Below are 225218 nucleotides of genomic sequence, written 5' to 3' on the forward strand. Positions count from 1 at the left end.
GCTGCCGCCGCCCGCGACGCCGCGATCCCCCGCTCTCGCCTCCTCCTCCCGATCTTCGCGATGCTCGTCGGGTTCGGCCCCCTGACCATCGACCTCGTCCTTCCCTTCCTGCCGTCGCTGCAGAGCGACCTCGACGTCTCGGTCGCGACGGCGCAGCTCGTCGTGACAGGAGCGACCTTCGGCTTCGCCGCCGGCCAGCTCGTGTCGGGGCCCCTCAGCGACGCGGTCGGGCGCAAGTGGCCGCTCGGAGTCTCGGCCGCGCTGCACATCGCGGCGAGCCTGGTGGCGGCCACGACCAGCGAGACGGCCGTGCTGCTCTCGGCGCGCTTCGTCCAGGGCGCGGCCTGCACCGCGGCCGGAGTCGTCGTCACCGCGATCGTCCGCGACCTCTACAGCGGCAAGCGGCTGGTGACGATGCTCGCCAACCTCGCGGTGATCGTGTCGGTCTTCCCGATCCTCGTCCCCTCGGTCGGCGCGCAGCTCACCAAGATCATCGACTGGCGCGGCTCCTTCCTCGCCGTCGCGGTGTGGGGAGCGGTGGCGACGGCCGTCGCGCTCGTGGTGCTGCCCGAGACGCTGCCTCCCGAGCGTCGTCACCAGGGCGGGCTCGGCCCGTCCCTGCGCAACTCCTTCGGGATGCTGCGGCGGCCGCGCGTGATCGCGCTCGCCGCGGCGTCGGCCGCTGGCTGGTCGGTCGGGTTCGCCTACCTCGCCACCGCGCCGTTCCTCTACACGAACGTGTACGAGGTCGGGCCCGATCTCTACGGGCTCCTGTTCCTCGCCACCTCGCTCGTGACGATCGCCGTGGGGCAGACGACCGGGCGGGTGATCGTGCCGCGGTTCGGCCCGCGGTTCGCGATGATCGCCTCCGCGGTCGTCACGGCCCTCGGAGCCGTCGCGGTCGCGGCCCTCGCCTTCGCCGGAACGCCGCCGCTGCTCGTCGTCGTCGGCGGGCTCACCTTCGCCCTCGCCGGTCGCTCCCTCGGCTACGCCCCCGTGCAGTACCTCTCGCTGCAGGGCCCCTCGAGCGAGGCGGGCAGCGTCACGGCGATCCTCGGCACGGTCAGCTTCACGGCGGCCGGGCTCGTGATGCCGGTGATGGGCGTCTACGCGGAGGTGTCGCTCCTCCCGTTCGCCATCCTCCTGCTCGTCGCGGCCCTCGTGGAGGGCGTGGTGGCGCTGCTGTTCCGGCCGGGGTCGCGGCACTTCGACTCCGGTGCGACCCGACTCGACGACGAGAGATGAGATGACGATGGACGACTCCGTGCAGATCGCGAACGACGGCTGCGCCCTGCTGGTGCGCGGCGGCGGCATCGAGGTCAGGAGGGAGGGGCGCCTGCTCTACGCGAACCCGCGGCCGCTGTTCGTGACGGTGAAGACCGTCGCCGCGGTGAGCGAGTTCTGGGACGCCGCCTACGACGACGTCGTCGCCTCCGACGGCGAGGTCGAGGCGAGGGGGACTCTGACGGTGCCGTCGGGCTCCGTCTTCGCCTTCACCGACGTCTTCGCGCCGGCGGGCACGGGCTTCCGCGTGAGCCGCACGGTCACGGTGCTCGCGGAGGGGGACGACCTCGGCTTCTCGACGAAGATCTCCCTTCGGATGGTCGAGTCGGACGACGTCCGCGCCTACGACTGCTTCGCGCCGGGGGTCCGCTACCGGCAGAACGAGTTCGCGCCCGGCGACGACCTCGACGACGAGTACTTCTGGCGGATGGAGACGCGGTACGCGCTCCCGGTGTTCGCGATGCAGCACCGGGAGTCGGGCGAGACCGTCGCGCTCTCGCGCTGGGCGGCCGACGTGACCCTGCCGACCGACGGCGTCGTCCGCTCCGAGAACTTCACCGACGCGGCCTGCACGGTCGGCTCGATCGGCATGAGCCGGCCCGAGAGCCGGACGCTGAACTACCTCTACTACGGGTTCGGCGTGCGCAAGGACCTCCCGATCGAACCGGCCGGGCTGTCGATCGACTACGTCTACCCGGGCGCCGACGGGCAGCTGCCGCTCGACAACCCCTACTCGGGGCTGGACTACGACGAGGAGCCGATGCGGTTCCAGCGGATGAACCATCCCGTCTCGGTCGGGTTCGAGCAGCGCTACACCGTCGCCCTCACGGTCGGCCGCTACGACGGCTTCGCGGCGATGATGCGCGAGGTCTGGCGCGACGTCTACTCGCGCCTGCGCGACACCCTGTTCGAGGTCGACAACGAGCGCCACTACCGCAACGGGATGGAGATCCTGAACCGGTGCACGCGGCCGTACGGCGACTCCTTCGGGCTGCCCTTCGCGTGCCAGCTGCCCGACATGGACGTCTCGAGCGTGTCGTTCCAGTTCGGGTTCGTCGGGCAGCAGCCGGGCATCGGCTACCAGCTGCTGCGCTACGGCGACCTCGAGGGTGTTCCCGAGGCGTTCGAGAAGGGCGTCGGCGTGGTCGACTTCTGGGTGCGGACGGCGCAGACCCCGTCGGGTCTGCCGCGGATGTGCTGGAACCCGACCCTGCAGGACTTCGAGCCGTACCCGCACTACCTCCGGATGCTCGCGGACGGGGTCGAGGCGATCCTCGACGCCTACCTCCACCTGCGCGCGAAGGGGGACGAGCGGCCGGAGTGGCTGGAGTTCTGCACGCGCGCGGCCGACTGGCTCGTGCGGGTGCAGAACGACGACGGCAGCTTCCACCGGGCCTACCACGCCGACGGCTCGGTGCGGATGGACTCCCGGTCGAACACGCCCAGCGTGATCCGCTTCCTGGTGCAGCTGCACCTCGTGACCGGCGATGCCCGCTACCGCGACGCTGCCGTCCGCGCCGGGGCCTGGACCTTCGAGAACAGCCACCGCACGCTCGAGTACCGCGGCGGCACCTGCGACAACGCCGACATCCAGGACAAGGAGGCGGGCATCTACGCCCTCTTCGGATTCCTCGCCCTCTCCGACCTGACCGGCGAGGACCGCTGGCTCGAGGGGGCGGTCCGCGCCGCCGACTACACCGAGACGTGGACCTACGCCTGGTCGTTCCCGGTGCGCACGATCCAGCCGAAGCACCCCTTCAACCAGTACTCGATCAGCGGTCAGAGCATCATCACCATCGGCGGCGGCGCGGACGTGTACATGGCGGCCTGCTCGTACACCTACTACCGGCTGCACCTGATCACCGGCGACGACCACTACCTCGACTTCGCGGAGTTCATCCACGCGAACACCCGGCAGTCGACCGACGTCGACGGCAGCACCGGCTACGCGATGCCCGGCCTCGGGCACGAGAGCGGCGACTTCACGAGCCAGACGCTGCAGAGCCACTACCACTGGCTGCCGTGGTGCACGTTCGTCGAGGTCGACCCGGCGTCGCGGCTGTTCGACACGTTCGGCGTCTACGAGATCGCCCAGGCGCAGCGCCTGCCGCCGGAGGACCGCGCGGCCCGGAACCGCATCTACGACACCTACGGCCGAGCGTCGCTGTGACTGCGGGGGTGCGGGCCGGGCTCGCGGCGGTGGCGCCGGCGGGCGGTCGGTGGGGCGCTCACCCTCCGGGGTTCGAGCTCGAGTCGGTGCTGCTGAGGTGCGCCATGGCGTCGTAGAGCTGCTGATCGGTCATGGGCGGCTCCGGGATCGGGTGTGCGCGCTCGGCTCGGTAGGCGTCGAGCATCAGGTGCAGCTGCCGTCGCCAGGCGTCCGGCGCCGAGGTGCTCGTCGCGTCGATCATCCGGCCGTTCGACCAGATCAGGTTGATGATGTCCGCGAGGACGATGTCGGGGCGCACGCGGCCCTCGTCCTGGGCGCGACCGAGGACATCGGCGATCTGGAGGCACAGCCTGTCGTGGATCCGCTCGATCTCGGCATTGCCGGGGAACCGCCGAGACAGGAAGTCGTTGAAGCCGCGATCGCCCGCCTGCAGGCGGAACAGGTCCTCCAGGTAGGCGACGAAGCCCTCCCACGGGTCCTCGGCGTGCAGCCGCGCCTCGGCCCGGTCGAGGAACTCGCGCAGCCGCGGCTCGAAGGCCGCCGCCAGCAGATCGAGCCTGGTCGGGAAGTGGCGGTACAGGGTGCCGATGGCGACGCCGGCGTCGCGCGCGATCTGCTCGAGCGATGCGTCCACGCCCCGCGAGGCGAACTCCTTCTGCGCCGAGTCGAGGAGCCGAGCGCGACGCTCCTGCGCATCTCGACGCAGGCGTCGTGTCGTCGGGACCTCGCGCATGCTCACCGGCCGAATCTATCGCGCGCCTCCGGGAATAACCTGAGGTACCCCTCCGGTTACAGCTCGTGAACCGGAGGGGTGCCTCACCTTGAGAGTCCCGCCGGTGCCAGTGCCGCTGCCCGGCACTGATCGACAGCGAACAAGGGACATCACCATGAGCACCATCAGCATCATCGGCTCCGGCGCCATGGCCGAGGCCATCGGGACCCGGGCCGCCGAGCACGGCCACGCCGTCGAGATCCTGAGCCGCAGCGCCGACAAGGCGCGGGCGGCCGCCGCACGCATCGGTCGCGGAGCCACGGTCGGCACCTACGGGGCGGCGCCCACGGGCGATATCGTCGTCGTGGCGATCCTGCACGCCGACGCCGTCGACGTCGTCGCGCACTTCGGCGGGGCACTGGCGGGCAAGATCCTCGTCGACATCACCAACCCGTTCAACGGCGACGCCAGCGGAGTCGTGACCACCCTCGGCCACTCGGTGGCCGAGCAGATCGCCGCCGTCGCTCCCCACGACGCGCACGTGGTGAAGGCGTTCAACACGATCTTCGGAGGCGTCATCGCCGCGGACGCGCCCGTGGACGCGTTCTTCGCGGGCGACAGTGCCGAGGCGAAGGCGCGAGTCGCGGAGTTCCTCAGCAGCATCGGCATGCAGCCGCGCGACGCGGGCGGGCTCCGCATGGCGCACGCGCTCGAGTGGGCCGGGATCCTGCTGGTCGGGGTGGCGGGCAACGGTGCCGGGTTCGATGTCGCGCTGAAGGCCGAGGTCCGCTGACGAGGGCATCCGATCCCGGCACGGCCGGCCGAACGGGGTGCAGGGAGTTGAGGTAATTTCCTCTGTTCCGAGGTCCGAGCAGGGGGGTTTCGGGCCACAATGGGGTTCGCGAGTCCCACCCGAGGCACACGTAGGGGTACGTCGTGTCGGGACGCGCAGCTGCAGGTCGACTCGCTCGTCGCCTCCGGGGTGACGAAGCGCGACGTGGTCGCGGACGTGCTGTCCGGAGCCGCTTCGGCTCAGGCTTCTCAGTCCCCGCGAAAGGTCCCCGCCCGATGCCCTCCACCCGCGCCCGCCGCCTGCGCGCCACCCTCCTGGCGGTGACCGCCGCCGTCGTGCTCGCCGTCGTCGGCACCGTCGTCCCCACGGCGAACGCCGAGACCCCGTGCGCGACCGGGCAGAACGCCATCGTCTGCGAGAACGCGCGACCGGGCGCCGATCCCTCGGAGTGGGACGTCTCCGGCGCCGGCGACCCCTCGATCCAGGGCTACGCCACCGACATCAGCGTGAACGTCGGCCGGCGCGTCGACTTCAAGATCGACACCGACGCCGCGGACTACTCCGTCGACATCTACCGCACCGGCTGGTACGGCGGGAAGGGCGCCCGGCTCATCGCCTCCGTCGAGCCGAGCGCCGCCCTCCCGCAGAACCAGCCGCAGTGCCTCTCGGACGTCACCACCGAGCTCTACGACTGCGGCACCTGGGCCGTCTCGGCGGGCTGGGACGTGCCGAGCACCGCCGTGTCCGGCGTCTACGTCGCCCTGCTCACCCGCGCCGACACGGGAGGCCGGAGCCAGATCACCTTCGTCGTGCGCGACACCGCCAGCACCTCGGCCGTGCTCTTCCAGACCTCCGACACGTCGTGGCAGGCCTACAACACCTACGGAGGCTCCAACTTCTACTCCGGCGGGGCGAACGGCCGCGCCTACAAGCTCAGCTACAACCGCCCGGTCACCACCCGCGGCGACAACGCGGGCCGCGACTTCTACTTCGCCAACGAGTACCCGCTCGTGCGCTTCCTCGAGCGCAACGGCTACGACGTCAGCTACTTCAGCGGCATCGACACCGACCGCTTCGGCTCGTCGCTGAAGCAGCACCGCACCTTCCTCTCGGTGGGCCACGACGAGTACTGGTCCGGCGCCCAGCGCGCGAACGTCACGGCCGCGCGCGACGCCGGCGTCCACCTCCAGTTCCTCTCGGGCAACGAGAACTACTGGCGCACCCGCTACGAAGCCTCGCCGACCGCGGGCGGTGCCGCGTACCGCACCGTCGTCACCTACAAGGAGACCTGGGCGAACGCCAAGACCGACCCCGCTGCCGAGTCCACCGGCACCTGGCGCGACCCGCGCTTCGCCTCGGTGGTGAACGGAGGCGGCCTGCCCGAGAACGGCCTGGCGGGCACGCTCTACATGTCCAACTACTCCGACCTGCCCGTGACGGTCAGCGCCGCCGAGGGCAAGCTGCGGCTCTGGCGCAACACCTCCCTCACGGGGCTCGCCGCGGGCACGAGCGCCGCGCTCGCCCCGCACACGATCGGCTACGAGTCGAACGAGGATCTCGACAACGGCGCGCGCCCGCCGGGTCTGATCCGGCTCTCGACGACGACCGGCGCGGTCCCGGAGTACCTGCAGGACTTCGGCAACACCGTCGCGCCCGGCACCACCCGGCACAACCTCACGCTCTACAGGGCGGCGAGTGGCGCGCTCGTCTTCTCGGCCGGCTCCGTGCAGTGGACCTGGGGCCTCGACCAGGAGCACGACGGCGACGGCGCACCGGCCGACGTGAGGATGCAGCAGGCGCAGGTGAACCTCTTCGCCGACATGGGCGTGCAGCCCACCACGCTGATGACCGGTCTGGTCGCTGCGACGAAGAGCACCGACACCACCCGCCCCACCGTCTCGATCACGACGCCCTCCGGCACCACCAGCAAGGCCAACGGGAGCATCGTGACGGTCTCGGGGACCGCGGCCGACGCCTCCGGGGGGCGGGTCGCGGGCGTGGAGGTCTCGACCGACGGAGCCACCTGGCACCCGGCGTCGGGCACCACGTCGTGGACCTACAGCTACGTGCTGCACGGGACGGGCACCGGCACCATCCGGGTGCGCGCGGTCGACGACAGCGCGAACATCGGCACCGCGACGAGCCGGAGCGTCACCATCACCGGCACGGCCAGCGTCTTCGGCGCCGAGGTGCCGAAGACGATCGACTCCGGAGACAGCTCAGCGGTCACCCTCGGGCTGCGCTTCACGCCCACCGCCGACGGGTTCATCCAGGGCGTGCGCTTCTACAAGAGCTCCGCCAACACCGGCACGCACACCGGTGCGCTCTGGAACCTCGACCGCCAGCAGCTGGGCAGCCTCACCTTCGCGAACGAGACGGCGAGCGGATGGCAGACCGGCACGTTCGCCTCGCCCGTCGCCGTCACTGCCGGGACCCCGTACGTCGTCTCGTACACGACCGCGACCGGCCGCTACTCGGCGGCGGAGTGGTTCTGGGCGAGCGCCGGCTACGACGCCGCACCGCTGCGGGTCGCCGGCGGCTTCGGCGCGGAGCCGGCGGGGCTCTACAGCACCGACGGCGGTTTCCCCGCCGACAGCTACCGGGCGGGCAACTACTACGTCGACGCCGTCTACAGCACCGTCGACAGCACTCCGCTGAGCGTCGCGTCGCAGAAGCCGATCGCGGGCTCGTCGAGCGTCGCGCCCTCGACGAGCGTGTCGGGCGTGTTCTCGAAGGCCGTGACGTCGACCTCGGTGAAGATGACGCTGAAGACGGCCTCCGGCGCGATCGTGGCGGGCAGCACGGCCTATGCGACCGGCACCCGAACCGCCACCTTCACGCCCAGCGCCCCGCTCGCGGCGTCGACCACCTACACCGCGACCCTCGCGGGAACCGCGACCGGAGGGGGGACCGTCACGGCCGGCGGCAGCTGGACGTTCACGACCCAGGCTCCCGACTCCGCCGTGGGGGTCTGCCCCTGCCGCCTCTTCGACGACTCCACGGCCCCCGGGATCGCGCAGGTCTCGGAGGGCACCCCGATCACCCTCGGAGTGCGCTTCGCGCCGACCGTCGACGGCACCGTCACGAGCGTGCGCTTCTACAAGGGCCCCGGGAACACCGGGACCCACGTGGGGACGCTGTCGAACGCCGACACCGGAGCCGAGATCGGCCGGGCGACGTTCGTGGGCGAGAGCACGGGCGGCTGGCAGGAGGTCGTGTTCGCCACTCCGGTCGCCGTGACGGCCGGGACCGACTACGTGGCCGCCTACACGACGACCACGGGGAACTACTCGGCCACGGTCAACGGCTTCGGATCCGGGGGCACGCGCGGCCCGCTCGTCACGGCCGGCGACTCCGGCGCGTACTCGTACAGCGGTGGCTTCGCCTCGTCGCGCTCCACCACGAACTACCTCGTCGACGTCACGTTCTCGCCGGCGGCGGTGAGCACCCCGACGCCGGCGCCGGCGCCCGCGGGTGCTCGCCTCTTCGACGGCGCGACGCCCGCGACCGCCTCCGTCGACGACTCGTCCTCGGTCGAGGTGGGGATGAGCTTCACCGTCTCCGCGGCGGGCAGCGCGACCGGCATCGCCTTCTACAGGGGCTCCCGCAACACCGGAACGCACGTCGGGTCGCTGTGGGACGCCTCCGGCACGCGGGTCGCTCAGGTGACCTTCAGGGGCGAGTCCGCGAGCGGATGGCAGAGCGCGGCGTTCGCGTCGCCGGTCTCGCTGACTCCGGGGGCGCGGTACACGGTGTCGTATCTCGCTCCGGCGGGGTACTACGCGGCGACCCCGTCCGGGCTCGCGTCGCCGGTCACCGCGGGTGCGCTGACCACGGCGTCCGCGCCCAACGGCGTGTACCGCTACGGGTCGGGCGGAGTGATGCCGACGTCGGCGTACAACAGCACGAACTACTTCGTCGACGTGTACTTCCAGGCGCAGGGGTAGCGGACGCGGCGACCGCGGAGATCGTGAGAGGCGCTGTCAGTGGCACGTGGCAGGCTCCTGTCCATGACGATCAGGAGTCGATTCGTGCAGGCAGCCCTGAACGGCGATCGGGTGCACCCGGCGGTACCGCACACGCCGGATGAGATCGCGGCCGACACGGTCGCGGCGGTCGCGGCCGGGGCCCACTCGGTCCACATCCACGTCTTCGATGACGACGGCCGGCAGACGCTGGCCTCCGAGCACGTCGCGCGGGTGCTGCGAGCCGTCCGGGCGGAATCGCAGGTCCCGATCTCGTTGACGACGTCCGCCGACGTGGAGGCGGACCCGGGGAGCCGCTTCCGGGCGATCGAGGCGTGGACCGAGCTCCCGGACCTCGTGACCGCCAACCAGGGTGAGGCCGGTATCGCCGATCTGTGCGAGCTGCTGGCGAACCGCGGCGTCGGCATCGAGGCAGGTCTGCTGTCCCTCGACGACGCGCACGCCTTCGTGGCCTCGGGCGCGGCTCGCCGGTGCGTGCGGGTCATGGTCGAACCGCTCGACGCCGACCCGGATGCAGCGATCGCCCACGCCCGGGCGATCGAGAAGGTGGTCGCCGAAGCCGGCATCGCCCTCGAGCAGGTTCACCACGGCGACGGCATCGCCTCCTGGTCCGTCAACCAGCGCGCGATACCGCTCGGGCACGGGATCCGCACCGGCCTCGAAGACACGCCGGTCCTTCCGGACGGTCGGCTCGCCCGCGACAACGCCGAATGCGTGGCGACCGCCGTCGCGATGCTCGCCCGCTGACCGCGCCGGTGATACTCGCCCTCTGACGAAGTCGATGGGCGAGGTCGGTCGACTCGCTAGGCTCGGCAGATGAGCGACGCCCGCCCTCGTCTGCTGCGTCGTCGTCTGCCGGTCCTGATCGCCGTTCTCGCGGCGGTGCTCCTCTATGCGACGGTCGTCCTGATGTACGCAGGCGGCATCCGGGAGTCGAGCGAGGGCTGCGAGACGGTCATCGCGGGCGAGGACCCCGTCACGGTGAACCTGCAGCCGGCGGAGGTGAACGCAGCCCGCCAGAGGCTGGAGTTCCAGATGACGCTGCAGCCGTCCGAGAGCCTGATGTCCTCCGATGGATTCACCTCCGACGAGACGATCAGCCTGGTCACCTTCCCGGTCGACGGGGCCAGTGTCCTGACGTTCCCCGCGGGCGAGGTGCTCGACAGCTCGGTGCAGTCGGACTACGCCGAGGGGATCGTGGAGGAATGGCCCTTCGACAGCTATCGGGCCGACCTGACGACCTTCGCCTTCACCGGCGAAGATCAGGACGACCACGAGCACACCGCTCTCCCCACCCGGGTGTGCCTCGACGATTCCGTGCCGGGGTGGCAGCTGCACACCGTGACCGAGAACCATCCCGGCAACACCGTGACCACGGCCCGGGGCGACGAACCGCTGCCCTCCGTGGTGATCACCGCGACCCGGTCTGCGAGCACGGTCGCCTTCGGAATCGTGCTGCTCGGTCTGATGGCGGTCACGCCGATGCTGGTCCTGTTCGTGGCCATCAGCGCCTACACCGGTCGCCGGAAGGTGGAAGCCACCCTCACGAGCTGGATCGGTGCGATGCTCTTCGCCGTCATCCCCCTGCGGAACTTCCTCCCCGGTGCGCCACCGGTCGGTTCGTGGATCGACTACCTCGTCGTGCTGTGGGTGATCGCGGGCCTCGTCACCGGGCTGGCGATCTACATCCTGGCGTGGAACCGCTGGGGTCACGGCGCGACCGCCAGACAGCCGATCGTCTCCGGGCCGGAGGACTTGGACACGCGATCCCCGTGAGGAGAAGCGGGGTCGCCGTGCGGGAGCAGCAGCAGTGGGGGTGGGAGGGGCTCGCTTCCCGAGAATGCGCCCCACCATCGACAACGCTCGCGCTGACGAGCATCCGTTCGCGGCCGACGCTGCAGAAGCCGACAGCGCGGTGCGTTCTTGCTCAGGCAGCGATGCGTCGGATGCGGGCGAGGGTTCGGTCGATCTCGTCCTCGGTGGTGAAGTAGTGCGGCGAGAAGCGGAGGAGCGGATGGACGCCGCGCAGGACAGTGTCGAACTGGTTGTGCTCGGGGACGGTCGTGCTCACCGCGATCCGATCCTCGGCCAGGCGGTCCTTCGCCTCCTGCGCAGAGACTCCGGCGATGGATGCGGTGACGATGGCGCAGCGCTCCGCGCCGAGGTCGTGCGTCGTGACGCCCGGGAGAGCGTCGAGTCCGTCGCGAAGCAGCGATCCGAGGCCTCTCGCTCGTTCGGCTACCGCTTCGAGACCGAGCTCGAGAGCTTGATCGACGGCTGATCCGAGGCCGACGACGTTGACGTAGCTCTTCTCCCAGGTCTCGAAACGGCCCGCACCCGGCCGCCAGCGGAAGTCCGTCCCGCCGTCCCAGGTGGCGGAGCCGATCTCGACCACGTTCGGATCCAGCCGCTCCACGGCCCGAGGACCAGCCCACAGGAACCCGGTCCCTCGGGGTCCGCGGAGGAACTTGCGGCCGGTCCCGGTGAGCAGGTCGCAACCCAGTGCCGCGACATCGATGGGGAGCTGGCCGACGGCCTGCGTGGCGTCGAGGAGGAAGAGGACGTCGTGCGCGCGGGCGATCGCGCCGACCGCGGCCGCCGGGTTGACGAGGCCGCCGCTGGTCGGGATCCAGGTCAGGCCGATGATCTTCGTCCGCTCATCGATCAGGTCGGCGAGAGCATCGAGGTCGACCTGGCCGTTCTCATCGTTCGGCACGACGACCAGCTCCGCTCCGGTGCGCTGCGCAACCTGCCAGTAGGCCAGGACGGCGCTGCCGTACTCGTCGGCGGCCGTCAGGATCCGGTCGCCGGGACCGAGCGGTACCGAGTAGAAGGCGGCGTTCCAGGCGTGAGTGGAGTTGTCGAACAGGGCGATCTCCTCGGCCGTTCCGCCCACGAGGCGCGCCAGGCTGTCGTAGGTGCCTGCGATCGCCTGGCGGGCCGCGTCCTCCGCCTCGTAGCCGCCCAGCTCGGCCTCCAGCCGGAGCATGCCCTGCATGGCCTCCAGCGTCGTCTCGGACAGCAGTGCGGCGCCGGCGTTGTTCAGGTGCGTTCGATTCGCGCATCCCGGCGTCCGTCTCCGGAGCGATTCCACATCCATGCGCCCATCGTCACAGCCAGCACCACGGGATGCCACCGCTTCCGTGACGCGAAGGACGTTCGTCACGACCGTGGCCGGCGCCGCGCAGATCCGAATCGGCTGGAACCCGAGGGCCGGCCGGTTGACGGATCGCCGGCGAGGGAGTCGTCTGGAGAGACGATTCCGAGGACGAGCGGGGAGCCTGATGCACATCGTGATGAGCGGGAACGGACATGTCGGATCGGCCACGGCGGCTGCGCTGCTCGATCGCGGCGAGGCGGTGACGGTCCTCGTCCGCGACACCGTCGCCGCGGAACGTCTGCGCGCTCGAGGCGCTGTCGTCGTGACCGCCGACGCGAGCGATGAGGAATCCCTCCGCAGGGCCTTCCGGTCGGGACGGCGGGCACTGCTGGTGAATCCTCCGGCGGATCCCTCAGGTGACACCGACCAGGCGGAGCACCGGACCGTCGACACGATCCTCCGCGCGCTGGAGGGGTCCGGGCTCGAGAAGGTCGTCGCCGTCTCCACCTACGGCGCGCAGGCCGGCGACGGTATCGGCGATCTGGGGACGCTCTGGAGGCTCGAGCAGGGACTGGTCCGGCAGAGCATCCCCGCCGCGATCAACCGCCACGCCTACTCGATGACCAATTGGAACGCCTACCTGCCCCTGGTGCTCGACCAGGGGGTCCTCCCGTCCGCCCTTCCAGGGGATCTGCGACTCCCGATGGTCGCACCGGCCGACCTCGGTGCCGCCGCTGCTGATCGACTGCGATCGAGCGTCGAGGACGCGAGAGTGCTGCATGTCGAAGGCCCTGACCGGTACACGCCCGCGGACGTCGCCTCCGCGTTCGCGACCGCTCTCGACAGGCCTGTCGCTCTGCACGTGACCCCCCTGGATCAGCTCGAGCAGATGTTCACCGGCATCGGCTTCTCCGAGACCGCCGCCTCGTCGTACGCGGAGTTGACGCGCCGCACCGTCCACGGGCTGCACCTCCCCGACGACCCCCGTCGAGGCGCGACGAGTCTGCACGACCACGTCGCCGCACGAGCGGACGAGCACCGCGCCTCATCGCGGCGGTCGCGTCCCGTTGACGAGCAGTGACTGCTCGCGACCCGGGGCGCAGCAGCGTCCGCCGGGACGGCGTGGAGCTGTCCTACCTCGACACGCAGCGGACTCCTCCCGGTGACGGCGACGAGGCTCCGGTCCTGCTCGCCCTGCACGGGCACCTCAACGAGGCGCGCTTCATCCAGCAGGGAGCGGTCCCCGACGGGCTCCCCCATCGCGTCGTCGCCCTCGTTCTCGCCGGCCTCGGTGAGCACCCCGACGCCGGCGCCGGCGCCCGCGGGTGCTCGCCTCTTCGACGGCGCGACGCCCGCGACCGCCTCCGTCGACGACTCGTCCTCGGTCGAGGTGGGGATGAGCTTCACCGTCTCCGCGGCGGGCAGCGCGACCGGCATCGCCTTCTACAGGGGCTCCCGCAACACCGGAACGCACGTCGGGTCGCTGTGGGACGCCTCCGGCACGCGGGTCGCTCAGGTGACCTTCACGGGCGAGTCCGCGAGCGGATGGCAGAGCGCGGCGTTCGCGTCGCCGGTCTCGCTGACTCCGGGGGCGCGGTACACGGTGTCGTATCTCGCTCCGGCGGGGTACTACGCGGCGACCCCGTCCGGGCTCGCGTCGCCGGTCACCGCGGGTGCGCTGACCACGGCGTCCGCGCCCAACGGCGTGTACCGCTACGGGTCGGGCGGAGTGATGCCGACAGCCGCGTACAACAGCACGAACTACTTCGTCGACGTGTACTTCCAGGCGCAGGGGTAGGAGCACCTGGTCGCCGGCGCCGTCCCTCAGTGGCCGGAGACGACGGAGGAGAGGCGGGGGGTGGCGGGCTTCACTCGTTCGGGGGGTGCTGCCGGGTCGAGACGGTGCGTGTGACCCGTTGTGGGGCTCCGGGCCGGGTGCCAGGGTCGGCACAGGGCGAGATGTGCAGGCGCCCGGCTTCGCTCGGAGAGGAACCCGCTGATGCGTTCCACCATCACCCGCAGTCTCACGGTCGCCGTTCTCGCCGCCGCGCTCGTCGTCGCCGGCGCTCCCGCTCACGCGGCGCCTGCTCCGACAGCAGCGGCAGCGGCAACCCCTACCGGCGCCCCTCTCATCGGAGTCGCGTCGAAGCGGTGCCTCGACGTCCCGAATGCGACGACCGTGAACCGCACAGTGGTGGTCCTCTACGACTGCAACAAGGGCGCCAACCAGAACTGGACGATCACGGCGAGCGGTGAGATCACCGTGTACGGCGGCGCGAAGTGCCTGGAGGTGCGCGGCCGCGCGACGACGGCCGGCACCCCGGTGCAGATCAACGACTGCGTCGGCGGGACCTGGCAGAAGTGGCGGTTCGAGAGCGACGGCACCGTTCGCGGTGTCGGGTCGGGCCTCTGCCTGAGCGTCAAGGATCAGAAGACGGCGAACCGCTCGTCCGTGCAGATCGCGACCTGCGTCGGCGGGGACTGGCAGAAGTGGAGGACCTCCGCGCTCTCAGCGGATACGACCGCCCCGTCTGCGCCGACGAACCCGCGGGTCGCGGATCTCGGCTGCCGAACGGCGACGTTCTCGTGGAACGCGTCGACGGACGCTGTCGGAGTGACCGGGTACGACGTGTACCACGACGGTCAGTTCATGAAGGCTGTCGCGGGGAACGTCACCTCGACCAGCATCGACGTGACGCCGGGTGCGCAGTGGGGGCTGTACGTGAACGCCCGCGACGCCGCCGGCAACATCTCCCAGGCCAGCGCCACCGTCGCGGTGACGGTGCCGCAGTGCACGGTCGACACCCAGGCGCCCACCCGCCCGACCGGCCTCACCGCGAGAGCGGCCGGCACCGCCGTCACCCTCACCTGGAGCGCGAGCACCGACAACGTCGGCGTGCGCAGTTACACGATCTTCCGCGGCTCCACCCAGGTCGGGACCGTCACCGGCACCGGCACGGCAGCACCGCCCCTGACCTTCACCGAGAGCGGCCTGACCGCGAACACCGGCTACTCCTATACCGTCGCGGCCGTCGACGCCCAGGGCAACGCCTCCGCCCGCAGCGCTGCGGCCGCCGTGACCACCGGCGCGGCCTGCAGCACCGAGTTCTGCACCGTCACCCAGACCACCACCGACACCGACATCCCCTGGGGGCTGACCACTCTCTCCGACGGGACCGTCCTGTACTCGCGCCGCGACGCGCAGGACCTCATCCGGTTGAATCCCGCGACGGGCGTCAAGACCACCCTGGGGACGGTGCCCAACGTCCAGAGCACGGACGGAGAGGGCGGCCTCCTGGGCATCGCGGTGTCGCCCACCTTCGCGACGGATCAGTGGCTGTACGTCATGCACACCTCTCCCACCGACAACCGGGTCATCCGCCTCAAGCTCATCGGCGACCGCCTCGACACGAGCACCACGCAGGTCCTCGCCTCCGGGATCCTGCGGAACAAGTACCACAACGGCGGTCGACTGCGCTTCGGCCCCGACGGGAAGCTGTACATCAGCACCGGCGACGGCCAGAACACCGCCACCGCCCAGAACCTCGCCTCCCTCAGTGGCAAGATCCTGCGTATCAACCCCGACGGCACCATCCCCGCCGACAACCCCTTCGGGAACGCCGTCTGGAGCTACGGGCACCGCAATCCCCAGGGACTCGCCTTCGACTCGCAAGGACGGCTCTGGGAGCAGGAGTTCGGCAACAGCGTCATGGACGAGACGAACCTCATCGTCCGCGGCGGCAACTACGGCTGGCCCGCCTGCGAGGGAACCGCCGGCACCTGCTCCACCCCCGGCTTCATCGCCCCGAAGCAGACGTACCCGACCAGCGCGGGCTCCTGCTCGGGCCTCGCCATCGTCCGCGACGTCGTCTACATCGCCTGCCTCCGCGGGACCCGCCTCTACCGCGCGCCCATCACCGGCGACACCCTCGCCACCCCGACCGCATCCTTCATCGGCACCTACGGTCGTCTGCGCACGGTCGAACCCGACGGACGAGGCGGCCTCTGGCTCACGACCTCGAACAGCGGGGACAAGGACAGCATCCCGAACAACAGCAACGAGAAGATCCTCCGCGTCACCCTCGGCGGATGACGTGCAGCGACCACAGGGGCGGCGACGAGCTCGCCGTCCACGTCGCCCGAGGAGTCGACCGTGAGCCCGCCACGCCGAGCGGGTCGCCGTCAGCGCTGGTCCGGCGTCACCCGGTGGGGCCGATCACCTTCAGGAGAAGACGGTTCAGCTCTTCGCTCTCGATCGGCGTGAGGCCGACGTCGGTCAGGTCGTTCGTCTCCTCCGCGATCGTCCAGACGTCCTCGAGGGCAGCGCGTCCGCGAGCGGTGATCTGGACGGGGTTGCGACGGCCTCTCTCCCTGCCGCCGGTACGCCGGGTGAGGCCGCGCGCCTCGAGCTGGTCGAGGAGCGGCACCACGCTCTGCGGACGCAGCAGCACCGCCCGAGCGATCTCGGCTGTCGTGAGCTCCTCGTCCCGGGCGAGAAAGGCGAGCACGCCGAACTGGATGGGGTTCATCCCGTGGACGTCGAGCCGGTCCGCCAGGCGATTGCCGATCAGGCGCGCGGCGCGCGTGAAGTTCCACGCCAGAACTCCATCGAGCCGAGACGCGGCGCCACTCTCCGCTTCCCTCACGTCCCCATCCTTCCATCAGGTTGCCTCCGTACCCTCTCACTAACAGCTTTCTGTTACTAGCGGAGGAGTGCCATGACGGACACCGGAAACGACGAGTCCGATGGATCGAGACGGCATTCCCGCGTCCTGATCCTCGGAGCGAACGGACCCACCGGTCGGGAGACGACGCAGCAGGCGCTCGCCCGCGGCTACGAGGTGCACGCGCTGACCCGCCACCCCGAGACGTTCCCCCTCGAGCACGAGAGGTTGCGGATCATCGCCGGCGATGCGACCGATCCGACCGTGATCGACGCGGCGGTCGCGGCCACCGACGCCGTCATCTGCACCATCGGAGCGTCCTTCACCCGCCACCCGGTGAACGTCTACTCCGTGAGCTCCCAGCTCCTCGTCGCGGCCCTGCTCCGACACGGACGCCGACGGCTGATGGTGGTGACGTCCTCAGGAGTGCAGCCGTCTCACCTGCAGCACGGCGCACTGCAGAGACTGTCGTACACGGTCATGCGGCGCTTCTTCGGCCGAACGGTCTACGACGACATGACCGCGATGGAGGCGTTCGTCTCGGCGAGCGATCTCGACTGGACCATCGTGCGCCCGCCGGGACTGAGCAACGACCCCGGCCGGGGCTATGCCGTGGCCGAGAACGAGATCGAGGGCGGCTTCTGCTCCCGCGCCGACCTCGCCCGACTGCTCCTCGACCAGCTCGACGACGACCGCTTCCTCCGCAAGATCGCCGCGGTCTCGACCCCGGGGCTCCGGGTGAGCGCCGTGCAGATGATCAAAGTCGAGGTCCTCAAACGGTGAGCACCCGCTTCCCCGGCCGACCAGCGGCCCCCCACGAGAACGGACGACGCGCAGGGCATGACGTCTCTCCGAGACGGCGAGCACCGAGAGACGACCTGCGTCAGCGGGCCTCCGTGCGCGTATCCCGACGGGACGGCACGTCGGCTGAGAGAGGGCGGCCCGCCCGCTCCTCGAGCAGTGCAGCAGCGAGGAGCTCGCCGTCCACGTCGCCGAAGGAGGCGAGGGCCTCCCGGTGCAGGCGCGTGACGAGCTCGATCGTCTCGTGCGGCGTCCCGGCTTCCTCCGCGAGTCGGAGGACCGTCTCGAGCTCCTCGACCACGCGGCCGAGAGAGAAGTCGGGCAGGGGGTCGCCGGCCAGGATCGACGGCGCGTGCCGTTCGAGGAACGCACTCGCGCCGGGACTCTCGAGCAGCGCGGCGTGCAGCGCGGACGGGTCCCAGCCCAGCGCCCGGCCGAGGAGGAGGACCTCGGTGACCGCGATCACCTGCCCGAACCAGAGGGTGTTCGCGATCAGTTTCGCGACGTGCCCGAGCGCAGGATCCGTCTGCACGACGGTGGCCGAGCCATCGTGCCCCAGCGCGGTGAGGATGCCCGACACCTCCCGCACCTCCGCGGGCTCCCCCGCGAGGTAGAAGCCGAGCGTGCCCGCGGCGGCGTCCGCCGGCCCGCCCCGCATCGGAGCCGCGACCGAGCCGACACCGCGACCCGCCGCCTCCACCACCAGGGCCGACACGCTCCGCGGATCGTTGCTCGTGAAGTCGAGCCAGACACCGCCCGGAGCCAGCGCTCCGAGCGCACCGTCCGCTCCGGTCAGGGCGTCCCGGCATTCGATCGGCCCCGGCAGCACGGTGATCAGCGTGTCCGAGCGAGCGGCCAGCGCACCACCGTCCGGCGCCGTCGGCAGACCCTCGGCACGCGCGCGCTCCAGCGCCCCCTCGTCGATGTCCGACACCGTCACGTCGAACCCGTGCCGGTGGAGGCGCCGCGCGACGGGCGCTCCCATGCGGCCGTACCCGAGGATGCCGATGCGTCTGCTCACGGCCCCAGCATGCCTCGCTCCGCACGGCGGACACGAGGAGGATGAGCCCATGTCGACGACGGACGGACCCGCCTCCCGCACGGACACGGACCCCGGCGGCGGGACGGAGGAGACCAGGCCCCCGCTCGATGACCGGCTGACCGAGGCCGAGTTCCGCCGCTGGTACTGGCTCCGCGACGAGCTCGCCGCGTTCGCGCGCGCCCGCGGCGTGAGCGCATCGGGAGCCAAGACCGCGCTGACCGAGCGTCTCGCCGACTCCCTCGCGGGCCGGACGACGACCGCTCCTCCTCGGCAGGCCGCCACGCCGCAGCTCGCCGGCCCGCTGACCTCGGACACCGTCGTCCCGGCGGGTCAACGGGCGAGCCAGCTTCTCCGCGCCTGGTTCCTCGATCAGGTCGGGCCGTCGTTCCGCTTCGACGCCGCGATGCGCCAGCATCTCGCGTCGGGTGGGGGGACGCTCGGCGATGCGGTGGCCTTCTGGCACGCCTCGCGATCGAACGAGCCGCGGCCGATCGAGCCGCAGTTCGAGCTCAACCGCTTCACCCGCGCCTGGCACGCCGAGCACCCGAACGGCGACCGCGCCGAGCTCCTCGCCGCCTGGCGCGAGTACCGGGCGCTGCCCGCCGACGCCCGCAGCCGGGCCTGAATCAGTCGAGCGTTCTGCCCGTGCTGTGACGCGCGGGCAGGATCAGCGCGTTCCGCCGTATGCCGCGGGAACGAGGTCCTTCCTGGGCTCGCCGCTCTCGACGAGTTCGAGGATCGCGTCAGCGACGTGCTCGGGTGCGTCGAAAGTCGCTCCGGCCGTCATCGCTTCCGCGGCGGCGCGACCCGCTCGGATCGAGGTGAGGAACTCGGTGTCGGTGGCGAAGGGGATCATCGTCGATACAAGGACTCCCGTCCCCTCCAGTTCGTTCCGGGCGATTGCGGACAGACGCTCGAGGGCGATCTTGGATGCGACGTAGCCGCCCGTTCCCGGGACATCGGCGAAGGTCGTCCCGGAGCTGACGTTCACGATGCTGCCCGCACCCTGACGGCGCATGGCCGGCAGAACGGCCTGCATCATGGCCAACGGCGCCACGAGGTTCAGTTCGAGGACGCCGCGGAAGTCATCGAGCGAGATCTGCTCCGTCTCGGCCTGGAGGCCCTGACCGGCGTTGTTGACGAGCACGTCGATGCGTCCGAAAGCATCGAGCGCCGCCTGCGCCAGCGCCGTCACCTGCGCCTGGTCGGTGACGTCGCAGCGCACCGCGATCGCTCCGTCGAGCTCCGCCGCGAGGTCTCGCACGCGGTCCTCCCGCCGGGCGGCCAGGACGACCCGCGCCCCGGCGGCCGACGCGGCTCGAGCGGTCGCAGCCCCGATACCGGACGACGCGCCTGTGATCACGAACACCGAATCCTTGATCTTCATGGTCTTCTCCTTCGCCCGGCCACCGATCGGCGGCTCTCGACACGAATTACGCTACTGCCAAGTAGCGTAATTCGATGAGCGGCCGTAGTCTTCGGTGGATGGACACCCCTGCCCGGCAGCCCGGCGGCCCGCGATCGAGCGAACCGCAGCCCGGCCGCCCGTACGACCGCTCGAGCGACGCGCTGATCCTGGCGACGACTCTCGATCTGCTCGCCGAACGCGCCTACGAGCGCGTCACCCTCGACGACGTCGCCACCCGCACCGGCAAGGCCAAGACGACCCTCTACCGCCGTTGGCCCACGAAGGACGCCCTCGTCCTGGCCGCGATCCGCTCGATCGGACGACCCCCGGAGATCGATCTCCTCCCCGACCGGGGGTCTCTGCGGTCTGATCTGCTCGCCGTGATCGACTCCCCCTGGCTCGGCGGGGCCGACCGGCGGTCGTCGATCTTCGCCGGTCTCATGGTCGCCGCTCGAAGCTCTGGGAGCCTGGCCGACGTGATCAGGGCCGAGGTCACCGAACCGTACGTCGAGATCTATCGTCGCCTCCTCGAGAGGGCGATCGACCAGGGCCGGGTGCCTCGGGAGACGACGGAACGCGTGGCCGTCCTGGCAGAGGTGATCCCCGCGATGAGTACCCACCGCCTCGGTGCCGGCAGCGAACCCCTCCGACGCGATTTCTTCGTCTCCGTGCTCGACGACGTCGTACTCGCAGCACTCCGAGGATCGGGCGGCAGTCTGTAACGCTCCAGCACAGATGACTCAGAGCGGAACGCTCACCCGGTGCAGGTCATCGCCCGGATCCGAGACGCGCATCACCCGCGTCTCGACCAGGTGCTGCAGTGGATCGTCCCGAGAGGGGCAGCCGGAGTCGTCAGGGCTTGCCTGGGCGGAGTCGATCCACCATCAGGTCGATGCGGTCCAGATGCTGATCCGGCCGGAGACGCCCGCCCTGGCCGAGCAGGACGAGCCCGTGCAACGCAGCCCAGAACACCTCCGTGAGGACCTCGGCGTCGTCGTCGTCGACTCGCGGCCCGATCGCCGCCCGCATCTCGTCACCGGACGCCGTCGATGGCGTCGGCCGCGAACCACTTCCTCGTCGCGGAGAGCGCGCCTCCTCTCGACCTCTCCGTGCTGCGCGGGGTGCCGACGCTGGTCGTCCACGGCTCGTCCGATCCCCTCTTCCCGCCGGCGCACGGTGAGGCGCTCGCGGAGGCGCTCGGAGCGAGCCTGATGGTGCTCGACGGCGTCGGCCACCAGGCACCGCCGCCCGCGACGTGGGTCGAGCTCGTGCCGGCGATCGCCGGCCATGTGCGGAAGCACGGCTCCCGAGCCTGACGTCGTCGTCCGCTCGGGTCACGCGGTGCTAGCGTGCGCCAGTCACATGATCGGACGCGGGCCGTCCTCTTCGGAGTCGCCGTGCATCTGGCGCGGTTCGGCGTCATCACGGGCGCCCTCGCCGCGGCGGCCGCGATCGGGATTCCAGGCTGGTACCTCGGCCTGACCGCGAACGTCGCGTGCGTCGTCTTCGCGTCAGCGCTCGTGACCTGGCGGCGGCTGTGGCGCACGAGCGGGATCCTCGCCGCCGGTCGCGGCCGGACCGCGCTGCTGCTCGTGTTCTTCGCGGCTGCGACTGCTCGGCTGAGTGACCGGTGCCCGCACTGACGCCGCGGTGACAGACGGCGCGCGGAACGAGCGGTGGGTCGGCTCCCGCTGAGTGCGTCACCTCTCACGCGGATCCGGGCGGCCCATTGTCAGCAGCGCCTCTCAGAGGTGGACGACCTCCGGGCCGGCCGCATGCGAGTACTCGAAGAACAGGTGGGACACCAGGGCGGCCCGGGACGACACGCCGGTTTTCATGAGCACGGCTTTGACGTGATCCCGCACGGTGTGCTCGGAGAGGAACAGGGAGTCCGCGATCGCGGTCGTCGACTCTCCTCGTGCCAATCTCAGCGTGACCTCGAGCTCGCGACGCGACAACCCGTAGGCCTCTGCGAGCATCGGTGCGAGGTCTCGGCGGGTCGTCGGATCGATGGTCACCGCGAAGGCCCGTGGTTCACCTGTCGATCCGCGCAGCGCTGATGCCCGGATCCGCAACCACTGCCCTGAGCGCGATGGCAGCAGCATCTCGCCGGTTCCGTGTGCGCGACCGTGCTCGACGGCCCTGGCGTGCGCGAGCGCGGTGGTCAGCGCGGTCGGCATCTCGTCGGTGATCACGCTGTTCGGCAGTTGATCCAGCCAGTGCAGTGCGTCGTCGTTCGCGGCGAGGAGAACGCCGTCGAGATCGAAGGTCAGGATGCCCGGGCCGGTATCGGGGCGCTGCCCTGCGCCGTCGACCAGGAGCTTCTGGCGCATGACCTCGGCCAGCGGCTGCGAGAGGGTCTCGAAGAAGTGCACTTCTGCCGGTGAGAACGCGGGCAGGTCGTCGCGGCGCAAGAGGACGACCACTCCCCACGTCGAGTCGCCAGTGCGGAAGGCGGAGCGCAGCTCGTCGTGGAAGCCGTTGGGCTCCAGGTACTCCCGGTACCGGGCGCTGCGGGCCATGAGCCCGCCGAGTTCGGCCTGCATGGCCCCGGTGGAGCGCGGCCCGACCGCGAGGTCCTTGACCAGGAGGGTGTCGTCCTCGAGGAACTCGCGCCTCCAGTACGTCTCGCACTGCCCGGCCTCGACGTTCTCGATGCGGGCGGGCCAGGAAGGAAGCAACGTGGTCGGGTCCACCCCGAACCAGCCGGAGGCGTCCGCCGGCACGAACTCGGCAAGGCCTGCGGACACCGAGCTGAACAATGCCTGGGCCGTCGGTGCCGCCTCAGCGGCTGCGATGATCCGGCTCCTGGCTCGGCCGAGCTCATCAGAGGACAGGAGCTCGGGGATGGGCATGCCACAGAGTCGCACGCGCCTGCCCCGTACACCATCCCCGAGATGAGGGATCTGCCGACAGGCATCCACTCGTGCGCGGGGATGGTCGCGATGTGCGCCTCGCCGTCATCGTTGCCTCGGTCGCGGATACCGCTGCGATCCCCCCTTCTCAGGAGCACTCATGACCGTCGCCGGCCCCCACCGTCTTCCCCAGCACAACCCCCGCACTCCCCTCGAGGATCTCGAGTTCACTCTTCTCGGTTCCGTGGTCGGACCCGCCGACCCCCACTGGGACAAGGCCCGGGCGGCGTGGAACCTCACCGCCGATCAGCAGCCCGCCGCTGTGGTCTTCACTGTGGACGCGGCCGACGTCAGCGCGACCGTCCGGTACGCGACAGCTCTCGGCCTCAACGTCCTTGCGCAGTCGACCGGGCACCTCGCCACGGCCGTCGGCGACCTCGCCGGGACCGTGCTCATCCGGACGGCGCGCATGCGCTCGGTCCGAGTCGATGCGGAGAAGCAGACGATGCGCGTGGAAGCGGGAGCGACGTGGGGCGTCGCCACCGCCGCGCTGGAGGGCACTGGCCTCGCCGCACTCGCCGGATCCTCCGGCGAGGTCGGCATCGTGGGCTACACGCTGGGCGGCGGCTACAGCTGGCTGTCCCGATCGCGCGGCCTCGCCGCGTCCTCCGTGACCGCCATCGAGCTGGTGCTCGCCGATGGAAACCTCCTCCGAGCGACCGCGGAAGAGCACGCCGAGCTCTTCTGGGCTGTTCGAGGAGGCGGAGGCAACTTCGGCATCGTCACCGCGCTCGAGTTCCGGGTGTATCCCGTCTCCGAGGTCTCCGCAGGCATGCTCCTCTTCCCCCTCGAACAGACACGATCCGTCCTCGAGGAGTACGCCCGCTGGACGGAGGACCTCGATGAGCGCGCGACGACCTGCTTCCGCATTCTTCACTTCCCTCGGCTGCCCGACCTTCCCGACTTCCTGCGCGGACAGTCCTTCGTCGGCGTCGACGGTGCGATCGATGCTCCGGAGGACGTCGCCCAGCGGCTGCTGGCCCCCCTTCGAGCTCTGGAGCCCAGCATCGACACGTTCACGCGGATCCCCGCCACCGCCCTCGCCGGACTCCACCTCGACCCCTCGGACCCTGTCCCCGTGATCGGCGACGGGATGATCCTGGACTCGCTCACGCCCGAGGTCGTCGACGCGCTGCTCGGCTCGGCCGCGGGGATGGATCCGAGCGCCCTGCTCATCGTCGACCTCCGTCACCTGGGTGGCGCCCTCGGGCGACCAGCGGGCGGCGGCGCCGTCGACCACCTCCCGGGTCGATTCCTCCTGTACGCGGCCGGTATCGCGCCGTCTCCGCAGGCGGCCGCTGCCGTGATCACCGCGATCACCTCCGTCCGCCTGGCTCTCGCACCGTGGGCTTCCTCGATCGACTACAGCAACTTCCGCGAGGTCCGCGAGGCACCGGAGCGCTTCTGGGCGCCCGACGTGCTCGAGCGGCTCCGGGCCGTCAAGAAGTCCGTGGATCCCCGCGGCATCATCCGGAGCGCGCACACCCTCGAACCGCGAACCTCCACGAGCAGCCGCGCGCTCTCGGCCGACGCCGCGCCGGACGACCTCGCGCACCGGATCCCGGCCGAACGATGAGCGCCGTCGACCTGCTCGCGACCCCGTCGGCGTCCCTTCCGCTCAGCGCACACCGCGATCGAGCACCGGATCACAGTCCTCTGTCGATCCGCACCCCCGATCAGCTTCTCCGGGTGTTCGTGAGCTCCACGCTCCGCGAACTCGCGGAGGAGCGCCGGGCCGTGCGCGCGGCAGTCGAGCGGATGCGACTCGCGCCGGTGATGTTCGAGCTCGGCGCTCGCCCGCACCCCCCACGGGACCTGTACCGCGCATACCTGCAGCGCAGCGAGATCTTCCTCGGCGTGTACGGGCACCGATACGGCTGGGTCGCCCCTGACGAGACCGTGTCCGGCCTCGAGGACGAGTACAACCTCGCGCCGGCGACCATGCCCCGCCTCATCTACATCAAGGAGACCGGCGAGCCGCCCGAAGCCCGCCTGGTCGCGCTCCTCCAGCGCATCCGCAACGACGACCGCGCCTCCTACAAGTCCTTCGAGACGGTGGACGAGCTGCGCGAGCTCGTCGAGGCGGATCTCGCCACGCTCCTCGCCGACCGCTTCGACGCTGCCCGAGCACACCTCGACGCCGGCGATGACCGAGCATCGGACGACGACCGCTCGATCGTGATCCGCCCGGGTGAGGGCCGTCGAGCACCTCAAGCACTCCCGACGGCGCTGACGGCGTTCGTCGGGCGAGAAGAGGAACTCACTGCGATCGACACTCTTCTCGTACACGACCGCGCGCGCCTGGTGACCCTCACCGGACCCGGCGGCATCGGCAAGAGCCGCCTCGCCATCGAGGCGGGCCGGTCATCGCGCAGCGCCTTCCCCGATGGAGTGGTCTTCGTGCCGCTCGCGTCCGTGACGGATGCAGCCCTCGTCCCCGCAGCGATGGCAGAGGCACTCGGCGTGCGCGATACGGGCTCCGAACGCTTGATCGACACCCTCGAGAGGGCTCTCCGCGAGCGCACGATGCTGATCATCGCGGACAACCTCGAGCAGGTCCTCGGTGCGACGGACACGATCACCGCTCTCCTCGCCGCTGTACCCGGGCTCTCCTTCCTCGTCACCAGCAGGACGCTGCTGCGGATCGTCGGCGAGCACATGGTCCCGATCAGACCTCTTGCGCTTCCCACCGGGTCGCATCCTGATCCCGATCAGGCACTGGAGTCTCCCGCGGTGCAACTGTTCGTGCAGCGCGCGAGGTCCCTGAGACCCGACTTCGAGGTGACCGACGAGAACGTCGAAGCGATCGTCGGCGTGTGCAAGCACCTGGACGGCGTGCCTCTCGCTCTGGAGCTGGCCGCCGCCAGCATCCGACTTCTCCCCCCCTCTGCGCTACTGCTCAGGCTCCGCCAGCATCGTCCTCTTCCCGGAGCCGCCCGCGACCTCCCCACCCGCCAGCACACCATCGAGGAGACGATCGCGTGGAGCGTGCAGCTGCTCACCGATCACGAGAGGACGCTGATGCACCGCCTCGGCGTGTTCGCCGGAGGATTCTCCCTCGAGGCGGCGGAACATCTCGCCGACGACAGCGCCGACGTGCTGAGCGACCTCGGCGCCCTCGTGGACGCGAGCCTGATCCAGCAGCAGGACAGGGGAGACCGCGCACTCTTCACGATGCTCCGCTCCGTGCAGGACTTCGCGCGTCGCGTCCTCCAGGACACCGGCTCGCTCGAGTCGGCGCGCCTGTCCCACGCTCACTACTACACCGCCCGAGCCCTCTCGCTTGCGCCACAGCTCAAGGGCCGACACCAAGCCGAGACCGTCATCGCGCTGGCAGACGAGCGAGACGATCTGCGTGCAGTGGTCCGATACCTCATCGAGCGGCGTCAGTGGGACCACCTCTCGAATTTCGCCTGGAACCTCTACGTCTACTGGTGGGTCGGCGGGCTTCTCGGCGAGGTCCACGGATGGATGCACGAGATGCTGAACTCCGAGGATGACCTCCCCGAGCTCAGCCGTGCCACCAGTCTCTACTTCACCCGCGCGATCACGTTCTGGCAGGACCCGGATCGAGGGGTCCTCCCCGGACTCACCGAGAGCGCCCAGCTCTTCCGCTCCACCGGTGCGTCGGCCCACGAGGCTCTCGCGCGGACGTCCATGGCGCTCGCGCTCCTCGCCGGCACGCCATCGGACCCGGATCGCGCAGACGAGGAACTCGAGACCGCGCTGACCCTCTTCCGCACCGCCGACGATGCCTGGGGACAAGCGCTCGCCCTGGTGACCCTCGGCCGCTCGGCGATGCTCGCAGGCAAGATCCAGCGCGCACTCAACAGGTTCGACGAGAGCATGTCCCTGTCCCACCAGCAGGAGGACACCCTGAGCGAGGCGATCGCCGTTCACCACCTCGGCTGGGCGCAGCTCTTGCTCGGCGACACCGACAGTGCCTGCTCCCGATTCGAGCAGAGTCTTGCCGCGTCCTCCCGCTCCGGGCACGCCGAAGGCATGGCCTACGGTCTCGAGGGACTCGTCGCCATCGCCGCGACTCGCGGCGAGATCGATCGGGCGGGGCGACTGCTCGGGGCTGCAGAGGTGCTGCGAGAACGGACCGGCCTCTACAACGCCCCCTCGTTCTCCTTCCACCAGCAGGTGATCGCCCCGATCCTCGCCGGTGACGACCGGACGGAGTTCGAGAGCGCACGAGCCGAAGGACGCCGACTCGAGACATCGGACGCGGTCCAGTTCGCACTGCATCCGAGCCCGCCGACTCGGGCGCCGGTGACCCTCGAGGTCACGGCGCCGTCCGCGGACCGGTCGGAAGGCTCTTCGCTGTGAGAGGGCAGACCCGCCTGGCCGGAGCACGGGCCGTACGCCGAGCAAGCGCCGTCGCTGTCTACCACCGATCGCTCGCTCTGGTCCTCCTTCCGTTCCTCGTCGTCGCGAGCTTCCTGCTCTACGTGCTGCCGGGCGAGACCGACACGCTCTTCGCCTGGACCATCGAGCCGCCCCTCACCGCGATGCTCCTGGGGAGCGCCTACCTCGGTGGCATCTGGTTCTTCGGTGCGAGCACTCGAGTCGGAAGCTGGCGAGCCGTACGACGAGGAATGCCCGCGGTGCTCGTCTTCGCCTCCCTCCTCCTCGCCGCGACGCTCCAGCACCTCGACCGCTTCCACGCCGGGCATCCCTCCTTCATCGCCTGGATCGCCCTGTACCTCGTCGCCCCGGTATTCGTCCTGATCGAGATCCGGCTCCATCGACGCGTCGACGACGGCTCGGACGCGCCCCGGGAGTACAGGATCCCGCTGCCCCTCCGAGTGATGCTCGCCACGCTCGGTCTGATCGTCACGGCCGCGGGACTCGCCTTGTTCCTCGCGCCCGCACTCGTGCTCGACGCCTGGCCCTGGGCACTCACCCCTCTCACAGCTCAGGTGATCGGAGCCGTGCTCACTCTGCCCGGTGTCGTGAACGCGCACCTGCTGATCGACGCCCGATGGAGCGCCTTCCGCACCGTCTTCCAAGCCCAGCTCTTCAGCCTCGTGTTCATCATCGGCGCCCTTCTCGTGACCGGGAAGGAACTCGGCGAGACACCCGGCGCCGTGGCTCTCCCCACCTTCATCGGGATCGCCGCGCTCGCCTACGCGTCGTTCTACATCCACTGCGAGACGCGCATCGCAACGCCCGGCGCGTCACCCGATCGAGACGGCCGGCGTTCTACGACCCGACAGCGTGTCACCCCACCGGGAGGAGCGGTGCGGCGCGCGCGGGCGGCCGCGGGGCACCGGGCCGCCCGCTGAGCTCCTCGTGTCGGCAGGGATGGAGGCGGAGCGCTCCCGTTGAGGGGCAGTACATCGCCCGCTGCGCCTGACGTCGCGTCATTCGAGGAGCGGTCGCAGGCGTCACGTCGGCGACCGCTCCTGCCTGATCGCCGCAGATCTTCGAGCGGTCGGTCGCGGGCGATCTCCGGGTCTCCGAAGGTGCCGGCGGGACGGACGCCCCGACCTCCTCCGCACGCTGCCGGGACGCGGAGCCGAGTCAGGAGGGCGGTCTGCGATCCGGGATCGCGACACGGAGCATCAGTGCTCCGGCGATGGCGAGGAAGGCGGCGCCGATCAGCCCGAAACCCGGCGGGTCGTCCGCCGAGGAGTAGCCCCCGTTGACCACCGGAGTGAGGACGTAGTCGATCAGGAGGTTCGACGCCAGCACGGCGACGAGGGCGAGGCCGGCGGACCGGAGGCGTCTGCCCGCTGCGACGGAGGCGCCGATCGCGACGAGGGCGAGCAGCACCTCCACGAACCACATCCAGAACGGCAGGAGCGACACCGGCGACGGCGTTTCGTACTGCAGGGAGGAGCACTCTGCGCTCTCGTATCCTTCGGACCAGCAGGGTCTCCAGAACATCACCGCGCCGACCCCCTGCAGCGCGGCATGCCCCAGCAGGAGGACCCCGACCACCACCGAGAGCACTGTCAGCAGGATCGACGCCCGGCTCCGGTGGGTCCGGGCAGACGCGGTTCTGGTCATCGCCACAGCGGTGAGGCTAGGGGTGTCCAGTGAACAGCGGGAGATCGCCGGAGCACCGTTCCGGCGAGCAGCCGCCGACCGGTCGACGCCTCTCACGGCAACCGACCGGCAGGTACCGCCGCAGCCTCCGGAGTAGGACCCGCCGACCATCCGTCGTCCGCTTCCGGACATGGCCGCTAGAGGGCATTGCCCCCGCGATCCGACACCTGTCACGGTCGCAGAGCGACCGCCGACGGTCCACCGACTCGAAGGACCGAAGTTCACTGATGAATGATTCCTCGTCGACCGACCAGAGCACGAGCGAGATGACGCCCGAAGTGCTGGCGGCGTTCAGTGACGCCTGGACCCGCCACGACCTCGAGGCGCTGATGAGTCACGTCACCGACGACTGCGTCTACAGCGCGTCCGTCGGCCCCGAGCCCGGCCGGACCTGGTCCGGGAAGGAGCAGGTCCGCGAGGGCTTCGCGCTCATGCTCGCCTTCGACACCGGACAGGAGCGGCACGAGGAGGAGCGGCCCATCATCGCCGGGTCCCGCGGTGCGGCCACCTGGTCCTTCACCGGACCCGGCCCCGACGGAGAACCCCAGGTCACGCGAGGCTGCGACATCTACGAGTTCCGCGGCGGGAAGATCGCTCGCAAGGACGCGTTCCGGAAGGTCTACCAGCCCGACGTGGATGAGTAGTTCCCCCCTCCGCGGCACAGCCGGCGAAGCGGACCCCGTCATCGATGTCCCGCGCACCCGGTCCTGGCTCCTCGTCGCCCCCGCGCTCATCGTCCTCGGCTGGGGTGGCAACCACTTCCTGCCGCTGATGCAGTACTACCGGCAGGTGGAGGGCTTCTCGCAAGTGCAGGTCGACATCCTGCTCGGAACCTACGTCCTCGGGATCGTTCCCGGGTTCGCGCTCTCGGGAGCGTGGTCGGACCGCTACGGACGGCGACCGGTGCTGATCGTGGGTCTCGTCCTCGGAATCCTCGGAAGCGTCGTGCTCGCGGGTTCGAGCTCGAGCTTCGTCGGGCTCTGCGTCGGACGCTTCATCTGCGGCCTCAGTGTCGCGGCCGGGATGGTGGTCGGCACCTCCTGGATCAAGGAGCTCTCGATCGCGGAGGGATGGTCGACGGCGGGTGCCCGGCGCGCCGCCGGCATGCTCACCATCGGCTTCGGGGGCGGCGCCGGCATCGGCGGGGCCCTGGCCCAGTGGGGTCCGTGGCCTGCGGTGCTGCCGTACCTCGTGCAGATCGCCGCGTGCGCGGTCGCCGTGATCGTCCTGCTGTGGGCGTCCGAGACCCGACGGTTCGACCCCGGCGCGAAGAGGCTGCTCGGGAATCTGCGCGTCCCGCGAACGGCCCGGTCGACGTTCCTCCGGGTCGTCCTCCCTCTCGCCCCCTGGGTGTTCGCGGCACCGGCTCTGTCGTTCGCCGTCGGTCCGAGCCTGGTGAGTGATCGCATCCCCGGTTTCACCGTCGGCTTCGCCACCCTCGTGACGGTCATCACTCTCGGTGTCGGCTGGGTGACGCAGTTCTTCTCGGGCCACCTCGCCAAGTACCTCCGCGGGGGCATGGGGTTGGTGGGGGGATCCCTCATCGCCGCGGGCGCACTCCTGCTGATTCCCGCCGCCTCCTCGCACCAGGTGTGGATCGTGCTCGTCGCCGCGCCCGTCTTCGGAGCCGGCTACGGGCTCGCGATGGTCTCGGGACTCGCCAGAGCCCAGGCCCTGGCGTCCCCCCAGGATCTCGCGGGCATCACGGCGGCGTACTACTCGCTGACGTACGTGGGATTCCTTCTGCCGGCGGCTCTCGCGGCTCTGACCTCGTTCGCGCCGATGTGGATCCTCCTCGGGGCGACTGCGGCCGCGTGCGCTCTGTGCACGGCAGTCGCGGCCCGCGGCATGCGGCGCGACATCGCCCTCGTCTCCGCCTCCTGAGCCCGTCGCCGGCACCCCGGAACCGGTGTGCCGCTCGGGTCGGTGCGGGCGTCCCTCACGGCCGCACGACCGACGGCGACCAGGCGTGCTCGAGGTACAGCTCGGGTGCGGCCCCGCCGTCGACGGGGATCGACCACACGTCGGTGTCGCCGGCGGCGTCCTCGCGCGGGAGCCCGTAGAGGAGGGTGCCGTCGTCGAGCCAGACCACCTGGTCGTCGACGCTGCGCTCCTCGGGGAGGATCGTCTCGGTCCCCGAGGCGAGATCGAGCACGGCGATCCGCCAGTCGGGGACCGCTCCGCCGGCGTCCTTCTTGTAGGCGATCCGGGTGCCGTCCGGCGAGAGGGACGGGCACTCCGCGGTGTCCTGAATCGCGGTCAGCGTCCGCGCCGCGATGCTCCCGCGCACCAGCCAGGTGCGCGAGCCCGAGGCGGCGGTCGCGTAGAAGGTGTCGCCGTCGTCGGCGAAGGTGACCCCCCAGAGGTTGCGGTCGACGGCGGTCAGCGGCTCGCCGGCGACGCTCAGCGCGAAGGACTCCAGATCGCCCGGGTCCGGGACCGCCGGGTCCATCGACCGGATCACGGTCTGGGTCGAGAAGGTGGTCGGCGCGTAGGAGTGGCCGGTGACGAACGCGGTCGTGCTCAGCATCCCGTCGCCGATCCGGGCCCGGCTGGGGATGCCCGGCAGCGGCCACTGGAGCAGCGTCGCCCCCTCGGCATCGGTCAGCACAGCCTCGAAGGTCGTCAGCACGCCGCGGTCGGTCCGGAGGCACAGCTCCCTCTCCGCGGTCGCCGCCACCCGGTCGCAGGCCCGGTCGCTGACCGTGCGCGCCGCGCCCGGATCCGACAGCGGCACGGAGGCGACCATCCCGTAGCCCTCCCCGCTCGCGGTGTTGCGGAACACGACCCGGTCGCCGTCCGCCGGCGCGCCGGTGTCGACCGCGACCGCGGAGTCGGCCGAGGAGCGCGCCTCGAAGCGCTGCCACGCACCCACGCCGTAGGCGGCCGCGCCCCCGAGCAGCGCGACGGCGGACACGACAGCGATGATCCAGCGCGCGCGGTCCGAGAGGCGGGAGGTCGGCGCGGTCGGCGGTCCCTCCGTCATCGCGCCCCCTCCGCGAACCGCTCGCGCAGCAGCAGCGCGGCCACAGGGAGCGCCGCAGTGAGCGCCACGGCGACCGCGATCATCGCGCCCTCCCGCCCGAGCCACAGCCACAACGCCCCGAAGCCCACCGAGGCGATCAGACGGGCGACCGCGACGACCGTCTGCGCCGCCGCGATCCCACTCGCCCGGATCTCGGCGGGCACGCTCGCCCCGGCGACGGCCGCCAGCACTCCGTCGGTCGCCGCGTAGAAGGCGCCGAGCAGCAGCAGGCAGGCGAGGGTCGCGGGCAGCCCGGAGGCGGGCGAGGCGGCCAGCACGTAGACGGCGAGCAGCAGCACATGGCCGGCCGCGAACATCCGCGCCCGACCCCAGCGGTCGGCGAGGCGCCCGAACGGGATCGCGAGGGCGAGGTAGGCCGCGTTGGTCCCCACGTACAGCAGCGGGAACCACTGCGCCGCGAAGCCGCTCCGGCTCTGCAGGACGAGGTAGACGAAGCCGTCGCCGACCGTGAGCACGCCGAGGAGCCCTGCGGCCAGCAGGAGGCGGCGCGGGCGCCGATCCCACAGCCGGCGCCACGGCAGCCGCACCCGGGCCGGGACGCCGGCCGGGCGCGTCCGCAGATCCGGCACGAACAGCAGCAGGACGACCACCCCGAGGGTCGCGAACGCGGCCGACACCACGAAGACCGTCGCGTAGCCGTCGGGCACGAGCAGGAGCACGACGAAGGCCAGGAGCGGCCCGATCGTCGCGCCGACGGTGTCGAGCATCCGGTGCACGCCGAACGAGCGCGCGAGCGACGCGGAGTCGGAGGAGGCCGAGATCATCGCGTCCCGCGGCGCGGTGCGGATCCCCTTCCCGACGCGGTCGACGGCGACCACGGCGGTGAGGGCGGCCGGCCCGCTGCCGGCCAGGAGGCCCAGCCGCGCCAGCATCGACAGCCCGTAGCCGGCGAGCGCGACGGCCTTGGGCCGGTCGGTGCGGTCCGCCGTCCAGCCGGCGCCGATCCTGACGAACGCGCTGACGCCCTGGTACAGGCCGTCGAGGAAGCCGTAGGCGAGGGTCGACATCCCGAGCGCCGCCGTGATGTAAAACGGCAGGATCGCCGCGGTCGACTCCGACGAGACGTCGGTGAACAGGCTCACGATGCCCAGGGCGATCACGGCCGGGGTGACCCGCGCCGGTCCCGAGGTGCGCTCGGGCTTCTCCGCCGGGCCGTCCGGCCGATCGGACAGCGAGATGTACATGCCTAGCCGCCGCTCGGAGCGTGCAGGACGGAGAGCAGCGAGTAGCTCATCCGCGGCGTGCCGGTCGGCGCCACCGCGAGGCTCACCGTGTCCTGGCCCGCAGTGAAGAGCATCGCGGAGCCGCCCTCGGGCGCCTCGACGGCCGCCGAGGTGAAGCCCCGCTCGGCCAGCGAGCTCCGGTACTGCTCGGTGATCTGCTCCGCGGTGAGGGCGACCGTCGCCGTGAGGCCCGAGCGCAGCACCTCGCCCGCGGGCTCGACCGAGCTCGAGGCCACGATCGAGCCGGGAAGCGGAGCGACGACGTCCGACGGGTAGCCCGCCACCACCGCGCGGTCGGCGCTCGCCGCGGCCGGCAGCGGCAGCGCGATCAGCGCCGCGCGCGGGGCCGAGCTCGGCAGCCCGGTCTCGACGGGCGCCGGCCCCGAGACCTCGAGCGGAGCCGAGGGGTCGGCCGCCGCGACCGGGGCCGCCGGCGTCGGCGGGCTCACGGAGGCGGGGACGCCGGGGGAGGCGGCGCCGGTCGCCTGCGCAGTCGCTGCGGCGCCGGGTGCGGGCGTCTCGCTCGCGCCGATCGGGCGGCTCGAGGAGGCGTCGCCGCCCGCGGGGCTCCCCGCGGACACGTCGAGCACGACCGCGCCCGCCACGAGCACCGCCGCGACGGCACCGGCTGCGACCAGCAGTCGTCGTCGAGCATCCATGGGGCCACCACGTTCCGGCGCGCCGACGATCGTGGCCGGCCGGGTTCCGTCCATCCGCGTCGGGTCGCGTCCCGCGAATCCTAGCCCGCGACCGGCCTCGACGGCTCGGCGATGTCCGGAGTGCGCGGCAAGTCTCCCGTTCGCCCCCTGTGACCGAGCGGCACCCCGCCCATCCCGTGTGGGACGGTGACGTCGACGTCGGTCACGACGCGCGACGGCCCGGCGTCACTCCTCCGGGTCAACCACGAGCGCGACGCCGCCGCCGCGCCGCTCGGGTTCGGCGACCGCGGTCATGAGCCCCGAGGCGTCGACCTCGATCGCGGCGACCGCGCCGATCTCGGCGGCCGACGTGAAGGTATCGCCCGAGGGGGTCAGCTGCTGCCCGAAGGGGGCGAGGTCGTCGGCGTACGCCTCGATGAACCCGGGCTCGGCCGAGGTCGACTCGGTGTTGCGCTGGGACGCCCGGGGCGCCGCGACCGCCTCCGGCAGCGTCATCCCGAGGTCGATGCGGTTGACCAGCGTCTGGAGCACCGTCGTGATGATCGTCGCCCCTCCCGGTGAGCCGATGACCAACTTCACCGCGCCGTCGTCGAGCACGATCGTCGGCGACATCGACGACCGCGGCCGCTTGCCCGGCTCGATCCGGTTCGGGTCCGCCTCGTCGTACACCGGGGAGAAGTCGGTGAGCTCGTTGTTGAGGAGGAATCCGCGCCCGGGGACCGTCATCGCCGAGCCGCCGGTCTGCTCGATCGTCAGCGTGTAGGAGGCGGCGTTGCCCCACTTGTCGACGACGGAGAGGTGGGTGGTCGAGACGTTCTCGGTGTCCGGCTGCTCCGCTGTGAGTGCGGTCGAGCATCCGGATCCGTCGATCGCGCCCGAGGCGACCGGCCGCACGGACGCCGTCGTCGGGTCGATCGTGCAGTCCCGCGAGTCCGCGAACTCCTGGCTGAGCAGCGTCTCGGTCGGCACCTCGGTGAAGGCCGGGTCGCCGACGTAGGCGCCCCGGTCGGCGAAGGCGCGGGCGGACGACTCCAGGTAGAGGTGCAGGGCGCTGCCGGTCTCCTCCGCCCCGAGGTCGTGGTTCTCGAGGATGTTCAGCGCCTCGCCGACCGCGATCCCGCCCGAGGAGGAGGGGGCCATGCCGTAGACGTCGAGTCCGCGGTAGGAGACGTGGGTGGGGGCCTGCTCGAGCACCGAGTAGGCGGCGAGGTCGGCCTCGGTGAGCGAGCCGGCCGGCGCGGGCAGGGCCGAGTCGGAGGCGACCCGCGGGTTCTGGACCGTGTCGGCGATCTCGGCGGCCAGCGGGCCGCCGTAGAACGCGCTCGGTCCGCGGAGCGCGATGCCGGTCAGCGTCTTCGCGAGATCGGGATTGCGGAAGGTGCTGCCCACCTCCGGTGCATCGCCGCCGGGGAGGAACAGCTCGGCGGTGTCGGGGAACGCCTGGAAGCGCTCGAGGTTGTCGAGCGTCTGACTGCGGAAGGTCTCGTCGACCGGGAAGCCCGCCGCGGCGAGCGCGATGGACGGCGCCAGCACGACCCCGAGCGGGAGGGTGCCGAAGCGGTCTGCAGCGGCGTCCCAGGTGGCGACCGTGCCGGGGACCCCGACCGCCACACCGGAGGACACGAGGTCGGGGGTGAAGGGGTACGGCTCACCCGTCGCCGGGTCGATGAACGCGTCGGAGGTGATGCCGGCCGGCGCGGTCTCGCGCCCGTCGATGGTGCTCACCGAGCCCGTCGCCGCATCGAAGTAGACGAAGTACCCGCCGCCGCCGATGCCGGCACTGTAGGGCTCGGTCACGCCGAGAGCGGAGGCCGTCGCGACCGCGGCGTCGGCGGCGTTGCCTCCGCGCTTCAGTACCTCGAGGCCCACCCGGCTCGCGATCGCGTCGACCGACGAGACCGCGCCGCCGTACCCGACCGAGGTCGACGGCGAGACGAGCGGACCCCCGAGGAGGTCGCGGATGTCCGCGGGCGAGAGCCTCGAGAAGCCGGGTATCGGCCCGTCGAGAGCGGCGGCCGGCGCGGCACCCGCCACCCCGAGAGAGACGACCGCGACCAGCGCGAGCGCGGTCCGTCGGAGCCGGGATGTCGTGACCATGGCGTTCCTCCGTTGGAACTCGGTGGCGTGCGGGGCGGGTTCCCCCAACCTAGGGGGTGCCGGGCCCGCGGGCTACCGTGGGGCCAGCGGCACAGCCGGGGTCGAGACGCCGTCGAACTCGAGACGGTCGCCTCCTGCAGACGGCGGTCGCTACGGTGAGGGGATGCCAGAGATCGTCTTCTCCTTCGGGACTCTCCAGCTCCCCGAGGTGCAGCGAGCGCTGTTCGGCCGGGCCGTGGAGACCACTCCCGACGCCCTCGCCGGCTATGTCGTCGGCGAGCTGCGCATCACCGATCCCGAGGTGATCGCGATGAGCGGAGCCGACGTGCATCCGGCGCTTAGGGCCGGAGGCGAACGGGACGTCGTGACCGGCGTCGCGCTCGAGATCACCTCTGAGGAGCTCGCGGCCGCCGACCGGTACGAACGGGTGTCGTACCGGCGCGCCTCCGTGACGCTGCTGTCCGGCAGAGCGGCCTGGGTCTACCTCCCGAAGGTGTGAGCGCGCAGAGGTGATCACTTCGCGGCGGACGTGATCAGGGAGACGACCTTCTGCGGCTGGCTGAGCATCGGGACGTGCGAGCTGTTCACCTCGACGACCGTGGAGCCGGCGCGCTCGGCCATGGCCCGCTCCGCCTCCGGCGGGATGATGCGGTCGTTCTTCGCGACCATGTACCAGCTGGGGATGGTCTCCCAGGCGGGGATGCCGGACGGGGTGACGAGGGAGGAGAGAGCGCCGGGCCGCTGGCTGGTCGCGAGGACCTTCGTGACGGCCCTGGGGAGGTCCTGCGCGAACAGCTCGGGGAAGAAGGCGGGGTCGATGGAGGCGTCGGCGTCTCCCTCGGCGGCGCCGGGGAAGGGCCGGATGACGAGGTGATCGGTGAGGTCGCTGTGGCCGCCGCCGAGCGCGTTCGCGGCCTGCACGGACTCGCCGTCGGCGAGGGCGTACGCGGCGACGTACACGAGCGACGTCACGTTCGGGTTGCCGGTGGCGGCATTGGTGATCAGGGCGCCTCCGTAGGAGTGGCCGACGAGGACGACCGGGCCCTGGATCGTGCTGAGGAAGTCCCGGAGGTACTGGCTGTCGTAGTCGAGGCCTCGGAGGGGGTTCGAGAACGCGATCACCGGGTAGCCCTGCGCCTGGAGCGCGGGCGCGACGATGCTCCACCCGCTCGAGTCGGCGAAGGCGCCGTGCACGAGGACGACGGTGGGCTTGGCGGCGCGGGAAGCGAGGACACCGCCGGAGGAGGCGGGGTCCGCCGAGGCGGGCAGCGCCGCCGTTCCGAAGAGGGCCAGGGAGGCAGCGAGTGCTGCGGCGGTGAGGCCGAGCAGTCCTCGGCGTCGATGAGCGGTCACGGTCGTGTCCTTTCGGAGGGGGGAGAGCTGTGCGGAGGGGTCGAGAGATCGACGGAGCGTCCGTCGGGGAGCCACCGGAACCGTTCGCGGACGTCGGCCGGCGCGCGTCGGATCGCGGCGCGCATGCCTCCCTCGCCGTCGCGGAAGTGGGACCAGCCGTCGTAGTGGGCGGGGATCGCCACCCGGGGTCGAAGGGCGGTGACGAGGCCGACTGCGTCCGCGCCGGTCATCGAGTACCGGATCGGTCCCGTGAGGCCGAAGCGGACGCCTCCGGCGTTCACGATCGCGACGTCCACGTCGAGCCGGCGGGCGGTCTGCAGGAGGTTGCGGTGGAGCACCGTGTCACCGGTGACCCACAGGTCGTGGTGCCCTCTGCCCTGGAGGCGGAGGGCGAAGCCGATGACGTCCCCGACCAGGGGACCGCTCAGCGGAGGACCGTGTCGACAGGGAGTGGCGGTGATCCGGAGAGCACCCTTGCCGGGGGACTCGATCGACGTCGTCTCTCCGGCGGCGAGCCCGCGCGCGTGCGCGAGGTCCAGCCGTCGCGCTCCACTCGTCGTGGTGATGACGTGGGTCGCTCGGGGGAGGGCTGCGCGGCCCGCGGTGTCGAGGTTGTCGGCGTGATGGTCGTGGCTGACGAGGACCACGTCGAGCGGTCCGAGCGCCTCGAGCGGGAGCGCCGGCCCGAGCGTCTTCACGCTGGACGTGCCGAGGCCGAAGTCGTAGCGCTGTCCGGGTGGGTCGAAGGTGGGATCGATGAGGATGCGCCACCCGTCGAGCTCGACGAGGAGGGTCGGGCCCCCGATCCGCGTGATCTGCACGGTGCTCCTTCACGTGAACCGGAGGCTCGAGCCCGAGCGGCTAGGCGTTCGCGCTCGTCGAGACGGGCTGCGCGTGGGCGAGGGCCCAGGCGAGGGCGTAGTCGGCGACCTCTTCCCAGCCGGGTTCACCGCAGGTCCAGTGGCCGCGCCCCTCGAACTCGTGGTACTCGGTGAGTGCGGGCGACTTCGCCCAGTGCTTCGCGTTCGACTTGTTCACCGCGGGCGGCATGATGTGGTCCTCGCCGCCGCCGATGAAGAGCAGGGGCGCGCGATCGACCGAGTAGTCCACCCAGGTCGCCTGGCGGCCGGGTTGGAAGTTCGCCAGCAGCCCGTAGGCCCAGACCCAGTTGCCGGGTGCCGGGATCGCGTAGCGCTCGTACGCGGCGTCGGACTCTTCACGGCTGAGCGTGTTCGTGAACGCGTAGTGCCACTCATCGGGGGTGAAGCCCACCGCCCGGTGGAAGTTCGCCGGGTTCTTCAGCGCCGGGAAGAGCGATCGGGCCTGCGACAGCGGAGTCACGCGAACGCCCTCGGTCGGGGCGGAGTCGATCACAGCGCCGGCGGCGCCGAGCCCGCGGGCCAGGAGCATCTGCGTGAGCAGACCCCCGAAGGAGTGGCCCATGATGATCGGAGGCTTCGGAAGGGCCTCGACGACGCCGGCGAGGTGGTCCAGCGTCTCGGGAACCGTGAGGTTCGCGATGACGTCGGGGTTCTCGCGGAGTGCCTCGACCTCGATGTCGAACCCGGGGTAGGCGGGGGTGAGGACGGTGAAGCCCTCGGCCTCGTAGTGCGCTCTCCACTCCTCCCAGCTGCGCGGGGTGACCCAGAGGCCGTGGACGAGGACGATCGTGTCGGGTGCTTCTCGGGTGCTCATGGCGGGTTGCCCTTCGGTGTCGGTGGGTGGTCAGGACTCGAGGAAGGAGAGGATGTCGGCGTGCAGGCGGTCGCGGTCCGTGTCCGGCAGGCCGTGCGCTCCGCCCTCGTAGACGACGAGGCGCGCGCCGGGGACGAGCTGCGCGGAGAGCTTGCCGCTGATCTCGAACGGCACGATCTGGTCGTCGTCGCCGTGGATGACGAGGGTGGGCACGTCGATCTGCGCGAGGTCGCCGCGGAAGTCGGTCGCCGAGAACGCGGCGATGCACTCGTAGGCGTTGCGGGTGCCGGAGGCGAGGCCCTGCAGCCAGAACGCGTCCCGGGTGCCCTGCGGGACGTCGCCGGTGCGGTTGTTGCCGAAGAACGGCCCGTCGGCGAGGTCGCGGTACAGCTGCGACCGATCGGCCGCCTCCCCGGCGCGGATGCCGTCGAAGACCTCGATCGGGAGACCGGCCGGGTTGCTGTCGGTGCGGAGCATGAGCGGCGGGACCGCCGAGACCAGAACGACCTTCGCCACGCGGTCGCTGCCGTGGCGTCCGACGTAGTGGGTGATCTCGCCGCCACCGGTCGAGTGCCCGATCAGGGTCACTCCGCTCACATCGAGAGTGGTGATGAGGCAGGCGAGATCGTCGGCGTACGAGTCCATCTCGTTGCCGTTCCAGGTCTGGGTGGACTTGCCGTGCCCGCGTCGATCGTGCGCGATCGCGCGGTAGCCGCGGGTGGCGAGGAAGAGGGCCGTCGCCTCCCATGCGTCGCTGTTCAGCGGCCAGCCGTGGCTGAGGAGGACGACGGGACCGTCGGCGGGTCCCCAGTCCTTGTAGAAGATCTCTGCACCGTCATCGGTTCGCACGAACGGCATCTGCTTCTCCTTCATCGAGTGTCGCCTGGTGTGATCACCCTGGCGCGACGCCCGACGGGGCGGACCACGTGCCGTGCGTAGTCGGGAGAGCGCTAGTCGTGGTGCCTCTCGAGGAGCTGGCGCCGCGAGGCGATGCCGAGCTTCCGGAACACCTTCCGGAGGTGGTAGTCCACCGTGTTGGGAGAGATGAACAGCGCCGCCGCGATCTCCTGGTTGCTCCGTCCCTCTCCAGCCAGATCCGCGACGAGGGTCTCCTGCGGCGTCAGCTCCGCGACAGACGCCGGGGGAGGCATCGCCTCGCCCGTCGCCGCGAACTCCCGTCGAGCGCGGGAGGCGAACGGGACCACTCCGAGCGCGTCGAACTCGCGAACCGCGATCGCCAGATGCTCGCGGGCCTCCCGGCGTCGACGTCGGCGCCGCAGCCACTCGCCGAAGAGGAGGTGCGCCCTGGCGAGGTCTCCGCGGACAGCGGCGAGTGTCGAGGACTCGATCGCGGCGAGGTACTCGTCCTCCGCTGACGCGCTCGCGTCGAGGAGAGCGCGGGAGCGTCTCGCGAGGCCGACGATCCAGGGAGTCGAGGCGACGGACGCGAGGGCGTCGAGTGCGTCGACGGCAGCCGACGCCTCCTCCCTGCGCCCGCTCCGAGCGGCGGCCTCGGCGAGATCAGCGAGTGCCAGGCGGGAGATGTGGGGGAATCCTCCGTCCGTCACCGATCTCAGGCGTCCGTAGGCGGCGTCGTACTCCCCGTCCGCGAGGAGGCGGACACCGGCGCCCATCTGCACGATCGTCCACGCCCCTCCGAAGCCGGTGCTGAGGATGGTGGAGGCGACCGAGTCGACGGTCTCCACCGGCACGCCCGTCAGTGCGAGGTAGGCGGCATTGACGACGTGCTCGGCGGGGTACCCGATCGCTCGTCTCAGTTCGCGGACGTTCTCGAGCGAACGGCCGGCGGCGGCGACGTCCAGGAGCTGGAGGTGCGTCGTGGACTGCGTCCAGTAGATGGTGTCGAGGGACTGGAGGGCACCGCGGCTCGTCGCGTGCTCGATCATGCGTCGAGTGAGCTGCAGGGCCGCGCTCGGGTCCCACACGGCGAGAGCGAGCGGGATCGGGCACATGCCCAGCTGCATCAGCGTCTCGTCGTCGGCGGCGCGAGCGGCCGACACGGCCTGACGGAGGAGGGGAGCCGCCTCCTGGTAGGGAAGGAGGAGATGGGCGTGGATCCCCCGGAGGACGTCGGAGACGACCCCGTCCGTCGAGGACGCGCCGGCGAGTGCCCGCTGTCCGAGTTCGCGGGCCGTGACGCCCTCGGTCGACCTCTCGGTGGCGAGCGCGTAGGCGAACGCCGTGAGGAGGCTCCGCTGCTCGAGCTCGGCTGAGCCCGACGAGAACGCGTCGGCGGCGCGGGTCAGGGTCTGGGGTGCGAACGGGATCCTCGCCGGGTCGCCCACGAACATCGCCAGAGCGGCCTGGGCCGAGAGGAGTCGTCCGCGACTCATCGGTGCGAGGCCGCTCTCCTCCACGTCACCGAGCAGGTCGCCGGCGAGGACGGCGGCACCGGCACCGAGAGCGGCCTCCGCGGCAGCGAGGCGGCGCTCGTCCCTGAGCGCGCCGCTCCGGGTCAGCTCGCTGGAGCGTGCGAGGAGGCCGGCTCGTGAGAGCAGGGCGCCGCGGGCGCCGGATTCGTCGGCCAGACTCGCGAGTCGGCCCGCGACCTCCTCATCCGGGGTCACCGCCACGACGGAGGCGTGCATGGTGGCCGCGACCGAGAAGCCGTGGTCCGCCGACGCTGCCTCGAGCGCCAGATGCGCCCGTCGCCGGTCGACCGAGGAGGCGGTGGCGTACACGGCCGGGCGCACCAGCTGGTGGCGGAACCGCACGCGCTCCGCGAACTCGACCAGGCCGGTGTCCTCGAAAGGGCCGGTCGCCTCGTCGGGAACGCCGAGGAGGCGTGCGGCGCTGCGCACGACCTGGATGTCACCGGTCGTGTCGGTGACCGCGAGGAGCGCGACGAGCCGGGAGTCCTCGGGGAGGGCATCGATCTTCTGCCGGTAGAAGCCCTGGACGAGCGCTCCCGGCGGGAGCGGTTCGACCGAGAGCGCGCGCAGCGCCAGTCGACCGGCGTCGGCGTGCCGGGCGAGATCCGTGATGGCGAGCGGATGGCCGCCCAGCTGCTCGACGACCTTGACGGCGAGGTGCGGGTCGACACCGGGTGCCCTGCGGGAGTTCAGCAGCACGACCGCCGACGCGTCGTCGAGTCCAGCGAGGTGCAGGACCTCGATCCCGGCGAGCGTCTCGAGCACGGCGGGCTCGGGGCGAGTGGCGAAGACCAGCAGGACCGGTTCGGCCTTCACCCGCCGCGCCACGAAAGCCAGGATGGCGAGCGACGCGTCGTCCAGGAGGTGTGCGTCGTCGATCACGCACGCGAGTGGACCCTCGGCGGAGCCGAGGAGCGAGAGCAGCGCCGCCCCGATCTGGAACCGGTCGGGCGGGTCGCCCGCCGCTCGCCCCGTGGCGACCGTCAACGCGTGTCGAAGCGGCTCCGACAGGGCGAGCAGTTCGTCGTGCATCTCCACCAGGAGCCGATCGACACCGGCGTAGGGAAGGTCGGCCTCGGAGGAGTAGCCGACGAGCCGGACGATCCGGCACTGCGCCGGCCAGTCCCGGTCGAGGAAGGCGCGCACGAGAGCGGTCTTGCCGATGCCCGGTTCGCCCTCCACGACGAGCGCCGTCGCCCGGTGATTCCGGGCAGCACTCGAGGCCGCGCTGAGTCGGTCCAGCTCCTCAGAGCGGCCGACGAAGAGGGCCGCGAGTGCATCGATGACGGCAGAGTACCGAATGACGGCAGAGTACCGAAGGGCCCGCTCCGGAGGGAACGGTCCTCTTCGAGTCGACGGCACACCTCGCCGGCGTCGCGCGAGCCGACGGCCGTGGTGCCTGAGGGCGACGATCCCTCGGGTGCGCAAGGGATCCCGAGGAGGGCGCCGGCGCGTTCGAGTGAGCCCGGTGCGGTTCGACCGCTTCTCCGAGCGTCTGTCAAGTGCGTAGTGGACCGTGCGGTTCGGAGCCTATGGTCGACTCATCGTGTCCCTGTCCCCGATGCGCTGAATCCAGCTCGCTCCACCGACAGAGGACGTCCACTCATGAAGACCCTGTTCCATACCGGCGGTTTCGTCGACCTCGAGGACGAGACTGCTGCGGCGGTCCTCCGCTACTCCCTCACCCTCGCCCGGCATCGAGAGATGGGCACCGTCACGCTCGACGATGCCAGCCGGCCGGAGACGCGCTCGCAGGTGCTGATCGTCGTCGGTCTCGGCGTGCCTCTGTCGGTCCACGGGATCCGCAGTCCCGACGAGACGCTGCAGGACGGCGACACGGTCGCCGATATCGACACTCGCACCGAGCGACTCGACGCCCCTCGGTTCGTCGCCTTCGAGACCGATCCCGGCGGAAGCCCGTACGAGATGGATCTCGATTTCGGGATGCTCTGAGAGGACCTCTCCCTGCCTGCGCGACCCCGCTTCCGGCGAGCACCCACGGCTCGCCCGCGGACTTCTTCGGAGGAGTGCGAGAAGGCCGACGCTAGGACAGCGTCGTCCACCAGGCGTGGACCTCGCGGGCGAAGGCGATCTCGGCGGAGTCGTCCGGGACGCTGAGTCCGTACCACTGCCGGAGGACGCCGACCAGGCCGGTGCTGAGCTCCTCCGGCGAGGCGCCCGCCTCGAGCCAGGCACGGAGCGGGGCGACCAGATCGTCGTACTCCTCGTCGTCGGAGGGGCGGATCTCGTCCGCGTAGACGCCGAGCACGTCCCACTGGCGGAGGCGATCCGCTAGCGCGCGCGATCGCTCGTCGAACCCTTCTCGCCGCGATGCGCGGCCGCCGAGGCTGATCATGGAGTCACCGACTCGACGTGTCCCGACCGGTCAGAAGGGGTCGGATCCGCCCTCATCGTTCCACCGGTCGATGTCCCTCTCGGCCCGCGCAGCCGCGGCAGGGCTCCGCCAGGCGGTCGTGGTCGCGTCGGCCCAGGCGGTCGCCGAGGTGGGGGCGGAGTCGTAGGACGCCCAGAACCGGGCCTCGCGAGCGGTCTCCTCCCCGAGGAGCCTGAGCCGGCCGGTGTGCGCGGACCGTGCGGTGATCGAGAGCGGCGTCGTGGCGCCGCTGCGGGCTTTCTGCTCGGCCGGAGCCGGGGTCGTGCTGATCAGTGCAGCCATGCTCGGACTGTACGCCTCAGCACGCTCTCGATACCGGATCCATCGACTCCGGGTGCTCGTCCTTCGACGTCCTGCTCGACGAACGCGACCGTGACGCCGTCTGCGCGGAGGCTGACGCCGCCGAGAGCGGTCAGGACTCGTGCTCGGCCGTGCCACCGTCGACCGGAGGCGTAGTGTGGGCAGCACTCGACCACGGCACTCATGGCCCGGAAGCGGCTCTCTCCCGCTTCCCGCCCCGCGGAGTCTCCCCCCGCAGCAGACGATGACCTACTGGCACAGCCGACAGCATCGAGGCCCCTCCATGGGACAGCTCATCTACGGCGCCTGGCGATGGCGCATCGATTTCGACGACCGGACCCTCCATCACCTCCGGATCGCTCTCGAGCGTCGAGTGAGGATCGGAGCGTCGTTCCGACTGACCTGGGCGCATCGCGGGCCGGCTGAGCACCACCCGAACGCGATCACCATCCATCCGGGCACCCCGCTCGAGTACCACTTCGACGAACGCGAGACGAGCGGGAGCAACCCGCTCTGGCTGCGCGCCCTCCTCCGCCCGATCGCGAACCAGGACATGGTCGTCACTCGCGAGCCCGCAGCGGTCGCACCGTGATCACCTCCGCGCCGGAGCACGATGCGACCCGCGTCGGCTCCGAGCCCTGCCCGCGAGCCCGGCCCGATGCCGGAGCCGCGACGGCCGTAACGAGGACACCGTGAAGACCATGACCTGCCGCGACCTCGGTGGCCCCTGCTCTCTCGAGCTGCAGGGCGCGACCGCCGACGACGTCATCAAGGCCCAGGACCGGCATCTGAAAGACGCGGTCGAGGCCGGTGATCGAGCGCACGTCCCCGCACGCGAGGAGATGAAGGGCCGCTGGAGGCACCCGAGGACGTCCCTCGACTGGTACACCGGCGTCAAGCGCGCCTTCGCCGCACGTCCGGCGACCTGACCGGTCGCGCGGTCGCACTCGCCGCACGCAGCGCGCCGGTCACCGTGTCAGTGCGGCTCGAGCGTGGTCATCGAGCGGACGGGGGAGAGGGCGACGGGCAGGGTGGCTGCGGCCATGAGTGCTGCGCCGATCAGGGCCGCCTGCCACGGTCCGAGGAGGGTGGCGAGGGCGCCTCCGGCGATCGCGCCCCACGAGATGAACCGGTAGGCGGCGTTCACCCTTCCGCGCAGGTCCGGGGCGGTGGCGAGTTGGCGCAGGCTGACAGCCTGGCTGTTCGCGACGAGGAACGCGGTCGCGAGGCCGGCTTCCCGAGCGCCGACCGGCGCACGAAGAGAATGCCGCTCCGGTGTCGCGTCGAGCGGCACGCCGCGTTCTTCCCGCCGGTGCCCCGCTCCGGATCGGGATGGTCAGCCGGTCGGGGAGGAGCGCCGCCGCTTCTCCCTCCACTCCTCGGCGAGGATCGCGTAGACCGCGCAGTCGATCCAGGCCTCTCCGCGTCGCTCGCTCTGGAGGAACAGGGCCTCCCGCCGGAGGCCCATCCGTTCCATCGCGTGCACGGAGCCGCGGTTCTGCGCTGCAGCCCGACCGATGACGCGGTGGAGGTCGAGCGGCCCGAACGCGAGGTCGAGGAGGGCGGAGCCCGCCTCGAGCGAGTAGCCGAGCCCCGCGGTGTCGGGGTGGAGGAACATGCCGATCTCGCCCTGGTGTCCGTCCGCGGATCGGAGGAGGACGGCGTCACCGACCAGCGCCCGCGATGCTCGGACTTCGATCCCGTAGAAGCGGCGGTGGCCCGGTTCGCGCAGCTCCCATTCGGCTGCTCGCTCTTCGAGCCACGGCACGTACTGTCCCTCCGCCAGCGGCGGATGCGCGAGGTGGCGGGAGGCGTGCGCGTCCCCTCGATAGGCCATGACCGCCTGCTCGTCTTCTCTTCGGAGGGGGCGCAGTCGGAGACGCCTCGTGAGGAGATCGACCTCGGCTTCCATCTTCCCAGGCTAGGGGTGGCGACCGGCCGACTGGAGTGTCGTCCCCTCCGGGATCACCTCGCGAGACGGCTCGCGCGGCCGGACTCCCGAGCTCCATCGTGGACAGCACTCAGCCTCGCTCGTCGAGCCGCGTTGTGTTGTCGGCCAGTGCGAGAGCGTCTTCGCATCGGTGTCAGGCTGAGTCGGGGGTCGGAGGGGGATCAGTGGTCACCAGCGGGGAGCTCCGTCGGGTCCTCGACCCTGTCTTCGAGGCGATGCTGGACGAGCGCGAGCTCGCATCGCTGCGGCTGCACGTCACTCGACTCTTCCTCGACGGCACGGAACGTCCCCTCCGTCCCGACGAGCAGCTGGAGGACGGCGACGTCCGCGTCCACTGGGAGGTCCTCAGCGAGAAGGGCGCGTCTCGCGCGCTGCAGAGCGGCGCCGATCTCTCCGACTTCGCGCTCGCCGCGCAGAGCGACCTGCAGGACTTCATCGCGGAGAGCTCGTTCGGCTGGGGTCAGCTCCGCGGACCTCGATCATCCGGATGATGCGCGACCACCGTGCGGCCGCACCCGCCTCCCGTGACGGTTGGCCTGGCGTTTGCCGACCCGCTACGGTGCCTGCGTGTCCGATGTTCCCGCTCTTGATCGCGTGGTCGACGCGATCGTCGCTGCCGAGACCGGCGGGGCCCGCAAGATGGTCGCTGTCGACGGGATCGGCGCCAGCGGGAAGACCACTCTCGCCCGATTGCTCCAGGACGAGCTCGGGATCCGGCAGCCCGTCGTCGTCGTTCATGCCGACGACTTCTTCAACCCTGTCGCGGTGCGTCGAGCACGGGGCCGGTACTCCCCGGAGGGCTTCTGGCTCGACACCTACGACCTGGTCGAGTTCGAGCGGTCGGCGCTCGCCCCACTCCGGTCAGGAGAGGACATGTTCCGGCCTGCGTCCTTCGATCGTGAGGCAGGGGTCGCGAGGCTCGCTCGACCCGTGCACGCGGAATCGAGCGCCGTCGTCATCGTCGAAGGCACGTTCCTGCACCGCGACGAGCTCGCAGAGTACTGGGACTACTCGATCTTCCTCGACGTCCCGTTCGACGTCGCGGCCCAGCGGATGCAGGCCCGGGCCGGCGCCGCTGACGCGCTGGAGGAGCGTCTGCTCGGCCGCTACTTCGGCGCTCAACGGCTGTACTTCGAGGCCGCACACCCGTGGGTGCGCGCGTCGATCATCCTCGACAACAGCTCCGCAGGTGACCCGCGCGTCATCACCGCCGAAGAGAGCGTCGCCCGGCGGGACACTCCGCGAGCGTGAGCCCACGGGAGGGGCTGGTCAGAGCCTCGGACGTCGGTAGCGTGTCGCTCATGACGCTCGCTCTGATGTGCGGTCTCTCCTTCGCAGGCAAGAGCACGTTCGCCGGCGCGCTCGCAGGCGAGCTCGACGCCGTGCTGATCAGCCTCGATCTCATCAACGCCGAGCGAGGTCTTCACGGCGGCCAGGGCATCCCCCTGGAGGAATGGGCGACGACGAATCGACTCGCCCACGAGCGCGCACGCGATCGCCTAGCCGAGGGCAGGCACGTCGTCGTGGACGACACCGGGTCGCCCCGGTTCATCCGCGACGGCTGGCGTGAAGTCGCGGACGCGGCGGGCGCTGTGTTCGTGATCGTCTGGGTCCGCATCGATCCTGCCCTGCAACGCGAACGAGTGCTCGCGAACCGCGCACAGAAGGAACGCCCCGACGTCATCGACGCCGTCCTGACCGGGCATGCCGAGAGCTTCGAGCCGCCCCTCGATGAGGAGCCCATCGCTGTCGACGCGGAGGCCACGCGCGACCCCGTGCGAGCCGCGGCCGTCGCCGACGAGATCCGCGCGATGAGCGCGCACCCCTCCGACGATGAGATCGGCACTGACGTGCTGTTCCTCGGCGGACGATCCGGCGTGGGGAAGTCGTCCGTCGCCGCCGAGGTGTCTCGTCTGCTGGCGATGGACGACGTGAGCCACGCGGTGATCGAGGGGGACAACCTCGATCAGGCGCATCCGGAGCCCTGGCGGAGAGGGCTCGGTCTCGCCGAGCGCAATCTCGCGTCGATGTGGCAGAACTACCGCGCCGCCGGCTACCACCGGCTCATCTACACGAACACCGTCAGCGTCATCGAGATGGAGCCTCTCGCCGCAGTCCTCGGACCTGCTGTCTCGACTACCGGCGTGCTCCTCACCGCGGAGGACGCGACCGCCGAGCAACGCCTCGCCGGACGAGAACTCGGGACGGGGTTGGGGGACGCGATCCTGCGCAGCCGTGCCGCGGCGGCGATGCTCGACTCCGATGCGCCTCCGACCGTCCACCGGCTGCGGACCGACGGCCGAGCAGTCCACGACATCGCTCTCGACGTTCTCGCTCTCACCAGCTGGAGCAGGATCCTGTAGCGGAGGGGGTGCTGATGGAGGACGCACTGCAGGGCGGCAACACGACGGCCGGCGTGGTTCGCGTCGGTGACACGGTGCGGCGACCTCGCAGTTACCGCTCCTCGTTCATCGCAGCGCTGCTCCAAGAGCTGCAGGCGGCCGAGCTCGGTTGGGCGCCCCGCTACCTCGGAGTGGACGAGCGTGGCCGCGACTCGTTCGCCTACGTCGACGGCACCACCACAGACCACCCGAGTCAGCGCGATGAGGCCGCCTACCGCTCAGTGGGGACGATGCTGCGCGAGCTCCACGAGTCCACCCGCACCAGCCCTCTCGCGTCCGGCGGAGCATGCGTGGTCCACGGCGACCCGGGCCCCTACAACGTCATCGTGGCGAGTGGACTGCCTGTGGCACTCATCGACTGGGACAGCGCTCACGCAGGCGACCCGCTCGAGGACGTCGGCTACGCGGGCTGGACGTGGTGCGTCCAGTCCGTCGGCCACATCCCGGTGGCGGACCAGGCGCGACGACTCCGCGAACTCGTCGACGGATACGGTGCCGCCTACGCACCGGACGTCGTTCTGACCGCCGTCGAAGCCGCTCAGAACCGGATCATCGACGCGGAGTCGACGATCGTCGCCGACACCCGTTCCGGCGCTCGACGCAGGGCACACGCTGCGGCCGCCATCGAGTGGGCCCGGGGGGACCGCACCCAGCTGCGTCGCCACCGCGAGACGTTCCGCATCGCGCTCGACCGCGACCCGTAGGGGGATCGTCTCGCGGGCGCTGGACCGGGGAGGGCGGCGCCCGCAGCTGATCTGCGGCGAGGGGTCGAGTCTTCTCTGAGACGAAAGCGGCGTCGCCGACGTTACTGAGTGTGAGTGTTCAGAGAGGGGGGAACTGATGGGGGCATCGGCTCAGGAGGACGTGGTGCTCGCTCGCGTCGAGGAGCGACTCGGTGCGCAGATCACCAGAGCGGCGCGCGTCGCTCGACGGCGCCGGGCGTGCGCTGTCCTCGCCGGAGTGGGCCTCGCGGCTGCCTGCGTCGGGGCGGGAATCAGCAGCTTCGAGGCGGCGACGCCCGCCACCGTGCGCGACGGCGCCGCCTGTTACCGGACGGCCGATCTGAACGAGCCGGATCTGGCGGTGTCGAGCGTCATCGAGGGTCTTCCCGAGGACATCGCCGAGCGGGTGGAGACTGCGACCGCGTTGTGCGGCACCGACGAGTCGGTGAGCGCGGTCTGCGTCCGACCCGACGGCCTCGCCGCTGTGTTCCCGACGGCGCGGGATGCGCCTGACGGCGAGTGGTGTGCTCGCCTGGGCCTCGATGCTCTCGCGTCGCGATGAGGGAGGAGACCACCGAGTCGGATGTCGCCCTCCTCGATGACATGGCCGGCGGCTCGCGCGAGGCGTTCTCCACGCTGTACCGCCGGCATGCATCGGCTGTGTACCGCTACGCGGTCGCGCGGCTCCGGAGTGAAGACGATGCCGAGGATGTGCTGCAGACCGTCTTCTTCGCCTTCTGGAAGAAGCGAGCGACTACGCACTTCGTCGGCGCGTCAGCTCTTCCCTGGCTGCTCGTCGCGACGCGTCTCGAGTGCAACAACGTCTTGCGCGCCGCCATCCGCCGGGGAGAGCGCGATCGGCCTTCTCTGTACGTCGACGCCGGATTCTCGACCGAACGGCTGGCGGAGGCGCGCCTGGTGCTCGAGGACGTCGCCCGTGCGGTCTCCCGCCTTCCTGAGCTCGATCAGCAGATCTTCCGCCTCTGCCTCGTCGAGGACCTGACCTACGCGGCCGCGGCGGCCGAGCTCGACGTCCAGGTCGGATCGGTCCGCAATCGCCTCTCCCGGTTGCGCCGCCTCCTCGGCAGCCGACTCGAAGTCGGCTGAAGACGCTGTGCCCACTCGACGCTGAGCGCGGGAGCGTGACGCTCCGACCTGGTCACCGATCGAACCTCGCCGCTGGGGTGCTGCGCGGCGTCGCCGGCGGCTCCGTCGAGTCAGGTGATCCTCCGGGCTTCGCGGATCACCTCGTCGACGTCGTCACGGAGCTGCTGCAGCTCGCTCCGGTGCGCGTCGATGAAGTCGAGTTGGATCCGCGTCTCCAGAGCTGCGAGCGTGTCGACGGTGCCGAGCTGGTCCTTGCAGGTGACGTCGATGACCGCGATCGCGACCTGCTCCGGTCCGGCCGCCGCGAAGTCGAAGTCGGGGATCAGGACCTCGTCGGAGGGAAGGGCGGTCAGGCCCTCCTCCTCGATGCACTCGGTCCAGAGGGTTCGCTGCCGTGAGAACTCGGCGCCGGCCAGCAGGTCGGATCGAGCCTCGAGCGAGCCCTTGTCCGCGATGGTCGGTTCGGGTGTGGAGTTGATGACCATGGTCGGCAGGGTGTCGGAGGTGCGCAGGCACGTCCTGGCCGTGGCCCACCAGTCGGTTCCGAGCGCTTCGTGCTGGGCCTCCAGGGCAGCGGCGGCAGGAGTGAGGGGCGTCTCGTACCCGTTGGTCCGGGCTTCTTCCATTGCCCACAGGCCGTAGGGGCGGTCGGGAGTGGGAGAGGCCTCGCGTTCGGCCACCCAGTCGACCTCCGCCTGCGGGTAGGGCAGCCCCTGCTCAGCCATGCACGCGCCGACGAGGACGTCGTTCGCGTGCTGCACCAGGGCCGCCTCGGCCGCGCTCATCACGTAGTCCTCGAGCGGGAAGTGGATCTGACCGGTCTCGCGGTCGAGATCCGCAGGCGCGGTCACGGCGGGATCGGAGGTGCTCGCGGTGCAGCCGGCGAGCAGCAGGGCGAGCACCACGCCGGCGCCGAGGCTCGCGCGAAGCCGACGAGCGGGAGACGGTGGAGGAGAGGATCGCATGGGCTGCCCTTCTGTCGTCGAAGAGGTGGGGGAGGGGGTGTGCCGGGTCAGCACTGGAACTGTCCGTTCCCGAAGACGGTGCAGCCCTCGAGGGCGCCGTCTGGTGTTCCGCCGGCGGGCGCCTCGTCGACGACGCGGGTCGTGACGGACGTCGTCGAGAGGGTGGCGCCCGCGGGGAGGCCGTAGCCCGGGTCGACCAGCACCCTCCGCTCCCCGATCAGCCGGCCGGTATCGGGATCGATGAGGATCTCCTGCCGAGTGCCGGTCCTCGACTCCCACCGTCCGATCGCGACTCCGGTCGCACCCTCGAAGGTCGCCTGCTGGTCCGTGATGGTCACTCCGGGGATCTCGGCCGCCGCGTCGAACAGTGCCGCGCGCAGCTCCGCGGGAACGGCGCCGCTCCGCAGCGCGGTCGCGATGAACTCCAACGCCTCCCCCTCCCGGGACGAACCGGTGCTCCCGATCAGGGTGTAGATGCGCTCCAAGAGCTCGTCCGGGTCGCGGGGGAGCCCGGTGAACTCGGTCATCTGCGACAGCTGGTCGCCGCCGTAGAAGCGTCCTCCCGCAGCTCGTAGAAGCTCGGTGCCGTCGCGACCCTCCGCCGCGCGGAGAGCGAAGTCCGCCGCCGCTGCCTGCTCGCTCTCGGGCGAGAACGTCTCGTACAGCTCCTCGGCCGGCCGGACCCAGACCCACTCGTCCGCGGTGTCGGCCGGGATGTAGAGCTGGTCGCGGGTGAGAACGAGGTAGCTCGCGGCGGTGTCGCTGGACACGGGACTCACCGCCGCGGTCGACACCATCAGGAACTGCCCCGGTCCGAGAACCGGATCCGTGGTCTCGATCGCCCGTGCGGCCGCCTCGTGCAGAACGGCCGCGGCCGCCGACGAGGCGCCTCCGGAGCCCGGCCCGAGGACGTTCACGCTCACGAGGACCGTCGCGATCGCGCCGACACCGACCGCGGCGAGCACGAGCCGGCGGGGGAGGACGGCCGGGCGCGGCGGAGCCACCGTCTCGCCCTGGATCCGCTCGAACAGCGCCGCCCGGCCACGAGCGAGGACGGCCTCGTCGGGATCGTCCACGGTTCCGCTAAGACTGCGCAGCAGCGTCAGGCCGTCCATGCTCCACCTCCACCTCGCGGGTCGTCTCCGCGTCCAGGACGCGCCGCAGCTTCGTGCGCGCGCGGTTCAACCGTGAACGGACGGTCCCGATCGGGACGTCCAGAGCGTCGGCGATGCCCTGGTAGTCGAGATCCGCCCACGCGTGCAGCAGCAGCATGTCCCTCTCCCCGGCCGGGAGCCGACGCAGCACGCGCCCCAACCGGCGCAGGGCAGCGGACGCGTCCAACCGGGATGCGGCGGCATCGACCGGATCGACTTCGAGGACCTGCGCGACGTGCTCGGCGAACATGCCCTTCCACGCCTTCGCCTCCAGTCGAGCGCGCTTGCGCAGCAGGACCGTCGCGATCCCCAGCAGCCACGCGCGGACGTCTCCCCGGGCGGCATCGAACTGCGCTCGGGCCTCGAACGCGACGAGGAACGTCTCGGACGAGACGTCCTCTGCCGCGCCGACACCCACCCGCAGCGCTGCATACCGGTGGACGAGCCGCGCGTGCCGGTCGTAGAGCACGGCGAAGGCGGCCGGCTCCCTCAGGGACCGACCGATGACCTCACCGTCCGTCTCGACGCTCACATCAGGTATTGCACGATCAGCGCCCGGGAGTTCCCACGGTCTTCGTCATCCTGAGATCACCGGGCGTCACTCGCCCTTCCGGCTCTGGTTCGCCAGCCACCCGCCGAGCCCGATCGCCAGGAACGTCAGCAGGAGCGCCGAGCGTCCGAGCCACTCGCGCGCAGGATCCTCGAGCAGAGCTCCGAGCAGCAGGCACGCGACGACACCGCCCCCGACGGCCGCGATGGTCCACCACGAGGGCCGGAGCGGGCGACGCCTCCGTCGGCCGGCGTCAGCGGAGGGAGTGACGGGCTCGCTCACCGGTCAGCTCTGGGAGCCGGTGAGTGCGAGCGTGCCGCCGAGACCGATCATCATGACGCCGCCGGTCCCGGTGAGAGTGGACATCCGCCGGGGAGAGGAGGCGAACCAGGCGCGCGCCGTGCCCGCTGCGAGGGCCCACACGCTGTCGCAGATCAGCGCCAGCGCTTGGAAGGTGAGGCCGAGGAGGAGCAGCTGCGTCCAGACGGGGCCGGCGGCCGGGTCCACGAACTGCGGCAGGACCGCGACGAAGAAGGCGATCGTCTTCGGATTCGTCAGTGCGACGACGAATCCCTGGCGGAGGAGTGTCCACGAGGACACGGGAGCAACGGATGACGTGCCGGTGTGCGCGTGGCGGTGACGGATCGCGTGCACCCCGAGCCACACGAGGTAGACGGCCCCCGCCAGTTTGACGACGGTGAAGGCGAGGACCGAGGACGCCACGACAGCACCCACGCCGAACGCGACGGCCAGGACCGCCGGCGTGACTCCGAGTGCGTTCCCGAGCACGCTCAGCACGCCGGCGCGGCGACCGAAAGCGATCGATCGGCTGATGGTGAAGAGGACACTCGGCCCGGGAACCACGATCAGAGCGACCGACGCGAGGACGAACGCCAGGAAGTGCTCAGGGGAGATCATGGGCACACGGTACCGCTGCGCGGCGTCGTCAGCCGGCTCTGAGGGGGAGCGGACATCGCCGTCGTGACGAGCGGCAGTGGACCGGGCGCAGGGCGGTGCTCCTTCGGGTGAAGCCCCGCCCTGACTGGACCCAGGTATCCGGATGTCATTCGCAGCGATCACGTGATCGGTTTGCCTCTCGCCGTGGGCGACACGCGACGAGGCACGTCGCCTGACCACGAGCACTGGTCGCCCGGCGAGCGGGCCACGAGGCGCGGACATCCGAAGCGGCGCGAGCGCGGAGACCGCAGAGCTCTTGAAGTCACATCGTCACTCCCCTTGACTGGAGCGCACCGCATCGACCGAGGGAGTGCCCGTGAAGCCGACCTACATCTACCTGCCGACCGATGACCTCGCGCGATCCAGTCGGTACTACCGCGAGACCCTGGGTCTGGAAGAGGCGTGGCGCGAAGGCGACGACACTGTCGCTTTCGCGGTGCCGGGGGGCGGACTGCAGCTGATGCTCTCCACGGCGCCGGGCGCTCAGGGCGTCATGTACCTCGTCCCCTCCGTGCAGCAGTTCCTCGACAGCCGCCACGCCATCACCGTCGTCTCTCCGCCCGAGGCGATTCCCGGAGGCGTCGTCGTCGGTCTCGAAGACGTCTCCGGCAACGCCTTCTACGTGTTCGACCAGGTCGACCCGGAGGCGCCCGCCGGCTCCTGACTCCCGTCGCCGCGCGGAACGGCCGAATCACGCCGCGGCCTGCTCGGGCGATCGCTGTCAGTGTTCGCACCGCGTCGAGCCCGATGATGGGGCGATGTTCATCCCGACCAGAGCCGCCGGTCTCGAGGCGCTCGACGAGTTCGTCGCCCGCGCCGGCGGAGCCTATGCGCGCGACCGCAATCACGACCTCGGACCGTCTCGCGACAACGTGTCCGGGCTCTCCCCGTACCTCCGCCATCGACTCGTGACCGAGCGCGAAGTCGTCGCGGCGGTCCTCGCGCGACACCGGCTCACCGCAGCCGAGAAGTTCGTCCAGGAAGTGTTCTGGCGCACCTATTGGAAGGGCTGGCTCGAGCAGAACCCGGAGGTGTGGCGCCGCTACCGCCGCGAAGTGGACGACCTCGCGGCGGTCGGTCTCCCGTCGGGATACCGCGACGCGATCAGTGGGCGAAGCGGTGTCGAGGCGATGGACGCGTGGGTGCGCGAGCTCGTCGAGACCGGCTATCTCCACAATCACACGCGCATGTGGTTCGCGAGCATCTGGATCTTCACCCTCGACCTGCCCTGGCAGCTCGGGCCGACTTCTTCTACCGGCACCTGCTCGACGGCGACGCCGCCTCCAACACCCTGTCCTGGCGGTGGGTCGCCGGCCTTCAGACCCCGGGGAAGACGTATCTGGCGTCCGCGTCGAACATCGCCCGGTACACCGACGGGCGCTTCTCTCCGCAAGGCCTCGCCACCACGGCCCCCGCGCTCACCGAGCGGCCCTTCCCACCGCGAGAACCGATCGAACCGGACGACGTCGTCGGGACCCTCGGTTCTCGGGTCGGCCTTCTGCTGCACGAAGAGGATCTCGACGCGGGAAGCCTCCTCGCCGAGCAGCCCGGCCTCGCGGAGCGGCTCGTGACGAGCGCTGCGTTCGCCGACGCCGGAGAACGCTCCCCCTTCGGTGTCTCCGATGCGGTGCACGCCTTCACCGCAGCAGCACTCGTCGACGCCGCGGAACGCGTGCAGGACGGGAGCGGTCGACCGGCGCGAGTGCTGGCGGACACGCGACCCGCGACGGTCGCCGGCTGGGTCTCGTCCGAGCGGCTCGACACAGTGCTGGTCCCCTACGCGCCGATCGGTCCCGTTCACGAGCGACTGAAGTCGCTCCGGACGGCCCTCGCGGAAGAAGGAGTCGCACTCGTGACCGTCCGCCGCCGGTGGGACAGCACCGCGTGGCCCTCGGCATCGCGGGGGTTCTTCCCCTTCCGGAAGCGGATCCCGGCGCTGGTGCGTGGCCTGGACGACACCTCCGACCCGGTCCGCCTCTTCTGAACCCCACTCCGTGAGATCCGCGGCCGACCGACACTCCCCGGGGAGCATCGGTCGGCCGCGGAGTGACTGCCGACAGCGAGTCGGGTCAGCGCTGGACGAGCGGAACCGCGATGTCGGTGACGTCCGCGCCGATGACACCGAGGGAGGTGGCAGTGCCGTTCAGCAGGCCGACCTCGTAGAGCGAGCCGTTGACGGCGGCGAGGCCGATGGAGCCGACGGAGCTGCCGTTCCGGAGGACGGAGTAGACGTCGAAGCCGGTCACGCCCGAGGCGTCGACGCCGAGCTTCCCGGTCGGTGCCAGCGAACCCGCGTTGGCGGGCGACTGGATGGCCACCTGGTCGAGAGCGGTGTCGAGCACGAAGAGCGTGGTCGCCGTGTTCGGGTCGAGATCGTTGTTGGTGTACGCCGCCCCGTTGACGCCGGTGGCGGTGGCGGGCGCGGCGTAGCTCAGCGCGCCGTCGGCCACCGTCGCCGCACCGGGGGTGGCGAACGGCTGACGGAGGTTCTGGCCGGCGTCGCTGACCACGCGGAGGGCGTTGGCGGCGGGGTTGAAGTCGACACCGAAGGTGGTGCCGCTCAACGCCACGGTGAGCCGGGTGACCTGGGTGGCCACGCCGGTGCTGGCGTTGATGGAGTAGACGCCGGCGCTCGCCGCGTTGTCGCCGACACCGTAGAGGTTGCCGTCCTGGACCCGGTAGTCGATCCCGACGAGCGCGGTGTCGCCGCCGGTCAGGCCGCTCACGGCGACGCTGCCCGTGATCCTGCCGGGCTTGAGGGGATTGAACTGCACCAGCGTGTCGCCGCCATCGGCCAGACCGACGACGCGCAGCGTGCCCGCCACCGAGCGGGCGGCGCTGATCAGATTCTTGGCGGCGGCGTTGACCGAAGCGCTGCTGGAATCACTGGTCGCCGCGGCGGGAGCAACACTGCTCACACCGGCCAGCACGGGTGCCACGGCCATCACACCGGCCACGGCGACGGCTGCGATGCCGACTTTGAAGGACCTGCTCATCGTGTACTCCTTGAGACTGTCGGTCGCCGGAGATCGACGACTCACAGGGGTGTACCGTCCGGCCCCCGCGAGCGTTCATCCCGGTGCGAGAAACTTCTCGGGCGGGTGCACCGTCGTCTCGGTTCCGCGCTCTTCGCAGACGCGGGCGCTTCGCTCACGGCACGCGGGCCGCCTTCTGCATCGGGCCGCCTAGGGCAGGCGGGGCTCAGCTGTGCGTCGTGTTCTCCCGCATCTCCTCGAGGCTGAGCTCCGGTGCGCCGCCGGCCGCCGCCTCCGGGTCCATCCAGACGTAGTCCCAGTGGTGGCCGTCCAGGTCGTCGAAGCTCTTCGAGTACATGAACCCGTGGTCCTGCTCGCCGGCCGGCGTCGCGCCCGCTGCGAGGGCCTTCTCGTGAACGGCGTCGACCTCCTCCTTGCTCTCAGCGCTGAGAGCGAGCTGCACCTCGGTCGAGGTGGTGGCGTCGATGATCGACTTGCTGGTGAACTCGGCGAAGAACTCCCGCGTGAGCAGCATCGCGGTGATCGTGTCGCTGATCACCACGCTCACGGCGTTGTCGTCGCTGAACCCCTCGTTGATGGAGTATCCGAGCGACTCGAAGAACTCCCGCGATCGAGCGAGGTCACTCACGGCCAGGTTGACGAAGAGCGTGGTGGGCATCGGTGCGCCGTCCCTTCCAGGGTGCCGGTGGCCCGACGCCGCCGATCGTCCCTGCATGATGCTGAGCGCTCGGCGACGGTGTCAAGTGACGGAGAGTTCCCCGCGCCCGAAGGCCGGCCGACACCCCCGTCAGCGGTGGGCGAGGAGGGCGCGCGCCGCGTGGGTGACCAGCTCGCGGTCGGTGGTGAGGACGAAGTCGTACTCGCCCTCGGCGTGCCTGGAGGCGTCGACCTCGCGGGCGGTGAGGGCCGCCGCGTGATCGGCGGTGAGCACGATCACGTCCCACTCGGCGGCGAGCCTGTCGTCGGCGGCGATCACCCGGTTGAGCGCTCCGGCGGGGAGGCCGGGGGCGCCGCCCACCGTGTACACGGTGAGCAGGCAGCCGCTGTCGGCGAGCCGCTCGTAGCGGCTCCGTGTGGCCGGCGACACGTTCGAGTCGCGCTGGAACGTCGCGAGGAGCACGGCGCTGTCGCCGCCCGAGTGCGCGCGCTCCTCGAGGAAGGTGCTCACCTGCAGCAGGAGGGCCCGATCCGCTCGCCGGGCGGGGACGGCTGCGCTGACGATCTCGAAGGGAGTCGCCGCGCGAGAGGACGACGCGGCCGCCGAGCGCGCGATCCGAGCCCGCCACTCGCGTCGTTCCGTGGGGCTCGTGACGACCCGCGTGGCCGCCTCCGCCGGGCCGGGACGGCCGTAGTGCCAGCCCTGCCCGAGGGTGGCGCCGAGGGCGCGCGCGGTCAGTTCGTGCCGCTCGTTCTCGATGCCCTCGGCGAGCACGACGGTCTCGTTGCGGCCGGAGTAGTCGGCGACCGCCGTCATGATGCGGGCGGCGTGCACGTCGGGCTGCTGCCGGATGAGGCCCATGTCGAGCTTGATCACGTCGGGAGCGATCAGCGGCAGCAGCGCGAGCGTCGCGGGCTCGGCCCCGAGGTCGTCGACGGCGATGGCGTGCCCGAGCTCGCGCAGTCGCTCGATGGCGGCGAGCAGCCGGCCGGTGTCCTTCCCGAGCGCCCGCTCGGTGATCTCGATCGTCAGCGGCAGTCCGCTCGTGAGACCGGCGGGCAGCCGCTCGCGCCAGAGCGTCGGCGGCTCCACGTTCACGAACAGCTCGTGCGCGTCCCGGCCGCCGAGCTCGTCCGCGGCCACCACCGCGCGGCCGATGCACCGGTCGTCCACGCTCTCGACGGCTCCACGGCGGTAGGCGTCCTCGAAAGCCGAGTCGGGGGAGACCGGGCCGGAGTCGTCCGCGAAGCGCGAGAGCGCCTCGTGCGCCACGACCCGGCCCGACGCGAGATCGACGATGGGCTGGAAATGCGTGGCGACGACATCGATCCGCCCGACAACCATGGGACAAGTATCAGTGACGCTCTCGCCGAACCGGACCGCTCAGTTCGCGGAACTGCTCGCGTCCTGCTCCGACGGCATCAGCCACCGCTTCGGCGGCGACCACGCCCTCGGCGGGCAGCGGCACACGAAGGTCGCCCTCGCGCTGTGGCTCGACCGCCTCGGCCGACTCGTCCCCGAGCTGCGCCTCAGCGTGACCGACATGTGGGTGAAGGGCTGGCCGTGGAGCACGGTCGTGTTCATCCGCTGGACCGGCGCCGCGACCTTCCCCGACGGCACCCCCTACCGCCAGCACGGCGTCCACATCGTCACCCTGCGCTGGGGCGAGGTCACCGCCATCGACGCCAACGAGGACTCCCAGGCCGTCGCCGAACTCCTGACCGCCCTCGCCGCCACAGGCATGGCCGAGGCCGCGGCGGACCCGATCACGAGCTGAGGGGCCGGCGAAGCGGCGCCTCCCACGACACGCTCACCCTCCCTGGGTGAGGCCGGTGATCAGGTTGATGGCGACGGCGACGACGAACGTGCCGAAGAAGTAGGACAGCAGGGCGTGGGCCAGGGCGATGCGGCGTGAAGGGGTGGAGGACTGGGTGATGTTGCCTGCGCTGTACGCCATCCCGATCGAGAACGCCGTGTAGGCGAAGTCGCTGTAGGACGGGTCCTCGTCCTGGTCGAAGTCGAAGCGGTGGCGGTCGTCGAGGTAGTACATGCGCGCGTATTTGAAGGCGTAGACGGTGTTGATGAGCGCCCAGGCCGCGACGACCCCGACGACCGCGAGGATCGCTGCCGCGGATCCGACGGGGTCCTTCTGCTGGCTGCGGAGGAGCGCGATGACCACGAGGACGAGGCTGAGGAAGGTGGCGGCGATGATGAGCGAGTCGACCAGCTTCCGGGACCGGTCCTCGTGACGGGCGAGGTCGCGGGTGCGCTCGGGGCCGGCCGGCCACGCCGTCGACCAGGCCCAGACGAGGAACACCGCCGCAGCGACCGCCCAGCCGAGCAGAGGCGACAGATCGGGGATGCCGAGGAACGCGGCGATCGCGGCGACGGCTGCGCCGACGAGGGCGGCGACACCGGCCTTGACGGACAGGTGAGACATGACGGTTCCCTTCTGAACGGTGGTTCGTCGTCCGGTCGCGCAGTGCAGTGATGCCCCGCGCGAAGCTCACCCCCGCCGGACTCGCGTGAGGGGGACGTAGAGGCCGGCGCGCTCGGCGCAAACGGCGGCGAGCGTGCGCGACGTAGCGTCCAGCTTGACCAGGATGTGCTCGAGGTGAGCGGCGACCGTGCGGGGAGCGACTCTCAGCGCCCGGGCGATCTCGAGATTGGAGCACCCCTCGATCACGTGGCCCAGCACCTCGAGCTCCCGCGGTGTCAGGCCCCGCAGGCGCGTCGCGGGGGAGAGCACGACGACTCCGCGGGTCACTGCGGCGAGGTCTCTCCCGCAGGCCAGCACCGTCACCCGCACGTAGCCGTCCGGCGACTGCCGGCGTCCGCGGGGCCACAGGAACGAGGCGTAGTTCTGGCCCTCGGCGAGGGCGTCCCTGGCGGCGTCGATCAGAGCCGAATCGGCGGCGAGGAGCTCGTCCTCGGACAGTCCCGGGAGGTGAGCGACCCCGTCGTCGGGAAGGAGGACCACGCCTGCGCCGGCTCCGCCGACGAGGACTGCCGACGCTGCAAGGGACCGGACCGGGTCGATGCCCGACGCGAGCTTCGGCACGAGTCGGGCGAGTCTTCGTCGGAGAGTCTGCGACGGCGGATCCGCGCTCTGGAACAGCACTGTCAGGAAGCCCACGTGCCGGCCCCCGTCCTCGAACAGGGCGACGGACAGGGTCTCCCGGAATCCCGCGGGGAGCAGGCACTCCGCCCAGGTCCGGAGGTCCCCCGACGAGAAGGGCACATCCGACACGCTGATGGGAGGCCGTTCGCGATCGGCACCGGTCATCTCGATGTCGTGCACCATCTGCGGACCGCTCAGATAGCGGATGCTCGACTCGTCGAGGTCGATGCTCGCAACCGAGCTGTAGCCGGCGGGACCCGGTGCGGCCAGCGCCATCCATGCGCCGTCGAAGGGGACGTGTCGGCGCAATTCGTCCAGCAGCGCCTGAGCCCGCTCGTGGACAGGACCTGGGCGCGCCGCGATGTCGGCGAACTGAAGCGCAGCGCTGCGTGTCATGGGAGTCGACCACCTCAGGACCATCGGCATGGCGTCGGAGAGGACGTCCGCGATCAGTCGCTCACTGGTCTATCACGATGGTCGGCTCCTGTCTGTCCTTCTCCGGAACACGGGATGGGCAGGTCTGCCTATGGCGATTCCGCGGGGTGCGGCGTGAGATCGACGTGTCGCTGTCCGCCGGGCGGCGGAGCATTCGAGAGCACATCCCGCACGGGAGGAACGACCATGAGAGCAGTCGTCTACGAGGGGCCGCGCACGGTCGCGGTGAGAGACGTCCCGGATGCGCGGATCGAGCGCTCCACCGACGTGCTGGTGCGCATCACGACCACGAACATCTGCGGATCCGACCTGCACATGTACGAGGGGCGCACCAGCTTCGAGACCGGGCGGTGGTTCGGACACGAGAACATGGGCGAGGTGATCGAGGTCGGCGACGGCGTCGACAAGATCGCGGTGGGGGACCACGTCGTCCTGCCGTTCAACGTGGCGTGCGGGCACTGCAAGAACTGCGAGCGAGGGCTCACCAACTACTGCCTCACCGCTCAGCCCGTCCCGGAGTGGGCCGGTGCGGCGTACGGATTCGCCGACATGGGACCGTGGGCCGGAGGCCAGGCCGAGCTCCTGCGGGTGCCGTGGGGCGACTTCAACTGCCTCCGTCTGGGTGAGGACGCGGAGGAGAAAGCGACCGACTACGTAATGCTCGCCGACATCTTCCCGACCGGCTATCACGCGACCGAGATGGCGGGAGTGAAGCCGGGGGATCAGACCGTCATCTACGGCGCCGGCCCCGTCGGCTTGATGGCCGCCCTGTCTGCCACCATCCGGGGTGCGAGCAGAGTCATGGTCGTGGATCGGCATCCGGATCGACTCCGACTGGCGGAATCGATCGGCGCCATCGCCATTGACGACTCGAAGGTCGACCCCGTGCAGGCTGTACTCGAGCACACGATGGGGCTCGGCGCCGACAACGGTTGCGAGTGCGTCGGCTATCAGGCGCACGACCCCGGCGGCGACGAGCAGCCGAACCTCACGCTGAACCGCCTGGTCCAGTCGGTGCGTTTCACCGGGCGGATCGGCACCGTCGGCGTCTTCGTGCCGCAGGACCCCGGTGGTCCCGACGAGCTCGCGAAGGAGGGGCGGATCGCCTTCGACATCGGCCTGCACTGGTTCAAAGGCCAGACCATGGGAACCGGGCAGGCGCCCGTCAAGAAGTACAACCGCCGGCTGCGCGACCTGATCGCCGCAGGCAAGGCGACGCCGTCCTTCATCGTGAGTCACCAGCTGCCGCTCGAGCAGGCACCGGACGCCTACGAGCACTTCGACAACCGGGACGACGGGTGGACCAAGGTCGTCCTCAAGCCGGGAAAGGCGGCGTGATCATGGCGGGCAGAGCGGCCGCGGCGGTCGGCATCGTCGGGGTCGCGGTGGGCCTCGTCGCCCGGTCCCTCGTGAAGAAGGAACGGGAGTCCGACGGGGACGGGGCCCACCCGGAAGGGTGGAAGGCGGTCACCGTCCTGGGCGAGGCCCGGGACTTCGAGAGCGGCGGGTATCCCGAGCCGCTGGCGCGTCTGGCGGAGTCGCTCGAGATCCGGATCGATCCGGCCCCCGGGGACAAGGGCTTCGAGGTGCACGCCCGATTCCGCGAGGGTGCCGATCCCCGGGTGGGCGACGACCCGGGCAAGGCGCTGCGCGAGGCTCTGCGCGACGCCAAGCAGATCTTCGAGACGGGCGAGGTCCTGCGGGCGACCCCGAGACCGCACGGAGAACGACCGCGCACCCTCCTCGGGGGCGCGGTCGACGAAGCAGAGGACGAGGCGAAAGGCGAGGGTGTGCTGTGAAGGCTCTGTGCTGGACCGGAGTGAACGAGCTCTCGGTCGAGACCGTCGAGGATCCCGGGATCCTCAATGCTCAGGACGCGATCGTCAAGGTGACCCTGAGCACGAGCTGCGGGTCCGATCTCCACCTCCTCGGCGGGTACGTCCCGACCATGCGAGCGGGCGACGTGCTCGGGCACGAGTTCATCGGTGAGATCGTCGAGGTCGGATCGGCCGTCACCAAGCACCGGGCCGGCGACCGTGTCGTCGTCTGCTCGTTCATCAGCTGCGGGAAGTGCTGGTACTGCCGCAACGAGCTCTACTCCCTGTGCGACAACGGCAACCCGAACGCGGGGATCCCCGAGATGCTCTGGGGCCAGGCGCCCGGCGGTTGCTACGGCTACTCCCACGCGCTGGGCGGGTGGGCCGGCAGCCACGCCGAGTACATCCGCGTGCCGTACGCCGACCAGGGCGCCTTCGCCGTTCCTGAGGGGATCAGCGACGAGCGGGCGCTCTTCGCCTCCGATGCCGCTCCGACAGGATGGATGGGAGCGGACCTCGGCGGCGTCCGGCCCGGAGACACCGTCGCGGTCTGGGGCGCCGGCGGTGTCGGGCAGATGGCGGCGCGCGCGTCGCTGCTGCTCGGTGCCGAGCGCGTCATCGTGATCGACCGCTTCCAGGAGCGGCTGACCCAGGTCGAGCAGGTCATCGGCGCGGAGACCATGAACTACGAGACCAGCGAGGTGACGGCCGAGCTCCGCGAGCTGACGGGCGGACGCGGCCCCGACGTGTGCATCGAGGCGGTCGGCATGGAGGCGCACCGCGACGGACCCGACTTCGCCTACGACCAGCTGAAGCAGCAGCTGCGGCTGCAGACGGACAGGCCCACCGCCGTCCGCGAGGCGATCTTCGCCGCACGCAAGGGCGGCAGCCTCTTCGTGCTGGGCGTCTTCGGCGGCTTCGTCGACAAGTTCCCCCTGGGGGCGGTGATGAACAAGGGCCTCACGCTCCGGTCCGCTCAGCAGCACGGGCACCGGTACATCCCGATGCTCCTCGAGAGGATGGCGCGAGACGAGATCGTCACCGAGCACCTCGCCACGCACGTCATGCCGCTCGAGGACGGCCCCGCCGGCTACGCCATGTTCAAGGAGAAGACCGACGGGTGCGTGCGGGCCGTCTTCCGACCCTGAGCGTCGAGGAACCGCCCCCCTCCACCCGGAGGAGCAGGGGCGATTCCGATGGCGACGCCGCGGAAGGCCGCGGTCGCCCTGCTCACGCCCGTGACCAGGGGTCAGCGTGCCTCGGGCGCCTCCAGAGCCCAGACCACGCCGAAGCGGTCGAGGAGCTGACCGGCGAGCGGTGACCACGCAGAGGGGCCGAGCGGCTGGCGGATCTCGGCTCCGAGTGAGCGCCTCCTGGTCGGTACTCTCGACGTAGGCGTAGAACGCGTTCGAGCCCTGGTCGTAGGGCTGGTGCGGGCCGCAGTGGGCACGATGGCACCGTCACCGGGCGGACGTGATCCAGGGCCGGCTACGCCGACCGAGCAAGGGAGACCGATGATGGCAACCCAGATGAGCAAGGGAGACCGATGATGGCAACCCAGGTGAGCAAGGCACTCCTCGTCCGTCTGGAGGCGCTGCCCGGCAAGGCGGACGACCTGCGGGCGTTCCTGAACCAGGGGCTAACGATCGTGGAAGGGGAGCCGAAGACGGTCCGGTGGTTCGCGCTGCAGTTCGGACCCACGTCGTTCGGCATCTTCGACGCGTTCCCCGACGACTCCGGGCGCCAGGCGCACCTGTCGGGCGAGGTCGGCCGAGCGCTCGGCGAGAATACCGGGGTCCTGTTCGGGGAGCCCACCGTCGAAGAGGTCGATGTCGTCGCCGAGAAGCAGCCCGCGTAGGCGCGGCAGGACGACGCTCATGGAGCACCGCCCCTTTGGCCGCCCTCCGTCGGAGGTCTCCGTGATCGGGCAGGGCACCTGGTACATCGACGAGGCCCACCGCTCGACCGCCGTGGCCGCGCTGCGTCACGGGATCGACAGCGGCATGACTCACATCGACACCGCCGAGATGTACGGCGACGCCGAGCCGGTGGTCGGTGCGGCGATCGCCGGACGGCGGGACGAGGTCTTCCTCGTCTCGAAGGTGCTCCCGAGCAACGCCTCGCGTGCCGGAGTGGTGGCGGCGTGCGAGCGCACGCTGACGCGGTTGGGCACCGACAGGCTGGACTGCTACCTCCTGCACTGGCGCGGCTCGCACCCCCTGGAGGAGACGTTCGCCGGCTTCGAGCAGCTGCGCGAGCAGGGCAAGATCCGGTCGTGGGGCGTGAGCAACTTCGATGTCGACGATCTGGAGGAGGCCTGGCGGTCGGGCGGGGAAGGGCACCTCGCCTGCAATCAGGTGCTGTACCACCTCGAGGAGCGCGCGATCGAGCACGCCGTGCTCCCGTGGTGCGAGCGGCAGGGCGTCGCCGTCGTCGCGTACAGTCCCTTCGGTCACGACCGCTTCCCCGATCCGCGGACGCCGGGGGGCCGCGTGCTGGAGCAGATCGCGGCGGAGCACGGTGCGAGCGTCCGGCAGGTCGCCCTGCGCTTCCTCGTGCGTCGGCCGGCCGTCTTCGCCATCCCCAAGGCCTCCACCGTCGCGCACGCCGCCGACAATGCAGGGGCGGGCGCGCTGAAGCTCAGCACCGCCGAACTCGACCGGATCGACGCCGCGTTCCCCCGCGGCCCGCGACCGCGCCGGCTGCCCATGCTGTGACGTCACCCTCTGCTCGACGCGCGCTACGAGCGGAGGGTGTCGGAGGGGTTCTCGGAGAACGCTGCGCGATAGATGGCGGCAAATCGGCTGAGGTGGATGAAGCCCCGCCGAGTGGCCACCTCGGTCACGCTGACAGCTCCCGCCGCGGTGACGAGCAGTTCCTCGCGGACCCGCTCGAGTCGCTGCCGACGCAGGTAGGCCATCGGTGTCGTGTCGAGAGTGCGGCGGAACGCCTCCTGAAGGCTGCGAACACTCGTCGATACGGCCGCCGCCAGTTCGGATACGGTCCACGGATGCTCAGGCCGGCTCCGCAGGAGCTCCACCGCCTGCGAGAGAGGGCGTGGGCCGGCCGTCGGTGCTGGTCGAGTCAGCTCCGACGAGTAGTTGTGCGGCATCCCGAAAGGGGCCGTGGGCCGTGCTACGGGCACCTGCGCCGAAGATGTAATCGGAGTAGGAGGGAGTCGCCGTGCGCCGCGTCGTGCTCCTTGTCCTCGGTGATGACGAATCCGAGCTTGTCGAGCACGTTGAGCGACGCCGTGTTCCACTCACGGACAGTGGACGCCAAGCTGTCGTAGCCGACTGCCGATACGAGGTCGATGACCACTCGCGATGCCTCGGTCGCGAACCCCCTACCCCAAGACTCCCGCAGGAACTCGAACGCCAGCTCCGGCTCCTCCGGGTGACCGACACTGTTCTCGACCAGCCCGCAGTACCCAACCGGCTCCGCCGTGCCTAGCTGCTCCACGACGAACAAGCCCGGTGCCGGTATCTGCTCGTATCCGCGAAGCCACATCTGCATCTCGGCGATAGTGGGGTGACCGTCGGCGGTGATACGACGCTGTGCGGGCACGCGCTCGTCGCGCTCCTCCCACAGTCGGCGGTGGAATGCGGCGTCGGCAACCTGCCACGGGCGCAGTCTCAGGCGCTCCGAACGCAACTCGACCGGTTCCGGATTCGCGTCCTGAATGTTCACGGGAGCAGTCTGCCGTGCCCGATAGCTCAGCCTGAGACCGTCCGTCAGCCGATCCAGTAACGGGCCCCCCGCTCCTACACCGCGCGGAGCAGGTACTTCGCGAAGATTCCGTCGTCGTCGTACTCGGCGCTCTCGATCGAGAAGCCGGCCTGAGTGAACATCGGTTCCAGGAGCCATGTGAAAGTCGAGTGCTCGTAGGTGACGTGCTCCTCGAGGTCGGCGCGCGTCCACCCGCCCTCTTCGTCGGAGTACCCGGTCGAGCACCAATGCTCGATGCGCTCGACAGCTGCGGAGACGGGGAAGTTGTAGGCCACATCCCAGACGCGCAGGATCCCGCCGGTCCGCAGCATGCGCCGCATCCGGTCGAGCGCGAGCGCCTTCCAGAAGTCGGGGAGGTGGTGCAGGGCGTAACGCGAGTACACGAGGTCAGCGCTCCCCGCCGGCCACTCGAAGGTGAGGTAGCCGCCCTCCGCGACCGTGACCGGCGCACCCGTCGCCGCGACCTTGCGGCGCAGCTCGCTCAGCATCAGGGGCGAAGGGTCGACGGCGACCACGTTCGACCAGTACCCGGCGGCGAGGAGCGCGAACTGTCCCGTTCCCGCACCCCCCAGCAGCCCGACTGGAACTGGGACCACCCGGGCGTGCGCGAGGACTTCGTGCGGACCCTGCGCTTCTGGGGTGACCGCGGCGTCGACGGCTTCCGAGTCGACGTCGCGATGTGCCTCGCCAAGGACCTCTCCGAGCCCTACGCCGGCTGGGACGAGGTGCGCGCGAACCTGCCCGCCCCCCTCGGGCTCGCGGGCCCGAGCGCCTTCGCGGACGGCGCGCACCCGTTCCTCGATCGCGACGAGCTGAGCGGGATCTACGCCTCCTGGCGGGAGGTCTTCGACAGCTACGACCCGCCGCTCTTCGCCGTCGGCGAGACCTGGGTCGAGAATCACCGCCGGATCAGGTACTCCAGTCCGAACTCGCTCGGTCAGGCCTTCAACTTCGAGTTCCTCTGGAACCCGTGGGAAGCCCAGTCGTTCGTCGACGTGGTTCGCGAGAACCTCGAGCTGGCGGCTGCAGCCGGCACCTCGAGCACCTGGGTGCTCTCGAATCACGACATCATCCGCCATCCAACCCGCTACGCCCCCAGCGCCGTGCCCCCCGCGCTGCGGACGACTGTCGCAATCCCCCTGGGGAAGGCCGAGCGGGCACAGGGCCTCCGGCGCGCGAGAGCGGCGACGATGCTCGCACTCGCGCTGCCGGGCAGCGCCTACGTCTACCAGGGCGAGGAGCTGGGGCTGCACGAGGTGGTCGACATTTCGGGCTCGGACGGTCAGGACCCTCAGGCCCGGACGGTCCAGGGATTCGTCGCGACCCGCGACGGCAGCCGCGTCCCCCTCCCGTGGTCGACGGAGAGGCCGTTCTACGGCTTCAGCACGTCCGCATCCCACCTACCGCAGCCGGCCTGGTTCGGCGAGGTCAGCGTGGCGGCGCAGACAGACGCCCCCGACTCGACGCTCTCGTTCTACCGTGCCGCACTGCACCTCCGGCGCCGTCTCCTCACGGAGGAGGCGATCGAGTGGCTCGAGACGAGCGACGTCGTCGCCTTCCGCAGGCAGAACGGCTGGGTCTCCGTCACCAACTTCGGAACCGCGCCCACAGCGCTGCCCGCCGGTGCCGTCGTCCTCACCAGCGAGCCACTGGTCGACGGTCTCCTGCCTCCCGATAGCGGGGCCTGGCTCATCCCGCTCGACTGACGGCGATCCACCGTGGCGCCCGGTAGCCGGTGCTCGACCGCTTCACCAGCCTCAGGGACGTCCGGCGCGGACGGGCGCGGGCATCGGTGTCCCGCATGACCCGCCCGCTGACGAGCCCGATGACGGGGCGGCTACCGGGTTGCGGGTGGGATGCCGACGAGGCCAGCGCCTGCGGAGGACTTGTCGGATGACATCCGAAGCGCGAATGCCCGACCCTCGGACGCCGGCAGCGGGCGCGACACCGACCCTGCCGCCGGCCCTGTGAGGACCGGTGACCAGGACTCGTCCAAGCCGTGTGCAGAGCGCGACTGAGCAGAAGAGCGGTGCGGGTGGGCCTGACGCCCCCCGCACCGCTCCTCCGGCTCGGCGGCGTCAGCCTTGGATGAACGCGAGGATGTCGGGGTTGATGACGTCGGCGTGGGTCGTCAGCATCCCGTGCGGGTAGCCCTCGTAGATCGTCAGGGTCGCGTCGCTGAGGAGTTCGGCCTGTTTCACGGCGGCGTCCCGGTAGGGCACGACCTGGTCGTCGTCGCCCTGCAGGACGAGGACGGGGACGGTGATGGCGCGCAGGTCCTCGGTCTGGTCGGTCTCCGAGAACGCCTTGATGCCCTCGTAGTGAGCGAGGGCGCTGCCCGTCATGCCCTGTCGCCACCAGTTGTCGATGATCGGCTCGGAGATCGTGGCGCCGGGGCGGTTGAAGCCGTAGAACGGGCCAGAGGCGACGGCTCGGAAGAACTCGGCGCGGTTCGCGGCCAGTGCTTCGCGGAACCCGTCGAAGACCGTGATGTCGGTGCCCTCGGGGTTGGCCTCCGTCTTCACCATCAGCGGCGGGACGGCGGAGACCAGGACCGCCTTCGCCACCCGGTCCTGCGGCTGCCCGTGCTGGGCGACGTATCGGGCGACCTGTCCGCCTCCAGTGGAGTGGCCGATGTGGACCGCGTTGCGCAGATCGAGGTACTCGACGACGGCGGACACGTCACTGGCGTAGTGGTCCATGTCGTGGCCGGTGCCGATCTGCGACGAGCGACCGTGGCCCCGCCGGTCGGTCGCGATCACGCGGAAGCCCTCGGCCAGGAAGTACAGCATCTGCGCATCCCAGTCGTCCGAGGACAGCGGCCAGCCGTGGTGGAACACGATGGGTTGCGCGTCGCGGCTCCCCCAGTCCTTGAAGTAGATCTCTGCACCGTCGTCTGTGGTCACGTATCCCATGGTCGCCCTCCTGAGGCTGTTCTTCGGTGGTGGTGCGATCGGCTCGAGGTCAGCCGAGTTCGGCGATGGCCTCGGTGATGAACGCGGCGACCTCGGCGGGGTGCGTCTGCATCACCAGATGAGGTCCGTCGATCTCGATCACCCTGCGGACCCCGGCGCGCTTGTAACCGAAGCGTTCGACGTCCGGGTTGATGGTGCGGTCGGCGCTGGAGACGATGCCCCAGGACGGCGTGGTCCTCCACGCGGCCACGGACGCTGATTCGCCGAAGGCGACTGCGGACAACGGACGCTGCGAGACCGCGAGGACCTTCGCCTTCTCGAGCTCGAGCCCGTCCGCGAACACGGCGGGGAAGGCATCGATCGCCACGGAGACGTCGGTTCCGGGCTCGGCGCCGTCGATCGGGTACGGCGCGTACACGAGGTTCGCCGCGAGGTCGCTGTCGGGGAACCCTCCCTGCAGGGCGCCGAGGCTCTCGCCCTCCTCGAGTGCGTAGGCCGCGACGAACACGAGGCCGACGACGTTCTCGGCGACGCCGGCGACGGTGAGGATCGCCCCGCCGTAGGAGTGCCCGGCGAGGAGGACCGGTCCGTCGATCTGCTCGACGAAGGACTTGATGTAGGCCGCATCCCCGGACAGGCTGCGGTTGAACACCGGCGGAACGAAGACCTGGTGGCCCTGGTCCAGGAGGAGCTTCGTGACGGGCGCCCAGCTGGCGGCGTCGGCGAACGCTCCGTGGACGAGGACGATGGTGGGGGAGTCGGGCATGGCGATGTCCTTCCTGAACCGCACCTGGTGGCGCGGGACTGTGCCGGTAGCGGAGGTGCGTGATTCCGCTCGTGACGGTACGGCCGCGCGCCGCGGCGGCGCATCGGTCGCGATGACCGAGATCCGGCGCCGAGTGACTTAGTCGTCCGCGGACGGATTCAGGGTGCCGTCGGTCGACAGGACCATCGGCAGCTGCTGCCGGCGCGAGATCCCGAGCTTCTGGAACGCCGCGTACAGGTGCGAACCCACCGTCCGAGGCGAGACGAAGAGGCGCTCACCGATGGCGCGGTTGCTCATACCTCGCGCCGCGAGTGTGCAGACACGAAGCTCCTGCGGGGTGAGCAGTTCGAGGCTTCGCCGCCCGGAGGCCGACGATCTCTCCCCAGCGGCCCGGAGTGCTTCTCGCACACGTTCCTCCCAGGCCGGCGCGGGCATCGCCTCGAAGAGATCGAGGGCGGCGTGCAGAACGGAGCGGGCAGCATCGCCCCGGCCTGTCCGGTGAAGACGTCGGCCCAGTCGGAGGAGCGCGCGAGCCTGGAAGTACGGGATCGGCCAGCGCTCGTGACGCACCGCCTCCCACGCCGACTCGAGTCGGTCGTCGGTCACGAGCGCGAGCCGGGCGTAGTCGACGGCCGCCCGAACCATGGGTGCGTGCCAGCGCGCGTGGAGCACTTCGAGGTCCGCCAGCCGTCGCTCGGCGTCTGTGCGCTTGCCGGACTCCAGCGCGGCGTCGACGAAGTCGTGGGAGGTCACGACGGCGAACCACGGGTGATAAGCATCGTCATCGGGGTCGAAGAGGCAGCGGAGGTACTCGAGGGCATCCGCCGCTCGGCCGGAGACGAGATGCGCGGCCCCGGCCGCCCCGAGGACTGTCGCTCGCATCGCGCTGGAGCGGAGGACTTGGCGGCCCGCCTCGCTCCCGCCCGCGATCCGCTCGATGTCCGGCGATTGACCGTCGAGGGCGTCGAACCAGGCGAGCGCGCATCGCGCCGCGGCAGAGAAGCCCGGGTCTCCCAGGTCGCGGCCGAGCATCACGGCCTGCTCTGCGAGGACACGGGCCGTCGTGACGTCGCCGGCGAGGTAGGTGGTCATGGAATCGCCCATGAGCGCCTGAGGAAACGTCCGTAGGTCCCCCCGCGCCCGCATGCTCGCGAGAGCCCGATCGAGCAGGACGCGGGCCGTGTCGATCTCGCCGACGAGGTTGAGCGCATACCCGAGGAGCCATGCCGATTCCTCGTCCAGGGCCGTCGGAGCCGAGGCGAGCGCATGTTCCAGCACGCTGTCGCCGCGAGCCACCGGCTCGGTCCGGGCCGCCAAGAGGATCGACCGCGGATCGTCGTCCGGGAGCGCGAGGGCCTCGATGACGACGAGCATCGGGTCGCCCGGGTTCGCCTCGGAGGTGTGATCCCACGCGATAGCGGCCAGATGCAGCAGAGCGGCCGCAGCGAGTTCTCTCCCGCCGGCCGCCTGCATCTCGGAGACGGCGTGCAGCGCCGGCTCGAGGTCGCCAGCAGCGAGCCGGTTCGTGCTGGTGGGCAGGGTCTCGGCGACCCACTTCGCGCGCGCCGCGAGCAGCCGATCAGGCGCCTCGTCGCGTGCCCGCTGCACCAGGAGCGACGCTTCCGAGATCCTCCCCGACAGGCCGGCGAGTTCCGCGGCGACGACACGCCGTTCGACTCGGCGGGCGACGTCCGATGTCAGTTCGGCCGCGCGCTCGTAGGCGCGGCTCGCGGCGAACGGGTCGGACATCGCCGCGCTGCCGTCGCCGAGCGCGGCGATCTCCTCTGCGAGCGGATCGTCGTGGCCGGTGGCCAGCTCGGCACGCCACCAGATCGTCCGCGCCGGATCGTGCTCGTGCTCGAGCACGAGCGACCGCAGAACTGCGGCCCGCTCGGTCGGCGACGCCGCTGTCAGCACCGCCGACTGGACGAGCGGATGGCGGAACCGGATGGCGCGCGGAGCGCCCCACTCGAGGAGTGAGGACGCTGACGCCTGCTCCGTCCATGTCGGCGCGGGGAACCGCCCGATGGTGCGCGCGGCCACGCGCGCCGCTTCCTCCGCGCTGGTGCCCTCGGACAGCGCGACGGCGAGCACGGCCAGCCTGATCGTCTGGTCCAGCTTCGCGTATCGATCGGCGAACTCCTGCTCGACCCTGCCCACGGTGGGTCGATCCCGCGTCCGGCCCGCTGATGCCGAGCGGCCGAGTTCGCGCAGCGCCAGCGGATTGCCCTCGGCTCGAAGCAAGAGGTCGCGTCGAGCCTGACCCCGGGGAGCCTCGGGAATCCCCTCGAGAAGTTCGTCGGCAGCCGCCTCGTCCAGCGGGGCGAGATGCAGGCGTCGAAGCCCCGTCTCCACCGCAGTGTCCGTGTCCCGTGTGGTCATGACCATGACGATCGGATCCTCGGCGACACGTCGCGCCATCATCCGCAGTGCCCACTCGGACGGCACGTCGATCCAGTGCAGGTCTTCGGCGACGACCAGGAGGGGATGCTCGGCGGCGGCATCGGAGAGCAGGGTCAGCGCCGCGAGTCCTGCGAGCAGCGGCGAGGGCTGGACACCAGTCTCGACCCCGAATGCGACGTCCAGCGCGTGTCGCTGCGGTGCAGGCAGCGACGCGATGCTGCCCCGCAGCGGGTACAGGAGCATGTGCAGCGCGGCGTACGGCTCCGTCGACTCGGCTATGGTGCCGATGGTCGTGAGGATCCGTGCGCCGCGGCCGGTCGCGTACTCGATGACGTCCGTGACCAGCGACGACTTGCCGATCCCCGCTTCTCCGTCGATCACGAACGCGGAACCGCCGTTGTCGACGTCGCGGATGGCGTCTCGGAGGGCCTCTGTCTCCCGCTCGCGTCCGACGACGGGCTTGGCCACCGTCATGCGGCAAGTATGTCAGCGACGCTCGTTCTCGCCAGTGCGTAGCTGGTCCCCGGCCGTACCGTGGCTCCCCGATCGGCACATCCGCGTTCGAATGATTCTCGTCCTGTGAACCGCAGCGATAAGCGGCGGCTTTTCTGTCGCCCCGGTCACCCGTGAGCCGATCGCCCGACGGGCACTGAGAACCCTCTGGGCGGGGATCCCGGATCCCCGCCGAGGCCGAGGCGCGGTGACGCCTCAGCCTTGGTCCCGCGAGAAGACTGCGCTGGCATTGCTCTCAGGGGGGCGTTGCGAGTCACTGCCAGACGGGCATGTTCTCTGCGGTGTATCGGGCTCCGAAGCCGCCGGTGGGCAGGATCCGAGTGAGTTGCTCGAGCTGGGCCGATGTCAGGATGAGGTCGGCGGCGGCGGCGTTCTCCGCCACGCGCTGGGGATCGCGGCTGCCGGGGATGGGGACGATGTGATCGTCCTGTGCGAGGAGCCAGGCCAGGGCGAGCTGACCGACGGTCGCGCCGAGGGACGTGGCCAGGTGCTGCAGTTGTTCGGTGGCGGCGAGGTTCTTCTCGAAGTTGCCGGGCTGCCAGCGCGGGTCTGTGTTGCGCATGTCGTTCTCGTCGTACTGGCCCGCAGGCTTCGCGGTGCCGGTGAGGAATCCCCGCCCGAGTGGTGAGTAGGGGACGAGGCCGATCCCGAGGTCGTGGAGCAGGGGGAACAGTTGCTCGACGTCTCGTTCGAACAGGGAGTACTCGGTCTGGAGGACGGAGACGGGGAGAACGGCGTGCGCGCGCCGGATGGTGTCGGCTCCGGCTTCGCTGAGGCCGAAGTACTTCACGTGCCCGGCGTCGATGAGTTCCTTGACGGTGCCGGCGACGTCCTCGATCGGCACGGTCGGGTCGAAGCGGTGCTGGTAGAGCACGTCGATGCGGTCGGTGCCGAGGAAGCGCAGGCTGTTCTCGACGACCTCTCGGATGTGGTCGGGTCGACTGTCGAAGCCGTAATCAGGGGTGAAACCGAACTTGGTGGCGATCACGACCTCGTCGCGGAACGGTGCGACCGCCTTGCCGAGGATCTCCTCGTTCTGGCCCCACCCGTAGAGCTCGGCGGTGTCGAAGTGGGTGATCCCTGCATCGAAGGCGGCCGTGATGGCTGCAGCGCCAGGGGCGTCACTCGCCCCGTAGGCCATGGAGATGCCCATCGAGCCGTAGCCGATGGCGGAGGTGGTGAGGCCCTGCGTTCCGAGTGTGCGTGTCTGCATGGTGATGTCCTCTGGGTCAGTGGAAGGTGACGTGCATGAGGGGGCTACCGGAGGTCCAGTCCCCGACGGGCTCGACCGGCTGTGACAGGTAGCCGCGGTGCAGCGGCTGATTCAGGTCGTCGACGATGGCACTGAAGATGTGCTGTCGCTCGTCGGAGTCGAGTACCGGCTCCGCCGTCGCCGCGAGGTCGGCTCGGGCGCCGTTCTTGAGATGGAAGGTGAACTCGGGATGGGCGAGGAGGTTGGCGTACCAGCTGCGCCTGGCGGGCTGCGTGGTGAGGTAGATCTCGCCGTCGACACGGTAGAACCAGATCTCGATGCGCCTGACGCGACCGGTGCGGGCTCCCGTCGTCGAGATGTCCACAGTCCGCGCGGAGGCCGACGACGCCGGGGTGATCGCCAGGGCGCGCCGTGTTGCTCGGTCCATCGATGCTCCTAAGTAAGTGGTCTCTTACTTGGAGACTAGCGTATGTAAGAAGACGTTTCACTAGGCTGGGTGGATGAAGCGAGACGCCGAGGCGACCAGGGAGCGGATTCTGGCAGCCGCTTCGATCGAGTTCGCCGAGCGCGGGCTCGCCGGCGCTCGTATCGACCGGATCGCTGCGGGCGCCGCATCCAATGTCCGTCTCATCTACGCCCACTTCGTCAGCAAGGAGAACCTCTTCGCCCTGACGCTCGACCGCGAGTTGACAGCGATGGCAACGGCCGTCCCGGTCGATGTCGACGACCTGCCCGGCTGGGTCGGGCGGTTGTTCGACTACCACCACGCGCGCCCCTCCGGGGTGCGGATCAGCCTGTGGCGGGAGCTCGAGCGACCCGATCTCGGACCGGACGATGCTCGCGTCTATGCCGAGAAGGTCGAGTCGATGCTGCCGGTCTTCGGTGATCGAGCGGCTGCGATCGACGTGCTCGTGCTCCTTTACGGCATGGCGCAGGCCTGGTTCTTCACCCCTGTCGGACTACGAGGAGTGGACGGAAGCGACCCGCTGGGCGACGACCGCATCCTCAACCATCGACGCACCCTGATCGCAGCCGCCAGCGCCCTCACCGAGAATCGCCAGCGTGTGCAGAGTCACCCGCCGGTGCAGCATGACAGTCGAATGGTCTCGCAGAACACAGCTCGCTGACGCGACTTCGACGCGATGAACGCCCAGCGCCTGCGGAAGACTTGCCGGATGACATCCGAAGCGCGAATGCCCGACCCTCGGACGCCGGCAGCGGGCGCGACACCGACCCTGCCGCCGGCCCTGGTCGACGCGCTCGTGCAGCGCCTCGCCTCCTCGCCGCCGACCGCGCCGTCGACGACGTTCGCCCTCTTCGACCGCGAGGGGGTCCTCCTCCACCACAGCATCGGCGAGCACGGCACCGACGGGCGCCCGCCCGCGCTCGGGACGGTCTACCGGATCGCGTCGATGTCGAAGAGCGTCGAGGCGGCGGCGGTGCTGGTGCTGCGCGACCGCGGGCTTCTCGACCTCGACGACCTCGTGTCGGCGCACGTGCCGGAGTTCGCCGATCCGGTCGACGACGGCTCCGTCGTGCCGGTCACGCTGCGGATGCTCCTGACCAACTGCTCGGGGCTTCCGGAGGACAACGGCTGGGCCGACCACGTCATGGGGATGACGCGCGACGAGTTCCTCGCCGTCGTCGCGCGGGGCCTGGCCTTCACCGAGCGGCCGGGAGGCGTGTACCAGTACTCGAACATCGGCTTCTGGCTGCTCGGGGTCGTCGTCGAGAACCTCACGGGGCAGACGTTCGCCGAGTTCGCGACCTGCGCGCTCCTCGAGCCGCTCGGGCTCGACGACACGCGCTACGCAGTGTCCGACTACGACGACGACGACGACGTCGCGCGCGGGTTCAGCACCTACGACGAGGGGGCGACCTGGGTCGAGCGGCCCGTCGTCGCCTCGGGAGCGGGCGCCTGCGCGGCGAGCCTGTTCAGCACGGTCACCGACATCGCCCGCTGGAGCGCCTGGCTCTCGAGCGCGTTCGACCCCGCGGAGTCGGGGGACGCGGTGCTCAGCCGGGCCTCCCGGCGCGAGATGCAGCGGGGCGCCACGATCATGCCGTCGATCACCGATCGGAGCGCGGAGGGCAGGGCCGAGGGCACCGCCTACGGGATGGGCCTCGTCCTCGAGCAGGACGTGCGGTTCGGCGCGATCGCGCAGCACTCGGGCGGTCTGCCCGGCTGGTCGTCGAACATGCGCTGGCACCTCGCGTCGGGGATCGGGGTCGTCGTGTTCGCCAACGCCGACGGTGCGAAGCTCGGCCCCACGGCCGCCGCGCTGCTGCGCGCCGCACTGGAGGAGTTCGAGCCTCCCGCCCGCGAGATCGTGCTGCTGCCGTCGACGGTCGAGGCGGCACGGGCGATCGAGGCTGCGATCGCCTCGGGCGACCTGACGGACGCCTCGGCGCTCTTCAGTCCGAACCTGCTCAGCGACGTCCCGGCCGAGGTGCGCGCCCGCCGCCTCGCCGCCGCGATCGCCGAGGTGGGCGGTCTCGCGGACGAACCCCGCCCGCTCGCCGACCGGCTGCTCTGGAGCGCCTCCGCCGCCCAGCTCTCGTTCGCCGTGCCGGGCCGCGAGGGCGAGCTGGAGTGCCGGTTCGAGATGACGCCGACAACGCCGGCCCTCGTGCAGCGCCTCGTCATCGTGAAGCGCGAGCCGACGACTCCGCTCTCACCCGTGACGAGGAGCTACCGGCCGCGCCTGCCGTGATGCCGCCCTCATTCCCTCCACTCGAGCTCGACGTGCACGGGCTCGCGGCCGACGCGCAGGCGTGACCCCTCCGCGGCGACGCCGCCGATCCGGAGGGAGGCTCCGCGCGGACCGCGCACCAGGGTCCCCTCCACGGGTGCGAGCCACTCGGCGCCCGGCACGCGCCGCACGGTCAGCGAGGCGCGTCCCGGCGCCCACTCCAGCCGATCGACGATCAGACCGCCGCGCGCCCGCAGCCCCATGACGGAGCCGCTCGCCCACGCCGAGGGCAGCGCCGGCAGCACCGTCAGGGAGTCGCCCGTCGAGCCGAGCAGCATGGCCGCGACCAGTCCCGGCAGACCGCCGCTCGCGTCGAGGTTGAAGATGCGCCCGGCGTCGTGCCGGGTCGTCAGCGTCGGGCTCCAGTGCTCCACGGCGAGCCACTCGGCGCAGGTCAGTGCCGCCTCCGCGTCGCCGAGGGCCGCCGCCGCCGTGCCGACCTGGACCAGGCCGAACGCCATCTCCATGCGTCCCGGGGGAGCGGTGGGCGCCTCCGCCCGCCAGGCGATCTTGTCTGCGACGGTCCGGGCCGCCGCCGCGCGCAGTCGCGCCGCGCCGTCGCCCTCGAACGCGGGGTCGAGCTCGTACCAGAGCGGGTAGAGCTGGGAGGCGTGACGGTGCGCGATCTGCTCGGGCCACTGGGGGTCGAGCCACTCGGCGAGGGTGCCGTCGTCGGCCACCCGGTAGGGCGGCAGATCGCGCACGACCTCGGCCCAGCGAACATCGAGCGAGTCGTCGCCGCGCGCCCGGCCGAGCAGCGCCGTCGCCCGCGCGGCATCGCGGAGGATCGCCACGTCGATCGTCGCGTCGGTCGCGATCGGGACCCGCGCGCCTCCGGGAGTGTTCTCGGGGGAGTAGGACGGGATGAGGCGGCGGACACCGTCGACCACGGTCGTCGCGGTCTCGGCGAAGCGCAGCACCCCCTCCGTCAGCTCCCACAGCCGGTCGTCGACGAGGGAGCGGTCGCCCGTGGCCGACACGGCGTCGGCGGCGATCCGCAGCGCCCAGCCGCCGCAACCCGTCCAGAACAGGTGCGGGTAGGCCTCGCCGAAGTGGTCCGCCCGGCCGTGCGTCGACATCCTCGACGGCAGGAGCATCCCCTCGGCGCCGAAGACGAGGCGCGCGTTGTCGCGGTAGTCGTCGAGGTGCGCGAGCAGCAGCTCGAGGAGGGAGAGGGCGAGCTCGGGCGTGCCCGTCGCGATCATCCCGGCCATCGCGCCGTTCTGCACGTTGCCGTTGAGCGTGTAGTCGGCCGACCAGGCGGGCCGCCAGGTGCCCTGCCAGACGCCCTGGAGGGTCGGCGGCAGCTCGCCCGTCGACGCGATGATGTTCGCGCGCCCGCTGAGGTAGGCGATCTCGACGACGCGGCGTCGCGCGGCGTCGTCGCCCTCGCGGGCCCGTGCCCAGAGGTCCTCGGTGAGCGACGCCGAGGAGGCGCCGTGCAGGTCGAGGGCCGAGGCTCCCACGAGCTCGCCGTGCGCCGCCAGCTGCGTCCTCCGCAGCTCGTCCCACGACGCGGCGCCCGCGGGCTCTCCGATCGCGTCGGGAGCGAGCGCGATCCTCAGGCGGGCCAGTCCCGGCGCACCGGGGCCGCTGGTCACGCTCGAGCGGGTGACGCCTCCGACGACCTGCCAGGCGGCTCCGGAGTCGGCGGCGACGCTCGCGCGGACGGCGTCACGCCCCTCGCCCGCGTCGGCGATCAGGAGGCCGCGGTCGCCGCCCTCGACCCGCGCGGTGACCGCGGCCGAGGCGTCGGGCACGCCGGTGTCGAACGAGGTGGCGTCGCCGGCGCCCAGGCCGAGCTCGATCGTGGTCGTGGTCTCGCGGTCGGACTCGAGCGCGAACCACGCGGACTCCCCGCCCCGCGGAGCGAGCAGGCGGAGCGCGTGACGCCCGCCCTCGAGGTCGGTCCACTCGACGGCGGCCTCGCCCGCGAGCGGGTCGATCAGGCGTCGGGTCTCGGTGACGCCTCCGGGAGTGCGGATCGTGAGGGTGGCGCAGAGGCCCAGCGGATCGGTCCAGATCAGGCCCTCGCCGTAGCCGCTCGCGCGGGCGCCGTCGGCGAGCGCGGCGCTCGCGGCGTCGGCGTCGCCTGCGAGGAGCGCGCGGTGCAGATCGTCGCGGACGGGCGAGAGATCGGGGGCATCGGGGCGCGCGTTCACCGGGAGGAACCATCGCTCGTGCGCCAGCGAGACGGTGATCGCGTCGGACGGGCCGTGCGCGACGGCTCCGATCCGACCGCTGCCGACGATCAGTCCCTCCTCCCAGGTCGGGGCGTCGGTCGCAGTGACGAAGACGGAGGCGGTCATGAGGCGGTGCGCGACGGTGCGCAGGTGGTCGAACGGATGGGTCGTTCCTTCCGGTGACGGCCTCCTGCCGAGCAGGGGGTCCTGATATGTTGCGTTGAACTTCAAATCATCCTCCCTGCGGCTCGCGGGCGCGCGGGGAATCGGCGACGAGAGTAAGGAACCGCAATGACGCGACCGATCACGCTGTTCACGGGCCAGTGGGCCGACCTCCCCTTCGAGGAGGTGGCGCGCCTCGCAGGAGAGTGGGGCTACGACGGCCTCGAGATCGCCTGCTGGGGCGACCACATCGACGTCGCCCGCTGGGACGACGCGGAGTACGTGCAGAGCCGGAAGGACATCCTCGCCCGCAACGGGCTCCAGGTCTTCGCCATCTCGAACCACCTCACCGGGCAGGCCGTCTGCGACGACCCGATCGACGCCCGGCACCGCGACATCCTCAGCGACCGCGTCTGGGGCGACGGCGATCCGGAGGGCGTGCGGCAGCGCGCCGCGCAGGACCTCAAGGACACCGCGCGCTTCGCCGCCGCCCTCGGGGTGACGCAGGTCAACGGCTTCTCGGGCTCCTCGATCTGGAAGGGCGTCGCGATGTTCCCGCCCGCCTCCGACGAGTGGATCGCCGCCGGCTACCAGGACTTCGCCGACCGCTTCGGCCCGATCCTCGACGTCTTCGAGGAGGTGGGCGTCCGCTTCGCCCTCGAGGTGCACCCGAGCGAGATCGCCTACGACTACTGGACCGCGAAGCGCACGCTCGAGGCGATCGGGCACCGCGCGTCGTTCGGCTTCAACTTCGACCCCTCGCACTTCGTCTGGCAGCAGCTCGACAGCGTCGCGTTCATCCTCGACTTCGCCGACCACATCTTCCACGTGCACGTGAAGGAGTCGGTCACGAACCTCGACGGACGCAACGGCGTGCTCGGCTCGCACCTGCCGTGGGCGAACCCGCGCCGCGGCTGGACCTTCGTCTCGACCGGGCACGGCGCGGTGCCGTGGGAGCCGGTGTTCCGCGCGCTCAACGCGATCGGCTACTCCGGCCCGACGAGCGTCGAGTGGGAGGACGCGGGCATGGACCGCCTGAGCGGTGCACCCGAGGCGCTCGCCTTCGTGCGCAAGCTCAACGCGATCACGCCCCCGGCCGACGCCTTCGACGCCGCCTTCTCGACCTCGCGCTGACGGGAGCCGCACAAGTAAGGCTGAAAGCCCGGAACCGCCGAGGAATCGGAGGAATCGGGCTCTCAGCCTTACTTGTGCGGACCGGAGGACCTACAGGCCCTGGGCGAGGCGGTAGTAGGCCGCGTTCGAGCGGATGTCGGCCTCGAAGCCGCGCAGCGTGGTCGACTCGTCGATGACGAGCAGCTCGACGCCGGCGATGCGGGCGAAGTCCTCCCACGCCTCCAGACCGATCTGGGTCGTCATCACCGTGTGGTGCGCGGCGCCGGCCGTGATCCACGCGGCGGCGCTCGTGCCGAAGTCGGGGGCGGGCTGCCAGACGGCGCGGCCGACGGGCAGGTGCGGCAGCGTCTGCGGCGGCACGACCGTCGTCACCTTGTTGGCGACCAGGCGGAAGCGCTCGCGCACGTCGCTCAGCGCGACCACGACCGCGTCACCGGCGTCAGCGGTGAAGACCAGGCGCACCGGGTCCTCGCGGCCGCCGATGCCCAGCGGGTGGATCTCGAGCGACGCGCGCGTCGACGACAGCGCGGGCGACACCTCCAGCATGTGGGCGCCGAGGATCAGCTCCTCGCCGGGCGTCATGTCGTAGGTGTAGTCCTCCATGAGGCTCGTGCCGCCGGGGAGCCCGGCTCCCATGACGGCGGCGATGCGGATGAGGACGGCCGTCTTCCAGTCGCCCTCGCCTCCGAAGCCGTAGCCGTCGGCCATCAGGCGCTGCACCGCGAGGCCGGGCAGCTGGCGCAGCCCGCCCAGGTCCTCGAAGCTGTCGGTGAACGCCTCGAAGCCGCCCTCCTCGAGGAACGAGCGCAGGCCGATCTCGATCGCGGCGCCGTAGCGCAGCGACTCGTGGCGCTCGCCGCCGGGGAGCAGCTCGGGCACGACGTCGTAGCTCTCGACGTACTCGGCGACGAGGGCGTCGATCTGCTCGGAGGACGCCGCGTCGACGCGCTCGACGAGCTCGTTCACGCCCCAGGTGTTGACGCTGACGCCGAGACGGATCTCGGCCTCGGTCTTGTCGCCCTCGGTGACGGCGACGTTGCGCATGTTGTCGCCGAAGCGGGCGACCTTCATGCCCTGCGATGCCGACCAGCCGGCGGCCGCACGCGACCAGATGCCGATCTTCCCGGTGACGCGGGGGTCGCTCGCGTGACCGACGACGGTCTTCCGCGGGACGCTCATCCGGCTGAGGATGTAGCCGTGCTCGCGGTCGCCGTGCGCGGCCTGGTTGAGGTTCATGAAGTCGAAGTCGATGTCCTGCCACGGCAGGGCGACGTTCGCCTGGGTGTGGAAGTGCAGCAGCGGCTTCGCGAGCGCGTCGAAGCCGTGGATCCACATCTTCGAGGGGCTGAAGGTGTGCATCCAGGTGATGACGCCCACGACGGAGTCGTCGGAGTTGGCCTCGATCATGGTGCGGCGGATCGCACCGGAGCTCTTCAGCACCGGCTTCCACTCGATCGTCACGGGGATGGACGACGACTCGTTCAGCTGCGCGACGACGGCCTGCGACTGCTGGGCGACCTGGCGGAGCGTGTCCTCGCCGTAGAGGTCCTGGCTGCCGGTGAGGAACCAGACGGTGCGGGTGGTGAGGTCGGGAATGATGCTCGTCATGCGAGGGCTCCGGTCGGGTTCTGTCCGTAGACGTTCTGGTAGCGGTCGAACAGGGCGTCGATCGACTCCTGCGGGATGGGGACGACCTCGCCGCCCTGGCGCGCGAGGTGCACGGTGCGGGCGACGTCCTCGGCCATGACGGCCGCCTTCACGGCGTCCTTCGCGTCCTTGCCGATGGTGAAGACTCCGTGGTTCTGCATCAGGACCGCGCGCGAGCGGTGGCCGGTCAGCGTCGCGACGATGCCGCGGCCGATGGAGTCGTCGCCGATGATCGCGAACGGGCCGATGGGGATCTCGCCGCCGAACTCGTCGGCCATCGCGGTGATGACGCAGGGGATCGCCTCGGCGCGCGCCGCCCAGGCGGTCGCATAGGTGGAGTGCGTGTGCACGACTCCGCCGACCTCGGGCATCTGGCGGTACACGTAGGCGTGCGCCGCGGTGTCGCTCGAGGGGCCGCGCTCGCTCCCGAGGCTGCCCGGCACGACGACTCCGTCGAGGTCGCAGAGGATCATGTTCTCGGGGGCGAGGTCGTCGTAGGAGACGCCGCTCGGCTTGATCACGAACAGGTCGGCGCCGGGCACGCGGCCCGAGATGTTGCCGCCCGTCCAGATGACGAGGCCGTAGCGGACCAGCTCGGCGTGGAGGCGGGCGACGTCCTCGCGGACGCGCGTGATCGCCTCCTCGATGTCGGGGCCGAAGCCCGTGCTCTCGGAACTCATGCGGTGTCTCCTTGCGTGGTGAGGGTGTCGACGGCGGTGCGCTCGACGGCGAGGCCGGCGCGGTAGCGCTCGAGGTAGGCGGTGAATCCGGCGACGTCGTCGCGGTCGGGCGCGACGGTCTCGAACTCGCCGTCTCCGAAGACCTGGTCGGTCAGGTAGGCGTCGAGCGCGACTCCGTCGGTCAGGCGGTAGGCGGCGAGCACCGCCATGCCCCACGGTCCGCCCTCGGAGGCGGTCGCGGCGACCGAGACGGGCGCGTCGAGCGCACCGGCCAGGAAGCGCTGAGCGACCCCGGCCGTGCGGAACATGCCACCGTGCGCGAACATCTCGTCGATGACGACGCCCTCGCCCGCGAGCACGCGCATGCCGAGCGCGAGGGTGCCGAACACCCCGTAGAGCTGGGCGCGCATGAAGTTGGCGAGGGTGAGGCGGGAGTCGGGGGTGCGCACGACGAGCGGGCGGCCCTCGTCGAGCCCGGCGATCGGCTCGCCCGCGAGGTGGTTGTAGGCGAGGAGCCCGCCGGCGTCGGCCTCGCCCGCGAGCGCCTCCGCGAAGAGGGTGCCGTAGACGGCGTCGCTGTCGGAGGGGGCGCCCTGCGCCTGGGCGAAGCGCGAGAACAGGCCCACCCAGGTCGCGAGCTCGCTGGCCCCGTTGTTGCAGTGCACCATCGCGACGAGGTCGCCGGCCGGAGTCGCGACCAGGTCGAGCTCGTGGTGGACGCTCTCGAGCGGGCGCTCCAGCACGACCATCGCGAAGATGCTCGTTCCGGCGCTGACGTTGCCGGTGCGCGGGGCGACGGAGTTGGTGGCGACCATGCCGGTGCCGGCGTCGCCCTCGGGCGGGCAGAACGGGACTCCGGGCTCGAGCGCGCCGGTCGGGTCGAGCAGCAGCGCGCCCTCGGCTGTGAGCTCGCCGGCGGCGGCGCCGGCGGGGAGGACGGTCGGCAGCAGGTCGCGCAGCGGCGGCAGGGCGCCGGCGACCTTCGCGTCGTAGCGCTCGAGCACGGTCTCGTCGTAGTCGCGGGTCGCGGGGTCGGTCGGGACCATGCCCGACGCGTCGCCGACTCCGAGGACCTTCTCGCCCGTCAGCCTCCAGTGCACGTAGCCGGCGAGGGTGGTGAGGAAGTCGATCCTCTCGACGTGCGGCTCGGAGTCGAGCACCGCCTGGTGGAGGTGCGCGAGCGACCAGCGCAGCGGGATGTTCGCGCCGAACAGCTCGGTCAGCTCGGCCGACGCGGGTCCGGTGCTGGTGTTGCGCCAGGTGCGGAACGGCACCAGCAGCTCGCCGGCGGCGTCGAACGCGAGGTAGCCGTGCATCATCGCCGAGACGCCGAGGGCGCCGACCGAGGTGAGGGTCGCGCCGTGGCGCTCGTGCGCATCGGCGACGAGGTCGGCGTAGGCGGCCTGCAGGCCCTCGTGGACGGCGTCGAGGGAGTAGGTCCAGCGCCGGTCGACGAACTGGTTCTCCCACTCGTGGCTGCCGACCGCGAGCACGATCGAGGGATCGGCGGCATCGACGAGGCACGCCTTGATCCGGGTGGAGCCGAGCTCGATGCCGAGGGCGGTCGCGCCGCTCGTGATCGCCTCGGCCGGGGTGGGCCGTCGCTGGTCCATGGTGCTCCTCGCTCGGGCGATGTGACCGTTCACAAAGCCCCGGGTCAGCCTAGGCGAAGTGCCTCGGGGTCGGCAATGAGTGGGGAGGGGTGCGCGCATCCCGGAAGCGCGCACAAGACCAGGCCCTGTCAACACCTCCTCGCCTGAGGATGCGTTCAGGTACCGTCGTCGACGAGGGGCACCGCACCGGTCGGCCTCGTCGTCCCGCAGACGTCTGCACGTCCCCCGCGTCAGACGCCGTGACACCGGCCAGGACACCGACGACCAGGACCGACGCCCCCCCTGCGGCCGCTCCGGACGAGTGCTCCGACCGCCGCCCGCGCCCCGCCCCGCCCCGCCCGCCGAAGGACCCCGTGAAGAGAACCCCGCCCATCCGGCCGACCGTCGCCCGCGCCCCCGTGACGCCGGAGCGGTCATGACCGCGGTCGGCAGCGACGACGCCCGCCCTCTGTCGCGCACCGACGCACGCGACGTGGTCTTCGACGCGTGCCGTATCGGCGATGCGACCCTCGACGCGCACATCGACGACCTGTGGGCGGCCAAGGCCGACCCCGATCTGACGCGGGGACTTCTCGCCCGCCTCCGGCTCGACGTCGAGGCTGCGCGCGCGCTCCTCGAGGCCGCGGCCGAACCGGAGTGGTGGTCGGCCGTCACCGCCGGCCGACTCGATGACGCCTGCAGAGCCGCGCGGATCTGGGCCGAGGGCGACCCGACCTGCGCGGAGCTCGAGCGGCTCTTCGCCTCCCGTCTCAGAGACGTCTTCGGGATCGACATCGCCGGGATCCCGCGCCGCCACCGCTCCCTCTGAGCGGTAACGGCGGAGGGCTGTCGACGGCTGCGCTCAGCCGGCCCCGGGCGGCGCCGTCGACGCGCGCTCGACCAGCACGGGCGGCACCGGCAGGTCGACGGCGGCGGACCCGCCCCGCAGCTCGGCCAGCACCACGCGGATCGTGCGGCGGCCGACCTCGGCGAAGTCCTGGCGGATCGTCGTCATCGGCGGCTGGTAGTGCGCCGCCTCCGGCACGTCGTCGAAGCCGACCACGCTGAGGTCCTCGGGCACGCGCACCCCCCGATCGGCGCAGGCGTGCAGCAGCCCGAGCGCCATCTGGTCGTTCCCGGCGACGACCGCGGTCAGATCGGGCACGTCGTCGAGGAGGCGGAGCCCGGCACGGTAGCCCGACTCGGCGCTCCAGTCTCCCGCGATCACGCCGGCCGGCTCGAGCCCGGCCTCGCTCATCCGCGCCGTGAAGCCGTCGAGGCGGGCGTGCGCCTCGACCCAGTGCTGCGGGCCCGCGAGGTGCGCGATGCGGGTGTGCCCCAGCGCGAGCAGGTGCTCGGTCGCCAGTCGCGCTCCGGCGGCCTGGTCGACCAGGAGGCGCGGATCGGCGCCGCGCCCGGCCGCGCCCAGGGCGACGAACGGCACGCCGATCGCGAGGCTGTCGATCCCCTCGAGCGCGCGCTCCTGCGGGGCCAGAACGACGATCGCCTCGACCGACTCGCGCTGGAGGTGCGCGAGACCGTCGGCGAGCGACTCCGCGTCGGGGGCGGCGTTCACCACCGGAACCCGGTAGCCGGCGTCGCGGGCCGCCTGCTCGATCGCCGCCATCGCGGTGGCGGTGCCGTAGAAGCTGTGGCTCTCGGCGGCGAGGATGCCGATGAGTCCCGATCGGCTCGTCGCGAGGGCGCGAGCGGCGGCGCTGGGGCGGAAGCCGAGCTCGTCGATCGCGGCGAGCACCCGCTCGCGCGTGCGGGGGCGCAGCTGCGGGCTGTCGTTGAGGACGCGCGAGACGGTCTGGTAGGAAACGCCCGCCCGCTCCGCGACGTCGCGGATGGTCGGCTGTCTCGGCATGGGGTCACCGTAGCGGTAGCCGGTCGGCGGCTCCCTCGCCGGAGGGAGGCGGGGCTCCCCGCGCCTGCCTAGGCTGGTCGCCACTGAGGAGCGGAGTCGGACATGCAGGATTCCCAGATCGCCGTCCTGGCCGCGATCGTCGTCGGCCTCGCGATCGTGGGGACGGTCGTCGCGACGATCGTCCGCGGCCGCACCGCTGCCCCGTCGACGCGCCCCGACCGGCGCGGGGGCGACTCCGGGGGCGCGGCGACGACGAGCGGCAGCGACCCGGGCGACGACCGCGGGGCGCGCGGCGGGGAGTCCGACGGCGGGTCCTCGGACAGCGGACCCTCTGAGAGTGGCGCCTCCGACAGTGGCGGCGGATCGGACGGCGGCGGCGGATCGGACGGCGGTGGTGGCGGCGGCGGCGACTGAGTCAGCGCCTCCCTGCTGGTCGAGCAGAAGGCGGCGTCTCGAGACCCGCGCCCCCGGGACTGCGGACAGCCCCTCCGGTCAGCGGTTCCCCGCCCCGCGCGCCACGGTCGCCAGGTAGAAGTCGACGCTGTCGCCGAGCTCGATGGTGGTCAGCAGCGACGACGTGCCCAGCAGGTCGACGGGACGATCGGCGCGGACGGCGTCGCTGGCGGGGGCGGTGGTCGAGGTCATGGTCGTGCCTTCCTGAGCGGAGCGGGGACGGAGTCGCCGGATGCGCGGCGACCCGTCCCACGATCCCCGCTCCGCGGCTCCCCGTCGTCGTCCGGGAGGACGGGACCGGCTCATCCGATCGCGGTAGATCGGCCCACGCGCCCGCGGTGGCCGAGGCGCCGGCACGACCGCCTCAGGGCCCGCCGAGCCAGTGGTCGATGCGGTGGTGATCGGGAGTGAAGCCGTGGTCGACTCCCCAGAGCACCGCCTGCGTGCGGCTCGCCGCGCCGATCTTGCCGTAGACGCTGCGGATGTAGGACTTCACCGTGTTGGGGCTGAGGTAGGTGAGCTCCGCCACCTCCGCATTGCTCTTGCCCTGCGTGATCAGCGCCAGGATCTCGGACTCGCGGTCGGTGATCCCCTCGTGCCGGCCCGGCCAGTCGAGGCCGGGCGCTGTGCCGGCGCGCCGGGGAGGGTCGCTCACCTCGATCGATCCCGCACCCACCCGCTCCAGCGCCGCCACGAGCTCCCGCGCAGGCAGCGTCTTCGACAGGTAGCCGTGCACCCCCTGCTCCAGGGCGTCGGCGATCAGGGCGGGCTGGAAGTTCCAGGTGTAGACGACCACGTGGCGGGCGCGCTCGTTGCGCACCAGCTCCGCGAGCTCGTGGTGGTCCGACTCCGGTTGCGCGAACGAGTCGTAGAGCACGATGTCGATCGTGTCCGAGAGGGAGGCGTTCGCGTCGATCTCGGCGATCAGGATCCGATCGCGGTAGTGGTCGAACATGTGCGCCAGGCCGGTGAGGACGACGTCGTAGTCGTCGACCAGCGCCACGGTCAGAGGCGTGGTGCGGGGCATGGGTCGGACGCTACCCCAGACCTCTCGGCCGCGGCTACACCCCCAGGGGTGTACCGGCGCTGCCCCCGGGGTGGTTCCGTAGTCATCGGCCCCGCAACCGTCGGGCCGCGAATGCAGGGCCCGCCCTGCGCTACAGGAAGGTGACCACCGTGATCGGTCTCATCATCAGTCTCATCGTCGTCGGTCTGATCGCGGGGGCCGTGGCCCGCCTGGTCGTCCCCGGACGCCAGAACATCAGCATCCTCATGACGATCGTGCTCGGCATCATCGGCTCGTTCGTCGGCGGCTTCCTCGGCTTCCTGCTGTTCCAGCGCGACGCCACGGACGGCTTCCTCCAGCCGGCCGGCATCATCGGCTCCATCATCGGAGCGATCATCGTCCTGCTGATCTACATGCGCTTCGCGGGTCGCTCGGCCTCACGCCGCTGAGCACCGGCGTATCGAGAGCCCACACCTCCTCTGCCGGAGGCGGTGGGTCTCGATACGCCCGCTCTGCGGGCCACTCGACCAGCAGGCAGCAGAGGGCTTCAACGCCCTCGTCACCCCGCCAGCCGCGGGGTGCGCGGTGGCTCGACCCGGCGCCGGCCGGTCGCCTCGAAGGCGGCCGCGATCGCCAGCAGGCGCGAGTCGTCGTAGGCGGCTCCCGCGAAGGTCAGCCCCACCGGCATCCCGATGTCGGCCGCGACGCCCATCGGCACGGTGACCGTCGGGATCCCGAGGTGCCGGATCGCCAGGTTGCCGTTCGCGACCCACACCCCGTTCCGCCAGCCCTCGTCGGCCGACGCCTCGTCGACGTCCATGTCGGCGGCTCCCACGTCGGCGACCGCCGGGAAGACGACGGCGTCCAGTCCGAGCCGCTCCAGCCACTCCTCCAGGTCGATGCGCCGCGTCTCCTCCAGGCCCCGCAGGCCGTCGGCCAGCTCCGGGATGTCGGTGACGCCTCCGATCGGATGCCGCCGCACGTGCTCCGGGTAGTCGGCGATGTCGTCCTCGAACCCCGTGTACCGGTCGGGCAGCGCCCCCTCCGGAGCGGGGAAGATCCGGGCGCCGTCCACCTCGGCGAGAGTGCGCAGCCGAGGGTCGCCGTTCGCCGCGAGGAAGTCGTCCCACGCCCACGCCGCCAGGTCGACGATCTCGCGCCGGAGGTACTCGGCACTCACGAGCCCGCGCGTCGCGATCGTGGGCGCGCCCGGCCGGTCGCCCTCGTAGTTCGACACCACGGGGAAGTCGACCTCGACGACGACCGCGCCGGCCGCCTCGAGATCGCGGCGGGCCGCCTCCCACAGCACGAGCACCGACTCCCGGGGCGTGATCGCGCGACCGGTCGGGCCGCCGATGCCCGGGTCCGCCGCGGTCCCCGCCTCCTCGTCGGTGCCGAGATACAGGCGCGGCACGCCGAGCCGCAGGCCCGCGAGCGATGCGGAGGCGAGCGATCGGTACGAGGCGGGTCGCACCTCCGAGGCCCGCGGCAGGCGGACCCACGGCTGCACCCGCCAGAAGTCGCCGCGGCTCTCGGGGTCGTCGGCGACGAGCACGTCGAGCACGCTCAGCAGGTCGGCCATCGTGCGGGTGTGCGGGACGACGACGTCCATGGTCGGCACCAGCGGCCAGTTGCCGCGCACCGAGATGACGCCGCGCGAGGGCGTGTAGGCGCACAGGTTGCCGTTCGAGGCGGGGCCGCGCCCGCTCGACCAGGTCTCCTCGCCGAGACCGAAGGCGGCGAAGCTCGCGCTCGTCGCGGTGCCCGATCCGTTCGACGATCCGGAGGCGAACGGCGCGGCCAGGAACGCGGCGCTGTAGGGGCTCTCGGCGCGGCCGTAGAGCCCGCGTTGCATGCCGCCGTTGGCCATCGGCGGCATGTTGGTCAGCCCGAGGCAGATCGCGCCGGCCGCGCGCAGGCGCTCGATGCTGAACGCGTCGCGCTGGGCGACCAGATCGGCGAACGCGGGACTGCCGGCGGCGGCGGTCAGGCCGGCGACGAGGTAGCTGTCCTTCGCGGTGTAGGGGATGCCGTCGAGCGGGCCTCTCGCGGCGCCGGCAGCGCGACGGGCGTCGGAGGCGGCGGCCTCGTCGAGGGCGCGCGGGTTGCGGACCACGATCGAGTTCAGCGCCGTCGCCGTGCCGGGGGCGTCGTAGGCGTCGATCCGCGCGAGGTAGGCGCTCACCAGCCCGACCGCGGTCGCCTCCCCGCTCTCGAGCGCGCCGGTGAGGTCGTCGATCGACGCCTCGACGACGTCGATCGAGGCTGCGACGGCGTCGCTCACAGGGTCACGCTCGGCTGCTGCTGGGTGATGCAGTGCACGCCGCCGCCGCGCGCGAAGATCGGCCGGGCGTCGACTCCGACGACCCGGCGACCCGGGTAGGCGTCGGCCAGGATCTCCTGCGCCACCGCGTCGGCGCGCGGCTCGCCGAACGAGCAGGCGATGACGCCGCCGTCGACGACGAGGTGGTTGAGGTAGCTCCAGTCGACGAACCCGTCGGCGTCTTTCAGAGTGTCGGGCGCCGGGACGTCGACGATCTCGAACAGGCGCCCCGCGGCGTCGGTCTGCGCCTCGAGCTCGGCGCGAATCCCCCGCATCACCGCGTGGTCGGGGTGCGCGGGGTCGTCCTGCCGGTGCAGGAGGAGGCGGCCGGGTGAGGGGATCGTCGCGACGATGTCGACGTGGCCGTTCGTGCCGAAGTCGTCGTAGTCGCGGGTGAGCCCGCGGGGGAGCCAGACCGCGTGCGTCGCGCCGATCGTCCGCTCCAGCTCGGCCTCGACGCGGGCGCGGTCGAGGTAGGGGTTCCGCCGCGGATCCAGCTGCACCGTCTCGGTGACCAGGACGGTGCCCTCGCCGTCGACGTGGATGCCTCCGCCCTCGTTGACCATCGTCGAGCTGACGAGCTCGCTGCCGGCGACACCGCTCGCGAAGCGCGCGATCTCGGCCGACTTGCGCCACTCGGACCAGCCCGGGTCACCCCAGCCGTTGAAGGTCCAGTCGACGGCGCCGAGCACGCCGGGCCGCTCGTCGTCGACGACGAAGGTGGGCCCGAAGTCGCGCATCCAGAACTCGTCGACGGGAGTCTCGAGCAGCTCTGCTCCCTCGCCCAGCATCCGCCGCGCCCGCGCTCTCTCCGACGGGTCGACGACCATCGCGACCGGCTCGAACTCGGCCACGGCGAGGGCGACGGCGCTCCAGGCGGCGTAGCACTCGTCGCGCTCGGCGGCGGTGGCGCCGAGGGAGGGGCCGGCGACCGGGAACGTCATCCAGGTGCGGTCGTGCGGAGCGGTCTCCGCGGGCATGCGCCAGGTCATGGCCACCGTCCTCATCGTGTCGTGGTGTCGTGTCGTGTTCTGTCGTGTCGGGTCGTGTTAGGAGGTGAGTGGGGGTGGGTCGGGGATGTGGGCCGATTATCCCGTGGTGGGAGGCGCGCGCGCGTCGTCGACGGCAGTGCGATCTGCAGGCGGTGGTGCCGTCTGCAGGCGCCCGTGCGGTGTGCAGGTGCCCGTGCGGTGTGCAGGTGCCTGTGCGGTGTGCAGGTGATCCGAGCGACGATCCGCGTTCTTGCTCGCAGGATCGAGCGCGATCGCGGAATCGCCTGCAGATCGCACCGTCTCCTGCAGATCGCACCGCCTCCTGCAGATCGCATCTGCATCTCCTGCAGATCGCACCCGTTCGAGGCAGGACGACACGCCCTCCCTCGGGACGCGCCCGTCGCGGGATCGATCCGTCGCGAACGGCCCTTGTAAGTCGGCTCAGACGGGCCGTTCGTGACCGATCGAACCGGGCGAGTCGGCGCGGACGGGCCGTTCGCGACGGATCGATCGGAGCGGCGCGGATCCGCGCGGGCTACGCGGCGGGGGGCGCCGCGCGGTGCGGCGTCAGCACGGCGCGGGCCGACTCGAGCAGGACGCGCGCCAGGACGTCGCGGTCGGCCGAGCGGAGCGAGGGGTCCATGCCGGCGATCATGAGGCCGCCGCCCGCGACCGCGAGCGCGATGCGCGCCTCCGGAGTCGGGTCGGCCCCGATCAGGTGCCGGTTGATGCCCGTGGTCGCCTCGACGAAGGCCGGGTCGCGCCAGAGCAGCTGCACGACCGCCGGGTCGCGCTGGATGGCGGCCGCGAACTCCCGGTGCTCGACCGCGAGCCCGACCAGCCCCTCGAGCGTGACGTCGAACGCGCGTGCGGGAGGGGCCGCGTCGGCCTCGCGCACGAGCTCGGCCATGCGCGCGAAGGCGGGCTCGACGACCGCGAGCACGATCTCGTCCTTCGACGCGAACTGGTGGTAGACGGCCGCCTTCGTCACCCCGAGCTCGTCAGCGATGAGCTGCAGCGAGGTCCCGTTGACCCCGCGCTCGCCGAACAGGCGGAGTGCCGTCTGCAGGAGGCGGGCCCGTGATTCGCCGCGCTTGCCGACCGGTCGGGCCATCGCTCCTCCTCGTTCGCTGACGATCCTAGGCGTCGGTTGTCGAAAGCTAGCCGATCGGCTAGCTTTGCGGCAGATCACACAGACCGCAGATCACGGCGACGAGGAGGCGAGCGGATGAAGCTCTCGATGGTCACGGCCCCGGGAACGACGACGACGGTCGAGGTCGACACCCCGACTCCTGGCCCGGCCGACGTGCTGGTGCGGGTGCGCGCGTGCGGCATCTGCGGATCGGACGCGCTGTACATCGCGCTCGGCGGACTGCCCGGGATCGAGGGGCGCACGCCGCTCGGCCACGAGCCCGCCGGTGAGGTGGTGGCGGTCGGAGCCGACGTCGAGGGCGTGCCGGTCGGCGCCCGCGTCGTCGTGAACCCGATGGCGGCGCCCACCGGCATCATCGGCTCGGGCGGCACGACCGGAGGCATGGCCGAGTTCCTCCTGATCGAGAACGCGGTGCTCGGGCGGAGCCTGCAGATCGTGCCCGACCACGTCCCCTTCGAGGTCGCGGCGCTCAACGAGCCGATGGCCGTCGCGCGCCACGCCGTCAACCGCACGGCGCCGAAGCCGGGCGACGCGGTCGTCGTCTTCGGAGCCGGCCCGATCGGCCTCGGCGCGGTGCTCGCCTACCGCGCGCTCGGCGCCGGCCACATCACGGTCGTCGACGTGATCCCCTCCCGCCTCGAGAAGGCGCTGAGGGTCGGGGCCGACGCGGTCGTCGACTCCTCGCGCGAGGACGTCGTCGAGCGCCTGATCGAGCTACAGGGCGAGGCGCCCGCCCGCCGCGGGCAGCGCAAGCCCGCGACCGACGTGTTCCTCGACGCCGCCGGCGCACCCGTCGTGGTGCGGACGATCCTCGGCGCGGCCAAGCACGGCGCGACCCTCGGGATCGTGGCGGTGCACAAGAAGCCGGTCGAGGTCGACTTCGGCGCGATCCTCGGCTCCGAGCTGACCATCGTGCTCTCGATGGGCTACCCGTCCGAGATCTTCGAGGTCACGGAGGATCTCGTCGCGAACTGGGAGAAGTACGCGGTGATCGTGAGCGACGTCGTCGACTTCTCCGAGGTCGACCAGGCCTTCGTCACCGCCTCGACTCCGGGCGCCGCCGACAAGGTCGTCGTCACGTTCGGGAGCGACGCCAGATGACGATCAGCGCCCTCGACTCCGCCACCGCGCTCGTCGTGGTCGATCTGCAGCCCGCGACGACCGCGCATCCGATGGTCCACCCGATCGGCGACGTCGTCGCGCGGGCCGCCGCGCTCGCCGAGGCGTTCCGCCGCCACGGGCTCCCCGTCGCCCTCGTCACCGCCGACCTGGGTCACCCGAACCCGGGGCGAACGGAGGTGGGACGCGGCCGATCCGCGCCGGTCCTCCCTCCCGAGGCGATCGCTCCGCTGCCCGCCCTGGGCCACGGCGACATCGTGCTGGTCAAGAGCGCGTGGAGCGCCTTCGGCGGAACCGGGCTGCACGAGGCGCTGGCCGAGCGCGGGGTGACCCAGGTCGTCCTCGTCGGCGTGGCCACGAGCTTCGGCATCGAGTCGACCGCGCGCGCCGCCTACGACCTCGGCTACTCGGTGGTCGTCGCGACCGACGCCGTCACCGACCTGCAGGCCGCCTCGCACGAGAACAGCGTCGCCCGCGTGCTGCCCGTCCTCGGCGAGACCGGCACCGCGCAGGACGTGCTCGCACTGCTCGACCCCACCCCCGAGAACTAGGAGAACCCCGTGCTCACTTCGAAGAACACCGTCCAGCAGTGGCTCGACGACGCCGTCGGCGGCCCGATCCTCCGCGGGATCCTCGCCCAGGGCGGCAGGTCGGCCGACGAGCTGGCGCCCGCGGCGGGCCTCAGCCTGCAGACCCTCGTCGAGCTCGGCGGCGGCCGGTTCCCGCAGGAGCTCGTCGACACGATCGTGCGGCAGGCGAACGGCGGGGTGATCCCGGAGGAGGAGCCGGAGCCGGCGGCCCAGGCCCGCTTCTCCGGTCGCACCGTCGTCGTCACCGGCGCGGGTTCCGGGATCGGCCGGGCGACCGCCCGACGGCTCGTGCGCGAGGGCGCGCGGGTGATCGCCGTCGACGTGGTGCCGACGGGCATCGACGAGCTGGCCGCCGCCTCCCCCGAGGGGTCGGTCGTGACCGTCACCGCCGACATCACCTCGCCCGACGGAGTCGCCGCGATCGTCTCCGCCGCGGGCGAGCGGATCGACGGTCTCGCGAACATCGCCGGGATCATGGACGGCATGGTCCCGCTGCACGAGGTCGAGGACGCGCTCTGGCGGCGCGTGTTCTCGGTCAACGTCGACGGCACGTTCGCGCTGAGCCGCGCGGTGCTGCCAGCGATGCTGGCGCAGGGGCGCGGCTCCATCGTCAACATCGCCTCGGAGGCGTCGCTGCGCGGCAACGCGGCCGGCACCGCCTACACGGCCTCGAAGCACGCGGTGGTGGGCATCACGAAGTCGGCGGCGTTCCTCTACGGACCCTCCGGGATCCGCACGAACGCGGTCGCTCCGGGGCCGACGGCCACGGCGATCGAGGGCACGATGGCGTCGGAGTTCGGCCGCGAGCGCCTGTCGCCGTTCTTCGCCTTCCTCCCGCCGGTGGTGTCGGCCGACACGATGGCGGCGTCGATCACCTGGCTGCTGAGCGACGACTCCGCCAACGTGAACGGGATCGTGCTCGCCTCGGACGGCGGATGGTCGGTGCAGTAGCCCGCGGAAGTGCGACTGGCGGTGGGCCGGACGCTGCCCGAGCCGGTGTCAGGCCGCCTGAGAGCAGCGGCACAGCGACGACCGCGGCCCTCACCCGCCGGAGTCGAGGTACCGCGAGAGGACGCGCGCCGCGTCCCGTCCGGCCCGGTTCGCGCCGACGGTCGACTGCGAGGGGCCGAAGCCGATCAGGTGCACGCGCGGGTCGAGGTCGACCCGGGTCCCGCTCATCGTGATGCCGCCGCGGTCGTTGCGCAGCGCGAGCGGATCGAGGTGCGCGAGGTCGCCGCGGAAGCCGGTGGCCCAGAGGATGTCGTCGACCGGTGTCAGCGTCCCGTCGGCCTCGCGGACGCCGTCGGGCTCGATCGAGGTGAACATCGGCCGGCGCACGAGCGCGCCGCGGTCGCGGGCGGCGATCGCGTACGGGGTCCAGGCGAGTCCGGTGTACGACACGACGCTGCCCGCCGGCTTCCCCGCCTCGACGTCGGCGGTGACCCGCGCGATGATGTCGCGGCCCTCGGTCTCGGGCGTGAAGACACCGGGGAGGAACACCGGTTCGCGCCGGGTGTACCAGAACGTGGTCGCGGCGCGCGAGATCTCCTCGAGCTGCTGCACCGCCGAGATGCCTCCGCCGACGACCGCCACGCGCCGGCCGGCGAAGTCCTCGGCGCGCACGTAGTCGCGGGTGTGCAGCTGACGCCCGCGGAACGAGTCCTGCCCGGGGTAGCGGGGGAGGAGCGGGTTGTTCCAGGTGCCGGTGGCGTTGATCACGGCGCGGGTGGCCCAGTCGCCCGCGTCGGTCCTGACGACGAGGTCGCCCTCCGGATCGTCGTCGACCGCCTCGACGCTGCGCACGGAGACGGGACGGAGGATCGGCAGCGCGGTCGCCGCCTCGAACCGGGCGAAGTACCGCGGCACCGCGACCCTCGACGGCTCCTCGGCCTCGATCGGAGGAACCGGGAAGCCGGGCAGGTCGAAGATGCCGTTCACCGTCGCCATCCGCAGCGACTCCCAGCGGTGCTGCCAGGCGCCTCCGGGAGCCGGGTTCGCGTCGAGCATCACGACGGTGCGGGCGCCGGAGGGATCGGTGAGGGCGCTCGAGAAGCCGCGGCGCACCAGGTGGTAGCCGGCCGAGAGGCCCGCCTGACCCGCGCCGATCACGACGACGGTCGCGGTGCGCACGCCGGTGCCGCTCAGGTCGTCCATCGAGCCAGCCTACGACGGGAGTACAGCTGTCGCTGTACCATCGGAGTCGTGCCCGCCACTCTCCCCGTCTCCGCGACGCTCACCCACACCGCCGCGCTCGCCCGCCTCGGCTCGGCGCTCTCCGACCCGACCCGCGCGAGCATCCTGCTGACGCTGCGCGAGGCGCCGGCGTTCCCCTCCGACCTCGCCGACGCGCTCGACGTCTCGCGCCAGGTGATGTCGAACCACCTCGCGTGCCTGCGCGGCTGCGGGCTCGTCGAGGCGATCCCGGAGGGGCGGCGCACCTGGTACCGCCTCGCCGACGCGCACCTCGCGCCCGCGCTCGACGACCTCCTGCGCGTGGTGCTCTACGTCGACCCCGACTGCTGCGCGGGAGACGGGTGCACCTGCTCGTGACGACGCTGACCGACGATCGGCGCACGCTCCTCCGGCGCCGGGTGCGCCTCATGGTCGCGGCGACCATCGGCTACAACCTCGTCGAGGCGGTCGTCGCGCTGAGCGCGGGCGCAGCTGCGTCGTCGACCGCGCTGATCGGCTTCGGACTCGACTCCGGCATCGAGGTGCTCTCGGCCGCCGCGGTCGCCTGGCAGTTCACGCGGAAGGACCCGGAGCGCTACGAGAAGGGCACGCTGCGGGTGATCGCGGTGGCCTTCTTCGCGCTGGCCGCCTACGTCGCCGTCTCGTCGGTGCTGGCACTGACGGGGGCTCGGGAGGCGGACCACAGCCCCCTCGGACTCGTCATCACCGCGCTGAGCGTGATCGTGATGCCGTTCCTGTCCTTCGCCGAGCGCCGCACCGGGCGCGAGCTCGGCTCGGCGAGCGTCGTGGCCGACTCGAAGCAAACGCTGGTCTGCACGTGGCTCTCGGCCGCCGTGCTGCTCGGGCTGGTGCTCGACGGGCTGCTCGGCTGGTGGTGGGCCGACCCGGTCGCGGGACTCGTGATCGTCGCCTTCGCGCTGCGCGAGGGAGTGGAGGCGTGGCGCGGCGACGCGTGCGCCACCTCCGTGGGCATGGTGCTCGAGGAGGACTGAGCCCGGTCACAGCGCCGTGCTCGATGCTCGGGGGATGACTCCCGCCGTGCCCGACGCCCTCGTTCCGCCGGCGCTGCGGCTGATCCGCGCGAACCGCACCTTCGTCACGGCCGACGGTGCTCGCGGGGTGCCGCTGACGCTGCACGAGGCGGCTGGGCGGGTGCACGTGCTCCCGCTGCTGCCGACGCGCGGCGGACTCGCGGCGCAGCGCGCCGCAGTGGCGGCTCTGCGCCCGCACAACGAAGGCTGAGCGCGCCGAACTCCCGATTTCTCGACGATTCGGGAGTTTCAGCCTTAGTTGTGCGGGCGTTCCGTGCAGGACGTGGAGCAGAGAGCGGTTCAGCGCAGCCCGTTCCTGCGGGTGAAGCCGTCCAGCGCCGCGCGGTCCGGCAGGAGCACGGAGGGGACGGCGGCCTCGTCGTGCAGCCGCCGGTAGCGCCCCCTGCTCCGGCGCGAGGGCCCGAGCAGGAACCGCAGCATCGCGAGGCTCACTCGGTCACGGGTCCCCTCCAGGCCGCCGACGCGCTCCTGCCGGCTCCAGGTCCGGCGGAGGTAGCGGACCAGGGTCGCGCCCGTCGTCGACTCGAGCGCGATGAGGCCCGTCGCCCGGTCGAGCCGCTCGGGCAGCCAGCGCGAGTAGTTGCCCTCGATCACCCAGCGCTCGCCGGCGACGGCCGCCGCGTGCAGGGCGGCGAACTCGTCGGCTCCTCGCTCGACCCAGTGCGTCCCCGGCAGGTGCCAGTACTGGTCGAGATGCACCACCGGGATCCCGCGGGCGCGGCCGATCGCGGCGGCGAGTGTCGACTTGCCGCTGTTCGAGGGGCCGACGATGCAGATCCGATCGCCGAGGTCGTTCAGGTCCACCCGTCGATCCTGGCGGACATGCGCGTCTCGAATCCGCAGAACTCAGGCTGAACGCCTCGAATCCCGGATCTCTCGACGATTCAAGGCGTTCGGCCTGAGTCGTGCGCCCGAGCGGGCCGGCCTCAGGCGCCCCAGCTCGACTGGGTGCCGCCGACGCGCTCCGCGGCGATCGCCTGCGCGTGGCCCGATGCGGCGTAGGCGGCCATCGGGTCGGCCGGCAGCCCGCGGTCCGACCGCCAGGCGGCCAGCGCGGGGCGCACGTCGGAGTAGAACGCGTCCATGAAGATCCCGTTGGCGCCGAGCACGTCGCCCGCGAGCTGCGCCTCCTCGAGTGCGGCGCGGTCGACGAGCAGCGCGCGGGCGGTCATCTCCTGCACGTTGAGCACCGAGCGGATCTGACCGGGGATCTTGTCCTCGACGTTGTGGCACTGGTCGAGCATGAACGCGACGGGCGAGTCCGGCCCGTAGCCGCCTCCGCGGACCACCTCGAAGAGGATGCGGAAGAGCTGGAACGGATCGGCTGCACCGACGATGAGGTCGTCGTCGGCGTAGAAGCGCGAGTTGAAGTCGAACGAGCCGAGCTTCCCGAGGCGCAGCAGCTGGGCGACGATGAACTCGATGTTGGTGCCCGGCGCGTGGTGGCCGGTGTCGAGGCAGACCAGTGCGCGGTCGCCGAGGGCGGCGACGTGGGCGTAGGAGGTGCCCCAGTCGGGCACATCGGTGTGGTAGAAGGCGGGCTCGAAGAACTTGTACTCGAGCACCAGGCGCTGCTCGGCGCCGAGGCGCTCGTAGATCGCGGCGAGGGAGTCGGCGAGGCGGTCCTGACGTCCGCGGATGTCCTGCTGACCCGGGTAGTTCGACCCGTCGGCGAGCCAGATCTTGAGGTCGCGCGAGCCGGTCGCGTCCATGATGTCGATGCACGCGAGGTGGTGGTCGATCGCCTTCTGGCGGATCACGGGGTCGGAGTGGGTCAGCGAGCCGAACTTGTAGTCGTCGTCCTGGAACGTGTTCGAGTTGATCGTGCCGAGGTCCACGCCCTTCGACGCCGCGTAGTCGCCGAGGGCGGCGTAGTCGTCGACGCGGTCCCAGGGGATGTGCAGCGCGACGCTCGGAGCGAGGCCCGTCAGCTCGTTCACCGTGGCGGCGTCGGCGATCTTCTCCTCGATCGTGCGCGGCGTCCCGGGGGTGGTGAAGACCTTGAAGCGGGTCCCCGAGTTGCCGAACGCCCACGAGGGCAGCTCGATGGCCTGCTGCTCCAGCTGGCTGAGGACGTCGGGGCTGAGTTCGGTCACGGTGGAGATCCTTCTGTGCGGGGGTGAACCTGGGGAACGCGCACGACGCCCGTGAATCGTTTCACCGCGCCGTGCCGCGAGCGTATCGCGCACTCTCGAGCAGTGTCAAAGCCCTTCCACGAACGCGTCCCCCGGATCCGCGGCCGATGCCATAATTCCGGGACCGCTCCCGCGCATCGTCCGTGGTCGGTCCGATCCCGAGGAGGAGCCGTGCCGTCCGTGAGCATCCGTGACGTCGCCGCTCTGGCGGGGGTGTCGGTGGGCACGGTGTCGAACGTGCTGAACCGCCCCGAGAAGGTCGGGCCCGACTCCGTCCGCCGTGTGCAGGACGCGATCGCCGAGCTCGGCTTCGTCCGCAACGACGCCGCCCGGCAGCTGCGCGCCGGCCGCAGCCGCAGCGTCGGTCTGGTCGTGCTCGACGCCGGCAACCCGTTCTTCTCCGACCTCGCCAGGGGAGCCCAGGCGCGCGCGGCCGAGTCGGGGCTCGCCGTGCTGCTCGCGAGCACCGACGCCGACGCCTCGCGCGAGGACGCCTACCTCGATCTCTTCGAGGAGCAGCGGGTCAGCGGGGTGCTCATCTCGCCGCTAGGGGAGGAGTCGGCGCGGCTCGCCCGCCTCCGCTCGCACGGGATCCCCTGCGTGCTCGTCGACCGGGAGTCGGACGACGCCGCGTTCTCGTCGGTGGCGGTCGACGACATCGCCGGCGGGAGGCTCGCTGTCGAGCACCTGCTGCAGCTCGGGCGCCGTCGCATCGCGGTCATCGGCGGTCCGGAGTCGATCCGCCAGGTCGCCGACCGCGTCGCCGGCGCCCGCCAGGCCGTCGACGCCGTCGACGGCGCGACGCTCGAGGAGATCCCGACCGATGCGCTCTCGGTGCTCGCGGGGAGGGACGCGGGGCGCGCGATCGCCGAGCGCGACGCCTCCGATCGGCCGGATGCGGTCTTCTGCGCGAACGACCTGCTCGCCGTCGGCGTGCTGCAGGCGCTGGTGCTGCTCGGCGAGGTGCGCGTGCCGCAGGACATCGCGCTGATCGGCTACGACGACATCGCCTTCGCGACGGCGACCGTGGTGCCGCTGTCGAGCATCCGGCAGCCGAGCGCCCTGATCGGGGCGACCGCCGTCGACCTGCTCCTCGAGCCGGAGCCGCGTCAGGTCGTCTTCCAGCCCGAGCTGGTGATCCGCGCGTCGACCGCGGGCTGATCGCGGCGCAGGGGATACCGCGGACCTCGTCTGCAGGGCTGTGCGCCCTGGTAGCGTTTCCTGGGCCGGGTCCAAGAAACGCGGCGCTCACCCCTCCCCGAAAGCGACCATGACTCTGCGCTCCCACCTGCTCCCCGTCGCCGTCCTCGCGGCCGGCGCCCTCCTCCTCAGCGGCTGCACCGCCGCCTCCGACGACGACGCGGGCGGAGGCTCGGCCACGCCGGTCGCCGACGGCACCCTCACCTACGCCACCGGCGACGCCGAGCCGACCTGCCTCGACCCGCACGTCGGCGGCAACTACCCGCAGGCCCTCCTCGCCACGCAGGTGCTCGAATCCCTCGTCTCTCGCGACAGCGACGGCACGATCACCCCGTGGCTCGCGGAGTCGTGGACCGTCTCGGACGACGCGCTCAGCTACGACTTCACCCTCCGCGAGGGCGTCTCGTTCACCGACGGCACCCCGCTCGACGCGGAGGCGGTCGCCGCGAACATCGCGCACCTCCAGGACCCGGCGACGAAGTCGTCCACCGGCTACCTCGCGGTCTCGAAGGTCGCCTCGGTCACGGCCGTCTCGCCGACCGTCGCGCGGTTCACCCTGAGCGCACCCGACAGCGCCCTGCTCGAGTCGCTGTCGCAGCCGTGGACCGCGATCCAGTCGCCCACCGGCATCGCCCGCGGCGAGGCGGCGAACTGCGAGGCGCCGGTCGGCACCGGTCCGTTCACGGTGACGGAGTGGGTCAAGCAGGACCACGTCACCCTGACCCGGAACGACGACTACGACTCCTCGACGGGCCCGACGGGCGACGGCCACGACGGCCCCGCCTACCTCTCGAGCATCACGTGGCGCTTCATCCCCGACTCCGCGACGCGGTACGCCGCGCTGCAGGCGGGCGAGGTCGACGTGATCGACAACGCGCAGCCCGACACCCTGGAGGCGGCGACCGACGCCACCGGCATCGTCGAGATCGACGCCCCCCGGCCGGGCTCGGTCAACCGGCTCGAGCTGAACTCGGGCCAGGCGCCGTTCGACGACCAGAGCGTCCGCGAGGCGTTCATCCGCGGCGTCGGCGTGAACGACGCCATCGACTCCCTCTTCTTCGGAACCGCCGAGCGCTCGTACTCGCCGCTGTCGAGCAGCGAGGCGACCGCCTACTCCGACGCGTCGCTCTTCGAGGACGCCGGATCGGACGACGAGGTCGCGGAGGCCGAGAGCCTGCTCGAGGCCGCGGGCTGGGTCGACTCCGACGCAGACGGCATCCGCGAGAAGGACGGCGTGCCGCTCGTCCTCCGCCTGCCCGTCAGCACGAACCAGTCGATCCCGGCCGAGCAGTCGCTGTTCGAGCAGATCCAGGCCTCGGCGAAGACGATCGGCTTCGACGTGCAGATCAGCCTGCTCGACCTCTCGAGCTGGTACGCGGCGCTCGCCGCGAACGAGTACGAGCTGGTCAGCGCGCCCTACACGAAGGTCGGGCCGGACGTGCTCCGCATCCTCTACGCGACGTCGGGCATCACTCCGGCCCCGAGCGGCTACTTCGCCAACCACGCGCAGGTCTCGGATCCGGCGCTCGACGCGCTGCTCGAGCAGGCGTCGGCGACGACCGACGAGGCCGAGCGCGCCGACCTGTACCAGCAGGCGCAGCGGATCGTGCTCGAGGGCTACTGGATTCTGCCGCTCTACGACCAGCAGAACCACTACCTGCACCGCTCAGAGGTGCAGGGCGTGGTCGCGCTCGCGACGGTCTCGACGCCCTGGTTCGCGGACGCCTGGGTCTGACGCACTCCTGCTGCGCGGGCTGCTCGGTCGGCACGGGGTCGCATGCGAGACTCCGCGTGGTCGGGAGGTGGAGGTGGAGTGCACATGATCCGTCGCGTGCTGGTGCGCCTCGGCGGCGCCCTCCTCGTGCTGTGGGCGGTCGCGACCGCGGTGTTCTTCCTCATCCGGCTGATCCCGGGCGACCCGGCGCAGGCGATCCTGGGCGGCCCCGGCTCGCAGGCGTCCCCCGAGGCCCTCGCGGCCGTGCGCGAGGAGTACGGGCTCGATCAGCCGCTGCTCGTGCAGTACCTGGTGCAGCTGGGCCGCCTCGCGCGCGGTGACCTCGGCACCTCCTACTCCCTCCGCACCCCGGTCGCCGACCTGCTCGGGCAGCAGCTGCCGGGCACCCTCCTCCTGGCCGTCCTCGCGCTCGCCGTCGCGTGGGCACTGGCCCTCGCCACCGCGCTCTGGTCGACCCGCGGCGGACGAGTGGCCGCGACGATCGGCTCCGGGCTCGAGCTGACCGCCGCCGCTCTGCCGCACTTCTGGCTGGCCACCGTGCTGATCGCGGTGTTCGCGACCGCGCTGCGCTGGCTGCCTCCGGTGAGCACGAACGCCCCGAGCGGCCTGGTGCTGCCGGCGCTCACGCTCGCGATCCCGCTCGCCGGGTTCCTCGGCCAGGTGATGCGCCGCTCCCTGCTCGACGCCCTGGACTCGCCGTTCGTGCTCGCCGCCCGGGCGCGCGGCGAGGGCGAGCTCGGCATCCGCCTCCGGCACGCCCTGCGGCACGCGGTGCTGCCGGGCGTCTCGCTCTCGGGTTGGGCGTTCGGCTACCTGATCGGAGGCGCGGTGGTCGTCGAGACGATCTTCGCCCGGCCGGGGCTCGGGCGGACCCTGCTCTCGGCCGTCACCGTGCGCGACGTGCCGGTCGTCACCGGCGTCGTGCTCGTGACCGCGCTCGCCTACATCGTGGTGACCCTGGCGACCGACCTCGTCACCCGCGTGATCGATCCGCGCCTCGCTCCGGCGAGGGAGGTGCGCGCATGAGCGAGCTCGAGCTGCGCGCGTCGCGGCTGCCCCGGAGCCGCGAGGGCCGCCTCCGCGCCGGCGAGCTGCTGGCGCTCGCCTTCGTCGCCGTGCTGCTGCTCGCCGCGCTCGCCCCGGGGCTGCTCGCGCCCGCCGACCCGCTCGCTGTCGCACCGCGGGAGGCGTTCGAGCCGCCCTCGCCCGCGCACCTCCTCGGGACCGACGAGTCGGGTCGCGACCTGCTCAGCCGCCTGATCGCCGGCGCGGGCGCCTCCCTCCTGATCGGGGTCAGCGCCACCGCGATCGGGCTGGTGCTCGGCGCGGTGCTCGGGGTCGTCGCCGCGTTCGGCGGCCGCCTCGTCGACGGTGTCATCGGCCGCGTGCTCGAGGTGCTGTTCGCGTTCCCCGCGCTGCTGCTCGCGCTCCTGGTCATCGTGGTCACGGGCCCCGGAGTCGTCCCCGCGACAATCGCGGTCGGCCTCTCGACGGCGCCGGGGTACGCCCGCATCCTGCGCACGCAGCTGCTCGGGATCCGCGACTCCGGCTACGTCGAGGCGGCGCGCGTGCTCGGCCACCCGCCCGCGCGGATCCTCGTGCAGCACGTGCTGCCGAACACCTTCGGGCCCCTGGCCGTGCTCGCGACGCTCGGTGTCGGGCAGGCGATCGTGTGGGCCTCCGCGCTCAGCTACCTGGGTCTCGGGGCCGAGCCGCCCGCTCCGGAGTGGGGCGCGATGCTGTCGGCGGGGCGGACGTACCTCGCGTCCGCGTGGTGGCTGACGGTGTTCCCGGGGCTCGTGATCGTGCTGACCACGATCGCGACGACGGTGCTCGGCGGGCGTCTGCGGGGTGCGCGGTGAGCGGGGCGGCCGTCGTGGTCGAGGGCCTCCGGGTCGCGTTCGAGGGCGTCGAGGTCGTGCACGGGGTGTCGTTCCGCGTCGAGCCGGGCGAGTGCGTCGCGATCGTCGGGGAGTCGGGCTCGGGCAAGAGCGTGACGGCGCGTGCGCTGCTCGGGCTCACCGGGGGTGCCGTGTCGGGCAGTGTCCGCATCGGCGATCAGGAGGTGGTCGGGGTCGACGAGCGGACGCTGCGGCGCGTGCGCGGGGCGGCCGTGGGCTTCGTGCCGCAGGACGCGCTGCTCTCGCTCGACCCGCTGCGGCCGGTCGGGCGCGAGATCGGCGACGCGCTCCGCCTGCACTCTCGGCTGTCGGGCCCGGAGTCGGAGCGCCGGGTCGCCGAGGCGCTCGCGAGCGTCGGGATGCCCGATCCCCTCGAGCGGATGCGCGATCGTTCCGGTGCCCTGTCAGGCGGGCTCCGCCAGCGCGCCCTGCTGGCCGCCGCCGTCGTCCTCGATCCGCCGCTGCTCGTCGCCGACGAGCCGACGACGGCGCTCGACGTCACGGTGCAGGCGCGCGTGCTCGAGCTGTTCGCCGAGCAGAAGGCGCGGGGCAGGGCGCTGCTACTGGTCTCGCACGACCTGGCGGTCGTCTCGGGGCTCGCCGACCGCATCCTGGTGCTCGCCGACGGGCGGGTGGTCGAGGAGGGGCCGGCCTCGCAGGTCCTGCGCGCGCCGGTCAGCGCCCAGGCCCGGGCGCTGGTCGCGGCGGTCCCCGCCGGGCGCCCGCGCGGCTCGCGGCTGACGGATCCGGCGGCGCCCGTCGTGCCGCCCCCGCCCGCGGGCGACGTGGTGCTGCGCGCCGGCGGTCTGGTCGCCTCCTTCGCCCGCCCCGGGGGCGGCGTGCGCACCGCCGTCGACCGCGTCGACCTCGAGCTCCGGCGCGGCGAGACCCTCGGTCTGGTCGGCGAGTCGGGGTCGGGCAAGAGCACCGTGGCGCGCCTGCTGCTGGCGCTGCGGCGGCCCGACGCGGGCGCCGTCGAGTTCCTCGGCGAGGCCTGGTCGGAGGCGCCCGAGCGACTCCGCCGCCCGCTGCGGCCCCGCATCGGCGCGATCTACCAGGACAGCCTCTCGTCGTTCGACCCGCGCTGGAGCGTGGGCCGGCTGCTGCGCGACGCGATCGGCCGCGGCGACGGTCCGCGCGCCTCCGCGGCCTCGCTGCTCGAGAGCGTCGGGCTGACGCCGGAGCTGGAGCGGCGCTCGCCGCGGACCCTCTCGGGCGGGCAGCGTCAGCGCGTCTCGATCGCCCGGGCGCTGGCCTCGCGGCCCGACGTGCTGATCTGCGACGAGCCGGTGTCGGCCCTCGACGTGTCGGTGCAGGCGCAGATCCTCGATCTGCTCGACGAGCTGCAGCGCCGGCACGGGCTCGCGCTGCTGGTGATCTCGCACGATCTCGGAGTGATCGCGCACATGAGCGACCGCATCGCGGTGATGCGCGACGGCCGGATCGTCGAGACGGGCTCGGCCGCGGCGCTGATGGCGGCCCCGCGCGAGGAGTACACGCGCCGGCTGCTGGCCGACGCGCCGCGGCTCGACCCGCGCTGACGCCCCCGCGTCGATCGATCCGTCACGAACGGCTCCCTCGGGTCCGTTGAGAGAGCCCTTCGTGACCGATGAACCGGATCGAACACGGAGCTGGGGGAGACTCCGGAGGATCCGAGCGCTTCGGAGTCGCGGGTCGCGGCGCCGCCTCGGTGAGCAGCACCTGCGGCAGGGACCTCGCGGTGCCGTCGGTCGGGACGAGCGTCGGATCCACGGCCGCTCGACGAGGAGGTCGTTCGCCTCTTGGGGCCGGTGGATTCACGGTGCGCGGGGAGGGAGCGATCGCCTCCTCCACAGGGCTGGATGAGGGTGTGGTTGTCGGCTTCCTGTGGTTGCGGCGGGTCTGGTGTCGGTGGTCGCTGGTTCAATACTCGTATGAGAGACGCGGGTGAGCTCGAGGCAGCGGAGGGGACGCTCGGCGCGGTCGGTGGGCTCGCCGACCTCGCGGCGCGTCTCGGCCGCTCCTCGGCGCAGATGCTGCTCGCGCGGGCCGCGGCGCTGCATGCGGCGTACCTCGCGGCGCTGGCTGTTCCGGAGTCGTTCGCTCGCGGCGCCCGCCTCTCCCGCAGCGAGGCGGGGGATCTGGTGGAGCGGTCGATCCGGGCCGAGTTCGCGGTCGCGTTGGGGATGTCGGAGCCGGCCGCGTCTCGGGTTCTCGAGCATGCGCAGCTGCTGATGGAGGACCTGCCGTGCACGCGGGCGGCCCTCCGGGACGCGCGGATTCTGTGGGAGGCGTCCGAGGTGATCTGCGCAGCGGCGAGCACCCTTCCCGTGACGTCGCGAGCGGCGTTGGATGCGCGGGCGGCGGAGGCGGCGCTGGTGATGACTCCGACGCAACTGCGCAAGGCCGTGGGGCGGATGCGGGACCAGTTGCACGCGGAGCCGTTCGCGGAGCGGCATGCGCGCGCCCGGCGGGATCGCACGGTGTGGGTCAGCCCCGAGATCGACGGGATGGCGACGCTCAGTGCGCTGCTGCCGGCGCCGGTGGCGATGGGCGCGTTCGATCGGATTGACCGCATCGCGCGCACTCTGCGAGAGGGTGACGCGGGTGACGGCGACGAGCGCACACTCGCGCAGTTGCGGGCCGACGCGTTGGCCGACCTCCTCTGCGACGGGGACGTCGCGGGCACGACACCGGTCAGCGGCGGTGACATCCCGGCGACGTTCGTTCCCGGTGTGCGCGCGGAGGTGCGGCTAACGCTCCCCGTGAGTACCGCTGCGGGCCTGGACGACTCCCCGGCTGATCTCGACGGCTACGGCCTGATCCCCGCCGACGTCGCCCGCGACCTGGTCGGTGTGGGGGCCTCGTTCACTCGAGTCCTGACCGACCCGGACACGGGGAGGGTCACCTCCGTAGGCCGCACTCACCGCGTGCCGCCGCCGCGGATGCGCCTGCACCTGCAGCTGCGCGATCAGACCTGCCGGTTTCCCGGTTGCACCCGACCCGCGTCCACGGCGGAGGCCGACCACACTCTCGAGTGGCGCAACGGCGGCGAGACTCGCCTCGAGAACCTCGCGTCGCTGTGCACCGCCCATCACCACGTCCGCCACGGCGACCGGTGGACCTACGTCCTCCATCCCGACGGCACCGCGGAGTGGTCCACTCCCACCGGACGGCGGGTCACCACGAGCCCGCCGCCACTCCCCGGGCGACCACCCGGGCCACGCTTCGCCGAGGCACCGCCACCGTTCTGACGTTCACGGGAAGGTGGGTCTCGATCCGCCATCGCCAGGACGAGGGCCCGGCGCCCGGCTCACCGCAGCGGGCGCACGAACTCCCGCACGTCCGCCACCAGCAGCTCCGGCTCCTCGAGCGCCGCGAAGTGGCCGCCGCGGTCGACGACGTCGGTCCAGCGCACGATCGTGTGCGCGTCCTCGACGAAGCGCCGGATGCCGATGTCGTGCGCGAAGCAGATCACCGCGGTCGGTACGCCCGAGTTCTGCGGGACAGCGCCCCACTCCGACTCCTGCGCATAGCCGACGAACGCCGCCGAGCCGGCCGTCGCCGTGAACCAGTACAGCGACGCGTTCGCGAGCAGGAACTCGAGCCCGACGACGTCCTCCGGAGCCGTCTCGAGCGGATGCGTCCACGCCCGGAACTTGTCGATGATCCACGCCAGCTGCGCGACGGGGGAGTCGCTGAGCAGTTCGCCCACCAGACCCGGCCGCGTCGACTGGATCGCGATGTAGCCGAACTCGTCCCGCATGAACTCGCCGATCCTCCGCAGGCGGTCCTGCTCGAGCTCGGTGAGCGAGGCGGCGGTCTCGTCGTCCACCTCCGGCACGAACCCGAGCGTGCCGTTGACGTGCACGCCGATCACCCGGTCGGGTGCGACCCGCGCGACCTCGGGCGACACTCCGGCGCCCAGGTCGCCGCCCTGCACCGCGAAGCGGTCGTAGCCGAGGCGGTCCATCAGAGCGACCCAGGTCTCGGCGATCCGCCGGGTCGTCCAGCCGCCCGACGCGAGCGGCGACGAGAACCCGAAGCCCGGGAGCGACGGGATGATCACGTCGAACGCGTCGGCCGGGTCGTCGGGGTCGGTGAGCGGCCCGATGAGCCCGAGCAGCTCGAGGTACGAGCCGGGCCAGCCGTGGGTGAGCAGCAGCGGGACGGCGCCGGGCACCTCCGACCGCACGTGCACGAAGTGGATCGTCTGCCCGTCGATCCCGGTCGTGAACTGCGGCACCTCGTTCAGCCGCGCCTGGTACTCCGGCCAGTCGAACCCTGCCCACGCCTCGACGAGCCCCCGGAGGTAGCCGCTCGGCACCCCGGTGTCCCAGTCGTCGCCGGGGAGGGGCTCGGGGAGGCGCGTGGCCCGCAGCCGCGTTCGGAGGTCGTCGACGGCGCTCGGCGCGATGTCGACGCGGAAGGGACGGATGCTCTCTGCTTCGCTCATGACTCCACCCTGCCTGCTGAAGCGGTCACGATACGGCCGCGATCGCTGCGACGATGGAGCATGCCCCGCACCACCGGCCGCACCCTCGCCCTCCTCGGCCTCCTGCAGACCCGCCGCGACTGGAGCGGTGCCGAGCTGCGCGAGCGCCTCGAGGTCAGCGGCCGCACCCTGCGACGCGACATCGAGGATCTGCGCGGCCTCGGCTACGGGATCGACTCGGTCCCCGGGGTGGGCGGCGGCTACCGGCTCGGCATCGGCGCCTCCGTTCCTCCGCTCGTCCTCTCGACGGAGGAGGCGGTCGCGATCGCCGTCGGGCTGCGGGCCGCGGCGGGCACGACCGTCACCGGCATCGAGGACGCGGCGGCCCGCGCCCTGGTCAAGCTCGAGCAGTCGCTCGCGGCCGAGACCCGCGAGCGCATCGCCTCCGTCGAGCGCGCCGTGCTGCCCCTGGGCGGCACCGCGGAACCCGTCGACCTCGACACGGTCGTCACGATCGCCCGCGCCATCCGCGACGCGCGGAGCCTCCGGATCGACTACACGCGCCACGACGGGCAGGAGGTGCGCCGCACCATCCAGCCGCACCGCATCGTGCACACCGGCTCGCGCTGGTACGTGGTCGCCCGCGACGCCGACCGCGACGCCTGGCGGACCCTCCGCCTCGACCGCCTCACTCCGCGTCTCCCGCTCGCCGAGCCGTTCACTCCGCAGGAGGTGCCCGATGACGCCGTGCGCGACTTCGCCTCGCGCAGCATCTCGGTCTCGCCCTACCCGCACCGCTACCGGGTGCGGATGCATGCGCCGGCCGCCGAGGTCGCGGCGCTGTTCGGTCCGGCGGTCGCCCGGGTGACGGCGCTCGACGACGGCACCGCGCAGCTCGAGGCGGGAGCCGCCTCCCCCGAGCAGTTCGCGCTCTACATCGGCACGACGGGCATCGACTTCCACGTGCTCGAGGGCGACGACCTGCGGGCCGTGCTCGTCGCCGTCGGTGAGCGCCTGATCCGGGCCGCGGCGCTGGCGTGAGCTCAGCCCGCGTGACCCCTCAGCGGCCATGAGCCCTCAGCCCGCGAGAGCCCGCGTCCGCTGCACTGCCCAGACCGTGATCGCGAAGCCCAGCACGCCGGCCGCGACGACGAGCAGCGCCGCCCATCCGCCCGACTGCCAGAGCACGCCGGCGAGCGCGGATCCGAGCGCGCCTCCCGCGAAGTTGCCGACGATGTAGACCGTGTTCAGGCGGCTGCGCGCCGCGGGATCGATCGAGAGCATCCGCGTCTGCGCGAGCACCTGCACCGCCTGCAGCCCGATCGAGAAGACGCCCACCGCCACCAGGACGACCACGATCGAGGCGGCGCCGATCCCCGCGATCACGAGTCCGGCCAGGGCCACCGCGAGCCCCGCTCCGAGCGCCGGCAGCGACAGCCCGCGGTCGAACAGCCGCCCCACCCGCTGCGCCGAGACGGCGCCCGCGATGCCGACGAGGCTCACCAGGCCGATCGCCGTCGCCGAGTAGGAGTAGGGGGCGCTGCTCAGCAGGAACGTCAGCCCGGTCCAGAACAGCGTGAACGCGCACATGGCGGAGCCGCCGAGCAGCACCGTCACCCGCACGGCGCGGCTGCCGGCGACCGTCCGCAGCACCGACCCGAGCAGCGCCGCATAGGGCACCCGCTCGCGCGGCGGGAGGGTCGGCAGGCGCCGCGCCATCACCACCGCGAGCACCAGCATCAGCACGGCCGCAATCGCGAACACCGCGCGCCAGCCGAGCAGATCCGCGACGATCCCGCTGATCGCCCTCGAGATCAGCAGGCCGAGCATGAGCCCGGAGGCGACGGTGCCGAGCACGCGCCCCCGCTGCTCGTCGCTCGCGAGGTCTCCCGCCAGCGGCGTGAGCAGCTGCCCGGCGACGGTGGTCACCCCGATCAGGGCGAGCGTCGCGAGCAGCACCGGGAACGCCGGCGCGAGGGCCGTCCCCGCGAGGAACACCGCCGCCAGCACCATCAGGGTGGGGATCATCCGCCGCCGGTCGACGGTGTCGCCGAGCGGCACCAGGAGGAACACCCCGAGCGCGTAGCCGACCTGCGTCACGGTGACGAGCAGGCCGGCAGCGCTCGTGGTGACCCCGAAGGAGTCCCCGATCACGCCGAGAAGCGGCTGCGCCCAGTAGAGGTTGCCGACGGCGGCGCCTCCAGCGACGGCGAAGAGGAGGGTGAGCCCGGGAGTCATCCCCCCAGGATCCTCCTCGCTCGCCCTACTCGTAGCGCAGCGACTGCACCGGATCGGCCCTGGCGGCCCGCGCCGCCGGCAGCGTCCCGGCGAGGAACGCGATCGCCATCACCACGAGCACCACCAGCAGGATCGACACCGGATCGAACGCGATCAGGTTCAGCCCCGGCAGATCCGCGAGCAGCGTCTCCGAGAGCACGCCGCTGATCGCCGTCCCCGCCAGCACCGCGAGCAGGGCGCCGATCGCGCTGCCCAGGAATCCGATGAACGCCGCCTCGATGCTGAACAGCGAGAACACGCGCCCGCTGCCCATGCCCATCGCCTTCATCAGCCCGATCTCACGGGTGCGCTCCTGCACGCTCATCAGCAGGGTGTTGACGATGCCGAAGCTCGCCGCGAGCAGGGCGATGATCGCGAAGGCGTTGAGCACCAGCACGATCCCGTCGACGACCGTCTTGACCGTGCCCAGCTGGTCGGCGACCGTCGAGCCGGTGTACCCGGCGTCGGCGAGGCGGTCCTTGAGTGCCGTGACCTGGTCGTCGCTCGCGTCGGAGGCGAAGCGCACGCTCGCCTGCGCGTAGCGGTCGACCTGGTCGGCCGGCACCCCGATGTTCTGCACCTCCCAGAGCTCGTCGGTGAGCGCGTCGTTGGGCACGAGGCTCGCGCCGGCCGGAGACGCGACGCTCTCCTCCGCGACGCCGACGACGGTCGCCTCGACGACGTGCTGCGTGCGCTGCGCGTCGGTGACGGCGATCGAGACCGTCGACCCCACGGCCGAGGCGTCGTCGGCGAAGCCGAGCGGCTCGACGTACGACACCGGCAGCACCACCTGGTAGTCCGAGGCGGAGTCGTCGGGGTCCTCGCCGGCGGTCAGCTGGATCGTCTGCCCCTCGACGAGACTGCCGACTCCGATGACGTACTTCGTGCCGTCGCCCTGCTCGACGTAGTCGGCCGAGATCGACTTCACGGCCGTCACGTCGAGCACCCCGTCGAGCCCTGAGAGGGTGTCGAGGTCGTCGGGGGTCAGTGCCACGACGGTCTGCCCCGCACCGCCGCCGACGCCGCCGCTCGCGATCGCGTCGGGGTCGTACTCGGTGGGGCCGGAGGAGAGCCCCGCCTGGTCGTCGGCGGTCTTCGTCACCGTCATCACGTCCGAGGCGCCGACCCCGTTGACCGTGTCGTCGATGTAGGCGTTGATGCCGGTCCCGAGCCCGTTGGTGAGGGTGAGGGTGAAGGCGCCGACGAAGATCGCGAGGATCGTCAGCAGCGTGCGCGTCTTCGAGCGGAAGGTGTTCGCGATCGCGGTCCCGATCAGGTCGACGGTCTTCATGCGGCCACCGCCGCGGAGTCCTCGACCAGCAGGCCGTCGCGGATCAGGATGCGCCGGTCGCATCGGGCGGCCAGCTCCTCGTCGTGGGTGACCACGATCAGGGTGATGCCGTTCTCGCGGTTCAGCGAGAAGAGGATGTCCTCGACGACGGCTCCGGTCGCGGTGTCGAGGTTGCCCGTCGGCTCGTCGGCGAAGATGATCCGCGGGTTGTTGACGAGGGCCCGCGCGATCACGGTGCGCTGCTTCTGCCCGCCCGAGAGGTCGACGGCCCTGCTGCGGGCCTTGTCGTCGAGCTCGAGCTGGGCGAGGGCGGCGAGGCCGCGGCGCTTGCGCTCGGCGCGGCCGACTCCGGCGATCTTCATCGGCAGCACCACGTTGTCGAGCACCGAGGCGTTCGCCGTCAGGAAGAACTGCTGGAACACGAAGCCGAAGGTGCGGTTGCGCGTGGTGTTGAGCCTCCGGCCACGCAGCGTCGACGTGTCGACGCCCTCGAGCTCGACGACTCCCGTCGTGGGCGCGTCGAGCAGCGCCAGCACGTGCATCAGGGTCGACTTGCCCGAGCCGCTCCTGCCGACGATGGCGACGCTCTCGCCCTCGCGGATGTCGAAGCTCACCCCCTTCAGCGCGTCGAAGCGGTTCTGGCCCTTCCCGTAGGACCGGTGGACATCTCGCACCGAGATGATGGGCGTGCTCATGGGTCTCCCTCGCGGCGCCGGCCGGGATGTCCGGGGCGCCTCCTCCAGGCTCGACGACGCGGCCCCGGGGCGCGTCCTCCCGCCGCGCCATCCGGGTACCGCGGGCGCGGTAGCCGCTGCACCGCACCCGGGGGACGCCGCGGGGGGCCTCGCCCGCGAGAATGGAGCCATGGCGACGACCGAGCCCTGGCACGTCCCGCTGCTCCCGAAGCCGCCGGCGTGGGTCGGCGACCTGATCGCCGCGGTGCTGATCGCCGTGCTGGCCCTCGTGCCCTTCCCCGGCCGCGAGTACCGCGCGACCAGCGCCTTCGCGATCGCGCTGACGCTCGCCCCGATCCTGGTCCTCCCGCTGCGCCGCCGCCGGCCGATCGTCGTCCTGGGCGTCGTCGTCGCGCTCTACGGAGCCGCCGCCCTCAGCGGCACCCTCTCGCCCGGCATCGTGCTCGCGGCGGCCGTCGCGATGTTCGCCGTGGCGAATCGCAGCCCGCGGCGCGTCGGCCTGATCGTGCTGATCGCGACCGCGGCGGCGATCCTCCTGCTCAGCCTGCTGGCCGCCTCCGTCGGGGTCCTCGACGCCAGGGTGGTGCAGTTCGCCGTCACGGTCGCCTTCGCCGGTGCGGCGGGCGACGCCACCCGGTCGCGGCGCGAGTACATCGCGGCTGTGACCGAGCGCGCCGAGCGGGCGGAGCAGACCCGCGAGTCCGAGGCGCGGCGGCGGGTGACGGAGGAGCGGCTGCGCATCGCCCGCGATCTGCACGACGCCGTCGCCCACCGGATCGCGGTGATCAGCCTGAACGCCGGAGTCGCGACCTCGGCCCTCGAGAGCCGTCCCGAGAAGGCGAGGGAGGCGCTGGGCACCATCCGCAGCGCCGCCCGATCGGTGCTCGGCGACATCGGCGACCTCCTCGAGGTGCTCCGCAGCGACGACGAGTCGGGGGAGGCGGCGGTCCCGCAGCCGGGACTCGACCGCCTCGACGAGCTGGTCCGCCGGTTCGGCGTCGACGGACTGCAGGTGAACGTGCGGACCGAGGGTGACCTCGCCGCCGTCTCGGGCGCCGTCGACCTCGTCGCCTACCGCGTGGTCCAGGAGGCGCTCACCAACGCCCACAAGCACGGCGCCGAGCACCGTGCGCACGTGCTGCTCAGCGTCGGCGACGACCGGGTCGACATCGTCGTGACGAATCCCGTGCCCGCCCCCGCGGAGCCGTCGGCACCGCCGCGCGGGGGAGGGCACGGCCTGCTGGGGCTCCGCGAGCGCGTCGCCTCGGTGCGCGGGACCGTGACGACCGGCCCGACCCCCGGCGGCTACCGGGTGGCGGCGTCGCTGCCGCTGACCAAGGAGGCGACCCGATGACGACCGTTCTCGTCGTGGACGACCAGGCGCTGATCCGTCAGGCCGTCGCCGACATCCTCGGCGGCGAGGACGACCTCGAGGTCGTCGGCGACGCGCGCACCGGCCGCGAGGCCGTCGACCTGGCGCGCCGCCTCCGCCCCGACGTCGTGCTGATGGACATCCGGATGCCGGAGCTCGACGGCATCGGCGCGACCGCCGAGATCTGCGCCGATCCGGGGCTCGCCGGCACTCGGGTCCTGATCCTCACCACCTTCGAGGAGGACGAGTACCTCGTGGCCGCCCTGCGCTCGGGGGCGAGCGGCTTCATCGGCAAGGGGTCGGAGCCGGAGGAGATCGTCGCGGCGGTCCGAGCGGTCCACGCCGGCGACAGCCTCCTCTCGCCCGCCGCGACGCGGGCCCTGATCACGCGCTACGTCCTCGCGCCGCAGCCGCCGTCGACCCTGGCCGCGCCTCCCGGGTTCGAGCACCTCACCGAGCGCGAGCGCGAGGTGCTGCTGCTGGTGGCGCGCGGGCGCTCGAACCAGGAGATCGCGCAGGAGCTCTTCATCTCGCCGCACACCGCCAAGACGCACCTGAACCGCACGATGACCAAGCTGGGCGCTCACGACCGGGCGCAGCTGGTGATCCTGGCGTACGAGAGCGGACTCCTGGCGCCCGGCGCCTCCTGACGCTACAGGCCGATGTCGACCGGCGTTCCCTCGCCCGTCTCGCCGGCGGAGTCGTTCCTCGTCGCGTAGACCCCCGTGGGCACGCTCGGCAGCAGTGCGACCGCCCGCGCGACCGCGGCGAGCTCCGCCTCCGTGCCGCCCGCGATGAAGAAGAGGTACTCGGGCTCGCCGTCGGCGGTCGCCCACTCCTCGCCGCTGTCGTACTCCTCGACCGGGCCCTCGAGCTCCGAGAGCATCGTCTCGACCTCGTCGATCCAGGGGAACAGGTACTCGTCGTCGTCCGCGAGCTCGGGCGCTCCGGGCTCGCGGGTGAGGGGCACGTGGATCTCGAGGAACGTCTCGCTCATCCTGCGACCGTAGCGCCCGTGATCGCCTCGCCGTCACCCGCGCGTTGAGCCGGAACCGGTTCCGCTCCGGCTCGAGGGGGACGAGACTGACGAGGTCGTCAGGCGAGGTTCGAACGAAGGAGTCGCTGTGCCGGATCCGGTCGTGCACGTCGAGATCACGGGCGCTCGGCCCGACCTGCTGCGAGCGTTCTACGCAGCCCTCTTCGGATGGGCTGCGCCCCCGGGCGATCCTGTCGCCGCCGCGGTCTCGGACCCTGACGCCTACGCCTTCACGCCACCGGGCCCGGCCTCCGGTGCTGTCCCTGTGGGCATCGGCGGTGGTGAGGGATTCGCCTCCCGAGTGGTCTTCTACGTCGGCGTGGAGGACGTCGCCGCTCGACTGGCCCGAGCGGTCGAGCTCGGCGCGACGGTCGTGGTCGAGCCGTCCGTGCGCCCGGACGGCGCGGTGACGATCGCGCAGTTCGCTGATCCGCAGGGCAACATCGTGGGTCTGGCGGGACGCGCCTGACGCCCGTCCCCCGGCTACGCCCGCACGAACGCGGCCGCTCGAGCACGGGTCCGCAGGCGGTAGAGGCTCGTGGTCGCGGTGATGAACAGGTCGGTCCCGTCCGGGCCGCCGAAGCAGACGTTCGACACCACCTCCGGCACGGGCGCGAACAGGACCTCGGCTCCCGCGGAGGTGAAGACGTGGACGCCGTCCCCGGCGGACGACCAGACGCGCCCGTCCTCGTCGACGGCGATGCCGTCGGGGACCCCGCGGTCGATCTCCGCGAAGAGCCGGCCGTCCCGGGCGGCGGTGCCGCGGCCCACGACGCCGTAGGCGCGGATCCAGTGGCCGGGGCCGTCGTCGTTCGCCCGCGCGGTGTCGGTCACGTAGACGGTCCAGCCGTCGGGCGAGAACGCGATGCCGTTCGGCTGCACCATGTCGGTGACGACGGGCGCGATGCCGTCCTCGGCCGACCACCGGAAGACCCAGCGGGCCCCGTACTCGCGCACGCCGGGGTGGCCCTCGCGCGGCTGGCTGATGCCGTAGTCGGGATCCGTGAACCAGTAGGAGCCGTCGGGCGCGAGTGCGACGTCGTTCGGGGAGTTCAGCCGTCCGCCGTCCCAGCTCGCCGCCAGCTCGTCGAGAGTGCCGTCGGGCCGCTCGCGCTCGAGGCGGCGGCGCCCGTGCGAGCACTGGACGACGCTCCCGTCCGCGTCCAGGAGGCGGCCGTTCGTGAACTCCACGCCCTCACGGCGCACCGACGTCTCCCCGGTGGCACTGTCCCACTGCAGGATCCGGTCGTTGGGGATGTCGCTCCAGCGCACGCGGCCCTCGGCGGGCATCCAGAGCGGACCCTCGCTCCAGACGGCCCCGGTGGCCAGCCTCTCGAGCGCCCCGTCGCCGTGCAGCAGTGTCTGGTCGGTCATCGGCTCCCGCCTCGCTCTCGTCCTCGACGTCGCGGAGCAGTGCCCGCGCACTCCAGTCTGTCGTTCCGAGAACGCGGTACGGGGCCCTTCCTCCCCGGCCGCGGCGAGTCGCGGGGTCGGCGACGGCGCGAGGTGGTCGGCTTGCGGGGCTGCCGCCGGGCCGCACCACTCCCGAGGAGGACCCCGTGACCGACGCCGACGCCATCGACGAGCTCGAGCAGCAGGAGCGCGAGCTCGTCCTCGACTCCTTCGACCACGGCGCTGCCTGGGAGCTCGGCTCCCGCATCGCCGAGCTCGCCCGGGCGGCGAGCGCCGCCGTCGCGGTCGACGTCCGCCGTCCGGGGCTCATACTGTTCCGCGCGGCCCTGCCCGGCAGCGTCCCCGACCAGGAGTCGTGGATCGCCCGCAAGTCGGCGGTGGTGCTGCGCCTGGAGTCGAGCAGCGCGCTGGCCGCGGCCCGCTTCACCGCCGCCGGGGGAGACCCCGCGACGGGCGGCTGGCTCGGCCCCGACTACGCCCTGACCGGCGGCTCGTTCCCGATCCGCGTGCGCGGTGTGGGAGTCGTCGCCGCGGCGACCGTCTCGGGCCTCGCCTCGATGGACGACCACGACCTCGTCGTGCGGGGGCTCCGGAGCATGGTCGGGCGCTAGTCGGCCGGCCGTGAGTCGGGCACGTGCCGCAGCGTCCGCAGGAGGGGCGCACAGAGCAGCAGCGCGACCGCCGGCACCAGGAACGCGGGCCCGAGCGAGGGCCCTGACGCGACCAGCCCGAGCACGACCGCACCCGCCACGGCGCCCGCGTAGTTGAAGAGGTTCACCCGCGCGATCACCTCGTCGCTGCGGGCCGGGAGGATCCCACCGGCCGCGCTGAAGGCGAGCGGGACGAGCGCACCCGTCGCTGCACCGGCGATCGCGAAGCCGATGACGGCGCCCGCCGCTCCCGGCACGAGGGCGACCAGGACGAGCCCGAGCACGCCTGCCCCGAGAGACAGGGCCGCCAGCCGCTCCCTGCCGAGGGCCTTCTCGAGCGGGTCGGTCGCCAGCCGGGTGAGCAGGATCGCGCCCTGGTAGGCGGCGTAGCCGAGCGGCGCGATCGCCGCGGCGACTCCGAGCCCGGTCTGCAGGTAGGCCGTGCTCCAGGTCGAGACGGCGGAGTCGAGCATGAAGGCCACCAGGACGATCGTCCCGACGGCGACGAGGCGCCCTCGCGGCAGTCTCGCCGCCGCGGCGGGCCTCGCTCCCGCCTCACGCGCCGCCCGGGTCGGGTCGAGCCAGAGCGCCCCGACGACGAGGACCGCGGCGTCGACCACGGCCGCGACCACGAGGGCCCCGGTCACCGCGCCGCTGGAGGCGAGGAACGCCGACATGCACAGCGCTCCGACGATCGCCGCCGCCGTGTACGCGGCGTAGAAGCGGCCCATCAGCGGCCGCCCGCCGGCGCGCTCGTGCAGCACGCCCTGCATGTTCTGCGCTGCGTCGAGCATGCCGAGGCCGACTCCGTAGAGCACGATCGCCGCGAGGAAGACCGGGAAGACCGGGGCGACGGCGATGCCGAGGATCGTGGCGGCCTGCACGAGCAGCGCGAGGCACATCGCGGCCCGGCTTCCCCGGCGCACCGCGACCAGGTCGGCGAGCAGCGATCCCACGGCCGCCGCGACGCAGGTGCCCAGGACGATGAGCGCGACGCCCGTCGCGTCGAGCCGCCAGTGGGCGGCGGAGGTGGGGAGCGACGTCATGATCGCCGCGTAGCCGAGCCCCTGTGCGGCGAATCCCGCGCCGATGGCGAGGCCCCGCCGGTCGGTCGTGCGGGTCGCAGGCGTGCGGGTGAGGGCGGACACGGGCGGCTCCTCGAGGGGTTCGCAGAGTTGGACTCTTGTCCAACTCGGGTCAAGAGAAGCCCAGGAGGCTCGCGCAGGCAAGCGGCACCAGAAGTCTTCATCCGCTCGAAACGAGGCCGAAACGAGGAGTGCGGAGGGCCGCACAGGCCTCTTGACGCCCGCCGTCGCAGCGGCTTCACTGGTCGGAGTTGGACGCTCGTCCAACTTCACGGAGGGATCCCACGATGCGCCGCATCCCCGTCACCCAGAGGCGCGCCGAGCTCGTCGACGCCGCCGTCCGCGTCATCGCCCGCGACGGACTGGCCGCCGCCACCACGCGCGCCGTCGTCACCGAGGCCGGCATGCCCCTCGGCGCGTTCCACTACTCCTTCGCCTCGCGCGACGAGCTCGTCTCGGCGGTGATCGAGCAGGTGACCGACAGCGAGCGGCTCGCGGCGATCCTGCACGCCGACCACGCCGACGCACGTCCCCCGGCCGACATCGCGACGGTGCTCACCGACGGCCTCGAGGGCTACCTCGCGCTGCTCGAGAGCTCGCCCAGCGGTGAGCTCGCCCTCCTCGAGGTCGCCCTCTACGCCGTCCGGCACGACCCCGACGCCGTGCGCGCGCAGTGGGCCGTGTACCGGGCCGCGTCGGAGGAGGCGCTCGCGTACGCCGCCGAGATCGCGGGAGTCCGCTGGACGCGTCCCGTCGCCGAGCTCGCCCACTCCCTCTCGCGCTCGCTCGACGGGCTGACCCTCACCTGGCTCGCCGACCGCGACTCCGAGGCCGCGCGGGCCTACATCGCCTTCACCGCGACGGCCCTCGCGGCACTGTCCGTGCCGGCGCTGACCGTGCCGGCCACCGACCCTGCCAGCCACAGACGCTGAAGGACTCCATGCTGACCGAACTCGATGACCGCGTCCTCGCCGCGGTCAACCTCCACGCCGTCCTCGGCGCCCTGCCCCGCCTCGTCGAGCTGTCGCCCGAGGCCGCCCGCGCTCTCGCCCCGGTGACGAAGCCCACGACCCTCACCCTGGTCGCTCCCGGTGGCCTGCGCGCGAGCTACACGTTCACCCGCACCGCGATCCGCCGCGGCGGGGGAGCGCCCGGTCCGACGCTGCTGTTCACCTCGGCGAAGCACCTCAACGCCGTCATCGCGGGCACGGCGCAGCCGGTCCCGGTGGCGGGTCCGCGGGGCATCGCCTTCCTCACGAAGGTCTTCACCCCGATCAGCGCGCTGCTCGGGGAGGCCCTCACCTCCGAGGATCCCGCCCTCACCGACCGCACGACCCTGCTCACGCTCGAGGTGGTCGCCTCCGCCCTGACGGTGATCGCGAACGGCGACCGCTCGGGCCGGGTCTCGGCGGCGCACATGGCCGACGGCGATCTCGACATCGAGGTCGGCGACGACCTCCGCTACCGCATCCGGGTGCGCGAGCACCGGCTCTCCCGCCTGAGCGACCCGGTCGGAGGCCCGCGCGCCGCCCTGCGCTTCGACGACCTCGGCGTCGCCGGCGACGTGCTCTCGGGCCGCGAGACCGCGCTGGCGTGCGTCGCCGACGGCCGGGTCACGATGCGCGGCTACATCCCCCTGATCGACAACACCAATCGACTCCTCGACCGCGTCGGGGCCTACCTCGGAGCATCATGACCCTCGCCACTCCCACGGTCCCGTTCACCTATCCGCGCAGCCAGGAGGCGTTCGCCCGCGCCTCGAGGGTCATCCCCGGCGGCGTGCCCGGGCACCTCGGCCCGGCGGGCGGCGGGATGATCCCGCGCTCGGCCTACCCGCTGTTCTCGGAGCGGGCCGAGGGGACCCGATTCTGGGACCTCGACGGCAACGAGTACCTCGACTACATGTGCGGCTACGGGCCCAACGTGCTCGGCTACGTCGACCCCGACGTGACCGCGGCGGCCGCCGCGCAGACGGCGCGCGAGGACGTGGTGTCGCTCCCCTCGACCGTGATGATCGACTTCGCCGAGCTGCTCGTCGACCAGGTCGCGAGCGCCGACTGGGCGTTCTTCGCGAAGAACGGCGGAGACGTCACCACGCTCGCGATCATGACCGCGCGGGCGGCGACGGGCCGGCAGCGGATCGTCATGATCACGGGCTACTACCACGGCGTCGACCCGTGGTCGCAGAAGCTCGACTACCCGGGGGTGCTGCCGCAGGACGTCGAGGGCAACCTCGAGATCCCGTGGAACGACCTGGCCGCGGTGCGCGCCGTGTTCACCGGGCACCGGGGCGAGATCGCCGCGCTGATCGGGCAGCCGTACATGCACGGCAACTTCGCCGACAACGTGCTGCCCGAGGACGGCTACTGGCCGGCGGTGCGAGCGCTCTGCGACGAGTTCGGAGTCGTCCTGATCATCGACGACGTGCGCGCCGGCTTCCGCCTCGACCTCGCCGGCAGCGACCACTACTACGGCTTCGAGGCCGACCTGATCTGCTTCTGCAAGGCGATCGCGAACGGCTACAACGTCTCGGCGCTGTGCGGGAAGGAGAGCCTGCGCGCGACCGTCGGCAGCATCACCTACACCGGCAGCTACTGGATGAGCGCGGTGCCGTTCGCCGCGGGCATCGCCACCCAGCAGAAGCTGGTCGAGCTCGACGCCCCGCGGCTGTTCCGCGAGCTCGGGACGGAGCTCACGACCGGCCTCGTCGATGTCGCCGCGTCGCACGGCCACACCCTGGTGACCTCCGGCGAGCCAGCCCTGTTCTACCTGCGGCTCGTCGACGACGGGTCGCTGATGCTCCACCAGCAGTGGATCGCGGAGTGCGTGCGGCGCGGGATCTTCTTCAGCTCGCACCACAACCACTTCCTCAACGCCGCGCTGACGTCGGCCGACATCGCCCGCACGCTCGACGTCGCCGACGAGGCGTTCCGCGCGCTGCCCTGAGCGGGACGCGCGCGGAACGGGAGTCGGACGAGCTGAGGGGTCAGAACTGCAGCAGGTTGTCCCGCAGAGTCCCGCCGGTGTACTCCTCGCGGATCAGCCCGCGCCGCCGCAGCGCAGGAGCGAGGCCGTCGGCCACCATCGCCATGTTGACGCGCGTGGTGGGCATGTACACCAGGAATCCGTCGCCGCCGATCTCGTCCATCAGCTCGCCCATCTTCGCCGCGACGGTGTCCGGGGAGCCGACGAGCCCCATGTCCGAGACCTGGTGCGACTCCGTGACGGCCTCGCGCAGTGTCCGGTCCTCGTAGCCGCGGAACAGCTCGAGGATCGAGGTGTGCTCGCCGTTCTGCTTCGAGAGGTCGATGTCCCTGATCAGGGTGTCGGGGTCGATGCCGCCGAAGTCGATGCGCCCACCCGAGGTGTACGACATGTTCCAGAGGTTGTACTCGATGCCCTTGTCGCTGCGCCGGTACTCGGCGTACGCGTCGGCCGCGGCCCGCGCCTCCGCGTCGGTCGCCCCGAGGACCGGGTTGATCAGGAACATGAACTTCACGGTGTCGGGGTCGCGACCGAACTCGGCGACCCTGCGCCGCATGTCCTCGCGGTAGGCGCGACCGAGTGCCCCGGTCTTGACCATCGAGATCATCGTGTCGTCGTACTTCGCCGCGAGCTCCCGCCCGGCCGGCGAGCTTCCCGCCGAGCACACCGGCACGAGCCCCTGCGGACCGGGGATGGTGTTGAGCGGCCCCCGCGAACGGAAGTACGTCCCCTCGAAGTCGATGGGCTCGACCTTCGTGTGGTCGGCGTAGATCCCCGCCTCGCCGTCGGCGATCACCGCACCGGGCTTCCACGAGGTCTGCAGCTGCTGCACGACCTCGGTCCACTCCATCGCCATCGTGTAGCGCTCGTCGTGCTCGAGGTGCCGCTCGTAGCCGAAGTTCTGCGCGACGCGGTCGGTCACGCTCGTGACGACGTTCATCCCGACCCGCCCCTCGGTGAGGTGGTCGAGGGTCGTGAACAGGCGAGCGGCCAGGTACGGCGGGTACTGGATCGTCGACACGGTCGGCACGATGCCGATGTGCTTGGTGGCCTGCGTCATGAGCGGGACCAGCGGCATCGGGTCGTTCTTCGGTGCCATGAACCCGCGCCGGAGGCTCGTGTCGGCGCTGCCGTTGTAGCTGTCCTCGACCATGGCCGTGTCCTCGATGAGGATGTAGTCGAAGCCGGCGCGCTCGAGACTCGTCGCCAGGTCGATGTGGATGCCCGGCTTCATCCATTCGGTGGCGCCGTTCCCGGCCCAGGGGCCGTCGCCGTTCGTCGAGCTCCAGGCGTGGATGCCGAAGCCGTCGCCGAGGAACCAAGCGAGATGAAACATGTGAACTCCAGTGGTGTGTGGGTGGAACGGGGAAGCGGATGCCGCGCCGAGCGGCTCAGGCCCGGGTCTCGAGGGCGGTGTAGGCGCCGATGAGCTGGGACGTGTAGGAGTGGACGGGGTTCGTGATGACCTCGCCGGTGCGACCCGCCTCGACGACGGTGCCCGCGTGCATGACGACGAGCTCCGAGGTCAGGAACGCCGTCGCGGGGAGCCCGTGCGACACGAAGAGGAGCCCCGCGCCGTGGTCCTCCGAGTAGCGCTTGAGGAGGTTGAGGACGACCCCCTGCACCGAGACGTCGAGGGCGCTGACCGCCTCGTCGCAGACGAGCAGGCCGGGTCGGACGACCAGCGCGCGCGCGATCGCCATCCGCTGCCGCTGACCGCCCGACAGCTCGGACGGGTAGCGGTCGACGAGAGCGGGGTCGATGCCCAGCTCCGCGGTGATCGCGTCGATCGCGCCGTCGGCTCCGGCCCGATCGAGGCCGCTGAGGATCTGCGCGGGGATGCGCAGCGACTCCCGGATGCGGGCCTTCGGGTCGAACGTCGACGTCGTGTCCTGCGCGATCAGCTGCACGCGCCGGCGGTAGTCGAGGCGACCCGCGCGAGTGGAGAGGAGCGACGCCAGGTCCTGCCCGTCGACCGTGACCGCGCCGCTCGTCGCCCGTTCGAGCCCGGTGATGATCTTCGCCATCGTCGACTTGCCCGAGCCGGACTCTCCGACGACGCCGACGCGTGCCCCCGCGTCGACCGCGAAGCTCACATCGACGACGGCCGTGGTGCTCCGGTACTCCTTGCGGACGTGCGAGCACTCGATGCGCACGCCGGAGGCGGCCCGTGCCGGCGCGGCGCTCATGCCGCCTCCTCCGCTCCGGCGACCGACTCGAGGGTCGGCAGCACCTCCAGTCCCGCGGAGGCGAGGGTGGGCACGCACTGCACGAGGCCGCGCGTGTACGGGTGCTGAGCGCGATCGAGGTCGGCCGAGGCGAGGGTCTCGACGATGCGGCCCCTGTGCATCACCACGACCACGTCCGTGAACCGGCGGCACAGCTCGATGTCGTGGGTGACCATCAGAACCGCTGTCCCCTCGCGCCGGGCGAGGTCGACCATGAGCTCCATCGCCACCACCGCCAGCGACGCGTCGAGGGCACTCGTGGGCTCGTCGGCGATGAGCAGGCTCGGCTTGGAGGACAGAGCGATGGCCATCATCACCCGCTGGCGCATGCCTCCAGAGAGCTGGTGCGGTCGGTCGTGCATCACCCGCTCGGGTTCGGCGATCCCCACCTCGCGGAGCCATGCGACCGCCTCGCTCCGCGCCTGCTTCTTCGACATCGCGCTCACGCCGCGGAGCACGGCGGTCAGCTGGCTCCCGATCGTCCAGACCGGGTCGAGCGACGACATGGCGTCCTGGAACACCATCGAGAGCCCGGGGGTGCGGCGCGGGATGCGCTCCTGCATCCCGACCTCGAAGGTGCGCTCCAGGGGCCGGCCCTCGAGCAGGAGCGCATCGGCGGTCACGTGTCCCGCGAGCGGGTCGATGAAGCCTCCGATCGCGTTGCCCAGGCTGGTCTTGCCCGAGCCCGACTCGCCGACGATCGCGACGCGCTGGCCGCGCTGGACCACGAGGTCGGCGCCCTCGACGGCGGTCACCGAGCCGTAGGCGACCCGCAGACCGCGCACCTCGAGGAGGGGGCCGTCGTGCTCTCCGCCGGTCATCCGGCGACCGCCAGCTCGGAGTAGTCGATGACGTTGTCGCTGCGGAACGCGTAGCCCTCGACTCCGGTCGCGAAGGCGTTCAGGGGCTGCACGTAGCCGATGTAGATCGTGGGCATCTCGGCCTGGAGCACCTGCTGGGCGGCGTTCCACTCCGCGCCGGCCTCCGTGCCGAGCGGGTCGCCCGCGGCGTTGCCGGCAGCGATGGCGTCGTTGAGGGCTGCGTCGTCGAAGTCGGGCCAGTTGATCGGGGAGCCCGGCGTGTAGAAGAGCGAGAGCACGTAGGGCGGCGACTGCACGACGGCGTAGTCGCGACCCATCGACGCCTGGAAGGTCTTCGCGGCGAGCCCCTCCTGGAACGCGGCCGAGTTGACCGGGTCGATGGTGATCTCGAATCCGGCGTCACGAGCCGCTGTCTGGATCTGCACGGCCGTCTCCTGCAGGTCGGGCACCGCGTTGTTCACCGTGAGGGTGAACTCCACCGGGTTCTCCGCGGAGTAGCCCGCCTCGGCGAGCAGGGCCCTCGCCGCCTCGACATCGGTGGTGTTCGCCACCAGCCCCTCGTCGCTGAAGCCCGGCGCGGAGGCGTCGAGGATCGTCGAGATCGGGCTGAGCCGGTCCTGGTAGACGTCGCTCATGATCTGCTCCGAGGGGATCGCGGCGGCGAGCGCCCTGCGGACCCGCACGTCGTCGAAGGGGGCGGCGGTGGTGAGCAGCGGCATGTAGACGAAGGCGTTCGTCGGGACGGTGAAGACCTGGGCCGAGTCGTCCGAGGCGAGCGTCGCCTGGTCGGCGGGACGTAGCTGGGTGGCGATCTGGGCGTCGCCGCTCGAGACCAGGTTGCTCCGCTGCCCGGCGTCGGCGACGACGCGCTGCACGATGCGCTTCACCGTCGGCTCCCCGAGCGCGAAGCCGGGGTTGGCCTCGTAGACCATCTGCTCACCGGGGGTGTAGTCGCTGAGCGAGTAGGCGCCGTAGCCGAAGTTCGCGTTGGTCTGCGACCAGGTCACCGCGTACGGGTCGTCGTCGGTCGCGTGCTCCTTCAGCGCCGTCGAGTCGTAGATGTTGTAGGGGGTGTTCGCCAACAGGGACAGCAGCGTGAAGCCGTAGCCGGGCTCGGCGACCGTGAACTGCACGGTGTCCTCGTCGATCTTCGTCACCTGGTCGGGGCTCGTCAGGGACGGAGCGCTGATGAAGGCGACGATGCTCGTCTCCACCTCGAACTTGCGCTGGATCGAGAAGATCACGTCGTCGGCGGTGAGGGTGTTGCCCGCGGTGCTGACCGCGTCGGTGTTGAGGTCGAAGGTGTAGGTCAGCTGGTCGTCGCTCACCTCGTAGCTCTCGGCGAGCACGGGCTCGAAGTCGTAGAGGTCCTGGTGCACCGACTCCCCCTCCGAGCCGTCGATGTAGGGGTTCCGGATCAGCGTGGCCCCGGTGTTCATGAAGAACTCCGCCGCCTCGTAGCCCGTGGCGCTGGTCTCGTAGCTGAAGCTCGAGGGCTGCGCTGCGGTGACGATGACGAACGTGTCCGTGGCGGAGGAGCCTCCCGAGCAGCCGCTCAGGACGAGGGCTGTCGCGGCGGCTACCGCGGCGACGGCGAGGGGACGGGTGGGACGGTGCATGAGGAGACTCCAGTTCGAGCGGCGCGAGCGGGACAGGGGTGTGGGGAGGGCGTGCGGTGGGGAGCGGTCGGGGAGCGGATCAGCGTCGTGGGCGCTGGGGCGGGTCGGTGAGGGCGGCCACGAACAGGGAGGCGGACCAGACGCTGAACGCCAGCGCGACGGCGGGGAAGAGGACCGGCCACCATCGGCCGACGGCGGCGTCGGGTGCGCCGAGCGCCAGCATCGAGCCCCACTCGGCGGTCGGCACGGGGATGCCGACGCCGAGGAACCCGAGAGCAGCGCTGAAGATGATCGCCATGCCGAAGACGGAGGAGGAGTTCTCGATCGCCGGGCCCGCCGAGTTGCGCAGCACGTGCCGGAGCAGGATCCGACCCTCGGACTCGCCCGACATCCGGGCGGCGTCCACGTAGCCGTCGGAGCGGGTCCGCAGCACCTCGGTGCGGGTCAATCGGGCCTGGAACGGGAGCAGGACCACGGCGAGGGAGAGCGTGATGACGACGGCGTTGCGGCCGAAGAACGACACGACCACCAGCCCCGCGATCATCACGGGGATCGCCTGCACGAGGTCGACCGCCCGCCCGAGGAGGCGTGCCGCGAGGCCGAGAAGGCCCCGCCGACCGTCGTACATCCCCGACACGAGACCGAGCGCGATCCCGCCGACCGTCGACACTGCTGTGACGACCAGGGCGATCACGATGTCGAGCCGGAACGCCGTGAGCGTGCGGCTCAGCACGTCGAGACCGTTCGAGTCCGTGCCGGCGAGATGCTCCGACGACGGGGCCTGGGAGTTCGGCCCGACCACGTCGGTCGCGCTCAGCGGCGCGAGCGCGGGCCCGGCGGCGGCGAGCAGGAGCACCAGGGTGAACGGCAGGAGGCGCAGCGCAGTGGAGACCGCGGGCGGGAGCACGCGGCGCCGGTCCCTCCGAGGGACGCGCGGGAGGACGGGATCGGTGACGACGGGGGTGTGCAGCGACATCAGCGGGCGCCTCCGTTCGCGACGGAGCGGCGGCGGGGGTCGAGCAGTCCGACGCCGATGTCGCTCAGCAGGTAGATGGCGAGGCACATCGCGGCCGTCACCACCAGGAAGGAGCGGAGGGCGAAGACGTCGGACGAGTTCACCGCGTCGACGGCGTACTGCCCCAGCCCGCCCAGGCCGAACAGCGCCTCCAGCACCACCGCTCCGCCCAGGAGCAGGCCGAACAGCATGCCGAGCATCGGGACGGCGGTCGGCAGCGCCCGGCGGTAGATGCTGGCGAGGACCGACCGGCGAGGAGCGCCCGAGGCGATGCGGAACCGCGTGGCCGGATCGTCGATCGCGGCGTCGAGTCCGACGATGAGGGTCTTCATCAGGATCGGGGTGTGCGCGACGACCATGACGATCACCGGCAGCACGAGGTGCGCGACGCCCGACTGCGCCGCCGCGACGTCACCGGCGATCAGCGCGTCGAGCACCGGGAACCCCGTGGTCCTCGGCGGGGAGATCAGCGCCGGATCCAGGCGGCCGGTGGGCGCAGGCGCCCAGTGCAGCACGGCGTAGAAGACGAACAGGAACGCGATGCCGATGACGTACTCCGGCAGCGCTCCCGCCGATCGGGCGTAGGAGGTGAGCACCCGGGCCGTCCTCGTCGCCCGGTGCGTCACCACGTAGTGCGAGAGCAGCACGGCGACGACGCAGGCGAGGACGAGCCCGCTCAGGACGAGCTCCAGGGTCGCGGGGATCCGCGCGGCGAAGTCGTCCGCGACGGGTCGGCCCGTTGCGATCGAGGTGCCGAGATCGAGCGAGACCAGCTGGCCGAGGTAGGCGACGAACTGCTCCGGCCACGGGCGGTCCAGACCGTAGGTGGCGCGCGCGGCCTCGAGCTCTGCGCCTGTCAGCCTTCCGCCGGTGGCGGTCACCACAGGGTCGCCGGGGATGAGCTGGACGAGGAAGAACGCGACGACGACGAACGCCGTGAGATTGGCGAGCGTCATGCCCAGGGGGCGGAGGATCCACCCGCCGGGGAGCGGCCGGCGGGATCGCCCGCGCCCGTCCGGTCGAGCCGGGGGTGCCGGATCTCGGGGTGCCGGTGCGGCCGTCGAGGGCACCGCGCGTGCTGGGGCGACGCTCATCGTCTCCTCCTGTCTCCGCCGCCGCGGGTTCGGCATCGGGATTCGGTGAGCATCCTGATGCTCGGCGACGAGTCGTGCACTCATGGTGTCGGCGGGATGTTTCGCCCCCCGCACTCGGCCGTTAACGCCCATTGCGCGAGCTGGCGCCTCGCGACGGCGCAGCGAAAGGCCAGGTCAGAGCCCCTGTCGCCGGGGTGTTACGCCGATCGGTCCCTCCGCCGATCTCCGCCCCGGAGGCGCTCGGAGCGCCCCTCGGCGCCGAGGGCTACGCTGACTCCACCTCACTCGCTTCCCCTGCCCCCCAAGGAGAGACCATGAGCGGAACGCCCAGCGAGCATCCGCGCGCGAAGGGAGGCTCCGCCCGGGGACGGCAGATGAGCGCGAGCCGGGTGCGCGACCTCATCAGCGCCTCCATCAGAGAGGGCCATCTCGACCCGGACGAACCGCTGGCCGAGGAGCACCTGATGACGCTGTTCGCGGCCAGCCGGGGATCGGTGCGGGCGGCGCTCTCCCAGCTGCGCGACTCCGGCTTCGTCGAGCGCAAGCCACGGGTCGGCACGAGGGCGACAGGGATCGGCTTCGTCCTCCCGCTCGCCGACATCGACACGGCCACCGACTACCCCGACGGGGCGATCGGCAGGGGCGCCGCCCATGTGACCATCACCATCACCGAGGAGCGGGAGGTGCCCGCCTTCCCGCTCGTGAGGGACCGCCTCGGTCTGGTTGATCCGACCGTGCGCATGGTCGAGAACACCTTCACGGCCGACGGCGAGGTGGTGGGGGTGCGCACCGCTTACTACTCGACGTCCTACGGGTTCGACCCGCGCGACATCCTCGGTCCGCTCAGCATGCGCGAGATCATCGAGCGCTACTTCCGCGAGGAGACCGGAGCGGTGCACGTCCAGATCGGAGCCGACCAGGCCGATGCCCACACGGCGCGGCTGCTCGGCGTGGCGGAGGGGACCCCTCTGATCGTGCGCGAGATGACCTACGTGACGCCGACCGGCTCCGCGATCCAGATCGTGTTCGACCGGTACCGCGGCGATCGCGTGCGCCTGGAGTCGACAGCGGTCGTGGACTGACGAGCCCGCGGTCCGCCCGGGCGCTCAGTGCACCCCGGGCGGCTCCACCGCCAGCACGCGGTCGTCCTCCCCGCCCGGCTCGCCGCGACCGTCGGTGTTGCTCGTGACGATCCACAGGGTGCCGTCCGGAGCCGCGACCGCGTCGCGCAGGCGTCCGTACTCGCCGATCGCGTAGTCGCTCTGGCTCGACGGATCCGCCACCGGTACCGCGCGCAGCACCTGTCCGCGGAGGTTCGCGAGGTAGAGCACGTCGTCGATCGCGACCATCCCGCTCGGGCTCGCCGCATCCGGGTTCCACTGCTGCACCGGGTCGACGTACCCGTCGCGCGAGGCGATCCCCTCGACGAGCGGCCAGCCGTAGTTCGCTCCCGGAGTGATGATGTTCAGCTCGTCCCAGGTGTCCTGCCCGAACTCGCTCGCGAACAGAGTGCCGTCGGAGGCCCAGGCGAGGCCCTGCGGGTTGCGGTGTCCCGAGCTGTAGACGAGCGATCCGGGATAGGGGTTGTCGTCGGGCGCCTCCCCGTCGAGGGTCATCCGGAGGATCTTGCCCGAGAAGGAGTCGAGGTCCTGCGCCGCGTCGCGCTGCCCGGCGTCGCCGACGGTGGCGTAGAGCATCCCGTCGGGCCCGATCGCGAGGCGGCCGCCGTCGTGGTTCCGTGCGGCGGGGATGCCGTCGAGGATCGTCTCCGGGTCGCCGAGTTCGAGTGAGCCGGGGTCGCCCGAGACGTCGAAGCGCTGGATGCGGTTGCCGTCCGGCCCGGTCGAGTACGCGACGAGGGTCCGTCCGTCGATGGCGAGACCGAGGAGTCCGCTCTCGCCCTCGGCGACCACGCCCTCGACGACGCCGATCTCCCGCGTCGCGCCGTCGTCGGCGACCTCGAGGATGCGCCCGCTGTCGCGCTCGCTGATCACGGCCGTGCCGTCGACGAAGGCGACCGACCAGGGCGCCTCGAGGTCCTGCGCGACCGTGCGGATCTCGCCGTCGCCCTCCGCGAGCAGGCTGCTCGGCGGTGGTGGTGAGGCCGTGCACGAGGCGAGCAGGCCGCCGAGCGCGAGCGTCGCGGCCACGAGGCCGCCGCGTGTCGTGGTGCGGTTCATCGGGTGTCCCTCCGATCGGGGATGGCCTTCGACCCTCGCAGCCGAAGCTTCGAGCCCTCTCAGCCTCGTACGGGTAGCCCCTGGGACGAGTTCCGGCGACCCCCGCCGGATGTCGGAGCTGCGGCGTAGCGTTGCGACGGTGACGAGTCCCACGATCAACACCCTCGGCCAGCTGCGCGCCTCCGGGCACGTGCAGAAGAGCCTCCGCACCGAGATCCGCGACAACCTGCTCGACGCGCTCCGCGAGGGGCGCGACCCGTGGCCGGGGCTGCACGGCTTCTCCGAGACCGTGATCCCGCAGGTCGAGCGCGCGGTGATCGCGGGGCACGACATCGTCCTGCTCGGCGAGCGCGGCCAGGGCAAGACCCGCCTCCTGCGCACCCTCAACGGCCTGCTCGACGAGTGGACCCCCGTCATCGACGGCTCCGAGCTCGGCGAGCACCCCTACGAGCCGATCACCTCGATCAGCCGCAGGCGCGCGGCCGAGCTCGGCGACGGGCTGCCCGTCGCCTGGCGCTCCCGCGAGGAGCGCTACGTCGAGAAGCTCGCCACCCCCGACACGAGCGTCGCCGACCTCATCGGCGACGTCGACCCGATGAAGGTCGCCGAGGGCCGCAGCCTCGGCGACCCCGAAACCATCCACTTCGGCCTCATCCCGCGCAGCCACCGCGGCATCGTCGCGATCAACGAGCTGCCCGACCTCGCCGAGCGCATCCAGGTCGCGATGCTCAACGTGATGGAGGAGCGCGACATCCAGATCCGCGGCTACGTCCTCCGCCTCCCGCTCGACGTCCTCGTCGTCGCGAGCGCGAACCCCGAGGACTACACGAACCGCGGCCGCATCATCACCCCGCTGAAGGACCGCTTCGGCGCCGAGATCCGCACCCACTACCCCACGGCGCTCGTCGACGAGGTCGCGGTCATCCGTCAGGAGGCGGAGCTCGTCGCGATCGTGCCCGACGCGCTGATCGAGATCCTCGCCCGCTTCACCCGGGCGCTCCGCGAGTCGAGCTCCGTCGACCAGCGCAGCGGTGTGAGCGCCCGCTTCGCCATCGCCGGCGCCGAGACGATCGCCGCGGCGGCCCTCCACCGCGCCACCCGGCAGGGCGAGGACGAGGCCGTCGCGCGCCCGATCGACCTCGAGACCGCGGTCGACGTGCTCGGCGGCAAGATCGAGTTCGAGTCGGGCGAGGAGGGCCGCGAGGACGAGATCCTCGACCACCTCCTCCGCCAGGCCACCGCCGAGACGGTGCGCGCGCACCTGCGCGGCATCGACCTCTCGCCGCTCGTCGACGCCGTCGAGAACGGCGCCATGATCACGACCGGCGAGCAGGTGACCGCGCGCGAGTTCCTCGCCGGGCTGCCGATGCTCGGCGAGGCGACCGTCTACGACGAGATCGCCGAGCGGCTCGACGCGACCGGCGACGGGCGCATCGCCGGAGCGATCGAGCTCGCCCTCGAGGGGCTCTACCTCTCGCGCCGGCTGAGCAAGGAGACCGGTGGAGGCGAGGCCGTCTATGGCTAGGGACAACGCTCCCAGGGCCAACCGCCGCCTCCGCCGCGACGCCCGCTACTCGCCGTACGACGGCGGGCCCGATCCGCTCGCGCCTCCCGTCGACATCGCCGCAGCGCTCGACGCGATCGGCGAGGACGTGATGGCCGGCACCTCCCCGGAGCGAGCGATGCGCGAGTACCTGCGCCGCGGCGCTCGCGACGGGCGCGGGCTCGACGATCTCGCCGCCCGCGTCGCCGAGCGCCGTCGCGAGCTCTCGAAGAAGCACAACCTCGACGGCACCCTCCGCGAGATCCGCGAGCTGCTCGACCGGGCAGTGCTCGCCGAGCGCAAGCAGCTCGCCCGCGACACCGAGATGGACGACGCCGATCGCGCCCTCGCCGAGATCCAGCTCGACAGCCTGCCTCCCTCTCCCGCTGCCGCGGTGTCGGAGCTCGGCGACTACCGCTGGCAGAGCCCCGAGGCGCGCGCCGACTTCGAGAAGATCCGCGAGCTGCTGGGCAGGGAGATGCTCGAGCAGCGCTTCGAGGGCATGAAGCAGGCGCTCGAGAACGCGAGCGACGCCGACCGCGCGGCCATCGACGCGATGCTCCGCGACCTCAACGAGCTGCTCGAGGCGCACGCCCGAGGCGACGACACCCCCGAGCAGTTCGACGCCTTCATGGCGCAGCACGGCGAGTACTTCCCCGAGTCCCCGGAGTCGGTGGACGAGCTCATCGACGCCCTCGCGGCCCGCGCGGCCGCGGCGCAGCGGATGCGCAACTCGATGACCCAGGAGCAGCGCGACGAGCTCGACGCCCTCGCCCAGCAGGCGTTCGGCACCCCCGAGCTGATGCAGTCCCTCGGCCGCCTCGACGAGACCCTGAGGGGCCTGCGCCCCGGCGAGGACTGGGGCGGCTCCGAGCGGATGGACGGCGAGCAGGGCCTCGGTCTCGGCGACGGCACCGGCGTGTTCCAGGAGCTCGCCGACCTCGACGCCCTCGCCGAGCAGCTCGCGCAGCCGCACGAGCGGTCGAGTCTCGACGATCTCGACCTCGACCTGCTGGCCCGCCGCCTCGGCGATGACGCGGCCGTCGACGCGCAGACGCTGAAGCGCCTCGAGCGGGCGCTGCGCGACTCCGGGACGATGCGGCGCGGCTCCGACGGCCGGCTGACGCTCACGCCGAAGGCCATGCGCCAGCTCGGCAAGGCGCTGCTGCGCGACATCGCCGACACGATGTCCGGGCGGCAGGGGGCGCGCGACGTGCGCCGCGCGGGTGCCGCGGGCGACCGCTCCGGAGCCACCCGGTCGTGGGAGTTCGGCGACACCGAGGCGTGGGACGTCACGAGGACCGTGACCAACGCGCTGACCCGCACCGCGGGCGGGGGGCGGCCCACGGGCGCCGGCGTCCGCATCGAGATCGGCGACGTCGAGGTCCAGGAGACGGAGGCGCGCACCCAGGCCTGCGTCGCGCTCCTTGTCGACACCTCGTTCTCGATGGCGATGGACGGGCGCTGGGTGCCGATGAAGCGCACCGCTCTCGCCCTGCACACCCTGATCAGCAGCCGCTTCCGCGGCGACGAGCTGCAGCTCATCGCCTTCGGGCGCCAGGCCGAGGTGATGGACGTCGAGCAGCTCGTCGGCCTCGACGCCGAGTGGGAGAAGGGCACCAACCTGCACCACGCCCTGCTGCTGGCCAACCGCCACTTCCGCAAGCACCCGAGCGCCCAGCCCGTGCTGCTGATCGTCACCGACGGCGAGCCGACGGCGCACCTCGAGCCCGACGGCGGGATCTTCTTCGACTACCCGCCCGACCCGGTGACCATCGCCGTCTCGGTCCGCGAGCTCGACGCCTCCCTCCGCCTGGGCGCGCACACCACGTTCTTCCGGCTGGGGGAGGATCCCGGCCTCGCCCGCTTCATCGACTCGCTCGCGCGGAGGGTCGGCGGCACCGTCGTGAACCCGGAGGCCGACGACCTCGGTGCGGCCGTCGTCTCCTCCTACCTCGGTGCGCGCGGCGCAGCCCCCGGCGGCCGCCCGCCCGGCGACGAGCTGTTCGGGCGCGGCTGGGGCTTCTGACCTGCTCCCTCGGTGACGGGTCGCGTGGTCAGAACAGCGGCCACGGCACCGCGGGCATGCTGCCGCGCGGTGCCGGGAAGCGCCCGGACGAGCGGAGGCGTTCGCACCGCTTCGCGAACGCCGCGATCTCCTCCTCCATCAGCACCTCGCCGAGAGCCGCCCCCAGCTCGCCGTCGATCGCTGCCCGGAGGTGCGCCAGGGCCGCGATCTCGTCGGCCGTCAGCGGTTCGCCGATCCAGCCCCAGAGCACCGTGCGCAGCTTGTGCTCGGCGTGGAAGGTGAGCCCGTGGTCGACCCCGAAGCGGTGGCCGTCGGGCATCTCGAGCACGTGCCCGCCCTTGCGGTCGGCGTTGTTGACGACCACGTCGAACACCGCCATCCGCCGCAGCGCCTCCGAGTCCTCGTGCACGAGCGAGATGTCGCGGTCGTTCTCGTCGCTTCCGTCGAGGACGTGCCGCCACCCGTCCGGAATCGCGTCGGCCGGAACGAGGCCCACGGCGTCCTGCTCGGGGTCGATGTCCTGCCACAGCTGCACCATGCCGACGCCGAGCGGCCCCTCGCGGACCCAGGTGCAGGGCACGACGTTCCAGCCGAGCGCCTCCGAGACGAGGTAGGCGGCCCGCTCGCGGCCCGCGAGATCGCCGTCGGGGAAGTCCCACAGCGGCTTCTCGCCCGCGATCGGCTTGTAGACGACGGAGGTGTCGCCGATCTGCGCGAGGAACGTCGCGTTCGAGGCGGTCGTGATCCGTCCCCTGAGCTCCAGCTCGCCGGCGACCGGCTCGGAGTCGGAGCTCATGCGAGCGGGCAGTCGTGCCCGTCGGGGTCCATCGGGTCGCCGCACCGCGGGCAGAGCGGGCGGCCGGCGCCGACCACCTCGAGCGTCCGCTTGGCGAAGGCGCGAGCGGTGCCCACGGGGATGCGCACCTGCAGCACCTCGGTCGGCTCCGTCTCCTCCTCGTCGGGGGCGTCGTCCTCGATCGGGTACGCCTCGATCAGGATCTGCGCGGTCGCCGGGTCCCAGCCGAGGCTGATCCCGCCGACGCGGAACTCGGGCTCCACCGGCTGGTCGAGGGGCTCGTTGTCGACGAGCTCGGGAGGCGTGCCGGCCGGGACGCTCACCGGGTTGCCCTGGGCGGCCATCAGCTGGTCGAGGATCTCGTCGATCTTCTCGGCCAGCAGGGCGGACTGCTGCTTCTCGAGTCCGACGCTGACGACGCGGGGGCCCGTGCGGGCCTGGAGGTAGAAGGAGCGCGAGCCGGGGGAGCCGACGGTTCCGACGACGACGCGGTCGGGCCAGTCGAACCCGTGGACGATCGGAGGCATGCGCCCAGTCTACGAGCGTGCGCCTGACACCCGCCCGGGCGCCCGCTACTCGTGCCCCGCGCCCCCGCCGACCGGAGCATCGGCGGCGGGGGCCGCCGCGCGCAGCCACGAGAGGTCGCCCGCCTCCGTGTTCGTGGCGACGACCTCGGGCCGGCCCGCGCCGTAGCGGATGATCGACACCGATGCCGGCCCGACCGTGATCCGCTGGAACAGGTCGAGGTGCATCCCGAGCGCGTCGGCGAGGATCGCCTTGATCGTGTCGCCGTGGCTGACCGCCGCCCACACCGCGTTCGGGCCGTGCCCCGCGGCGACCGCCGCGTCGTGCCTCCGGATCGCGCCGACCGCGCGCGCCTGCATCCCCGCGAGCGACTCGCCTCCGGGGAACACCACCGCCGACGGCTGGCTCTGCACGACCGACCACAGCGGCTCCTTCGCCAGCTCGCGCAGCGACCTGCCCTGCCACTGCCCGTAGTCGCACTCGGTGATGCCCCTCTCGATCGACGTCGCGGGCGAGCCGCTCTGCCGTTCGAGGACGAAGCGCGTGGTCTGCCGGCAGCGCTCCAGCGGGCTCGACACGACCGAGGCGAGCTCCACCGCGGCGAGCCGCTCGCCGGTCCGCGCGGCCTGCTGCCGCCCGACCTCGTCGAGCCTGACTCCCGCGGTGCGTCCCGCGAGGATCCCTGCGGTGTTGGCCGTGGTGCGCCCGTGCCGGACGAGGAGGAGGGTGGGCATCGCTCCAGAGTAGGCGGGTGCGGGCTCGACGGCGTCGGCACCTCCTCCCTCCGAAGGATGCCCGGTGGGCCTCCGGCGCCTACCGTGGAGGTGCGGCCGCCCACCGCGGCCCGACGGACACCCACCCGAAGGGACTCTCATGGATGGGACCACGCCCACCGGCACTCCGCAGGACGGCCCCGATGCCGTCACGCCCCAGTGGGCGGCTCCGGAGGCGACGGGTCGCCAGAACGAGACGGCCCTCCGCATCCGCGGCCTGCGCAAGCGCTTCGGCGACAGAGAGGCCGTCGCGGGCATCGACCTCGACGTGCCGGCCGGGTCGTTCTTCGGTCTCGTCGGGCCCAACGGCGCCGGCAAGACGACGACCCTCTCGATGGCCACCGCGCTGCTGCGGCCCGACGCCGGCACGGTCGCCATCCACGACGTCGACGTCTGGAAGGACACGCTCGAGGCCAAGCGCCTGATCGGCGTGCTGGCCGACGGGGTCAAGCTCTTCGACCGGCTCACCGGGCTCCAGCTGATCACCTACTACGGCCTGCTCTGCGGCATCGACCGCCCGACCGTGCTCGAGCGCGCCGGCGATCTGCTGGCTCTGCTGGGTCTCGATCCGGCCGATCGCACCCTCGTCGTCGACTACTCCGCGGGCATGACCAAGAAGATCGCGCTGGCGTGCGCTCTGGTGCGAGCCCCGCGCCTCCTCGTGCTCGACGAGCCGTTCGAGTCGGTCGACCCCGTGTCGGCGGCGAACATCCGCGACATCCTCACCGGCTTCGTCGCGTCCGGCGGCACCGTCATCGTCTCGAGCCACTCGATGGACCTGGTCGAGAGGATGTGCGACCGGGTCGCCGTCATCGCCGACGGGCGGGTCCTCGCCGCGGGCACGCTCGAGGAGGTCCGCGCCGGATCCAGCCTCGAGGAGCGCTTCGTCGCGCTCGTCGGCGGCCGCACCCACCAGGAGGGCCCGGCATGGTTGCGCATCTCCTGACCCTGCGCCTCCTGCTCCTGCGGAACACCCTGACCCGCAACGTCTGGCAGCTGGTAGGCGTGGTCTTCGGCGCGCTGTACGCGCTGTTCCTGCTGGGGCTCGTGGTCGTCGGGCTCGTCTCGCTCGGCGCCACCGACCCCGCGTTCGCGAGCGTCGCGCTGACCCTCGGCGGGTCGGTGCTGCTGCTGGGCTGGGTGCTCGGGCCGATCTTCGTGTCGGGATCCGATCAGAGCCTCGACCTGACGACGCTCGCCACCTTCCCGATCCCGCTGCGCACCCTGATGCTGGGCCTGGCCGCCGCGGGTATCGCGGGGATCCCGGGGCTGGTCACCTCGCTCGGCGCCCTCGCCTCCGCCGCGGCCTGGTGGAACAACCCGATCGGCATCCTCCCGGGCCTCGTCTGCGCCGTGATCGGCGTCGCGACCTGCGTGGTCGCCTCCCGGCTGATCGGCGCGCTGACCACGGGCCTCGGCTCGAGCCGCCGCTACCGCGAGGTGATCGGCGGCGTCGTGCTCGTCGTGCTGGTCCTCCTCGGGCCGCTGATCATCGGGCTCACCGGTGTGGTCAGCGAGGGCGTCGATCTGCTCCCCGTGATCGCCTCGGCCCTCGGCTGGTCGCCGCTCGGCGCGATCTGGGCGGTGCCCGGCTCGATCGTCGCGGGCGACTGGCTCGTCGCGCTCGCGCGCTTCGCGATCGGAGTCGCCACCCTCGCCCTGGTCACCTGGGCCTGGTCGCGGGCGCTGCGCCATGCGCTGTCCGAGCCGGCCGCGTCGACCTCGCGCGCCGCCTCCGGCTCGGTGGGCATCGGTCTGTTCGGGCGCTTCCCCGGCACGCCGACCGGAGCCGTCGCCGCCCGCGCCCTCGGCTACTGGTGGCGCGATCCGCGCTACAGCCGCGGCCTGCTCATCATTCCGGCGATCGTCGTCCTCGCGGTCTTCTACAGCGCGATCGGCGGAGGCGGCGGGACGCTGGTCATCCTGTCCTCCCTCTTCATCGGGTTGATCTTCGGCGTGACCCTCTGCGCCGACGTGTCCTACGACGGCACGGCGTGGGCGGCCCACGTGAGCTCGGGAGTCACCGGCGCGGCGGATCGCGCCGGTCGCGTCATCGCCGCCGCGATCGTCGGGGTCCCCGCGGTCCTGGTCGTCGGCATCGGCACCTGCCTCTACGCGGGGCAGCCGGAGCTGATCCCCGCGGTGCTCGGGATGTCGCTCGCGCTGGTGCTGAGCGGTTTCGGGGTCTCGAGCGTCGCCTCCGCCCTGATCGTGTACCCGGTGCCCGCACCGGGCGACAGCCCGCTGAAGACGCCGCCGGGCTCGGGGATGATCTCGAGCGTCGTGATGCTCGCCTGCATGGGCGCGACCGCGGCGCTGTCGCTGCCGTCGCTCGTGCTCGGACTGGTCTCGCTCGTCGTCGGGAGCACGGAGTTCGGAGTCTGGTCGCTGGTCGCCGCGCTCGTGCTCGGCTCGGTGTTCACTCTGGTCGGCGTCCGCGTCGGCGGCCGCATCCTCGACCGCCGCGCTCCCGAGCTCTTCGCCGCCCTGGTCACGATCGGCTGATGCGCCGGCCCTCGCCCCACTCCGGACGTCGCAGCCCCAGCCGCTGTCCAGAAGTTGTCGCACTGGGCGTCGAGTGCGACAACTTCTGGACTCTCGCTCGCGCACGCCGCCCGGCGTGGCCACCCACTGTCCAAGAGTTGTCGTACTGGGCGTCGAGTGCGACAACTCTTGAGTTCTCGCGGAGGATGGGGGTGTGCGCAGCGTCGAACTCCTCCTGGATGCGGAGTCGGAGGCGCGGATCAGGGCGCAGTGGGAGGCGCTCGAAACGGCCGGCATCCCGAGTCTGTCCCTGCACACCTCGGCCAGCAACCGGCCGCACGTCACCCTCGTCGCCGGCCCCGAGCTCATCGCGCCCGAGCCCGGCGCGCTCGGTGCGCTGCCCGCCCGGATCGATCTCGCGGCCGTCCTCCTCTTCCCGCACGACGGCCGCTACGTGCTCGCGTGGGGCGCCACCCGGTCTCCGGCGCTCGACGCGCTGCACGCCCGCGCCACCCGACTGGTCCCCGGAGGCGTGCCCACGTCGCTCCCGGAGGAGTGGACCCCGCACGTGAGCATCTCGCGCCGCCTCCGCGCCGAGCAGCTCGCCGAGGCGGTGCCGCTGCTGGGCGAGCCGTTCTCCGTCGGCCTCGCCAGCGTGCGCTTCTGGAACGGGGACACGAAGGAGATCACCGAGCTCTGACTCCTCCCCAGGCGTGCGCCGCCGCCGCTCTCCCCGGGAGCGCCTACTCCCGAGGCCGCGTCGGAGGCGGCGGGTAGAGTTCCCCAGGTGACAGACCCCACCGCGACCGCCCTCTCGACCGCCGAGCCGCTCTCCGACGGTGCCGCGTCGACCGAGGCGCAGGCGATCCTCGAGAAGGTCTTCGGCTACGGCTCCTTCCGGGGTGAGCAGCAGGCCATCGTCGAGCAGGTCATCGGCGGGGGCGACGCGGTCGTGCTCATGCCCACCGGCGGCGGCAAGTCGCTCTGCTACCAGATCCCCTCGATCGTCCGACCCGGCACCGGCGTCGTCGTCTCGCCGCTCATCGCCCTCATGCAGGACCAGGTCGACGCCCTGCGCGCGAACGGCGTCCGCGCCGAGTTCCTCAACTCCACTCAGGACTCGGGCGAGCGCTCCCGCGTCGAGCGCGCCTACCTCGACGGCGAGCTCGACCTGCTCTACGTCGCGCCCGAGCGCCTCGGCAACGAGGGCACGAAGCAGTTCCTCGCCCGCGGTCGGATCGCACTCTTCGCGATCGACGAGGCGCACTGCGTGAGCCAGTGGGGCCACGACTTCCGCCCCGACTACCTCGCCCTCGGCGAGCTGGCCGAGCGCTGGCCCGACGTGCCGCGCATCGCCCTCACGGCGACAGCGACCGAGGCGACCCACCGCGAGATCACCACCCGCCTCCACCTGGGCGCCGCGCGCCACTTCGTCTCGAGCTTCGACCGCCCCAACATCCAGTACCGCATCGTCAACAAGGTCGAGCCGCGCAAGCAGCTGATCGACTTCCTCCGCCGCGAGCACGCCCACGACGCCGGCATCGTCTACGCGCTCTCGCGCAAGAGCGTGGAGGCGACCGCCGAGGCCCTGCGCGCCGCCGGGTTCGACGCGGTCGCCTACCACGCCGGTCTCGACTCCCGGGTGCGCGCCGCCGCGCAGTCGCGCTTCCTCCGCGAGGAGGGCGTGATCGTCTGCGCCACCATCGCGTTCGGCATGGGCATCGACAAGCCCGACGTCCGCTTCGTCGCGCACATCGACCTCCCCAAGTCGGTCGAGGGCTACTACCAGGAGACCGGTCGCGCCGGCCGCGACGGGCTCCCCTCGACCGCCTGGCTCGCCTACGGCCTGCAGGACGTCGTGCAGCAGCGCCGCATGATCGACGAGTCACCGGGCGATCTCGCGCACCGCCGTCGGATGTCCGCCCACCTCGACGCGATGCTCGCCCTCTCCGAGACGGTCCAGTGCCGCCGGGTGAACCTGCTCGCCTACTTCGGCCAGGAGAGCACCGCCTGCGGCAACTGCGACACCTGCCTCGAGCCCCCCGCGAGCTGGGACGGCACGGTCGCCGCTCAGAAGTTCCTCTCGACCGTGGTGCGGCTCAAGCGCGAGCGCAACCAGCAGTTCGGCGCCGGCCACATCATCGACATCCTCCGCGGCAAGACCACGCCGCGCACGACCCAGCACCAGCACGACGGCCTCGCGACCTGGGGCATCGGCGCCGAGCTGAGCGACACCCAGTGGCGCGGAGTCGCGCGCCAGCTCCTCGCGCAGGGGCTGCTCGGCGTGAACGACGACGGGTTCGGCACCCTCGTGATCACTCCCGCCTCGGCGTCCGTCCTCAGCGGCGAGCGCAAGGTCGAGCTGCGGCAGGAGCCCGAGCGCCCCGCTCGATCCAGCGGATCCTCCCGCTCGGGCCGGTCGACCGTGTCCGAGCTCCCGACCGAGGCTCAGCCGCTGTTCGAGCGCCTCCGGGAGTGGCGTGCCGCCCAGGCCCGGGCCCAGGCGGTCCCGGCCTACATCGTCTTCAACGACGCGACCCTCCGCGAGATCGCGACGGCCGAGCCCTCCTCGATCGACGCGCTCAGCATCATCGGCGGCGTCGGCCAGAAGAAGCTCCTGACCTACGGCGCTGCCGTGCTGGCCGTGGTCGCGGGCGAGACGCCCGAGATCACCGAGCCCGACGCCGACCAGGAGGCGCCCGCCCCGCGACGCGCCGCGGCGTCGCGGTCCGGTGCCTCGCGATCCGGCGCGTCCCGGTCCGGCGCGTCCAAGCTCGCGGCCGCCCGGCCGTCGTTCGGTGCCGACACCTCGGGCCCGCCGGTCACCTCGGCCGCGCCCGAGGACGACTGGGTGCCGCCGGACGAGCCCGACTGGGAGCCGGGCTGGGACAGCTACTGAGCGTCAGGTCCCCGAGCCGACCGAGGCCATCCACCCGCCGAGAACGGTGAAGCCGAACGACAGAGCCATGCCGGCGAGTGGCACCCAGAACGCGAGCCGGCGCACGACCAGCAGCACGATCGACACGACGAGCGCGGCGATGAACGGCAGCCACACCCCGCCCGCGGCGACCAGCACGCCCCAGCCGATCAGATCGCCGTCGCAGTCGTTGCCGCCCATGCAGGCGTCGCTCGCCATCGCGAAGAACAGTCCGAAGTACGACAGGAGCAGCGTGAGCCCGAAGGTGCAGATCAGCAGCACCGAGGTGACCACGGCGTCCCAGACGCGCACGGGGCGCCGCTCCCGGGCGGCCTTCCAGGGGGTGCCAGGGCCTGACGGTCGGGGATCGCTCCACGGCTGAGCGCGCGCCCACTCGGGCGAGCCCTGCTCCGGCGGCCCCGCGGGGTACTCCGACGGGGGTCCGTACACGGGCCCCGGCTGCGCCGCCGACGGCGGGCGCGGGGGAGGGGGCGGAGGCAGCGGCGGCTCGCTCATCCTCCGAGACTAGCCAGCCCCCGGTCGGCGGCGCAGAACCAGGAGACAGCGCAGAACCCGGAGACAGCGCCTGGCCGGTTCCGACAACGCGCCGACGCCTCCGCCCGGCGCCTTTGTGCTCCCGCGACGGATCGTTTCCGCGATCCGCGAACCCGATCTAGCGTGCAGTGCGTCGAAGGGATCCTCCAGTCATGGTCACCACCGCTCCCCGCCCCCGCTCCGCCGCCGACGCCGCCGACAAGGCCGCCACCGGCTCCGCGCGCTCGCGCACCCGCCGCTCGAAGGCCGGTGCGATCGCGCCGACGCCTCCCATCGACTCGCTCGGCACCGAGGTCGACGCCCGGCTCGACGAGGACGGCTCGCCCGCCGTCGACGTCGCCGCACTCGGCGAGGCCCTCCTCGGCTCGTGGCGTGAGCAGCGGCTCGCCTCGCGCGAGCTGACCGCACGCGAGGAGCTGCACCGCGTCGACGGCCTGCCCATGGCCGAGCACCGCGCCCGGGTGACGCGGCAGATGCACGTCCTCGCGGCCGAGGGCGGCGTGCACCGGGCGTTCCCCCGCGACCTCGGCGGCGAGGAGGACCACGGAGGCAACATCGCGGGCTTCGAGGAGCTCGTCACCGCCGACGCGTCGCTGCAGATCAAGTCGGGAGTGCAGTGGGGCCTCTTCGGGGCCGCCGTGCTGCACCTCGGGACCCGCCCGCACCACGAGAAGTGGCTGCCCGGCATCATGAGCCTCGAGATCCCCGGAGCGTTCGCGATGACCGAGACGGGTCACGGCTCCGACGTCGCCTCGATCGGCACGACCGCCACCTTCGACGACGAGACGGGCGACTTCGTCCTGCACACCCCGTTCCGGGCTGCCTGGAAGGACTACCTCGGCAATGCCGCCGTCGACGGCCGCGCCGCCGTCGTCTTCGCCCAGCTCGTCACGCAGGGCGTGAACCACGGCGTCCACGCGTTCTTCGTCCCGCTCCGCGACGAGCAGGGCGGCTTCCTCCCGGGCATCGGCGGCGAGGACGACGGCCTCAAGGGCGGCCTGAACGGCATCGACAACGGCCGCCTGCACTTCGACCAGGTCCGCGTGCCGCGCGAGAACCTCCTCAACCGCTACGGAGACGTCGCCGCCGACGGGACCTACTCCTCGCCCATCGCGAGCCCCGGCCGCCGCTTCTTCACCATGCTCGGAACGCTCGTGCAGGGGCGCGTCTCGCTCGACGGCGCCTCCGTGGTCGCTGCCCGCATCGCGCTCACCATCGCCGTCACCTACGGCGACCAGCGCCGGCAGTTCACCGGAGGCGGCGACCGCGAGGAGGTGCTGCTCGACTACCAGCGGCACCAGCGCCGCCTGCTGCCGCGCCTGGCCACCACCTACGCGGCCGGCTTCGCGCACGACAAGCTGCTGAGGGCCTTCGACGACGTGTTCTCGGGCGCGAACGACACCGACGAGTCGCGGCAGGACCTCGAGACCCTCGCCGCCGGGCTCAAGGCGCTGTCGACCTGGCACGCGCTCGACACCCTCCAGGAGGCGCGCGAGGCGTGCGGAGGAGCGGGCTTCCTCGCCGAGAACCGCCTCACGCAGCTGCGCGCCGACCTCGACATCTACTCGACCTTCGAGGGCGACAACACCGTCCTGCTGCAGCTCGTGGCGAAGCGGCTGCTCACCGACGTGGGCAGGCGCTTCAAGAACGCGCAGCCCGGCGACCTCGCCCGCTACGCCGTCGGTCAGGTCGCGGGCGCGACCGTCAACAACTCGGGACTCCGCCGCCTGGCGCAGGTGGTCGCCGACCGCGGGTCGACCGCGCGCTCGGTCGGGCAGCTGCGGGAGGAGCAGCGCGAGCTGCTGACCGACCGCGTCGAGAGCATGGTCGCCGGCATCGCCTCCCGGCTCCGCTCGGCGTCGAAGCTCCCGGCCGACGAGGCCGCCCGCCTGTTCAACGCCTACCAGAGCGAGCTCATCGAGGCGGCGCGCGCGCACGCCGAGCTGCTGCAGTGGGAGGCGTTCACGGAGGGGCTCGCCACGATCGAGGACGCGGGCACCCGCACGGTCCTCACGTGGCTCCGCGACCTGTTCGGCCTGGGCTTGATCGAGAAGCACCTCGACTGGTACCTGATCCACGGGCGGCTCTCGTCGCAGCGCGCGCTGGCGGTCACCTCCTACATCGACCGCCTGCTCGCACGACTGCGCCCGCACGCCGGCGACCTGGTCGCCGCATTCGGCTACCGCCCCGAGCACGTCCGCGCGGCGATCGCGAGCGGCGCCGAGGCCGCCCGGCAGGAGGAGGCGCACGCCTTCTTCGAGGCGGCGCGCGCCGACGGCTCCCTCCCGCGCCCCGAGAAGGCCCCGCACCGCTGATCGTGCTCCGCGATCAGCGGTCGAGGAACGCCAGTGCCGCGTCGCGCTCGGCGCGCAGCTCGAGCACGGACTCGTCGATCTTCGCGCGCGAGTGCGCGTCGATCTCGAGGCCCTCGATGATCCGCCACTCGCCGTCGACCGCGCGCACCGGGAACGACGAGACGAGGCCCTCCTCCACGCCGTAGGAGCCGTCGGACTCGACCGCGGCCGAGGTCCACTCGGTGCCGGTCACCCAGTCGTGCACGTGGTCGATCGCGGCGGAGGCGGCCGAGGCGGCGGAGGACGCCCCGCGCACCTCGATGATCTCGGCTCCGCGCTTCGCGACGCGCGGCTCGAACTCGGTGTGGAGCCAGTCGGCGTCGACGAGCTCGGTCGCGGGGCGACCGTCGACGGTCGCGTGCGTGACGTCGGGGTACTGCGAGGCGGAGTGGTTGCCCCAGATGGTGACGCCGCGGATCGAGTCGACCGGCGCCTCGAGCTTCGCCGCGAGCTGCGCGACGGCGCGGTTGTGATCGAGCCGGGTCATCGCGGTGAAGCGGCCGGCCGGGATGTCGGGGGCGCTCGCGCGGGCGATCCAGGCGTTCGTGTTGGCGGGGTTGCCCACGACGAGCACGCGCACGTCGTCGGCGGCGTGGGCGTTGAGGGCCGCGCCCTGCGGTCCGAAGATGCCGGCGTTCGCTGCGAGGAGGTCGGCCCGCTCCATGCCGGCGCTGCGCGGTCGGGCGCCGACCAGCAGGGCGATGCTCGCGCCGTCGAAGGCGGCGGCGGGGTCGTCGGTCACCTCGACTCCGCGGAGGAGCCCGAAGGCGCCGTCCTGCAGCTCGAGGGCCGTTCCGGCCGCCGAGCGCAGTCCGGCGGGGATCTCGAGGAGGTTCAGCCTCACCGGGACGTCCGGCCCGAGGAGCTGACCCGAGGCGATCCGGAACAGGAGCGCGTAGCCGATGGCGCCTCCCGCTCCCGTGACGCTGACGGTGACCGGGTTCGCGCGCTTCTGAGTGCCCATGCCGCCGACTGTATTGCCGCTGGCTGCACTGCCGCTGGCTGCACGCCCGGTCGGAGTCTCGTCACCCCACCGCCGGCGGTGCCGTCGACCCCCGCACCACCAGGCGGTTCCGCAGCAGCACGCGCTCCTCGCCGAGAGTCCCGCCGCCGATCAGGGTCAGCAGCGCCCGCGTCGCCGATCGGCCCATCCGGTGCAGCGGCTGGCGCACCGTCGTGAGCGCAGGCGCGATCCGCGAGGCGTCGGGCACGTCGTCGAAGCCCACGATCGAGAGGCGCTCGGGTACGGCGACGCCGAGACCTCGGGCGACCTCGACGGCGGCGATCGCGGAGGCGTCGTTCGCGGCGAAGACCGCCGTGGGCGGATCCTCCCGCGAGAGCAGCTCGCGGACGGGCCCGAGGGACGCGTCGTAGCTGTAGTGGCCCACGCGCGCGAGGTCGGCGTCGAACGGTATCCCGGCGTCGGCGAGCGCACGCCGGTAGCCGGCCTCGCGCAGGTGCGACGACTCCAGGTCGGGGCGGCCGCCGAGGAGCGCGATGCGCCGGTGGCCGAGCTCGACGAGGTGCCGCACCGCGAGGACGGCGCCGCCGAAGTCGTCCGAGCCGATCGAGGGCAGCTCGACCTGGGCGATGAGCGGCCCGATGACGATCAGCGGCAGCCCGGGAGCCGCGAGGACGCTGGACGGAGTCACGGCGATGACCCCCTCGACCCGCGCGTCCCGGAGGCGTCGGAGCGAGTCGCGCTCCCAGCCGATCGTGTCGCGATGGCTCGCGCCGGTGCTCGCCAGGACGTCGAAGCCGGTCCCGCGCAGGGCGGCCGAGACGCCCTTCATCACCTCCGCGCTGAAGGGCTCGAAGTCGCACATCAGCACCCCGATCAACCCGGGCGGGTCGGCTGCGGCGGCCGTGCCGGCCTCTGCGGTGGCCACGGCTGCGTCGGAATGCATCCTTGCATTCCAAAATGTTCCCGGTAACATTGCGGCAAGACTAGCTGAGTCTCTCCTCAGCAGTCGAGTGCACCAGTGACGAAGCAGCCTCCCTCTCCTCAGCGTTGACGGGGATCGAGAGCTGCGGTGAGCGACAGCACGCTGTGGAAGCGACTGCGCAGGCACCTCTCGTCGTCACCCGGGCACGTTTCCCATCAGCAGCGTCGGCGGCCTCGTCAGGCACGCCCTCGCGCAGACATCACTCAGCGCCCGGAACGCACGCGCACCCGCGCCGTCCGACGCTCGATGATCGGCGACGGCGCCGATCGAGGAGGAATCCCATGACCCAGCGAACCGCTTCCCCCGCCCGCCCGACCTGGCCCGCCCGCGCCTGCGTGGCCGTGATCGGCGGGCTCCTGCTCACCGGCGTGGCGACCGCCGCCTCCGCCGCCGAGTACGGCGAGGACGCCGTCGACGTGACGGTCGACATCGCCGCCGTCGACGAGCCGGGCGTGCTCGCGATGACCGTCGACGGCACGAACGCGGCGCTGACCGAGAACGGGTCGACCGAGACCGTCCGCCGGTTCACCGGGCAGCTGCCGGCCGTCACGGTCACGGACACGCGCACGGCCGAGGAGATCCCCGACGGAGCAGGCTGGTACGTGCTCGGCTCGGCGACCGACTTCAGCGGGGACGAGGGGCAGGAGCCGATCGGCGCCGAGTACCTGGGCTGGACGCCCGAGCTCGTCGACGGCGGCGACTCCGGTCTCGTGGCCGAGGGCGATCAGGTCGACACCGTCCTCGACGAGGGCCCCGACGCCGTCGGCCTGGTCGACCAGGAGCTGCTCGCACTGGCCCTCGACTCCGAGGCCGTCGCGACGGAGGGCTCGTGGACCGTCGCGGCCGACCTCACCCTGAAGACCGAGGCCGACGTCGAGCCCGGCGCCTACTCCTCCGTGCTGACCCTCTCGCTGTTCGAATGAGCGCAGCGACACGCGCCCCGGGGATGCGCGCGCTCGCAGTGACCGCGATCGGAGCCCTGGTCGCGGCCGGCCTGCTCGCGACCGCGGTGCCGGCCCGGGCCGCGGAGGAGTGGTCGCCGCGATCCTTCCTCACCTCGACCGACAGGGGCGACGGCACCTACTCGGTGCCGCTGCTCAACGCCGACGTGCCCGACGTCAGCGTCGAGCGGGTGCCTGCGGCCGAGAACGACGAGGGTCGCGATCTCTACTACATGATCAGCACCACGATGCACCTGAGCCCGGGTGCTCCGATCATGAAGTCGTACGACCTCGTCAACTGGGAGATCGTCAACCACGTCTTCGACCGCCTCGAGATCGGAGACAGGTTCTCGCTGCGCAACGGCCAGAACTCCTACGGCAACGGCCAGTGGGCCTCGTCGCTCCGCTACCACGACGGTCGCTACTACGTGGCCTTCAACACCAACAACCTGGGCGGCTCCTACCTCTACTCGACCGACGACATCGAGAACGGAGCGTGGACCAGGGTCGCGCTGGGGCGCGCGTTCCACGACCCGTCGCTCTTCTTCGACGAGGCGGACGGAGGCACGCCCTACATCTTCTACGGCTCGGGATCGACGAGCGCAGTGCAGCTCAGCGACGATCTCACCACCGTGGTCGCCGAGTTCCCGAACATCCTGCGCACCTCCGACTACCCCGGCGCCTCCTGGATCGGCGGCCTGTTCGAGGGCGCCCAGGTGCAGTACATCGACGGGAACTACTACATCGTCATCATCACCTGGCCCTCGGGCCAGGGGCGCCAGGTCGCGCTGTTCCGCTCCGAGGAGCTGCTCGGCCGCTATGCGACCGCTGACGGCAGCAACCCCTACGAGGGGCGAGGAGTCCTGAACTCGAACGGCTTCGCCCAGGGGAGCCTCGTGCCGATCTCGCGTGAGGACGGCACGACCGACTGGCACGGCATGTTCTTCCGCGACAGCTTCCCGACCGGTCGCATCCCGGGGCTCGTCCCCGCCACCTGGACCGACGGCTGGCCGACCTTCGGCACGAACGGCTCGGTCCCGGTGAACGGGACCTTCCCGAAGCCGATCACCCTCAGCCCGGAGGAGGAGCTATTCGAGCGGCAGAAGAGCCTGGTCGTCTCGGACGACTTCGAGAACGACGCGCCCGCGAAGGCCTACACCGACGAGGAGTGGACCCTCCCGACGGCCCCCGACATCGACGAGTCGCTCCTCGGCGTCGAGCTGATCCAGAACCCGGGCGCCGAGTCGGGAACGGCTCCGTGGGCCGGGCAGTTCGGGGCGACGCTCACCCGCGACACGGGTGACGCCGCCTCCGGGACCGCCGCCCTCCGGGTCGGCAGCAGGACGCTCAACGGCTCGGGCCCCAGCCAGGTCCTCGCGAACAGGCTCCAGCGCGGAGTCACCTACACGGTGTCCGCGAAGGTGAAGTACACCTCCGGCCCGGCCTCGGTGCGCTTCAACCTCTGCGCCGACTTCGGCGCGGGCCCGCAGACCATGGCGTTCGCCACCGTCCCCCAGGGGCAGTGGACGACGATCACGGGCACCTACACGGTGCCGCCGACCGCGAACGTCGGCAGTGCGAAGTTCGCCGTCGAGACGCCCTGGGGGAACCCGCAGCCGGCGTCCTCGAGCGTCGAGTACCTGCTCGACGACGTCTCGATGATCGGCGCGCAGCCCACCACCGAGCTGCCGAGCGAGGCCGAGATCGCGCCGAACGGCTCCCGGCTCGACCTGGCCTGGCAGTGGAACCACGCGCCCGACAACCGCTACTGGTCGCTGACCGACCGCGAGGGCTGGCTCCGGCTGACCAACGGCAAGGTCGTCACGGGCCAGTACGTGCACTCGAAGCTGTCGACCTCACCCGAGCTGACCTGGCTCGAGGAGGCGCGCAACACGCTCTCGCAGCGCATCGTCGCCCCGAAGCAGTCGGCCGAGGCCGAGCTCGACGTGTCGGGGATGAAGGACGGCGATGTCGCCGGCCTCGCCGCCTACAACCGCGGCTTCTCGTACGTCGCGGTGAAGCGCGTCGACGGAGTGAGCACGGTCGGAGTCGTGGACCGCGGCCAGCCGTTCGCCACGACGATCGATCAGGCCGCCGTCGAGGCGTTCCTGCCGGGGACGACCGCCGTGCTCCCCGACTCCGCCGAGGTGCACCTGAAGGCCGATCTCGAGCTGAACGCCCCGTCGGGTCAGCTGTGGACGACCTTCCACTACAGCCTCGACGGGCGGACGTGGACGAAGCTCGGCACCCGCGTCGGTCCGCAGACCCTCGACGGCAGCCTCACGCACTTCATGGGGCACCGGATCGGGCTGTTCAGCTATGCGACAGAGAGCACCGGCGGACACGTGGACGTCGACAGCTTCCTCCTGAGCGACACGCTCACCTCGGAGGGGAAGGCTCTCGACCGCTCGCAGCTGGAGGCGGCGATCGCGCACGCGGCGACCCTCCGCGAGGCGGACTACCCCGCCGACGCCTGGGCCGACCTGGAGTCGGCGCTCGCGAAGGCCGAGGCCGTCGGCACCGTCGGCACGCAGAACCAGCTCGACGCGCCCGAGCGTGCGCTCAGCTACCAGCTGGCCCGCCTCGGGACGCTCAAGGCCGAGGCGCCGGCGCTCGCCGTCGCCGCCGAGGCGACGACGCGATGCATCGGCGGCAAGGTCTTCGTCACGGTGAAGGCGACGAACGGCAGCGACGTGCCCGTGACGGTCGACATGACGGGCGCGTTCGGCACCAAGACGATCGCCGCCGTCGCCCCGGGGAGGAACGCGAGCCACGCGTTCACCACCCGGGCGGTCGCCGTGCCCGCGGGCGAGGTCGCGGTGACCGCCTCGGCCCCCGTCGACGGCGCGCCCGTGAGCAGCACGGTCCCGGCCGGCTACCCCGCGACGAGCTGCGGATGACCGCCGGCTCGACGACACCCAGACCACCTGAAAGACGCAATCAAGGAGGATTCGTGAGAACGCAACAAGAAGCCGCACCGAAGGGTCGGCTGCGTCTGCGCCTGCTCGCCACGGCGGCCCTGACAGCACTACTGGTGGCGCCCTTTGCGGCGCAGACCTCGTTCGCCGCCGAACAGGAGCTCGTCGTCAACGGCGGGTTCGAGAACGGCATCGCCGACTGGTTCGTCAACAACGGCAACGCCGCGGACGGCGGGACGATCGCGACCACCGCGGACGCCGCCTCCGGTGCGAGCGCCGCACTGGTGACCGGCCGTACGACGACCGGTTCCGGAGCCATGCAGGACCTGACCGGGAAGATCGTCGCCGGCCAGACCTACCAGGTGAAGGCGAAGATCAAGTACGAGAACGCCGCCGGCCCCGCGACGAAGCAGTTCTTCGCGACGATGCACTACGGCGGAGGCAGCTACACCAACCTCGCCAGCGTCACGGCGACGAAGGGGCAGTGGGCGTCGCTCAGCGGGTCCTTCACCGTCCCCGCCGGGCAGAGCGTCGCCATCACGCGTCTCTTCTTCGAGACTCCGTGGACGGCGACCCCGTCGGCCGCGCCCGACACGCACCTGATGGACTACAAGCTCGACGACGTCTCGCTGATCGGAGCGGCGCCGCCCGCGGCACCCTCGAAGACCATCGAGGTGGTCGGCAAGGTTCCCGGCGACCACAACCCGCTGATCGGGTGGAAGTTCGGCGCCGACGGCTTCGGCTTCGCCGAGAACGGCCGGGTCTACATGTACATGACCAACGACACGCAGGGGTACGCGCCCGATCCGGTGACCGGTGTCTCGCCGCAGATCAACTACGGCAGCATCAACCAGATCACGGTCATCTCGTCGGACGACCTCGTGAACTGGACCGACCACGGCGAGATCCAGGTGGCCGGCTCGACCGGTGTCGCACCCTTCACCGGCAACTCCTGGGCGCCGGGCATGGCGAAGAAGACGGTGAACGGGGTCGACAAGTACTTCCTCTACTACGCCAACGGCGGCGGCTCCAGCAACGTGATCACGGGCGACTCGCCCGTGGGCCCGTGGACCAGCCAGCGGACCACCACGCTGATCAACGACACCACGCCCGGTGCCGACGTCGCCTGGAAGTTCGACCCGGCGCCGCTCGTGGACGACGACGGTCGCAACTACCTGTTCTTCGGCGGCGGACCCGCCTCGACCGCGCTCCCCGCGGCCGAGCGCTTCAACAACCCGAAGAACATCCGCGTGATCGAGCTCGGCGACGACATGGTCTCGACCGAGGGCACGGCCGCGGTGGTCGATGCTCCCGTCGCGTTCGAGGCGGCCCAGGTCTTCGAGCGCGAGGGCAAGTACTACCTCTCGTACTCGTCGCACTTCGGCGGCACCGACTTCGGCGGCAACCAGACCCGCGTTCCGGGCTACCCGGGCGGCGGCGAGATCGGCTACATGATCTCGGACGACCCGATGTCGTGGCCCAAGGAGGCGTACGCCGGGGTGATGTTCCCCAACCAGAGCCGCTTCTTCGGAGCCGGCACCGGAGGCAACAACCACCAGTCGGTCTTCGAGCTCGGCGGCAAGTACTACTTCACCTACCACGCCCCGACGCTCAACAAGCGGATCAACGGCGACACCACGCAGGGCTACCGCAGCCCGCACATCCAGGAGCTGCAGTTCAACGCTGACGGCACCGTGCAGCAGGTCGTCGGCGACTACGCCGGAGTGGACCAGGTGAAGGACTTCGACCCGTTCCGCACCTTCCCGGCCGAGACCATCGGCTGGAGCAAGGGCATCGCGACGGCGCCGCTGGGCACGCCCACCGCCGGCGCGACGAAGAACCTCGTCCTCCGCGACCTCGACGCCGGCGACTGGACGGCGCTGTCGTCGGTCGACTTCGGCGAGACCGGAGCGGCGACGTTCTCGGCCCGCGCGAAGGCGCTGCAGGCGGGAGGCACCATCACGGTCCGCCTCGACTCCGCCACCGGACCCGTCGCGGGAACGGTCGCCGTGACCGGGACCACCGGCGAGTGGGCCGACGTCAGCGCAGCGCTGACCGGAGCGACCGGAGTGCACGACGTGTACTTCAGCTACTCCGGCCCGAGCGGCGACCTGTTCGAGCTCGACACCTTCGCCTTCACCGAGGGCGAGGCGGCTCCGGCCCTGGAGGTCACCGCGACCGCCACCACCCGCTGCATCGCGGGCAAGGCGATCATCACCACGCAGGCGACCAACGGCGCCGACGTGCCCGTCGCGATGACCTTCACGACGGACTACGGCACCAAGTCGTTCGCCACGGTCGCCCCCGGCAAGACCGTGTCGCACGCCTTCACCACCCGGCAGGTCGACCTCGCCGCCGGTGACGTCGCGGTCGCGGCCTCGGCGACGATCGACGGCTCGCCGGTCTCGACGGAGGTGAGCGCGGCGTACGCGGCGCGGCCCTGCGGCTGACTTGCCGCTGATGCACTGACGGGGCGCCCTCGATCCTCCGGGATCGGGGGCGCTCCTGCGCGCGCTGCTCGATCAGCACGAGTCCGGCCTGCGTGGACGCCCGGGACTGCCTGCTGGTCGAGTAGCCGCGCAGGGGCGTATCGAGACCGATCTCCCTGCGAACGTCAGAACGGTGGCGGCTCGTCATCGAAGCGTGGCCCGGGTGGTCGCCCGGGGAGTGGCGGCGGGCTCGTGGTGACCCGGCGGCCGGTGGGGGTGGACCACTCGGCGGTGCCGTCGGGATGGAGAACGTAGGTCCACCGGTCGCCGTGGCGGACGTGATGATGGGCGGTGCACAGCGACGCGAGGTTCTCGAGGCGAGTCTCGCCGCCGTTGCGCCACTCGGTCGTGTGGTCGGCCTCGGCCGTGGACGCGGAGCGGGTACAGCCCGGGAACCGGCAGGTCTGATCCCGCAGCTGCAGGTACAGGCGCATCCGCGGCGGCGGCACGCGGTGAGTGCGGCCTACAGAGGTGACTCTCCCGGTGTCCGGGTCGGTCAGGACCCGGGTGAAGGACGCTCCGATACCGACCAGGTCGCGGGCGACGTCGGCGGGGATCAGGCCGTAGCCGTCGAGATCCGCCGGGGTGTCGTCCAGACCCGCGGCGGTGCTCGCGGGGAGCGTCAGCCGGACCTCCGCGCGCACCCCGGGAACGAACGTCGCCGCGATGTCACCATCGCTGACCGGAGTGGTTCCCGCGACGTCGCCGTCGCAGAGCAGGTCGGCCAGCGCATCGGCCCGCAGCTGTGCGAGCGTGCGCTCGTCACCCTCGCGCAGGGTCCGGGCGATGCGGTCGAGTCGATCGAAGGCGCCCATCGCGACCGGCGCCGGCAACAGGGCACTGAGCGTCGCCATCCCGTCGATCTCGGGGCTGACCCACACCGTGCGGTCCTGACGGGCGCGCGCATGCCGCTGCGCGAACGGCTCCTCGTGCAGCTGGTCCCGCATCCGGCCCACGGCCTTGCGCAGTTGCGTCGGAGTCATCACCAGCGCCGCCTCCGCCGCCCGCGCATCCAACGCGCCTCGGGACGTGGCCGGCACCGTGCTCGCGGCGGCGCAGATCACTTCGCTCGCCTCCCACAGCATCCGCGCGTCCTGGAGGGCCGCCCGCGTGCACGGCAGGTCCTCCATCAGCAGCTGCGCATGCTCGAGAACCCGAGACGCGGCGACCTCGGACATCCCCAACGCGACCGCGAACTCCGCGCGGATCGACCGCTCCACCAGATCGCCCGCCTCGCTGCGGGAGAGCCGGGCGCCGCGAGCGAACGACTCCGGAACAGCGAGCGCCGCGAGGTACGCCGCATGCAGCGCCGCAGCGCGCGCGAGGAGCATCTGCGCCGAGGAACGCCCCAGACGCGCCGCGAGGTCGGCGAGCCCACCGACCGCGCCGAGCGTCCCCTCCGCTGCCTCGAGCTCACCCGCGTCTCTCATACGAGTATTGAACCAGCGACCACCGACACCACACCCGCCCCAACCACCCCGGCCCGACAACCCGACCCCGAACGAGCCCTGTGGAGGAAAAGCCGGCGCAGCAGGCTCCGTCGTCAGGCGACGCCGGCCGACACGTCGGTGCTCAGGAGGCGCGCTCGGAGCGTCGCGCGCGACGACCGGCGAGTCGGAGCCACAGCCCGCCCACGAGCGAGAGCGCCCCGAGAAGCGCGAGACCACTCACGCCCTCGACTCCGGTGGCTGCAAGACCGCGGCCCTGCGGCGAGCGCTCACTCGCCCCCGGGGCGGCGTCGGCCCCCGAGGCGGGCCCACCCGAGGCCGGCCCACCCGGGGCGGGTCCGGCGCCCGTCCCGCCGACGGCTCCGCTGCCCGTCCCGCTCCCGAGGGGCGGGCCGTCGTCGGCGACGACCGTCAGCGTGCCGGCGACGTACTCGACCTCGTAGTCGGGATGCTCGAAGCCGCTGCACTGCACCGCCTCCGGGTAGACCCCCGCTGGCGTCTCTGCGGTGACGTCGACCGCGCAGGTCGGGTCGAGTCCGAGCGACGCGAGCGTGTCGCCGTCGTTGAGGAGGGAGTACTCGGGAGCGACGACGGGCGGCTCCGAGCCCGCGACCATCTCGACGTCGGGCGCGATGACGAGGAGGTAGGTCGGATCGACGATCAGCCTCGTGCTCCGCGAGACGTAGCGTCCCTCGGAGGGCGTCTCGCCCGTCGCGTTGTAGACGAGGACCCGGTAGAAGACGCCGTTGTTGCTCATGCGCGTGTTCAGCCGGTAGGTGGACGACTGCGCGAGCGGGATGGGCGTGAAGGTCCAGTTGTCGACCGACGAGTACCACTGGTACCGCACGTCGGGGCTGCCGCTCGCGTCGACGTGCAGGGTCCGGTAGGAGCCCGCGGTGACGTAGGTGGAGCCGCCCCAGTACTCCTGGACGCGGGGCGCGACCTTCTCGACGCTGATGATCTGCGTCTCGCGCTCGGCCGGCGGGAAGAACGCCCGTCCGGCCTGGTCGGCGTGGACGACGCACTCGCCGGCGAAGGGGAGGTCGATGGTCGCGGTGAACTCCACCCGGCCGTCCTCGCTCACGGTGCACCAGAGGCTGCCCGGGTCGGTGGAGAACACGACCGGTTCGCCCGACGCCCCGCCGGAGGCGTACACGTCGTACGCCTCGCCGACCCGTCCCGGGGCCGGCGGGTCGGACTCGAAGCGGATCTCCTGCGTCACCGCCTCGACGGTGAGGCTGGCGGGGCGGTAGTCGATCTCGTAGCGCGGCGAGCTCTGACCCGAGCACTCGACGGGGTACGTCCCGGGCGGTAGCTCGGGGTCGGCCGAGGGTCGGGAGTCGCAGCGCAGGTCGCCGCTGAGGGAGTCGGGGCCGTCTCCGAGCCGGAAGCCCTCGTCGCCGGTCCCGTAGTCGGCCCCGAACGCGGGAGCGTCGGTGCCGTAGGACATCCGCGCGTCGCGGGCGGTCACGGTGAGCGGAGCCGGCAGCACGGTGACCTCGGCGGTGTCGGAGGAGCTCTCCCCGAAGACGCTGGCCGCGACGGCTCGGAACCGGGTGCCGGTGTCGGTGCGCACCGGCGGCTGGTAGCCGGTGCCCGTCGCCCCGGGGATGTCCTCGAAGGGCGCGCCGGCCTCCGCCGACCGCTGCCACCGCAGCGACGTGCGGGGTCCGTCGGCGACGGCGGCCGAGAGGGGTGCGGGGGTGTCTCCGTAGGTGATGGTGGACGACTCCGGCTGCGTGGTGAAGACCGGGGCCCCCGCCGAGCGCACGACGACGGTCGCAGTGCCCGTGCTCGGCCTGATCTCCTCGGTGCGCGACGAGGCGCCGGAGTACGCGGCGGAGACGCGGATCACGCTGGTCTGCGGGAAGCTCAGGGTCGCGCCGGCGCGGCCGTCGACGACCGGAACCCGGGCGATCGTCGTCGGCGCCTCCGACCCGTCTGCCGGAGCGCTCGTGAACGTCAGCTCGCCCGCGTCGATGGTGCGCCCGTCGCCCCGGGTCACGGTGGCGCTCAGCTCGACGTCGTCGCCGGCGTAGGGCGTCGACGGAGAGGCCTCGATCACCGTGGTCGTCGTCACGACGGCCGGCGCCTCGACCGACTGGGCGGTGGAGGCGCTGCTCGAGAGGAACCCGATGCGCTCGGCGTCCGCGCCCGGGTAGCGCACCTGCACGGTCAGTCCGCCTGCGGGCCGGACGCCGAGCGGGATCTCGACCGCTCCGTTCGAGAGTGTCCCGGTCAGCACCTCGTCGCCGGTGCGGAGCTCGACCGCACCCACGGGCACGGGGCCGCCGTCGACGCCGGCCACGCGGACGGTGGCGACGAGCTCGTCGGACACGTAGGCGGGGGACGGGGCGATCGTCACCGTCGTGACGGTCGGGTAGAGCGGGAAGACCTGCACGTTCGGACCGTCCTGGTCGGTGCTGCCGTTGCGCAGCGTGCCCGAGCGCTGCTGGTCGGTCGGCGGGTTCGGCGAGATGTAGGGCGGGAGGTAGTTCGCTCCGCCCCCGCCGCCACCGGAGCCGCCGTTGGTGCCGCCGCCCCCGCCTCCGCCGCCGTAGAGGCCGCCGCCACCACCGCCCGCGTACGCGGCGCCGAGGGAGGCGTTGCCCGCCCGGCCCCCCGCGAGGTAGGTACCCGGAGCACCGGCAGAGCCGGAATCGAAGAAGCCGCTGTAGCCCGCGGCACCGCCGGAGCCGCCGCCGGAGGACGTGCCGGGGTTGCCGCCGGCTCCGTCGCGCGCGTCGTTGGCGCCTCCGTCACCGCCCTTCGACCCCGCAGCCCCGCCGCCGCCGCCCGTGGACTCGGTGGTGTAGTAGTTGCCGGCGTCGCCGCCGCCGCCCCCTCCGCCGGCGACCGCCAGGAAGGCGTCTTTCGGGAACGCGGAGGCGGGGCTCCCGCCGCCCGGGCAGTACGGCGCGGGGTCGATCGTCGAGACGAACGAGCCGTTGCCGCCGCTGCCCGAGTAGGTCCGGCCACCCCCCGGGAGGAGCGTGGACGCGCCGGCCAGCCAGAGCCGCTGGCCGGGGAGGACCTGGACGACGGCCTCGGTGACGCCGGCGGCTCCCGGTGCTCCGGGGGCCGCCCTCCCGGGAACGGGGGATCCCGCCTGGCCCCTCTGCGCGATCACGAGCATCCGCGCGAAGTGCACGCTGTCGGGGATGTCGACGACCCCGGTCGCGCACAGCCCGTTGACCTCGGCCACCGGTTCGTCCGCCCGGGCCGACGGAGCGGCCGCGGCCGCCGCGACGAGGCCGAGGATCAGCGCCGCGCACAGGGCGAAGGCGGACGATCTCTGGGGGCGGGGGCGTGTCGGGCTCACGGTGCAGGCTCTCAGCCCCGCGACGGCGCGGACACCCCCCGTTCAGGCCCGCCGCTTCGCGCGCAGCTCGCGGTGCGCGGGGAGGGTGTCTCGATCGTCCTCTCGGGCGTCGGAACGCCCTTCCGCGAGTGCGACCGCCCGACTGCGCCGCCCGCCTCGGCCGCCTGCTCGGGTTACCGTGTCTCGTGGCTTCTCGCACCCGCGCACTCTCAGTCCTCGCACTCGCCGCCGTGGTCGCGACGACGGCAGGGTGCACCCCGACCGCGAAGGGGCCCGTCGCGGCGTGCGTCGTGCGCCCCGCGGCCCAGATCGTCCCCGAGCAGGGCGCGCTGTTCGGGGTCAACCTCGACTGGGGATCGCAGACGATCGAGGAGTACTCGCGCCACCTGGGACAGCGGCCGGCCGTCGCGGTCGCCTTCGCCGATCTGCCGTTCACCGACGTGGAGCGTGAGGAAGTGCGCTCGGCCGCTGCGCAGCTCCGGGTGAACGGAGGCACGCTCCTGCTCACCCTCGAGTCGATCGACGGTCTCGCTGCGGTGACCGACGCCGTCGCATCGGACATCGCCCGTCTGGCGGCGTCCGTCAACCAGACCGGCGTGCCGGTGATCATCCGCTTCGCGCACGAGATGAACGGCTCCTGGTACGCCTGGGGTCAGCAGCCCGCCGCCTACGTCGAGGCCTTCCGGCGGGTCGCCGAAGCGGTGCACACCGAGGCACCCGGCACCGCGATGATGTGGGCTCCGAACAACGCCGACGGCTACCCGTTCGAGGGCGGAGTCTCGGCCGCGCAACCCGGTACCGCCGACTTCGCCCTGCTCGACACGACCCGGGACGGCGCACTGAGCCTCGACGACGATCCCTACGCTCCCTACTATCCGGGCGACGACGCCGTCGACTGGGTCGGCATGTCGCTCTACCACTGGGGGTCGGCCCATCCGTGGGGCGAGAACGAGATGCCGGAGGAGGGCAAGTTCGCCGCGCAGCTCACCGGTACCTACGACGGCGCGGCGGGCGACGAGAGCGCCGCGCCGGACTTCTACGAGACCTACGGTGTCGAGCACGGCAAGCCGGTGGCCATCCCCGAGACGGCCGCGCTGGTCGTTCCCCGCGGGGACCCGGCTGGGGAGCTGGCGATCAAGCAGGCGTGGTGGCGGCAGGTGCTCTCCGCCGAGACCGCGGCGCGCTTCCCGAATCTGAAGATGATCAACTGGTTCGAATGGGAGAAGTTCGAGCCCGAGGTGCGCGATGAGGTGTCCTGGTCGGTCGTCGAGGACGAGCAGACGCGCCGCGCCTTCCGCGCCGACCTTCCTGCGGGGCTCGTCTACTCCGACCTCGCGGTCCGGTGCACGGGAGCTCCGTCGGAAGATTGAGACCGCTCCACCTCCCCCGTCAGGGGGGCCCACAGGGTGAGCGATCGATGGACTGGCGGTCGGCGTTCCCTGCGGCCGATACGGTCGACAGGACAGGACCTGACGGAGTCCTCGGCCCCTGCTGATCGTTCTCGAAGGGATGCTCCATGGTCGGTGACACCGCCCCGGATCCGCGTGCAGACGCCCTCTCCGCCCTGGAGCTGATGGGCTCGCCCGCTGAGGAGCGCTTCGACCGGATCACGCGGATGGCTCGCGATCTCTTCGGGGTCCCGATGGCCGAGATCCACCTCCTCGACGAGAGCACGCTCTTCACGAAGTCGCCGCAGAACCCGGGCTGGCCGCTCGAGTACCCGCGGGAGGGAACCTTCTGCGACGCGACGCTCCAGAAGGGGTCGATGCTCATCATCTCCGACCTCGGCACCGATCCGGTCTTCGCGGAGCACGTCAACGTCCGAGGAGCGCCGCACGTGCGGTTCTACGCGGGAAGGCCTCTGAGCGTCGACGACGGTCTCCAGCTCGGCACGATCTGCCTCATGGACTTCGTGCCGCGCGAGCTGACTCAGGACGAGGAGGTGCTGCTCGACGAGTTCGGGAGCTGGGTCGAGCGCGAGCTGCGCGATTCGGCCGAGCGCGACCGGGCCGCCGAAGTGCAGGCCCTCCTGCTCCCCCCGGCGCTCGACCACCCGGACGGCTACGTCTTCGCCGGCATGTCCGTCCCGCGCCTGCAGGTCGCGGGGGACTTCTACGACTGGTGGGCGGGCGACGGATTCGTCGACATCGTCCTGGCCGATGTCATGGGGAAGGGCACCGCGGCCGCCATCGTCGCGGCGAGCATCCGCTCGGCGTTCCACGCCCGCACCGGCGAGAGGCCCGCCCGGGCCGTCGCCGGGGTGAACGGTCAGCTCCTCCGCGACTTCAGCGCGACCGGCACCTTCGCGACGCTCTTCCACTGCCGCCTCGAGACCGAGACGGGGCGCCTGGACTTCGTCGATGCCGGCCACGGACTCTCCGTCGTCCTCCGCGCCGACGGATCCTTCGAACGGCTCGCCTCGGTCGGGCTCCCGCTGGGCATCGCCGAGGACGGCGGCTGGCTGACCCAGTCGGTCGAGCTCGCACCCGGCGATGCGCTCGTGTCCTTCACCGACGGCGTCCTCGACCTCTATGACGGGACTCTCGACTCGGTGGCCGAGGTCACCGGGCTCGCGCGCGCCTCGGCGAGCTCGGACGAGTTCTTCGCTGCCCTTCGCCACCTCGCGCGCGGCGAGAAGGCCTCGGACGACGTGACCGTCCTCGTGGTGAGCCGCACGTGAGGCGCAGCGCGCTCCGACGGTTCGCCCCCTCCGCCGGGAAGGCGGTGCTGGCCGTCGTCGCGGCGGCGGTGCTCCTCGCGGGTCCCGCCGTCGCCTCGGTCGCCGACGACTCCGTCCTCTCGCCGCCGACGGGCGCCTACTTCGGCTCGAGCCTCGACTGGAGCAGCGACAGCGCTGCGGAGCAGACCGATCGTCTCGGCCGACCCGCGGCGGTCCTCGAGCACGTCGCCTCCGTCCCGATCACCGAGGCCGAGGTCGACTACCTCGCCCAGTTCATGAGGCAGGCGGAGGGGGAGGGGGCGCTCGCCGCGGTCACGCTCCGCCCCGTCGGCGGTCTCGGGCAGTTCGGTCAGGAGGAGGCGAGGGCCGCCGTCGATGCGCTCGCCCGCGCCCGCGACGGACAGGACCTCCCGCTCTTCGTCCGCTTCGCTCCCGAGATGAACGCGAGCTGGACGGCATGGGGATTCGCGCCCGACGAGTACATCGCGGCGTTCCGGCTCTTCTCCGAGGTCCTGCACTCCGATCTGCCCGATGCCGTCGTGGTCTGGTCGCCGGCCGCGGGTGAGTCGTATCCCTTCGCCGAGGGTGGCTCGACCGACGATCCTGCACTCGACACGGACGGCAGTGGATCGCTCGACGCGGGCGACGACCCCTACGGGCCCTACTACCCGGGTGACGATGCGGTCGACTGGGTCGGACTGTCCGCCTACCACGACCCCAGCGGAGGCGGGGCCCCGAGGAACGCGGTCGCCGCCGACGGCGCCCTCGAGGACGATCTCGATGGCGAGGGCGACCTCGCGTTCTACGAGCGGTTCGCTGAGAGCGCCGGCACGCCGATGATGCTCGAGACCGCCGCGTTCTACAGCCCGGGGGCCGGCGGGCCGGCCGAGCTCGAGATCAAGCAGGACTGGTGGCAGCAGGTGATCGCCGCCACCTCGGGCGACGAGCATCCGCTGATCGACGTCGTGCTCTGGCGAGACTCCTCCTCGGCCCGTGCCGTGGTCGGCGAGGTCGTCATCGACTGGAGCCTCTCCGGCTCGGACACGATCTCCTCGGCGTTCGCCGCCGACGCGGAGGCGAGCGAGCTCGTCTTCGGCCCGGTCTACGCGCCGTTCACCTCTTCATCCACGGTGCAGTCGGCGGCAGGGACGATCAGCGGGGCGGCTGCCTGGATCCTGGTCGCGGCGGTCCTCCTGGCGGCGATCGCCCTGACCGGCTGGGGACTGCTGCGCGGTCGGAGCGGCCGGCTCGCCTACGACGGCCCTCCGAATCGCGATCTCCGCATCGACTACCTCCGCGGTGTCGCCATCGTCTTCGTCGTCGTCAACCACATCGCGCTCGTCTCGGTCTGGCAGAACCTGACGCAGGAGGCGATCGGCATGGTGTCGGGGGCCGAGCTGTTCGTCCTGCTCTCGGGCGGCGTCCTCGGGATGGTGCACCGTCCGAAAGTGCTCGGCGGCGGGATCGGCGAGGTCACCCTCCGCACCGAGGCCCGCGCTTGGAAGCTCTACGTCACGGCCCTGGTGGTCGTCGTGATCGTCGGCCTCGTGAGCCTCGTCGGATTCGTGAACTCCACTCCGGCGACCACCTACGTCGACCAGGGGACGGGCGCGGCGGGGAGCGAGGCGACAGGCCGCGTCTACGACCTCTACACGAACGTCGACAGCCTCCTCCGCTACCCGGTCGACCCGTCGATCATCCTCGACCTCGCCCTGCTCCGGCTCGGGCCCTGGCAGGTGAACGTGCTCGGCCTGTACGTGGTGATGCTCGCGATCGCCCCCCTGATCCTCTGGGCTCTGTCGCGTGGGCGATGGGCGGTCGTCCTGCTGGTGAGCTGGGCCGTCTACGTGCTGCAGATGTTCCTGCACGTGCGGCTCCTGCCCTCGCAGTTCGAGGACTCGTTCCCGCTGCTCACGTGGCAGGCCCTGTTCGTGACGGGGATGGTCGCGGGCTTCCACCGGCGCGAGATCCTGGCCTGGTTCGCGACCCGGATCGGTCGGATCGTCCTCGCGGTCGCGGTGATCACCACCGTGGGGCTGGCGGTCTTCTCGTGGAACAACCCCTATCTCTCCAGCTCCTGGGATCTGCGCCTCGGGCTGATCCCCGCCAACACGTTCTCGGACATCTATGCGGTCGCCTTCCAGCGGACCACCCTCGACCCGGGCAGGGTCGTCAACGTCCTGCTCGTGGTGATCACCGCCTACGCCGCACTCAGCGTGCTCTGGAAGCCGGCGCAGCGCCTCCTCGGCTGGTTCTTCATCCCCCTGGGGCAGGCGACCCTCTACGTGTTCGTCATGCACGTCGTGTTCGTCCTGATCGTCGCCAACATCCCTCCTCTGCGCGAAGGGAACACCGTGGTCAACTCGCTCGCCTACCTCGCCGTGCTCGGTCTGCTCTGGGTCATGGTGCGGACCCGCTTCCTCTACCGGATCGTGCCCCGATGAACGCCGGGACGGCCGTCGACACCGGCCCCGGGACGGAGAGCACCCTCACCTCGCCCGGCCGCATGCTCCTGCTGCGCATCATCGTGGTCCTGACGATCGTGCTGGGGGTGAACTACGTCGGCTGGCGGTGGCTCTACTCGCTCAACTGGGACGCGTGGTGGATCGCCGTCCCGCTCGTCGCAGCCGAGACCTACAGCCTCATCGACGTCTGCCTGTTCGGGATGACCATGTGGCGGGCACGGGGGCGGCCCGCGCCGCCGGCGCCTCCGGAGGACGCGACGGTGGACATCTTCATCACGACCTACAACGAGCCGATCGAGCTGGTGATGACGACGGCGCTCGCCGCTCAGCGCGTGCGCTTCCCGCACGCGACCTGGGTCCTCGACGACGGCGACCGCGCCGAGATGCGCGCGGCGGCCGAGGCGGCGGGGCTGGGCTACATCACCCGCTCGGCCGACTGGAAGGACCGCCCCCGGCACGCGAAGGCCGGCAACCTCAACAACGCGCTCGAGCAGACGACGGGTGAGTACCTCCTCATCCTCGATGCCGACCAGATCCCCCGACCCGAGATCCTCGACAACACTCTCGGCTACTTCCGCGACGACGCGGTCGCGCTCGTCCAGACGCCCCAGGTGTTCTCGAACGTCGCGACCGGCGATCCGCTCGGGAGCCAGGCGCCGCTCTTCTACGGCCCGATCCAGCAGGGCAAGGACGGCTGGAACGCGGCGTTCTTCTGCGGCTCGAACGCGGTGCTGCGGCGCGAGGCGCTGATGCAGCTCGGCATCGCCGGCTACGTCCGCGAGCTCGACCGGAGCATCGCGTCGGCGCTGCGGACAGCGGCCCGCGCCGTGAGCAAGGCCCGGTCGCACCCCGCGGCCGCCGACGCGACCGTCCGCGCGGCGCTCGACGACGTCGGCGCCGCTATCAAGGAGGCGCAGACGGCCATCAGCGGAGGGGCGCCGATCGCGTCGGTCACCTACGACCTGCACCGCCGGGTCGACGCCGCGAGCTACTCGCTCGTCGCCTCCGACGTCGCGGGCCTCGAAGAGGACCTCGCCGAGATCCGCGCGCTCGCCCGCGCCTCGGGCGGCGCGGACTCGGTCGACACGATCGTCGACATCGAGCAGATCGTCCAGGGCCTCTCGGATCGCGAGCTCTCGCCGCTGAACGCCCTCGAATCGGTGCAGGCCGTGCTGCAGAGCATCGCCATCGACCGGCCGGGGGAGGCGCAGCCGATCATGCCGCTCGCCACCATCTCGGTCACCGAGGACATGGCGACCTGCATGCGCCTGCACGGGCTCGGCTGGAAGAGCGTCTACCACCACGAGCTCCTCGCCGACGGTCTCGCTCCGGAGGACGCGGGGACGATGCTCACCCAGCGCCTCCGCTGGGCCCAGGGGACGATGCAGGTCTTCCTCCGCGAGAACCCGCTGCTGCAGAAGGCGCTCAGCGTCCCGCAGCGACTGATGTACTTCGCGACGATGTGGAGCTACATCAGCGGCTACGCGGCGGTGGTGTACTTCGCGGCGCCGATCATCTTCCTGGTGCTCGGGATCCTGCCGGTCGCGTCCGACGCGTTCGACTTCTTCATCCGCTTCATCCCCTTCATGATCGTCAATCAGCTCCTCTTCCTGGTCGCCGCGAAGGGGACCCCGACCTGGAGGGGGCAGCAGTACAGCCTCGCCCTCTTCCCGGTCTGGATCGAGGCCTGCACGACCGCGATCAACAACGTGTTCCTCAGGATCCCCCTCGGCTTCGCAGTCACGCCGAAGACGCGACAGGAGTCGACGGGGACTCCGTGGCGTCTGATCAGGATCCAGCTCGTGGTGATGGTCCTGCTCGTCATCGCGATCGTCGTGGGCTGCCTCCACCTGTTCTTCGACGGCGCGGAGCCGATCGGCACGGGGGTGAACATCGCCTGGGCGGTGTTCGACCTCGTGGTGCTGAGCGTCCTCTTCCGCGCCGTCGCCTACCAGGGCTTCGAGCCCGTCACCACGAAGAAGGAGACAGCATGACGTTCACGACCGAGACGATCGAGCCCGGGATCACCGTCATCCACGGCGAGGGCAAGCTGAACATGGTGGCGGCGCCGGAGCTGCGCGACATCGTCAAGCGCTCGATCGACGACGGGAGGTCGCGCGTCGTCGTCGACCTCAGCTCCGTGTCCTTCCTCGACTCCTCCGGACTGGGGGCCCTCGTCGGATGCCTCAAGAGCACGCGGCAGGCCGGAGGCGACCTGCGGATCTCGGCGCCGAGCAAGCAGGTCTCGATGGTTCTGAAGCTCTCGAACCTCGACCGGGTCCTCGCGCAGTTCGAGACCCCGGAAGACGCCTACCGTGACTGAGCGCACCCTGCTGTTCAGGAGCCCACCCGAGACGGTCGACGTCGTGCACGCCGCCCTCGAGTCGCTCTGGGACGAGCGCTCCGACATCGACGAGATGGACCGGATGATGTTCGAGACGGCTCTCATCGAGCTGACCGCCAACGTCATCCAGCACGGCTCGTCCTCGACCACGATCGTCTGCCGGCTCGAGATCGTCGCTGACGACCTCCAGCTGCGCGCCGAGCTCGTCGACACGGCCGATCCCCCGGGAATCGACACGGGGCCGCGCGAGATGCCGGACGAGTTCGCGGAGTCGGGCCGGGGCATAGCGTTCATCCAGGCGCTCGTGACCGCCTTCGACTACGAGCGCGCGGAGGGCCGCAACGTCTGGACCCTGAGCAAGGACCGTTCGCCGAGGGATTCGTGATGCGGTCCACCACCCGACCGCGATCGACCACCGCGGGCGCCGCCTCCCGGCTCTCCGCGGCGGCGATCGGGCTCGATGAGCAGTCGCCGCTCGTCAAGCAGATCCCTGTGGCCTTCCTCTTCGGGGTCGCGGTCGCGCTCAGCCTCCTCGTCCCGACGATCGAGGTGACCGATCCGGCCGCCCTCGTTCTCGCCACGGCGGCCATGATCACGGCCACCGCCCTCGCCGCGGTCCTTCCGCGGATCGACCCGGGGGGACGAGCCGTCCTCGTCGTCCCCGTAGTGGACTTCCTCGTCGTGGGGGTCCTCCGGTTCGCCACCGGCGAGAGCGCCTCGATCTTCGCGTCGCTCGCGATCCTCCCGACCGTCTGGGTGGCCGCGTCCGCTGGACGCCGGAGTGTCGCGCTCGCTTTCGTGGGCATCTGCGCGGGACTCGTGGTGCCTTTCCTGCTCGGGTCGACTCTGGAGGAGAACCCCAACGAGTTGACCCGAGGGCTGTTCTCGGCGGTCGCCTTCGTCCTCGCCGGCGCCGTGGTCAACGACCTCGCGCGTCTCGCCCGAGCCCATGTGGAGGACGTCCGCGCGAGGGAGCGCAGCACCCTTCTGGAGCTCGACGAGGCGGCTCTCGTCCAGCAGGCGCTGCTGCCCAAGACGGACACCGACGCGGCGGGCTACGAGTTCGCCGGCGCCTGCCTGCCCTCCAAAGCCGTCGGCGGCGACTTCTTCGACTGGTACGCCGTCTCCGGAGGCACCGCCTTCACCCTGGGGGACGTGATGGGCAAGGGGGTCGGTGCCGGGATCATCGCCGCGACCGTCCGCGCGGTGATCCGCAGCGCCCGGAGTCACGAGGACCTCGCGGTCCCCCTCGACCGCGCTGCGGATGCTCTCTCCACCGATCTCGGCGACACGGCCTCGTTCGCGACCCTCTTCCACGCTCGCCTGGATCACGTCAGCGGAGAGGTCCGCTACGTGGACGCGGGCCACGGGCTCACTCTGCACGTCCGGGCCGACGGCTCCTGGGAGCGCCTCGCGGCTCTGAACCTGCCCGTCGGCATCTGGAGCGACGAGGCCTGGAGCGTCTCGCGGGTGCTCCTCGAACCCGGTGACTCTCTCGTCAGCTGCAGCGACGGCATCCTCGACCTCTACGACGGGACGGTGGAGTCGCTGCAGCACGTCGCCGAGATCGTCGCGGAGTCATCCGACTCCGCCGATGTCGTGTCCCGCCTGAGGGCTCTCACCGAGGCGTCTCTCGGTCGGGAGGACGACGTGACGGTCCTCGTGCTGCTGCGTCTCCCCGTCTGAGGCGCAGTCCTCCCGCTGCGCGCGCGTCAGCTCGGCCGCTGCGCGAGTGCCGCCGCGAAGGCCTGGGCCGACGCGGTCGAGCTGGCGATCCGCCAGTCGACCTCCTTGTCGTGGTCGAACCAGACGAAGCCCGTGACGTCGCTCTGCGCGGAGAGATACGAGACCAGCGCTGCGTTCCACTCCGACTTCGCCCCGCCGGTCTCGGCCGACGCCGTCTCGGCGACGAGGATCGGCGAGCCCGGCGCCAGCGCGCGCAGCTGGGTGAGCCCCGGACCGAACAGGGCCGACGGCGACGTCCACGAGCTCCACGCGGCGCTCGTGCCCCAGTTGTAGCCGTCGAGCGCGACGACGTCGACGTACGCGGCGCCCGGGTACAGGCCCTGGAGCGGGGTGGACCCGCTGTACGGGACGTTGGGGCTCCACACCCACGACACGTTCGTCGCGCCCTGAGCGGCGACCACGTCGTGAACGTGTCGCCAGGCCTCTGCGTACGATCCCGCGGCGTTGCCGTTCACTCCCTCCGACCACGGGTACCAGTCGCCGTTCATCTCGTGCGCGTAGCGGAGGAGGACGGGCTCGCCCCAGGCGGCCAGCGCCGCGCCCCACTGCCGCAGGTACGGGTCGTGGTCGCCGGCGAGGATCCGGGCGTTCGAGTAGGCGGGCTGGTCCACGCCGCCGCCCCAGCGCCACGGCTCCCAGGTGAGGATGCTCGTCGCTCCCCGTGCCGCGACGCTGTCCAGCCCCGTGAGCGGGGTGGCCTGGCCGAAGTCCTGGTAGGACAGCACCAGAGCGGGGCTCTCGCCGACGAGTACGGCGGCCCGGTCGAGCTCGGCGTTCGCCGACGCGCCGCCGGGGGTGGTCAGGCCGAAGCGCAGCCGGGCCGTGCTGACGGCCGGCGCCGTGCCGGCGGGGCTGGTCGTGGATCCGGGGCCGGCCGTGGTGGAGGCGCCGCCGAGTGTGACGATGAACGCAGCGGACACGCTCCGCCCGCCGGCCCTCGCCGTCACCTGGAGCGTTCCGGTCGCCGTCGCGGGGATCGTGATCGTCGCGGCGAAGGAGCCTGTCGTCGACGTGGTGAACGGTGCGGTCGCAGCTCCTGCGGTCACGGTGCCGGTGGTCCTCTTGGCGAACCCGGTGCCGGTCACGACCGTCGTCGTCCCTCCGGGCCCGGAGGAGGGGGAGAGGGCGATGGCTGCAGGGGCCGCCGACGCGGGCGCCGAGACGCCTCCGAGGAGGATCGCCGCAGCGAGCATCAGGCCGGCCGCGGCAGCCACGGCGGAGCGGAGGACGGACATGAGCTGGCTCCTCGCGGATGTGTCCTCCGAACAGTAGGTGTCCGGGGGTGCGCGGAGTCCCCTCTCCGACTGGGGCGGAGGACCGCCAGGATTCCTCCCCATCCGGCGCCGTGCCGTCCGGCCCCCGGCGACGGGCGTCCGCCGACGCGCGGACTCGCGGGCGAGCCGCCGAAATCGCGGCCGGCGCCCCTGATCGTCAGTAGGGTGCCGCCTATGCGCACTCTGTACCCCGAGATCGAGCCCACCGAGTCCGGGATGCTCGACGTCGGCGACGGCCACCAGATCTACTGGGAGGTGTCGGGCAACCCCGAGGGCAAGCCGGTCGTCTTCCTGCACGGCGGGCCCGGCGCCGGCACCTCGCCCGCGCACCGGCGCCTCTTCGACCCCGAGAAGTACCGCATCGTCCTCTTCGACCAGCGGATGTGCGGCCGCTCCACCCCCCACGCCAGCGAGCCGGGCGCCGACCTCTCGACCAACACCACCTGGTACCTCGTCGCCGACATCGAGAAGCTGCGCGAGCACCTCGGAGTCGACCGCTGGCTGGTCCTCGGCGGCTCCTGGGGGTCGACCCTCGCGCTCGCCTACGCCGAGACGCACCCCGACCGCGTCACCGAGATCGTCCTCCGCGGCATCTTCACGCTGCGCCGGGCCGAGCTCGAGTGGTTCTACGAGGGCGGCGCCGCCGCCGTCTACCCCGACCTCTGGGAGGCGTACACCGCTGTCGTCCCCGCCTCCGAGCGCGGGAGCCTCATCGAGGCCTACTACCGGCTGCTGCACGACGAGGACCCGGCGGTGCACGGCCCCGCCGGTGTCGCCTGGACCACCTGGGAGGCGTCGACGATCTCGCTCCTGCAGCGCCCCGAGATGATCCAGGCCTGGTCGGACCCCGCCTACGCGCTCGCCTTCGCGCGCATCGAGAACCACTTCTTCGTGCACCACGGCTGGCTCGAGGAGGGGCAGCTCATCCGCGACGCGGGGGTGCTGCGGACCGTGCCGGCCGTCATCGTGCAGGGCCGCTACGACATGTGCACGCCCGCCTTCACCGCCTGGGACCTGCACACCGCGTGGCCGGAGGCAGACTTCCGCCTCATCCCCGACGCGGGCCACGCCTTCGACGAGCCGGGCATCCTCGACGCCCTGATCGAGGCGACCGACCGCTTCGCCTCCTGACCCGCGGCCCGCCGGTCGAGAGAGGCCGTCGGGCCGCGACTACCCTGGTCGGATGCACGACGACTCGGCCGAGATGGACAGCTGGCCCACGGGCCGCCTCCTCTCGACGGCGTCGCGCATGGTCGAGCACGCCTGGCACGGCGCGCTCGCCGAGATCGGGCTGACCCACGCCGGGCTCATCGTGCTGCACTTCCTCCAGTCGGGGCCGACCGCGCAGAAGGAGCTCGCCGCCGCCGCCCACGTCGAGGTGCAGACCATGTCGCGCACCATCGAGCGGCTCGAGCGCGAGGGTCACGTCGAGCGCAACAGCGACCCGGCCGACCGCCGGCGGCAGCTCGTCTCCCTCACCGCGAAGGGAGCGGCGGCCTGGGGGCGCGCCCACCGCCTCGAGGTCGACATGTTCCCGGGGCGTCTCGAGCACGGCCCGCTCCGGGAGGCGCTGCTCGACATCATCCGCGACGCCAGCGAGTCGCGCTGGGGCTGAGCCCCCGCGGGCTGCGCAAGCCCCCTCGCGTGTCGGCGCTCCCCACTACGGTGACCGCATGACCTTCAACGACGACTCCCAGCTCAGCGGCGGCAAGGTCCGCCGGCGAGGTCGCACGACCGGCATCGCTGTCGGAGGCGGCGCCGGCGTGGTCATCGTCCTCGCGCTCCTCTCGCAGCTGCTCGGCGTCGACCTCTCGGGGCTGGCCGGCCTCGCGGGCGGCGGCGGGGCCACGTCGCCCGATCAGATCACCAGCACGGCGGTCGACTGCGACAGCGGAGCCGACGCGAACGCGCAGGTCGACTGCCGGCTCGAGGGCGCTGCCGAGTCGCTCGACCGCTACTGGGCGAACTCCGCGGGCTCGCTGGGCGCGAGCTACACGACTCCGGCGGGCGTCGTCGTCTTCGAGGACCAGACCTCGACGGGGTGCGGAGGCGCGACCGCCGCGGTCGGTCCGTTCTACTGCCCGCCGGACCAGACGATCTACCTCGACACCGACTTCTTCGACGAGCTGCGGACCCGCTTCGACACCTCGGGCGGCTCGCTGGCGCAGATGTACATCCTGGCCCACGAGTGGGGGCACCACCTCCAGAGCCTGACCGGGGCGATGGACTCCGCCGACCGCTCGGGGACCGGCCCCGACTCCGACTCGGTGCGCCTCGAGCTGCAGGCCGACTGCTTCGCCGGGGCCTGGGTCGGCGACGCCTCGACGGTGCCCGACGAGACCGGGACGCCCTACCTCCAGCCGGTCACGGCGCAGGAGTACCAGGACGCGCTCGGTGCGGCGGCGGCGGTCGGCGACGACCGCATCCAGGAGCAGGCGACCGGCACGGTCGATCCGGAGGGGTGGACGCACGGCTCGGCCGAGCAGCGTCAGCGCTGGTTCGAGGCCGGCTTCGAGGGCGACGCGGTCGACTGCGACACCTTCGCGGCGACCACGCTCTGACCCGCCTCGCCTACGACTCCCCGTCCTCCTCCGGCTCCGCCATGTACCACTCCGTGAACGAGCGCGCCCGGCCGTCCGCCGCGAAGCGGATGACCCACAGGTTGAGGTAGGTCGTGTCGCCCGGGTAGATGGTGCGCGCCTCCACGACGGCGGTCTCGTCGGTCAGCGCGACGAGCCCCCACGCGAAGGTGGGGTCGCTCGGCTCCTCCTCGGCGATCCACCACTCCACGATCGCGGCGCGCGGAGTGATGGCGTCCTCGTAGGGCGCGGTGAAGTACTCCGCGTCCTCGGTGAAGAGCGCGGCGACGTCGGCGGGGTCGGCGCTCGCCCAGGCCTTCTCGTAGCCGGCGATCCAGCTCTCGATGTCGATCATCCGCCCATCCTCGTCCCGCGGGCCCCGGGCCGGAAGCGCTGCGGAGCGGATCCGGCCCGATCGGGAAGTATCCCGACCATCGCTCGGTTCGAGTACGAGGCCGGTGACTGCACAGCGCGGCGATACGACCGCCGACACGAAGGACCTCCGTGCCCGACAGACGCTCTCCCGACCGACGCTCCCTCGCCCGATCACCCGGACCGCGCCTGATCACCGCCGTTCTCGCCTTCGCCGGGATGAGCGCGTCGTTCATGCAGACGCTGGTCGTGCCGATCCAGTCCGAGCTCCCGACCCTGCTCGGCGCCGACCGGAGCGAGACGGCCTGGGTGATCACGGCGACCCTCCTCAGCGCCTGCATCCTCACTCCGGTGTCGGGTCGGCTCGGCGATCTCTACGGCAAGCGGCGGATGGCGATCGCCGCGCTCGTCGTCCTCGTCATCGGCTCCGTCGTCTGCGCCTTCGCCGACGACGTCTGGACCCTGGTCGTCGGCCGCGCGCTGCAGGGCGCGGTCATGGGAGTGATCCCGCTCGGCATCTCGATCCTCCGCGACACCCTGCACCGCGACCGGCTCCCCGGCGCCATCGCCCTCGTCAGCGCGACGCTGGGCATCGGCGGGGCGCTGGGCCTCCCGCTCAGCGCTCTCGTCGCGCAGAACCTCGACTGGCACGTCCTGTTCTGGATGTCGGCCGGCCTCGGAGTGCTCGACATCGTGCTCGTGCTCCTCGTCGTGCCCGTCTCGACGCTGCGCTCGCCCGGGACGTTCGACGTCGTCGGCACCGTCGGCCTCGCGATCGGGCTGAGCGGGATCCTGATCGCGGTCTCGCGCGGCAACGACGCCGGCTGGACGAGCCCGGCGATCCTCGGCTCGGGTCTCGGCGGGATCGGCGTGCTGCTCGTGTGGGGCTGGTACGAGCTGCGGCAGAGCAGCCCGCTGGTCGATCTCCGCGTGGCCGCGAGGCCGGCCGTCCTGTTCACCAATCTCGCCTCCGTCGCCGTCGGCTTCGCGTTCTTCGGCGCGCAGATCACCCTGCCGCAGATGCTCGAGCTCCCGGCCGCCTCGGGGGTCGGCTTCGGCCTCAGCCTGATCGTGGCGAGCCTCGTCCTCGCCCCCTCCGGACTCGCGATGATGGCCACGTCCCCGGTCGCCGCGCGTCTCTCGGCGCAGTCCGGCCCCAGGATCGTGCTCGTCTCGGGCGCCGCGCTGATCGCGGTGTCCTACCTCCTGGTGCTGCCGTTCGGCAGCGAGGTCTGGCAGATCCTCGTGATCAACGCGCTGATCGGAGTCGGCCTCGGACTCGCCTACGCCGCCATGCCGACGCTGATCATGCACGCGGTGCCCGCCTCCGAGACCGCGGCCGCCAACGGGCTCAACTCGCTCATGCGCACCCTCGGCACCACCCTCTCGTCGGCGGTGACCGCCGCCGTGCTCGCCCAGCTGACGATCACGGTCGGCGCAGTCGACCTCCCGAGCTCCGAGGGCTTCCGCACCACCTTCGTGATCGGCGCGGTCGGCGCCGTCGTGGCCGTGGTGCTCGGGCTCCTGATCCCCAAGGTCCCGCGACCGGAGGCGCGCCCCGCGCTGCCCTGAGGCGAGCGGGACCTCTCAGCCGAGTTCCCGGGCCGGTCCCTCGTCCTCGGCGAGCATCCGCTCGATCTGCAGCTCACGGAGCCGCGCCGTCGTCAGCTGGTTCTCGCGGGCGGCGATCGCGAGGCGGCACAGCAGCACCGCCAGCACGATGAGGACCACCACGACCACGACGAGGAAGACGGAGTACAGGACGAAGAGGAGATCGAAACCGGACGTCATCGCCTCAGCCTCGCACCGCGCCTCGGCGCGCGTCGTCCCCCGCCAGGCGGAGTCCTCAGTGCGCGAACGCTCCGCGGTACGCGCGGGCGGGATGCGTCGGCGGCAGCTCGTCGGTCCCGAAGAGCTTGCGCCGCAGCGTCCCCTCGGCGTACTCCGTCTGCGCGAGTCCGCGCTCCTGCAGCACCGGCATCACCCGGTCGACGAACTCCTCGTAGCTGCCGGGCAGGATCCAGTTCACGACGTTGATCCCGTCGATGCCCGCGTCCCGCCACCCCGCCAGGTGGTCGGCGATCTGCTCGGGAGTGCCGACCACGCGCCCGCGGAGCTTCGCCGAGAGCCGGGCCAGGTCGCGCACCGTCGGCTCGAGATCGGGGGAGGCGTCGCGGATCCACTGCAGGTGGCTCTGACCCGCATAGGTCTCGATCGCCGAGAGCGGCAGGTCGGGGTCGAGCCTCTCGCCGGTCCTCGGGTCGAAGCCCAGGTTCGAGTGCAGCAGGAAGGCGTCGGAGGAGAGGTACTCGTCGATCTCGCGCTCGGCCCGCCGCGCCTCGTCCTCGGTGTCGCCGGTGATGAACGAGAGGCCGAGGTAGAAGGCGGGCGCACCCTCCCCGCGCCCGGCCTCCGCGGCCAGACGGCGGGTGTCGGCGATCAGCTCGCGGGTCTTGTCGACCGAGCCCGAGAAGACGAACTGCGCCTCCGCGTTCCTCGCGGCGAAGCGCCGCCCGGCGGGTGAGGACCCGGCCTGGAACAGCACGGGAGTGCGCTGCGGCGAGGGAGCGGAGAGGTGCGGACCCTGCACGCGGTAGCGCTTGCCGACGTGGTCGATCCGGTGGATGCGGGAGGCGTCGGCGAACGCGCCGCTCTTGTCGCGCAGCAGCGCGCCGTCGTCCCACGACCCCTCCCACAGCTTGTAGACGACCTCGAGGTACTCCTCGGCCCAGGCGTAGCGCTCGTCGTGCTCCTCGAGCCGGTCGTAGCCGAAGTTGCGGGCGGCGCCGTCGAGCGCGCTGGTGACGATGTTCCAGCCGATCCGGCCCTTCGAGAGGTGGTCGAGCGTCGACACCTTGCGGGCGAAGTCGAACGGGTGCGACTGCAGCACCGAGCTCGTGAAAGCGAAGCCGAGGTGCTCGGTGCTCACCGCCAGCGCCGAGAGCAGCACGGCGGGGTCGTTGCTCGGCAGCTGCAGTCCCTCGCGGGCGTTCACCTTCCAGTCGCCGTCGGCGGGTCCGTAGAGGCCGGCGACGTCGGCGAAGAACATCGCGTCGAACCGTCCGCGCTCGAGCGTCCGCGCGAGGTCGATCCAGAGCTGCACGTCGTCGAACTCGTGCTGCCGTGCGTCGGGGTGGCGCCACAGCCCGTGCTGGATGTGGGAGGCCGTGTTCATGACGAACGCGCTGTAGCGCAGGGGGCGAGGCTCGGTGCTCATCCCTCCAGGCTAGGAGGTGGGCCGCCGCGCCGCGCCCCCGGCGATTCGCGACGCACAGCGCCCCCTCCTACGCTGATCGGAGGATCGGAGTCGCTGCGGCGGCCGACGGGACGAGGGGGCGCGATGCAGGTCGAGACGGTCGCGACCCGCGCGCAGTACGAGGACTTCAGCCTCCTGCCCGGTCGCCTGCACCCGCGCTCCCTCACCGTCCCCCTGCCCGAGGCCGTGATGCAGTCGTGGTGGCGCGGGTCGCGCCTGCGGCCCGGCGGAGTCGAGCTGCTGCTGGTGCGCGATCGGGGCGGGCGCGTGGTCGGGCGCACGACGGTCCACTCCGACCTGCGGCTCGATGCCCGAGTGGGCGCGCGGACTCTCCTGTTCGGTGCGACCGACTTCGCCGACGCCGAGGTCGCGTCGGTGCTCTTCGAGGCGGTGCAGGAGCGGGCGGGCGGGTACGAGCAGATCCTCGGGCCGGCCTCGCTGCTGCCCAACGAGGGCGGAGGCGTGATCACGAGCGGGTTCGCGCAGCGCGGCTTCCTCCGCGTGCTCTGGAACCCGGCGAGCTACCCCGGCATCTACGAGGACGCCGGTTTCGAGCGGATCTGGGAGGGCGACACCTGGAGCGTGCAGACGGTGCCGCGTCGCGCCGGCGACCCGCTCGGGCCCGTCTCTCCCGAGGAGTGGGCGGCGGCGGGGCTGCGCCCGGGCCGGCTCACGGCCGCGAGGACCGAGGCGACCCGCACCGCGATGCTCGACGTGATCAATCGCGCCCAGGTCGCCTCGCCGTTCGCGACCGAGATCACGCCGGGGGAGCTGAACCGAGCCTCCGTCGGCGTCGCCGCCCTCGCGGTCATGCTCGACCCCGACATCCTCCGCCTCGCGACCGAGGAGGAGACCGGCCGGCTGGTCGGCTTCGCGCTCGCCGTCCCCGACTACACCCGCTTCCTCCAGAACACCCGGGGCCGGATCGACCTGCTCGCGCAGATGCACGCCGTCGCCACCCGCGCCCGCTTCCGGCAGGAGGCGGTGCTCCAGATGCAGTGCACCGACCCCGACGACCAGGGGCGCGGAGTGGGCACCCTGCTCGGCCGCGACCTCCAGGACCACCTGGCGCGGCGCGGCTACCGTCGCCTCCGCGTGCCCTACGTCGCCCGAGACGGCGCGGCGGCGCGCGCGCAGCTCGAGCACTTCGGGGGAGTGCCGCTGCACGGCGTCACCTTCTACCGGCGCGCGGTCGGCTGACGGCGCCGGTCAGCGGCAGGCGGAGGCGATCGCCACGGCGTCCGCGCCGGGATCGCCGTAGGGCTCGGTCCCCGCTCCCGCGGTGAAGCCGAGCGAGAGCGCCCAGGCCGTCGCCCACTTCTCGTCGTCCCCGTCGAACGGTGTCGCGCGGTACAGCTCGTAGCAGCCGTCCTTCGACGTGATGGCGTGCCCCACCTCGTGCGCGACCAGGCCCTGCGCCCACGCCGCGTCCCAGTTGCGCTGGATGCTCTCGGTCAGCTGGACGAGAGCCGGCGCGCCCTCGTCGAGGGTCCAGGTCGCCAGCCCCGCGCCGGAGTCGAGCGAGCCGTAGGCGACTCCGTCGATCTCGATGCTCTCCTCCCACGAGACGTCGAGGGGCACGCCTCCCGCGATCGAGTCGGCGAAGTCGAGCACCCGCTGCTTGCGCGGCCAGTCCGGTGCGGCGCGGTCGACGAGACCCTCGGCCTGCGACAGCTCGAGCGCGTCGACCTGCGCCAGGTACGCGCGCAGGGTCGAGGGCTCGGCGAGGTCGAGGGGCTCGCGGGAGTCGCCGAAGCCGTAGAGCGCGCGCTCGACCAGCCAGCGCGACTGGTGCGTGGCGGCGGTGCTGGTCGCCACCAGGTCGGCGCCGACCGCGGCCGTCGCCGTGCTGAAGGCGGCGGAGGCGGTGCGCGCCTCGCCGAGCAACGGGCGGACCCGCGCGACCTGCTCCCGCTGCCGGGTCGTCTCGTCCTCGAGTGCCTCCGCTCGCGCCTCGAGCTCGTCGGCCGCGGCGAACCGCTCCTCGGTCGCCTCGGGGTCCTCCGGAGCGGCCACCGGGTCGCGCTCGCCGACCGGCACGTCGTCGGCCGCGTCGAGCACCCGGTCGACGGCCTGCAGGTACGCGTCTCGGCTCGCGGTGTCGACGGCAGGGGCGTCCGCCTCGGCGAGGACGCCGCGGACGTCCGCCGTCTCGACCTGGACCGCCGCCTCGAGCGCGTCCCACTCGGCGGCGGCGTCGTCGCGCTCCGCCGCCGCCGACAGGAGCAGCGCGGACGACTCCTCGAACCTCTCCTCCGCGATCGCCCCGCGCACGGTGACCGTCGTGATCGCGCCCGCGACGAGCAGGGCGAGCACGGCGCCCGCCGCGACACCCCCGCGTGCCCCCCGCGACATCCGGCGGCGCGGCGGGCGGCCGGGCGAGAAGTTCGCGGGGTCGGGAGGCGGGAAGGTCGCGGGCGAGCCGGTCGCGGCTCCGGGGGCGGCAGTGCTCACCGGGCCAGTATCGCCCGGGTCGGCGCCTCCCGACGCTGTGCGCAGCACGAGCGCACTCACATGCTGCGCTTAACCGGTCGCGCGTAGGGTGTCCGACTGTGGATCCCCGCTCGTCCGACCCCGTCACCGCCGCCGTCCCTCCTCTGACGGATGCGGTCGCCGAGGCGCTCGACGCCACGACCGTCGCCGAGATCCGCGCCCTCCGCGACGACTTCGCTCGGTTCATGCTCCAGTACAAGTTCGGCATGGACGAGATCGTGACCAAGGTCTCGATCCTCCAGGAGGAGTTCCGCGAGCTGCAGGAGTACAACCCGATCGAGCACGTCACGAGCCGGCTGAAGTCGGCCGACAGCCTCATCGAGAAGATCGAGCGCAAGGGCTGCGAGACCACGTTCGAGGGCATCGCCGGCGCCATCACCGACATCGCGGGCGTGCGGATCACCTGCAGCTTCGTCTCGGACGTGTACCGGGTCTTCGAACTGCTCACCTCGCAGTCCGATGTCACGGTCCTCGAGGTGAAGGACTACATCGCGGAGCCCAAGGAGAACGGCTACAAGAGCCTGCACGCGATCGTCGAGGTGCCGGTGTTCCTCTCCGGAGGCTCGGTCGACGTCTGCGTCGAGGTCCAGTTCCGCACCATCGCGATGGACTTCTGGGCGAGCCTCGAGCACAAGATCTACTACAAGTACGACCGCCAAGTCCCGCAGGAGCTGCTCGACGGCCTCGCCGACGCGGCGCGCACCGCCTCCACCCTCGACTCCGACATGGAGCGCCTGCACCGCCAGGTGCGCGGCGAGCTCCCGCTCGCCAGTGCTCCGGTACGGCGCGCCGTCGACGTCTGAGGCCGCTGGGCTCCCCGCCTCAGCTGAACGCGGTCACGAGCACGAGCAGCAGGACCGCCGTGCCGTTCAGCGTCGCGTGCGAGATGATCGCCGCGCCGAGGCGCCCCGTGACCGTCGAGATCCAGCCGTGGGCGAGGCCCGCGATGACGGTCGTCGCTCCGAGCGTGACCACCGTCGCCGGGTTCACCATCTGGTGCCCGTGCAGCAGAGCGAAGACCAGTGTCGACGCGATGATGCTGACGAGCACCGCCCACAGGCGGCGCCCGCGGCCCGGAGGCGTCGCTCCGGCGGGCCGGCGCAGCATGCGGTTCCGCACGGCCCGCATCACGACGCCGCGGCAGAGGATCTCCTCGACGATCGGCGCGACGACGACCGGGATGAAGACGGAGCTGAGCACGAACCACACCGGATCCGTCTCGAGATCGAGGTTCGACTGCGCGTCCTGGAGGTAGGGGGAGAAGACGAGCAGCACGGCGACGATCGCCACGCGCACGCCGATCCCGAGCCCGATGCCGATCGGGATGTCGATCCAGCGGAACCTCAGCCCGTAGTCGGCCGCCATCGAGCGCAGACCTCGGAGGCGGGAGGCGGCGAACGGCACCGCCAGCGCGACGAGGTAGCTGGCGAACGAGCCCGCGAAGAGCAGGCCGGGCGAGTAGGGGAGGATCCCGAACCCGAACAGCAGGATGAGGGCCGCGAGCGGCAGGACGATCCCGGCGATCGTGAGCGCCGCCGTCGGGAGCCCCCAGCGCTGACGAGGATCGGGGAGGTAGAGCAGAGAGGAGTAGGGGGCTCCGACCGAGGGCTGCGGCTCGGCCGGCAGCCAGCCGTCGTACGTCGCGGGCTGCCCGGGAGGCATGGATCCCGCGGGAGGCGCCCACGCCCGGTACCCGGGGTCCGGAGGATCGAGGGCGATCGTCGACGGATCGGGCGGCGGGAAGGCGGCGGAGTCCATGGCCGGATCAGACTACGCAGCCGACCTGGGCGAACGGACGCGCTCGCCCGGGGGAGAGGAGCCCCGGACACGAAGAAACCCCCGCCACGTAGAAGCTAGGCGAGGGTTCCCGTGGCTCCGACGGGCGTCGATCCCGTGACCTCACGATTTTCAGTCGTGCGCTCTACCAACTGAGCTACAGAGCCGTGCACCGAGGCGGCCGGACCTCCTCGAAGAGAGAGCAGGCCGTCTCGAAGAAAAGGCCCTTCCTCTCGGAAGGGCCTCTCTGCGACCCTGACGGGACTTGAACCCGCGACCTCCGCCGTGACAGGGCGGCACGCTAACCAGCTGCGCTACAGGGCCTCGTTGCGAAGACAAGCATACTGCCTTCGAGGCTATTCGATTTCCACGCCCCGACCCTCGCGGGCCGGTGCACTTGCCAGCAGTCCCATCCGTGACCCCAACGGGATTCGAACCCGTGCTGCCGCCGTGAAAGGGCGGTGTCCTAGGCCACTAAACGATGGGGCCGGGAGCTCGCGGGGCGACCCTGCGGCCGACCCCCCATGACTACCGACACGCAAGCATAGGGACCCGCCGCCCGATATGCAAAACCGAACGTTTCCAGCACGTGAAGAACCCCGTCCGGGGCTGGTGACGCTCTAGCCACACCGGTAAGAGCTTGGCTAGGGTTGGTCGGAATTGCCACTCTCGCGTGACGGAGCCGCACCGTCGACGCAGAGGGCCACCACGACTCTCCAGAGGTCCCATGCTCCACTCGCCGCGCCGCCCTCGTCCCGCACGGTCCTCCGTCGCGCCGCGGCTCGGTCGATTCCGCACCGCCGCTCTGGCCTCCGCCGTCCTGGCGCTGGTCGCCGGGCTGCTCGTCGCCACTCCCGCCCAGGCGGTCGAGTACCCCTCGTGGGAGGACGTGGAGGCGGCCAAGGGCGACACCGCGGCGGCGGCCGCCCAGGTCGAGAACATCACCTCGCTGATCGCGGGCCTCCAGGACGAGGTCGCTGCCGCCCAGGAGCTGGCCCAGCAGCGCGGCGACGAGTACTTCGCGGCTCAGGAGGCGTTCGACAAGGCGGCCGACGCAGCCGCCGACCTCGACGCCCAGGCCACCGAGAGCGCCGACGAGGCCGACGCGGCGTCGCAGCAGGCGGGCCTGCTCGCCGCGCAGCTCTACCGCACGACCGGCACCGACCTCTCGGTCAACATCTTCCTCGACGGGCAGGGCGGCCAGGCCGACGAGCTGCTCTCGAAGATCGGCAACATGACCAAGCTCGTCGAGCGCTCCAACGCGATCTACGAGCAGGCGAGCGCCTCCCGCAACACCGCCTCGTCGCTCGCCGACCAGGCCGAGGTCGCGCAGTCCGAGCGCGAGCGTCTCCGCGTCGCCGCGGAGGACGCGCTCGCCGAGGCCACGTCCGCCCAGGAGGCGTCGGAGTCGGCGCTCGCCGAGCAGCAGGAGCAGAGCATCGTGCTCGAGGAGCAGCTCGCCGCGCTCCGCGACACCGAGTCGCGCACCATCGCCGAGTACCAGGCGGGGGTCGCGGCCCGCGAGGCCGAGCGTCAGCGCAAGCTGGCCGAGGAGGCGGCCGCCCGCGAGGCCGCCGCGCAGGCCGCCCGAGCGCAGGCGGCGGCCCAGGCGGCGGCCGCGGCGTCCCGTCCGAGCAGCGGAGGCGGCGGCGGCTCGAGCGCGTCCGCGCCGTCCGCGGGCGGCGGATCGACCGCCGTGAGCGACTCCGGCTGGGTGCGCCCCACCTCCGGGCGCATCACCGGGACCTTCGGCCCGCGCGGAACGCTGTCGACCGGTGGCGGCTCGACCAGCTCGTACCACCGCGGGACGGACATCGCCGGAGGCTGCGGCAACCCGATCTTCGCCGCGCACAGCGGGACCGTGAGCTACGCCGGCCCCAACGGGACCTACGGCAACTGGGTTCTCATCGACCACGGCGACGGCATCAGCACCGGGTACGCCCACATCGTCGCCGGCGGCATCTACGTGAGCGTCGGTCAGCGGGTGGAGGCCGGTCAGCAGATCGCCGCCGTCGGCTCGACGGGCGCCTCGACCGGGTGCCACCTGCACTACGAGACCCGCGTCAACGGCGTCGCCGTCGACGCTCAGCCGTTCATGGCAGCACGAGGAGTCACTCTTGGTTGACGCGAAGACGACCGCCGGCAGCTTCACCCCCGCGCCGCGCGAACGCGCCTGGAAGGGGCGGCTCCCGCTCGCCGTCTCGGCCGCGTTCGCCGTGACCGCGGTCACCGCCTCCCTCGGGCTCACCCCCGCCTCGGCGGACGACCCGACCTACCCCTCGTGGGACGACGTGCAGAACGCCAAGTCCGACGAGGCGACGAAGCAGGCCGAGATCGACTCGATCACGGGCCTCATCGCCGGGCTGCAGACGAAGGTCGACGATGCGTCGGTCGTGGCGATGAAGAAGGCCGAGTCGTGGCGCCAGGCGTCGGAGGCGCTCGCCGCCGCCGCGCAGACCGTCGACGAGCTCGAGGCGCAGGCCTCGGAGGCCTCGACCAAGGCCCAGACTTCGCGGATGCGGGCGGGCCTGCTCGCGGCGCACCTCTCGCGCGCCGCGGGAGGCGACCTCTCGATGAGCCTCGTCGCCAGCGGCGAGGACGCCGGCGACCTGCTCTACCAGCTGGGCGCGATGTCGCAGCTGACCGAGCAGTCGCAGAAGGTCTACTCCGATGCGCTCGCCGACAAGCAGAACGCGGAGTCGCTCGCGGAGCAGGCCGACGTCGCCGTTCTCGAGCACCGCAAGCTGTCCGACGCCGCTGAGGAGGCGCGGTCGGTCGCCGACGCGGCCGCCGCCTCCGCCCGGGCCGCGCTCGCCTCGCAGGAGGAGAAGTCGTCGGAGCTCATCGCACAGCTCGCGCTGCTCAAGGACTCGACGGTCGAGATCGAGACGGCGTTCCTCGAGGGCGAGCAGCAGCGCGCGGCTGCCGCCGCCGCAGCAGCAGCCGCAGCCCGCTCGCAGGCCGCCGCCGAGGCCGAGGCCGAGCAGGAGGCGTCGCAGCAGGAGGCGTCGCAGCCGGCCGCGGCCGCACCCGCCGCCTCGCAGCCGGCGGCCGCCGCCCCCTCGCAGCCCGCCGCCCCGTCCATCCCGCAGCCAGGCCCCGCCGCTCCGGCGCCCCCGGCGGCCCAGCAGCCGGCCGCGCCCCAGCCGGCGCCCCCCGTCACGCAGCCGTCCGTGTCCCAGCCCCAGCTGCCGGCGCAGCCCGCGGCCCCGGCCCCGGCGCCCGCCCCCCAGACGAACGTCGTCGAGACCGCGATCTCGTACGCGATGGCGCAGCTCGGTGAGAGCTATGTGCTCGGAGGCATGGGCCCCGACGTCTGGGACTGCTCGGGTCTCACGAAGCAGTCGTACGCCTCCGCGGGGGAGTACATCGGCACGCACTCGGCGACGAACCAGTACAACGAGATGGCGGCCCAGGGCAAGCTCGTCCCCTACAGCCAGCGTCAGCGCGGCGACCTGATCTTCTGGGGCGGAGCCGGCGACTACTACCACGTCGCGATCTACCTCGGCGGCGACCAGATCATCGAGGCGCCGAACCCGAACTCCCCCGTCCGCGTGCACTCCATCTGGGGCACGCCCACCGGGATGGTCGGCCGCCCCGCCTCCTGACGCCTGCGATGACGAAGGGACCCGCTCGCGCGGATCCCTTCGTCATCGCGTGGGGTCAGTGACCCTCTTCGGCCAGCTTCTTGATGCCGTCCTGGACGATCTGCTCCGCCTCCGCGGCGTCACCCCAGCCCTCGACCTTGACCCACTTGTTCGGCTCGAGGTCCTTGTAGCGCTCGAAGAAGTGCTTGATCTCGTTCTTGGTCTGCTCGGGCACGTCGCCGATGTCCTGGATGTGCTGCCAGCGCGGGTCCTTCGCGGGGACCACGACGACCTTGGCGTCGGAGCCGGCCTCGTCGCTCATGTTGAGGACGCCGACGGGGCGGACCGAGACGCCGACGCCCGGGAACACGGGGTACTCGAGCAGCACCAGCGCGTCGACGGGGTCGCCGTCGAGGCCGAGGGTGTTCTCGAAGTAGCCGTAGTCCGTCGGGTAGACGAAGGAGGTGAAGAGCACGCGGTCGAGGTAGACGCGACCGGTCTCATGGTCGACCTCGTACTTGTTGCGGCTGCCCTTGGGGATCTCTACGACGACGTCGTATGCGGCCATGTTCGCTCCTTGAGTCGGTGGCGCCGTGAGCGGCGCATCGGCGGATCGGACCCGCCTCCCGAGCACTCACTCGGGGGGCCGGATCGCTGGCATTACGTTACTTGATGTGCCCGATCGCCCCCGCCTGACTCCTGCCGTCGCCGACCTCCGCCGTGCCGTGCGCGCGAGCCTCGACGGGCTCGACCCCGAGGTGCTCGTGCTGGTCGCGCTGAGCGGGGGAGCCGACTCGCTGGCCCTCGCCTCCGCCGTCGCCTTCGAGGCGCCCCGCGGCGGGCGCCGGGCCGGTGCCGTCGTCGTGGATCACGGCCTGCAGCAGGCGTCGGCCGCGGTCGCCCGGCGCGCCGCCGAGCAGGCGCACGATCTCGGGCTCTCGCCGGTGCTCCGCGAGGTGGTGTCGGTGCCCGCCTCCGGCGAGGGCGGGCCGGAGGCGGCCGCCCGCACCGCGCGGTACCGAGCCTTCGACGACGCGCTGGTCGCCACCGGAGCCGCGGCGATCCTCCTCGCGCACACCCTCGACGACCAGGCCGAGACCGTCCTGCTGGGCCTGGCCCGCGGCGCCGGCGCGGCGAGCCTGCACGGGATGGCCGCCGTCAGCGGACCGCTGAGGCGTCCCCTCCTCGGGATCCGCCGCGAGAGCACCCGCGCCGCCTGCTCCGACGCCGGACTCGAGTTCTGGGACGACCCGCACAACGACGACCCGCGCTTCTCCCGGGTGCGGGTGCGCAGCAGAGTGCTCCCGGTGCTCGAGGACGAGCTCGGGCCGGGCATCGCCGAAGCGCTCGCGCGCACCGCCGACCAGCTGCGCGAGGACGGCGACGCGCTCGACGCCCTGGCTCTGGACTGGGCGCTGGAGCTCGTCGGCCAGAACGACGAGGGTCACGTCACCGTCGACGCCCGCGGGCTCGCGGCCGACCCGCCCGCGCTCCGCCAGCGCATCATCCGGCTCGTGGTCGCCAACGAGTTCGGAGTCTCGCTCTCGCGAGCGCAGACCCTCGCGGTCGCGGAGCTGGTCACCGACTGGCACGGCCAGAGGGGCGTCGATCTCCCCGGCGTCCGGGCCACCCGCTCCGGCACCGCCCTCGTCTTCGCCCCCGCCCCCTGAGGCGGTCGCGACCGCTCCCGTAGAGTGGCCGGGTGGAAGCAGCCGACATCGCCGACGACATCACCGAGGTCCTCTACACCGAGGCCGAGATCCACGAGCGGATCCGCGGCCTCGCCCGCGCGATCGAGCGCGACTACGCGGGAGAGAACCTCCTGATCGTCGGAGTGCTCCGCGGCGCCGTCATGGTGATGGCCGATCTGGCCCGTGAGCTCAAGCTCGACATCGTGATGGACTGGATGGCCGTCTCCTCCTACGGCAGCAGCACGAAGTCCTCCGGTGTCGTCCGCATCCTGAAGGACCTCGACACCGACATCACCGACCGCAAGGTGCTGATCGTCGAGGACATCATCGACTCCGGTCTCACCCTCTCGTGGCTGCAGGGCAACCTGCGCAGCCGCGGCGCCGAGTCGGTCGAGATCTGCGCGCTCTTCCGGAAGCCCCGCGCGGCGAAGGTGGAGGTCGACGTCGCCTACGTCGGATTCGACATCCCCAACGACTTCGTGATCGGCTACGGCCTCGACTACGCCGAGCGCTACCGCAACCTCCGCGATGTCGCGATCCTCGCTCCCCACGTCTACGAGTAGCCGGGCCGATCGCGCGCAGGAGAGCCTCGAGCGGCTCTTCTCGGTGCCGGTCCTCGGCTACCACAACAGCTATCCGACCTCTCTCCGGGCCGACGCGGAGTTCGACTACTGGTGGCTCGCGCACGCGATCGACGCCGCCGTCGACGCCTTCGAGCGGACAGGAGACGCGAGGCACCTCGAGCGGGCCCGCCGCGTGCACCGCGCGATCCGGCTCCGCAACGGCGGGCGGCTCGTCAACGGCTACTTCGACGACATGATGTGGCTCGGAGGCGCGCTCGCGCGGCTCGGCGAGGCGAGCGGCGAGGCACGGTGGCTCGACCGGGCCGATCGGCTGTGGCGCTTCGCGGTCGCCCGCGGCTGGAACCTCCGTCACGGCGCGAGCCTGGCCTGGCGCCGTCGGCAGCTCGACTACAAGAACGCGCCGGCGAACGGCCCGTTCGCGATCCTCGGGGCACGACTCGAGCGCCTCCGCCCCGCGGGTCGCGAGGAGCTCTCGCGCGCCGCGTTCGACTGGATGCACGTGCGCCTGCGCGACCCCGAGTCGGGCTTCGTCGCGGACGGCATCGGCCGCGAGGGCGGCTCGGCGCGCGACGACTGGGCGTTCAGCTACAACCACGGCGTCTACATCGGCGCCGCCCTCGCCCTGCACCGGCTGCGGCCCGACGCGCGACTGCTCGCGCACGCCTCCCTCACCGCCGACGACCTGCTCACCCGCCTGGCGCCCGACGGCGTCTTCGTCGATCAGGGGTCCGGCGACGGCGCGCTGTTCGGGGGCATCGCCTACCGTCACCTCGTCGACCTCGCCTCGACCGAGGGAGTCGTGCCCGAGACGGCCGAGCGCATCCGGCGGTTCGTGGCGGGCAGCGTCGACACCCTCTGGCGCACGAGCGAGCGCCGAGGGGTGCTGCTCGCCGGCCCCCGCTGGGACGCGCCGCCGCGTCTCCCCGCCACGCTGTCGGCGCAGCTCGGCGCCGTGCTGGCCACCGAGGCGGCCGCCACTCTGGAGTGAGGGCGGGCATGCCCTCCTCGTGCCTGCGCCCCTCCGCGATCGAGCGCCAGACTGGGAGGGTGAGAGTCGAGAGAGCGCGCCCGGGGCGCCGCGTCGCCGTCGTGATCAATCCGAGCAAGTTCGACGACGTCGAGGCCGCGGAGGACGTCGTCGCCACCGTCGCCCGCCGGGTCGGCTGGGACGAGCCGCTGTGGTTCGAGACGAGCGTCGACGACTCCGGAGCCGCCGCCGCGCGGGGTGCGCTCGACAGCGGCGCCGACCTGGTCTGCGCGATGGGAGGCGACGGCACCGTCCGCGCCGTCGCCTCGGTCCTCCGCGGCACGGGAGTGCCCTACGGCCTCCTGCCCAGCGGGACCGGCAACCTGCTCGCCCGCAACCTCGGTGTGCCGCTGGGCTCGCTCGCCGAGGCGGTCGAGATCGCGCTGCTCGGTCAGGACCGCGCCATCGACGTCGGCACGGCCACGTTCGACGACGGCGAGGAGCGGGTGTTCATGGTGATGGGCGGGGTCGGACTCGACGCCGAGATCATGGACAAGACCGACGAGGAGCTCAAGAAGCGGGTGGGCTGGGGCGCCTACGTCGCCGCGGGCGCGCCGGCCATGTTCAAGGCGGGGTTCGAGGCCACGATCACGATCGACGGCGCCCCTGAGCAGCCGACGCGGTGCCTGATGGTGCTGGCCTGCAACTGCAGCTCGGTGGTGGCGAACATCGAGCTGGCGGCCGGTGCGGTGCTCGACGACGGCGATCTCGAGCTCGTGCTGCTGCGCCGCCGCTTCGGCCTGGCGCTCGATGTGGCGACGGGCAACCGCAACGGGCTCGCGTCGCTGCGGCAGTGGTCGGGCCGCGAGTTCGAGTTCGAGCTCGACCAGCCGGTGCTCGCCGAGCTCGACGGCGACCCCGTCGGCCGCACCACCACCGGCCGGTTCGGGGTCGACGCCGGTGCGCTGCTCGTGCGCCTCCCGGTGCCGACGCCGCGGAGTCCGGGCCTCACTCCGCACGGGTCGGTGGTCATCGACACGTCGTCTATCGCGACCGTCCTCTCGAGGGCGGGCGACTCCCACTGACGCTTGCACTGTTTCTTTTACGGTTGTAAGTTACTTACGACCGTAAGAGAGAGGCGCCGCCTCGTCTCCGGAGGAGAAGGAGGACGACGTGACCGATCCGCGCCTCACCCGCTCGCGCGAGCTGCTCGTCGCCGCCATCACCGCCGCACTCGACAGACCAGGCGACGTGCAGCCGTCGATCACCGAGCTCTGCGCGGAGGCGGGGGTCAGCAGGCCGACGTTCTACCAGCACTTCGGCGACGTGCCGTCCCTGATCGAGTCCGCCGCCGTCGACCGCATGCACGCGCTCTTCGCGGGCGTCGTGCCCGTCGCCTCCGAGGAGGAGTGGGAGCCGGCGGTGCCGCGCGTCGTCGACGCACTGCTCGGCGGCCTCCTCGTGCACGCCGACTTCTACCGTCGCGTGCTCAGCGGGGGCACGGCCCGCGCCGTGCAGGAGTCGGTCGTCGCGTTCCTCGCGCAGCGGCTCCTCGCGTTCTCGCCTCTCGCCGACCGCGAGCCCGGCGCCGGCGACCACGCCCGGGTCGAGCGCTTCGCGACGTTCCTCGCGGCGGGCACGACCTGGCTCGTCGTCGGCTGGCTGCTCGACGGCGACTCCCGCCGGCCGGCCGCCGACGCCGCCGCCGACATCGCCGAGCTCCTCGTGACCGGAGTGGCCTCGCAGCGGCTCTCCGCCCTCCACTCCCCGTCTGCGAAGTAGAAGGATCATGCCCACCTCAGCCCTCCGCCGCGCCCTCGGGCGCGTCCAGCCCCGCCTCGTCGTCGTCTTCGCCGCGATCGCCCTGATCCCGCTGATCTACGCCGGACTGCTGACCTCGGCCAACCTCGACCCGACGCACACCCTCGACACCGTGCCCGCCGCCGTCGTCAACGAGGACACCGGGGCGACCGCCTCCGACGGCTCCGCGCTCGCCCTGGGCGACTCGGTGACCGACGAGCTGCTCTCGAGCACCTCCTCCTCGAACTTCGCCTGGACGACCACCGACGCCGACGAGGCCGCGAGCGAGCTCGCCTCCGGTGCCGTCTACGCGGTGCTGACGATCCCCTCCGACTTCTCGGCCGACGTGGCCTCGGTGGGCGGCGACGACCCCGCAGCGGCGACCGTCGCGAAGCTGTCGATCGAGACCGACGACGGCGCGAACCTCATCGTCGGGAACATCGCCTCGACGATCGGATCGACCGTCACCGCGACCGTCGAGAATGAGGTCGGCGAGAGCTATCTGACGAACATCTACCTCGGCTTCACCGACGTCCACGACAGCCTCGAGCAGGCGGCCGACGGAGCGGCGCAGCTGGCCGACGGCTCGGCGCGGGCCGCCGACGGCTCCTCCGAGCTGGTCGTGGGCCTCACCCGGCTGCAGGACGGCACCGCGCAGCTCGCGACGGGTGCCGGGACGCTCGCGTCGGGCGCCGACTCGGCCTCCTCGGGGGCCGCAGACCTCGCCTCCGGGCTGCAGCAGCTCGCCGACGGGACGTCGCAGCTGCCGGCCGCCGCCACGGCGCTCACCGACGGAGCGGCCTCCGTCGCGGACGGTGCGCAGCAGCTCGACACCGGTGCCGCCGACCTGGCGACGGGTGCGACGACCCTCGCGGGATCGACTCCCGCGCTCTCCGCCGGTGCGGCCGATGCCGCGACCGGCGCCCAGGCCCTCGCGACCGGCGCGTCGTCGGTCTCGGACGGAGCGGCGACCGCCCTCGCCGGGGCGGGATCGCTCGCAGCGGGATCCGCGGCGCTCGCCTCGAGCACTCCCGCGCTCGCCTCCGGTGCCGCGACCGTCGACTCCGGCCTGCAGTCCTTGATCGCGCAGTACGGCACCCTCTCGGACGCGCAGCGCCTCGCCCTGCTCACGCAGCTCGAGACGGGGGCCGCCGGGGTGTCGACCGGAGCGACCGGCGTCGATCAGGGCGCCCAGGAGCTCTCCACCGGCGCGACCGCGCTCGTCGGTGACGCCGACGGCGGGCTCACCGCCCTCGCCGCGGGCGCCGACTCGGTCTCGACCGGCGCCTCCGGCCTCGTCGACGGCACGCAGTCGCTCGCGACCGGAGCGGCGCAGGTCGACGCGGGCGCTCAGTCCCTCTCGACCGGTGCGCAGGCCGTCGCGACGGGCGCCGCCTCGCTCGACACCGGGGCCGCGCAGCTCGCGAGCGGAGTCGCCACCCTCGCCGGCAGCGTCGGCCCGCTCACGACGGGCATCGCCGACGCCTCGACCGGAGCGGACGCTCTCGCCACGGGGACCGCCTCGCTCGCGACCGGCGCCGACGCTCTCGCCGACGGAGCGGCCTCCGCGGCCGACGGCTCGGCCGACGCCGCGACCGGATCCGAGACGCTCGACACCGGCCTCGACTCCCTCGCCGACGGCTCGCAGACCCTCACCGACGAACTGGCCGAGGGCGCCCACCAGGTGCCGACCTACACCGCCGACCAGGCGGAGTCGCTCAGCGCCGTCGCCGCGGCCCCCGTCGCCCTCGACAAGCAGCGGCTGAACGAGGTGCCGCAGTACGGCTACGGGCTCGCCCCCTACTTCCTGGCGCTCGCGCTCTGGGTCGGTGCGCTCGCGTTCTACCTGATGAGCGCTCCGCTCAGCGAGCGCCTGATCGCCGCCCGCCGGCCGGCCTGGGTGATCGCGCTGCGCAGCTACCTCCCCGGCGCCCTCATGGCGGTCGCGCAGGGCGTGCTCGCCGCGCTGGTGATCCGCTTCGGGGTCGGCGTCGAGGCCGCGAACCTGCCCGGGCTGATCGGGATCGCGATGCTCACGAGCCTCACGTTCGTCGCGATCAACCAGGCGCTGATCTCGCTCCTCGACGCGCCGGGGCGGTTCGTCGCGCTGCTCCTGATGGTGCTGCAGCTCTCGTCCGCGGGCGGCACCTACCCGGTCGAGACGGCACCCGCCTTCTTCCAGGCGATCCACGGCGTCCTGCCGCTGACCTACACGGTGGAGGCGTTCCGCTCCCTGATCGCCGGCGGCAGCATCGGAGTCGCGAACGCGGTCGTCGTGCTCTCCCTCTGGCTGCTCGGCGCCCTCGCCGTCACCGTCCTGGCCGCGGCCCGCCGCCGCCGCGGCCTCGCGCCCACCCTGCACGACCCGGAGCCCCTCCTCGAGACCGCCTGACTCGCGCGGCAGTGGGGAGCCAGGCGGCCGGGCGGCGCGGGTTCCGGACACCCCTACGCTCCTCGCTCTGCGGATCGCACCCATCTCGGCGAGCCGACTGCGCGTTCCGATGCGGCTCCGGGACACCGACTCCCGAAGGGAGAGGGCGCGATCCGGAAACGCGTGCCAGCGTTTCCGGGCAGCCCGACGCGACCCGCTCTGCGGAACGTCCCCATCTCCGGAAGCCGACTGCGAGTTCGGATGCGGCAGGGCCGCATCCGAACCCATGAGCACCGCGTTCGGCCCACGGCGAACGTGTGGGCGCCGTCCAGAGAGCGGGCGGTAGCCTGGCACTCACATTTCTCGTCAGAAAGGTGCCGGGTGTCGCACCCGCAACATTCATGAACGTCAAGCGCATCTTCCGGGGTCCCATTCTCTACGTCGTCCTGGCGATCGTGGCGGTCTGGATCGGCTCCTCGCTGATCACGATGTCCGGCTTCCGGCAGGTCAGCACGCAGGAGGGTCTCGAGCTCCTCCAGGACGGCAAGGTCGCCTCGGCGAAGATCGTCGACGGCGAGCAGCGCGTCGATCTGACCCTGGCCGAGGCGGACGGCGACAACGGCACCCAGGTGCAGTTCTACTACGTGGCCCCTCGCGGCACCGAGGTCGTCGACGCGGTCACCTCCGCGGCACCGTCCGACGGCTACACCGACGAGGTCCCGCAGACCAACTGGTTCCTCTCGGCCCTCGGCTTCCTGCTCCCGGTGCTCCTCATCGGCGCGTTCTTCTGGCTGATGCTCTCGGGCATGCAGGGCGGCGGCAACCGCGTCATGCAGTTCGGCAAGTCGAAGGCGAAGCTCGTCTCGAAGGAGTCGCCCAAGGTCACGTTCGGCGACGTCGCCGGCGCCGACGAGGCGATCGAGGAGCTGCACGAGATCAAGGAGTTCCTCAAGGAGCCGGCGAAGTTCCAGGCCGTCGGCGCCCGGATCCCGAAGGGCGTCCTGCTCTACGGCCCTCCCGGCACCGGCAAGACGCTGCTGGCCCGCGCCGTCGCGGGTGAGGCGGGCGTCCCCTTCTACTCCATCTCCGGATCCGACTTCGTCGAGATGTTCGTGGGCGTCGGCGCGAGCCGGGTGCGCGACCTCTTCCAGCAGGCCAAGGAGAACTCCCCGGCCATCATCTTCGTCGACGAGATCGACGCCGTCGGCCGCCACCGCGGTGCCGGCATGGGCGGCGGGCACGACGAGCGCGAGCAGACCCTCAACCAGCTCCTCGTCGAGATGGACGGCTTCGACGTCAAGACGAACGTCATCCTGATCGCGGCGACGAACCGCCCCGACATCCTCGACCCCGCGCTGCTGCGCCCCGGCCGCTTCGACCGCCAGATCGGCGTCGACGCTCCGGATCTGCTCGGCCGCAAGCGGATCCTCGAGGTCCACGGGCGCGGCAAGCCGCTCGCCGGCGGAGTCGACCTGGAGGTCGTCGCCCGCAAGACCCCGGGCTTCACCGGTGCCGACCTCGCGAACGTCCTCAACGAGGCCGCTCTGCTGACGGCGCGCTCCAACGCGCAGCTGATCGACAACCGCGCCCTCGACGAGGCGATCGACCGCGTCATCGCCGGTCCGCAGCGGCGCACCCGCGTCATGCGCGACAAGGAGAAGCTGATCACGGCCTACCACGAGGGCGGCCACGCCCTCGCCGCCGCCGCGATGCGCCACACCGACCCGGTCACGAAGGTCACGATCCTGCCGCGCGGCCGCGCACTCGGCTACACGATGGTGCTCCCGCTCGAGGACAAGTACTCGACCACCCGCAACGAGCTGCTCGACCAGCTGACCTACGCGATGGGCGGCCGCGTCGCCGAGGAGATCGTCTTCCACGACCCCACCACCGGCGCCTCGAACGACATCGAGAAGGCGACAGCGATCGCCCGCAAGATGGTCACCGAGTACGGCATGTCCTCCGACATCGGATCGGTCAAGCTGGGTCAGTCGTCGGGCGAGATGTTCCTCGGCCGCGACATGGGCCACCAGCGCGACTACTCCGAGCAGATCGCCGAGAAGGTCGACGCCGAGACGCGCCGGCTGATCGAGCAGGCGCACGACGAGGCGTGGCAGGTCATCAACGCCAACCGCGACATCCTCGACCGTCTCGCGACGGAGCTCCTCGAGAAGGAGACCCTCGACCACGATCAGCTCGCCGAGATCTTCAAGGACGTGCGCCGGATCGACGAGCGCCCGCAGTGGCTCTCGAGCGACAAGCGCCCCCTCTCCGATCTGCCGCCCATCGCGGTGCCGGTCGCCAAGGCGCCGATCGACGCGGGCGTGACCGACGGAGGCGTCACCTCCGATGCCGGCGAGGTCGCCCCGCAGCGTCCGCCGCTGATCAAGCCCCGTCCCGCGACGGCGTAGGCAGCCCGTGCCCGTCGACAAGGCGCGCATCGAGGCCGCCGTCGTCGAGCTCCTCGCGGCCATCGGGGAGGACCCGGGCCGCGAGGGACTCGCCTCGACCCCGAAGCGCTTCGCCGAGGCCTATGAGGAGTTCTTCGGCGAGTTCGATCTCGATCCCGCCTCCCACCTGGTCGAGACCTTCGCGGTCGTCGAGGGCGGGGCTCCGGTCGACGCCCAGACCGTGATCATCCGCGACCTCGCGTTCCGCTCGGTCTGCGAGCACCACCTCCTGCCCTTCGCGGGAGTGGCGCACATCGCCTACCGTGCGGGCGACCGGGTCGTCGGTCTCGGCAAGCTGCCGCGGATCGTCGAGACGGTCGCGTCGCGCCCCCAGCTGCAGGAGCGGCTGACCGAGCAGGTGGCCGACGTGATCGACACCGGGCTCTCTCCCGAGGGCGTGCTCGTGGTGGTCGACGCCGAGCACGGCTGTGTCCGGATGCGCGGTGCCCGCCAGACCTCGAGCTCGACGGTCACCGTCGCGGCCAGGGGCACCCTCGCGGAGCCCGCCGCCCGCGCCGAGATCATCGCGCTGATCGGCGCCGCTCGAGGGGAGTGACGTGGACTCCTCCGTCCCCGGCCTCGCGCCCGACGGCCGCGCAGCGCTCCTCGGGATCCTCAACGTGACGCCCGACTCGTTCAGCGACGGCGGCCGCTGGCTGTCGGTCGACGACGCCGTGCGGCACGGTCTGGAGATGTCCGCGCCCTCGGGCGACGGCCCCGCCTCCTTCGGCGCCGATCTCATCGACGTCGGAGGCGAATCGACCCGTCCCGGGGCGCCCCGCGTCGATCCCGTCGCCGAGCAGGCCCGGGTGCTGCCCGTGATCCGCGCCCTCGCCTCCGAGGGGGTGCGCGTGAGCATCGACACGATGAGCGCGGCGACCGCTGCCGCCGCGCTCGATGCCGGAGCCGTCGTCGTCAACGACGTGTCCGGCGGGCTGGCCGATCCCGCGATGCTCCCGCTCGTCGCCGAGCGCGGCGCGGTCTACATCGCCATGCACTGGCGCGGGCACAGCGCCGACATGAACTCGCTCGCCGCCTACGGCGACGTCGTGGCGGAGGTGCGGAGCGAGCTCGGACGCCGCGTCGACGCCGCGAGCGCCGCCGGGATCCGCGAGGACCGCCTGATCCTCGACCCCGGCCTCGGGTTCGCGAAGAAGGGCGAGCACGACTGGGCGCTGCTCGCGCATCTCGACGCGATCGTCGCGCTGGGATTCCCGGTGCTGGTCGGCCACTCCCGCAAGCGCTTCCTCGCCCCGTTCGCCGCGCCCGGGGCTCCCGCGGCCGATCGCGACGAGGTCACGGCGATGCTGACCCTGGTGGCCGCCTCCCGCGGCGCGTGGGGCGTCCGCGTCCACGACGTCCGCTCGAGCGCGCACGCCCTCGCGCTCGCCGCACGACTCGACCAGGAGCGGTGATGACGATCGACCCCGCCTCCCTCTCCGTCCGCGACTCGATCACCCTGACGGGGCTGCGCGTGCGCGCCCATCACGGCGTCTTCGACTTCGAGCGCGAGAACGGGCAGGACTTCGTCATCGACGCGACCGTCTGGCTCGACACCGCCCCGGCGGCCGGCGGCGATGCGCTCGCCGAGACCGTCCACTACGGCGAGCTCGCGATCGCGCTGGCCGATGCGATCACCCGCGACCCGGTCGACCTCATCGAGACCGTCGCCGAGCGGCTCGCGCAGGTCGCGCTGGGCTTCGCAGCGGCCGAGGTCGTCCGGATCACGGTGCACAAGCCCGACGCCCCCATCTCGCTGCCCTTCGACGACGTCGCCGTCCAGATCACGAGGGCGCGCCCGTGAGTCCGCCGCCGACCCGGATCAGGCCCGAACGGATCCGCCCGGCGCGGCACGCGGTGCTCGCGCTCGGCAGCAACCTCGGCGACCGGCTCGCCCACCTCGACGAGGCGGTGCGCGCCCTCGCGGCGACCCCCGGGCTCCGGCTCGTGGCCGTGTCGAAGGTGGTGGAGTCGCCCGCCTGGAAGCCCGGCGGCGTCGACCCCGACGCCCCGGGGTACTTCAACGCCGTCGTGACTGCCTCCACGACGCTCGAGCCCGACGACCTGCTCGCCGCGACCTCGGCGATCGAGCTGGCAGGGGGGCGGCTGCGCGGCGAGGGGGAGGTGCGCTGGGGTGATCGCACCCTCGACATCGACATCATCGCGATCGGAGGCGTCACCCGCGACGATCCGCATCTCACCCTGCCGCACCCGAGGGCGGCCGAGCGCGCGTTCGTGCTCGAGCCGTGGCTCGACGTCGAGCCGTCGGCGGTCCTGCCCGGCGCCGGCCCGATCGCCGAGCTCCGCGCCCGGGCGACCGATCGTGTGACCGACCGGCCCGAGACGATAGCGTGGCCGGGCAGAGGCTCCTCAGAGAGCTCCGCGACGAGCACCGCCCCCGGCACACCCGACCCCGAGAGCAGCACTCCGTGAAGCGCACCCACATCAGCAGCCTCCTGGGCCTCGGCCTCGCCGGCGCCGTGGCCGGCTTCCTCCTCGACCTGGCGATCGCCTCCGCGGGCCGCCCCGTCCTCATCCCGCCGCTCACCGTCCCGCTCACGCTCGTGGCCGTCGCCGCGCTCGTCATCGGGTTCGCCGTCCCCATCCACCGGGCGACGAAGGGGACGCTGCGGCGCCGCATCGACCCCTTCCGCGCGATGCGGGTCGTCGTGCTGGCCAAGGCGTCCAGCCACGTCGGCGCGCTCCTGCTGGGAGCCTCCGGCGGCATCCTCGTCTACCTGCTGAGCCGCGCGGTGATCCCTTCGCTAGGCTCCGTGTGGCAGGACGTCGCCACCATCGTGGGCTCGGTCGTCCTGCTGGTGGCCGGTCTGGTCGCCGAGCACCTGTGCACCATCCCACCGAGCGACGACGACGATCCTGCCGTCGGCGAGGTGAACCACGCCTGACGCCGACGCCTGTCGGGTGCGGGCAGGGAGGACGTCATCGTGACCGAGGAGTCGGAGACGCGTCCCGAGTCGACCGACGAGCCGCTGAGCCGCCGGGAGGCCGGAGCGCGGCGGCAGAAGCGTCTCGACGTGACCGGCGAGTGGCGGCGGGTGTCGCCGAAGTACGTGGCGGTCGAGATCGTGTCGGCCGTGGTCTCGAGCGCGTTCCTCCTCGCCGTGCCGCTGGTGCTCTGGGCGATCGGCGTCGAGTGGGCCTGGCTGCTGGTCGTCGCGGCGGCGGCGCTCGCCGTGACCCTCCTCGTCGTCGCGCCCCGTCGCGCCCGCGCCTACGGCTACCGCCTCCGCGACGACGACCTGCTCTTCCGCCGCGGCATCATGTTCCAGCGCTTCGTCTCGGTCCCCTACGGCCGGATGCAGCTCATCGACGTCAACCGCGGGCCCCTCGCCCGCGCCCTGGGCCTCGCCGATCTGCGCTTCGTCACCGCGGCGGCGGCGACCGGCGTCAGCATCCCGGGACTCGTCGCGGGCGAGGCGGAGGAGCTCCGCGACCGGCTGGTCGAGCTCGCCGAGTCGCGCCGGGCCGGGCTGTGACCGGGATCCCCGCAGCCCCCGTCCGCGGCATCGAGACCGATCTCGCCGACGGCGAGTGGCACCGCCTGCACCCGGCGACCCCCGTGCTCAAGGGCGGGATCGGCCTGCTGGTCGTCCTCGGCATCGTGGTCACGAACCTCCGGGAGCGCCTCGTCGAGCTGTTCCTGCCGGGGTACGGCGGCTACGAGAGCGGCGACCCCGTCGACGAGCTGCTCCGCCGGGGCCTCGTCGGCTGGGCGCTGCTCGCCGTGGCGGTCGGTCTGGCGGTCGCGGTCTTCGCGTTCTGGCTGTCGTGGCGGATGCACACCTTCCGCATCACGGACGAGGTCGTCGAGGTCCGCTCCGGCGTCCTCTTCCGCACGAACCGCCGGGCCAGGCTCGACCGCATCCAGGGGATCGCGGTGCAGCGTCCCCTGTTCGCCCGGCTCTTCGGGGCGGCGAAGCTCGAGGTCAGCGTCGCGGGGCAGGACGCGAACGTGCAGCTGTCGTATCTCGGCTCCCGGCTGGTCGACGCGCTGCGCCGCGACATCCTGCGCCTCGCCTCCGGGGTGCGCGAGCGCGAGGCGGTGGCCGCCGGTCAGGCGCCGAGCGGTGGATTCCTCGCGCGCCGGATCGAGGAGTTCGGCGACCAGGACGACGAGGGCGCGCCCCCGGAGTCGGTGGTCTCCATCCCGCCCGGGCGGCTGCTGGGCTCGCTCGTGTTCAGCGGCTTCACCGTGTTCCTCGCGGTGTCGATCGTCGCCGTCACCCTCGTCGCCGTCTACGGCTCGCCGTTCGTGCTCTTCGCGATCCTCCCCGGCCTGATCGGGTCGGGCAGCTACTACGTCCGCCAGTTCGTGCGCTCGCTGCGCTACTCCATCGCCGGCACTCCCGACGGGGTGCGTGTCGGCTACGGCGTGCTCTCGACGAGCAGCGACACCCTCCCGCCCGGCCGCATCCACGCCGTCGAGATCACGCAGCCGCTGCTCTGGCGGCCGTTCGGCTGGTGGCAGGTGAAGATCGACCGCGCCGGGCAGGCGGCCTCCCGCGGAGCGAACGGCGAGCCCAACACGACGATCCTCCCGGTGGGCGATCTCGCCGCTGTCGAGCGGGTGCTCGGGCTCCTGCTCCCCGGCGCCGCCGAGGGCGCGGAGGCGACCCCGGTCGGCGACGCGCTGCGGCTGCGCGACGCCCCGGGCTTCACGCGCGCGCCGCGGGCCGCGGCCTGGCTGCGGCCCTTCTCGTGGCGGCGGACCGGCTACCGGCTCACGGACGACGTCGCGATCCTCCGCAGCGGCGCGGTCTGGCGGCGGGTGGCCGTCGTCCCGCTCGCCCGCATGCAGAGCATCGGCGTGCAGCAGGGTCCGCTGCAGCGCCTCCTCGGCCTCGCCTCGGCGCGGGTGCACACCGTCACCGGTCCGGTGACGCCGATGGTGCCCGTGATTAGCACCTCCGACGGCCTCGCCTTCTTCGACGAGCTCGCGCGTGCCGGCGTGCTCGCGGCGGGTCGCGACGAGAGCCACCTGTGGGGGCGGCGGGCCGCCTCCGCGCCCGTGCCCGGCTCGTGGCCGGCGCCCCTCGCCCGCACCGCCTGGCCGGCGCCGACGGGTCGCCCCGAACCGGAAGGACCGGCGCATGCCTGACCCCCGTCGAGACGGGCGACTCGGAGTCGGTGTGATCGGAGCGGGCCGCGTCGGACCGGTGCTCGGGGCGGCGCTCGCGAACGCCGGTCACGCCGTCATCGGCATCGCGACCACCAGCGAGTCGGGGCGCGAGCGCGCCGACGCGCTCCTGCCCGGGGTGCCGGTCCTCGCCGTGCCCGATCTGGTCGAGCGCAGCGAGCTCGTCGTGATCGCGGTCCCCGGAGGCGAGATCGGCGCTCTCGTCGCGGGTCTCGCCGCGATCGGTGCGTGGCAGCCCGGCCAGCTGGTGCTGCACACGGCGCCCGAGCACGGCTACGGGGTGCTGGCCCCGGCGCTGGCCTCGGGAGTGATCCCGCTCGCCGTGCACCCGGCGATGGCGTTCAGCGGCACGAGCCTCGACCTCGCGCGGCTGTCCGAGACCTACTTCGCGGTGACCGCGCCCGGCCCCGTCCTGCCGATCGCGCAGGCGCTCGTCGTCGAGATGGGCGGCGAGCCGGTCACGGTCTCGGAGGCGGACCGCGCGGCGTACGCCGAGGCCGTCTCGACCGCCACCACCTTCTCGACCGCGATCGTCGACCAGGCCGCCGGCCTCCTGGCGGGCATCGGCGTCGAGAAGCCGGGCTTCTTCCTCTCCAGCCTCGTCCGCTCCTCCGTCGACGACGCCCTGCGCCGCGCGGCCGGCTGACGAGGCAGCGCAGGGCCGGCGCGGCCTCTGCCCACCCCGCGGGTAGTGTTCACGGGTGATCAGCACCATCGAACGCATCGACGCCCTGCGCGACCGGGTGCGGGAGGCTCGCCGCGCCGGGTCCCGCGTCGCCCTCGTCCCGACGATGGGCGCCCTGCACGACGGGCACCTCGCCCTCGTCGACCGGGCGCGCGAGATCGCCGACGTCGTGATCGTGTCGGTCTTCGTGAACCCGCTGCAGTTCGGCCCCTCCGAAGACCTCGACCGCTACCCGCGCGACCTCGCCGCCGACACGGCGCTGCTCGAGCCGGAGGGGGTCGACGTCGTCTTCGCCCCGAGCGTCGCCGAGATGTACCCCGACGGCCCCACCGCGACCCGCGTGGTCGCCGGCGCGGTCGGCGCGCTCTACGAGGGACGCTCGCGCCCCGGGCACTTCGACGGGATGCTCACCGTCGTCGCCAAGCTCCTCGGCATCGTCCAGCCCGACGCGGCGCTGTTCGGGCAGAAGGACGCCCAGCAGCTCTTCCTCGTCCGCCGCATGGTGCGCGATCTCGACCTCCCCGTGACGATCGAGGCCGTCGAGACGGTCCGCGAGGACGACGGCCTCGCGCTCTCGAGCCGCAACCGCTACCTCGACGCCCGCGAGCGGCGCGCCGCGCGCACCGTCCCGCTCGTGCTCGAGGCGGCCGCGTCGGCCGCCGACCGCGGGATCGACGCCGTGATCGCCGCCGCTCAGTCGGCCGCGATGGGCGAGCCCCTGGTTAAGCTGGACTACCTCGTCGTCGCTCACCCGACGACGTTCCTCCCGGTCGACGACGACTACCGCGGCCCGGCCCTCGTGCTCGTCGCCGCGATCGTCGGCTCCACCCGGCTCATCGACAACGGCCCGATCCTGCTCGCCTGATCGCGCCGCCCGCCCCCGACCGAAAGCACCCGCGCTCCGCCATGGCCGACTCCCCCCAGATCCCCGACGCCCCGTCCGAGCTCTCCGCCGAGGAGGCCTCCGAGCAGAAGGCCGTGCGGCTGGCCAAGCGCGAGCGCCTGCTCGAGCGCGCGGGGGACGACCTCGGAGGCGGCGCCTACCCGGTGGCCGTCGGCGTCACCGACACGATCGCCGCTGTCCGCGCGCGTCACGAGGGCATCGAGCCCGACACGAAGACGGGCGACCGCGTCGGCCTCGCCGGGCGCGTGGTGTTCCAGCGCAACACCGGCAAGCTCTGCTTCGCGACGCTGCAGTCCGGCGACGGCGCCCGCATCCAGGCGATGGTGTCGCTCGGCGATGTCGGCGAGGAGTCGCTCGCCGCCTGGAAGGAGGTCGTCGATCTCGGCGACCACCTCTTCGTGGCGGGCGAGGTGATCTCGAGCAAGCGCGGCGAGCTGAGCGTCTGGGTGTCGGAGTGGACCATCGCCGCGAAGGCGATCCTCCCGCTCCCGAACCTCCACAACGAGCTCGGCGACGAGACGCGCATGCGTCAGCGCTACCTCGATCTGATCGTCCGCCCGCAGGCGCGAGAGACCGTGATCACGCGCGCCGCGGTCAACGCCTCGCTCCGGAGCACCTTCGTCGGCCACGGCTTCCTCGAGGTCGAGACGCCGATGCTGCAGGTGATGCACGGCGGCGCCTCCGCCCGCCCGTTCGCGACGCACTCCAACGCCTTCGACACCGAGCTCTACCTGCGCATCGCTCCCGAGCTCTACCTCAAGCGGGCGGTCGTCGGAGGCATCGAGCGCGTCTTCGAGATCAACCGCAACTTCCGCAACGAGGGCGCCGACTCGACCCACTCGCCCGAGTTCGCGATGCTCGAGGCCTATCAGGCCTACGGCGACTACACCTCGATCGCCGATCTCACCCAGGAGCTGATCCAGAACGCGGCGCTCGCCGTCTCGGGATCCCACGTGGTCACCTGGGCCGACGGCACCGAGTACGACCTCGGCGGCGAGTGGGAGCGGATCTCGATGTACGAGAGCCTGTCGCTGGCGGCCGGGATCGCGATCACCCCGTCGACGCCGCTGGTCGAGCTCGAGACGCTCGCCGAGCGCGAGGGCCTCGAGGTGCACGTGCCCACCCACGGCAAGTACGTGGAGGAGCTGTGGGAGCACTTCGTCAAGGGCGGGCTCACCCGTCCGACCTTCGTCATGGACTTCCCGGTCGACACCTCGCCGCTCGTGCGCGCCCACCGCAGCATCCCCGGCGTGGTCGAGAAGTGGGACCTCTACGTCCGCGGCTTCGAGCTCGCGACCGGCTACTCCGAGCTGGTCGACCCGGTCGTGCAGCGTGAGCGCTTCGTCGAGCAGGCGCGCCAGGCGGCCGCCGGCGACGACGAGGCGATGCGCCTCGACGAGGACTTCCTCCGCGCGCTCGAGCACGGGATGCCGCCCACCGGAGGCATGGGGATGGGCATCGACCGCCTCCTGATGGCGATCACCGGCCTCGGGATCCGCGAGACGATCCTCTTCCCGCTCGTCAAGTAGCTCCTGGCCCGCCGCCCGCGTCGGGTAGCTTGGGGCGGCGGCGGAGCAGGACTCCGCCGCGATCGACGACGGCCGGAGGGCCGGACGGGGGAGACGTGGTCCGCGCATCCAGCATCATCGCGACGGCCGTCGCGGGCGTGCTCACCCTCGCGCAGTTCGGAGTGGGCGCAGCCTTCGCCGCCTCGGTCCTGGTCGACTCCTCCGATCTCGGCACCGCGCTCGCCGATCAGCGGGCGGCGGAGTCGTTCACCCCCGACGCGACCATCAGCGGGTTCGCCGAGCGCACCGCGATGTCCGAGCGCGGCCGAGCGCTCTACTACGCCTCCAGCCCCGCGGTGGAGCCGACCGAGGGCTTCAACGCCCTCTGCGGCTACGGCGCATCGGACGAGATCGTGCTGGGCTGCTACACCGGCAGCGACATCTACATCTCCGACGTCACGAACCCCGACCTCGACGGCATCCGCGACGTGACCGCCGCCCACGAGATGCTCCACGCGGCGTGGGTGCGCCTGGACGCGAGCGAGCAGGAGGCGCTCGGCGCCGAGCTCGAGGAGGCGTACGCCGCGCTGCCCCAGGACGGCCCCATCGCCGAGCGGCTCGAGCTGTACCGCACCGGTGGTCTCGGCGAGCGCGTCAACGAGCTGCACTCGATCCTCGGCACCGAGGTCGCCGAGCTCTCGCCCGAGCTCGAGGAGCACTACGCGGCCTACTTCTCCGACCGCTCCGTGGTGGTGGGTCTGAACGCGCGCTACGAGGCCGTCTTCACCGATCTCGAGAACCGGATCACGGACCTCGTCGCCCGCATCGACGCCATGTACGCCGATCTCACCGCGCGCGTCGACGCGAACAACGCCGACTACGACGCGCTGAACGTCGAGATCGACGACTTCAACGCCCGCGCCGACAGCGGCGACTTCGCGTCCGAGGCCGACTTCGAGGCCGAGCGTGCCGACCTGCTCGCCCGAGGCGACGCGATCGACGCCACGCGGGACGCCATCGACGCCGACATCGCCGTCTACGACGGCCTGCGGGCCGAGCTCGAGGGCCTGAACGCCGACGCCTCCGCCCTCAACCAGTCGATCGAGAGCCGGTAGCTCCTCGGAGGCGCGCACCGCCGCTCCCGGTAGGATCGCCTCATGGACTGGGAGATCTGGAATCAGGGGCTGTGGGCCCTGCTGCCGACGCTCAGCGTCGGCCTCATCTTCTGGTTCGTCATGCGGGCCGTGATCCGCTCCGACCGCAACGAGCGCCGCGCCTACGACCGCATCGAGGCGCAGGAGCGCGCCAAGCGCGGCCTGCCGCCCCGCGACGCCTCCTAGACGGGAACCGCAGTGACGGGATCCGACTGGTCGCTGGTCCTCGCGATCGGCGCGATCGTCGTCGAGCTCGTCGTCCGCGTCGTCGCGGTGATCGTCGTCCCGCGCAACCGCCGACCGACGACGGGCCTCGCCTGGCTGATGGCGATCTTCCTCATCCCCTACTTCGGCATCCTGCTGTTCCTGTTCATCGGGAGCTACAAGCTCCCGCGGAAGCGCCGGCGCAAGCAGGAGGAGATCAACCGGTTCATCCTCGAGTCGACCGAGGGCATCGACAGGGTCGCGCGGCACCACCCGTGGCCGCTGTGGCTGGAGTCGGTGGTCACCCTCAACCGCAACCTCGGCGCCATGCCCCTCGTCGGCGGCAACGACGCGCGCCTCCAGGGCGGTTACGAGGAGACGATCGAGGCCATGGCGTTCGAGATCGACCGCGCCCGCCGCTACGTGCACTGCGAGTTCTACATCCTCGCCGCCGACTCGACCACGGCACCGTTCTTCGACGCCCTCGACCGCGCCGTCGCCCGCGGGGTCACGGTGCGGATCCTCCTCGACCACATCGCGTCGATTCGCGTGCCGGGCTACTTCAGCGGGACGTACCGCCGCCTCCGGGCGCTCGGGAAGGCGGGCGCCCACTGGTCCTACATGCTCCCGGTGCGCCCCTGGCGCCTCGAGTACCAGCGGCCCGATCTCCGCAACCACCGCAAGCTGCTGATCGTCGACGGAAACGCCGCGTTCATGGGCTCGCAGAACGTCGTCGACTCGAGCTACAACAAGCGCGGCAACATCCGCCGCGGCCTGCACTGGCACGACCTGATGGTGCGCCTGGAGGGTCCGGTGGTGCAGGGCATCAACGCCATCTTCATCACCGACTGGTACAGCGAGACCGACGAGCTGCTGCTGCGCGAGTCGGAGCCGATGGAGGCGCTGCAGATGCGCGACACGATCGACTGCCAGGTGGTGCCGAGCGGGCCCGGGTTCGACGGCGAGAACAACCTCCGCCTGTTCCTCGCGCTGCTCTACTCGGCCCAGAAGTCGATCATCATCACGAGCCCCTACTTCGTCCCCGACGAGGCGATGCTCTACGCGATCACGACGGCCACGCGCCGAGGGGTGCACGTCGAGCTCTTCGTCTCCGAGATCGGCGATCAGGCCGTCGTCTACCACGCCCAGCGCTCCTACTACGAGACGCTCCTGACCGCAGGCGTGCGCATCTGGATGTACCGCAAGCCCACGATCCTGCACGCCAAGCACTTCACGATCGACGACGACGTGGCCGTGATCGGCTCGAGCAACATGGACATGCGCTCGTTCAGCCTCAACCTCGAGGTGTCCCTGATGGTGCGCGGCTCGGAGTTCGTCGAGGATCTGCGCCAGGTGCAGCAGGACTACCGCGAGCACTCCCGGGAGCTCACCCTGCGCGAGTGGCGGCAGCAGCCGCTGCGGTCGACGATCCTCGACAACCTGGCGCGGCTCACGTCCGCCCTGCAGTGATCCTTACCGTCTCCGACGTGACCCCCGCTCGGGGCTGAGGCGAGGATCCCTCAACTCCGTTAGGCTCCTGCACGACGAACGTCCTCCGCCGCGATCGTCCCGTCGATCGGAGTCGCCACCGTGGTCCCTCGCCCCTCCCTCCTCAACCCGTTGAGCGTGCCGCTCGGTCCCGGCGTCCGCTCCGTCCGGCTGCGCGGTGCCGAGGGGCTGTCGGCGCTGCGGCGATCGGTCGAGATCGCCGTCGATCCGCCCGCCGGCTTCCGGATGGATCTCGCCGTCGGCGCGGTCACGGGAGTGCGGGTCCTGCACATCGTCGCGACGCCCTTCGCGGCGCGCTGGCCCGGCCCGTCGACGGCCGACGGAGCCGCGGCCTTCGTCCTGCCGATGGAGGGGAGTCTCGTGCTGGAGTCGGCGGCGGGAACGCTGGCTGTCGATCGCGGCGGCCTCTCACTCTCCTCCGGAGACCCGGTGATCCTCCGCACCCACCGTCCGTCCCGCTTCCTGGTGCTCTGCCTCGACGCCACCGCCTCCGATCGGACGCGCCGCGCCGAGCGCGCACGCACCCTCCCGGAGTCGGCGATGACGACGGCCGCGCGCACCGTGCTGCGCGCCTTCCTCACCGACCTCGACATCCAGCACCCGGTGCAGGCCGAGTACCTCCAGGGCACCGTGCAGCGACTCGGTCGCCTCCTCGGCAGCGAACGCGACGAGGAGGGTGCCGAGCGGCTCGGCCTGAACGACATGGTCGACGCGGCGATCCAGGTCATCCGCGCCGACTTCAGCGACCCCGCCCTCGATCCGGGCACCGTCGCACGCCGCTGCCGGGTGAGCCTGCGGACCCTCCAGCGCGCGGTCGCCGACGAGCGCGGCACCACCCTCCGCGAGCTCATCTCGGCCGTCCGCACCGAGAACGCGCTGCGCCTCGTCGGCACCGCCGAGGCCTCCGGGCTGCCGCTGAGCGACATCGCCCGGCGGTCGGGCTTCTCGTCGCCCGAGCGCCTGCGTCGGGCGATCACGACGCAGACCGGGCTGTCGCCGAGCGAGTACCGCAGGCGCCTCCGCGACGACGAGCGGGCGGCCGGCTGACCTCCCCGCTCCTCGGCGTCGAGCCGCCGGTGCGCAAGGCCCTGGCCCGTGCCGGGGTCTCGGCGTAGCGTCGGAGCATCCCCAGCACCGGTGCCCTCGGCTCCGCGCCCTCCCTCCGCCGGCGCCGGGTTCGAGAAGGGAACGGACATGACGGCATCCGGAACGACGCGCATCCTCATCCTCGGCGGCGGCTACGTCGGCCTCTACACCGCGTGGGGGCTCGAGAAGCGCCGAGGTCTCGCTCCCATCGACGTCACGGTGGTCGAGCCGAACCCCTACATGACCTACCAGCCGCTGCTCCCCGAGGTGGCGGGCGGCCACGTCCAGCCCCGCCACGTCACCGTGCCGCTGGTGGAGGCGTTGAAGCACACCCGGGTGATCCGCGGAGCGATCACGGGCGTCAGCCTCGCCGACCGCACGGCCACGGTGGCCGCCATGGACGGCACCTCGCGCACGCTTTCGTTCGACCAGGTGGTCTTCGCCCTCGGAGCGGTCACCCGCACCTTCCCGACTCCGGGTCTCGCCGAGCACGCGATCGGGTTCAAGACGGTCGAGGAGGCGGCGCACCTGCGCGACCGCGTCATCGAGAACATCGCCCGTGCGGCCCTGACCACCGACTCCGCCGAGCGGCGCCGGCTGCTCACCTTCGTCTTCATCGGCGGCGGCTACACCGGCGTCGAGGCGCTCAGCGAGCTGCTCGACCTCAGCCGCCGCACCCTCGCGGCCCAGCCCTCGCTCTCGATGGGCGATGTGACGTGGCACCTCGTCGAGGCGCTCGACCGGATCGCACCCGAGGTCGGCCCCGAGCTGTCATCGTGGACGCTCGGCCACCTCCGCTCACGCGGGGTGCACGTGCACCTGAAGACCACCATGCCCTCGTGCGAGGACGGGGTGGTCGAGCTCTCGAGCGGTGAGCGGATCCCGGCCGCGACGATCGTCTGGACGGCCGGAGTGAAGCCCAACCCCATCCTCGATGCGACGGACGCGCCGCGTGGTCCGCGGGGACACGTGATGGCCGACGCGCGCCTCCGCGTCATCACGGAGGACGGCGAGCCCGTGCCCGGTGCGTGGGCGGCCGGCGACGGCGCCCAGGTGCCCGACCTCACGTCGGAGAAGCAGCCGGCCTACTACCCGCCGAACGCCCAGAACGCCGTCCGGCAGGCGAAGCTCCTGGTGCGCAACATCATGGCGGAGCTCACCGGAGGCGCCGTCGAGGAGTACCGGCACGTCTCGGTCGGCACCGTCGCCGAGTACGGGCTCGGCAAGGGCGCGGGGATCATCAAGGGCGTGAAGCTCAGGGGCCCGCTCGCCTGGCTCGCCCACCGCGCCTATCACGGCGCGGCGATGCCGAGCGTCGACCGCAAGTGGCGGGTGATCTCGGGCTGGGTGGCCGACGCCGTCGCTCCGCGCGACCTGTCGCCGATGACGGCGCTGCAGGACCCGCGGCGCGCGTTCCGCGAGAGCGCCGAGGCGACCGACCGCGCGGCGGCCGAGAAGGCGGCGGCGAAGGCGGAGGAGTCCGGCGGCGCCTCCTGAGCACGGGGCTCGCCGGGCGGCTCACGCCCGGCGCGGCTTCAGCCTGACGGTCGGCAGCGTCGGTGCGGGGAGCGCGCGGCCGTCGTAGCCGGTGACGGTGCCGAACGGGCCGTCGGCGCCGCCTCCGGAGATCACATCGGACTGCCAGCGCTCACGGGCCGCGGCGATGTCGTCGTGGCTGCGTCCGACGAAGTTCCACCACATCACCAGCTGCTCGGGGAAGGGCTCGCCGCCGATCAGCACCACCCGGCCTCCCTCGTCGCCGGCCGTCAGCTCGAGCGTGTCGCGGCCCGGCGCGAGGTAGGCGAGATCGGCCCGGCCGACGTCGACTCCCTCGACACCCACCGGTCCGGCATCGACGAGGACGCCGTACTCCCACGAGGGGTCGACCGGCAGCTCGACGCGGGCGCCCTGCTCGAGGTCGATCTGCGCCGCGACCAGCGGAGTGAAGACGCTCGCGGGCACGGAGGCGCCGAGCATCCCGCCGACGAAGACGCGCACGACCGCGCCCGGCAGATCGACCCGGATGCCACGGTGGTGCTCGAAGAACGGGTCGACGACGCGCGCCTCCTCGGGGAGGGCGACCCAGAGCTGCACCCCGTGCAGCACCGGCTGAGCCCCGGTCGAGACCTCGGAGTGCGAGATGCCCCTGCCCGCCGTCATCAGGTTCAGCTCTCCGGGGCGCACGAGCTGGTGGCTGCCGACGCTGTCGCGGTGGTCGATCTCGCCCTCGAAGAGCCAGCTGACGGTCTGCAGTCCGGTGTGCGGGTGCGGCGGGACGTCCATGCCCGCCTCCTCCTCGAGGTGCACCGGCCCGTAGTGGTCGGCGAAGCACCACGCCCCGATCGTCGACCGCGACCGCTGGGGCAGCGTGCGGCGCACCTCGATCGCGCGCGGACCGCCGAGCGGCACGAGGCGCGCCTCCAGGATCTCGACCGGGGAGCCGCCCGCGGGGGGCTCGGAGGCGACCGGATGCTCGTCCGGGTGCCGCTCCAGGTTGCTCATCCGAGAAGTTTATGCCTCTGCATGGAGCGCGGGTCCGGAGCGCCGCACGGCCCCCCGCCGGATCGCCTGCACGCCCAGGGCGAACAGGGGGTCCGACCCGGAGTATCGCTGGTTACAGTCGACGTATCGGAGCCCACCCCTGCGGGTTCTGTAGGGAGTGACAGCATGTTCGAGAGATTCACCGATCGCGCACGGCGCGTCGTCGTCCTGGCCCAGGAAGAGGCCAAGATGCTCAATCACAACTACATCGGCACGGAGCACATCCTGCTCGGCCTGATCCACGAGGGTGAAGGAGTCGCCGCGAAGGCGCTCGAGTCCCTCGGCATCTCGCTCGACGCGGTGCGCGAGCAGGTGCAGGACATCATCGGCCAGGGGCAGCAGCAGCCCACCGGCCACATCCCCTTCACGCCGCGTGCGAAGAAGGTCCTCGAGCTGTCCCTGCGCGAAGCGCTGCAGCTCGGCCACAACTACATCGGGACCGAGCACATCCTGCTCGGCCTCATCCGCGAGGGCGAGGGCGTCGCCGCGCAGGTCCTCGTCAAGCTCGGCGCCGACCTCAACCGCGTGCGCCAGCAGGTCATCCAGCTCCTCTCGGGTTACCAGGGCAAGGAGCAGGTCGCCGTGGGCGGTGAGCAGCAGCAGCCGCAGGGCGGCTCGCAGATCCTCGATCAGTTCGGGCGCAACCTCACGCAGGCCGCGCGCGACAACAAGCTCGACCCGGTGATCGGGCGCGAGAAGGAGATCGAGCGGGTCATGCAGATCCTCTCGCGCCGCTCCAAGAACAACCCCGTCCTGATCGGCGAGCCCGGCGTCGGCAAGACCGCCGTCGTCGAGGGCCTCGCCCAGGCGATCGTCCGCGGAGACGTGCCCGAGACGCTGAAGGACAAGCAGCTCTACACGCTCGACCTCGGCTCGCTCATCGCCGGATCCCGCTACCGCGGCGACTTCGAGGAGCGCCTCAAGAAGGTCACGAAGGAGATCCGCACCCGCGGCGACATCATCACCTTCATCGACGAGATCCACACCCTCGTCGGCGCAGGGGCCGCTGAGGGCGCGATCGACGCCGCCTCGATCCTCAAGCCGCTGCTCGCCCGCGGCGAGCTGCAGACCATCGGCGCGACCACGCTCGACGAGTACCGCAAGCACTTCGAGAAGGACGCCGCCCTCGAGCGCCGCTTCCAGCCCATCCAGGTCGCGGAGCCTTCGCTGCCCCACACGATCAACATCCTCAAGGGTCTGCGCGACCGCTACGAGGCGCACCACAAGGTGTCCATCACCGACGGTGCGATCGTCTCGGCCGCGAACCTCGCCGACCGCTACATCAGCGACCGGTTCCTCCCGGACAAGGCGATCGACCTGATCGACGAGGCCGGTGCGCGCCTGCGCCTCTCGATCCTCTCGGCACCGCCCGAGCTGCGCGACTTCGACGACCGCATCGCCGTCGTCCGCGCGGCGAAGGAGGCCGCGATCGAGGACCAGGACTTCGAGAAGGCCGCGTCGCTCCGCGACGAGGAGAAGCAGCTGCTCGGTGAGCGCCTGCGCCTCGAGAAGCAGTGGAAGTCGGGCGACGTCAAGGCGACCGGTGTCGTCGACGAGGGCCTGATCGCCGAGGTCCTCGCGCAGGCCACCGGCATCCCGGTGTTCAAGCTGACCGAGGAGGAGTCCTCGCGACTCGTCTTCATGGAGAAGGCGCTGCACCAGCGCGTCATCGGTCAGGAGGAGGCCATCGCGGCCCTCTCGCGCACCATCCGCCGCACCCGTGCGGGCCTGAAGGACCCCAAGCGCCCCTCCGGATCGTTCATCTTCGCCGGCCCCACCGGCGTCGGGAAGACCGAGCTCGCCAAGGCGCTCGCCGAGTTCCTCTTCGACGACGAGAACGCGATGATCTCGCTCGACATGTCGGAGTACGGCGAGAAGCACACGGTCTCGCGACTGTTCGGTGCCCCTCCCGGGTTCGTCGGCTTCGAGGAGGGCGGACAGCTCACCGAGAAGGTGCGCCGCAAGCCCTTCAGCGTGGTCCTCTTCGACGAGATCGAGAAGGCTCACCCCGACATCTTCAACTCGCTCCTCCAGATCCTCGAGGAGGGTCGTCTGACCGACGGCCAGGGGCGCGTCGTCGACTTCAAGAACACCGTCATCATCATGACCACCAACCTCGGTGCGCGTGACATCGCCGGTGGTCCCGTCGGGTTCCAGATCGAGGGCGACAACGCCACCGGTTACGACCGCATGAAGGGCAAGGTCAACGAGGAGCTGAAGAAGCACTTCAAGCCCGAGTTCCTCAACCGCGTGGACGACGTCATCGTCTTCCCGCAGCTGTCGAAGCCCGAGCTGCTCCAGATCGTCGACCTCTTCATCAAGCGCCTGGGCGACCGTCTGCTCGACCGCGACATGACGGTCGAGCTGACGCAGTCGGCGAAGGAGCGCCTCATCGAGGTCGGGTTCGATCCCGCCCTCGGAGCGCGCCCCCTGCGCCGCGCGATCCAGCGCGAGATCGAGGACCAGCTCTCCGAGCGGATCCTGCACGGCGAGCTCGGCGCCGGGGACCACATCCACGTGGACTTCGTCGACAACGGCTTCGTCTTCACGACGACGCCGCGGCTCATCTCGATCAGCGCGGGTGCGACGACCGGAGCGGCGACCGCCGGCCCGGCGACGCCCGACCTGATGTCGTAGCCTCCGCACCACCGAAGTGCCCGCTCCTGTCCGCAGGGGCGGGCACTTCTGCGTTTGGTTCTAGGCTTGTCGGATGGCCGATTGGAAGTACCCCGTGCGCCGGGCTCGAACGAGCGACGTCCCCTTCATCCAGGAGCTGAGCGAGCCGCTGGTGAACAACCGCGTCCTCCTCGGCAAGGACCGCGTCGTGCTCTACGGCGCCGTGCAGGAGTTCCGCATCGCCGAGGACGGCCAGGGGAACGCGATCGGGTGCGGCGCGCTGCACGTGATGTGGGACGACATCGCGGAGGTGCGCACCCTCGCCGTCGCGGACGAGTGGCTCGGCAAGGGCGTCGGGCACCACATCCTCGAGCGGCTCGAGAACGACGCGCGCGAGCTCGGCCTCTCGCGGCTGTTCTGCCTCACCTTCGAGGTCGACTTCTTCCGGCGTCACGGCTACTCGCCCATCGGCGAGAAGGTCGTCGATCCGGAGGTGTACGCCGAGCTGCTGCGCTCTCCCGACGAGGGCGTGGCGGAGTTCCTCGACCTCGCGCGGGTCAAGCCGAACACGCTCGGCAACACCCGCATGCTGAAGACGCTCTGACCGCGCGTGCGCCGTAGCCTGGGCCGATGACCCCGCCGCCCCGCCGCCTGCCCTCCCGGGTCTACCGGCGTCGCAGGGCGGGGGTGCTGCTCGCTCTGCTCGTGATCGTCGTGAGCGTCGTCGTGCTGCTCTCGCTCCGGCCCTGGTCGAGCGCACCGGAGGAGGCCGAGAGCCCCAGCTCGTCGGCCAGTCCCCTCCCGACGCTCTACCCCTCCACCGCCGCCGGCGGGTCACCGGCCGCGACCGCGGAGTGCACCCCCGACGCGGTGACGGTGACCGCGGTGACGGATGCGACGAGCTACGCCGAGGGCGCTGATCCACAGCTCTCCCTCTCGCTGGCCAACATCTCGGGCGCCGACTGCGTCATCAACGCGGGGACGAGTCAGCAGGTCTTCACCATCACGAGCGGCTCCGACCAGGTGTGGACCTCGACCGACTGCCAGACCGGCGCGGCCGATCTCGAGATCCTGCTGCAGGCCGGTCAGTCGGTCACGGGCAGCTCGATCACCTGGGACCGCACCCGCTCGTCACCCGACACGTGCTCGGGCGGCCGCGAGGCGGTCGACGCCGGTGGAGCGGCCTACAACCTCTCGGTATCGGTGGCGGGCATCCCGTCGGGCTCGACGACCCAGTTCCTGCTGCAGTAGCGGCAGCGGTATCGGTCGCCCGGGGGAGGTCGGCGCCGGGTCCTCCGCGTACGATCGCTGGCATGCATCGGAGGCTCGCCGGGATCCTGTCCGCGACGATCCGGAGGCGGCGGTCGGCTCACCGCCCGCGACCGGCGCTCGGGGGTCTCGGGGCGACGCTCCTCCTCGGGGCGCTCGCCGTGGGCACCCTCGCCGCTGCCCCGTCCGCGCTCGCGGATCCTCCCTCCGGCGCCACGGTCGTCGAAGCGGCCGGGGGCGTCGACGACTTCCGCTTCTCCGACTACTCCGCCGAGTTCGTGCTCGGGCGCGACGACGACGGGCGTTCGACGCTCACGACGGTCGAGACCTTCGTCGCCCAGTTCCCCGCCGCGGATCAGAACCGCGGCATGCAGCGGGCGATCCCGCTCGAGTACGAGGGCCACCCCACCGACGTGGAGCTCGTCTCGGTCACCGACGCCGACGGCAGCCCGCGCCCCGTCGAGCAGGACTCCGAGGACGGCTTCCTCCTCGTGACCAGCGCCGAGGACGGATTCGTCCACGGCAGCCAGAGCTACACCTTCACCTACACCCAGCGGAACGTGACGCTCTCCGCCGACGGGACGACCAGCGGCGAGGACGAGTTCTACTGGGACACGAACGGCACGGCCTGGCGGCAGGCGTTCGACGCGTACGAGGTCCGAGTCGACCTCGACGACGGTCTCGCCGAGGCGGCGACGGGCACCGCGAGCTGCTACCGCGGCACGGCGGGCTCCGGTGACGGCTGCACGCTCGAGAGCAGCGGCGGAGTCGTCGCCGTGTCGGGCGAGGGACTCGCGCCGGGCGAGAACGTGACCGTGGCGATCGGCTTCGCACCCGGGACGTTCACGCCGCGCGACGACAGCTACTTCGCCTCCGGATGGGCGTGGCTGCAGCTCGCGGGGATCCTCCTCTCGCTCGGCGCGCTGATCGCCGCGATCGTGCGCAGGGCGACGGTGCTCAAGGACGCACCCGGGCGTCCGACCGTGATCGCGGAGTACGAGCCGCCCGCCCAGGGGCTGTTCCTCGCCGCCGCCCTGCGGGGCAGGAGCGCCAAGGCGCCCGCGGCCGTGCTTCTGGACGCGGCGGTCCGCGGACTGGTGCGGATCGAGGAGGCGAGCGGACCGCGCGGCAAGCCGACCTTCGCGGTGCGCGTCGTCGAGCGGGAGGCGGCCCCGCCGAGACGCGTCATCGCGCCGCCCGCTCCCGCCGACCAGGAGTTCCTCGACATCGCCTTCGGGCCCTCACCGCGCCCGGGGACGGTGCGGGATCTCGCCGAGAAGGACAAGGCGTTCGGCAAGGCGGTCTCCTCCTTCCTGCTCGCGCTGCCGGCGCGAGCGACGGAGGCGGGCCTGCGCCGGCCCGGTACCGTGCGCGGTTCGGTGCTGCTGATCGGCGTCTCCGTCCTGGGGCTGATGGCCGCCGTCGTCGGCGGGGCGGGCCTCCTCAACGGGGCACTCGGCGGGGCTGCGCCGCTGGTGCTGCTCCTGCTCGCGCTGGCGGGGGGAGTCGTGGCGGTCGTGCTGGTCTCGAAGACGCCGCTGACCGCGGCCGGCGCGGAGCTGCGGGACCACCTCCGGGGGCTCGAGCTCTACATCCGGCTCGCGGAGGCGGACCGGCTCGCGATGCTGCAGTCGCCCGAGGGTGCCGACCGGCGGACGGTCGGTCCGGTGGAGGTCGTCCGCGTGACGGAGCGCCTCCTGCCCTGGGCGGTGCTGCTGGGCCTCGAGAAGGAGTGGGCTCCGGCCCTGGCCGTGGCCTACGAGCGGGTCGGGGAGGACCCGTTCTGGTACTCCGGGAGCAGCGGTTTCCACGCCGCCGCGTTCGCGGGGAGCGTGTCGTCGTTCTCGTCGTCGACGTCGACCTTCGTCGGGTCGTCGTCGAGCTCGTCGAGCGGCGGCTCGGGCGGGGGCGGCAGCTCGGGCGGTGGCGGTGGCGGAGGCGGCGGAGGCGGCGTCTAGCCGGCGCTCCGCGTCCGCTTCCGCAGGCGGCGCTCCGCTCTGAGGCGGCTGCTCGAGGCGGCGTAGTCGCGGGAGCTGCGGCTCGACAGGGCCAGCAGCACGAGCAGGTCGAAGGCGACGCTGCCGAGGTTGGTCTGGAGGCTGATCGCGGCCCCGCCCTGCGCGAGGGCCGTGAACGCGGTCACGGTGCTGAGCACGCTCGACGTGAGGGCGAGGATGCGCGCGGTGCCGGATCCACGGAGGACCAGTGCCGAGAGGAGCAGCCAGATCAGCGTGGCGGCGACGAGGGCGCCGAGGGCGACCAGGTGCGTGCTCGCCTCGTCGAGGGTGCTGCTCGCGGGGGCGCCGCCGGTGCCGTCCTCGAGCCACGTGAGGTCGTCGAGCGAGGCGACCCCGGAGGCGAGCAGCGCGGCCTGGAGGGCGTAGGCGAGTCCGCGGGCGGCGAGCATGAGTGCGCCGACCGTAGTCGTCGAGGGGCGGCGGCGCGCGGCGGCGCCCGTGCCGAGCGACGGCGCGGCGAGCTCGGTCGCTGCGGCGGGGATGACGGCGTCGTCCGGTGCGACCGCTCCGGGCGGCACCGGTACGGCGCGCAGGTCGAGCACGGGGAGGTCGCCGTCGGTGACGATGGAGTCGCCTCCGCCGTTGCGGGCGTGGTAGCCGGTCGAGAAGTCGCGGAGGACGTCGACCTGCAGCTCGGGATGCGCCGCCCGGAGGCTCTCGACGATGTGGTCGCGCTCTCGATCGGTGTCGGGCGAGATCTTGTGGGTGACCTGGAGGGTGAAGAGCGAGAGTCCGACGCTGCGGTCGAAGGTGCCGGCGGCGACCCACTCCACCGGGAATCCGCCCGGGAGCAGCCATCCGTCGGGGCAGCGCCAGAACCGGACGTGGTGGCGTTTGGCCGGGTTGCCGGCCACCTCCTGCTGGAACGCGACGTCCTGCTGCCTCCCGAAGACGAAGAGGGGCGAGACGGGGGCCTCGTGGTAGCTGCGCCGCGCGAGGGTCGAGGTGATGATCCGGCGGCTGCTGCGGAGCGTCACCTCGTCGGCCCGGGTCCAGCCGGCGGAGGTCATCGCGTGAACGAGCTGGGCGTCGGTGCCCTGCACCGCGAGGTTGACCGGGTCGCCGAGGAGTCCGTCGCTCGTGCGGGCGCGGCCGATGAAGTAGTCGGGCACGTAGAGCCGGGTGAGGATGCGGTGGAGGCGGGGGAGCGCGAGGTAGGCGACGAGCACCCAGACGGCGACGAAGAAGCCGATCTGCGCCCAGCCGGAGCGGACCCCGTCGTCGAGGAGGACGACCGCGAGCAGCACCGCGGCGACACCGCCGAGGACGAAGAAGGCCTGATCGAGGAGGGCGGGGACCGAGAACCGGCGGCTGGCGGAGGGCCTGTCACTGCTCACGGCGTCAGCCTAGGGGCGGCGTCAGCCCGCGGGAATCCGCTCGGGGACGGGGACGAGCGCGTGGGTGATCGCGCTCTGCAGGGTGAAGGCGCTCGAGTCGAGGTGGGAGGGGTGGCCGAGACGCGTGGCCTCGTTCGCGCGCTGCTTCGCTCCGGAGGCCGGTCGGATGTCTCCCGAGAGGCTGATCTCGCCGAAGGCGGCGATCCCGGTGCGCAGCGGCGTGTAGGCGTGTGCGGAGGCGATCGCGACGGCGATGGCGAGGTCGGCGGCCGGCTCCATCAACTTCACGCCCCCGACGGTCGACACGTAGACGTCGCACTGCCGCAGGGGGATCCCCGCCTGGCGTTCGAGCACCGCGAGGATCATCGCGACCCGTGAGGCGTCGACGCCGTTCGTCACGCGGCGGGGGTGGTCGCCGTTGTTCGCGATGACCAGCGCCTGGATCTCGACGGGAAGGGCCCGTCGGCCCTCCATCGCGACCGTCACGCAGATCCCGGGGGTGGGGAACCTCGTGCGGCTGAGGAAGAGACCGCTCGGATCGGGGATCTCGGCGATGCCCTCGGCCGTCATCTCGAAGCAGCCGACCTCGTCGGTCGGCCCGAAGCGGTTCTTGAGGGAGCGGACGAAGCGCAGCGCCGTCTGCCGGTCGCCCTCGAAGTGGCAGACGACATCGACGAGGTGCTCGAGCAGGCGCGGCCCGGCGATCGAGCCGTCCTTCGTCACGTGACCCACGAGGACGAGGGGGAGCGCGCGCTCCTTGCAGACCCGGATGAGCGTCGCGGCGACCTCCCGCACCTGGCTCGGCCCGCCGGGGAGGCCGTCGACCGTGTCGCTGGCGACGGTCTGCACCGAGTCGACGATCAGGAGGTCGGGCAGCACCTCGTCGATCTGGCCGAGCACCGTGGCCAGGTCGGTCTCGGCGGCGAGGTAGAGGCTGTCGTGCATCGCGCCGGTGCGCTCGGCGCGCATCCGCACCTGCGCCGCGGACTCCTCGGCGCTGACGTAGAGGACCCGCTGCCCCTCGGCGGCGGCTCGGGACGCGACCTCGAGCAGCAGCGTGGACTTGCCGACGCCCGGCTCGCCGGACAGGAGGACGACGGCTCCGGCGACGATGCCGCCGCCGAGCACGCGATCGAGCTCGCCGACCCCGGTCGGCCGGTGGTGCGCCCCCGAGGTGGTCGGGATCTGCGTGATCGGCCGGGCGGCTCGTGAGGCGGTCGGTGCCACGGCGGCGACCGCGCGCACCAGGCCGGTGCGCTCGGTGCTCTCGACGACGGTGCCCCACTGCTGGCACTCACCGCAGCGGCCGGCCCACTTCGCGGCCGTCCATCCGCACTCGGAGCAGCGGTAGGCGGCGGTGCGCGTCTTCGAGGCGGCCATGAGGTCCTTTCGGGAGCGGAGCGGGATCGTTCGAACGTGTCTTCGACAGTACCGGCGAGCACCGACACGCGAGAACGGCGCGCCCGATGCTGGGGAGAACGCGGCACGGCCGGTGGGTGTGGAGTTCGACGACGCCCCGAGCGTCGATCGAGCAGCGTCGGTGGTCTGCGCGAGACTGACGACATGTCGTCGACAGTGCATCTCCTCAAGTCCGGCCGTTCGCTCGGGGTCGCCTGGTCCGGCGCCGAGGACGCCGAGCACGTCGTCGTCCTCGCGCATCCCGCGCCGGGCTCCGCCGACTTCGATCCCGACCCCGAGGCGACCGCGGCCCACGGCGTCCGACTCCTCTCCTTCGACCGACCGGGCTACGGGGCGTCGTCCCTGCTGACCGATCTCGATCCCGCGGGCGCCGGTGCCGGCGCGAGCCCCGAGCAGGCCGCCGCCGACATCGCCGAGTACCTGGCGACGATCGGCATCGCCTCGGTCGCCGCCGCCGGCTGGTCGGCGGGCGGCCGCGTCGCGCTCGCGCTCTCGGCCAACTACCCCGGTCTCGTCGAGCGCGTCGCCGTCATCGCCACTCCCGCGCCCGACGAGCAGGTGCCCTGGGTCGGCGACGACAACCGCGCCATGCTCGAGCCGCTGCGCGAGCTCCCTCTCGACGCCGCCGTCCGCTCCCTGACCGCGACGCTCGACGGAGCCTTCGGCTCCGCACCCGACCCGGCCGCGATGCTCGGGATGCTCGGCGCCTCCGACGTCGACGCCGCCGTCCTCGAGGCGCCCGGGGTCCGCGACCGCCTTCTGCGCATGCTCGAGCGCGCCGCCGCGCAGGGCAACGTCGGGTCGGCCGCCAACATCATCGGCTACTCGATCCAGGAGTGGGGCTTCGCCGTCGAGGGCGTCGCCTCGCCCGCCCTCCTCCTCTACGGAGCGGAGGACGCCCTCGTCGGCAGGGCGCACGCCGACTGGTACGCCGCCCGCCTCCCCGATTCGCGCCTCGAGCTCGTGCCCGATCGCGGTCACCTCGTCGCCGTCTCGGAGTGGAGCCGCGTGCTCGACTTCCTCCTGCCGAGCGCGGGCTGACGGGCCCGATTGGCGCCGCTTCCGGGCGTCGCGTACACTCTTCCCCGGTACCGTGTCCGAGCGGCCGAAGGAGCATGTCTCGAAAACATGTGTGGGCTTGCGTCCACCGTGGGTTCAAATCCCACCGGTACCGCCGTGCAAGGCAGATCAGGGGCACTCCTCGGAGTGTCCCTGATCTGCGTTCACCCTCCCTCCGCGATGGAGGGTCCGTCCGCGGCGGTCCGGGTCCGCAGACGCGCCCGATCCTCGGCGAGGGCCCGGTGCATCGCCTCCGCCCCCCGGTGGTCGCCGGCCTCCCCGGTCGCGCGCGCCAGGTCCTCGCGGGTGGCGAGCACACTGCGGTGATCCGGCCCCAGGATCCGCTGCTCGTCGGCGAGCAGCGCCGAGTACAGGGCGGTCGCCTCCTCTGCGCCGAGCGTGTCCTCGGCAGCCCTCGCCAGATCCGACCTCGCGCCGAGCGCCTCGGGACTGTCGCGGCCGGACCTGGCTGAGAGATCCGTCGCGATACGCTCCCACATCGCGAGGGCCTCCTCCGGTCGGCCCGAGCGCGTCAGAGCAGCGGCCAGTCGCCGGCGGGTGCCGAGGAGCTCGGCGCCCTCCTCGCCGAACGCGGTCGCCTGCAGGGCGAGGAGCTCCTCATCGAGACGGACCGCCTCGCGAGGCCGGTCGGCCTCGGCGAGGGCGAGACTCAGCTCCGCCCGGGTGTCCATCACGTCGCCGTCCGATGCGCTCCGCGTGGCCAGCTGCTGGGCGAGCACCTCCTCGAGCATGCCGACCGCCGCCTCCGGTCGTCCGGCGCTCGCGACGGCGCCGGCGAGCGACCGGACAGTCCTCTGGACGACGGCCGCGTCACGGCCGTACACGGTGCGCTCGACCTTCAGCAGCTCGTGGAGCAGCTCGATCGCCCGCCCCGGATTCCCCTGTCTCCGCTGCGCCTCGGCCACGGTCCACTGGAGATCGCGGTCGCGCTCGTCGCGGAGGTCGAGCCGGGCGTGCGCGTCCTCGCCGAGACGGGCGATCGTCTCGGACTCCTCCTGCAGATCACCCAGGACGCCCACCAGCACCCGCGTCGCGTCGGCGACGTCGTGATCGCCGATCTCGGGACCGTAGGCCAGCAGCAGCCGAGCGGCGTGCACCGACCGGTACGGCGGGGTGGAGGGATCCGCGATCAGACGCCGGGCTCCGTCGATCAGCGCCTCTCGGACGCGCCGCCGTCTCGTCGCGGTGGCGAACTCCCCGGCGGCGAGGTTCAGCTGAGCCGAGTCGTGGAAGCGCCGGAGGACGCCGTCGTCCGTGCGGACCCAGGCGCGCTCGACCGCGCTCCCACCGGCGGGCGCCCGACGCGGGTCGTCGCCCGGCGGAGCGAGAGCGGTGTCGAGCAGAACGCGATCCCACGCCGGGCTGTCGGTCGCGCGAGCCGAGACGACCGCGGGGATCGCCAGGGTCGCGAGGGCCAACCGCTCCCGCTCCTCTCCCTCCAGCCGTTCCCAGGCCCTCTTGTAGACATCCTCGACCTTGCCCGAGAGCCTCGCGATGTCGGCCGGTTCGATGTCGAGGACCTCTCCTCCGGGGTCGCCGTAGGTCTCGAGGACCAGTTCGAGGGCGAAGGGATTCCGGTAGGCGGCCAGCAGCGCGCCCCTGGTGGCCGACCCCACCTGCGCGACATGGGAGTCCACGATCGACGAGAGCTCGTCGGTCTCCAGCGCCCGGAGCGAGGCGTCGCGCGGGAACGGCGACGGCAGTGCCGCCATCTCCTCATCGACCCGGACGAGCCGTTCTCCCGCCGCGCGCAGGGCGTGCTCGAGCGCGGGACGGGCCTCGAGGAGACCGGGCCATCCGGTGGTGAGGATCATCACCGGTGCGTCGCGCCTGACCAGGCGCTCGAGGAGCTCCAGGAGGAGGTCGTCGGCGTCGTGGACGTCCTCGACGACGACCACGACGGGGACTAGAGGGGCGATCTTCGCCAGGAACGACTCCACCTCGTCCGCCTCCGAGGGCCTGTAGACGATGCCCTCCTCGCTCCGCAGGCTCCTACTGCGGGCGCGGGCGGCCCTGCCCCCCGCGACGCCCTTGTGGATCAGCCAGCTCACCGCCGAGAACCCCGGCAGCGTTCCCCCGACCATCTCGGCGGCTCTCGTGAGCCCGAAGTCGACGACGGCCGCCCTGCCGTCCTCGAGCACCTTCGCGCGGAGGGCGAGGAACGCGGGATGGGCGAACTTCTCGACGAAGCCCGCCCGGAACCACCACGCGTTCTCGAGATGGTCGATGTGCTTGCGCAGCACCCCGACGTCCTGCAGGAGGGACTCGGTGGGGCTCCCGTTCCGGACGCCGCACGTGATCCCCCACCACAGGTAGTCCGGCCGGCTCATCGGCACGTGGTCGAAGTCAGGCGGATTGATGATCTTGCGGCGCTCGGAGACCCGCGAGCGACCGGAGGAGATGGTCGAGGGCCAGTACGCCGGCTCGTCCTGGCGCGTCCCTGCCAGCGCCGCGTAGAACTCCCTGGTGATACGCGTCTTGCCCCACCCCGTCGGCGCCTCGAGGGAGACCCAGACGGCTCGCTGATCGCGGACCGCTCGGTCGAACACGTCGAGGAGGCCGGCCACGACCGCCCGGCGTCCCCGCCCGACGAACTCCGCCTCGTGCGGATCGGATTCCACGGTCCTCGCCTCCTTCGTCGCGCAGTCGGCCCGGCGCGGATCAGCGCGAGCCGTCTCGCAGTGCCGCGCGAGCGCGGACCGCGATGTGGAGATTGAACCGGCACTCGGGGTCGGCCAGGTCGCGACCGCTCAGCTCGCGGATGCGGCCGAGCCGGTAGCGCAGCGTGCTCCGGTGGATCGTCAGCGCCTCCGCCGTGCGGTCGTAGTTGCCCCCCGAGTCCAGGTACACGGTCAGCGTCCGGACGAGCTCGGGGTGGTGGTCCCGGTCGTGGGCGATCAGCGCGCCGAGCCACGTCTCGAGATAGGCGGCGAGCTCGACTCCGCCGTCGGAGGTGTCGAGGATGCGGAGCAGCCCGAGGTCGTCGTGGTGCGAGAAGCCGTGCGGTTGGGACGACTCGACGCGGATCCGGAGGGTTCGGGTCGCCTCGGCGAACGAGCGGGGGAGATCGCGGGCGACGCAGCGCCCGCCGACGCCGATCGTGCCGCGCGCGCTGTCCGTCGTCGACGCCAGCCTCTCGTAGAGGCCCGAGAGGTCGTGACGATCGGACACGATCGCGAGGACGGCCCCGTCCGTCCGTCGCGAGACGAGAGCCGGCGCGTGCATCACCGTGAGCTCGTGGCGGAGCGCCGTCGCGATGTCCACCCTGCTCGGAGTCGGGCGCTCCCACGAGACGAGCACGGCGCGCAGGTGGCCGCTGAGATCGAAGTGGAGCAGCTCGGCGCGGGCGAGAGCCTCGACGCCGTCGCAGCCGGCGACGAGGTCGTCGGCGAGATCGCGGCCCAGTCGGATCTCGACCTCCGCGATGCTGCGGTGATGGACGAGTTCGATCGCCATCAGCGCGCGGGCGTGCTCGAGGGCGAAGAGGTCGTCGTCGCTCAGGTCGTCGTCGGGGTCGTGGACGCCGATCACGCCTACGGCCTCCTCACCCGAGCAGATCGTCGTGCACCGCCAGCCGGGTGCCCCCCGAGCGGCGGCCGGAGCTCCGACGCAGGAGCGGAGGTTCGGCGGTGCAGCGGAGCCGTCGACAGGGACGAAGGCGCGTTCGTTGCCGAAGGAGTCCTGCAGCACGACGGATCGCCCGGTGAGGGCGCTCAGCACGGCGATGATCCGGGTCTCGCCGTCGCCCGCCGCGGCGTCGAACGCGACCCGGATGTGCTCGTGCGCGTCCAGACGCGCGATCGTCGCCGCCAGAGTGCGGTTCTCGCTCGCCTGCGCCTCGCCCAGCCGCCACAGCTCGCGGGCGCGACGGCGTTCCCGCTCGAGGAGCTCGGTCGCGGCGAGCGCGGCGCCGGCCGGCTCGGCCAGTGCGCAGAGCAGGACCAGGGCCTCGCGCGACGGCTCGGCCGCGGCCTCGAGCGCGAACGCCCCCCTGACGGCGCCGCCCGCACGGAGGAACAGCGCGTATCTCCAGCCGCGGTCGCTCGTCAGGGCCCCGCTCGAGCCCGCCCGCGCCTCCACCAGCAGATCCAGTCGACGGTTCGCCCTCCCGGAGTAGCGGGAGAGGGTGCCGCGGTCGGCGATGTACACCGCGAGGACCGCGCATCCGGTGATCGTCCTGGCCGCGGCCGATGCGAGCCGCACCGTCCGGCGCACCGTGGGCTGCTCGAGAATCGCCGAGCCCGCCCTGGAGAAGTCGAACAGGTCCGACCGGCCGGTGGCGTCGATGTCGGATCGTGCGACTGACGGTGGATCGCTCACTGCGCACATGGTGATGGCTCCGTGCCTCACGCTAGCGGCTTCCGACCGGGCCCGACAGTGCGATCGCGGGCCCGTATTTGGCCCTCCCGGGTCGAAGAGACCAGCCGTCCCCGGGTGCACACTCGGCCTCAGCGACGCCGTCGCCGCACGAGCGAGACGCCCCGGGTGCACAGCCCGGAGGCTCGAGGAGAGGAGACGTCCGATGGCGAAGGCGGTCGGTATCGACCTGGGCACCACGAACTCGGTCATCGCGGTCTGGGAGGGCGGGGAGGCGAAGGTCATCCCCAATGCGGAGGGCGCGCGCACGACCCCCTCCGTCGTCGCGTTCACCGACACCGGGGAACGGCTCGTCGGGCAGCTCGCCAGACGGCAGTCGATCCTCAACCCCAAGGGCACCATCTCGTCGGCCAAGCGCTTCATCGGCAGGACGTTCGACGAGATCGAGGAGGAGTCGAAGGCGGTCGGCTTCGACATCGTCCCCGGTCCGAACGGCGAGGCCAGGTTCACGATCCGCGACAAGCTCTCGGCGCCCGAGGAGATCAGTGCGCTCGTGCTGCGCAAGCTGGTCGACGACGCCGCGAAGTTCCTCGGCGAGAAGGTGACGGAGGCGGTCATCACCGTCCCCGCCTACTTCAACGACGCTCAGCGCACGGCGACGAAGGACGCCGGCCGCATCGCAGGTCTCGAGGTGCTGCGCATCATCAACGAGCCGACGGCGGCCGCGCTCGCCTACGGCCTCGACAAGAAGGGGCACGAGACCGTGCTCGTCTTCGATCTGGGCGGCGGCACCTTCGACGTCAGCCTCCTCGACGTCGGCGACGGGGTGGTCGAGGTGCGCTCGACGGCGGGCGACACCCACCTCGGCGGGGACGACTTCGACCGCCGGCTGGTCGACCACCTCGCCGACGAGTTCCAGAGTGCGGAGGGCATCGACCTCCGGAACGACCCCCAGGCCCTCCAGCGCCTATTCGAGGCGGCCGAGAAGGCGAAGGTCGAGCTCAGCACCGTCAGCCAGACCCAGATCAGCCTGCCGTTCGTCACGGCGGACGCGGCCGGTCCGAAGCACCTGACCGCGACGCTCAAGCGCGCCACCTTCGAGAACATCACCGCCGACCTCGTCGAACGGTGCCTCGGTCCGGTGCGCCGGGCGATGGAGGACGCGAAGGTCACCGAGAACGACATCGACGAGGTCATCCTGGTCGGCGGCTCGACGAGGATCCCGGCCGTGCAGAACCTCGTCAAGCGGCTCACCGGGGGCAAGGACCCGAACATGACGGTGAACCCCGACGAGGTGGTCGCGGTCGGTGCCGCCATCCAGGCGGGCGTCCTGAAGGGCGACGTCAGCGACGTGCTCCTGCTCGATGTGACGCCGCTCTCGCTGGGCGTCGAGACGCGCGGCGGGGTGATGACGACGATCATCGAGCGCAACACCACCATCCCAGCTCGACGGAGCGAGGTGTTCTCCACCGCTCAGGACAGCCAGGACTCCGTCGAGATCGTGGTGCTCCAGGGCGAGCGGGAACGAGCCGCCGACAACCGCGTGCTCGGCCGCTTCACCCTCACCGGCATCCGTCCGGCGCCGCGGGGCGAGCCGCAGGTCGAGGTGACCTTCGACATCGACGCCAACGGCATCCTGAACGTGAAGGCGCGCGACAAGGACACCGGAGTCGAGCAGGGGATCACGATCAGCGGCACGACGAATCTCGACCAGGCCGAGATCGAGCGCATGGTGCAGGAGGCGGAGCAGCACCGGGCCGAGGACCAGGATCTGCGCGCGGACGTCGATGCCCGCAACGAGCTGGACGCCGCCGTCTACCGCGTCGAGCGCACGCTGGCGGAGCACGGCGAGTCGGTGCCGCAGCACGAGCGCGCGCGTGCCGAGATGCTGACCGGGCAGGCGCGCGACGCCGTCGGGCGCGAGGTCCCCGCCTCCGAGGCCCGCGAGCTGACCAGCGAACTGCAGCAGATGGACGCCGCGCTGTCCGTCGCTCGGGCCCCCGGCGCGTCCTCGGCCGAGGACGATTCCGACGACGCCGATTCCGACGACGTCGTCGACGCCGAGTTCGATCGACGCTGAGGGACCGTGTCATGGACGCCACGAACGCCCCACCCGACGATCTCGACCAGCGTCGCGCCGAGCTCGAGGACCGGTGGAAGCGGGCGGCCGCCGACCTCGACAACACTCGGAAGCGCTCGGCCCGGGAGCTCACCCTGGCCATCGACGCCGAACGGGCCCGCGCCGCCTCCGTCTTCCTCCCCGTGGTCGACGGTCTCCAGGACGCCGTCGCGTACGCGCGGGCGGCCGATGCCGGCCTGGCCGACGGCATGGAGTCGATCCGCGAGCAGGCCGTGGCAGCCCTCGAGCGCCTCGGCTACCCCCGGATCGATCAGGTCGGAGTGCCCTTCGACCCCCGGCTCCACGAGGTCGTGTCGGTGCTCGAACGGGGCGACCAGCCGCCCCGGACGGTCGTGGCCGTCCCCCGCCTCGGCTTCGGGAGCGCGGAGCGGCTGCTGCGGCCCGCCGGAGTCGTCGTCACCGCAGCCGAGGAGTGAGCTCGTGGCCGCCGAGGACTACTACCGACTGCTCGGCGTCCCGCGCTCGGCCGATGCGAAGGAGATCCAGCGCGCCTACCGCGCACTGGCGCGCGAGTACCACCCCGACGTGAACAAGGGCGCCGACGCGGAGGACCGTTTCAAGCAGATCAGCGAGGCGTACCACGTGCTCGCCGATCCGGACTCGCGGGCCCAGTACGACCGGTTCGGGCCGGAGTTCCGCCAGTACGCGGGATCCGAACGCGAGTACGGGTCGCGGTCGCGGTCGGGCGCGGCGGGTGGTGGCGGGCGCACCGGGCCGCGACGCGGGCCGGCCGGACCCACCTGGTCGAGCGCTCGGAGCGGTGCCGGTCCGGGAGGCGCCACGGTCGACTGGGACGACCTCTTCGGCGAGGTGTTCGGGTCGATGCGCGGGGCGGACCACGAGCTCACCCTCGAGCTCACGGTCGACGAGGCCTTCCGCGGTGGCGCGCGCACGATCGTCGTCTCCGGTCCCGACGGCGACCGCCGGACCCTCGACCTCGACATCCCGGCCGGCGTCGTCGACGGTCAGCGGATGCGCGTCACCGGGGCCGGAGGAGCCGGCCGGGACGAGGGCGGGCTGGGCGACCTCGTCGTCACGTTCCGCATCCGACCCGACCGTCGCCTCCGCGTGGACGGGAAGGACATCGAGATGGACCTCCTGATCTCGCCCTGGGAGGCCGCACTGGGAGCGAGCGTCTCGGCCCGGGCACCCGGTGGCCCGATCACCGTGCGGGTCCCACCCGGCTCGTCCAGCGGCCGGCGGCTGCGACTGAGGGGTCAGGGCATGCCGCAGCAGCACGGAGAGCCGGGCGACCTGTTCGCGAGGGTCAGGATCATGGTCCCCCCGCACCTCACCGACCGTGAACGCGAGCTCTTCGAGAACCTCCAGCGGGAGTCCGCCTACGACCCCAGGCGGGCATCATGACCTCCCCTCTGCTTCCGATGCTCCCCCTCCGGCTCGACCTCGAGAGGGTCGCCGCCGCGTCCGGCACCCACCCCGAGCTGATCGTGCGGTTCGTCGAGCTCGGGCTCGTGCCCGCGCGCCGCGACGCCGGCGGGCGCCTGTGGTTCGAGCCGGCCGCCCCCGCACTCGTGCGCCGGATCCTGCGGCTGCACGCCGATCTCTCACTCAACTACGCCGCCGTCGCTCTGGTCATCGATCTGCTCGCCCGGATCGACGTGCTCGAGAACCGACGACGGGTGATCCACTCCGGAGAGGCGACACCGCCATGGACATGAACATGCTCACTCAGAGATCCCAGGAGGCCCTCCGGGAGGCGCAGGACATCGCGACCCGGAACGGGCAGACGGAGACCGAGAGCGAGCACCTCCTTCTCGCCCTGCTCACCCAGGAGGGGGGCCTCGTCCCGCGACTGCTCGAGGCGTCGGGGGTCGACCTGACGGTGCTTCTCGGCGACGTGCAGCGGGCGGTCGAGCGCAAGCCGAGAACCACGGGCTCCGGGATGACGCCCGGCCAGGTCCGGGTCTCGAGAGCTCTGGCGGCGACCCTGGACCGAGCGGAGCGGGAGGCGAAGCGCCTCAAGGACTCCTACGTCTCGGTCGAGCACCTGCTGCTCGCGCTCGCCGACGACGCCGGGAGTGCGACGGCGCGCCTCCTGCAGAGCGACGGGGTGACGCGGGAGGGCTTCCTGACGGCGCTCGCCGGTGTCCGCGGGAACCAGCACGTCACCTCGGCGACCCCCGAGCAGACCTACGAGGCCCTGCAGAAGTACGGCCGCGACCTGGTGGACGACGCGCGCGCGGGACGACTGGATCCGGTCATCGGCCGCGACACCGAGATCCGCCGCGTCATCCAGATCCTGTCGCGCAAGACGAAGAACAA

The 225218-nt window shown here is 71.9% G+C and carries 208 protein-coding genes, 4 tRNA genes and 1 pseudogene (2 of these 213 cut by a window edge); 124 read left to right on the forward strand and 89 right to left on the reverse strand.

Annotation, left to right across the window (positions count from 1 at the left end; translation table 11 throughout):
- Both B9Y99_RS10185 and B9Y99_RS10190 read left to right on the forward strand, forming a co-directional pair.
- Positions 1-1245 carry the 3' portion of an MFS transporter gene (locus B9Y99_RS10185; RefSeq protein ID WP_085476509.1) on the forward strand. The gene continues 9 nt to the left of window position 1, outside the view, so only the last 1245 of its 1254 coding nucleotides appear in the window; the start codon falls outside the window, past its left edge; it ends in the stop codon at positions 1243-1245.
- A gap of 1 nt (position 1246) precedes the next feature.
- Positions 1247-3454: an AGE family epimerase/isomerase gene (locus B9Y99_RS10190; protein ID WP_208856927.1), complete on the forward strand. Its 2208-nt coding sequence runs from the start codon at positions 1247-1249 to the stop codon at positions 3452-3454.
- 58 nt (positions 3455-3512) lie between these two features.
- On the opposite strand, the gene B9Y99_RS10195 is transcribed toward B9Y99_RS10190, so the two are convergent.
- Positions 3513-4187: a TetR/AcrR family transcriptional regulator gene (locus tag B9Y99_RS10195; protein WP_129588048.1), complete on the reverse strand. Its 675-nt coding sequence runs from the start codon at positions 4185-4187 to the stop codon at positions 3513-3515.
- 154 nt (positions 4188-4341) lie between these two features.
- On the opposite strand from B9Y99_RS10195, the gene B9Y99_RS10200 reads away from it, so the two are divergent.
- The 4 genes from B9Y99_RS10200 (at position 4342) to B9Y99_RS10215 (ending at position 10721) form a co-directional block, all read left to right on the forward strand.
- Positions 4342-4959: an NADPH-dependent F420 reductase gene (locus B9Y99_RS10200; RefSeq protein ID WP_085476511.1), complete on the forward strand. Its 618-nt coding sequence runs from the start codon at positions 4342-4344 to the stop codon at positions 4957-4959.
- A gap of 275 nt (positions 4960-5234) precedes the next feature.
- Entirely contained in the window at positions 5235-8906 is a 3672-nt protein-coding gene (locus tag B9Y99_RS10205; RefSeq protein WP_085476512.1) for a DUF4082 domain-containing protein, read from the forward strand.
- Between the two features lie 84 nt (positions 8907-8990).
- A complete protein-coding gene (locus B9Y99_RS10210) occupies positions 8991-9692 on the forward strand; it encodes a 3-keto-5-aminohexanoate cleavage protein (RefSeq protein WP_208856928.1) in 702 nt (233 codons plus the stop codon).
- A gap of 69 nt (positions 9693-9761) precedes the next feature.
- On the forward strand, positions 9762-10721 hold the full coding sequence (locus tag B9Y99_RS10215; protein WP_085476514.1) for a DUF4436 family protein: 960 nt from the start codon (positions 9762-9764) through the stop codon (positions 10719-10721).
- Positions 10722-10872: 151 nt separating this feature from the next.
- On the opposite strand, the gene B9Y99_RS10220 is transcribed toward B9Y99_RS10215, so the two are convergent.
- Positions 10873-12045 carry an aminotransferase class V-fold PLP-dependent enzyme gene (locus tag B9Y99_RS10220; RefSeq protein ID WP_085476515.1) on the reverse strand — a complete coding sequence of 391 codons (1173 nt, stop codon included), beginning with the start codon at positions 12043-12045 and terminating at the stop codon, positions 10873-10875.
- 196 nt (positions 12046-12241) lie between these two features.
- Here B9Y99_RS10220 and B9Y99_RS10225 point away from each other — a divergent pair, with 196 nt between their 5' ends.
- The 3 genes from B9Y99_RS10225 (at position 12242) to B9Y99_RS10235 (ending at position 16138) form a co-directional block, all read left to right on the forward strand.
- Positions 12242-13126 (forward strand): NAD(P)H-binding protein, encoded by an 885-nt coding sequence (locus B9Y99_RS10225; protein WP_208856929.1) that lies wholly within the window; start codon positions 12242-12244, stop codon positions 13124-13126.
- A 210-nt stretch (positions 13127-13336) separates the two neighbouring features.
- Entirely contained in the window at positions 13337-13843 is a 507-nt protein-coding gene (locus B9Y99_RS10230; protein WP_244274868.1) for a DUF4082 domain-containing protein, read from the forward strand.
- 201 nt (positions 13844-14044) lie between these two features.
- A complete protein-coding gene (locus B9Y99_RS10235) occupies positions 14045-16138 on the forward strand; it encodes a PQQ-dependent sugar dehydrogenase (RefSeq protein ID WP_085476518.1) in 2094 nt (697 codons plus the stop codon).
- Positions 16139-16244: 106 nt separating this feature from the next.
- On the opposite strand, the gene B9Y99_RS10240 is transcribed toward B9Y99_RS10235, so the two are convergent.
- Positions 16245-16691 (reverse strand): MarR family winged helix-turn-helix transcriptional regulator, encoded by a 447-nt coding sequence (locus B9Y99_RS10240; RefSeq protein WP_085476519.1) that lies wholly within the window; start codon positions 16689-16691, stop codon positions 16245-16247.
- A gap of 72 nt (positions 16692-16763) precedes the next feature.
- Here B9Y99_RS10240 and B9Y99_RS10245 point away from each other — a divergent pair, with 72 nt between their 5' ends.
- Positions 16764-17492: an NAD(P)-dependent oxidoreductase gene (locus B9Y99_RS10245; RefSeq protein WP_085476520.1), complete on the forward strand. Its 729-nt coding sequence runs from the start codon at positions 16764-16766 to the stop codon at positions 17490-17492.
- Positions 17493-17592: 100 nt separating this feature from the next.
- Here the strand turns inward: B9Y99_RS10245 and B9Y99_RS10250 are convergent, their stop codons facing one another.
- Positions 17593-18531 carry an NAD(P)-dependent oxidoreductase gene (locus tag B9Y99_RS10250; RefSeq protein WP_165759589.1) on the reverse strand — a complete coding sequence of 313 codons (939 nt, stop codon included), beginning with the start codon at positions 18529-18531 and terminating at the stop codon, positions 17593-17595.
- Positions 18532-18580: 49 nt separating this feature from the next.
- Here B9Y99_RS10250 and B9Y99_RS10255 point away from each other — a divergent pair, with 49 nt between their 5' ends.
- On the forward strand, positions 18581-19177 hold the full coding sequence (locus B9Y99_RS10255) for a DUF6434 domain-containing protein (RefSeq protein ID WP_244274869.1): 597 nt from the start codon (positions 18581-18583) through the stop codon (positions 19175-19177).
- Positions 19178-19219: 42 nt separating this feature from the next.
- On the opposite strand, the gene B9Y99_RS10260 is transcribed toward B9Y99_RS10255, so the two are convergent.
- The gene (locus B9Y99_RS10260) at positions 19220-19939 is read right to left on the reverse strand and encodes an SDR family oxidoreductase (protein WP_085476522.1); all 720 of its coding nucleotides are present in this window, start codon (positions 19937-19939) and stop codon (positions 19220-19222) included.
- Positions 19940-20037: 98 nt separating this feature from the next.
- Between B9Y99_RS10260 and B9Y99_RS10265 the strand changes: the two genes are divergently transcribed.
- Complete coding sequence (locus tag B9Y99_RS10265) at positions 20038-20682, forward strand: TetR/AcrR family transcriptional regulator (protein WP_165759590.1); 645 nt, start codon at positions 20038-20040, stop codon at positions 20680-20682.
- Between the two features lie 130 nt (positions 20683-20812).
- Here B9Y99_RS10265 and B9Y99_RS18485 read toward each other — a convergent pair whose 3' ends face one another.
- Entirely contained in the window at positions 20813-20989 is a 177-nt protein-coding gene (locus tag B9Y99_RS18485) for a TetR-like C-terminal domain-containing protein (RefSeq protein WP_129587991.1), read from the reverse strand.
- A 20-nt stretch (positions 20990-21009) separates the two neighbouring features.
- Between B9Y99_RS18485 and B9Y99_RS10270 the strand changes: the two genes are divergently transcribed.
- Together B9Y99_RS10270 and B9Y99_RS10275 are read left to right on the forward strand one after the other, a co-directional pair.
- The gene (locus B9Y99_RS10270; RefSeq protein WP_085476524.1) at positions 21010-21276 is read left to right on the forward strand and encodes an alpha/beta fold hydrolase; all 267 of its coding nucleotides are present in this window, start codon (positions 21010-21012) and stop codon (positions 21274-21276) included.
- 33 nt (positions 21277-21309) lie between these two features.
- Entirely contained in the window at positions 21310-21603 is a 294-nt protein-coding gene (locus B9Y99_RS10275; RefSeq protein WP_129587992.1) for a hypothetical protein, read from the forward strand.
- 102 nt (positions 21604-21705) lie between these two features.
- On the opposite strand, the gene B9Y99_RS19190 is transcribed toward B9Y99_RS10275, so the two are convergent.
- Positions 21706-22815 carry a helix-turn-helix transcriptional regulator gene (locus tag B9Y99_RS19190; RefSeq protein ID WP_085476526.1) on the reverse strand — a complete coding sequence of 370 codons (1110 nt, stop codon included), beginning with the start codon at positions 22813-22815 and terminating at the stop codon, positions 21706-21708.
- A 160-nt stretch (positions 22816-22975) separates the two neighbouring features.
- Between B9Y99_RS19190 and B9Y99_RS10285 the strand changes: the two genes are divergently transcribed.
- The 3 genes from B9Y99_RS10285 to B9Y99_RS10295 all read left to right on the forward strand — a co-directional run bounded on the left by B9Y99_RS10285 (position 22976) and on the right by B9Y99_RS10295 (position 28166).
- Entirely contained in the window at positions 22976-24451 is a 1476-nt protein-coding gene (locus B9Y99_RS10285) for an FAD-binding oxidoreductase (RefSeq protein ID WP_085476527.1), read from the forward strand.
- Positions 24452-24564: 113 nt separating this feature from the next.
- A complete protein-coding gene (locus B9Y99_RS10290) occupies positions 24565-27207 on the forward strand; it encodes a DUF4062 domain-containing protein (protein WP_165759591.1) in 2643 nt (880 codons plus the stop codon).
- Positions 27204-28166, forward strand: coding sequence for a hypothetical protein (locus tag B9Y99_RS10295; RefSeq protein ID WP_085476529.1), 963 nt, complete (start codon positions 27204-27206; stop codon positions 28164-28166). Before B9Y99_RS10290 ends, B9Y99_RS10295 begins: the two co-directional genes overlap by 4 nt.
- 238 nt (positions 28167-28404) lie before the next feature.
- Here the strand turns inward: B9Y99_RS10295 and B9Y99_RS10300 are convergent, their stop codons facing one another.
- Complete coding sequence (locus B9Y99_RS10300) at positions 28405-28899, reverse strand: hypothetical protein (RefSeq protein WP_129587994.1); 495 nt, start codon at positions 28897-28899, stop codon at positions 28405-28407.
- 260 nt (positions 28900-29159) lie between these two features.
- Here B9Y99_RS10300 and B9Y99_RS10305 point away from each other — a divergent pair, with 260 nt between their 5' ends.
- Both B9Y99_RS10305 and B9Y99_RS10310 read left to right on the forward strand, forming a co-directional pair.
- Complete coding sequence (locus B9Y99_RS10305) at positions 29160-29576, forward strand: nuclear transport factor 2 family protein (RefSeq protein WP_085476531.1); 417 nt, start codon at positions 29160-29162, stop codon at positions 29574-29576.
- Entirely contained in the window at positions 29569-30816 is a 1248-nt protein-coding gene (locus tag B9Y99_RS10310) for an MFS transporter (protein ID WP_085476532.1), read from the forward strand. The genes B9Y99_RS10305 and B9Y99_RS10310 overlap by 8 nt, the downstream gene beginning before the upstream one ends.
- Positions 30817-30871: 55 nt before the next feature.
- Here the strand turns inward: B9Y99_RS10310 and B9Y99_RS10315 are convergent, their stop codons facing one another.
- The 4 genes from B9Y99_RS10315 to ggt form a co-directional block, all read right to left on the reverse strand.
- Positions 30872-31918 (reverse strand): TolB family protein, encoded by a 1047-nt coding sequence (locus tag B9Y99_RS10315; protein WP_085476533.1) that lies wholly within the window; start codon positions 31916-31918, stop codon positions 30872-30874.
- Positions 31915-33162, reverse strand: a complete 1248-nt coding sequence (locus B9Y99_RS10320; RefSeq protein WP_085476534.1) for an MFS transporter — start codon at positions 33160-33162, stop codon at positions 31915-31917. The genes B9Y99_RS10315 and B9Y99_RS10320 overlap by 4 nt, the downstream gene beginning before the upstream one ends.
- A 2-nt stretch (positions 33163-33164) precedes the next feature.
- On the reverse strand, positions 33165-33860 hold the full coding sequence (locus tag B9Y99_RS10325; RefSeq protein ID WP_085476535.1) for a hypothetical protein: 696 nt from the start codon (positions 33858-33860) through the stop codon (positions 33165-33167).
- 225 nt (positions 33861-34085) lie between these two features.
- Positions 34086-35957 carry a gamma-glutamyltransferase gene (ggt, locus tag B9Y99_RS10330; RefSeq protein ID WP_085476536.1) on the reverse strand — a complete coding sequence of 624 codons (1872 nt, stop codon included), beginning with the start codon at positions 35955-35957 and terminating at the stop codon, positions 34086-34088.
- A gap of 163 nt (positions 35958-36120) precedes the next feature.
- On the opposite strand from ggt, the gene B9Y99_RS10335 reads away from it, so the two are divergent.
- Positions 36121-36456 (forward strand): gamma-glutamylcyclotransferase family protein, encoded by a 336-nt coding sequence (locus B9Y99_RS10335; RefSeq protein ID WP_085476537.1) that lies wholly within the window; start codon positions 36121-36123, stop codon positions 36454-36456.
- A gap of 14 nt (positions 36457-36470) precedes the next feature.
- On the opposite strand, the gene B9Y99_RS10340 is transcribed toward B9Y99_RS10335, so the two are convergent.
- The 5 genes from B9Y99_RS10340 to B9Y99_RS10360 form a co-directional block, all read right to left on the reverse strand.
- Positions 36471-37310 carry an alpha/beta fold hydrolase gene (locus B9Y99_RS10340; RefSeq protein WP_244274870.1) on the reverse strand — a complete coding sequence of 280 codons (840 nt, stop codon included), beginning with the start codon at positions 37308-37310 and terminating at the stop codon, positions 36471-36473.
- Positions 37307-38131: an MBL fold metallo-hydrolase gene (locus B9Y99_RS10345; RefSeq protein ID WP_085476538.1), complete on the reverse strand. Its 825-nt coding sequence runs from the start codon at positions 38129-38131 to the stop codon at positions 37307-37309. The genes B9Y99_RS10340 and B9Y99_RS10345 overlap by 4 nt, the downstream gene beginning before the upstream one ends.
- 40 nt (positions 38132-38171) lie before the next feature.
- Positions 38172-39005: an alpha/beta hydrolase gene (locus B9Y99_RS10350; RefSeq protein WP_085476539.1), complete on the reverse strand. Its 834-nt coding sequence runs from the start codon at positions 39003-39005 to the stop codon at positions 38172-38174.
- Positions 39006-39035: 30 nt separating this feature from the next.
- On the reverse strand, positions 39036-39863 hold the full coding sequence (locus B9Y99_RS10355) for an alpha/beta fold hydrolase (protein WP_085476540.1): 828 nt from the start codon (positions 39861-39863) through the stop codon (positions 39036-39038).
- 92 nt (positions 39864-39955) lie between these two features.
- Entirely contained in the window at positions 39956-42760 is a 2805-nt protein-coding gene (locus B9Y99_RS10360; protein WP_165759592.1) for an AAA family ATPase, read from the reverse strand.
- A gap of 243 nt (positions 42761-43003) precedes the next feature.
- Between B9Y99_RS10360 and B9Y99_RS10365 the strand changes: the two genes are divergently transcribed.
- On the forward strand, positions 43004-43351 hold the full coding sequence (locus tag B9Y99_RS10365; RefSeq protein WP_085476542.1) for a hypothetical protein: 348 nt from the start codon (positions 43004-43006) through the stop codon (positions 43349-43351).
- Between the two features lie 91 nt (positions 43352-43442).
- Here the strand turns inward: B9Y99_RS10365 and B9Y99_RS10370 are convergent, their stop codons facing one another.
- Entirely contained in the window at positions 43443-43754 is a 312-nt protein-coding gene (locus B9Y99_RS10370) for a hypothetical protein (RefSeq protein WP_085476543.1), read from the reverse strand.
- Between the two features lie 30 nt (positions 43755-43784).
- Positions 43785-44075 carry a hypothetical protein gene (locus B9Y99_RS18775; protein ID WP_085476544.1) on the reverse strand — a complete coding sequence of 97 codons (291 nt, stop codon included), beginning with the start codon at positions 44073-44075 and terminating at the stop codon, positions 43785-43787.
- Positions 44076-44376: 301 nt separating this feature from the next.
- Between B9Y99_RS18775 and B9Y99_RS10380 the strand changes: the two genes are divergently transcribed.
- Together B9Y99_RS10380 and B9Y99_RS10385 are read left to right on the forward strand one after the other, a co-directional pair.
- Complete coding sequence (locus tag B9Y99_RS10380) at positions 44377-44685, forward strand: DUF7882 family protein (protein ID WP_085476545.1); 309 nt, start codon at positions 44377-44379, stop codon at positions 44683-44685.
- 109 nt (positions 44686-44794) lie between these two features.
- Entirely contained in the window at positions 44795-45022 is a 228-nt protein-coding gene (locus B9Y99_RS10385; protein WP_244274957.1) for a hypothetical protein, read from the forward strand.
- A 47-nt stretch (positions 45023-45069) separates the two neighbouring features.
- Here the strand turns inward: B9Y99_RS10385 and B9Y99_RS10390 are convergent, their stop codons facing one another.
- Together B9Y99_RS10390 and B9Y99_RS10395 are read right to left on the reverse strand one after the other, a co-directional pair.
- Positions 45070-45387 carry a hypothetical protein gene (locus B9Y99_RS10390; protein WP_085476547.1) on the reverse strand — a complete coding sequence of 106 codons (318 nt, stop codon included), beginning with the start codon at positions 45385-45387 and terminating at the stop codon, positions 45070-45072.
- A gap of 42 nt (positions 45388-45429) precedes the next feature.
- The gene (locus B9Y99_RS10395; protein ID WP_085476548.1) at positions 45430-46005 is read right to left on the reverse strand and encodes a GNAT family N-acetyltransferase; all 576 of its coding nucleotides are present in this window, start codon (positions 46003-46005) and stop codon (positions 45430-45432) included.
- A gap of 203 nt (positions 46006-46208) precedes the next feature.
- Between B9Y99_RS10395 and B9Y99_RS10400 the strand changes: the two genes are divergently transcribed.
- The 6 genes from B9Y99_RS10400 (at position 46209) to B9Y99_RS10425 (ending at position 50275) form a co-directional block, all read left to right on the forward strand.
- Positions 46209-46535, forward strand: coding sequence for a hypothetical protein (locus B9Y99_RS10400; RefSeq protein ID WP_085476549.1), 327 nt, complete (start codon positions 46209-46211; stop codon positions 46533-46535).
- A gap of 76 nt (positions 46536-46611) precedes the next feature.
- Positions 46612-47295, forward strand: coding sequence for a nucleoside/nucleotide kinase family protein (locus B9Y99_RS10405; RefSeq protein ID WP_129587995.1), 684 nt, complete (start codon positions 46612-46614; stop codon positions 47293-47295).
- A gap of 50 nt (positions 47296-47345) precedes the next feature.
- Positions 47346-48407: a P-loop nucleotide/nucleoside kinase family protein gene (locus B9Y99_RS19195; protein ID WP_085477352.1), complete on the forward strand. Its 1062-nt coding sequence runs from the start codon at positions 47346-47348 to the stop codon at positions 48405-48407.
- A 14-nt stretch (positions 48408-48421) separates the two neighbouring features.
- On the forward strand, positions 48422-49150 hold the full coding sequence (locus B9Y99_RS10415) for a phosphotransferase family protein (protein ID WP_208856930.1): 729 nt from the start codon (positions 48422-48424) through the stop codon (positions 49148-49150).
- A 136-nt stretch (positions 49151-49286) separates the two neighbouring features.
- The gene (locus tag B9Y99_RS10420; protein WP_129587996.1) at positions 49287-49730 is read left to right on the forward strand and encodes a hypothetical protein; all 444 of its coding nucleotides are present in this window, start codon (positions 49287-49289) and stop codon (positions 49728-49730) included.
- 41 nt (positions 49731-49771) lie between these two features.
- Positions 49772-50275 (forward strand): RNA polymerase sigma factor, encoded by a 504-nt coding sequence (locus B9Y99_RS10425; RefSeq protein WP_165759593.1) that lies wholly within the window; start codon positions 49772-49774, stop codon positions 50273-50275.
- A gap of 110 nt (positions 50276-50385) precedes the next feature.
- Here the strand turns inward: B9Y99_RS10425 and B9Y99_RS10430 are convergent, their stop codons facing one another.
- The 5 genes from B9Y99_RS10430 to B9Y99_RS10450 all read right to left on the reverse strand — a co-directional run bounded on the left by B9Y99_RS10430 (position 50386) and on the right by B9Y99_RS10450 (position 53862).
- Positions 50386-51180, reverse strand: a complete 795-nt coding sequence (locus B9Y99_RS10430) for a hypothetical protein (RefSeq protein ID WP_085476552.1) — start codon at positions 51178-51180, stop codon at positions 50386-50388.
- Between the two features lie 107 nt (positions 51181-51287).
- Positions 51288-52355 (reverse strand): CU044_5270 family protein, encoded by a 1068-nt coding sequence (locus B9Y99_RS10435; protein ID WP_165759594.1) that lies wholly within the window; start codon positions 52353-52355, stop codon positions 51288-51290.
- Positions 52324-52926 (reverse strand): RNA polymerase sigma factor, encoded by a 603-nt coding sequence (locus B9Y99_RS10440; RefSeq protein ID WP_208856931.1) that lies wholly within the window; start codon positions 52924-52926, stop codon positions 52324-52326. The genes B9Y99_RS10435 and B9Y99_RS10440 overlap by 32 nt, the downstream gene beginning before the upstream one ends.
- 66 nt (positions 52927-52992) lie before the next feature.
- Positions 52993-53226: a hypothetical protein gene (locus tag B9Y99_RS10445; RefSeq protein WP_085476555.1), complete on the reverse strand. Its 234-nt coding sequence runs from the start codon at positions 53224-53226 to the stop codon at positions 52993-52995.
- A 3-nt stretch (positions 53227-53229) separates the two neighbouring features.
- Positions 53230-53862: a LysE family translocator gene (locus B9Y99_RS10450; protein ID WP_085476556.1), complete on the reverse strand. Its 633-nt coding sequence runs from the start codon at positions 53860-53862 to the stop codon at positions 53230-53232.
- A 355-nt stretch (positions 53863-54217) separates the two neighbouring features.
- Between B9Y99_RS10450 and B9Y99_RS10455 the strand changes: the two genes are divergently transcribed.
- From B9Y99_RS10455 to B9Y99_RS19200, 3 genes and pseudogenes are all read left to right on the forward strand, one after another.
- Positions 54218-54565, forward strand: a complete 348-nt coding sequence (locus tag B9Y99_RS10455; protein WP_085476557.1) for a VOC family protein — start codon at positions 54218-54220, stop codon at positions 54563-54565.
- Positions 54566-54659: 94 nt separating this feature from the next.
- Positions 54660-55082, forward strand: a pseudogene (locus tag B9Y99_RS19450) (FAD-binding domain-containing protein); the annotation flags it as partial.
- 8 nt (positions 55083-55090) lie between these two features.
- Complete coding sequence (locus B9Y99_RS19200) at positions 55091-55885, forward strand: FAD-binding domain-containing protein (protein ID WP_244274872.1); 795 nt, start codon at positions 55091-55093, stop codon at positions 55883-55885.
- A gap of 85 nt (positions 55886-55970) precedes the next feature.
- On the opposite strand, the gene B9Y99_RS10465 is transcribed toward B9Y99_RS19200, so the two are convergent.
- The 3 genes from B9Y99_RS10465 to B9Y99_RS10475 all read right to left on the reverse strand — a co-directional run bounded on the left by B9Y99_RS10465 (position 55971) and on the right by B9Y99_RS10475 (position 58899).
- The gene (locus tag B9Y99_RS10465) at positions 55971-56897 is read right to left on the reverse strand and encodes a DUF4394 domain-containing protein (protein ID WP_208856934.1); all 927 of its coding nucleotides are present in this window, start codon (positions 56895-56897) and stop codon (positions 55971-55973) included.
- A gap of 205 nt (positions 56898-57102) precedes the next feature.
- Positions 57103-57555: a VOC family protein gene (locus tag B9Y99_RS10470; protein WP_129587998.1), complete on the reverse strand. Its 453-nt coding sequence runs from the start codon at positions 57553-57555 to the stop codon at positions 57103-57105.
- 129 nt (positions 57556-57684) lie between these two features.
- Positions 57685-58899, reverse strand: a complete 1215-nt coding sequence (locus tag B9Y99_RS10475; protein ID WP_085476559.1) for a sensor domain-containing phosphodiesterase — start codon at positions 58897-58899, stop codon at positions 57685-57687.
- 13 nt (positions 58900-58912) lie between these two features.
- Between B9Y99_RS10475 and B9Y99_RS10480 the strand changes: the two genes are divergently transcribed.
- Positions 58913-59332, forward strand: coding sequence for a nuclear transport factor 2 family protein (locus B9Y99_RS10480; protein WP_085476560.1), 420 nt, complete (start codon positions 58913-58915; stop codon positions 59330-59332).
- 33 nt (positions 59333-59365) lie between these two features.
- On the opposite strand, the gene B9Y99_RS10485 is transcribed toward B9Y99_RS10480, so the two are convergent.
- Both B9Y99_RS10485 and B9Y99_RS10490 read right to left on the reverse strand, forming a co-directional pair.
- Complete coding sequence (locus B9Y99_RS10485) at positions 59366-59995, reverse strand: DUF1345 domain-containing protein (protein ID WP_085476561.1); 630 nt, start codon at positions 59993-59995, stop codon at positions 59366-59368.
- A gap of 66 nt (positions 59996-60061) precedes the next feature.
- Positions 60062-61072 carry a helix-turn-helix transcriptional regulator gene (locus B9Y99_RS10490; protein ID WP_085476562.1) on the reverse strand — a complete coding sequence of 337 codons (1011 nt, stop codon included), beginning with the start codon at positions 61070-61072 and terminating at the stop codon, positions 60062-60064.
- 225 nt (positions 61073-61297) lie between these two features.
- Between B9Y99_RS10490 and B9Y99_RS10495 the strand changes: the two genes are divergently transcribed.
- The 5 genes from B9Y99_RS10495 (at position 61298) to B9Y99_RS10520 (ending at position 65645) form a co-directional block, all read left to right on the forward strand.
- Positions 61298-62449 carry a glutathione-independent formaldehyde dehydrogenase gene (locus B9Y99_RS10495; RefSeq protein ID WP_085476563.1) on the forward strand — a complete coding sequence of 384 codons (1152 nt, stop codon included), beginning with the start codon at positions 61298-61300 and terminating at the stop codon, positions 62447-62449.
- Positions 62450-62451: 2 nt separating this feature from the next.
- Positions 62452-62910 (forward strand): hypothetical protein, encoded by a 459-nt coding sequence (locus B9Y99_RS10500; protein ID WP_129588000.1) that lies wholly within the window; start codon positions 62452-62454, stop codon positions 62908-62910.
- Complete coding sequence (locus B9Y99_RS10505; RefSeq protein WP_085476565.1) at positions 62907-64076, forward strand: zinc-dependent alcohol dehydrogenase; 1170 nt, start codon at positions 62907-62909, stop codon at positions 64074-64076. Before B9Y99_RS10500 ends, B9Y99_RS10505 begins: the two co-directional genes overlap by 4 nt.
- 401 nt (positions 64077-64477) lie before the next feature.
- Positions 64478-64786: a putative quinol monooxygenase gene (locus B9Y99_RS10515; protein ID WP_056040462.1), complete on the forward strand. Its 309-nt coding sequence runs from the start codon at positions 64478-64480 to the stop codon at positions 64784-64786.
- Between the two features lie 61 nt (positions 64787-64847).
- Positions 64848-65645, forward strand: a complete 798-nt coding sequence (locus B9Y99_RS10520) for an aldo/keto reductase (RefSeq protein WP_244274873.1) — start codon at positions 64848-64850, stop codon at positions 65643-65645.
- Positions 65646-65668: 23 nt separating this feature from the next.
- On the opposite strand, the gene B9Y99_RS10525 is transcribed toward B9Y99_RS10520, so the two are convergent.
- From B9Y99_RS10525 to B9Y99_RS19035, 3 genes are all read right to left on the reverse strand, one after another.
- Positions 65669-66040 (reverse strand): helix-turn-helix domain-containing protein, encoded by a 372-nt coding sequence (locus tag B9Y99_RS10525; protein WP_085476567.1) that lies wholly within the window; start codon positions 66038-66040, stop codon positions 65669-65671.
- A gap of 23 nt (positions 66041-66063) precedes the next feature.
- Entirely contained in the window at positions 66064-66618 is a 555-nt protein-coding gene (locus B9Y99_RS10530; protein ID WP_244274874.1) for a GNAT family N-acetyltransferase, read from the reverse strand.
- 74 nt (positions 66619-66692) lie between these two features.
- Positions 66693-67253: a class I SAM-dependent methyltransferase gene (locus tag B9Y99_RS19035; protein WP_208856935.1), complete on the reverse strand. Its 561-nt coding sequence runs from the start codon at positions 67251-67253 to the stop codon at positions 66693-66695.
- A 6-nt stretch (positions 67254-67259) separates the two neighbouring features.
- Here B9Y99_RS19035 and B9Y99_RS19040 point away from each other — a divergent pair, with 6 nt between their 5' ends.
- Positions 67260-68363, forward strand: coding sequence for an alpha-amylase family glycosyl hydrolase (locus B9Y99_RS19040; RefSeq protein WP_208856936.1), 1104 nt, complete (start codon positions 67260-67262; stop codon positions 68361-68363).
- A gap of 372 nt (positions 68364-68735) precedes the next feature.
- Here B9Y99_RS19040 and B9Y99_RS10545 read toward each other — a convergent pair whose 3' ends face one another.
- From B9Y99_RS10545 to B9Y99_RS10565, 5 genes are all read right to left on the reverse strand, one after another.
- Positions 68736-69572, reverse strand: coding sequence for an alpha/beta fold hydrolase (locus tag B9Y99_RS10545; protein ID WP_085476571.1), 837 nt, complete (start codon positions 69570-69572; stop codon positions 68736-68738).
- A gap of 49 nt (positions 69573-69621) precedes the next feature.
- Positions 69622-70338 (reverse strand): alpha/beta fold hydrolase, encoded by a 717-nt coding sequence (locus tag B9Y99_RS10550; RefSeq protein ID WP_085476572.1) that lies wholly within the window; start codon positions 70336-70338, stop codon positions 69622-69624.
- A 138-nt stretch (positions 70339-70476) separates the two neighbouring features.
- Complete coding sequence (locus B9Y99_RS10555) at positions 70477-73215, reverse strand: helix-turn-helix transcriptional regulator (RefSeq protein ID WP_085476573.1); 2739 nt, start codon at positions 73213-73215, stop codon at positions 70477-70479.
- A gap of 292 nt (positions 73216-73507) precedes the next feature.
- Positions 73508-74467: an aldo/keto reductase gene (locus B9Y99_RS10560; RefSeq protein WP_085476574.1), complete on the reverse strand. Its 960-nt coding sequence runs from the start codon at positions 74465-74467 to the stop codon at positions 73508-73510.
- 16 nt (positions 74468-74483) lie between these two features.
- A complete protein-coding gene (locus B9Y99_RS10565) occupies positions 74484-74894 on the reverse strand; it encodes a nitroreductase/quinone reductase family protein (RefSeq protein WP_085476575.1) in 411 nt (136 codons plus the stop codon).
- 73 nt (positions 74895-74967) lie between these two features.
- Between B9Y99_RS10565 and B9Y99_RS10570 the strand changes: the two genes are divergently transcribed.
- Positions 74968-75594, forward strand: a complete 627-nt coding sequence (locus tag B9Y99_RS10570; protein ID WP_085476576.1) for a TetR/AcrR family transcriptional regulator — start codon at positions 74968-74970, stop codon at positions 75592-75594.
- A gap of 48 nt (positions 75595-75642) precedes the next feature.
- Positions 75643-77181, forward strand: coding sequence for a serine hydrolase domain-containing protein (locus B9Y99_RS10575; RefSeq protein WP_165759595.1), 1539 nt, complete (start codon positions 75643-75645; stop codon positions 77179-77181).
- 8 nt (positions 77182-77189) lie between these two features.
- Here the strand turns inward: B9Y99_RS10575 and B9Y99_RS10580 are convergent, their stop codons facing one another.
- The gene (locus B9Y99_RS10580) at positions 77190-79634 is read right to left on the reverse strand and encodes a glycosyl hydrolase family 95 catalytic domain-containing protein (protein WP_129588001.1); all 2445 of its coding nucleotides are present in this window, start codon (positions 79632-79634) and stop codon (positions 77190-77192) included.
- A gap of 60 nt (positions 79635-79694) precedes the next feature.
- Here B9Y99_RS10580 and B9Y99_RS10585 point away from each other — a divergent pair, with 60 nt between their 5' ends.
- Positions 79695-80699 carry a sugar phosphate isomerase/epimerase family protein gene (locus B9Y99_RS10585; RefSeq protein WP_085476579.1) on the forward strand — a complete coding sequence of 335 codons (1005 nt, stop codon included), beginning with the start codon at positions 79695-79697 and terminating at the stop codon, positions 80697-80699.
- Between the two features lie 90 nt (positions 80700-80789).
- Here B9Y99_RS10585 and araA read toward each other — a convergent pair whose 3' ends face one another.
- Genes araA through B9Y99_RS10600 form a run of 3 tightly spaced genes read right to left on the reverse strand, consistent with a single transcriptional unit; the run spans position 80790 to position 84639 of the window.
- A complete protein-coding gene (araA, locus tag B9Y99_RS10590; protein ID WP_085476580.1) occupies positions 80790-82307 on the reverse strand; it encodes an L-arabinose isomerase in 1518 nt (505 codons plus the stop codon).
- Positions 82304-83026 (reverse strand): L-ribulose-5-phosphate 4-epimerase, encoded by a 723-nt coding sequence (locus B9Y99_RS10595; protein WP_085476581.1) that lies wholly within the window; start codon positions 83024-83026, stop codon positions 82304-82306. Before B9Y99_RS10595 ends, araA begins: the two co-directional genes overlap by 4 nt.
- On the reverse strand, positions 83023-84639 hold the full coding sequence (locus B9Y99_RS10600) for a xylulokinase (RefSeq protein ID WP_085476582.1): 1617 nt from the start codon (positions 84637-84639) through the stop codon (positions 83023-83025). Before B9Y99_RS10600 ends, B9Y99_RS10595 begins: the two co-directional genes overlap by 4 nt.
- A gap of 415 nt (positions 84640-85054) precedes the next feature.
- On the opposite strand from B9Y99_RS10600, the gene B9Y99_RS10605 reads away from it, so the two are divergent.
- Positions 85055-85447 carry a hypothetical protein gene (locus tag B9Y99_RS10605; RefSeq protein ID WP_085476583.1) on the forward strand — a complete coding sequence of 131 codons (393 nt, stop codon included), beginning with the start codon at positions 85055-85057 and terminating at the stop codon, positions 85445-85447.
- Positions 85448-85480: 33 nt separating this feature from the next.
- Here the strand turns inward: B9Y99_RS10605 and B9Y99_RS10610 are convergent, their stop codons facing one another.
- The gene (locus B9Y99_RS10610) at positions 85481-86488 is read right to left on the reverse strand and encodes a LacI family DNA-binding transcriptional regulator (RefSeq protein ID WP_085476584.1); all 1008 of its coding nucleotides are present in this window, start codon (positions 86486-86488) and stop codon (positions 85481-85483) included.
- 102 nt (positions 86489-86590) lie between these two features.
- Here B9Y99_RS10610 and B9Y99_RS10615 point away from each other — a divergent pair, with 102 nt between their 5' ends.
- Positions 86591-86902 (forward strand): hypothetical protein, encoded by a 312-nt coding sequence (locus B9Y99_RS10615; RefSeq protein WP_085476585.1) that lies wholly within the window; start codon positions 86591-86593, stop codon positions 86900-86902.
- Positions 86903-86980: 78 nt separating this feature from the next.
- Here the strand turns inward: B9Y99_RS10615 and B9Y99_RS18780 are convergent, their stop codons facing one another.
- Together B9Y99_RS18780 and B9Y99_RS10620 are read right to left on the reverse strand one after the other, a co-directional pair.
- On the reverse strand, positions 86981-87133 hold the full coding sequence (locus B9Y99_RS18780; RefSeq protein WP_165759596.1) for a hypothetical protein: 153 nt from the start codon (positions 87131-87133) through the stop codon (positions 86981-86983).
- Positions 87134-87305: 172 nt separating this feature from the next.
- Positions 87306-87968, reverse strand: coding sequence for a helix-turn-helix transcriptional regulator (locus B9Y99_RS10620; RefSeq protein ID WP_085476586.1), 663 nt, complete (start codon positions 87966-87968; stop codon positions 87306-87308).
- A gap of 149 nt (positions 87969-88117) precedes the next feature.
- Here B9Y99_RS10620 and B9Y99_RS10625 point away from each other — a divergent pair, with 149 nt between their 5' ends.
- Positions 88118-88396 carry a GlsB/YeaQ/YmgE family stress response membrane protein gene (locus B9Y99_RS10625; RefSeq protein WP_085477355.1) on the forward strand — a complete coding sequence of 93 codons (279 nt, stop codon included), beginning with the start codon at positions 88118-88120 and terminating at the stop codon, positions 88394-88396.
- Between the two features lie 110 nt (positions 88397-88506).
- Here B9Y99_RS10625 and B9Y99_RS10630 read toward each other — a convergent pair whose 3' ends face one another.
- The 3 genes from B9Y99_RS10630 to B9Y99_RS10640 all read right to left on the reverse strand — a co-directional run bounded on the left by B9Y99_RS10630 (position 88507) and on the right by B9Y99_RS10640 (position 92376).
- Positions 88507-90231, reverse strand: a complete 1725-nt coding sequence (locus tag B9Y99_RS10630; RefSeq protein ID WP_085476587.1) for an amidase — start codon at positions 90229-90231, stop codon at positions 88507-88509.
- A complete protein-coding gene (locus B9Y99_RS10635; protein WP_085476588.1) occupies positions 90228-91262 on the reverse strand; it encodes an agmatine deiminase family protein in 1035 nt (344 codons plus the stop codon). Before B9Y99_RS10635 ends, B9Y99_RS10630 begins: the two co-directional genes overlap by 4 nt.
- Positions 91263-91797: 535 nt before the next feature.
- Entirely contained in the window at positions 91798-92376 is a 579-nt protein-coding gene (locus tag B9Y99_RS10640; protein ID WP_085476589.1) for a TetR/AcrR family transcriptional regulator, read from the reverse strand.
- A 114-nt stretch (positions 92377-92490) separates the two neighbouring features.
- Here B9Y99_RS10640 and B9Y99_RS10645 point away from each other — a divergent pair, with 114 nt between their 5' ends.
- Genes B9Y99_RS10645 through B9Y99_RS10655 form a run of 3 tightly spaced genes read left to right on the forward strand, consistent with a single transcriptional unit; the run spans position 92491 to position 95075 of the window.
- Positions 92491-93516 carry a zinc-dependent alcohol dehydrogenase gene (locus tag B9Y99_RS10645; RefSeq protein WP_085476590.1) on the forward strand — a complete coding sequence of 342 codons (1026 nt, stop codon included), beginning with the start codon at positions 92491-92493 and terminating at the stop codon, positions 93514-93516.
- Positions 93513-94085 carry a cysteine hydrolase family protein gene (locus B9Y99_RS10650; protein ID WP_085476591.1) on the forward strand — a complete coding sequence of 191 codons (573 nt, stop codon included), beginning with the start codon at positions 93513-93515 and terminating at the stop codon, positions 94083-94085. The genes B9Y99_RS10645 and B9Y99_RS10650 overlap by 4 nt, the downstream gene beginning before the upstream one ends.
- A 9-nt stretch (positions 94086-94094) precedes the next feature.
- Positions 94095-95075 (forward strand): SDR family NAD(P)-dependent oxidoreductase, encoded by a 981-nt coding sequence (locus tag B9Y99_RS10655; RefSeq protein ID WP_085476592.1) that lies wholly within the window; start codon positions 94095-94097, stop codon positions 95073-95075.
- Positions 95076-95165: 90 nt separating this feature from the next.
- Here B9Y99_RS10655 and B9Y99_RS10660 read toward each other — a convergent pair whose 3' ends face one another.
- Complete coding sequence (locus B9Y99_RS10660; protein WP_085476593.1) at positions 95166-96278, reverse strand: NAD(P)-binding domain-containing protein; 1113 nt, start codon at positions 96276-96278, stop codon at positions 95166-95168.
- A 48-nt stretch (positions 96279-96326) separates the two neighbouring features.
- Here B9Y99_RS10660 and B9Y99_RS10665 point away from each other — a divergent pair, with 48 nt between their 5' ends.
- From B9Y99_RS10665 to B9Y99_RS10675, 3 genes are read left to right on the forward strand one after another with little or no spacing between them, the layout of a single operon-like run.
- The gene (locus B9Y99_RS10665; RefSeq protein WP_085476594.1) at positions 96327-96674 is read left to right on the forward strand and encodes an ArsR/SmtB family transcription factor; all 348 of its coding nucleotides are present in this window, start codon (positions 96327-96329) and stop codon (positions 96672-96674) included.
- A complete protein-coding gene (locus tag B9Y99_RS10670) occupies positions 96671-97309 on the forward strand; it encodes a cation efflux transmembrane domain-containing protein (protein WP_244274875.1) in 639 nt (212 codons plus the stop codon). Before B9Y99_RS10665 ends, B9Y99_RS10670 begins: the two co-directional genes overlap by 4 nt.
- A gap of 34 nt (positions 97310-97343) precedes the next feature.
- Positions 97344-97559 (forward strand): hypothetical protein, encoded by a 216-nt coding sequence (locus tag B9Y99_RS10675; protein WP_085476595.1) that lies wholly within the window; start codon positions 97344-97346, stop codon positions 97557-97559.
- 89 nt (positions 97560-97648) lie between these two features.
- Here the strand turns inward: B9Y99_RS10675 and B9Y99_RS10680 are convergent, their stop codons facing one another.
- Together B9Y99_RS10680 and rhaI are read right to left on the reverse strand one after the other, a co-directional pair.
- A complete protein-coding gene (locus tag B9Y99_RS10680; protein WP_085476596.1) occupies positions 97649-98173 on the reverse strand; it encodes a P-loop NTPase family protein in 525 nt (174 codons plus the stop codon).
- Between the two features lie 122 nt (positions 98174-98295).
- The gene (rhaI, locus tag B9Y99_RS10685) at positions 98296-99465 is read right to left on the reverse strand and encodes an L-rhamnose isomerase (protein ID WP_085476597.1); all 1170 of its coding nucleotides are present in this window, start codon (positions 99463-99465) and stop codon (positions 98296-98298) included.
- A 210-nt stretch (positions 99466-99675) separates the two neighbouring features.
- On the opposite strand from rhaI, the gene B9Y99_RS10690 reads away from it, so the two are divergent.
- The 6 genes from B9Y99_RS10690 to B9Y99_RS10715 all read left to right on the forward strand — a co-directional run bounded on the left by B9Y99_RS10690 (position 99676) and on the right by B9Y99_RS10715 (position 107573).
- Positions 99676-100665, forward strand: coding sequence for a LacI family DNA-binding transcriptional regulator (locus B9Y99_RS10690; RefSeq protein WP_085476598.1), 990 nt, complete (start codon positions 99676-99678; stop codon positions 100663-100665).
- Positions 100666-100774: 109 nt separating this feature from the next.
- The gene (locus B9Y99_RS10695) at positions 100775-102439 is read left to right on the forward strand and encodes an ABC transporter substrate-binding protein (RefSeq protein ID WP_085476599.1); all 1665 of its coding nucleotides are present in this window, start codon (positions 100775-100777) and stop codon (positions 102437-102439) included.
- A gap of 84 nt (positions 102440-102523) precedes the next feature.
- Complete coding sequence (locus B9Y99_RS10700) at positions 102524-103465, forward strand: ABC transporter permease (protein ID WP_085476600.1); 942 nt, start codon at positions 102524-102526, stop codon at positions 103463-103465.
- Positions 103462-104301: an ABC transporter permease gene (locus tag B9Y99_RS10705; protein WP_085476601.1), complete on the forward strand. Its 840-nt coding sequence runs from the start codon at positions 103462-103464 to the stop codon at positions 104299-104301. Before B9Y99_RS10700 ends, B9Y99_RS10705 begins: the two co-directional genes overlap by 4 nt.
- A complete protein-coding gene (locus B9Y99_RS10710; protein ID WP_085476602.1) occupies positions 104298-105881 on the forward strand; it encodes an ATP-binding cassette domain-containing protein in 1584 nt (527 codons plus the stop codon). Before B9Y99_RS10705 ends, B9Y99_RS10710 begins: the two co-directional genes overlap by 4 nt.
- Before the next feature lie 372 nt (positions 105882-106253).
- The gene (locus B9Y99_RS10715) at positions 106254-107573 is read left to right on the forward strand and encodes an HNH endonuclease signature motif containing protein (protein ID WP_165759597.1); all 1320 of its coding nucleotides are present in this window, start codon (positions 106254-106256) and stop codon (positions 107571-107573) included.
- 59 nt (positions 107574-107632) lie between these two features.
- Here the strand turns inward: B9Y99_RS10715 and B9Y99_RS10720 are convergent, their stop codons facing one another.
- Positions 107633-108775: an epoxide hydrolase family protein gene (locus B9Y99_RS10720; protein ID WP_085476604.1), complete on the reverse strand. Its 1143-nt coding sequence runs from the start codon at positions 108773-108775 to the stop codon at positions 107633-107635.
- 60 nt (positions 108776-108835) lie between these two features.
- Between B9Y99_RS10720 and B9Y99_RS10725 the strand changes: the two genes are divergently transcribed.
- Positions 108836-109795, forward strand: a complete 960-nt coding sequence (locus B9Y99_RS10725) for a helix-turn-helix transcriptional regulator (RefSeq protein ID WP_085476605.1) — start codon at positions 108836-108838, stop codon at positions 109793-109795.
- Between the two features lie 36 nt (positions 109796-109831).
- Here the strand turns inward: B9Y99_RS10725 and B9Y99_RS10730 are convergent, their stop codons facing one another.
- The 3 genes from B9Y99_RS10730 to B9Y99_RS10740 are packed head-to-tail and all read right to left on the reverse strand — an operon-like array spanning position 109832 to position 113017.
- Positions 109832-110992 carry an MFS transporter gene (locus B9Y99_RS10730; protein WP_085476606.1) on the reverse strand — a complete coding sequence of 387 codons (1161 nt, stop codon included), beginning with the start codon at positions 110990-110992 and terminating at the stop codon, positions 109832-109834.
- Positions 110993-111017: 25 nt separating this feature from the next.
- Positions 111018-112322, reverse strand: a complete 1305-nt coding sequence (locus B9Y99_RS10735) for an ABC transporter permease (RefSeq protein ID WP_085476607.1) — start codon at positions 112320-112322, stop codon at positions 111018-111020.
- A complete protein-coding gene (locus tag B9Y99_RS10740; protein ID WP_085476608.1) occupies positions 112319-113017 on the reverse strand; it encodes an ABC transporter ATP-binding protein in 699 nt (232 codons plus the stop codon). The genes B9Y99_RS10735 and B9Y99_RS10740 overlap by 4 nt, the downstream gene beginning before the upstream one ends.
- 169 nt (positions 113018-113186) lie before the next feature.
- Here B9Y99_RS10740 and B9Y99_RS10745 point away from each other — a divergent pair, with 169 nt between their 5' ends.
- Together B9Y99_RS10745 and B9Y99_RS10750 are read left to right on the forward strand one after the other, a co-directional pair.
- Positions 113187-114371: a sensor histidine kinase gene (locus tag B9Y99_RS10745; protein WP_085476609.1), complete on the forward strand. Its 1185-nt coding sequence runs from the start codon at positions 113187-113189 to the stop codon at positions 114369-114371.
- Positions 114368-115039: a response regulator transcription factor gene (locus B9Y99_RS10750; RefSeq protein WP_085476610.1), complete on the forward strand. Its 672-nt coding sequence runs from the start codon at positions 114368-114370 to the stop codon at positions 115037-115039. Before B9Y99_RS10745 ends, B9Y99_RS10750 begins: the two co-directional genes overlap by 4 nt.
- A gap of 2 nt (positions 115040-115041) precedes the next feature.
- On the opposite strand, the gene B9Y99_RS10755 is transcribed toward B9Y99_RS10750, so the two are convergent.
- Positions 115042-115386: a hypothetical protein gene (locus tag B9Y99_RS10755; protein ID WP_085476611.1), complete on the reverse strand. Its 345-nt coding sequence runs from the start codon at positions 115384-115386 to the stop codon at positions 115042-115044.
- A 127-nt stretch (positions 115387-115513) separates the two neighbouring features.
- Between B9Y99_RS10755 and B9Y99_RS10760 the strand changes: the two genes are divergently transcribed.
- Positions 115514-115894, forward strand: a complete 381-nt coding sequence (locus B9Y99_RS10760; protein ID WP_085476612.1) for a VOC family protein — start codon at positions 115514-115516, stop codon at positions 115892-115894.
- Positions 115895-115908: 14 nt separating this feature from the next.
- On the opposite strand, the gene B9Y99_RS10765 is transcribed toward B9Y99_RS10760, so the two are convergent.
- Positions 115909-116799 carry an SMP-30/gluconolactonase/LRE family protein gene (locus B9Y99_RS10765; protein WP_085476613.1) on the reverse strand — a complete coding sequence of 297 codons (891 nt, stop codon included), beginning with the start codon at positions 116797-116799 and terminating at the stop codon, positions 115909-115911.
- 185 nt (positions 116800-116984) lie between these two features.
- Between B9Y99_RS10765 and B9Y99_RS10770 the strand changes: the two genes are divergently transcribed.
- Entirely contained in the window at positions 116985-117449 is a 465-nt protein-coding gene (locus B9Y99_RS10770) for a heme-degrading domain-containing protein (RefSeq protein ID WP_085476614.1), read from the forward strand.
- Here B9Y99_RS10770 and B9Y99_RS10775 read toward each other — a convergent pair.
- Positions 117446-118636, reverse strand: coding sequence for an MFS transporter (locus tag B9Y99_RS10775; protein WP_085476615.1), 1191 nt, complete (start codon positions 118634-118636; stop codon positions 117446-117448). The genes B9Y99_RS10770 and B9Y99_RS10775 overlap by 4 nt on opposite strands.
- A 224-nt stretch (positions 118637-118860) precedes the next feature.
- Here B9Y99_RS10775 and B9Y99_RS10780 point away from each other — a divergent pair, with 224 nt between their 5' ends.
- From B9Y99_RS10780 to B9Y99_RS10790, 3 genes are read left to right on the forward strand one after another with little or no spacing between them, the layout of a single operon-like run.
- Positions 118861-119505, forward strand: coding sequence for a TetR/AcrR family transcriptional regulator (locus B9Y99_RS10780; RefSeq protein WP_085476616.1), 645 nt, complete (start codon positions 118861-118863; stop codon positions 119503-119505).
- An 8-nt stretch (positions 119506-119513) separates the two neighbouring features.
- The gene (locus B9Y99_RS10785) at positions 119514-120269 is read left to right on the forward strand and encodes a hypothetical protein (RefSeq protein WP_085476617.1); all 756 of its coding nucleotides are present in this window, start codon (positions 119514-119516) and stop codon (positions 120267-120269) included.
- Positions 120266-121519: an aminotransferase class III-fold pyridoxal phosphate-dependent enzyme gene (locus B9Y99_RS10790; protein ID WP_085476618.1), complete on the forward strand. Its 1254-nt coding sequence runs from the start codon at positions 120266-120268 to the stop codon at positions 121517-121519. Before B9Y99_RS10785 ends, B9Y99_RS10790 begins: the two co-directional genes overlap by 4 nt.
- A 40-nt stretch (positions 121520-121559) precedes the next feature.
- Here B9Y99_RS10790 and B9Y99_RS10795 read toward each other — a convergent pair whose 3' ends face one another.
- From B9Y99_RS10795 to B9Y99_RS10820, 6 genes are all read right to left on the reverse strand, one after another.
- On the reverse strand, positions 121560-122894 hold the full coding sequence (locus B9Y99_RS10795; protein ID WP_085476619.1) for an NtaA/DmoA family FMN-dependent monooxygenase: 1335 nt from the start codon (positions 122892-122894) through the stop codon (positions 121560-121562).
- Positions 122895-122949: 55 nt separating this feature from the next.
- Positions 122950-123747, reverse strand: coding sequence for an ABC transporter ATP-binding protein (locus tag B9Y99_RS10800; protein ID WP_085476620.1), 798 nt, complete (start codon positions 123745-123747; stop codon positions 122950-122952).
- A complete protein-coding gene (locus tag B9Y99_RS10805; protein ID WP_085476621.1) occupies positions 123744-124607 on the reverse strand; it encodes an ABC transporter ATP-binding protein in 864 nt (287 codons plus the stop codon). Before B9Y99_RS10805 ends, B9Y99_RS10800 begins: the two co-directional genes overlap by 4 nt.
- The gene (locus B9Y99_RS10810) at positions 124604-126226 is read right to left on the reverse strand and encodes an ABC transporter substrate-binding protein (RefSeq protein WP_085476622.1); all 1623 of its coding nucleotides are present in this window, start codon (positions 126224-126226) and stop codon (positions 124604-124606) included. Before B9Y99_RS10810 ends, B9Y99_RS10805 begins: the two co-directional genes overlap by 4 nt.
- Before the next feature lie 79 nt (positions 126227-126305).
- Complete coding sequence (locus tag B9Y99_RS10815; protein ID WP_085476623.1) at positions 126306-127202, reverse strand: ABC transporter permease; 897 nt, start codon at positions 127200-127202, stop codon at positions 126306-126308.
- Positions 127202-128197: an ABC transporter permease gene (locus B9Y99_RS10820; protein WP_208856937.1), complete on the reverse strand. Its 996-nt coding sequence runs from the start codon at positions 128195-128197 to the stop codon at positions 127202-127204. The genes B9Y99_RS10815 and B9Y99_RS10820 overlap by 1 nt, the downstream gene beginning before the upstream one ends.
- 452 nt (positions 128198-128649) lie before the next feature.
- Here B9Y99_RS10820 and B9Y99_RS10825 point away from each other — a divergent pair, with 452 nt between their 5' ends.
- Positions 128650-129417 (forward strand): GntR family transcriptional regulator, encoded by a 768-nt coding sequence (locus B9Y99_RS10825; RefSeq protein WP_085476625.1) that lies wholly within the window; start codon positions 128650-128652, stop codon positions 129415-129417.
- A 24-nt stretch (positions 129418-129441) separates the two neighbouring features.
- Here the strand turns inward: B9Y99_RS10825 and B9Y99_RS10830 are convergent, their stop codons facing one another.
- Entirely contained in the window at positions 129442-130515 is a 1074-nt protein-coding gene (locus B9Y99_RS10830) for a PQQ-dependent sugar dehydrogenase (RefSeq protein WP_085476626.1), read from the reverse strand.
- A 109-nt stretch (positions 130516-130624) separates the two neighbouring features.
- On the opposite strand from B9Y99_RS10830, the gene B9Y99_RS10835 reads away from it, so the two are divergent.
- Together B9Y99_RS10835 and B9Y99_RS10840 are read left to right on the forward strand one after the other, a co-directional pair.
- Positions 130625-132040, forward strand: a complete 1416-nt coding sequence (locus tag B9Y99_RS10835; RefSeq protein ID WP_085476627.1) for a magnesium chelatase ATPase subunit I — start codon at positions 130625-130627, stop codon at positions 132038-132040.
- Positions 132033-134087, forward strand: a complete 2055-nt coding sequence (locus B9Y99_RS10840; RefSeq protein WP_085476628.1) for a vWA domain-containing protein — start codon at positions 132033-132035, stop codon at positions 134085-134087. The genes B9Y99_RS10835 and B9Y99_RS10840 overlap by 8 nt, the downstream gene beginning before the upstream one ends.
- Positions 134088-134115: 28 nt before the next feature.
- Here B9Y99_RS10840 and B9Y99_RS10845 read toward each other — a convergent pair whose 3' ends face one another.
- The 3 genes from B9Y99_RS10845 to B9Y99_RS10855 are packed head-to-tail and all read right to left on the reverse strand — an operon-like array spanning position 134116 to position 136142.
- Positions 134116-134883, reverse strand: coding sequence for an SCO1664 family protein (locus B9Y99_RS10845; RefSeq protein ID WP_085476629.1), 768 nt, complete (start codon positions 134881-134883; stop codon positions 134116-134118).
- Complete coding sequence (locus B9Y99_RS10850; protein ID WP_085476630.1) at positions 134880-135410, reverse strand: DUF3090 domain-containing protein; 531 nt, start codon at positions 135408-135410, stop codon at positions 134880-134882. The genes B9Y99_RS10845 and B9Y99_RS10850 overlap by 4 nt, the downstream gene beginning before the upstream one ends.
- 45 nt (positions 135411-135455) lie before the next feature.
- Positions 135456-136142, reverse strand: coding sequence for a histidine phosphatase family protein (locus tag B9Y99_RS10855; RefSeq protein WP_085476631.1), 687 nt, complete (start codon positions 136140-136142; stop codon positions 135456-135458).
- A 139-nt stretch (positions 136143-136281) separates the two neighbouring features.
- On the opposite strand from B9Y99_RS10855, the gene B9Y99_RS10860 reads away from it, so the two are divergent.
- The 4 genes from B9Y99_RS10860 to recQ all read left to right on the forward strand — a co-directional run bounded on the left by B9Y99_RS10860 (position 136282) and on the right by recQ (position 141564).
- Positions 136282-137127 carry an ABC transporter ATP-binding protein gene (locus tag B9Y99_RS10860; RefSeq protein WP_085476632.1) on the forward strand — a complete coding sequence of 282 codons (846 nt, stop codon included), beginning with the start codon at positions 136282-136284 and terminating at the stop codon, positions 137125-137127.
- Positions 137109-138686 carry a hypothetical protein gene (locus B9Y99_RS10865; protein WP_085476633.1) on the forward strand — a complete coding sequence of 526 codons (1578 nt, stop codon included), beginning with the start codon at positions 137109-137111 and terminating at the stop codon, positions 138684-138686. Before B9Y99_RS10860 ends, B9Y99_RS10865 begins: the two co-directional genes overlap by 19 nt.
- Positions 138687-138879: 193 nt before the next feature.
- On the forward strand, positions 138880-139365 hold the full coding sequence (locus B9Y99_RS10870; protein ID WP_085476634.1) for a 2'-5' RNA ligase family protein: 486 nt from the start codon (positions 138880-138882) through the stop codon (positions 139363-139365).
- Between the two features lie 87 nt (positions 139366-139452).
- Complete coding sequence (recQ, locus tag B9Y99_RS10875; RefSeq protein ID WP_085476635.1) at positions 139453-141564, forward strand: DNA helicase RecQ; 2112 nt, start codon at positions 139453-139455, stop codon at positions 141562-141564.
- A 3-nt stretch (positions 141565-141567) separates the two neighbouring features.
- Here the strand turns inward: recQ and B9Y99_RS18500 are convergent, their stop codons facing one another.
- Positions 141568-142098, reverse strand: a complete 531-nt coding sequence (locus tag B9Y99_RS18500; protein ID WP_129588004.1) for a DUF6264 family protein — start codon at positions 142096-142098, stop codon at positions 141568-141570.
- A 191-nt stretch (positions 142099-142289) separates the two neighbouring features.
- Here B9Y99_RS18500 and B9Y99_RS10885 point away from each other — a divergent pair, with 191 nt between their 5' ends.
- On the forward strand, positions 142290-144452 hold the full coding sequence (locus tag B9Y99_RS10885) for an acyl-CoA dehydrogenase family protein (RefSeq protein WP_085476637.1): 2163 nt from the start codon (positions 142290-142292) through the stop codon (positions 144450-144452).
- A gap of 13 nt (positions 144453-144465) precedes the next feature.
- On the opposite strand, the gene B9Y99_RS10890 is transcribed toward B9Y99_RS10885, so the two are convergent.
- Positions 144466-145455, reverse strand: coding sequence for a malate dehydrogenase (locus tag B9Y99_RS10890; protein ID WP_085476638.1), 990 nt, complete (start codon positions 145453-145455; stop codon positions 144466-144468).
- Between the two features lie 61 nt (positions 145456-145516).
- Complete coding sequence (locus tag B9Y99_RS10895; protein ID WP_165759598.1) at positions 145517-146398, reverse strand: LacI family DNA-binding transcriptional regulator; 882 nt, start codon at positions 146396-146398, stop codon at positions 145517-145519.
- Between the two features lie 320 nt (positions 146399-146718).
- Here B9Y99_RS10895 and B9Y99_RS10900 point away from each other — a divergent pair, with 320 nt between their 5' ends.
- Genes B9Y99_RS10900 through B9Y99_RS10910 form a run of 3 tightly spaced genes read left to right on the forward strand, consistent with a single transcriptional unit; the run spans position 146719 to position 152746 of the window.
- Positions 146719-147360, forward strand: a complete 642-nt coding sequence (locus B9Y99_RS10900) for a hypothetical protein (RefSeq protein WP_244274876.1) — start codon at positions 146719-146721, stop codon at positions 147358-147360.
- A complete protein-coding gene (locus B9Y99_RS10905; protein WP_208856938.1) occupies positions 147357-150278 on the forward strand; it encodes a family 43 glycosylhydrolase in 2922 nt (973 codons plus the stop codon). Before B9Y99_RS10900 ends, B9Y99_RS10905 begins: the two co-directional genes overlap by 4 nt.
- Before the next feature lie 53 nt (positions 150279-150331).
- The gene (locus B9Y99_RS10910; RefSeq protein ID WP_208856939.1) at positions 150332-152746 is read left to right on the forward strand and encodes a family 43 glycosylhydrolase; all 2415 of its coding nucleotides are present in this window, start codon (positions 150332-150334) and stop codon (positions 152744-152746) included.
- A 164-nt stretch (positions 152747-152910) separates the two neighbouring features.
- Here B9Y99_RS10910 and B9Y99_RS10915 read toward each other — a convergent pair whose 3' ends face one another.
- Positions 152911-154215, reverse strand: coding sequence for an HNH endonuclease signature motif containing protein (locus B9Y99_RS10915; protein ID WP_085476642.1), 1305 nt, complete (start codon positions 154213-154215; stop codon positions 152911-152913).
- A 142-nt stretch (positions 154216-154357) separates the two neighbouring features.
- A complete protein-coding gene (locus B9Y99_RS19370; RefSeq protein ID WP_085476643.1) occupies positions 154358-157555 on the reverse strand; it encodes an MBG domain-containing protein in 3198 nt (1065 codons plus the stop codon).
- Positions 157556-157740: 185 nt separating this feature from the next.
- On the opposite strand from B9Y99_RS19370, the gene B9Y99_RS10925 reads away from it, so the two are divergent.
- The 7 genes from B9Y99_RS10925 (at position 157741) to B9Y99_RS10955 (ending at position 166730) form a co-directional block, all read left to right on the forward strand.
- Positions 157741-158925: a glycoside hydrolase family 26 protein gene (locus B9Y99_RS10925; RefSeq protein ID WP_129588005.1), complete on the forward strand. Its 1185-nt coding sequence runs from the start codon at positions 157741-157743 to the stop codon at positions 158923-158925.
- A 146-nt stretch (positions 158926-159071) separates the two neighbouring features.
- Positions 159072-160235: a PP2C family protein-serine/threonine phosphatase gene (locus B9Y99_RS10930; RefSeq protein ID WP_085476644.1), complete on the forward strand. Its 1164-nt coding sequence runs from the start codon at positions 159072-159074 to the stop codon at positions 160233-160235.
- The gene (opgC, locus tag B9Y99_RS10935) at positions 160232-162679 is read left to right on the forward strand and encodes an OpgC domain-containing protein (RefSeq protein WP_085476645.1); all 2448 of its coding nucleotides are present in this window, start codon (positions 160232-160234) and stop codon (positions 162677-162679) included. The genes B9Y99_RS10930 and opgC overlap by 4 nt, the downstream gene beginning before the upstream one ends.
- Before the next feature lie 62 nt (positions 162680-162741).
- Positions 162742-164694 (forward strand): glycosyltransferase family 2 protein, encoded by a 1953-nt coding sequence (locus tag B9Y99_RS10940; RefSeq protein ID WP_085477359.1) that lies wholly within the window; start codon positions 162742-162744, stop codon positions 164692-164694.
- On the forward strand, positions 164691-165023 hold the full coding sequence (locus tag B9Y99_RS10945; protein ID WP_085476646.1) for an STAS domain-containing protein: 333 nt from the start codon (positions 164691-164693) through the stop codon (positions 165021-165023). Before B9Y99_RS10940 ends, B9Y99_RS10945 begins: the two co-directional genes overlap by 4 nt.
- Positions 165016-165429, forward strand: a complete 414-nt coding sequence (locus tag B9Y99_RS10950; protein ID WP_085476647.1) for an ATP-binding protein — start codon at positions 165016-165018, stop codon at positions 165427-165429. Before B9Y99_RS10945 ends, B9Y99_RS10950 begins: the two co-directional genes overlap by 8 nt.
- The gene (locus tag B9Y99_RS10955; RefSeq protein WP_085476648.1) at positions 165429-166730 is read left to right on the forward strand and encodes a PP2C family protein-serine/threonine phosphatase; all 1302 of its coding nucleotides are present in this window, start codon (positions 165429-165431) and stop codon (positions 166728-166730) included. The genes B9Y99_RS10950 and B9Y99_RS10955 overlap by 1 nt, the downstream gene beginning before the upstream one ends.
- Positions 166731-166756: 26 nt before the next feature.
- Here the strand turns inward: B9Y99_RS10955 and B9Y99_RS10960 are convergent, their stop codons facing one another.
- Entirely contained in the window at positions 166757-168025 is a 1269-nt protein-coding gene (locus B9Y99_RS10960; protein WP_085476649.1) for a glycoside hydrolase family 26 protein, read from the reverse strand.
- A 213-nt stretch (positions 168026-168238) separates the two neighbouring features.
- Between B9Y99_RS10960 and pip the strand changes: the two genes are divergently transcribed.
- From pip to ypfJ, 3 genes are read left to right on the forward strand one after another with little or no spacing between them, the layout of a single operon-like run.
- Complete coding sequence (gene pip, locus B9Y99_RS10965; RefSeq protein WP_085476650.1) at positions 168239-169195, forward strand: prolyl aminopeptidase; 957 nt, start codon at positions 168239-168241, stop codon at positions 169193-169195.
- 52 nt (positions 169196-169247) lie between these two features.
- Positions 169248-169679, forward strand: a complete 432-nt coding sequence (locus B9Y99_RS10970; RefSeq protein ID WP_085476651.1) for a MarR family winged helix-turn-helix transcriptional regulator — start codon at positions 169248-169250, stop codon at positions 169677-169679.
- Positions 169680-169737: 58 nt separating this feature from the next.
- Positions 169738-170625, forward strand: coding sequence for a KPN_02809 family neutral zinc metallopeptidase (gene ypfJ / locus B9Y99_RS10975; RefSeq protein WP_085476652.1), 888 nt, complete (start codon positions 169738-169740; stop codon positions 170623-170625).
- A 10-nt stretch (positions 170626-170635) separates the two neighbouring features.
- Here ypfJ and B9Y99_RS10980 read toward each other — a convergent pair whose 3' ends face one another.
- Positions 170636-170998, reverse strand: a complete 363-nt coding sequence (locus B9Y99_RS10980; protein WP_085476653.1) for a nuclear transport factor 2 family protein — start codon at positions 170996-170998, stop codon at positions 170636-170638.
- A 149-nt stretch (positions 170999-171147) separates the two neighbouring features.
- Between B9Y99_RS10980 and B9Y99_RS10985 the strand changes: the two genes are divergently transcribed.
- Entirely contained in the window at positions 171148-172587 is a 1440-nt protein-coding gene (locus B9Y99_RS10985) for an MFS transporter (RefSeq protein ID WP_244274877.1), read from the forward strand.
- 15 nt (positions 172588-172602) lie between these two features.
- Here the strand turns inward: B9Y99_RS10985 and B9Y99_RS10990 are convergent, their stop codons facing one another.
- Together B9Y99_RS10990 and B9Y99_RS10995 are read right to left on the reverse strand one after the other, a co-directional pair.
- Positions 172603-172806: a hypothetical protein gene (locus B9Y99_RS10990; protein ID WP_085476654.1), complete on the reverse strand. Its 204-nt coding sequence runs from the start codon at positions 172804-172806 to the stop codon at positions 172603-172605.
- Between the two features lie 55 nt (positions 172807-172861).
- Positions 172862-174232, reverse strand: coding sequence for an LLM class flavin-dependent oxidoreductase (locus B9Y99_RS10995; protein ID WP_085476655.1), 1371 nt, complete (start codon positions 174230-174232; stop codon positions 172862-172864).
- A 123-nt stretch (positions 174233-174355) separates the two neighbouring features.
- Here B9Y99_RS10995 and B9Y99_RS11000 point away from each other — a divergent pair, with 123 nt between their 5' ends.
- Positions 174356-175471 carry a GNAT family N-acetyltransferase gene (locus tag B9Y99_RS11000; RefSeq protein WP_085476656.1) on the forward strand — a complete coding sequence of 372 codons (1116 nt, stop codon included), beginning with the start codon at positions 174356-174358 and terminating at the stop codon, positions 175469-175471.
- Positions 175472-175480: 9 nt separating this feature from the next.
- Here B9Y99_RS11000 and B9Y99_RS11005 read toward each other — a convergent pair whose 3' ends face one another.
- Positions 175481-176725, reverse strand: a complete 1245-nt coding sequence (locus B9Y99_RS11005; protein ID WP_085476657.1) for a hypothetical protein — start codon at positions 176723-176725, stop codon at positions 175481-175483.
- 224 nt (positions 176726-176949) lie between these two features.
- On the opposite strand from B9Y99_RS11005, the gene B9Y99_RS11010 reads away from it, so the two are divergent.
- On the forward strand, positions 176950-177567 hold the full coding sequence (locus B9Y99_RS11010; RefSeq protein ID WP_129588051.1) for a GTP pyrophosphokinase: 618 nt from the start codon (positions 176950-176952) through the stop codon (positions 177565-177567).
- 19 nt (positions 177568-177586) lie between these two features.
- On the opposite strand, the gene B9Y99_RS11015 is transcribed toward B9Y99_RS11010, so the two are convergent.
- The 4 genes from B9Y99_RS11015 to B9Y99_RS11030 all read right to left on the reverse strand — a co-directional run bounded on the left by B9Y99_RS11015 (position 177587) and on the right by B9Y99_RS11030 (position 179029).
- The gene (locus B9Y99_RS11015; protein ID WP_085476658.1) at positions 177587-178522 is read right to left on the reverse strand and encodes a CPBP family intramembrane glutamic endopeptidase; all 936 of its coding nucleotides are present in this window, start codon (positions 178520-178522) and stop codon (positions 177587-177589) included.
- Between the two features lie 112 nt (positions 178523-178634).
- Positions 178635-178707, reverse strand: a tRNA-Phe gene (locus B9Y99_RS11020).
- 83 nt (positions 178708-178790) lie between these two features.
- A tRNA-Asp gene (locus B9Y99_RS11025) sits at positions 178791-178864 on the reverse strand.
- Between the two features lie 92 nt (positions 178865-178956).
- Positions 178957-179029: transfer RNA gene (locus B9Y99_RS11030), tRNA-Glu, on the reverse strand.
- Positions 179030-179267: 238 nt separating this feature from the next.
- On the opposite strand from B9Y99_RS11030, the gene B9Y99_RS11035 reads away from it, so the two are divergent.
- Complete coding sequence (locus tag B9Y99_RS11035; protein WP_244274878.1) at positions 179268-180665, forward strand: peptidoglycan DD-metalloendopeptidase family protein; 1398 nt, start codon at positions 179268-179270, stop codon at positions 180663-180665.
- The gene (locus tag B9Y99_RS11040) at positions 180658-182148 is read left to right on the forward strand and encodes a C40 family peptidase (protein ID WP_085476659.1); all 1491 of its coding nucleotides are present in this window, start codon (positions 180658-180660) and stop codon (positions 182146-182148) included. Before B9Y99_RS11035 ends, B9Y99_RS11040 begins: the two co-directional genes overlap by 8 nt.
- A gap of 55 nt (positions 182149-182203) precedes the next feature.
- Here the strand turns inward: B9Y99_RS11040 and ppa are convergent, their stop codons facing one another.
- On the reverse strand, positions 182204-182695 hold the full coding sequence (gene ppa / locus B9Y99_RS11045) for an inorganic diphosphatase (RefSeq protein ID WP_085476660.1): 492 nt from the start codon (positions 182693-182695) through the stop codon (positions 182204-182206).
- Between the two features lie 106 nt (positions 182696-182801).
- Between ppa and tilS the strand changes: the two genes are divergently transcribed.
- The 22 genes from tilS to B9Y99_RS11155 all read left to right on the forward strand — a co-directional run bounded on the left by tilS (position 182802) and on the right by B9Y99_RS11155 (position 205695).
- Positions 182802-183797 (forward strand): tRNA lysidine(34) synthetase TilS, encoded by a 996-nt coding sequence (tilS, locus tag B9Y99_RS11050; RefSeq protein WP_085476661.1) that lies wholly within the window; start codon positions 182802-182804, stop codon positions 183795-183797.
- Positions 183798-183829: 32 nt separating this feature from the next.
- On the forward strand, positions 183830-184381 hold the full coding sequence (hpt, locus tag B9Y99_RS11055) for a hypoxanthine phosphoribosyltransferase (RefSeq protein WP_085476662.1): 552 nt from the start codon (positions 183830-183832) through the stop codon (positions 184379-184381).
- The gene (locus B9Y99_RS11060; RefSeq protein ID WP_085476663.1) at positions 184347-185390 is read left to right on the forward strand and encodes a glycoside hydrolase family 76 protein; all 1044 of its coding nucleotides are present in this window, start codon (positions 184347-184349) and stop codon (positions 185388-185390) included. Before hpt ends, B9Y99_RS11060 begins: the two co-directional genes overlap by 35 nt.
- A gap of 59 nt (positions 185391-185449) precedes the next feature.
- Entirely contained in the window at positions 185450-186454 is a 1005-nt protein-coding gene (locus tag B9Y99_RS11065; protein WP_165759599.1) for a diacylglycerol/lipid kinase family protein, read from the forward strand.
- An 88-nt stretch (positions 186455-186542) separates the two neighbouring features.
- Positions 186543-187151 carry a TetR/AcrR family transcriptional regulator gene (locus B9Y99_RS11070; RefSeq protein ID WP_085476665.1) on the forward strand — a complete coding sequence of 203 codons (609 nt, stop codon included), beginning with the start codon at positions 186543-186545 and terminating at the stop codon, positions 187149-187151.
- A 7-nt stretch (positions 187152-187158) separates the two neighbouring features.
- The gene (locus tag B9Y99_RS11075) at positions 187159-189561 is read left to right on the forward strand and encodes a YhgE/Pip domain-containing protein (protein ID WP_085476666.1); all 2403 of its coding nucleotides are present in this window, start codon (positions 187159-187161) and stop codon (positions 189559-189561) included.
- Between the two features lie 380 nt (positions 189562-189941).
- A complete protein-coding gene (gene ftsH, locus B9Y99_RS11080; RefSeq protein WP_085476667.1) occupies positions 189942-191951 on the forward strand; it encodes an ATP-dependent zinc metalloprotease FtsH in 2010 nt (669 codons plus the stop codon).
- Positions 191952-191958: 7 nt separating this feature from the next.
- Positions 191959-192546, forward strand: a complete 588-nt coding sequence (folE, locus tag B9Y99_RS11085) for a GTP cyclohydrolase I (RefSeq protein WP_085476668.1) — start codon at positions 191959-191961, stop codon at positions 192544-192546.
- Position 192547: 1 nt separating this feature from the next.
- Entirely contained in the window at positions 192548-193405 is an 858-nt protein-coding gene (gene folP, locus B9Y99_RS11090; protein ID WP_085476669.1) for a dihydropteroate synthase, read from the forward strand.
- Positions 193405-193794: a dihydroneopterin aldolase gene (folB, locus tag B9Y99_RS11095; RefSeq protein ID WP_085476670.1), complete on the forward strand. Its 390-nt coding sequence runs from the start codon at positions 193405-193407 to the stop codon at positions 193792-193794. Before folP ends, folB begins: the two co-directional genes overlap by 1 nt.
- Positions 193791-194423, forward strand: coding sequence for a 2-amino-4-hydroxy-6-hydroxymethyldihydropteridine diphosphokinase (folK, locus tag B9Y99_RS11100; protein WP_085476671.1), 633 nt, complete (start codon positions 193791-193793; stop codon positions 194421-194423). The genes folB and folK overlap by 4 nt, the downstream gene beginning before the upstream one ends.
- Entirely contained in the window at positions 194420-194896 is a 477-nt protein-coding gene (locus B9Y99_RS11105; protein ID WP_085476672.1) for a DUF3180 domain-containing protein, read from the forward strand. The genes folK and B9Y99_RS11105 overlap by 4 nt, the downstream gene beginning before the upstream one ends.
- A gap of 39 nt (positions 194897-194935) precedes the next feature.
- On the forward strand, positions 194936-195487 hold the full coding sequence (locus B9Y99_RS11110; RefSeq protein ID WP_342097151.1) for a PH domain-containing protein: 552 nt from the start codon (positions 194936-194938) through the stop codon (positions 195485-195487).
- Positions 195484-197109, forward strand: a complete 1626-nt coding sequence (locus B9Y99_RS11115; protein ID WP_085476673.1) for a PH domain-containing protein — start codon at positions 195484-195486, stop codon at positions 197107-197109. The genes B9Y99_RS11110 and B9Y99_RS11115 overlap by 4 nt, the downstream gene beginning before the upstream one ends.
- The gene (locus B9Y99_RS11120) at positions 197102-197794 is read left to right on the forward strand and encodes a Rossmann-like and DUF2520 domain-containing protein (protein WP_085476674.1); all 693 of its coding nucleotides are present in this window, start codon (positions 197102-197104) and stop codon (positions 197792-197794) included. Before B9Y99_RS11115 ends, B9Y99_RS11120 begins: the two co-directional genes overlap by 8 nt.
- 55 nt (positions 197795-197849) lie before the next feature.
- Positions 197850-198698, forward strand: coding sequence for a pantoate--beta-alanine ligase (gene panC, locus B9Y99_RS11125; protein WP_085476675.1), 849 nt, complete (start codon positions 197850-197852; stop codon positions 198696-198698).
- A 41-nt stretch (positions 198699-198739) separates the two neighbouring features.
- Positions 198740-200266, forward strand: a complete 1527-nt coding sequence (gene lysS, locus B9Y99_RS11130) for a lysine--tRNA ligase (RefSeq protein ID WP_085476676.1) — start codon at positions 198740-198742, stop codon at positions 200264-200266.
- A gap of 95 nt (positions 200267-200361) precedes the next feature.
- Positions 200362-201360 carry a hypothetical protein gene (locus B9Y99_RS11135; RefSeq protein ID WP_085476677.1) on the forward strand — a complete coding sequence of 333 codons (999 nt, stop codon included), beginning with the start codon at positions 200362-200364 and terminating at the stop codon, positions 201358-201360.
- Positions 201361-201402: 42 nt separating this feature from the next.
- Positions 201403-201585: a hypothetical protein gene (locus B9Y99_RS11140; protein WP_085476678.1), complete on the forward strand. Its 183-nt coding sequence runs from the start codon at positions 201403-201405 to the stop codon at positions 201583-201585.
- 12 nt (positions 201586-201597) lie between these two features.
- Complete coding sequence (cls, locus tag B9Y99_RS11145; protein WP_085476679.1) at positions 201598-203073, forward strand: cardiolipin synthase; 1476 nt, start codon at positions 201598-201600, stop codon at positions 203071-203073.
- A 120-nt stretch (positions 203074-203193) separates the two neighbouring features.
- Entirely contained in the window at positions 203194-204159 is a 966-nt protein-coding gene (locus B9Y99_RS11150) for an AraC family transcriptional regulator (RefSeq protein ID WP_085476680.1), read from the forward strand.
- A gap of 147 nt (positions 204160-204306) precedes the next feature.
- Complete coding sequence (locus tag B9Y99_RS11155) at positions 204307-205695, forward strand: NAD(P)/FAD-dependent oxidoreductase (RefSeq protein ID WP_085477363.1); 1389 nt, start codon at positions 204307-204309, stop codon at positions 205693-205695.
- Positions 205696-205716: 21 nt separating this feature from the next.
- Here B9Y99_RS11155 and B9Y99_RS11160 read toward each other — a convergent pair whose 3' ends face one another.
- Positions 205717-206700 carry a pirin family protein gene (locus tag B9Y99_RS11160; protein WP_085476681.1) on the reverse strand — a complete coding sequence of 328 codons (984 nt, stop codon included), beginning with the start codon at positions 206698-206700 and terminating at the stop codon, positions 205717-205719.
- Between the two features lie 165 nt (positions 206701-206865).
- Here B9Y99_RS11160 and B9Y99_RS11165 point away from each other — a divergent pair, with 165 nt between their 5' ends.
- The 4 genes from B9Y99_RS11165 to B9Y99_RS19045 all read left to right on the forward strand — a co-directional run bounded on the left by B9Y99_RS11165 (position 206866) and on the right by B9Y99_RS19045 (position 212582).
- Complete coding sequence (locus tag B9Y99_RS11165) at positions 206866-209376, forward strand: ATP-dependent Clp protease ATP-binding subunit (protein ID WP_085476682.1); 2511 nt, start codon at positions 206866-206868, stop codon at positions 209374-209376.
- Between the two features lie 73 nt (positions 209377-209449).
- The gene (locus B9Y99_RS11170; protein ID WP_085476683.1) at positions 209450-209959 is read left to right on the forward strand and encodes an amino-acid N-acetyltransferase; all 510 of its coding nucleotides are present in this window, start codon (positions 209450-209452) and stop codon (positions 209957-209959) included.
- A 26-nt stretch (positions 209960-209985) separates the two neighbouring features.
- Positions 209986-210606 (forward strand): hypothetical protein, encoded by a 621-nt coding sequence (locus tag B9Y99_RS11175; protein WP_085476684.1) that lies wholly within the window; start codon positions 209986-209988, stop codon positions 210604-210606.
- Between the two features lie 62 nt (positions 210607-210668).
- Positions 210669-212582 (forward strand): DUF2207 family protein, encoded by a 1914-nt coding sequence (locus B9Y99_RS19045; protein ID WP_085476685.1) that lies wholly within the window; start codon positions 210669-210671, stop codon positions 212580-212582.
- Here B9Y99_RS19045 and B9Y99_RS11185 read toward each other — a convergent pair.
- The gene (locus tag B9Y99_RS11185) at positions 212579-213979 is read right to left on the reverse strand and encodes an LssY C-terminal domain-containing protein (protein ID WP_085476686.1); all 1401 of its coding nucleotides are present in this window, start codon (positions 213977-213979) and stop codon (positions 212579-212581) included. The genes B9Y99_RS19045 and B9Y99_RS11185 overlap by 4 nt on opposite strands.
- A 21-nt stretch (positions 213980-214000) precedes the next feature.
- Positions 214001-215359: a DNA repair protein RadA gene (radA, locus tag B9Y99_RS11190; protein ID WP_085476687.1), complete on the reverse strand. Its 1359-nt coding sequence runs from the start codon at positions 215357-215359 to the stop codon at positions 214001-214003.
- Between the two features lie 183 nt (positions 215360-215542).
- Here radA and B9Y99_RS11195 point away from each other — a divergent pair, with 183 nt between their 5' ends.
- Positions 215543-216439, forward strand: a complete 897-nt coding sequence (locus B9Y99_RS11195; protein WP_085476688.1) for an alpha/beta fold hydrolase — start codon at positions 215543-215545, stop codon at positions 216437-216439.
- 46 nt (positions 216440-216485) lie between these two features.
- Positions 216486-216572: transfer RNA gene (locus B9Y99_RS18790), tRNA-Ser, on the forward strand.
- Between the two features lie 49 nt (positions 216573-216621).
- Here the strand turns inward: B9Y99_RS18790 and B9Y99_RS11200 are convergent.
- Both B9Y99_RS11200 and B9Y99_RS11205 read right to left on the reverse strand, forming a co-directional pair.
- The gene (locus B9Y99_RS11200; protein ID WP_085476689.1) at positions 216622-219099 is read right to left on the reverse strand and encodes a tetratricopeptide repeat protein; all 2478 of its coding nucleotides are present in this window, start codon (positions 219097-219099) and stop codon (positions 216622-216624) included.
- Positions 219100-219139: 40 nt separating this feature from the next.
- Positions 219140-220807 (reverse strand): PucR family transcriptional regulator, encoded by a 1668-nt coding sequence (locus B9Y99_RS11205; RefSeq protein ID WP_085476690.1) that lies wholly within the window; start codon positions 220805-220807, stop codon positions 219140-219142.
- Positions 220808-221000: 193 nt separating this feature from the next.
- On the opposite strand from B9Y99_RS11205, the gene dnaK reads away from it, so the two are divergent.
- The 5 genes in view from dnaK to clpB are tightly spaced (at most 11 nt apart) and all read left to right on the forward strand, a layout consistent with a single transcriptional unit that may run on beyond the window.
- Positions 221001-222875 carry a molecular chaperone DnaK gene (dnaK, locus tag B9Y99_RS11210; protein ID WP_085476691.1) on the forward strand — a complete coding sequence of 625 codons (1875 nt, stop codon included), beginning with the start codon at positions 221001-221003 and terminating at the stop codon, positions 222873-222875.
- Between the two features lie 11 nt (positions 222876-222886).
- On the forward strand, positions 222887-223351 hold the full coding sequence (locus tag B9Y99_RS11215) for a nucleotide exchange factor GrpE (RefSeq protein WP_085476692.1): 465 nt from the start codon (positions 222887-222889) through the stop codon (positions 223349-223351).
- A gap of 4 nt (positions 223352-223355) precedes the next feature.
- On the forward strand, positions 223356-224300 hold the full coding sequence (locus B9Y99_RS11220) for a DnaJ C-terminal domain-containing protein (protein ID WP_085476693.1): 945 nt from the start codon (positions 223356-223358) through the stop codon (positions 224298-224300).
- On the forward strand, positions 224297-224614 hold the full coding sequence (locus tag B9Y99_RS11225; protein ID WP_085476694.1) for a chaperone modulator CbpM: 318 nt from the start codon (positions 224297-224299) through the stop codon (positions 224612-224614). Before B9Y99_RS11220 ends, B9Y99_RS11225 begins: the two co-directional genes overlap by 4 nt.
- A protein-coding gene (gene clpB, locus B9Y99_RS11230; protein WP_085476695.1) for an ATP-dependent chaperone ClpB crosses the window boundary here: on the forward strand, positions 224605-225218 show its start. The gene runs 2029 nt beyond the window's last position; the window shows 614 of its 2643 coding nt (coding positions 1-614); its start codon is at positions 224605-224607; its stop codon lies off the right edge, out of view. The genes B9Y99_RS11225 and clpB overlap by 10 nt, the downstream gene beginning before the upstream one ends.

Origin of the sequence: Rathayibacter oskolensis (assembly GCF_900177245.1) — a bacterium.
Lineage (GTDB): Bacteria > Actinomycetota > Actinomycetes > Actinomycetales > Microbacteriaceae > Rathayibacter > Rathayibacter oskolensis.

Coding starts and splice junctions, on each gene's coding strand:
- B9Y99_RS10420 (WP_129587996.1), top strand. CDS start 49,287: ATGGGGGCATCGGCTCAGGAGGACGTGGTGCTCGCTCGCGTCGAGGAG.
- B9Y99_RS19190 (WP_085476526.1), bottom strand. CDS start 22,815: ATGCCCATCCCCGAGCTCCTGTCCTCTGATGAGCTCGGCCGAGCCAGG.
- B9Y99_RS11215 (WP_085476692.1), top strand. CDS start 222,887: ATGGACGCCACGAACGCCCCACCCGACGATCTCGACCAGCGTCGCGCC.
- B9Y99_RS10845 (WP_085476629.1), bottom strand. CDS start 134,883: ATGAGCTCCGACTCCGAGCCGGTCGCCGGCGAGCTGGAGCTCAGGGGA.
- B9Y99_RS10285 (WP_085476527.1), top strand. CDS start 22,976: ATGACCGTCGCCGGCCCCCACCGTCTTCCCCAGCACAACCCCCGCACT.
- B9Y99_RS10555 (WP_085476573.1), bottom strand. CDS start 73,215: ATGACGGTGGCCAAGCCCGTCGTCGGACGCGAGCGGGAGACAGAGGCC.
- B9Y99_RS10260 (WP_085476522.1), bottom strand. CDS start 19,939: ATGAAGATCAAGGATTCGGTGTTCGTGATCACAGGCGCGTCGTCCGGT.
- B9Y99_RS10750 (WP_085476610.1), top strand. CDS start 114,368: ATGACGACCGTTCTCGTCGTGGACGACCAGGCGCTGATCCGTCAGGCC.
- B9Y99_RS10825 (WP_085476625.1), top strand. CDS start 128,650: ATGAGCGGAACGCCCAGCGAGCATCCGCGCGCGAAGGGAGGCTCCGCC.
- B9Y99_RS10820 (WP_208856937.1), bottom strand. CDS start 128,197: ATGACGCTCGCCAATCTCACGGCGTTCGTCGTCGTCGCGTTCTTCCTC.
- B9Y99_RS10815 (WP_085476623.1), bottom strand. CDS start 127,202: ATGTCGCTGCACACCCCCGTCGTCACCGATCCCGTCCTCCCGCGCGTC.
- B9Y99_RS10225 (WP_208856929.1), top strand. CDS start 12,242: ATGAGCGGGAACGGACATGTCGGATCGGCCACGGCGGCTGCGCTGCTC.
- B9Y99_RS10720 (WP_085476604.1), bottom strand. CDS start 108,775: ATGAGCGAAGCAGAGAGCATCCGTCCCTTCCGCGTCGACATCGCGCCG.
- B9Y99_RS10385 (WP_244274957.1), top strand. CDS start 44,795: ATGACCTGCCGCGACCTCGGTGGCCCCTGCTCTCTCGAGCTGCAGGGC.
- B9Y99_RS10960 (WP_085476649.1), bottom strand. CDS start 168,025: ATGTCCGTCCTCCGCTCCGCCGTGGCTGCCGCGGCCGGCCTGATGCTC.
- B9Y99_RS10885 (WP_085476637.1), top strand. CDS start 142,290: ATGGTCACCACCGCTCCCCGCCCCCGCTCCGCCGCCGACGCCGCCGAC.
- B9Y99_RS10490 (WP_085476562.1), bottom strand. CDS start 61,072: ATGACACGCAGCGCTGCGCTTCAGTTCGCCGACATCGCGGCGCGCCCA.
- B9Y99_RS10645 (WP_085476590.1), top strand. CDS start 92,491: ATGAAGCTCTCGATGGTCACGGCCCCGGGAACGACGACGACGGTCGAG.
- B9Y99_RS18775 (WP_085476544.1), bottom strand. CDS start 44,075: ATGGCTGCACTGATCAGCACGACCCCGGCTCCGGCCGAGCAGAAAGCC.
- B9Y99_RS10850 (WP_085476630.1), bottom strand. CDS start 135,410: ATGCCTCCGATCGTCCACGGGTTCGACTGGCCCGACCGCGTCGTCGTC.
- B9Y99_RS10525 (WP_085476567.1), bottom strand. CDS start 66,040: ATGCCGCACAACTACTCGTCGGAGCTGACTCGACCAGCACCGACGGCC.
- B9Y99_RS10515 (WP_056040462.1), top strand. CDS start 64,478: ATGGCAACCCAGGTGAGCAAGGCACTCCTCGTCCGTCTGGAGGCGCTG.
- B9Y99_RS10800 (WP_085476620.1), bottom strand. CDS start 123,747: ATGAGCGCCGCGCCGGCACGGGCCGCCTCCGGCGTGCGCATCGAGTGC.
- ggt (WP_085476536.1), bottom strand. CDS start 35,957: ATGGTCACGACATCCCGGCTCCGACGGACCGCGCTCGCGCTGGTCGCG.
- B9Y99_RS11165 (WP_085476682.1), top strand. CDS start 206,866: ATGTTCGAGAGATTCACCGATCGCGCACGGCGCGTCGTCGTCCTGGCC.
- B9Y99_RS10780 (WP_085476616.1), top strand. CDS start 118,861: ATGCGCCGCATCCCCGTCACCCAGAGGCGCGCCGAGCTCGTCGACGCC.
- B9Y99_RS10890 (WP_085476638.1), bottom strand. CDS start 145,455: ATGGGCACTCAGAAGCGCGCGAACCCGGTCACCGTCAGCGTCACGGGA.
- B9Y99_RS10755 (WP_085476611.1), bottom strand. CDS start 115,386: ATGAGCGAGACGTTCCTCGAGATCCACGTGCCCCTCACCCGCGAGCCC.
- B9Y99_RS10435 (WP_165759594.1), bottom strand. CDS start 52,355: ATGGACGGCCTGACGCTGCTGCGCAGTCTTAGCGGAACCGTGGACGAT.
- B9Y99_RS11155 (WP_085477363.1), top strand. CDS start 204,307: ATGACGGCATCCGGAACGACGCGCATCCTCATCCTCGGCGGCGGCTAC.
- B9Y99_RS10365 (WP_085476542.1), top strand. CDS start 43,004: ATGAAGACCCTGTTCCATACCGGCGGTTTCGTCGACCTCGAGGACGAG.
- B9Y99_RS10335 (WP_085476537.1), top strand. CDS start 36,121: ATGCCAGAGATCGTCTTCTCCTTCGGGACTCTCCAGCTCCCCGAGGTG.
- B9Y99_RS10840 (WP_085476628.1), top strand. CDS start 132,033: ATGGCTAGGGACAACGCTCCCAGGGCCAACCGCCGCCTCCGCCGCGAC.
- B9Y99_RS10305 (WP_085476531.1), top strand. CDS start 29,160: ATGAATGATTCCTCGTCGACCGACCAGAGCACGAGCGAGATGACGCCC.
- B9Y99_RS11035 (WP_244274878.1), top strand. CDS start 179,268: ATGCTCCACTCGCCGCGCCGCCCTCGTCCCGCACGGTCCTCCGTCGCG.
- B9Y99_RS18780 (WP_165759596.1), bottom strand. CDS start 87,133: ATGACCTCGACCACCGCCCCCGCCAGCGACGCCGTCCGCGCCGATCGT.
- B9Y99_RS11060 (WP_085476663.1), top strand. CDS start 184,347: ATGTCGCGATCCTCGCTCCCCACGTCTACGAGTAGCCGGGCCGATCGC.
- ypfJ (WP_085476652.1), top strand. CDS start 169,738: ATGACCTTCAACGACGACTCCCAGCTCAGCGGCGGCAAGGTCCGCCGG.
- B9Y99_RS10395 (WP_085476548.1), bottom strand. CDS start 46,005: ATGGAAGCCGAGGTCGATCTCCTCACGAGGCGTCTCCGACTGCGCCCC.
- B9Y99_RS10695 (WP_085476599.1), top strand. CDS start 100,775: ATGACTCTGCGCTCCCACCTGCTCCCCGTCGCCGTCCTCGCGGCCGGC.
- B9Y99_RS10635 (WP_085476588.1), bottom strand. CDS start 91,262: ATGACCTGGCGCATGCCCGCGGAGACCGCTCCGCACGACCGCACCTGG.
- B9Y99_RS10575 (WP_165759595.1), top strand. CDS start 75,643: ATGACATCCGAAGCGCGAATGCCCGACCCTCGGACGCCGGCAGCGGGC.
- B9Y99_RS10255 (WP_244274869.1), top strand. CDS start 18,581: ATGTCGACGACGGACGGACCCGCCTCCCGCACGGACACGGACCCCGGC.
- B9Y99_RS10940 (WP_085477359.1), top strand. CDS start 162,742: ATGCTCCTGCTGCGCATCATCGTGGTCCTGACGATCGTGCTGGGGGTG.
- B9Y99_RS10235 (WP_085476518.1), top strand. CDS start 14,045: ATGCGTTCCACCATCACCCGCAGTCTCACGGTCGCCGTTCTCGCCGCC.
- B9Y99_RS10955 (WP_085476648.1), top strand. CDS start 165,429: ATGCGGTCCACCACCCGACCGCGATCGACCACCGCGGGCGCCGCCTCC.
- B9Y99_RS10810 (WP_085476622.1), bottom strand. CDS start 126,226: ATGCACCGTCCCACCCGTCCCCTCGCCGTCGCCGCGGTAGCCGCCGCG.
- B9Y99_RS11015 (WP_085476658.1), bottom strand. CDS start 178,522: ATGGACTCCGCCGCCTTCCCGCCGCCCGATCCGTCGACGATCGCCCTC.
- B9Y99_RS10995 (WP_085476655.1), bottom strand. CDS start 174,232: ATGAGCACCGAGCCTCGCCCCCTGCGCTACAGCGCGTTCGTCATGAAC.
- B9Y99_RS10730 (WP_085476606.1), bottom strand. CDS start 110,992: ATGACTCCCGGGCTCACCCTCCTCTTCGCCGTCGCTGGAGGCGCCGCC.
- B9Y99_RS10415 (WP_208856930.1), top strand. CDS start 48,422: ATGGAGGACGCACTGCAGGGCGGCAACACGACGGCCGGCGTGGTTCGC.
- B9Y99_RS10200 (WP_085476511.1), top strand. CDS start 4,342: ATGAGCACCATCAGCATCATCGGCTCCGGCGCCATGGCCGAGGCCATC.
- B9Y99_RS10795 (WP_085476619.1), bottom strand. CDS start 122,894: ATGTTTCATCTCGCTTGGTTCCTCGGCGACGGCTTCGGCATCCACGCC.
- B9Y99_RS10450 (WP_085476556.1), bottom strand. CDS start 53,862: ATGATCTCCCCTGAGCACTTCCTGGCGTTCGTCCTCGCGTCGGTCGCT.
- folB (WP_085476670.1), top strand. CDS start 193,405: ATGACGATCGACCCCGCCTCCCTCTCCGTCCGCGACTCGATCACCCTG.
- B9Y99_RS10725 (WP_085476605.1), top strand. CDS start 108,836: ATGCCCCGCACCACCGGCCGCACCCTCGCCCTCCTCGGCCTCCTGCAG.
- B9Y99_RS10560 (WP_085476574.1), bottom strand. CDS start 74,467: ATGCAGACACGCACACTCGGAACGCAGGGCCTCACCACCTCCGCCATC.
- B9Y99_RS10615 (WP_085476585.1), top strand. CDS start 86,591: ATGCAGGATTCCCAGATCGCCGTCCTGGCCGCGATCGTCGTCGGCCTC.
- ftsH (WP_085476667.1), top strand. CDS start 189,942: ATGAACGTCAAGCGCATCTTCCGGGGTCCCATTCTCTACGTCGTCCTG.
- B9Y99_RS10475 (WP_085476559.1), bottom strand. CDS start 58,899: ATGGTTGTCGGGCGGATCGATGTCGTCGCCACGCATTTCCAGCCCATC.
- B9Y99_RS11160 (WP_085476681.1), bottom strand. CDS start 206,700: ATGAGCAACCTGGAGCGGCACCCGGACGAGCATCCGGTCGCCTCCGAG.
- B9Y99_RS10205 (WP_085476512.1), top strand. CDS start 5,235: ATGCCCTCCACCCGCGCCCGCCGCCTGCGCGCCACCCTCCTGGCGGTG.
- B9Y99_RS10675 (WP_085476595.1), top strand. CDS start 97,344: ATGACTCCCGCCGTGCCCGACGCCCTCGTTCCGCCGGCGCTGCGGCTG.
- B9Y99_RS19195 (WP_085477352.1), top strand. CDS start 47,346: ATGACGCTCGCTCTGATGTGCGGTCTCTCCTTCGCAGGCAAGAGCACG.
- B9Y99_RS11205 (WP_085476690.1), bottom strand. CDS start 220,807: ATGTGCGCAGTGAGCGATCCACCGTCAGTCGCACGATCCGACATCGAC.
- B9Y99_RS11000 (WP_085476656.1), top strand. CDS start 174,356: ATGCAGGTCGAGACGGTCGCGACCCGCGCGCAGTACGAGGACTTCAGC.
- B9Y99_RS10495 (WP_085476563.1), top strand. CDS start 61,298: ATGAGAGCAGTCGTCTACGAGGGGCCGCGCACGGTCGCGGTGAGAGAC.
- B9Y99_RS10325 (WP_085476535.1), bottom strand. CDS start 33,860: ATGGATGCTCGACGACGACTGCTGGTCGCAGCCGGTGCCGTCGCGGCG.
- B9Y99_RS10915 (WP_085476642.1), bottom strand. CDS start 154,215: ATGAGAGACGCGGGTGAGCTCGAGGCAGCGGAGGGGACGCTCGGCGCG.
- B9Y99_RS10610 (WP_085476584.1), bottom strand. CDS start 86,488: ATGCCGAGACAGCCGACCATCCGCGACGTCGCGGAGCGGGCGGGCGTT.
- B9Y99_RS10620 (WP_085476586.1), bottom strand. CDS start 87,968: ATGCCCCGCACCACGCCTCTGACCGTGGCGCTGGTCGACGACTACGAC.
- B9Y99_RS10310 (WP_085476532.1), top strand. CDS start 29,569: ATGAGTAGTTCCCCCCTCCGCGGCACAGCCGGCGAAGCGGACCCCGTC.
- B9Y99_RS18500 (WP_129588004.1), bottom strand. CDS start 142,098: ATGAGCGAGCCGCCGCTGCCTCCGCCCCCTCCCCCGCGCCCGCCGTCG.
- B9Y99_RS10900 (WP_244274876.1), top strand. CDS start 146,719: ATGACCCAGCGAACCGCTTCCCCCGCCCGCCCGACCTGGCCCGCCCGC.
- B9Y99_RS11140 (WP_085476678.1), top strand. CDS start 201,403: ATGGACTGGGAGATCTGGAATCAGGGGCTGTGGGCCCTGCTGCCGACG.
- B9Y99_RS10425 (WP_165759593.1), top strand. CDS start 49,772: ATGGCCGGCGGCTCGCGCGAGGCGTTCTCCACGCTGTACCGCCGGCAT.
- B9Y99_RS10865 (WP_085476633.1), top strand. CDS start 137,109: ATGGTTGCGCATCTCCTGACCCTGCGCCTCCTGCTCCTGCGGAACACC.
- B9Y99_RS10465 (WP_208856934.1), bottom strand. CDS start 56,897: ATGAGCAGGTCCTTCAAAGTCGGCATCGCAGCCGTCGCCGTGGCCGGT.
- B9Y99_RS10320 (WP_085476534.1), bottom strand. CDS start 33,162: ATGTACATCTCGCTGTCCGATCGGCCGGACGGCCCGGCGGAGAAGCCC.
- B9Y99_RS19045 (WP_085476685.1), top strand. CDS start 210,669: ATGCATCGGAGGCTCGCCGGGATCCTGTCCGCGACGATCCGGAGGCGG.
- B9Y99_RS10765 (WP_085476613.1), bottom strand. CDS start 116,799: ATGACCGACCAGACACTGCTGCACGGCGACGGGGCGCTCGAGAGGCTG.
- B9Y99_RS10220 (WP_085476515.1), bottom strand. CDS start 12,045: ATGGATGTGGAATCGCTCCGGAGACGGACGCCGGGATGCGCGAATCGA.
- B9Y99_RS10785 (WP_085476617.1), top strand. CDS start 119,514: ATGCTGACCGAACTCGATGACCGCGTCCTCGCCGCGGTCAACCTCCAC.
- B9Y99_RS10835 (WP_085476627.1), top strand. CDS start 130,625: ATGTCGGAGCTGCGGCGTAGCGTTGCGACGGTGACGAGTCCCACGATC.
- B9Y99_RS10650 (WP_085476591.1), top strand. CDS start 93,513: ATGACGATCAGCGCCCTCGACTCCGCCACCGCGCTCGTCGTGGTCGAT.
- B9Y99_RS18485 (WP_129587991.1), bottom strand. CDS start 20,989: ATGCGGGCGGCGATCGGGCCGCGAGTCGACGACGACGACGCCGAGGTC.
- B9Y99_RS10570 (WP_085476576.1), top strand. CDS start 74,968: ATGAAGCGAGACGCCGAGGCGACCAGGGAGCGGATTCTGGCAGCCGCT.
- B9Y99_RS10215 (WP_085476514.1), top strand. CDS start 9,762: ATGAGCGACGCCCGCCCTCGTCTGCTGCGTCGTCGTCTGCCGGTCCTG.
- B9Y99_RS10595 (WP_085476581.1), bottom strand. CDS start 83,026: ATGAGTTCCGAGAGCACGGGCTTCGGCCCCGACATCGAGGAGGCGATC.
- B9Y99_RS10970 (WP_085476651.1), top strand. CDS start 169,248: ATGCACGACGACTCGGCCGAGATGGACAGCTGGCCCACGGGCCGCCTC.
- dnaK (WP_085476691.1), top strand. CDS start 221,001: ATGGCGAAGGCGGTCGGTATCGACCTGGGCACCACGAACTCGGTCATC.
- B9Y99_RS11175 (WP_085476684.1), top strand. CDS start 209,986: ATGACCCCGCCGCCCCGCCGCCTGCCCTCCCGGGTCTACCGGCGTCGC.
- B9Y99_RS10550 (WP_085476572.1), bottom strand. CDS start 70,338: ATGCCCGACTCCCCCACCATCGTCCTCGTCCACGGAGCGTTCGCCGAC.
- B9Y99_RS10565 (WP_085476575.1), bottom strand. CDS start 74,894: ATGGACCGAGCAACACGGCGCGCCCTGGCGATCACCCCGGCGTCGTCG.
- B9Y99_RS10370 (WP_085476543.1), bottom strand. CDS start 43,754: ATGATCAGCCTCGGCGGCCGCGCATCGCGGCGAGAAGGGTTCGACGAG.
- pip (WP_085476650.1), top strand. CDS start 168,239: ATGCGCACTCTGTACCCCGAGATCGAGCCCACCGAGTCCGGGATGCTC.
- B9Y99_RS10745 (WP_085476609.1), top strand. CDS start 113,187: ATGGCGACGACCGAGCCCTGGCACGTCCCGCTGCTCCCGAAGCCGCCG.
- B9Y99_RS10705 (WP_085476601.1), top strand. CDS start 103,462: ATGAGCGAGCTCGAGCTGCGCGCGTCGCGGCTGCCCCGGAGCCGCGAG.
- B9Y99_RS10350 (WP_085476539.1), bottom strand. CDS start 39,005: ATGAGCACCCGAGAAGCACCCGACACGATCGTCCTCGTCCACGGCCTC.
- B9Y99_RS10315 (WP_085476533.1), bottom strand. CDS start 31,918: ATGACGGAGGGACCGCCGACCGCGCCGACCTCCCGCCTCTCGGACCGC.
- B9Y99_RS10245 (WP_085476520.1), top strand. CDS start 16,764: ATGACGGACACCGGAAACGACGAGTCCGATGGATCGAGACGGCATTCC.
- B9Y99_RS10700 (WP_085476600.1), top strand. CDS start 102,524: ATGATCCGTCGCGTGCTGGTGCGCCTCGGCGGCGCCCTCCTCGTGCTG.
- B9Y99_RS10945 (WP_085476646.1), top strand. CDS start 164,691: ATGACGTTCACGACCGAGACGATCGAGCCCGGGATCACCGTCATCCAC.
- B9Y99_RS10805 (WP_085476621.1), bottom strand. CDS start 124,607: ATGACCGGCGGAGAGCACGACGGCCCCCTCCTCGAGGTGCGCGGTCTG.
- B9Y99_RS11195 (WP_085476688.1), top strand. CDS start 215,543: ATGTCGTCGACAGTGCATCTCCTCAAGTCCGGCCGTTCGCTCGGGGTC.
- B9Y99_RS11170 (WP_085476683.1), top strand. CDS start 209,450: ATGGCCGATTGGAAGTACCCCGTGCGCCGGGCTCGAACGAGCGACGTC.
- B9Y99_RS10265 (WP_165759590.1), top strand. CDS start 20,038: ATGGACACCCCTGCCCGGCAGCCCGGCGGCCCGCGATCGAGCGAACCG.
- lysS (WP_085476676.1), top strand. CDS start 198,740: ATGGCCGACTCCCCCCAGATCCCCGACGCCCCGTCCGAGCTCTCCGCC.
- B9Y99_RS10855 (WP_085476631.1), bottom strand. CDS start 136,142: ATGCCCACCCTCCTCCTCGTCCGGCACGGGCGCACCACGGCCAACACC.
- B9Y99_RS11120 (WP_085476674.1), top strand. CDS start 197,102: ATGCCTGACCCCCGTCGAGACGGGCGACTCGGAGTCGGTGTGATCGGA.
- araA (WP_085476580.1), bottom strand. CDS start 82,307: ATGACGAGCATCATTCCCGACCTCACCACCCGCACCGTCTGGTTCCTC.
- B9Y99_RS10545 (WP_085476571.1), bottom strand. CDS start 69,572: ATGGGATACGTGACCACAGACGACGGTGCAGAGATCTACTTCAAGGAC.
- B9Y99_RS10355 (WP_085476540.1), bottom strand. CDS start 39,863: ATGCCGTTCGTGCGAACCGATGACGGTGCAGAGATCTTCTACAAGGAC.
- B9Y99_RS10195 (WP_129588048.1), bottom strand. CDS start 4,187: ATGCGCGAGGTCCCGACGACACGACGCCTGCGTCGAGATGCGCAGGAG.
- B9Y99_RS10485 (WP_085476561.1), bottom strand. CDS start 59,995: ATGTCTCACCTGTCCGTCAAGGCCGGTGTCGCCGCCCTCGTCGGCGCA.
- B9Y99_RS10830 (WP_085476626.1), bottom strand. CDS start 130,515: ATGAACCGCACCACGACACGCGGCGGCCTCGTGGCCGCGACGCTCGCG.
- B9Y99_RS10715 (WP_165759597.1), top strand. CDS start 106,254: ATGAGAGACGCGGGTGAGCTCGAGGCAGCGGAGGGGACGCTCGGCGCG.
- B9Y99_RS10640 (WP_085476589.1), bottom strand. CDS start 92,376: ATGGCCCGACCGGTCGGCAAGCGCGGCGAATCACGGGCCCGCCTCCTG.
- B9Y99_RS11075 (WP_085476666.1), top strand. CDS start 187,159: ATGCCCACCTCAGCCCTCCGCCGCGCCCTCGGGCGCGTCCAGCCCCGC.
- B9Y99_RS10980 (WP_085476653.1), bottom strand. CDS start 170,998: ATGATCGACATCGAGAGCTGGATCGCCGGCTACGAGAAGGCCTGGGCG.
- radA (WP_085476687.1), bottom strand. CDS start 215,359: ATGGCCGCCTCGAAGACGCGCACCGCCGCCTACCGCTGCTCCGAGTGC.
- B9Y99_RS10270 (WP_085476524.1), top strand. CDS start 21,010: ATGGCGTCGGCCGCGAACCACTTCCTCGTCGCGGAGAGCGCGCCTCCT.
- B9Y99_RS10605 (WP_085476583.1), top strand. CDS start 85,055: ATGACCGCGGTCGGCAGCGACGACGCCCGCCCTCTGTCGCGCACCGAC.
- B9Y99_RS10470 (WP_129587998.1), bottom strand. CDS start 57,555: ATGCCCACCACGCTCTTCGTCAACCTGGCCGTGAGTGACCTCGCTCGA.
- B9Y99_RS10990 (WP_085476654.1), bottom strand. CDS start 172,806: ATGACGTCCGGTTTCGATCTCCTCTTCGTCCTGTACTCCGTCTTCCTC.
- B9Y99_RS10190 (WP_208856927.1), top strand. CDS start 1,247: ATGACGATGGACGACTCCGTGCAGATCGCGAACGACGGCTGCGCCCTG.
- B9Y99_RS10740 (WP_085476608.1), bottom strand. CDS start 113,017: ATGAGCACGCCCATCATCTCGGTGCGAGATGTCCACCGGTCCTACGGG.
- B9Y99_RS10895 (WP_165759598.1), bottom strand. CDS start 146,398: ATGCATTCCGACGCAGCCGTGGCCACCGCAGAGGCCGGCACGGCCGCC.
- B9Y99_RS10380 (WP_085476545.1), top strand. CDS start 44,377: ATGGGACAGCTCATCTACGGCGCCTGGCGATGGCGCATCGATTTCGAC.
- B9Y99_RS10500 (WP_129588000.1), top strand. CDS start 62,452: ATGGCGGGCAGAGCGGCCGCGGCGGTCGGCATCGTCGGGGTCGCGGTG.
- B9Y99_RS11010 (WP_129588051.1), top strand. CDS start 176,950: ATGCTCCAGTACAAGTTCGGCATGGACGAGATCGTGACCAAGGTCTCG.
- ppa (WP_085476660.1), bottom strand. CDS start 182,695: ATGGCCGCATACGACGTCGTCGTAGAGATCCCCAAGGGCAGCCGCAAC.
- B9Y99_RS11225 (WP_085476694.1), top strand. CDS start 224,297: ATGACCTCCCCTCTGCTTCCGATGCTCCCCCTCCGGCTCGACCTCGAG.
- B9Y99_RS10585 (WP_085476579.1), top strand. CDS start 79,695: ATGACGCGACCGATCACGCTGTTCACGGGCCAGTGGGCCGACCTCCCC.
- B9Y99_RS10905 (WP_208856938.1), top strand. CDS start 147,357: ATGAGCGCAGCGACACGCGCCCCGGGGATGCGCGCGCTCGCAGTGACC.
- B9Y99_RS10860 (WP_085476632.1), top strand. CDS start 136,282: ATGGATGGGACCACGCCCACCGGCACTCCGCAGGACGGCCCCGATGCC.
- B9Y99_RS10735 (WP_085476607.1), bottom strand. CDS start 112,322: ATGAAGACCGTCGACCTGATCGGGACCGCGATCGCGAACACCTTCCGC.
- B9Y99_RS10660 (WP_085476593.1), bottom strand. CDS start 96,278: ATGGACGACCTGAGCGGCACCGGCGTGCGCACCGCGACCGTCGTCGTG.
- B9Y99_RS10930 (WP_085476644.1), top strand. CDS start 159,072: ATGGTCGGTGACACCGCCCCGGATCCGCGTGCAGACGCCCTCTCCGCC.
- B9Y99_RS10790 (WP_085476618.1), top strand. CDS start 120,266: ATGACCCTCGCCACTCCCACGGTCCCGTTCACCTATCCGCGCAGCCAG.
- B9Y99_RS10600 (WP_085476582.1), bottom strand. CDS start 84,639: ATGGACCAGCGACGGCCCACCCCGGCCGAGGCGATCACGAGCGGCGCG.